212 protein-coding genes, 2 tRNA genes and 20 pseudogenes (1 of these 234 running past the window's edge) are annotated in these 230,686 nt (G+C 55.9%); 115 read left to right on the top strand and 119 right to left on the bottom strand.

The features are described 5' to 3' along the window. The first annotated feature begins 310 nt into the window (after nucleotides 1-310). Nucleotides 311-1,386 (top strand): annotated as a pseudogene (locus RBB80_RS27940) (rod shape-determining protein). Between the two features lie 118 nt (nucleotides 1,387-1,504). After that, the gene (locus RBB80_RS27935; RefSeq protein ID WP_433969926.1) at nucleotides 1,505-2,053 is read left to right on the top strand and encodes an undecaprenyl-diphosphate phosphatase; all 549 of its coding nucleotides are present in this window, start codon (nucleotides 1,505-1,507) and stop codon (nucleotides 2,051-2,053) included. A 1,265-nt stretch (nucleotides 2,054-3,318) separates the two neighbouring features. On the opposite strand, the gene RBB80_RS27930 is transcribed toward RBB80_RS27935, so the two are convergent. The 15 genes and pseudogenes from RBB80_RS27930 to RBB80_RS27860 all read right to left on the bottom strand — a co-directional run bounded on the left by RBB80_RS27930 (nucleotide 3,319) and on the right by RBB80_RS27860 (nucleotide 12,621). Beyond that, nucleotides 3,319-3,903, bottom strand: a complete 585-nt coding sequence (locus tag RBB80_RS27930; protein ID WP_433965468.1) for a rhodanese-like domain-containing protein — start codon at nucleotides 3,901-3,903, stop codon at nucleotides 3,319-3,321. A gap of 60 nt (nucleotides 3,904-3,963) precedes the next feature. Beyond that, nucleotides 3,964-4,512, bottom strand: a complete 549-nt coding sequence (sufT, locus tag RBB80_RS27925) for a putative Fe-S cluster assembly protein SufT (RefSeq protein WP_433965467.1) — start codon at nucleotides 4,510-4,512, stop codon at nucleotides 3,964-3,966. Continuing rightward, the gene (locus RBB80_RS27920; RefSeq protein ID WP_433965466.1) at nucleotides 4,512-4,892 is read right to left on the bottom strand and encodes a HesB/IscA family protein; all 381 of its coding nucleotides are present in this window, start codon (nucleotides 4,890-4,892) and stop codon (nucleotides 4,512-4,514) included. Before RBB80_RS27920 ends, sufT begins: the two co-directional genes overlap by 1 nt. 89 nt (nucleotides 4,893-4,981) lie before the next feature. Continuing rightward, nucleotides 4,982-5,389 (bottom strand): Fe-S cluster assembly sulfur transfer protein SufU, encoded by a 408-nt coding sequence (gene sufU / locus RBB80_RS27915; RefSeq protein ID WP_433965465.1) that lies wholly within the window; start codon nucleotides 5,387-5,389, stop codon nucleotides 4,982-4,984. Nucleotides 5,390-5,441: 52 nt separating this feature from the next. Beyond that, nucleotides 5,442-6,698 carry a SufS family cysteine desulfurase gene (locus tag RBB80_RS27910; protein WP_433965464.1) on the bottom strand — a complete coding sequence of 419 codons (1,257 nt, stop codon included), beginning with the start codon at nucleotides 6,696-6,698 and terminating at the stop codon, nucleotides 5,442-5,444. Beyond that, complete coding sequence (sufD, locus tag RBB80_RS27905) at nucleotides 6,695-7,561, bottom strand: Fe-S cluster assembly protein SufD (RefSeq protein ID WP_433969924.1); 867 nt, start codon at nucleotides 7,559-7,561, stop codon at nucleotides 6,695-6,697. The genes RBB80_RS27910 and sufD overlap by 4 nt, the downstream gene beginning before the upstream one ends. Continuing rightward, nucleotides 7,477-8,060 (bottom strand): annotated as a pseudogene (locus RBB80_RS27900) (hypothetical protein). Before RBB80_RS27900 ends, sufD begins: the two are co-directional and overlap by 85 nt. After that, nucleotides 8,060-8,827, bottom strand: a complete 768-nt coding sequence (gene sufC / locus RBB80_RS27895; protein WP_433969922.1) for a Fe-S cluster assembly ATPase SufC — start codon at nucleotides 8,825-8,827, stop codon at nucleotides 8,060-8,062. Before sufC ends, RBB80_RS27900 begins: the two are co-directional and overlap by 1 nt. A 9-nt stretch (nucleotides 8,828-8,836) precedes the next feature. Next, nucleotides 8,837-9,666 (bottom strand): annotated as a pseudogene (gene sufB / locus RBB80_RS27890) (Fe-S cluster assembly protein SufB). Next, a complete protein-coding gene (locus RBB80_RS27885) occupies nucleotides 9,666-10,298 on the bottom strand; it encodes a hypothetical protein (protein ID WP_433965463.1) in 633 nt (210 codons plus the stop codon). The pseudogene sufB and the gene RBB80_RS27885 overlap by 1 nt, the downstream one beginning before the upstream one ends. Before the next feature lie 134 nt (nucleotides 10,299-10,432). Beyond that, nucleotides 10,433-10,756 (bottom strand): RrF2 family transcriptional regulator, encoded by a 324-nt coding sequence (locus tag RBB80_RS27880; protein ID WP_433969920.1) that lies wholly within the window; start codon nucleotides 10,754-10,756, stop codon nucleotides 10,433-10,435. Continuing rightward, a pseudogene (locus tag RBB80_RS27875) lies at nucleotides 10,732-10,893 on the bottom strand (Rrf2 family transcriptional regulator); the annotation flags it as partial. The gene RBB80_RS27880 and the pseudogene RBB80_RS27875, both read right to left, overlap by 25 nt. Nucleotides 10,894-10,945: 52 nt before the next feature. After that, nucleotides 10,946-11,311: pseudogene (locus RBB80_RS27870) on the bottom strand (hypothetical protein); the annotation flags it as partial. Continuing rightward, entirely contained in the window at nucleotides 11,203-12,165 is a 963-nt protein-coding gene (locus tag RBB80_RS27865) for a GTP 3',8-cyclase MoaA (protein WP_433965462.1), read from the bottom strand. The gene RBB80_RS27865 and the pseudogene RBB80_RS27870, both read right to left, overlap by 109 nt. 315 nt (nucleotides 12,166-12,480) lie before the next feature. Next, complete coding sequence (locus RBB80_RS27860) at nucleotides 12,481-12,621, bottom strand: hypothetical protein (RefSeq protein WP_433965461.1); 141 nt, start codon at nucleotides 12,619-12,621, stop codon at nucleotides 12,481-12,483. A gap of 211 nt (nucleotides 12,622-12,832) precedes the next feature. On the opposite strand from RBB80_RS27860, the gene RBB80_RS27855 reads away from it, so the two are divergent. Both RBB80_RS27855 and RBB80_RS27850 read left to right on the top strand, forming a co-directional pair. Continuing rightward, nucleotides 12,833-13,747, top strand: coding sequence for a reverse transcriptase domain-containing protein (locus tag RBB80_RS27855; RefSeq protein WP_433965460.1), 915 nt, complete (start codon nucleotides 12,833-12,835; stop codon nucleotides 13,745-13,747). Between the two features lie 216 nt (nucleotides 13,748-13,963). Next, nucleotides 13,964-14,996, top strand: a pseudogene (locus tag RBB80_RS27850) (IS110 family transposase). 515 nt (nucleotides 14,997-15,511) lie between these two features. On the opposite strand, the gene RBB80_RS27845 reads toward RBB80_RS27850, so the two are convergent. The 4 genes from RBB80_RS27845 to RBB80_RS27830 form a co-directional block, all read right to left on the bottom strand. Next, nucleotides 15,512-17,950, bottom strand: a complete 2,439-nt coding sequence (locus RBB80_RS27845; protein ID WP_433965459.1) for a hypothetical protein — start codon at nucleotides 17,948-17,950, stop codon at nucleotides 15,512-15,514. 1 nt (nucleotide 17,951) lies between these two features. Further along, entirely contained in the window at nucleotides 17,952-20,675 is a 2,724-nt protein-coding gene (locus RBB80_RS27840; RefSeq protein ID WP_433965458.1) for a tetratricopeptide repeat protein, read from the bottom strand. Nucleotides 20,676-20,790: 115 nt separating this feature from the next. After that, nucleotides 20,791-21,873, bottom strand: a complete 1,083-nt coding sequence (locus RBB80_RS27835) for a DUF4331 domain-containing protein (RefSeq protein WP_433965457.1) — start codon at nucleotides 21,871-21,873, stop codon at nucleotides 20,791-20,793. A 100-nt stretch (nucleotides 21,874-21,973) separates the two neighbouring features. Beyond that, a complete protein-coding gene (locus RBB80_RS27830; protein ID WP_433965456.1) occupies nucleotides 21,974-22,414 on the bottom strand; it encodes a DUF4331 family protein in 441 nt (146 codons plus the stop codon). A gap of 394 nt (nucleotides 22,415-22,808) precedes the next feature. Here RBB80_RS27830 and RBB80_RS27825 point away from each other — a divergent pair, with 394 nt between their 5' ends. The 5 genes from RBB80_RS27825 (at nucleotide 22,809) to RBB80_RS27805 (ending at nucleotide 26,238) form a co-directional block, all read left to right on the top strand. Next, nucleotides 22,809-23,267: a carboxypeptidase-like regulatory domain-containing protein gene (locus tag RBB80_RS27825; RefSeq protein ID WP_433965455.1), complete on the top strand. Its 459-nt coding sequence runs from the start codon at nucleotides 22,809-22,811 to the stop codon at nucleotides 23,265-23,267. A gap of 96 nt (nucleotides 23,268-23,363) precedes the next feature. After that, complete coding sequence (locus tag RBB80_RS27820) at nucleotides 23,364-24,797, top strand: hypothetical protein (protein ID WP_433965454.1); 1,434 nt, start codon at nucleotides 23,364-23,366, stop codon at nucleotides 24,795-24,797. Beyond that, a complete protein-coding gene (locus RBB80_RS27815; protein ID WP_433965453.1) occupies nucleotides 24,727-24,897 on the top strand; it encodes an FtsX-like permease family protein in 171 nt (56 codons plus the stop codon). Before RBB80_RS27820 ends, RBB80_RS27815 begins: the two co-directional genes overlap by 71 nt. 172 nt (nucleotides 24,898-25,069) lie before the next feature. Next, the gene (locus RBB80_RS27810) at nucleotides 25,070-25,687 is read left to right on the top strand and encodes a permease prefix domain 1-containing protein (RefSeq protein WP_433965452.1); all 618 of its coding nucleotides are present in this window, start codon (nucleotides 25,070-25,072) and stop codon (nucleotides 25,685-25,687) included. Then, a complete protein-coding gene (locus RBB80_RS27805) occupies nucleotides 25,582-26,238 on the top strand; it encodes a TolC family protein (protein WP_433965451.1) in 657 nt (218 codons plus the stop codon). The genes RBB80_RS27810 and RBB80_RS27805 overlap by 106 nt, the downstream gene beginning before the upstream one ends. A 39-nt stretch (nucleotides 26,239-26,277) precedes the next feature. Here the strand turns inward: RBB80_RS27805 and RBB80_RS27800 are convergent, their stop codons facing one another. The 4 genes from RBB80_RS27800 to RBB80_RS27785 all read right to left on the bottom strand — a co-directional run bounded on the left by RBB80_RS27800 (nucleotide 26,278) and on the right by RBB80_RS27785 (nucleotide 29,777). Then, complete coding sequence (locus RBB80_RS27800) at nucleotides 26,278-26,448, bottom strand: hypothetical protein (protein WP_433965450.1); 171 nt, start codon at nucleotides 26,446-26,448, stop codon at nucleotides 26,278-26,280. 234 nt (nucleotides 26,449-26,682) lie between these two features. Further along, entirely contained in the window at nucleotides 26,683-27,609 is a 927-nt protein-coding gene (locus RBB80_RS27795; RefSeq protein WP_433965449.1) for a hypothetical protein, read from the bottom strand. 62 nt (nucleotides 27,610-27,671) lie between these two features. Continuing rightward, nucleotides 27,672-28,091 carry a hypothetical protein gene (locus RBB80_RS27790; RefSeq protein ID WP_433965448.1) on the bottom strand — a complete coding sequence of 140 codons (420 nt, stop codon included), beginning with the start codon at nucleotides 28,089-28,091 and terminating at the stop codon, nucleotides 27,672-27,674. 459 nt (nucleotides 28,092-28,550) lie between these two features. After that, a complete protein-coding gene (locus RBB80_RS27785; RefSeq protein WP_433965447.1) occupies nucleotides 28,551-29,777 on the bottom strand; it encodes a di-heme oxidoredictase family protein in 1,227 nt (408 codons plus the stop codon). 816 nt (nucleotides 29,778-30,593) lie between these two features. On the opposite strand from RBB80_RS27785, the gene RBB80_RS27780 reads away from it, so the two are divergent. Both RBB80_RS27780 and RBB80_RS27775 read left to right on the top strand, forming a co-directional pair. After that, entirely contained in the window at nucleotides 30,594-32,153 is a 1,560-nt protein-coding gene (locus RBB80_RS27780; protein ID WP_433965446.1) for a TIGR03118 family protein, read from the top strand. 934 nt (nucleotides 32,154-33,087) lie between these two features. Beyond that, entirely contained in the window at nucleotides 33,088-33,588 is a 501-nt protein-coding gene (locus tag RBB80_RS27775) for a histidine kinase dimerization/phospho-acceptor domain-containing protein (protein ID WP_433965445.1), read from the top strand. Nucleotides 33,589-34,145: 557 nt separating this feature from the next. Here the strand turns inward: RBB80_RS27775 and RBB80_RS27770 are convergent. Then, nucleotides 34,146-35,123: a hypothetical protein gene (locus tag RBB80_RS27770; protein WP_433965444.1), complete on the bottom strand. Its 978-nt coding sequence runs from the start codon at nucleotides 35,121-35,123 to the stop codon at nucleotides 34,146-34,148. Between the two features lie 531 nt (nucleotides 35,124-35,654). On the opposite strand from RBB80_RS27770, the gene RBB80_RS27765 reads away from it, so the two are divergent. Beyond that, the gene (locus RBB80_RS27765; RefSeq protein WP_433963888.1) at nucleotides 35,655-36,614 is read left to right on the top strand and encodes an IS5 family transposase; all 960 of its coding nucleotides are present in this window, start codon (nucleotides 35,655-35,657) and stop codon (nucleotides 36,612-36,614) included. A gap of 290 nt (nucleotides 36,615-36,904) precedes the next feature. On the opposite strand, the gene RBB80_RS27760 is transcribed toward RBB80_RS27765, so the two are convergent. Beyond that, a complete protein-coding gene (locus tag RBB80_RS27760; RefSeq protein WP_433965443.1) occupies nucleotides 36,905-37,138 on the bottom strand; it encodes a hypothetical protein in 234 nt (77 codons plus the stop codon). Nucleotides 37,139-37,253: 115 nt separating this feature from the next. On the opposite strand from RBB80_RS27760, the gene RBB80_RS27755 reads away from it, so the two are divergent. Then, nucleotides 37,254-37,706 (top strand): hypothetical protein, encoded by a 453-nt coding sequence (locus tag RBB80_RS27755; protein WP_433965442.1) that lies wholly within the window; start codon nucleotides 37,254-37,256, stop codon nucleotides 37,704-37,706. Between the two features lie 87 nt (nucleotides 37,707-37,793). Here RBB80_RS27755 and RBB80_RS27750 read toward each other — a convergent pair whose 3' ends face one another. The 3 genes from RBB80_RS27750 to RBB80_RS27740 form a co-directional block, all read right to left on the bottom strand. Then, nucleotides 37,794-38,996 (bottom strand): ferritin-like domain-containing protein, encoded by a 1,203-nt coding sequence (locus RBB80_RS27750; protein ID WP_433965441.1) that lies wholly within the window; start codon nucleotides 38,994-38,996, stop codon nucleotides 37,794-37,796. A 698-nt stretch (nucleotides 38,997-39,694) separates the two neighbouring features. Then, nucleotides 39,695-40,870 (bottom strand): IS91 family transposase, encoded by a 1,176-nt coding sequence (locus RBB80_RS27745; RefSeq protein WP_433965122.1) that lies wholly within the window; start codon nucleotides 40,868-40,870, stop codon nucleotides 39,695-39,697. After that, the gene (locus tag RBB80_RS27740) at nucleotides 40,867-41,724 is read right to left on the bottom strand and encodes a tyrosine-type recombinase/integrase (RefSeq protein WP_433965123.1); all 858 of its coding nucleotides are present in this window, start codon (nucleotides 41,722-41,724) and stop codon (nucleotides 40,867-40,869) included. Before RBB80_RS27740 ends, RBB80_RS27745 begins: the two co-directional genes overlap by 4 nt. A 1,052-nt stretch (nucleotides 41,725-42,776) precedes the next feature. Here RBB80_RS27740 and RBB80_RS27735 point away from each other — a divergent pair. From RBB80_RS27735 to RBB80_RS27685, 11 genes and pseudogenes are all read left to right on the top strand, one after another. Continuing rightward, nucleotides 42,777-42,932 carry a hypothetical protein gene (locus RBB80_RS27735; RefSeq protein WP_433965440.1) on the top strand — a complete coding sequence of 52 codons (156 nt, stop codon included), beginning with the start codon at nucleotides 42,777-42,779 and terminating at the stop codon, nucleotides 42,930-42,932. A 6-nt stretch (nucleotides 42,933-42,938) separates the two neighbouring features. Then, nucleotides 42,939-43,751: a transposase gene (locus tag RBB80_RS27730; protein WP_433969919.1), complete on the top strand. Its 813-nt coding sequence runs from the start codon at nucleotides 42,939-42,941 to the stop codon at nucleotides 43,749-43,751. Further along, nucleotides 43,730-44,290 carry a transposase gene (locus RBB80_RS27725; protein WP_433965439.1) on the top strand — a complete coding sequence of 187 codons (561 nt, stop codon included), beginning with the start codon at nucleotides 43,730-43,732 and terminating at the stop codon, nucleotides 44,288-44,290. Before RBB80_RS27730 ends, RBB80_RS27725 begins: the two co-directional genes overlap by 22 nt. A 160-nt stretch (nucleotides 44,291-44,450) precedes the next feature. Further along, nucleotides 44,451-44,783 (top strand): SOS response-associated peptidase family protein, encoded by a 333-nt coding sequence (locus tag RBB80_RS27720; protein ID WP_433969917.1) that lies wholly within the window; start codon nucleotides 44,451-44,453, stop codon nucleotides 44,781-44,783. Continuing rightward, nucleotides 44,761-45,105, top strand: a complete 345-nt coding sequence (locus tag RBB80_RS27715; RefSeq protein WP_433969916.1) for a hypothetical protein — start codon at nucleotides 44,761-44,763, stop codon at nucleotides 45,103-45,105. The genes RBB80_RS27720 and RBB80_RS27715 overlap by 23 nt, the downstream gene beginning before the upstream one ends. Further along, a complete protein-coding gene (locus RBB80_RS27710) occupies nucleotides 45,102-45,893 on the top strand; it encodes a hypothetical protein (protein WP_433965438.1) in 792 nt (263 codons plus the stop codon). Before RBB80_RS27715 ends, RBB80_RS27710 begins: the two co-directional genes overlap by 4 nt. A 1,287-nt stretch (nucleotides 45,894-47,180) precedes the next feature. Then, nucleotides 47,181-50,246 (top strand): AAA family ATPase, encoded by a 3,066-nt coding sequence (locus RBB80_RS27705; RefSeq protein WP_433965437.1) that lies wholly within the window; start codon nucleotides 47,181-47,183, stop codon nucleotides 50,244-50,246. Nucleotides 50,247-50,978: 732 nt separating this feature from the next. Then, nucleotides 50,979-52,261, top strand: a pseudogene (locus RBB80_RS27700) (sigma 54-interacting transcriptional regulator); the annotation flags it as partial. 138 nt (nucleotides 52,262-52,399) lie between these two features. Beyond that, on the top strand, nucleotides 52,400-52,753 hold the full coding sequence (locus RBB80_RS27695) for a helix-turn-helix domain-containing protein (RefSeq protein ID WP_433969914.1): 354 nt from the start codon (nucleotides 52,400-52,402) through the stop codon (nucleotides 52,751-52,753). A gap of 142 nt (nucleotides 52,754-52,895) precedes the next feature. Beyond that, nucleotides 52,896-53,204 carry a hypothetical protein gene (locus RBB80_RS27690; RefSeq protein WP_433965436.1) on the top strand — a complete coding sequence of 103 codons (309 nt, stop codon included), beginning with the start codon at nucleotides 52,896-52,898 and terminating at the stop codon, nucleotides 53,202-53,204. 224 nt (nucleotides 53,205-53,428) lie between these two features. Next, nucleotides 53,429-54,697 (top strand): NAD(P)/FAD-dependent oxidoreductase, encoded by a 1,269-nt coding sequence (locus tag RBB80_RS27685; protein WP_433965435.1) that lies wholly within the window; start codon nucleotides 53,429-53,431, stop codon nucleotides 54,695-54,697. A 1,060-nt stretch (nucleotides 54,698-55,757) separates the two neighbouring features. On the opposite strand, the gene RBB80_RS27680 is transcribed toward RBB80_RS27685, so the two are convergent. After that, nucleotides 55,758-55,988 carry a hypothetical protein gene (locus RBB80_RS27680; protein WP_433965434.1) on the bottom strand — a complete coding sequence of 77 codons (231 nt, stop codon included), beginning with the start codon at nucleotides 55,986-55,988 and terminating at the stop codon, nucleotides 55,758-55,760. Between the two features lie 76 nt (nucleotides 55,989-56,064). After that, on the bottom strand, nucleotides 56,065-56,391 hold the full coding sequence (locus RBB80_RS27675) for an enoyl-CoA hydratase-related protein (protein WP_433965433.1): 327 nt from the start codon (nucleotides 56,389-56,391) through the stop codon (nucleotides 56,065-56,067). A gap of 416 nt (nucleotides 56,392-56,807) precedes the next feature. Here RBB80_RS27675 and RBB80_RS27670 point away from each other — a divergent pair, with 416 nt between their 5' ends. The 11 genes from RBB80_RS27670 to RBB80_RS27620 all read left to right on the top strand — a co-directional run bounded on the left by RBB80_RS27670 (nucleotide 56,808) and on the right by RBB80_RS27620 (nucleotide 67,787). Further along, nucleotides 56,808-57,416: an RNA polymerase sigma factor gene (locus tag RBB80_RS27670; protein ID WP_433965432.1), complete on the top strand. Its 609-nt coding sequence runs from the start codon at nucleotides 56,808-56,810 to the stop codon at nucleotides 57,414-57,416. Between the two features lie 238 nt (nucleotides 57,417-57,654). Then, nucleotides 57,655-58,941: a hypothetical protein gene (locus RBB80_RS27665; protein WP_433965431.1), complete on the top strand. Its 1,287-nt coding sequence runs from the start codon at nucleotides 57,655-57,657 to the stop codon at nucleotides 58,939-58,941. 181 nt (nucleotides 58,942-59,122) lie between these two features. Next, nucleotides 59,123-59,587, top strand: a complete 465-nt coding sequence (locus tag RBB80_RS27660) for a tetratricopeptide repeat protein (protein ID WP_433965430.1) — start codon at nucleotides 59,123-59,125, stop codon at nucleotides 59,585-59,587. 644 nt (nucleotides 59,588-60,231) lie between these two features. Further along, nucleotides 60,232-61,152 (top strand): 3-hydroxyacyl-CoA dehydrogenase NAD-binding domain-containing protein, encoded by a 921-nt coding sequence (locus RBB80_RS27655; RefSeq protein WP_433965429.1) that lies wholly within the window; start codon nucleotides 60,232-60,234, stop codon nucleotides 61,150-61,152. A gap of 73 nt (nucleotides 61,153-61,225) precedes the next feature. After that, nucleotides 61,226-61,984: a hypothetical protein gene (locus tag RBB80_RS27650; RefSeq protein ID WP_433965428.1), complete on the top strand. Its 759-nt coding sequence runs from the start codon at nucleotides 61,226-61,228 to the stop codon at nucleotides 61,982-61,984. A 228-nt stretch (nucleotides 61,985-62,212) separates the two neighbouring features. Then, a complete protein-coding gene (locus tag RBB80_RS27645) occupies nucleotides 62,213-63,430 on the top strand; it encodes an acyl-CoA dehydrogenase family protein (RefSeq protein ID WP_433965427.1) in 1,218 nt (405 codons plus the stop codon). 37 nt (nucleotides 63,431-63,467) lie between these two features. Continuing rightward, nucleotides 63,468-64,739 carry a class I adenylate-forming enzyme family protein gene (locus RBB80_RS27640; RefSeq protein ID WP_433965426.1) on the top strand — a complete coding sequence of 424 codons (1,272 nt, stop codon included), beginning with the start codon at nucleotides 63,468-63,470 and terminating at the stop codon, nucleotides 64,737-64,739. Then, nucleotides 64,736-64,990, top strand: a complete 255-nt coding sequence (locus tag RBB80_RS27635) for an AMP-binding enzyme (protein ID WP_433965425.1) — start codon at nucleotides 64,736-64,738, stop codon at nucleotides 64,988-64,990. The genes RBB80_RS27640 and RBB80_RS27635 overlap by 4 nt, the downstream gene beginning before the upstream one ends. Nucleotides 64,991-65,096: 106 nt before the next feature. Further along, the gene (locus RBB80_RS27630) at nucleotides 65,097-66,350 is read left to right on the top strand and encodes a CaiB/BaiF CoA transferase family protein (RefSeq protein WP_433965424.1); all 1,254 of its coding nucleotides are present in this window, start codon (nucleotides 65,097-65,099) and stop codon (nucleotides 66,348-66,350) included. Nucleotides 66,351-66,367: 17 nt separating this feature from the next. Continuing rightward, nucleotides 66,368-67,270 carry an enoyl-CoA hydratase-related protein gene (locus tag RBB80_RS27625; RefSeq protein WP_433965423.1) on the top strand — a complete coding sequence of 301 codons (903 nt, stop codon included), beginning with the start codon at nucleotides 66,368-66,370 and terminating at the stop codon, nucleotides 67,268-67,270. Between the two features lies 1 nt (nucleotide 67,271). Further along, the gene (locus tag RBB80_RS27620) at nucleotides 67,272-67,787 is read left to right on the top strand and encodes an enoyl-CoA hydratase-related protein (RefSeq protein WP_433965422.1); all 516 of its coding nucleotides are present in this window, start codon (nucleotides 67,272-67,274) and stop codon (nucleotides 67,785-67,787) included. Nucleotides 67,788-67,895: 108 nt separating this feature from the next. Here RBB80_RS27620 and RBB80_RS27615 read toward each other — a convergent pair whose 3' ends face one another. The 5 genes and pseudogenes from RBB80_RS27615 to RBB80_RS27595 form a co-directional block, all read right to left on the bottom strand. Further along, nucleotides 67,896-68,093: a hypothetical protein gene (locus RBB80_RS27615; RefSeq protein ID WP_433965421.1), complete on the bottom strand. Its 198-nt coding sequence runs from the start codon at nucleotides 68,091-68,093 to the stop codon at nucleotides 67,896-67,898. Between the two features lie 428 nt (nucleotides 68,094-68,521). Next, on the bottom strand, nucleotides 68,522-69,193 hold the full coding sequence (locus tag RBB80_RS27610) for a hypothetical protein (RefSeq protein WP_433965420.1): 672 nt from the start codon (nucleotides 69,191-69,193) through the stop codon (nucleotides 68,522-68,524). 38 nt (nucleotides 69,194-69,231) lie between these two features. Continuing rightward, on the bottom strand, nucleotides 69,232-69,456 hold the full coding sequence (locus RBB80_RS27605) for a matrixin family metalloprotease (protein ID WP_433969913.1): 225 nt from the start codon (nucleotides 69,454-69,456) through the stop codon (nucleotides 69,232-69,234). 514 nt (nucleotides 69,457-69,970) lie between these two features. Further along, on the bottom strand, nucleotides 69,971-71,182 hold the full coding sequence (locus RBB80_RS27600) for an ankyrin repeat domain-containing protein (protein ID WP_433965419.1): 1,212 nt from the start codon (nucleotides 71,180-71,182) through the stop codon (nucleotides 69,971-69,973). Nucleotides 71,183-71,596: 414 nt separating this feature from the next. After that, a pseudogene (locus tag RBB80_RS27595) lies at nucleotides 71,597-71,749 on the bottom strand (helix-turn-helix domain-containing protein); the annotation flags it as partial. 1,053 nt (nucleotides 71,750-72,802) lie between these two features. Here RBB80_RS27595 and RBB80_RS27590 point away from each other — a divergent pair. Then, entirely contained in the window at nucleotides 72,803-73,003 is a 201-nt protein-coding gene (locus tag RBB80_RS27590) for a DCL family protein (protein ID WP_433969911.1), read from the top strand. Between the two features lie 134 nt (nucleotides 73,004-73,137). On the opposite strand, the gene RBB80_RS27585 is transcribed toward RBB80_RS27590, so the two are convergent. The 4 genes and pseudogenes from RBB80_RS27585 to RBB80_RS27570 form a co-directional block, all read right to left on the bottom strand. Further along, entirely contained in the window at nucleotides 73,138-73,695 is a 558-nt protein-coding gene (locus tag RBB80_RS27585; protein ID WP_433965418.1) for a hypothetical protein, read from the bottom strand. A gap of 851 nt (nucleotides 73,696-74,546) precedes the next feature. Then, complete coding sequence (locus RBB80_RS27580; RefSeq protein ID WP_433965417.1) at nucleotides 74,547-75,179, bottom strand: GGDEF domain-containing protein; 633 nt, start codon at nucleotides 75,177-75,179, stop codon at nucleotides 74,547-74,549. Between the two features lie 149 nt (nucleotides 75,180-75,328). After that, nucleotides 75,329-75,583 (bottom strand): annotated as a pseudogene (locus RBB80_RS27575) (triple tyrosine motif-containing protein); the annotation flags it as partial. A 179-nt stretch (nucleotides 75,584-75,762) separates the two neighbouring features. Continuing rightward, the gene (locus tag RBB80_RS27570) at nucleotides 75,763-77,502 is read right to left on the bottom strand and encodes a ligand-binding sensor domain-containing protein (RefSeq protein ID WP_433965416.1); all 1,740 of its coding nucleotides are present in this window, start codon (nucleotides 77,500-77,502) and stop codon (nucleotides 75,763-75,765) included. Nucleotides 77,503-78,181: 679 nt separating this feature from the next. On the opposite strand from RBB80_RS27570, the gene RBB80_RS27565 reads away from it, so the two are divergent. Further along, on the top strand, nucleotides 78,182-80,407 hold the full coding sequence (locus RBB80_RS27565; RefSeq protein WP_433965415.1) for a putative bifunctional diguanylate cyclase/phosphodiesterase: 2,226 nt from the start codon (nucleotides 78,182-78,184) through the stop codon (nucleotides 80,405-80,407). Between the two features lie 41 nt (nucleotides 80,408-80,448). On the opposite strand, the gene RBB80_RS27560 is transcribed toward RBB80_RS27565, so the two are convergent. Beyond that, nucleotides 80,449-80,715, bottom strand: a complete 267-nt coding sequence (locus RBB80_RS27560; RefSeq protein ID WP_433965414.1) for a secondary thiamine-phosphate synthase enzyme YjbQ — start codon at nucleotides 80,713-80,715, stop codon at nucleotides 80,449-80,451. Here RBB80_RS27560 and RBB80_RS27555 point away from each other — a divergent pair. After that, nucleotides 80,596-81,039, top strand: a pseudogene (locus RBB80_RS27555) (lectin-like domain-containing protein); the annotation flags it as partial. The gene RBB80_RS27560 and the pseudogene RBB80_RS27555 sit on opposite strands and share 120 nt — an antisense overlap. Here RBB80_RS27555 and RBB80_RS27550 read toward each other — a convergent pair. From RBB80_RS27550 to RBB80_RS27510, 9 genes are all read right to left on the bottom strand, one after another. Further along, nucleotides 80,950-81,645, bottom strand: a complete 696-nt coding sequence (locus tag RBB80_RS27550; protein ID WP_433965413.1) for an MgtC/SapB family protein — start codon at nucleotides 81,643-81,645, stop codon at nucleotides 80,950-80,952. The pseudogene RBB80_RS27555 and the gene RBB80_RS27550 sit on opposite strands and share 90 nt — an antisense overlap. Before the next feature lie 54 nt (nucleotides 81,646-81,699). Then, nucleotides 81,700-82,560 carry a hypothetical protein gene (locus RBB80_RS27545; RefSeq protein WP_433965412.1) on the bottom strand — a complete coding sequence of 287 codons (861 nt, stop codon included), beginning with the start codon at nucleotides 82,558-82,560 and terminating at the stop codon, nucleotides 81,700-81,702. Between the two features lie 146 nt (nucleotides 82,561-82,706). Then, the gene (locus tag RBB80_RS27540) at nucleotides 82,707-83,072 is read right to left on the bottom strand and encodes a cupin domain-containing protein (RefSeq protein ID WP_433969909.1); all 366 of its coding nucleotides are present in this window, start codon (nucleotides 83,070-83,072) and stop codon (nucleotides 82,707-82,709) included. Between the two features lie 14 nt (nucleotides 83,073-83,086). After that, nucleotides 83,087-83,566 (bottom strand): carboxymuconolactone decarboxylase family protein, encoded by a 480-nt coding sequence (locus RBB80_RS27535; protein WP_433965411.1) that lies wholly within the window; start codon nucleotides 83,564-83,566, stop codon nucleotides 83,087-83,089. Nucleotides 83,567-83,787: 221 nt separating this feature from the next. Continuing rightward, nucleotides 83,788-84,912: an NAD(P)-dependent alcohol dehydrogenase gene (locus RBB80_RS27530; protein WP_433965410.1), complete on the bottom strand. Its 1,125-nt coding sequence runs from the start codon at nucleotides 84,910-84,912 to the stop codon at nucleotides 83,788-83,790. Nucleotides 84,913-85,074: 162 nt separating this feature from the next. Beyond that, nucleotides 85,075-85,989 (bottom strand): alpha/beta fold hydrolase, encoded by a 915-nt coding sequence (locus tag RBB80_RS27525; RefSeq protein WP_433965409.1) that lies wholly within the window; start codon nucleotides 85,987-85,989, stop codon nucleotides 85,075-85,077. 160 nt (nucleotides 85,990-86,149) lie between these two features. Then, complete coding sequence (locus RBB80_RS27520; RefSeq protein ID WP_433965408.1) at nucleotides 86,150-87,604, bottom strand: NAD-dependent succinate-semialdehyde dehydrogenase; 1,455 nt, start codon at nucleotides 87,602-87,604, stop codon at nucleotides 86,150-86,152. A 30-nt stretch (nucleotides 87,605-87,634) separates the two neighbouring features. Beyond that, entirely contained in the window at nucleotides 87,635-87,787 is a 153-nt protein-coding gene (locus RBB80_RS27515) for a hypothetical protein (RefSeq protein ID WP_433965407.1), read from the bottom strand. After that, on the bottom strand, nucleotides 87,784-88,458 hold the full coding sequence (locus RBB80_RS27510) for an alpha/beta hydrolase family protein (RefSeq protein WP_433965406.1): 675 nt from the start codon (nucleotides 88,456-88,458) through the stop codon (nucleotides 87,784-87,786). Before RBB80_RS27510 ends, RBB80_RS27515 begins: the two co-directional genes overlap by 4 nt. 217 nt (nucleotides 88,459-88,675) lie before the next feature. On the opposite strand from RBB80_RS27510, the gene RBB80_RS27505 reads away from it, so the two are divergent. Continuing rightward, nucleotides 88,676-89,293, top strand: coding sequence for an AraC family transcriptional regulator (locus tag RBB80_RS27505; RefSeq protein ID WP_433965405.1), 618 nt, complete (start codon nucleotides 88,676-88,678; stop codon nucleotides 89,291-89,293). Further along, on the top strand, nucleotides 89,278-89,574 hold the full coding sequence (locus RBB80_RS27500; RefSeq protein WP_433969907.1) for a helix-turn-helix domain-containing protein: 297 nt from the start codon (nucleotides 89,278-89,280) through the stop codon (nucleotides 89,572-89,574). Before RBB80_RS27505 ends, RBB80_RS27500 begins: the two co-directional genes overlap by 16 nt. A gap of 730 nt (nucleotides 89,575-90,304) precedes the next feature. Here RBB80_RS27500 and RBB80_RS27495 read toward each other — a convergent pair. The 6 genes from RBB80_RS27495 to RBB80_RS27470 all read right to left on the bottom strand — a co-directional run bounded on the left by RBB80_RS27495 (nucleotide 90,305) and on the right by RBB80_RS27470 (nucleotide 94,838). Then, entirely contained in the window at nucleotides 90,305-91,525 is a 1,221-nt protein-coding gene (locus tag RBB80_RS27495) for a molybdopterin-dependent oxidoreductase (RefSeq protein WP_433965404.1), read from the bottom strand. Between the two features lie 40 nt (nucleotides 91,526-91,565). Next, the gene (locus RBB80_RS27490) at nucleotides 91,566-92,330 is read right to left on the bottom strand and encodes a cytochrome b/b6 domain-containing protein (protein WP_433965403.1); all 765 of its coding nucleotides are present in this window, start codon (nucleotides 92,328-92,330) and stop codon (nucleotides 91,566-91,568) included. A 96-nt stretch (nucleotides 92,331-92,426) separates the two neighbouring features. Next, the gene (locus RBB80_RS27485) at nucleotides 92,427-93,179 is read right to left on the bottom strand and encodes a hypothetical protein (RefSeq protein ID WP_433965402.1); all 753 of its coding nucleotides are present in this window, start codon (nucleotides 93,177-93,179) and stop codon (nucleotides 92,427-92,429) included. A 215-nt stretch (nucleotides 93,180-93,394) separates the two neighbouring features. Beyond that, nucleotides 93,395-93,691: an antibiotic biosynthesis monooxygenase gene (locus RBB80_RS27480; protein ID WP_433965401.1), complete on the bottom strand. Its 297-nt coding sequence runs from the start codon at nucleotides 93,689-93,691 to the stop codon at nucleotides 93,395-93,397. A 563-nt stretch (nucleotides 93,692-94,254) separates the two neighbouring features. Continuing rightward, nucleotides 94,255-94,491, bottom strand: coding sequence for a CGNR zinc finger domain-containing protein (locus RBB80_RS27475; RefSeq protein ID WP_433965400.1), 237 nt, complete (start codon nucleotides 94,489-94,491; stop codon nucleotides 94,255-94,257). Then, the gene (locus RBB80_RS27470; protein ID WP_433965399.1) at nucleotides 94,488-94,838 is read right to left on the bottom strand and encodes an ABATE domain-containing protein; all 351 of its coding nucleotides are present in this window, start codon (nucleotides 94,836-94,838) and stop codon (nucleotides 94,488-94,490) included. Before RBB80_RS27470 ends, RBB80_RS27475 begins: the two co-directional genes overlap by 4 nt. Before the next feature lie 283 nt (nucleotides 94,839-95,121). On the opposite strand from RBB80_RS27470, the gene RBB80_RS27465 reads away from it, so the two are divergent. From RBB80_RS27465 to RBB80_RS27435, 7 genes are all read left to right on the top strand, one after another. Then, on the top strand, nucleotides 95,122-95,850 hold the full coding sequence (locus RBB80_RS27465; protein ID WP_433965398.1) for an SDR family NAD(P)-dependent oxidoreductase: 729 nt from the start codon (nucleotides 95,122-95,124) through the stop codon (nucleotides 95,848-95,850). 38 nt (nucleotides 95,851-95,888) lie between these two features. After that, nucleotides 95,889-96,332, top strand: coding sequence for a RidA family protein (locus RBB80_RS27460; RefSeq protein ID WP_433969905.1), 444 nt, complete (start codon nucleotides 95,889-95,891; stop codon nucleotides 96,330-96,332). A gap of 92 nt (nucleotides 96,333-96,424) precedes the next feature. Further along, the gene (locus RBB80_RS27455; protein ID WP_433965397.1) at nucleotides 96,425-97,264 is read left to right on the top strand and encodes a helix-turn-helix domain-containing protein; all 840 of its coding nucleotides are present in this window, start codon (nucleotides 96,425-96,427) and stop codon (nucleotides 97,262-97,264) included. A 426-nt stretch (nucleotides 97,265-97,690) separates the two neighbouring features. Further along, nucleotides 97,691-97,966 carry an Ohr family peroxiredoxin gene (locus tag RBB80_RS27450; protein ID WP_433965396.1) on the top strand — a complete coding sequence of 92 codons (276 nt, stop codon included), beginning with the start codon at nucleotides 97,691-97,693 and terminating at the stop codon, nucleotides 97,964-97,966. Between the two features lie 115 nt (nucleotides 97,967-98,081). Beyond that, nucleotides 98,082-98,963 carry an alpha/beta fold hydrolase gene (locus RBB80_RS27445; RefSeq protein ID WP_433965395.1) on the top strand — a complete coding sequence of 294 codons (882 nt, stop codon included), beginning with the start codon at nucleotides 98,082-98,084 and terminating at the stop codon, nucleotides 98,961-98,963. A gap of 242 nt (nucleotides 98,964-99,205) precedes the next feature. Further along, entirely contained in the window at nucleotides 99,206-99,835 is a 630-nt protein-coding gene (locus RBB80_RS27440) for an alpha/beta hydrolase (protein WP_433965394.1), read from the top strand. A gap of 80 nt (nucleotides 99,836-99,915) precedes the next feature. Next, nucleotides 99,916-100,329 (top strand): hypothetical protein, encoded by a 414-nt coding sequence (locus RBB80_RS27435; RefSeq protein WP_433965393.1) that lies wholly within the window; start codon nucleotides 99,916-99,918, stop codon nucleotides 100,327-100,329. A gap of 585 nt (nucleotides 100,330-100,914) precedes the next feature. Here RBB80_RS27435 and RBB80_RS27430 read toward each other — a convergent pair. Then, nucleotides 100,915-101,421: a TetR/AcrR family transcriptional regulator gene (locus RBB80_RS27430; RefSeq protein ID WP_433965392.1), complete on the bottom strand. Its 507-nt coding sequence runs from the start codon at nucleotides 101,419-101,421 to the stop codon at nucleotides 100,915-100,917. A 212-nt stretch (nucleotides 101,422-101,633) separates the two neighbouring features. Between RBB80_RS27430 and RBB80_RS27425 the strand changes: the two genes are divergently transcribed. The 7 genes and pseudogenes from RBB80_RS27425 to RBB80_RS27395 all read left to right on the top strand — a co-directional run bounded on the left by RBB80_RS27425 (nucleotide 101,634) and on the right by RBB80_RS27395 (nucleotide 105,987). Further along, nucleotides 101,634-102,374: an SDR family NAD(P)-dependent oxidoreductase gene (locus RBB80_RS27425; protein ID WP_433965391.1), complete on the top strand. Its 741-nt coding sequence runs from the start codon at nucleotides 101,634-101,636 to the stop codon at nucleotides 102,372-102,374. Between the two features lie 147 nt (nucleotides 102,375-102,521). Beyond that, nucleotides 102,522-102,970 (top strand): annotated as a pseudogene (locus RBB80_RS27420) (SDR family NAD(P)-dependent oxidoreductase); the annotation flags it as partial. Beyond that, complete coding sequence (locus RBB80_RS27415) at nucleotides 102,962-103,378, top strand: DUF427 domain-containing protein (protein WP_433969903.1); 417 nt, start codon at nucleotides 102,962-102,964, stop codon at nucleotides 103,376-103,378. The pseudogene RBB80_RS27420 and the gene RBB80_RS27415, both read left to right, overlap by 9 nt. A gap of 49 nt (nucleotides 103,379-103,427) precedes the next feature. Beyond that, nucleotides 103,428-104,513, top strand: a complete 1,086-nt coding sequence (locus RBB80_RS27410; RefSeq protein WP_433965390.1) for an SDR family oxidoreductase — start codon at nucleotides 103,428-103,430, stop codon at nucleotides 104,511-104,513. Nucleotides 104,514-104,594: 81 nt separating this feature from the next. Beyond that, a pseudogene (locus RBB80_RS27405) lies at nucleotides 104,595-105,331 on the top strand (SDR family oxidoreductase). Nucleotides 105,332-105,387: 56 nt separating this feature from the next. Then, nucleotides 105,388-105,789 (top strand): nuclear transport factor 2 family protein, encoded by a 402-nt coding sequence (locus tag RBB80_RS27400; protein ID WP_433965389.1) that lies wholly within the window; start codon nucleotides 105,388-105,390, stop codon nucleotides 105,787-105,789. A 57-nt stretch (nucleotides 105,790-105,846) separates the two neighbouring features. Further along, on the top strand, nucleotides 105,847-105,987 hold the full coding sequence (locus tag RBB80_RS27395) for a hypothetical protein (RefSeq protein WP_433965388.1): 141 nt from the start codon (nucleotides 105,847-105,849) through the stop codon (nucleotides 105,985-105,987). Between the two features lie 120 nt (nucleotides 105,988-106,107). Here the strand turns inward: RBB80_RS27395 and RBB80_RS27390 are convergent, their stop codons facing one another. From RBB80_RS27390 to RBB80_RS27355, 8 genes are all read right to left on the bottom strand, one after another. Beyond that, nucleotides 106,108-106,293, bottom strand: coding sequence for a helix-turn-helix transcriptional regulator (locus RBB80_RS27390; protein WP_433965387.1), 186 nt, complete (start codon nucleotides 106,291-106,293; stop codon nucleotides 106,108-106,110). Beyond that, nucleotides 106,217-106,537 (bottom strand): AraC family transcriptional regulator, encoded by a 321-nt coding sequence (locus RBB80_RS27385; protein ID WP_433969901.1) that lies wholly within the window; start codon nucleotides 106,535-106,537, stop codon nucleotides 106,217-106,219. The genes RBB80_RS27390 and RBB80_RS27385 overlap by 77 nt, the downstream gene beginning before the upstream one ends. A gap of 383 nt (nucleotides 106,538-106,920) precedes the next feature. Further along, the gene (locus tag RBB80_RS27380; RefSeq protein WP_433965386.1) at nucleotides 106,921-108,489 is read right to left on the bottom strand and encodes a site-specific integrase; all 1,569 of its coding nucleotides are present in this window, start codon (nucleotides 108,487-108,489) and stop codon (nucleotides 106,921-106,923) included. Between the two features lie 23 nt (nucleotides 108,490-108,512). Continuing rightward, nucleotides 108,513-109,817 carry a hypothetical protein gene (locus RBB80_RS27375; protein ID WP_433965385.1) on the bottom strand — a complete coding sequence of 435 codons (1,305 nt, stop codon included), beginning with the start codon at nucleotides 109,815-109,817 and terminating at the stop codon, nucleotides 108,513-108,515. Nucleotides 109,818-109,999: 182 nt separating this feature from the next. After that, on the bottom strand, nucleotides 110,000-110,548 hold the full coding sequence (locus tag RBB80_RS27370) for a hypothetical protein (RefSeq protein WP_433965384.1): 549 nt from the start codon (nucleotides 110,546-110,548) through the stop codon (nucleotides 110,000-110,002). Between the two features lie 252 nt (nucleotides 110,549-110,800). Further along, on the bottom strand, nucleotides 110,801-112,510 hold the full coding sequence (locus RBB80_RS27365; protein WP_433965383.1) for a hypothetical protein: 1,710 nt from the start codon (nucleotides 112,508-112,510) through the stop codon (nucleotides 110,801-110,803). Between the two features lie 686 nt (nucleotides 112,511-113,196). Further along, nucleotides 113,197-113,409, bottom strand: coding sequence for an AlpA family phage regulatory protein (locus RBB80_RS27360; protein ID WP_433969899.1), 213 nt, complete (start codon nucleotides 113,407-113,409; stop codon nucleotides 113,197-113,199). A 757-nt stretch (nucleotides 113,410-114,166) separates the two neighbouring features. Continuing rightward, nucleotides 114,167-115,444, bottom strand: coding sequence for a tyrosine-type recombinase/integrase (locus RBB80_RS27355; RefSeq protein ID WP_433965382.1), 1,278 nt, complete (start codon nucleotides 115,442-115,444; stop codon nucleotides 114,167-114,169). A gap of 613 nt (nucleotides 115,445-116,057) precedes the next feature. Here RBB80_RS27355 and RBB80_RS27350 point away from each other — a divergent pair. Together RBB80_RS27350 and RBB80_RS27345 are read left to right on the top strand one after the other, a co-directional pair. After that, nucleotides 116,058-117,392 carry a glycosyltransferase gene (locus RBB80_RS27350; RefSeq protein ID WP_433965381.1) on the top strand — a complete coding sequence of 445 codons (1,335 nt, stop codon included), beginning with the start codon at nucleotides 116,058-116,060 and terminating at the stop codon, nucleotides 117,390-117,392. Nucleotides 117,393-117,811: 419 nt separating this feature from the next. Then, complete coding sequence (locus RBB80_RS27345) at nucleotides 117,812-120,055, top strand: GH92 family glycosyl hydrolase (RefSeq protein WP_433969898.1); 2,244 nt, start codon at nucleotides 117,812-117,814, stop codon at nucleotides 120,053-120,055. A 36-nt stretch (nucleotides 120,056-120,091) separates the two neighbouring features. On the opposite strand, the gene RBB80_RS27340 is transcribed toward RBB80_RS27345, so the two are convergent. Next, complete coding sequence (locus RBB80_RS27340) at nucleotides 120,092-120,967, bottom strand: inositol oxygenase family protein (RefSeq protein ID WP_433965380.1); 876 nt, start codon at nucleotides 120,965-120,967, stop codon at nucleotides 120,092-120,094. Between the two features lie 81 nt (nucleotides 120,968-121,048). Further along, nucleotides 121,049-122,077: a LacI family DNA-binding transcriptional regulator gene (locus RBB80_RS27335; protein WP_433965379.1), complete on the bottom strand. Its 1,029-nt coding sequence runs from the start codon at nucleotides 122,075-122,077 to the stop codon at nucleotides 121,049-121,051. A 227-nt stretch (nucleotides 122,078-122,304) separates the two neighbouring features. Here RBB80_RS27335 and RBB80_RS27330 point away from each other — a divergent pair, with 227 nt between their 5' ends. Next, complete coding sequence (locus RBB80_RS27330; protein ID WP_433965378.1) at nucleotides 122,305-123,675, top strand: DUF3863 domain-containing protein; 1,371 nt, start codon at nucleotides 122,305-122,307, stop codon at nucleotides 123,673-123,675. 147 nt (nucleotides 123,676-123,822) lie between these two features. Then, complete coding sequence (locus tag RBB80_RS27325; RefSeq protein ID WP_433965377.1) at nucleotides 123,823-124,890, top strand: IS110 family transposase; 1,068 nt, start codon at nucleotides 123,823-123,825, stop codon at nucleotides 124,888-124,890. A 1,056-nt stretch (nucleotides 124,891-125,946) separates the two neighbouring features. Here RBB80_RS27325 and RBB80_RS27320 read toward each other — a convergent pair. From RBB80_RS27320 to RBB80_RS27310, 3 genes are read right to left on the bottom strand one after another with little or no spacing between them, the layout of a single operon-like run. Further along, entirely contained in the window at nucleotides 125,947-126,510 is a 564-nt protein-coding gene (locus RBB80_RS27320; RefSeq protein WP_433965376.1) for a DinB family protein, read from the bottom strand. A gap of 44 nt (nucleotides 126,511-126,554) precedes the next feature. Continuing rightward, entirely contained in the window at nucleotides 126,555-126,740 is a 186-nt protein-coding gene (locus RBB80_RS27315; RefSeq protein ID WP_433965375.1) for an SRPBCC domain-containing protein, read from the bottom strand. Further along, on the bottom strand, nucleotides 126,715-126,879 hold the full coding sequence (locus tag RBB80_RS27310; protein WP_433965374.1) for an SRPBCC family protein: 165 nt from the start codon (nucleotides 126,877-126,879) through the stop codon (nucleotides 126,715-126,717). The genes RBB80_RS27315 and RBB80_RS27310 overlap by 26 nt, the downstream gene beginning before the upstream one ends. A 192-nt stretch (nucleotides 126,880-127,071) precedes the next feature. Here RBB80_RS27310 and RBB80_RS27305 point away from each other — a divergent pair, with 192 nt between their 5' ends. The 3 genes from RBB80_RS27305 to RBB80_RS27295 all read left to right on the top strand — a co-directional run bounded on the left by RBB80_RS27305 (nucleotide 127,072) and on the right by RBB80_RS27295 (nucleotide 131,251). Continuing rightward, nucleotides 127,072-128,199 (top strand): IS110 family transposase, encoded by a 1,128-nt coding sequence (locus RBB80_RS27305; RefSeq protein WP_433965373.1) that lies wholly within the window; start codon nucleotides 127,072-127,074, stop codon nucleotides 128,197-128,199. Between the two features lie 633 nt (nucleotides 128,200-128,832). Beyond that, nucleotides 128,833-130,743 (top strand): FAD-dependent oxidoreductase, encoded by a 1,911-nt coding sequence (locus RBB80_RS27300; RefSeq protein ID WP_433965372.1) that lies wholly within the window; start codon nucleotides 128,833-128,835, stop codon nucleotides 130,741-130,743. A 130-nt stretch (nucleotides 130,744-130,873) separates the two neighbouring features. Further along, complete coding sequence (locus RBB80_RS27295; RefSeq protein ID WP_433965371.1) at nucleotides 130,874-131,251, top strand: hypothetical protein; 378 nt, start codon at nucleotides 130,874-130,876, stop codon at nucleotides 131,249-131,251. Between the two features lie 542 nt (nucleotides 131,252-131,793). Here the strand turns inward: RBB80_RS27295 and RBB80_RS27290 are convergent. After that, entirely contained in the window at nucleotides 131,794-132,057 is a 264-nt protein-coding gene (locus tag RBB80_RS27290) for a hypothetical protein (protein WP_433965370.1), read from the bottom strand. A gap of 1,118 nt (nucleotides 132,058-133,175) precedes the next feature. After that, a complete protein-coding gene (locus tag RBB80_RS27285) occupies nucleotides 133,176-133,385 on the bottom strand; it encodes a hypothetical protein (RefSeq protein ID WP_433965369.1) in 210 nt (69 codons plus the stop codon). A gap of 18 nt (nucleotides 133,386-133,403) precedes the next feature. Here RBB80_RS27285 and RBB80_RS27280 point away from each other — a divergent pair, with 18 nt between their 5' ends. The 5 genes from RBB80_RS27280 (at nucleotide 133,404) to RBB80_RS27260 (ending at nucleotide 138,371) form a co-directional block, all read left to right on the top strand. Continuing rightward, nucleotides 133,404-134,504: a Fic family protein gene (locus RBB80_RS27280; protein WP_433965368.1), complete on the top strand. Its 1,101-nt coding sequence runs from the start codon at nucleotides 133,404-133,406 to the stop codon at nucleotides 134,502-134,504. A 79-nt stretch (nucleotides 134,505-134,583) separates the two neighbouring features. After that, complete coding sequence (locus RBB80_RS27275) at nucleotides 134,584-135,282, top strand: hypothetical protein (RefSeq protein WP_433965367.1); 699 nt, start codon at nucleotides 134,584-134,586, stop codon at nucleotides 135,280-135,282. A 9-nt stretch (nucleotides 135,283-135,291) separates the two neighbouring features. Continuing rightward, complete coding sequence (locus RBB80_RS27270; protein WP_433965366.1) at nucleotides 135,292-136,353, top strand: YncE family protein; 1,062 nt, start codon at nucleotides 135,292-135,294, stop codon at nucleotides 136,351-136,353. A gap of 844 nt (nucleotides 136,354-137,197) precedes the next feature. Beyond that, nucleotides 137,198-137,440: a hypothetical protein gene (locus RBB80_RS27265; RefSeq protein ID WP_433965365.1), complete on the top strand. Its 243-nt coding sequence runs from the start codon at nucleotides 137,198-137,200 to the stop codon at nucleotides 137,438-137,440. A gap of 616 nt (nucleotides 137,441-138,056) precedes the next feature. Continuing rightward, a complete protein-coding gene (locus RBB80_RS27260; protein ID WP_433965364.1) occupies nucleotides 138,057-138,371 on the top strand; it encodes a hypothetical protein in 315 nt (104 codons plus the stop codon). Between the two features lie 199 nt (nucleotides 138,372-138,570). Here RBB80_RS27260 and RBB80_RS27255 read toward each other — a convergent pair whose 3' ends face one another. From RBB80_RS27255 to RBB80_RS27230, 6 genes are all read right to left on the bottom strand, one after another. Beyond that, a complete protein-coding gene (locus RBB80_RS27255) occupies nucleotides 138,571-142,230 on the bottom strand; it encodes a chemotaxis protein CheB (protein ID WP_433965363.1) in 3,660 nt (1,219 codons plus the stop codon). Nucleotides 142,231-142,558: 328 nt separating this feature from the next. After that, nucleotides 142,559-143,209, bottom strand: coding sequence for an NAD(P)-dependent alcohol dehydrogenase (locus RBB80_RS27250; protein ID WP_433965362.1), 651 nt, complete (start codon nucleotides 143,207-143,209; stop codon nucleotides 142,559-142,561). 14 nt (nucleotides 143,210-143,223) lie between these two features. Continuing rightward, on the bottom strand, nucleotides 143,224-143,556 hold the full coding sequence (locus RBB80_RS27245) for an alcohol dehydrogenase catalytic domain-containing protein (protein ID WP_433965361.1): 333 nt from the start codon (nucleotides 143,554-143,556) through the stop codon (nucleotides 143,224-143,226). Beyond that, nucleotides 143,553-144,041 (bottom strand): DUF4386 family protein, encoded by a 489-nt coding sequence (locus tag RBB80_RS27240; protein WP_433965360.1) that lies wholly within the window; start codon nucleotides 144,039-144,041, stop codon nucleotides 143,553-143,555. The genes RBB80_RS27245 and RBB80_RS27240 overlap by 4 nt, the downstream gene beginning before the upstream one ends. A gap of 181 nt (nucleotides 144,042-144,222) precedes the next feature. Next, nucleotides 144,223-144,504, bottom strand: coding sequence for a DUF4386 family protein (locus RBB80_RS27235; protein WP_433969896.1), 282 nt, complete (start codon nucleotides 144,502-144,504; stop codon nucleotides 144,223-144,225). Then, on the bottom strand, nucleotides 144,494-144,904 hold the full coding sequence (locus RBB80_RS27230; protein WP_433965359.1) for a DUF4386 domain-containing protein: 411 nt from the start codon (nucleotides 144,902-144,904) through the stop codon (nucleotides 144,494-144,496). Before RBB80_RS27230 ends, RBB80_RS27235 begins: the two co-directional genes overlap by 11 nt. A 58-nt stretch (nucleotides 144,905-144,962) precedes the next feature. Between RBB80_RS27230 and RBB80_RS27225 the strand changes: the two genes are divergently transcribed. The 7 genes from RBB80_RS27225 (at nucleotide 144,963) to RBB80_RS27195 (ending at nucleotide 151,062) form a co-directional block, all read left to right on the top strand. Continuing rightward, complete coding sequence (locus RBB80_RS27225) at nucleotides 144,963-145,583, top strand: TetR/AcrR family transcriptional regulator (RefSeq protein WP_433965358.1); 621 nt, start codon at nucleotides 144,963-144,965, stop codon at nucleotides 145,581-145,583. 378 nt (nucleotides 145,584-145,961) lie between these two features. Then, a complete protein-coding gene (locus tag RBB80_RS27220) occupies nucleotides 145,962-146,699 on the top strand; it encodes a hypothetical protein (RefSeq protein WP_433965357.1) in 738 nt (245 codons plus the stop codon). Next, nucleotides 146,696-147,982, top strand: a complete 1,287-nt coding sequence (locus RBB80_RS27215; protein WP_433965356.1) for a glycosyl hydrolase family 28-related protein — start codon at nucleotides 146,696-146,698, stop codon at nucleotides 147,980-147,982. Before RBB80_RS27220 ends, RBB80_RS27215 begins: the two co-directional genes overlap by 4 nt. A 695-nt stretch (nucleotides 147,983-148,677) precedes the next feature. Then, nucleotides 148,678-149,208 (top strand): hypothetical protein, encoded by a 531-nt coding sequence (locus RBB80_RS27210; RefSeq protein ID WP_433965355.1) that lies wholly within the window; start codon nucleotides 148,678-148,680, stop codon nucleotides 149,206-149,208. Between the two features lie 322 nt (nucleotides 149,209-149,530). Next, nucleotides 149,531-149,734: a sigma factor gene (locus tag RBB80_RS27205; RefSeq protein WP_433965354.1), complete on the top strand. Its 204-nt coding sequence runs from the start codon at nucleotides 149,531-149,533 to the stop codon at nucleotides 149,732-149,734. Next, a complete protein-coding gene (locus RBB80_RS27200; protein WP_433965353.1) occupies nucleotides 149,670-150,218 on the top strand; it encodes a DinB family protein in 549 nt (182 codons plus the stop codon). Before RBB80_RS27205 ends, RBB80_RS27200 begins: the two co-directional genes overlap by 65 nt. Before the next feature lie 385 nt (nucleotides 150,219-150,603). After that, the gene (locus tag RBB80_RS27195) at nucleotides 150,604-151,062 is read left to right on the top strand and encodes a hypothetical protein (RefSeq protein WP_433965352.1); all 459 of its coding nucleotides are present in this window, start codon (nucleotides 150,604-150,606) and stop codon (nucleotides 151,060-151,062) included. A gap of 80 nt (nucleotides 151,063-151,142) precedes the next feature. On the opposite strand, the gene RBB80_RS27190 is transcribed toward RBB80_RS27195, so the two are convergent. Further along, a complete protein-coding gene (locus RBB80_RS27190; RefSeq protein ID WP_433965351.1) occupies nucleotides 151,143-151,490 on the bottom strand; it encodes an MTH938/NDUFAF3 family protein in 348 nt (115 codons plus the stop codon). Nucleotides 151,491-151,510: 20 nt separating this feature from the next. Then, entirely contained in the window at nucleotides 151,511-151,678 is a 168-nt protein-coding gene (locus RBB80_RS27185; RefSeq protein ID WP_433965350.1) for an FmdB family zinc ribbon protein, read from the bottom strand. Nucleotides 151,679-151,993: 315 nt separating this feature from the next. Between RBB80_RS27185 and RBB80_RS27180 the strand changes: the two genes are divergently transcribed. Further along, nucleotides 151,994-154,417, top strand: coding sequence for an ABC transporter permease (locus RBB80_RS27180; protein ID WP_433965349.1), 2,424 nt, complete (start codon nucleotides 151,994-151,996; stop codon nucleotides 154,415-154,417). A 118-nt stretch (nucleotides 154,418-154,535) separates the two neighbouring features. Further along, a complete protein-coding gene (locus RBB80_RS27175; RefSeq protein ID WP_433965348.1) occupies nucleotides 154,536-155,084 on the top strand; it encodes an AAA family ATPase in 549 nt (182 codons plus the stop codon). A 336-nt stretch (nucleotides 155,085-155,420) separates the two neighbouring features. Here RBB80_RS27175 and RBB80_RS27170 read toward each other — a convergent pair whose 3' ends face one another. From RBB80_RS27170 to RBB80_RS27150, 5 genes are all read right to left on the bottom strand, one after another. Continuing rightward, entirely contained in the window at nucleotides 155,421-156,596 is a 1,176-nt protein-coding gene (locus RBB80_RS27170; protein WP_433965122.1) for an IS91 family transposase, read from the bottom strand. Continuing rightward, nucleotides 156,593-157,450 carry a tyrosine-type recombinase/integrase gene (locus tag RBB80_RS27165; RefSeq protein ID WP_433965123.1) on the bottom strand — a complete coding sequence of 286 codons (858 nt, stop codon included), beginning with the start codon at nucleotides 157,448-157,450 and terminating at the stop codon, nucleotides 156,593-156,595. The genes RBB80_RS27170 and RBB80_RS27165 overlap by 4 nt, the downstream gene beginning before the upstream one ends. Before the next feature lie 237 nt (nucleotides 157,451-157,687). Beyond that, nucleotides 157,688-158,362, bottom strand: a complete 675-nt coding sequence (locus tag RBB80_RS27160) for a TolB family protein (RefSeq protein WP_433965347.1) — start codon at nucleotides 158,360-158,362, stop codon at nucleotides 157,688-157,690. 72 nt (nucleotides 158,363-158,434) lie between these two features. Continuing rightward, a complete protein-coding gene (locus tag RBB80_RS27155) occupies nucleotides 158,435-159,217 on the bottom strand; it encodes a TolB family protein (protein WP_433965346.1) in 783 nt (260 codons plus the stop codon). Further along, complete coding sequence (locus RBB80_RS27150; protein ID WP_433965345.1) at nucleotides 159,214-160,374, bottom strand: serine/threonine-protein kinase; 1,161 nt, start codon at nucleotides 160,372-160,374, stop codon at nucleotides 159,214-159,216. Before RBB80_RS27150 ends, RBB80_RS27155 begins: the two co-directional genes overlap by 4 nt. A gap of 685 nt (nucleotides 160,375-161,059) precedes the next feature. On the opposite strand from RBB80_RS27150, the gene parS reads away from it, so the two are divergent. Together parS and RBB80_RS27140 are read left to right on the top strand one after the other, a co-directional pair. After that, a complete protein-coding gene (gene parS / locus RBB80_RS27145) occupies nucleotides 161,060-161,530 on the top strand; it encodes a type II RES/Xre toxin-antitoxin system antitoxin (RefSeq protein WP_433965344.1) in 471 nt (156 codons plus the stop codon). 174 nt (nucleotides 161,531-161,704) lie between these two features. Next, entirely contained in the window at nucleotides 161,705-162,664 is a 960-nt protein-coding gene (locus RBB80_RS27140; protein ID WP_433964127.1) for an IS5 family transposase, read from the top strand. A 724-nt stretch (nucleotides 162,665-163,388) separates the two neighbouring features. Here RBB80_RS27140 and RBB80_RS27135 read toward each other — a convergent pair. Both RBB80_RS27135 and RBB80_RS27130 read right to left on the bottom strand, forming a co-directional pair. Beyond that, entirely contained in the window at nucleotides 163,389-164,414 is a 1,026-nt protein-coding gene (locus tag RBB80_RS27135; RefSeq protein WP_433969894.1) for a sensor histidine kinase, read from the bottom strand. 96 nt (nucleotides 164,415-164,510) lie between these two features. Then, nucleotides 164,511-164,660 (bottom strand): annotated as a pseudogene (locus RBB80_RS27130) (ATP-binding protein); the annotation flags it as partial. A 759-nt stretch (nucleotides 164,661-165,419) separates the two neighbouring features. On the opposite strand from RBB80_RS27130, the gene RBB80_RS27125 reads away from it, so the two are divergent. Next, nucleotides 165,420-166,241: a YqgE/AlgH family protein gene (locus RBB80_RS27125; RefSeq protein ID WP_433965343.1), complete on the top strand. Its 822-nt coding sequence runs from the start codon at nucleotides 165,420-165,422 to the stop codon at nucleotides 166,239-166,241. Between the two features lie 11 nt (nucleotides 166,242-166,252). Here RBB80_RS27125 and hflX read toward each other — a convergent pair. The 3 genes and pseudogenes from hflX to RBB80_RS27110 form a co-directional block, all read right to left on the bottom strand. Further along, nucleotides 166,253-167,818: pseudogene (hflX, locus tag RBB80_RS27120) on the bottom strand (GTPase HflX). Nucleotides 167,819-167,944: 126 nt separating this feature from the next. Further along, on the bottom strand, nucleotides 167,945-169,069 hold the full coding sequence (locus RBB80_RS27115; protein WP_433965342.1) for an aminotransferase class I/II-fold pyridoxal phosphate-dependent enzyme: 1,125 nt from the start codon (nucleotides 169,067-169,069) through the stop codon (nucleotides 167,945-167,947). Between the two features lie 341 nt (nucleotides 169,070-169,410). Further along, nucleotides 169,411-171,342 (bottom strand): VWA domain-containing protein, encoded by a 1,932-nt coding sequence (locus RBB80_RS27110; protein ID WP_433965341.1) that lies wholly within the window; start codon nucleotides 171,340-171,342, stop codon nucleotides 169,411-169,413. A gap of 368 nt (nucleotides 171,343-171,710) precedes the next feature. On the opposite strand from RBB80_RS27110, the gene RBB80_RS27105 reads away from it, so the two are divergent. The 3 genes and pseudogenes from RBB80_RS27105 (at nucleotide 171,711) to RBB80_RS27095 (ending at nucleotide 174,120) form a co-directional block, all read left to right on the top strand. Continuing rightward, nucleotides 171,711-172,313, top strand: a complete 603-nt coding sequence (locus RBB80_RS27105; RefSeq protein WP_433965340.1) for a hypothetical protein — start codon at nucleotides 171,711-171,713, stop codon at nucleotides 172,311-172,313. Then, nucleotides 172,310-172,762 carry a hypothetical protein gene (locus tag RBB80_RS27100; protein ID WP_433965339.1) on the top strand — a complete coding sequence of 151 codons (453 nt, stop codon included), beginning with the start codon at nucleotides 172,310-172,312 and terminating at the stop codon, nucleotides 172,760-172,762. Before RBB80_RS27105 ends, RBB80_RS27100 begins: the two co-directional genes overlap by 4 nt. A gap of 327 nt (nucleotides 172,763-173,089) precedes the next feature. Continuing rightward, nucleotides 173,090-174,120 (top strand): annotated as a pseudogene (locus RBB80_RS27095) (IS110 family transposase). Between the two features lie 634 nt (nucleotides 174,121-174,754). Here the strand turns inward: RBB80_RS27095 and RBB80_RS27090 are convergent. After that, nucleotides 174,755-175,714, bottom strand: coding sequence for an IS5 family transposase (locus RBB80_RS27090; protein ID WP_433965338.1), 960 nt, complete (start codon nucleotides 175,712-175,714; stop codon nucleotides 174,755-174,757). A gap of 329 nt (nucleotides 175,715-176,043) precedes the next feature. On the opposite strand from RBB80_RS27090, the gene RBB80_RS27085 reads away from it, so the two are divergent. Further along, on the top strand, nucleotides 176,044-177,027 hold the full coding sequence (locus RBB80_RS27085; protein WP_433964555.1) for a transposase: 984 nt from the start codon (nucleotides 176,044-176,046) through the stop codon (nucleotides 177,025-177,027). An 851-nt stretch (nucleotides 177,028-177,878) separates the two neighbouring features. Further along, a complete protein-coding gene (locus tag RBB80_RS27080; RefSeq protein WP_433965337.1) occupies nucleotides 177,879-178,283 on the top strand; it encodes a hypothetical protein in 405 nt (134 codons plus the stop codon). Between the two features lie 318 nt (nucleotides 178,284-178,601). Here RBB80_RS27080 and RBB80_RS27075 read toward each other — a convergent pair whose 3' ends face one another. Continuing rightward, complete coding sequence (locus tag RBB80_RS27075; protein WP_433965336.1) at nucleotides 178,602-178,826, bottom strand: hypothetical protein; 225 nt, start codon at nucleotides 178,824-178,826, stop codon at nucleotides 178,602-178,604. A 184-nt stretch (nucleotides 178,827-179,010) separates the two neighbouring features. Between RBB80_RS27075 and RBB80_RS27070 the strand changes: the two genes are divergently transcribed. The 4 genes and pseudogenes from RBB80_RS27070 (at nucleotide 179,011) to RBB80_RS27055 (ending at nucleotide 180,305) form a co-directional block, all read left to right on the top strand. Continuing rightward, on the top strand, nucleotides 179,011-179,154 hold the full coding sequence (locus tag RBB80_RS27070; protein WP_433965335.1) for a LysR family transcriptional regulator: 144 nt from the start codon (nucleotides 179,011-179,013) through the stop codon (nucleotides 179,152-179,154). After that, nucleotides 179,148-179,339, top strand: coding sequence for a hypothetical protein (locus RBB80_RS27065; protein ID WP_433965334.1), 192 nt, complete (start codon nucleotides 179,148-179,150; stop codon nucleotides 179,337-179,339). The genes RBB80_RS27070 and RBB80_RS27065 overlap by 7 nt, the downstream gene beginning before the upstream one ends. 10 nt (nucleotides 179,340-179,349) lie before the next feature. Beyond that, nucleotides 179,350-179,915, top strand: a pseudogene (locus RBB80_RS27060) (LysR family substrate-binding domain-containing protein). Nucleotides 179,916-180,119: 204 nt separating this feature from the next. Beyond that, the gene (locus RBB80_RS27055) at nucleotides 180,120-180,305 is read left to right on the top strand and encodes a hypothetical protein (protein ID WP_433965333.1); all 186 of its coding nucleotides are present in this window, start codon (nucleotides 180,120-180,122) and stop codon (nucleotides 180,303-180,305) included. A gap of 11 nt (nucleotides 180,306-180,316) precedes the next feature. Here RBB80_RS27055 and RBB80_RS27050 read toward each other — a convergent pair whose 3' ends face one another. Genes RBB80_RS27050 through RBB80_RS27040 form a run of 3 tightly spaced genes read right to left on the bottom strand, consistent with a single transcriptional unit; the run spans nucleotide 180,317 to nucleotide 182,265 of the window. Continuing rightward, complete coding sequence (locus RBB80_RS27050; protein WP_433965332.1) at nucleotides 180,317-181,162, bottom strand: sigma-54 interaction domain-containing protein; 846 nt, start codon at nucleotides 181,160-181,162, stop codon at nucleotides 180,317-180,319. 9 nt (nucleotides 181,163-181,171) lie between these two features. Further along, nucleotides 181,172-182,035, bottom strand: coding sequence for a PAS domain-containing protein (locus RBB80_RS27045; protein WP_433969893.1), 864 nt, complete (start codon nucleotides 182,033-182,035; stop codon nucleotides 181,172-181,174). Further along, nucleotides 182,032-182,265: a PAS domain S-box protein gene (locus RBB80_RS27040; protein WP_433965331.1), complete on the bottom strand. Its 234-nt coding sequence runs from the start codon at nucleotides 182,263-182,265 to the stop codon at nucleotides 182,032-182,034. Before RBB80_RS27040 ends, RBB80_RS27045 begins: the two co-directional genes overlap by 4 nt. On the opposite strand from RBB80_RS27040, the gene RBB80_RS27035 reads away from it, so the two are divergent. Beyond that, nucleotides 182,218-182,346, top strand: a complete 129-nt coding sequence (locus RBB80_RS27035; RefSeq protein WP_433970104.1) for a hypothetical protein — start codon at nucleotides 182,218-182,220, stop codon at nucleotides 182,344-182,346. The genes RBB80_RS27040 and RBB80_RS27035 overlap by 48 nt on opposite strands. On the opposite strand, the gene RBB80_RS27030 is transcribed toward RBB80_RS27035, so the two are convergent. The 3 genes from RBB80_RS27030 to RBB80_RS27020 all read right to left on the bottom strand — a co-directional run bounded on the left by RBB80_RS27030 (nucleotide 182,330) and on the right by RBB80_RS27020 (nucleotide 184,297). Beyond that, the gene (locus RBB80_RS27030) at nucleotides 182,330-182,584 is read right to left on the bottom strand and encodes a PAS domain S-box protein (protein ID WP_433965330.1); all 255 of its coding nucleotides are present in this window, start codon (nucleotides 182,582-182,584) and stop codon (nucleotides 182,330-182,332) included. The two genes, RBB80_RS27035 and RBB80_RS27030, sit on opposite strands and share 17 nt — an antisense overlap. A gap of 799 nt (nucleotides 182,585-183,383) precedes the next feature. Beyond that, complete coding sequence (locus tag RBB80_RS27025) at nucleotides 183,384-183,818, bottom strand: hypothetical protein (protein WP_433965329.1); 435 nt, start codon at nucleotides 183,816-183,818, stop codon at nucleotides 183,384-183,386. Then, complete coding sequence (locus RBB80_RS27020) at nucleotides 183,803-184,297, bottom strand: retropepsin-like aspartic protease (protein ID WP_433965328.1); 495 nt, start codon at nucleotides 184,295-184,297, stop codon at nucleotides 183,803-183,805. Before RBB80_RS27020 ends, RBB80_RS27025 begins: the two co-directional genes overlap by 16 nt. 82 nt (nucleotides 184,298-184,379) lie before the next feature. On the opposite strand from RBB80_RS27020, the gene RBB80_RS27015 reads away from it, so the two are divergent. After that, nucleotides 184,380-185,633: a winged helix-turn-helix domain-containing protein gene (locus RBB80_RS27015; RefSeq protein WP_433965327.1), complete on the top strand. Its 1,254-nt coding sequence runs from the start codon at nucleotides 184,380-184,382 to the stop codon at nucleotides 185,631-185,633. 567 nt (nucleotides 185,634-186,200) lie between these two features. Then, nucleotides 186,201-186,608, top strand: coding sequence for a hypothetical protein (locus RBB80_RS27010; protein WP_433965326.1), 408 nt, complete (start codon nucleotides 186,201-186,203; stop codon nucleotides 186,606-186,608). Between the two features lie 561 nt (nucleotides 186,609-187,169). Here RBB80_RS27010 and RBB80_RS27005 read toward each other — a convergent pair. Both RBB80_RS27005 and RBB80_RS27000 read right to left on the bottom strand, forming a co-directional pair. Next, entirely contained in the window at nucleotides 187,170-187,772 is a 603-nt protein-coding gene (locus tag RBB80_RS27005) for a hypothetical protein (RefSeq protein ID WP_433965325.1), read from the bottom strand. Nucleotides 187,773-187,821: 49 nt separating this feature from the next. Further along, a complete protein-coding gene (locus RBB80_RS27000; RefSeq protein WP_433965324.1) occupies nucleotides 187,822-188,469 on the bottom strand; it encodes a dihydrofolate reductase family protein in 648 nt (215 codons plus the stop codon). A 437-nt stretch (nucleotides 188,470-188,906) separates the two neighbouring features. Here RBB80_RS27000 and RBB80_RS26995 point away from each other — a divergent pair. The 8 genes and pseudogenes from RBB80_RS26995 (at nucleotide 188,907) to RBB80_RS26960 (ending at nucleotide 196,287) form a co-directional block, all read left to right on the top strand. After that, nucleotides 188,907-189,253, top strand: a pseudogene (locus RBB80_RS26995) (PadR family transcriptional regulator). Nucleotides 189,254-189,330: 77 nt separating this feature from the next. Further along, nucleotides 189,331-189,855 carry a permease prefix domain 1-containing protein gene (locus RBB80_RS26990; protein WP_433965323.1) on the top strand — a complete coding sequence of 175 codons (525 nt, stop codon included), beginning with the start codon at nucleotides 189,331-189,333 and terminating at the stop codon, nucleotides 189,853-189,855. Continuing rightward, nucleotides 189,843-191,962, top strand: a pseudogene (locus RBB80_RS26985) (ABC transporter permease). Before RBB80_RS26990 ends, RBB80_RS26985 begins: the two are co-directional and overlap by 13 nt. A 52-nt stretch (nucleotides 191,963-192,014) precedes the next feature. Further along, nucleotides 192,015-192,179 (top strand): FtsX-like permease family protein, encoded by a 165-nt coding sequence (locus tag RBB80_RS26980; RefSeq protein ID WP_433965322.1) that lies wholly within the window; start codon nucleotides 192,015-192,017, stop codon nucleotides 192,177-192,179. 496 nt (nucleotides 192,180-192,675) lie between these two features. Continuing rightward, a pseudogene (locus RBB80_RS26975) lies at nucleotides 192,676-193,745 on the top strand (glycoside hydrolase family 3 N-terminal domain-containing protein); the annotation flags it as partial. 18 nt (nucleotides 193,746-193,763) lie between these two features. After that, nucleotides 193,764-195,032, top strand: a complete 1,269-nt coding sequence (locus RBB80_RS26970; RefSeq protein ID WP_433969891.1) for a glycoside hydrolase family 3 C-terminal domain-containing protein — start codon at nucleotides 193,764-193,766, stop codon at nucleotides 195,030-195,032. Between the two features lie 308 nt (nucleotides 195,033-195,340). Further along, nucleotides 195,341-195,949, top strand: a complete 609-nt coding sequence (locus tag RBB80_RS26965) for a tyrosine-type recombinase/integrase (protein ID WP_433965321.1) — start codon at nucleotides 195,341-195,343, stop codon at nucleotides 195,947-195,949. Further along, on the top strand, nucleotides 195,946-196,287 hold the full coding sequence (locus tag RBB80_RS26960) for a tyrosine-type recombinase/integrase (protein ID WP_433965320.1): 342 nt from the start codon (nucleotides 195,946-195,948) through the stop codon (nucleotides 196,285-196,287). Before RBB80_RS26965 ends, RBB80_RS26960 begins: the two co-directional genes overlap by 4 nt. Nucleotides 196,288-196,419: 132 nt before the next feature. On the opposite strand, the gene RBB80_RS26955 is transcribed toward RBB80_RS26960, so the two are convergent. Together RBB80_RS26955 and RBB80_RS26950 are read right to left on the bottom strand one after the other, a co-directional pair. Beyond that, nucleotides 196,420-196,908, bottom strand: a complete 489-nt coding sequence (locus RBB80_RS26955; RefSeq protein WP_433965319.1) for a hypothetical protein — start codon at nucleotides 196,906-196,908, stop codon at nucleotides 196,420-196,422. Further along, nucleotides 196,884-197,840, bottom strand: coding sequence for a hypothetical protein (locus RBB80_RS26950; RefSeq protein ID WP_433965318.1), 957 nt, complete (start codon nucleotides 197,838-197,840; stop codon nucleotides 196,884-196,886). Before RBB80_RS26950 ends, RBB80_RS26955 begins: the two co-directional genes overlap by 25 nt. 318 nt (nucleotides 197,841-198,158) lie before the next feature. Between RBB80_RS26950 and RBB80_RS26945 the strand changes: the two genes are divergently transcribed. Further along, nucleotides 198,159-199,031 carry a helix-turn-helix domain-containing protein gene (locus RBB80_RS26945; protein ID WP_433965317.1) on the top strand — a complete coding sequence of 291 codons (873 nt, stop codon included), beginning with the start codon at nucleotides 198,159-198,161 and terminating at the stop codon, nucleotides 199,029-199,031. 360 nt (nucleotides 199,032-199,391) lie between these two features. Here the strand turns inward: RBB80_RS26945 and RBB80_RS26940 are convergent, their stop codons facing one another. The 3 genes from RBB80_RS26940 to RBB80_RS26930 form a co-directional block, all read right to left on the bottom strand. Continuing rightward, nucleotides 199,392-200,477 carry a PAS domain-containing protein gene (locus RBB80_RS26940; protein WP_433965316.1) on the bottom strand — a complete coding sequence of 362 codons (1,086 nt, stop codon included), beginning with the start codon at nucleotides 200,475-200,477 and terminating at the stop codon, nucleotides 199,392-199,394. Between the two features lie 82 nt (nucleotides 200,478-200,559). Beyond that, nucleotides 200,560-200,697 (bottom strand): hypothetical protein, encoded by a 138-nt coding sequence (locus RBB80_RS26935; RefSeq protein ID WP_433965315.1) that lies wholly within the window; start codon nucleotides 200,695-200,697, stop codon nucleotides 200,560-200,562. A gap of 481 nt (nucleotides 200,698-201,178) precedes the next feature. Beyond that, on the bottom strand, nucleotides 201,179-201,526 hold the full coding sequence (locus RBB80_RS26930; RefSeq protein ID WP_433965314.1) for a hypothetical protein: 348 nt from the start codon (nucleotides 201,524-201,526) through the stop codon (nucleotides 201,179-201,181). Nucleotides 201,527-201,768: 242 nt separating this feature from the next. Here RBB80_RS26930 and RBB80_RS26925 point away from each other — a divergent pair, with 242 nt between their 5' ends. The 12 genes and pseudogenes from RBB80_RS26925 to RBB80_RS26870 all read left to right on the top strand — a co-directional run bounded on the left by RBB80_RS26925 (nucleotide 201,769) and on the right by RBB80_RS26870 (nucleotide 211,241). Next, nucleotides 201,769-202,479 (top strand): cytochrome c3 family protein, encoded by a 711-nt coding sequence (locus tag RBB80_RS26925; RefSeq protein ID WP_433965313.1) that lies wholly within the window; start codon nucleotides 201,769-201,771, stop codon nucleotides 202,477-202,479. Then, nucleotides 202,397-202,699 (top strand): cytochrome c3 family protein, encoded by a 303-nt coding sequence (locus RBB80_RS26920; RefSeq protein ID WP_433965312.1) that lies wholly within the window; start codon nucleotides 202,397-202,399, stop codon nucleotides 202,697-202,699. The genes RBB80_RS26925 and RBB80_RS26920 overlap by 83 nt, the downstream gene beginning before the upstream one ends. 12 nt (nucleotides 202,700-202,711) lie before the next feature. Further along, the gene (locus RBB80_RS26915; protein WP_433965311.1) at nucleotides 202,712-204,925 is read left to right on the top strand and encodes an outer membrane protein; all 2,214 of its coding nucleotides are present in this window, start codon (nucleotides 202,712-202,714) and stop codon (nucleotides 204,923-204,925) included. A gap of 50 nt (nucleotides 204,926-204,975) precedes the next feature. Beyond that, a complete protein-coding gene (locus RBB80_RS26910) occupies nucleotides 204,976-205,296 on the top strand; it encodes a c-type cytochrome (protein WP_433965310.1) in 321 nt (106 codons plus the stop codon). Nucleotides 205,297-205,368: 72 nt separating this feature from the next. Then, nucleotides 205,369-205,917 (top strand): ubiquinol-cytochrome c reductase iron-sulfur subunit, encoded by a 549-nt coding sequence (locus RBB80_RS26905; RefSeq protein ID WP_433965309.1) that lies wholly within the window; start codon nucleotides 205,369-205,371, stop codon nucleotides 205,915-205,917. A 161-nt stretch (nucleotides 205,918-206,078) separates the two neighbouring features. Beyond that, a pseudogene (locus RBB80_RS26900) lies at nucleotides 206,079-206,735 on the top strand (cytochrome b); the annotation flags it as partial. 6 nt (nucleotides 206,736-206,741) lie between these two features. Beyond that, complete coding sequence (locus tag RBB80_RS26895; RefSeq protein ID WP_433969889.1) at nucleotides 206,742-207,329, top strand: c-type cytochrome; 588 nt, start codon at nucleotides 206,742-206,744, stop codon at nucleotides 207,327-207,329. 384 nt (nucleotides 207,330-207,713) lie between these two features. Then, on the top strand, nucleotides 207,714-207,968 hold the full coding sequence (locus tag RBB80_RS26890; protein ID WP_433965308.1) for a GatB/YqeY domain-containing protein: 255 nt from the start codon (nucleotides 207,714-207,716) through the stop codon (nucleotides 207,966-207,968). Continuing rightward, nucleotides 207,902-208,189 carry a GatB/YqeY domain-containing protein gene (locus RBB80_RS26885; protein ID WP_433965307.1) on the top strand — a complete coding sequence of 96 codons (288 nt, stop codon included), beginning with the start codon at nucleotides 207,902-207,904 and terminating at the stop codon, nucleotides 208,187-208,189. Before RBB80_RS26890 ends, RBB80_RS26885 begins: the two co-directional genes overlap by 67 nt. Before the next feature lie 31 nt (nucleotides 208,190-208,220). Then, complete coding sequence (locus RBB80_RS26880; protein ID WP_433965306.1) at nucleotides 208,221-209,816, top strand: oleate hydratase; 1,596 nt, start codon at nucleotides 208,221-208,223, stop codon at nucleotides 209,814-209,816. A gap of 609 nt (nucleotides 209,817-210,425) precedes the next feature. Beyond that, nucleotides 210,426-211,016 carry a universal stress protein gene (locus tag RBB80_RS26875; RefSeq protein ID WP_433965305.1) on the top strand — a complete coding sequence of 197 codons (591 nt, stop codon included), beginning with the start codon at nucleotides 210,426-210,428 and terminating at the stop codon, nucleotides 211,014-211,016. 69 nt (nucleotides 211,017-211,085) lie between these two features. Beyond that, nucleotides 211,086-211,241, top strand: a complete 156-nt coding sequence (locus RBB80_RS26870; RefSeq protein ID WP_433965304.1) for a hypothetical protein — start codon at nucleotides 211,086-211,088, stop codon at nucleotides 211,239-211,241. Nucleotides 211,242-211,353: 112 nt separating this feature from the next. On the opposite strand, the gene RBB80_RS26865 is transcribed toward RBB80_RS26870, so the two are convergent. The 3 genes from RBB80_RS26865 to RBB80_RS26855 form a co-directional block, all read right to left on the bottom strand. Continuing rightward, on the bottom strand, nucleotides 211,354-212,088 hold the full coding sequence (locus RBB80_RS26865; protein ID WP_433965303.1) for a universal stress protein: 735 nt from the start codon (nucleotides 212,086-212,088) through the stop codon (nucleotides 211,354-211,356). A gap of 750 nt (nucleotides 212,089-212,838) precedes the next feature. After that, on the bottom strand, nucleotides 212,839-213,120 hold the full coding sequence (locus RBB80_RS26860; RefSeq protein WP_433965302.1) for a hypothetical protein: 282 nt from the start codon (nucleotides 213,118-213,120) through the stop codon (nucleotides 212,839-212,841). Continuing rightward, the gene (locus RBB80_RS26855; RefSeq protein WP_433965301.1) at nucleotides 213,095-214,030 is read right to left on the bottom strand and encodes a universal stress protein; all 936 of its coding nucleotides are present in this window, start codon (nucleotides 214,028-214,030) and stop codon (nucleotides 213,095-213,097) included. Before RBB80_RS26855 ends, RBB80_RS26860 begins: the two co-directional genes overlap by 26 nt. A 144-nt stretch (nucleotides 214,031-214,174) precedes the next feature. On the opposite strand from RBB80_RS26855, the gene RBB80_RS26850 reads away from it, so the two are divergent. From RBB80_RS26850 to RBB80_RS26840, 3 genes are all read left to right on the top strand, one after another. Further along, nucleotides 214,175-214,381 carry a universal stress protein gene (locus RBB80_RS26850; RefSeq protein WP_433965300.1) on the top strand — a complete coding sequence of 69 codons (207 nt, stop codon included), beginning with the start codon at nucleotides 214,175-214,177 and terminating at the stop codon, nucleotides 214,379-214,381. A 17-nt stretch (nucleotides 214,382-214,398) separates the two neighbouring features. Then, nucleotides 214,399-214,821 carry a universal stress protein gene (locus tag RBB80_RS26845; RefSeq protein ID WP_433965299.1) on the top strand — a complete coding sequence of 141 codons (423 nt, stop codon included), beginning with the start codon at nucleotides 214,399-214,401 and terminating at the stop codon, nucleotides 214,819-214,821. A 74-nt stretch (nucleotides 214,822-214,895) separates the two neighbouring features. Then, the gene (locus RBB80_RS26840) at nucleotides 214,896-215,240 is read left to right on the top strand and encodes a hypothetical protein (RefSeq protein ID WP_433965298.1); all 345 of its coding nucleotides are present in this window, start codon (nucleotides 214,896-214,898) and stop codon (nucleotides 215,238-215,240) included. Between the two features lie 30 nt (nucleotides 215,241-215,270). On the opposite strand, the gene RBB80_RS26835 is transcribed toward RBB80_RS26840, so the two are convergent. The 6 genes from RBB80_RS26835 to RBB80_RS26810 form a co-directional block, all read right to left on the bottom strand. Continuing rightward, on the bottom strand, nucleotides 215,271-215,999 hold the full coding sequence (locus RBB80_RS26835; RefSeq protein WP_433969887.1) for an HAD-IC family P-type ATPase: 729 nt from the start codon (nucleotides 215,997-215,999) through the stop codon (nucleotides 215,271-215,273). Between the two features lie 100 nt (nucleotides 216,000-216,099). Further along, nucleotides 216,100-217,188, bottom strand: a complete 1,089-nt coding sequence (locus RBB80_RS26830) for an HAD-IC family P-type ATPase (RefSeq protein WP_433965297.1) — start codon at nucleotides 217,186-217,188, stop codon at nucleotides 216,100-216,102. 952 nt (nucleotides 217,189-218,140) lie between these two features. Then, nucleotides 218,141-219,061, bottom strand: a complete 921-nt coding sequence (locus RBB80_RS26825) for a transporter (RefSeq protein WP_433969885.1) — start codon at nucleotides 219,059-219,061, stop codon at nucleotides 218,141-218,143. A 145-nt stretch (nucleotides 219,062-219,206) separates the two neighbouring features. Continuing rightward, nucleotides 219,207-219,848: a DUF2490 domain-containing protein gene (locus RBB80_RS26820; RefSeq protein WP_433965296.1), complete on the bottom strand. Its 642-nt coding sequence runs from the start codon at nucleotides 219,846-219,848 to the stop codon at nucleotides 219,207-219,209. A gap of 707 nt (nucleotides 219,849-220,555) precedes the next feature. Beyond that, nucleotides 220,556-220,630 (bottom strand) — tRNA-Cys (locus RBB80_RS26815). A gap of 67 nt (nucleotides 220,631-220,697) precedes the next feature. Next, nucleotides 220,698-220,772, bottom strand: a tRNA-Gly gene (locus tag RBB80_RS26810). A gap of 159 nt (nucleotides 220,773-220,931) precedes the next feature. Between RBB80_RS26810 and RBB80_RS26805 the strand changes: the two genes are divergently transcribed. Then, the gene (locus RBB80_RS26805; RefSeq protein ID WP_433965295.1) at nucleotides 220,932-222,386 is read left to right on the top strand and encodes a PAS domain-containing sensor histidine kinase; all 1,455 of its coding nucleotides are present in this window, start codon (nucleotides 220,932-220,934) and stop codon (nucleotides 222,384-222,386) included. On the opposite strand, the gene RBB80_RS26800 is transcribed toward RBB80_RS26805, so the two are convergent. The 6 genes from RBB80_RS26800 to smc all read right to left on the bottom strand — a co-directional run. Then, nucleotides 222,361-224,274 (bottom strand): hypothetical protein, encoded by a 1,914-nt coding sequence (locus RBB80_RS26800; RefSeq protein ID WP_433965294.1) that lies wholly within the window; start codon nucleotides 224,272-224,274, stop codon nucleotides 222,361-222,363. The genes RBB80_RS26805 and RBB80_RS26800 overlap by 26 nt on opposite strands. A 27-nt stretch (nucleotides 224,275-224,301) precedes the next feature. Continuing rightward, entirely contained in the window at nucleotides 224,302-224,580 is a 279-nt protein-coding gene (locus RBB80_RS26795; protein ID WP_179582483.1) for a helix-turn-helix domain-containing protein, read from the bottom strand. Nucleotides 224,581-224,631: 51 nt separating this feature from the next. Continuing rightward, complete coding sequence (locus RBB80_RS26790; RefSeq protein ID WP_433965293.1) at nucleotides 224,632-225,168, bottom strand: CvpA family protein; 537 nt, start codon at nucleotides 225,166-225,168, stop codon at nucleotides 224,632-224,634. 4 nt (nucleotides 225,169-225,172) lie between these two features. Beyond that, nucleotides 225,173-226,084: a phosphoribosylaminoimidazolesuccinocarboxamide synthase gene (locus tag RBB80_RS26785; RefSeq protein WP_433965292.1), complete on the bottom strand. Its 912-nt coding sequence runs from the start codon at nucleotides 226,082-226,084 to the stop codon at nucleotides 225,173-225,175. A 201-nt stretch (nucleotides 226,085-226,285) separates the two neighbouring features. After that, nucleotides 226,286-226,723 carry a hypothetical protein gene (locus RBB80_RS26780; protein WP_433965291.1) on the bottom strand — a complete coding sequence of 146 codons (438 nt, stop codon included), beginning with the start codon at nucleotides 226,721-226,723 and terminating at the stop codon, nucleotides 226,286-226,288. A 212-nt stretch (nucleotides 226,724-226,935) separates the two neighbouring features. Continuing rightward, nucleotides 226,936-230,686: the 3' portion of a chromosome segregation protein SMC gene (gene smc / locus RBB80_RS26775; RefSeq protein ID WP_433969883.1), read on the bottom strand. The gene runs 161 nt beyond the window's last position; 3,751 of the gene's 3,912 nt are visible here — the last part of the coding sequence; its start codon lies off the right edge, out of view — the gene reads right to left on this strand; its stop codon occupies nucleotides 226,936-226,938.

Below are 230,686 nucleotides of genomic sequence, written 5' to 3'. Positions count from 1 at the left end.
CGGTGAGTTGGCGAGTGACCGGGGAAAAGCTAGTTTTCGACAAAACTCAGCCCGCAACGATTGACAGATACAATCGCAGTAAGCTGTTTTTGGCTTGGGATGGAGATCCATCGATTTTGCGATCCTTCCGTTTGCCCTGCTGTTTCGAACCCTATCCGCACGTGATCAACAGCAGCATGCAGGAACAAGAGACTTACCCCAACTGAAGGCCACTCTTAGGGTGGACTGGATTCGGCCGACGAGGACTGAGGCTGAGGAACTTCGGTGGATGATCCTGTTTTGAACAGGCAGCTTAGAAAGAAGCATCCGTATGTCACCTCGTGGTTTTTGTCCCGGGGCGTCGCGCGGGTGCAACCTAAGGCCGCTCTTTAGCCTTTCTCAAGCGACCTGGCCATCGATCTGGGAACCTCCAACACACTAGTTTGTGTTCGTGGCAAGGGCATCGTGGTGAACGAGCCGTCGATCGTAGCCATTAACCAGAACAGCGGTGAGGTGGAAGCGGTGGGAAGAGAGGCCAAGGAAATGCTGGGCCGTACACCGGGCCACATAGTTGCAATTCGGCCGTTGAAAGAGGGGGTCATTGCCGATTTCAAAGTGACCGAGACGATGTTGAATTACTTTATCCAGAAAGCGCACAATCGCAAAATGTTGGTGCATACACGCATTGTGATTGGTGTGCCCGCGGAGATCACGCAGGTGGAAAGACGCGCGGTCATGGACTCAGCTTACCGCGCGAAAGCCAGCGAGGTCTATCTGGTGGACCAGGCCATGGTGGCGGCGATTGGTGCCGGGCTGCCCACCAGTGAACCCACCGGAAGCATGATCATCGATATTGGGGGAGGTACCACGGATATTGCGGTGATCTCTCTGAGTGGCATCGTCTACGCCCGTTCTTTGCGAATGGCAGGAAACCAAATGGACGAAGCCATCATGACTTACGTGAAGCAAAAATATAACTTGCTGATTGGCGAACGCACCGCCGAGCGGATCAAGATTGAAATAGGGAGCGCGTTCCCGCTCGAGAAACCGCTGACGATGGAAATCAAGGGCCGCAACCTGATTGAAGGGGTACCCAAGACCATCATTCTGAATGACACTGAAGTCCGCGAGGCATTGAGTGAATGGGTGTCGACGCTCATGAACGCCATTCGTGTGGTGCTAGAGCGCATACCGCCCGAGCTCTCAGCTGACATCAGCGACCGCGGCATCGTGCTCACCGGCGGTGGCGCACTCTTGAAGGATTTGGATAGGCGCATCCGAGAAGAAACCGGACTTCCTGTCTCAATTGCCGATGACCCTCTATGCTGCGTTGTTCTGGGGACTGGCAAGATGCTTGACGATTTTAAGCTACTACGGAAGCTCTCCATTGAGTCCGTGTCGGCCTGAACGGAGTCGAGCACATGATTTGTGATGGGCCAGACTTGACCTTGCAGGCCGTGCTGGCGGGTCAGCTCAGGCGTATCAGACATGCTCGCATGTTCATAATTTCCGGGTTGCCCGTGAGATCGGCATAGGGGGCGGCGGTCACCCGCCGACCCTGCCACGCCACCGGGGAGGGGTCCGTTACACGGCGGTTGCAGGGATCATCATCCTCACAGCTGGAGTTCTGGAGCACCGTCCTATGATTCGTCGGCAAGCGTCAGAAGACAGAGAAGCGAGTCTAATGGGGGTCGTTCAAGGGTTGTCTTTGCCGTTTCGTGGGTTCTCTCGTTCGGGTTCAACGATTTCTGCTGGAATGCTCGCTGGTACAACCCGAGAACATGCCGAGACTTCAGCTTCGCATTGGCTGTTGTGCTTAACGCCAGCAGTTGTAGGCTATGAGGTCATGCGGCTGGTAAAGGCCACGCACGAGGCAGCGGCAACCGGCACGGCCCTGAATTTACAGGGAACGCTCGGGCTAAGTTTGCTGGGGATGGGAGTGGCGTTTGTGGCAGGCCTTATAGGCCTCAAGTGGCTGTCGAGCTGGCTAGAATCCGGGAAGTGGTATCTCTTCGGAATCTATTGTCTTGTGGCATCAGGAATGGTTTTCTATCTTCATGCTCGGGGCTTTTAGCGTGACGAAGATGCGTTCACGATCATATGAGTGTCATACTGTCACACTATGCTTCCAGTTTCGAAAGAACTCCGCATCTGCCTTCTCAGCTTCGATCGCTGCTTTGCATGTGTACGCGCCCCGGAGGTCATGTCGACCGCGATGCCCGGTCATCGTCGAGGCATTTCCTCGGGGTGATGAACGAACAGGCGACCAGTTTCTGGATGTCGTCCGAAAAGAAATGACACTCTGGTGTGACGATTCGGAGTGACTGTCAGAAGCACGGTGCGGACGCACAAACTCCCGCGTCGAAGTCATAAATAGCCGCATCCGCTGTCTGCAATTACGTAAACTCTGTGACCGACTGTGACATAGCGCACCAATGCCGCTACGGCTGGAGTTCCCTGAGCTGCAGCGTCAGGCTCGGTCTGCGTGCGCACCTTTCTGGAGTGGTCGAACTGAAAGCCGGTTAGTTCTCCCTTTAGACCAACATTTGTTGAAATCAATAGCGCAGCCTCATATAACCTCCCGGCAGCTTCCTCATATAGGCGTGCAAGACGCCTTCTCACGCGATCTGCGGAATACTCGCAGAGCGCCGATTCGCAGCGGAGTTGCTCATGACAGTTGGCCTCACCAAAGATCTGAGCATTCGGAAAGCGAGATTATCACAAATTAGAGGACTGGGCGCCCCGAGTCAGCGTCGCGATAGCTAATCATGATGAAGCGTTTGCAGGCTTCGTTGGAGGAGCACGATGCCGAATAAAAAAGATCGAGAGACTGAGGAAGAATTTGAAAAATTCGATAAGGCAAATGGATAAAAGCATGTCTGTATCCGAGGAAGAATTAGACAGAAGATTCAAAGAAGCGAAGGCCGCCAAGACTGGAAAGCGATACCGCAAGATAGCAGCAAACCAGAACGATAAGGAGCCCTCCGAAGAAGGGTGATCCTCTTTACTTATCTTTGACTGGCTCCAAAAATTGTTTAGCTTGCGTTAACGTTGCGTGTAGAAGAGACGCTGAGTAAATTGCGCACTTGCCATCGCTGAACGTGATGATTACGCCGCCACTCATTCTATCCGCCGAAAGTATGCGGGGAGCAAGATCGTTTGTCATGAGAATACTTTGCACTAGCTGGCTTTGGGGAGTCGGTCGCTCAGTAGACAGAACTTCTTAGAAAGGGACTTCTGTTTTGCCTGTCAGTTGCTTAACCCACGCATTCATTTTTTATGAGCTGATCGGTGTCAGAAAAGAATTTCGGATTCCTTTGAGATTCGCGGGTATCTCAATCACGTAAGAGTGGCGGTCAGGGGTGATTCAAGCCTGCCTGGCCAGTCCTGGATTCCACCGTCGAGGCTGCGAGCGTTCGTAAAACCGTAGGCCTGGAAGTAGGCTGCTTTGTCGAGGCTCCTCCGTCCCTCGTTGGAGTAGAAAACGATCGGGGTCTCCTTAGACCAGGAATCGAGCGCGTTGAAGGTCAATTCCACCGTGACCGGCCGCGCACCCACGAGGTGGCCTGCCTGCCATTCGCTGGTTGATCTCGTATCGAGAAGCCGCAGGCCCTCTCCCCGCTGGAGTGCGCTGGCAAGCTCTTGCTGCGAGATATGGATCTTCGCCTCCACGCTTGCGCTTTGCCGGATGACGGCGCGCAAGGCCTCGAAAGAATCCGCGATGCTGTAATTCTGGCAGACCTCCGCAAGCGTGTCAGTGAGCTGATAACTGCAACTGGTACATCCCCCGATGTGATACCGGATAAACAGCGCTATCTTGGCGGTTGGGTAGGCATGGAGAACATCAGCCATCGTGGCGTCCGGGCCGATGGCCGGCTGGGCCGCGGATCCTTCTTCGCGGGCTTTTGCTGGGGCCATTGGCATGTCGATTCCTTCCGTACTTTCGATTTCGGGTCGCATTGCTCTCCAATCCTCGCAGCAGGCTTACATCAGGCCAAGCTGCAGCTGTGCCGCCATCGACATCAAGCCCTGGTTCCAGGGCGGATCCAGAACAACCTCGATGCTGCATTGGGTTACGTCCGGAATACGGGCGACCTTGCCCTCGATGTCTCGCTTGAGCACGCCGCCCATGCCGCAACCCGGAGCAGTCAGCGTGAACCGTACGTCCACTCGATTGCCGCCTTCGGCCAGCGGCGTTACCCCGCAGTGATACACGAGGCCGAGGTCCACGATGTTGACTGGGATCTCAGGGTCGTAGCATGTTTTCAATTGCTCCCAGACCATCTTCTCCAGGGAGCCCTCAGCCGCGCCTTTTGTGCTGCCTGGTGGGGGTGTGACCTCTTTTCCGATAGCGTTAGCGTCGCGGTTATCGATGCGGACCATGTGACCTGTCCCTGTCATCACCGTGTAGGAGCCGCCCAACGCCTGCGTAATCCAGACCTGAGTGCCGGTAGCTAGGATCATTGTCTCCCCGCTGGGGATGATGCTCACCTTACAATCGCGGCTAAGAGAAACCATTTCGTTTACAGCCATTAGTTTGCCTCCACTTCCTTGACTTGTATGTCCGGCATAACTTCCGAGAAAGTGTTCCCGCAGCTGCAACTATGTTCCGCGTGAGGATTTAGAAACATGTATTCGTTTCCGTGGGGGCCTTGCTTGACTCCCAGCTTAACCCCGTCGAGATGGGCCAGACTCTGCTGATCGACCCGTATCGTGATTCCTTCGCTCTCGAAGAGGTGGTCGCCGGGACGAACCGCCTCCGAATCGAGTTCCAGCACGTAGCGGTATTGGGTGTTGCTATCCTTGCAGCCATCGTTGACGACCCCGAGCCGCAGCGCCGTGTCCACCGGTAACTTCTCCTTGCCGATATTGCCTCGCACAACCTCAGCCGCGTGTGCTGTCAGCGTAATCATTCAAGCGCTCCTTTCATTTGTACAGCCTGCTAAAACGCCAGTTCATTGCCAGCTTTGGCTGTGTCTCGCATTGCAACTCGATGGGGCGACTACTCGGTTGAAACCGTGTCGTTCTTCTGATCGAGGGCCGACATCATCGCGTGCCATGCCAAGATGGCGCACTTCACCCGCACGGGGAACTCACAGACGCCGGAAAAGACAACCAGCTTGCCGAGGTTTGCTTCTTCATCCGCCTCGCTCGTCTGGTTCGTAACCAGCCGTTGAAACTGCGCGAACAACTCCTGTGCCTGGCTCTTCGTCTTGCCCTTCAGGCTGGCGGTCATCATCGAGGCCGAGGACTTGGAGATGGCGCAGCCCGAACCCTCAAAGCTGATGTCCGTGACCGTATCGTTATCGAGCTGCAGGAACACTGTGAAGTGGTCGCCGCAGAGCGGGTTGAAGCCCTCCGCCTTCCGGTTTGCATCGGGCAGGGGTGAAAGTTTTCCGGCCTCTTCCAATGCTCGAGGATCATGTCCTGATAGAGATCCCGAACGTCCCGCGATTCTGGCATCATGCGAACATCTCCTGAACCTTTGTGATCCCACGCATCAAGGCATCGACCTCCGCTTCTGTGTTGTACAGCGCAAAGGAAGCGCGTGTGGTCGCCGGTATGCCAAAGAACTGCATCACCGGCTGGGCGCAGTGATGCCCGGTGCGAACAGCGATCCCCTCCTGATCGAGGATGGTGCCGATGTCGTGCGGGTGTATGCCGTCGAGGACGAAGGAAAGCACAGCGGCCTTTTTCTGCGCGGTGCCGATCACGCGAACCCCTGGCAACAGGGAGATCCGCTCCGTGGCATAGGCCAGCAGGTCGTGCTCGTGCGCCGCCACGTTGTCCAGCCCGATGCGCGTTAAATACTCGATGGCTGCGCCTAGGCCGATGACCCCGGAGATGTCCGGCGTACCCGCCTCGAACTTGTGGGGAAGGGAGTTGTAGGTCGTCTTCTCGAAGGTGACCGAGCTGATCATGTCGCCCCCGCCCTGATAAGGAGGCATGGCTTCGAGCAGCCGCTGCTTGCCGTACAGGATGCCAATTCCCGTCGGTCCGTACATCTTGTGCCCGGAGAAGGCGTAGAAATCGCAGTCCAAGTCCTGTACGTCCACCTGGAGGTGAGGAACAGCCTGAGCACCATCCACCAGCACGGGGATGCCGTGTTCATGCGCCATGCGAATGATCTGCCGCACCGGATTGATCGTGCCGAGGGCGTTAGACACATGCGCCACAGCCACCAGTTTTGTTTCAGGGGTCAGCAGCTTTTCATACTCCTCGAGCAAGAGCTCGCCGCGATCGTTCATCGGAATAACGTGCAGCTTCGCACCCTTCTCCTCGCACAGTATCTGCCAGGGCACAATGTTGGAGTGGTGCTCCATCGCCGAGATCAGGACTGCGTCGCCAGCCTGCACATGCATCCTGCCGTAGCTCTGCGCCACCAGGTTGATGGCTTCCGTGGCTCCGCGGACGAAGATCACCTCGGCGGGACTGGCTGCATGGATGAACTGCTGGACGGCGAGCCGTACCTCTTCATACGCCTCGGTCGCGCGCTCGGAGAGCAGATGCACGCCGCGGTGGATGTTCGAACAATCCTCTTCGTAAAAGCGCGTGATGGCGTCGATGACGGACCGCGGCTTCTGTGACGTCGCGGCGTTGTCCAGGTAGACGAGTGGCTTGCCGTGCACGAGTTGGTTCAGCGCGGGAAAGTCTTTACTTAGCCTGGCAGCATCGAAACCAGCGGCCACAGCGCTTACGCGGTTGGCAGTTATGCTCATAGCGCCGCCTCCGATTGCTTAGCCTGGGGCAACGCCCGCATGATGATCTTCGCCAGATGATTGCGAATCGAGCCCGGATTCATCCGTTCCAGGCACTCGCTGGCAAAGGCGAACAACAAGAGGCCTTCGGCCGCAGCTTCATCGAGACCGCGCGAGCGCAGGTAGAAGAGCGCTTCCTCGTCGATCTGGCCTATCGTCGCGCTGTGCGTACACTTCACGTCGTCGGCAAAGATTTCAAGCTGCGGCTTCGAGTCCATCTGCGCAGTGTCCGACAGGAGCAGGTTGCGGTTGGTTTGTTTCGAGTCGGTTTGCTGCGCGCCTTTGCACACCAGGATTCGGCCATGGAAGACGCCGCGCGACTCACCGTCCAGAATGCCGTTGTAGAACTGGTGGCTGGCGCAATGTGCGCTCCTGTGTTCCACCTTCATGTAATTGTCCAGATGTTGCCGGCCATTGCCGACGAACAGACCGTTGATCAGACAGTTGCCGCCTTCGCCGGCCAGCACCGGTTGTATGTTGTTGCGTACCAGCGCACCGCCGGTCAGCACCGAATGCGAATTGACTGTCGTGCTGCGTCCCTGCTGGATGCTGAGCGTGGAGACGTGAAACACTTCCGTACTCTCGCGTTCGATCCTGTAGTGGTGAAGCACCGCCTGCTCCCCCGCGACGACCTCGGTCACGACGTTGGTGAACGACACGCCGACACCCAGCGAGACATAGTCCTCGAGGATCGTGCCTTGGCTGTTCTCGCCGGCCATGATCAGGTTGCGCGGGTTCGCTATCCGTGGGGTTTCGCTGCCGGTATTGAGGTACAGAAGATAGATAGGCTTCTGAAGCGCAAGGCCCCGGGAATGAACACGAATGCTCCGTCCTCGAAGAACGCCGTGTTCAGTGCCGTAAAGGCTTCCTTGCTGGAATCGGTGTAGCGTGTGAGATGCGGTTCGATTTTTCCCGCTCCTTCAGCATCGCTTCGGCAAGGCTGGAAACCTGCAAGCCCTTGTGCCCCGCTGGCAGGCGCGAAAGTCTCGACACATAGCGTCCGTTCACAAACACGAGTTGCGCGGCCAGACTCTCCAGCCTGTACGGAGAGATGTCGTCCTCGGTGACTGTATCGGTTTCGTCTTTGGGAATCTCGGAGAGATGGAATGTAGTCTGGGCAATGGGCGCAACGCTGGTGAAGCGCCAGTCTTCGTCATGGACGGTAGGGAAGCCCAACTGGCAGAAACTGGTAAACGCGTCCTCGCGCACGCCTCGCAGCCAGGACTCCTGCCGATGGACTGGCGACTGCTTCTGCAACTGAAGGAACGTTTCCAGGTAGCTCGGGGGCTGTTGTATGGTCGTCGACACGTTCGTACCCTCCATCAAACCGCAACCGCAGTTGCACTGGCCTCTGTCTCGACCCCAACGTAACCCTGTTCTTCGAGCGTCAGCGCCAGTTCCTTGCCGCCCGACTTGACGATCCGCCCATCGACGAGCACATGCACGAAGTCCGGAACGATGTAGTCCAGCAGACGCTGGTAGTGGGTGATGACGATGATGGCCCGGTCGGGGCTGCGCATGGCGTTGACGCCGTTGGCCACAATGCGCATCGCATCGATATCGAGTCCGGAGTCGGTCTCGTCCAGAATAGCGAGCTTGGGCTCCAGCAACGCCATCTGCAGAATCTCGTTGCGCTTCTTCTCGCCGCCGGAGAAGCCTTCGTTCACGGAGCGGGTCATAAAACTCTCGTCCACCTCGAGCAGTTTCATCTTTTCCTTATAGAACGGCATGAAGTCCATGGCATCCATCTCTTTTTTGCCATGGTATTTCCGGACGGCATTCAGCGCTGCGCGCAGGAAGTAGGCGTTGCTGATTCCAGCGATCTCAATCGGGTATTGAAAGGCCATGAAAACGCCCTCGCAGGCTGCGTCTTCCGGCTTCATAGCCAGCAGGTCCTTGCCATCGAGCAGTATCTCGCCTTCGGTGACCACGTAGTTTTCGCGACGGGCCATCACCTGCGCGAGCGTGCTTTTCCCCGAGCCGTTCGGTCCCATGATCGAGTGGACCTCCCCGGCATTCACCGTCAGATTGAGACCTTTGAGTATCTCGCGGTTTTCGATTCTCGCGTGTAAATTTCTTATTTCCAACATAGACATAGGCTAGCCAACACTCCCTTCCAAACTCACGCTCAACAGCTTCTGCGCCTCGACGGCGAACTCCATCGGCAGCTTGCGGAAGACCTGTTTACAAAAGCCGTTGATGATCATCGAAAGCGCATCTTCCTTCGGCAGGCCGCGCTGCTGCAGGTAGAAGATCTGGTCGTCGCCGACCTTCGAGGTCGATGCTTCGTGCTCGATGCGCGCGGTGGAGTTCTTCGCCTCGATGTAGGGGAAGGTGTGCGCCCCGCACTTGTCGCCGATCAGCAGGGAATCGCACTGCGTGTAGTTGCGGGCCCCTACTGCGCCCTTAAGCACCTTGACTCCGCCGCGATAGGTGTTCTGCCCGTGTCCGGCGGAGATACCCTTGGCGATGATCGTGCTCCGCGTGTTCTTGCCGATGTGAATCATCTTGGTGCCGGTGTCAGCCTGCTGCCAGTGGTTCGAGAGCGCCACCGAGTAGAACTCGCCCACGGAGTTGTCGCCCTGGAGGATGACGCTCGGGTACTTCCAGGTGATGGCAGCGCCGGTCTCCACCTGCGTCCAGGAGATCTTCGAGTTCACCCTTCGCATTTGCCGCGCTTGGTGACGAAGTTATAGATCCCGCCCTTGCCCGTCACGGGATCTCCCGGATACCAGTTCTGCACGGTCGAGTACTTGATCTCGGCGTTGTCGTGCGCAACCAGCTCAACCACCGCGGCGTGCAACTGGTTCTTGTCGCGGGTCGGCGCCGTGCAGCCTTCGAGGTAGCTCACATAGGAACCCTCGTCGGCAATAATCAGCGTGCGTTCGAACTGGCCCGAATCCGCCGCGTTGATGCGGAAATAGGTCATCAGCTCCATCGGGCAGCGAACCCCTTGGGGACGTAGACGAACGAGCCATCGGTGAATACGGCCGCGTTCAGAGCGGCGAAGAAGTTGTCCGAGTAGGGCACCACCGAACCCAGATATTTCTTCACCAGTTCGGGGTGGCGCTGCACCGCCTCCGAGAACGGGCAGAAGATAATGCCGATCTCAGCGAGCTTGGCCTGAAATGTGGTAGCCACGGAGACGCTGTCGAACACCGCGTCCACCGCCACGCCGGCCAGCCGCTTCTGCTCATTCAGTGGGAGGCCAAGTTTTTCGTATGCGAGAAGTATCTCGGGATCCACTTCATCCAGACTCTTCGGCCCGGCCTTCTTGGGTTTAGGCGCGGAGTAGTAAATGATGTCCTGATAGTCGATGGCGTCGTATTTGATGTTGGCCCACTTCGGCTCAGCCTCTTGTTTCTCCAGCTTTAGCCAGTGACGGAACGCCTTCAAGCGCCACTCCAACATAAATTTCGGCTCGTTTTTCTTGGTCGAAATAAGGCGAATGGTGTCTTCGTTCAGACCCTTCGGGGCCGAGTCCGACTCAACTTCAGTGACAAAGCCCCACTTATATTCGCCCTCGACAAGAGAGTCTATGATCTTCGTGTCGGTACTCATGATGCCTCCTCCTGGAGTTCAACGCGTCCGATTCAACGCGTTTTGTGCAGTTGCAAAACTGAGGCCATCCTTAAAACTTAAACCTGACAAAAATTTCCTGTTTCACGTCAAAAAAATAATTCGCGAACCTGAACCTAGGCAGACATGCGAAATGTCTCCTCCAGCGACAATTGGACCAGCGCTTCCTTGCCCAGGAGTTGGGAAATTGGAATGCCGTCCATCACCCCCACAATGTATTGTTCGATGCCCTCCCAGACCGGCCGCAGAGCGCAGCCCCCATGATGAACGCATGTCCTGCGGTTGCCCGTATGGCGGCTGCAAATGTCCTTTGTCGCCCACAGGCTACCGAACGCCCGTTGCACATCGCCGAGACTGATTTCTTCAGGGGACCTCGACAATACGTAGCCCCCTTGACCCCTCGATGGCTCTTGGTGAGACCAGCCCTCTTCAGGGTCCAGAGCAGCTTTTCGACATAGGGACAGGAGAGACCTTCGCGCCGCGCAATCTCTCCGCCGGCAAGAGGCTCCCCGGCGGGCACAGAAGCCAGTTGCAGGATGCAGCGAAGACCGTATTCTTCTTGGGCTGTAATCTTCATCGGGCGGTTCCAACTACAGCCATGGTCCCAAAACCATACTTTTTGTCAAGTATTACGATGCACCACCGCCAGAGTAGGAACAGACCACCAGACAGGCATTGCAGTTTAATGTCGAAGAGGCAGGCTTTGTGAACCACCAAAGGTTGGAAATGCGGACCCGTTCACCCCCGATAAAACTCATCTCCACCTTCTGCTGCTTCGCTGTCTCCGCGGTGCGGATCTCGGAGTAGTTGTCGTCGCGGTGCAGCCAGATGGCGGCGATGGCGTTGTGAATCTCCCCATCGCTCTTTCCGGTGCGCATCATCGACTTCAGGTCAGAGCCCTTCCGAGCGAACAGGCAGGTGTAGATCGCGCCATCGGTGGAAAGCCGCACGCGGGTGCAGGCGCCGCAGAAGGCCTCCGTAACGCTGGAGATGACGCCGAACTCGCCCGCGCCATCCTGATAGCGCCAGCGCCTGGCAACTTCACCGGAATAGTTGGGGTCGACGGGTTCGCAGGAAACACCTCGTGGATGCGTTTGACCACCTCCGCACCGGGGATGACGTCATCCATCTTCCAGCCGTTGGTGGCGCCCACATCCATGAATTCGATGAAGCGCACAATGTTCCCGGAACCCTTGAAGTAGCGGGCCATGTCGACGACATGCCCGTCGTTGACACCGCGTTTGACCACCATGTTGATCTTGACTGGGCTGAACCCTTCGGCTGCAGCCATGTCGATAGCTTCGAGCACTTTGGCTACGGGGAAATCGGCGTCGTTCATGGCCTTGAAGGTGGCGTCGTCCATGGAATCGAGGCTCACGGTGACGCGCGTCAAGCCGGCTGCCTTGAGGGCCCTGGCCTTGGCTTTCAATGCCGATCCGTTTGTGGTGAGCGTGAGATCGACGCCTGGCAACGCTCTCGCCAGCATTTCGACCAGCCTCTCGATTCCATGGCGCAGCAGCGGCTCGCCCCCGGTAAGGCGAATCTTTTCCACGCCGTGGCCTCGGAAGATCTTCGCCAGACGGACGATCTCCTCGAAGGTCAGCACCTCGTCATGCGGCAGGAACTGATACTTGTCGTTGAACACATTCCTGGGCATGCAGTAGGTGCAGCGAAAGTTGCAGCGGTCGGTGACGGAGATGCGCAGGTCGCGCAGGCCGCGGTTGCGAGTGTCCACAAGCGGGCCTGCCGAATCGGAAAGCGAGCTTGCCGGACCGCACTCGAGCGGCGAAATGCGCAGGTTGCGTTCGCTTATGCGTTCATCAGCGCGCGGGGTGATCTTGAAGTCCATTCTGTACCGGGTCGCAAGTCAGAAACCCGCGCTTTCGCGGAGACGACCACAGGGCTAGTCTACCGAAACAAGGCGTGCAGTAATGGCTCCAGACATCCCCAAGATCGATCCCAATCAACGAGGGCAGACCGGACGCTACACGTCGTTTCCGAGATGGAAGATCGACTCGATCCGAAGGACCTGCTCTCCCTCGAAAATGCCCACCTATCCAGCCTGTGGTTGCAGCGTGACACTGACGCCGAGGCTCTCTAGCCTCTTCAACGCCTGTCGACTCCATAGCGACATGTCGAACGTCAAAGCTCCTGAGCCACTCAGCTAGCTCACGCAGGTCTCGCGTTGTGCAACCGAAGCGACGAAGATGCTCCTTGGCTTGTGCCCTCGCTCGAGCAGAATACACGCCGCAACCGACGACTTGTGAACGTCGATACCGCAACACCTCTCATAGAGCACTTCCATCCTTGCCTCCTCTGCCGTGCTCGCAAGGATGCAGAGTGCGAGAGTCTCCCTCGCGTGCTCTTCCGTGAGGAAGGCTACAGTCCGTTGTTCCTGAACGCATCCAGGGTCAAACTCATCAGCGGGTTCGAAACGCCAATGCAGGTCACGACCTCATGCGGGCACGACCACAACAGCCTAAACCCATTTTCATCCGTCGTTGTGACCGAAGGTCATGAACAACTCATCCCATTTTTCAGTAACTTGCCGGACGGTTGGCATCTCGGCCATCAACACTGGCCATAGGAGGATTGTAGATGCGGATCTCAGCAGCTACTTCGATAGCATTCCACATGCCGATCTTATGAGGTCGGTAGCTCGAAGGGTCGTCGACGGAGCGATGCTGCATCTAATCAAGATGTGGCTGGAAGCTCCGGTTGAAGAAACCGATGAGCGTGGAAACCAGCGTCGGAGCACGCGCAATCGGGACGAAGGTCGAGGTACTCCACAAGGAGCTCCGATCAGCCCCTTGCTCAGCAATCTGTATATGCGCCGGTTTGTGCTCGGGTGGAAGAAGCTCGGGTACGAGGCGCGTTGGGAAGCGTACATCGTGAACTACGCCGATGATCTTGTCATCTGCTGTCGGACTGGAGCGGATCAAGCTTTAGCCACGATGCAGAAGATGATGTTGAAGCTGAAGTTGACGGTGAACGACTCGAAGACGCGGGTCTGCTCTGTGCCGGAAGAGAAGTTTGACTTTCTTGGATACACGTTTGGTCAATGCTATAGCCCCAAAACTGGACGAGCCTATCTTGGCACCGTTCCAGCGCGAAAGCGGGTGCACCGCATCTGCGGGGAAATACGCGAAATGACCGGACGGAGTACAACCTCGTTGGCTCCAGCGACAATCGTGACGAAGCTCAACCGCACAATGTGTGGATGGGCGAACTACTTCTGTCTTGGACCGGTCAGTACAGCCTATCGTGCTGTAGATGGTTACGCGACGATGAGGCTGCGTCTGTGGTTGCGAACGAAACATAAGCTCTCAGGACGTGCGAACGGGATGTTCCCGGATACATATCTCTATGGAGCCTTAGGTCTTGTTCGTCTGGACCGACGGACACGCAATTTTCCGTGGGCGAAAGCGTGAGTCTTCTCCGAGAGCCGGATGCGGGAGATCCGCCTGTCCGGTTCGATGAGCGGGATGTGGAAACGGAGCAGGGTAAACCTAGTGAGGCACCGGCAGACGAAAGAGCCGGAAACAGATAGGGGGCACCTAAACCACCGCGCCACATCTCGACTCTACCGCTTGATCTCCACATTGAAGTGGGTGATCTTGTTGGCAGGTTCAAGGAGGATCATCGACATGCAGATTCGTTCGGTTGGTATCGATCTTGGCAAGACGACGTTTCACCTGGTAGCTCTCAGCGCAGCGGGCAAGGTGCTATTGCGGAAGAAGTTTACCCAGAAGCAGCTCATCATCTTCACCGCGAACATGCAGACCTGCCTGATCGGGATGGAGGCATGTTCGGGTGCTCACTTCCTCGGTCGTGCTCTGAGAGAACAAGGCCACGACGTGAAGCTGATCCCAGCTCAGTTCGTGAAGCCATTCGTGAAGTCGAACAAGAACGACTTCCTGGATGCGGAAGCGATCGCCGAAGCTGTCGATCGGCAGAACATGCGCTTCGTTCCGATCAAGACGGACGACCAGCTCGACCTTCAGGCGATGCATCGTGTGCGTGATCGCCTCGTCGCCCGTCGAACCTCCGTCATCAACCAACTACGGGCCTTCCTGCTCGAGCGTGGCATGGTGTTCGCAAAGACGCCCGCGAAGCTGAAGCTGGCGATGCCAGAGATCCTCGAGAACGCAGATGCGAACCTGACCCTACGCATGCGCAACCTCGTCAGCCTGCTCTGGAGCGAGTGGAAGGATCTGGAGCAGCAGATCGTTGCGATGAACGTGGAGGTTGAACAGATCGCCTCTTCCGATCCAGCCTGCCAGCGACTCAGACAGATCCCGGGTATTGGGCCTCTGGTTGCAACCGCGATCGTAGCGGCGATCGGCAACGGAGCGGCCTTTCCATAAGGGCCGGGAGTTCTCCTCCTGGCTGGGACTTGTGCCGCGACAGCACTCGACCGGCGGCAAGATCAGACTCTTCGGCATCAGCAAGCGCGGCAACAGCTATCTGAGGAAGCTGCTTGTGCATGGTGCCCGATCCGCCGTCCTCCGCGTCAAGCGAGAACGTTCGCCGTTCGGTCCCTGGCTCAACGCTCTTGAGCGCCGGTCCCCGGTCAAGGTAGTGATCACAGCCGCAGCCAACAAGCTCGCCCGTATCGCGTGGGCCGTTCTCTCGAGCGGACAGGACTATCGAGCGGTTCCGGACGCAATGACTGCCTAAGCAAGATTAGCCACCACCGGCATCAAGTTCTCCAACCAAGGTCTGCACTGGATAGCTAAGACGAACGAACAGTTCCCAACGGCGTGCTCGCAACCTGCTCCCGAAAATGGTCTTCCAGGACCGTCCCGTTTATCAGGAAGAGCACGCAGCGCAACTCATCTGAGGGATGAGAAAGTCTGCGTCAATGTATCCGTCAATAAGGGCGAAGATGTTGTCAAGGGCAAAGATATCCTTCCCGTTGCCTGGAGCAACGCTCGGAGTCGAAGCTTAGAGACCAGAGCCCGAGCGGATCCCTTTGTCGAATCATCTTGGGTGGAGCGTTCTCCACCAACCATCAATTCGGTCACAACTGCGACCATGATTCAATTCTTCCCTTGCAGTCAGACGGCGGACCATACATTGCACCAGAGCCGTCTGACGAAGGTACTGAAATCCCAACTGAGGGGATTCGATGTGAAAGGTGGAAGCGATGTCGCGGATTTTGCGAAGCTGAGCATTGTCTTTGGATCACACTACTATTGCGGGGTCCATTGGGGGTGACTTGTGAACAGTCCACCTACAAAACCCAGTTGATACACGAGAAATGATCCGAAACAAAGACTGACCATACCGGAAGCTACTCCGAGATAACGGCTGAGCACGGGAAAGTGATCTCCTGCATAGGCCAGGGGTAAAGCAATGGCTGCAGTCATGCACATCATCCCAATCATTGTTCCAGCGCCGAAGATGAGCAGATATACCGTTGCCCAGACCGGGTTGTGAATCGTAGACAAGACCAGTAGAGCCACGGCTGCGGATCCCGCGAGCCCATGCACCAAGCCGATTGCCAGCGGCCGGACGCATTGATACAAACCGAAACGGCCAATCGAGTTCTGATAGAGCCCTTCTGTCGCGGTCTTGACCCCCCTGCCCGCGACATTCTCTGCTAGCTTTGCACTCGCCATGCTGGCTGGGGTGAAGTAGGCAGTCACCTTCTGCATCACGCCGGTGAGGTTCAGGACGCCGAGCAGAATCAGCATGATGGCGACGCTGAATTCCATTGATAACCCAACACGAGGTGGAATCTCGACTCCGAAGAGAATGATCAGTGAGCCGACAATAGAGATCGTGATCGTGTGACCCATTCCCCAGACGAAACCAATGAATGCGGCATTGCGGATGCTCCGTTGCTTGCTGACGATGGTTGAAATGGCAACTACATGATCCGCGTCAGTAGAGTGCCGCATTCCGAGGATCAGGCCCAAGCCTGTGACGAACAAGATGGGTCCAAGTCTCTCTTTGGAAAACATGTGCACATCGCGGTGCACGGCTGAAAGGGCTTGTATTGTCAACAGAAGGCCGAGGACAGTGATAAATGCAGAGGACGCGACCGGAAGCCAACGCCTGGTGAGCGGACCATCGATTTGAAGGTGCGTCATGAAGCGACGCGCATAGACCATCAACATGCCAAACCCAATCAGTACGGCGGCAAGTCCGATGCTGAAGGCCACAATCAGGAAGAAACCCAATCCTATCCTATGCAGTGCAAATGCACTCAACAGAACGATCAGCGCAGCCGGGCATGGGATGATTCCCCCGGTGATGCCCAAGGCAAAAAGTTGGGTAAGACTTACAGACTTAGCCGAAGCATCTTCGATTCGGACCTGATTCTCCTCTGCACCTTCGTTCACCGTGCGTTTCGAGAAGAACCAGCGGCTGTGAGAGCCGCCCGCGGCGTGAGAATGATCCGTGGCCGTGCCTGTCAGGCGGCGCAAGAGCATATAGCACCCAAGTCCCGCAACCGTGATCCCAGAGAAAGCGCCCAGCCAGGGATAGAGTTGCTCGGGCACGATGTAGCGTGAAGCGTACAGCGTGATCGCTCCAAGCGCGAATACACCGACAGTATGCGATGCGGTAACGATCATGCCCAGCAGAACAGCGTGCCGCGCGGTTCCTTTGGAACCCACCAGATAGGCGGCGACGATGGTTTTACCGTGACCAGGTTCCAATGCGTGCAGTCCACCGAGACCGATGGCAATGATTGCAGCGGTAAACAGAAACCAGGCGCTCAGATGCTGGGCCGTGATTAGTTCGGTAAATCTGCTGCGTGGCGTCTGCTGTTGATTGGCCTGGAGATGCATGGTAATCGACGACGCCGATGCAGGTTGAGACGGTTCAAGTGACACTGCGACGGGTACAGCTGCGATCTGCTTGGGTGCGGGCACAGCCTTCACAGCCGTGTTGGAATGATTCTGCGGAAGCGTCGCGCTGGTTGCAGGAGCCTCCACACGCCGCGATAGCGGCTGGGAACTTAAATAAGACTGCGCATCAGCGACCTGAGTCGGTAATGGCGGCAACGTGGCTACGACTGAAGCTTCGAGGTCCTGAGGTGGGCTGGTCAGCAGATCGGTTGGATAGTTGCTCAGCTCGCCGCTGCGATCCGTTGCGGGAACCGAGCTGCCGAGCAAAGAGCCGACGGCAGCCAGTGCAACGACTTCCTTCCATCCGGAGTGTCCTGGGTAGTTGTTGTCCGCATAATGCAGGCTTACATGCTGTCGGTCCACGGTCGACGGGTAAGCCGCTTCGTAAACGAAGCCCATCTTCATCGTGGGCAGACCACCCGCGCCGGGAGGAAAGATGACTCCGCTCGAGACCAGGCGTAGTGGAATCTCTTTGCCATCCATGTCAACAATCAGACCGTGTCCCAGCTCTGCGCCGCGGGCAGCCACATAGCGGACAACCGCCGCGGAATTCGGATCCATGTGGGTGGCCGCAATATTCCCTTGCTGTAGTTCCTGATAGGTGGGAATCTCTGCCAAATCGATGGAGTACCGAACGATGATTCGGTCGCCTTGCACGTTAATTTTGGAGTAGTGATTTACGCTGAAATTGCCCATAGGGTGAGCCGAAGCCAATCGACAAAGACCAAACAACAAAAGCAGCGACACGAGCCTGCCAAATCTCTTAGCGAGCATGTTATTCAGAGCCTCCCTTTGATTTGGATTGCGTTTCCGAAGCGGTAAGTCTCTGTTGTGCCGCATTTGCATAGATCAGATGGAAGTGTGGGTTGATCTGGAGTGCTTCTTTTAGTTCATTGCGAGCCCGCTCTAGCTGTCCCAGTCGCTCGGCGATCATCCCGGCGTGAAAGAGAAGAAGCGAGTCCCGTGTTCCGAATTGCATCGCTTTCTCGCTTGCCTTTGCCGCCTCCGTCAGCTTGCCATTCTTGTAGAAGGCCCAAGCCAACGCGTCCCAGGTGTAAACGTCATGCCGGACTTCAAGCTCTTTCTGTGCGAGGTCCAGGGCCTCGGCGAGCTTCATATCATGATCGGCATAGAAGAGTGCCAGATCGCGATTGTGCAGCACTTGATTGATGTGCCCAAGCAGTCCAATGTACTCGACAAGCGCATACTGCTTTTGGGCCTCTGCCTGATTTCCAGACTTTGCATACAGGTCCCCCAGCTCCGCGACAAAGATAGGCATGGGGACGACGGCAATGGCCTTTTGGTAAAGCAGGATTGCTTCCGCATATCTACCGTTGTTCGCTCTGAGCTTACCCAGAGCGGCCAAAGCGCGATAGTCTCCAGGATGGATGGTGAGTGCGGCAAGATAGGCCGAGTCGGCGGAAGCGGAGTCACCCGCCTGCGCATCGTACTCTCCCAACTCGTAGTACAACCATGCAAGGTGTTCACTCGGAAGTTGAGCTTCGACTCCTTCCGTGACTGCTGTCTTCATCAGGTCGATCGCCCCGGCCGTGTCCCCGGCGATCACCATCAAATAGGAGATTCGGCTGTCTCGCGCATACGCGGCACGCGGCGAAAGCGTCATGTCGCGAGGCGTCAATCGACCATAGGCGACACCCGCCTTCTCGTACTCACCCATATCCGCGTAGGCATCCCCGACTATGGCGAAAGGCGAAATGTCGCCCGTTCCGAGTGACAGTGCATGCTGCGCGTAGGTGAGGGCGTCGGCAAAGCGATGTTCCCCCATGCAGACCTCAGCCATCGTTCCCAAGGCTTCATCTGCTGAAAAGTCCGCTGAAACAAGATCGATCGACTTGGTAAGAGATTGCTCAGCGAGCTGAAAGTCGCTTACGTCGCCGGTTTCTCTGGCGCGCTGGAAATATGCAGCGCCCAATCCCGCATATCCTGCGGCGCCACTCGGATTGCGAGCCACAGTAACCTGAGCGCTATGGATCATACGGCTGGTGCTCGTCGGTTGAGGCGTCAGCAGAGCCTCGGGTACGGGAGCAAAAACGAGAGCATCGGCCCTCATTCCAACGCCAACGGACGCTGCACTGTGATCCGATTGATCCGACGCGGTCAAAGTCCCACTCGGAAGAGCACCCTGTGGCACGGCGGACGCAGGCGTTTCTGGCGAAGCTTTCGGCCATTGATCACCCGTGACCGTCGCGAGACCGACAGACTTGCGAGCGTCCGAGGCATACTCAGACGAAGGATTGGATTGGATGGAGAGCTCGAAATACTTTGTGGCGTCCGCACTGTGATTGAGCTTCTGCGCAATGTGCCCGGCGTGATCGAAAATCTGAGGGCTTTGGATTCCAACCGCGATAGCCTTCTGTGCCGCGGCGTCCGCGTCCTGGTCTTTCGCATTGGCATAGAGCGCCCAGGCGTATGCATCTAGAGTCTTTACATCCTGCCGTGCCGCAATCTCGTGCTGCGCAAGTTTCAGCGCAATGGGCGCGGTGGCGGGACTTTTGGCATACATCATAATGAGGTCAAGTGTTGACGCGCCGCTTGATCTTTCGGGCTCGCTTGCCAGCTTCTCGAACTCCGCATACGTGGCGCGAGCTTGCTTTGCCTGCCCCGCAGCCTCCTGCGCTTTTGCCAGTTCATAGAGAACGTGAGGATCGTTGCCGATCGACGAGGCCTGCATCAAAAGCTGAACGGCATCGCTTGCTCGATTCTCGGCCATGCGGACGCGGGCCAAATTCTCCATAGTGTAGGGATAACGAGGGAAGACCTGCTCGGCCCCCTCCAGAGTCTGCGCTGCCGCGGCGCTCTGGCCCGATTCGATCTGAATCGATGCGATCTGGTTGGCAATCCACGCCAACTCCTCCACCTCAGCCGGGGACGTCTGCGAATATGCCCGATTTAGAAAATCGATCGCGCCATGCGCGTCACCGTACAACGCCCGCAGCGTGGCCCCGACCAGGAGTGCTGGAGTGTTGTAGGGCCGCATATTCATCATCCATTGCACGTTCGTCTCTGCCTCTGGATAATTGCCGAGCGCGATATCTGCCTCGGCGATATATCCATAGGTCATCACATCGTCGGGTGTGCGGTGATTGAGAACCGTCGCCCGATCCCTTGCCTGAGCGAACTCATGACGACTCAACAGGAGGGCGACCTGAGTTCTCTGCAACTGAAAGTCGGTCGAATCCAGTTTCAAGCCTTGAGCAAGCGCGGCGTCTGCATCCTTCAAGTACCTGGAATCGGCGGTCTCGCGAGTCCTCCGCAAAAAGGCGAGCGCCAGTTCGTTGTAGGCCTGCACCTTCTTCGGATCGGTCCTGATCTGCAGCTGTGCCCCTGCGATGCGCTGCTGTGCGGGAGTGTCTTGCTGAACGGCCGGCTGGCCCGACGGGTTACGCTGGTCCGCTGCAGGGAAGGCCGCTTGCTGGGCGAATCCCGGCCCGGAGGTTAAGACGCTGAGAAGGAACAGTGACGCGTACAGTGATTTCATAAGGAACCTATTCTCTAGAGCCTCAGAAAGTGGTTCTCTGCGCGGAAACAGATTCCGCGCAGAGAACGGGTTGTGTTCAGGCGACCCAACTAGCCTTACTGGGCGCGACTGAGTGTTAGTTGACGGGGCAGGGCTGAGGACCACCCTGGTTTGCCGGTGGGGCCGCCGAGTTCTGAGAACTGGAGGACGTTGGTTGGTCGCCGCAGCCAGTAGCATCGCCCGGACTGCTATGACGGCTGTCGCGTCCACTGTATGCAAAGTGAACATACGGGAACGTTTCCTGCGGGGGAACGTCTGGTGCGTTAACACCATCACCGAGCAAGATGTTCGGAGCGACATCGAACCGAGGGTTCAGAATCCCGCCAATGCCGACCCGCTCAACGATATCGACTACATCATCGGTGAGACGGCGGCCATTGGGGAACCCGGCAGCGTCACCAGCGATCAGGCCAAGACGCTTGCGCTGCGACTCCGGGGTAGGAGGTACACCAGTGTTGAGCCGCATAAGGTCGGCGATTGGCCCGGCTGCAGTGCCTTTCGGGGCGATCGGCGCCGCATACGTCACCAGCGGCAGCAGATCGGTTCGGGGTGGAGTAGGTATTTTGAACCCATATACGGCGTTGAATACTCTTGCAATGAGAGGATCAAGGTCGAACGCGGCAAACTGACTGTCGTTGACCGGCTCGGACATGCTCCAGAAGTCCTTGCTGCCTGTCCCGATGATCAGTTCGTTGATCAGCGGATTGCCAAAGCGCTGTATCTGGGCCAGGTTGCCAAAGTTTTGAGCGGGCTTCCTGGGTATGCGAATGGTGATCTCTGTCCTGGAGGTTGTCGCCCAGACGCCGATGGTTCCCTTCGGATCCGTGGCGGCGTGGATGACTCCATCGCTAGTAAGCATCGTAATCGGAACCTCAATCGCGATGGTGTTTACGTTGAATCCGGCGACCGAATTCGGAGCCGAATTGAGCTGATCGTTGGCATCCTGTGCAGGAGTAAGCGCTTCAACCCCTGTGCCGGCGCGGTAGTTGAGGCTATCGAAGGTCGCGCCCAGATCGATGAAGAAGGGATCTGCGGCCGTGCCGGCGAAGACCCGAACGTCGGAGGCGCCGTTGCCTTGCAGGCTATATATGCCCTGCCCGGCTAGAGCGTTGTAGTCCGGCATGGTTCGGGGGCCCACGTTGCTGGGAACCGCGATCAAAGGGCCACCGCTGGTATTCGTTAGGGGATGCTACGACCATCCTTGATCATGTTCACGGTGAACGTCTGCTGCAGACTCAGGCCTGCGGCCCCGGCACCAGTCAGAGAAGTGATCGCGGGGGCACGATCGGCGTACCAGGGGCGACGGGGCTCGGCGAGTTTGCCGGCGCGGCAACCCCGTTGCCCGCTCCTGCGTACCCAACAGGGAGCCCAGGATCAAGGATGTGGGTCTGAAAACGGAACTGGAACACGACGTGTGCCAGCGCATCGTGATTGTTGTCGATCTTGATCTGATACACGACCGACGGGTCAAACGGGAAGTAGTTCGGTCCATTGCTCGGCTGCAGGAACGGATCGACATTCATAATGAGAGTGACGCGGTCTGGATGATCGTAGCTGACAAATGCGTACACATCGGTAATGTCGGCGGTGTGATCCAGGGCGGTGATAGGTGCTTCCCGGTGGCTGGATGCAAACGCACCGGGCGGCACAGCGATGAGCAGACTCAATGCAAGTCCGCCTATAGACTTTAGCCTTAACATACGACCCTCCAATTTCACTTCACTGCGGTTGGGAGCGGGAGTTCCTGAACCAGACGGGAGCAGGAAATAAATTGATGGGGGCCCAGGGACTCAGGCTTCGTTTCTTTGCTTACGCTGCAACCTGGGCGGCTGGATTGCGCGTGCGGCGACTTATTGAAAATATTCGAGAGCTCCGCAATCCAGATGCCCGTTTGTCGCGTACCTATTGAAACGAAACCCGAACGCGCAAACGGTATCAAGGTCCCGCAAAACCTAATAATGTAGTTCTGCGGAAAATCCGAAGGAACCTGGCACCTCTCCTCGGAGAGGATCTCTACCGCACCAGGGCGGCCCGCTTTTCCAAACAGCATCACCCTCGCTCGCCTGGAAAGCTCTCCGGGCGACGAGCGATTGGATGGCACCCCCGATCTCCCCATTTACCGACATCAGAGCGCGCCTATCTATTTTGGCCATCGTCTTCCTTCTGATTGCCGCCCTGCCGTTGCGGGCAGCCACAGGAGGCAGCATCTCAGGGACACTTGCAGACTCCAGCGGAGCGGCGATCCCGGGAGCCATCCTTAGCTTGGTCAACATCTCCCAGCGGACGAGTTATCAAGCTGTTTCCGACAGGCGGGGTCTCTACTCCTTCCCAAACCTTCCTGTGGGTCACTACGAACTGACCATTTCGGCCAAGAGGTTCGCAACCCAACGAAAGACGAACCTGACAGTCGACACGGATTCGGCCCTGCGAGTGGACGCAAAACTTGCGATCGCAACGCAGTCAGAGGTTCTGACGGTCACCAGCAGTACGGTCGGCGTGCAGTTGAGACTGCTGCGACACATCTTGGCGAGGTCGTATCCGGCGCACAGATGACTGCGCTGCCGTTAAATGGAAGGAGCTACACCGACCTCTTGGCAACTCAACCGGGAGTGGCCCCTATTTCGACCTTGTCGCCCCAGCTCTGTCATCATGGCAGGCGTCACCGGAAGTCTCGACCCTTCCGGTGATCTGAATCCCGGCAACCTGTCCATCAATGGGCAACGCGAGTCGTCCAACGGCTTCCTGGTGAATGGAATCGACGTGCAGGAGCACATGAATGGTGGCACCTCCATCGTTCCGAACCTGGATTCGATCGAAGAATTCCGTGTGCTGACCAATAACTTCGATCCAGAGTACGGGAACTACGACGGAGGCATGGTCACCGTCGTCAGCAAGTCGGGAGGCACCACGTTTCACGGTGACGTCTTCGAGTTCTTCCGCAATACGGCGCTCGATGCAAGAGGATACTTCGATCCGACCCGCTCGGCGTTCAACCAGAACCAGCTTGGCGGAACGATCGGCGGCCCGGTTAGGCACGAAAAGGTCTTCTTCTTCGCCAACTATCAGGGAACTCGTACGAACCAGGGTGTTTCAACTGGCTATATCTCAGTGCCAACTGTCGCTCAGCGGAGTGGCGACTTCGGCGACCTAACCGGTTCAATCAGCGGCCCTTACCTCGCGTCGCTGCTTACGCAGAAGCTGGGTTACGCTGTCACTTCAGGAGAGGCCTACTCCAGCGTCTTCCCCCACGGAATCATTCCACAACGCGCGCGGTCGACGCCGGGCAAGAATCTGTTGCAGTACATTCCATCTCCCAACGTCAGCACGAGTCAGTACTCGACCTCGGCATTTGCGCAGACTGTTCGAGACGACAAGGGCTCGGTACGCATAGATGGGAACAGCCATCTGGGCCAGATCTCAGCCTATTACTTTGTCGATGACTATCGTCTCGACAATCCCTATCCGGGCTCCGTTGCGGGGGCCAGCATCCCGGGTTTCGATGCGCTGTTTTTCGGGCGAGCACAACTGCTGTCTGTGGGCGTCAACAAGCTCATCGGTTCGAACACCGTCAATGAGTTTCATGCCGGCTATTTACGCAATGCCAACATCATCGGGCAACCCAAGGGTGGGCTCGGCGTCAGTCTGGCGTCGCAGGGTTTCACTACCGGCGCAGGAACGGCGGGGATCTTTGTGCAGGCACCGCAGTTTGAAGGCGTGGAGAACATTACATTTCCCACGTTCGTCATGGGCGTTCCGATCACCAATGAGACGCAGGTCAACAACACGTACTATCTGAGCGACGGACTCTCGAAAGCCATCGGCGCGCACACCCTGAAGGTCGGTGGCCAGTTCCATATCGACCAGGTGAATGAGCTTGAACCGGAGCTGCCGGTATACAACGCGCTTACCATGGACCAGATCCTCAACAAGACCACGGCGAGCCAGGGTTTCGCCGCAAACCTGGTGCTGGCCTTCGCAGGGATCTCGCTGCTGCTGGCCGGTGTCGGGCTTTATGGAGTACCTGGTCACGCAACGCTCCGTCGAGATCGCCATCCGCATCGCACTGGGGGCGCAGCGGCCTGAGGTGCTTCGCGTAGTGCTCGTCGACGGACTGATGCCGGTCCTCTTTGGCGCCGCGGCTGGCCTGGCCGGAGCAGCTGTGGCCGGATCGCTGATTCGATAGATGCTTTACGGAGCGAGCCCTTACGATCCGCTGGTCGTCGCTGGAATGGTTGGTTGCCTGCTGTTCACGGCGGTTGTGGCATGCGTGGTTCCTGCATGGCGGGCCTCACGGGTGGACCCAATGCAGGCGCTGCGCTCGGAGTGATGAGGCTTGTTCTCGAAGGAGAAGACATATGGCGTGGATGCAGAGAATGAAGATGCGGGCGACGATGTTGTTGGATCGCGGTCGTGCTGGCGATCGGTCAACGGCGGAGCTTGATCATCACATCGAAGCACAGACGGCGGAAAACATCGCTGCCGGCATGAGCGTAGGCGAGGCCCGGGCGGCGGCGCTGCGCACCTTTGGCAATCGCGGGCTGGTGCGTGAGCAGGCGCGGGCGACGTGGAGCTGGAACTGGGTAGAACGGCTGGGGCGCGATATCCGGATCGGCATGCGAACACTGGCGCGTGCGCCTGGGTTCACCATGATTGCGGTGCTGGTGATGGCGCTGGGCATTGGCGAAAATGTGACGATCTTTGCGGTAGTGCGGGCGGTGCTGCTAAATCCGCTGCCGTTTCGCGACCCGGGCCAACTGGTAGCAGTGTATGAGCACAACAAGCCGAACACGACTTCTTATTTACCAGTCGCCGGGGCCAGTTTCTCGACTGGCAACGGGTGGCAAAGGGCGCGGCCGATCTGGCGCTGGTGGATGCCTGGGAGCAATACAACGTCTCGGCAGCGGGAGGGCAGCTGCCGGAAAAGATCAACGCGGGCTGGTGCTCGTGGAACTTCTTCTCGACGCTGGGAGTGACGCCGGCGCTGGGGCGCACGTTTGCCGAGAGCGATGATCGGCCTGAGGCTGAGGCGTCGGTGATGCTGACGAACTCATTCTGGAAGCGGCGCTTTGCGGGCGACGCCGCGATTGTTGGCCAGAAGATATTCCTGAACAATTCGTTCGGCCGCTATACGCTCGGTGCTAACGTAAGCATTCCGCTGCGCGTCTTCGATCGCAATCAAGGTGAAAAAGCCAGCCCCCTACTGGACATTGGCCGGAGCCAGAAAACCGCCGATGCGGCACAGGCGCAGGTTTTCAGTGACGTTGATTCCTCATACGAGCAGTTGCGCAGCAATATCGAATTGCTCAAGCCCTACAAGAAGGAATATTTAGATGAAGCCCTCTACGTCCGTGAGACCATCACTTTCTCCTACCAGCGGGGAGTGGCCTCACTGATGGATTTCCTGAATGCACAAAGCGACTATCGAGTCGTTCAGCTTGCCTACCTTCAACTGATAGGCTCCTATCTGATGGCCGCCGGCCAAATGAATCTTGCCGTCGGGCAGGAAGTGTTCAATGGCAATTGAGTCTTTTGGACAATCGATATTAGCCTTGCTGCCCGAGCATCAATGCCCTCCCCGGTGCCCCTTGCCCGCCTTTCCGTCCGTCGGCTTCGCCTCGGAAGCCGTAGCCGGGGCGGTCTGCTGCTGGATGGCATCCAGCCGATCGCTCATTCGATTCATGTCCTGGACGAAAAAGTAGTACCCGGTGGCTCCTCCCAGAGCGAACCCGAGCAACACAAGAACGGCAACCCAGGTCCAGCTATGGGCGCGGACCTCTTTGCCTACCCTTTGAGTTCTTGACGATAGAAAGAGAGCTCATCCCGTCCGATTGCAGCCTGCGATTCTGGCTTTTTATCGCTCCCGCTCGATGTTAACCACGAACGTCTTCACGAAGACTTGCAGAACGAGGCTTCGGCTGCGGTGATTAGAGAGTCAGTCGGCCCGTGCGAGCGCAGGTGCAGATGTATTTCAGTGGGGATCTCGGACTTGTCTACTTTTTAGGCGGGTGATGGATCGCCGGCCGCCGACCTTGATGCACTTGAAACCTGGTTCTGCCTTCCAGGCCGCGCCCTCCAAAATTTCCCAGGTCACGGTGAACCGACGCGAGTCATCGACATCATATTGAATGCGAAGCGGCAGACCCAATTGACCTTTGTCATTTGTCGATGTAAGCAGAAGCTTTTTCCCGTTCCAGCCCTCGGTAGAGTAGGCCACGGAAGCGGGATCATCCGCATCGATCATGAGGAACTGACTCTTATCCCGGTCGTATCCGACAAAATAGTTCCCTTTGAAGCCGTCTTGACTTTCATGAATCTCTGTCCAGGGTCCCGGTAAACGAAGTAACGCGCCTCCAGTGGAACGATTTCGATTTTCCACTTCCAGGTGTGCGGTCGAGGCGCCATCTCCGCAATTCCATTCACCGCTAAAGTCAAATCCCTGCGGAGGATGCAGTGTTCGATCCACAGGAACAATCATTTGAGCACTTGCTCTCGGGAATCCTGCCATCAAGCCAGCAAACCCCACAGCGATTGCAAATGCTGTGCGGATCTGCGCGGTTGTTCTCCTTTTCAGGTCATCTGCTTGCTGCGAGCTTCGCTTCGTGGCAGCCAGATTGCCAGCGTGCGCATGGCGTGCGGCAAGAGGTTCGGAAACAAATTGTGGATAGCTCTGCGTCATGTGCACTCTCACTTCTGTTTGATTCAGCATGTCTATAGGTGATTTCGCTTCTACAGCGCGCGTCAGAAAGGAGTGCCCGAGTTTGCGAAGGAGCCAGATCAGCATGCGCGTGATGCTGCTTAACTTAATAGCCGCTGCTGCGCCACCTGCCAGCATTCCGCTTTTCAAGAGAGAACGGCGGTTTACCGGACGCTTTATCACGCTTTCATATTTCCCCATGACTTTCCTCCACTACCCGAGGTAAACCGGAATTTCCATTTTTTATTCCCAACAACGGAGCTTTACGCACATCCAGGCGTCTGAATAAGCAATCTCTCGCTGATACCGGTCCGTCTTCCTATGCGGTGTACGGAAATTCGACTGAATTCATCGTGGGAAAATGCACGATCACATCGCTTGAAAGAAGGTCGATTCAACCGCACTTTACTTTTAAAGACCTGCATCAGGAGCTCTGACTGAACCTCATTCAACTGCTTTAGTGTCACTTCCAAAACCGGTCGGTCTTCATACGTAGCTACGCTGAGAATGCCTTTAAGGCGAAAAGAGGCGCGCCGCATGAGCAACTCGGCATCTCTTAGCTTTTTACTGTCATCGGTAACGCCCGCATGGATCTTCCCGGTATATCGCTGCACGAGCTGGAGGGTCTGCGAAGCCTGCTCGGAGTCGCCGGAGTTGAACTGCTTGCCGGCCAGATCCGTCATCTGGCTCACGAGCTCGGCATAGAGAAAGCATCTGTCTCTAGCCTGAGCTTGATCCGCTTTTACGTGAAGCGCGGCGAGAGCGGTTGTACTGTCACCCTGGCTTGAGACGTCCTGGCCTAAGCCGGAAGCGCAGGCACAGGTCAGCGAGCAGATGGATATAACTATGGCAGTGGACAAGAACCCCATCTCGCACCTCACGAACAGCCGATCTCAAAGGCGTACAGTTTTTTCCGAACCAACATGCGACGCACGCCTCGTCCGCTCCTTCCGGAATTGGGACGAAAGGGCTTCGTGCCATGTGAGATAGACAGGACAGCCGTCAGCCGTTGCCATTAGCCAACCGGAGCGGCGGGTTGGAGTCCCTCGGCGGTGACACTCGAGCCGCAGGCCACTACGGAGATCCGATGCGGACGCGAGTCCGCCTGTAGTCAACCCACTGTTGTGCTCAAGGCGCGACAGTCACAGCGTTTTCAGGAAGGTAATTAACGCCTCTCTCTCCTCGGGGCTCAATTCTCTAAAGTGTCTGGCGGGCTCGCGTGCTTCGTCATCATGACGCGAGATAGCATTTTCGAGAGATAACGATCTCAGGTCATGCATGAAGCGGGCCTTTTCGCGCAAGCCCCAAAGTGGCGCAGTCCTTAATTTGTTGGCCGTGTCTTGCGGACCGACCTGGACAATACCGTCTCCAGTTCCGATGTCATGCAACAAAAAGTCACTAAAAGGATGGATGATTTTATCTCCGAGAGCCTCTGGAACAGTAAACATGCCACCATCGATAACTGTCCCAGGAGGGGCCGTGGTGATGGATTGCACATGGCAGACACTGCAACCGAGCTGGGTGAAGAGAGCTCCGCCTTTCAAGGCTGCGGGGGTCGCGGCAAGCACCGTATCTCGAGGTGGAACCATAGTGCCGCGTATGAACTGAGCAAAGTGGTCGATGTCAGCCAAGCCAAGCTGATCTGGTTGATCTTCCACGCCCGTCGTAGTGTTGAGGACGGTGGTAACGTTCGTGGGGCGCAGCCGGTTCGTGATTCCCATCTCGTTGAGATAGGCATCCCCAATGAAGGAGAGCAAGCTACTGTGCTGGTCCTTCCAGCCGAAGCGTCCGACGCGAGTCTGTCCAGGGGCTTCGAAGATTGGAGCCTGCACCACTTCCCCATGAACTCTGCCTTCGCTCAGTGCGGGTTCTTCCTCTGCGATAGCGATCAGCGTCTTGTCGTCGATGGCTTCCACAAAGCCATCCCCCAGGGTGTTGAGGGCAGCCCTCAATGTGCGGATGTTTTCTGTTGCAGGTATGGTCTCCTGGGCTTCCGGACCGATAGCGCGATCGTTGACAATGGACCTGCCGGTAATCGTGTTTTTTCCGTCGTTGATGAAGATGGTCGGGTTGACGAAATTTCCATTTTCGTCGTTGTGCCCAACCCGGAGTTCCGTGATCTGGCTGGCTGCCCCACTATTCGGATTCTGATGGCAACTGACGCAGCTAGTTGCGTTGTACACAGGTCCAAGTCCATTCGCGACCGTCTCGTTTTGCTCATAGACCTGCTGATCCCGAGCAAACGTGTCTCCAGTTGGCTCGACGATTCCATTGCTGACACTTTGTGCACCGTTGAAGCTGGGAGTGTTGAACCCGGCCGGCGCTTCAGTTGCTGACTTCGCTGCGACTCTAACGAGTCCCGTACCCAACGCGATCAATATCGCGAAAAGGCAAGAACACAGGAGAACCTTTCTCCAATGGGGTATGAACATGAGCATTCCTCCAAAAGACACCAGTCGCCTACGCCAGTGCGGGACGTGAGCTGGCTGATCCGTTGACCTCAAATCCTCAAAGCCATAACAAAACGACCGGCAACTGGGCCCGAAGTCAGAAGTCCTTTACGTATCAAAACTGGGTTGCGCAAAGATTATTCCCATCGCGGAGCAGAAAATTTCCGAAGAGGAAGAAATAGAGCGGTTCTGACTGGACAGTCCTGGGTAATTGCTCAACGGGGAACGGGATGCGGCGAAGAGGCGTAGGAAGAGGCGGAGTTTGTTGGCATCATCATTTTTGCTGGTCGATCAAAAGAGTTTTCACACGATGACCAAAGCCTTGAGAAGCAGGGTCTCGCTCGAGCCCTGCTAAGCAAGGTGTAAACCGACGCCCACTATTTACAACCAGATGGTCGACTCTTCTCTAGACATACCGGTCTCTTCACGATAGAGCGATCCGTGGCCTTTGGGCATCGAGCATTCCTACCGTAAACCGAATTGCTCACAGCCTATTCCATAATTTGAGGGCGAATTGGGAATAACGGTGACCTTGCTCAGTTTTGTACTGCAGAGGAAATCACTATGTTGAACAGTAACTCTATGTCGTACTTCTCTGATATTTCCGCCTCGTTCGGGAGAGCTTTATCTTCCTTCGACCTCATAGCGAATAAGAACTGGTTCCGCCCTGTTGCGGTCCTTGCCCTGTCTGGCATTTTCTCGATCGGGGCCTTAGCGCAAACTAGCAGCACGTATGTGCAGACAAACATCATCTCGGACGGTGCGACGGTAAAAGCACTCGTTACCGATCCCACGCTGATCAATCCCTGGGGCGTTTCAGTCGGTCCGGCTATCTGGATCAATAAGGCCGGCAGCGGCTCGGTGGCGGTCGACACCGCCGCTGGCACCATTGCGGCACCGTCGCTGCCGTCGGTCACGATACCGGCAGCCGCTCCCGCGCCGGCGCAAGGCAGTCCGAGCGGCACGGTATACAACAGCAACAACGCTATCTTCGATATTCCGGGCAGCACATCGGCCTTGTTTCTCTTCGGCACCCTCGACGGCACGATCGCCGCCTGGAATGTGAGCAGCGGGACGCAAGCGGTGACGGTGGTCAATAACTCCGCCAAGGCCTCTTACACCGACATCGCGCTCGACACCAACGCAACTGGAACGTTCCTTCTTGCGGCTAACTTCAAGCAAGGCACCGTGGACGTCTTCGACAGCACCTTTGCTGCGCACGCTCTTACGGGTAGCTTCGCCGATCCGACATTGCCTGCGGGCTATTCGCCCTTTGGCATCCACAGCATTGGCGGAAACGTCTATGTGACCTATGCCCAGGTCAACGCAACCACAGGCGAGAGTGTGGGTGCAGGTCTCGGCTATGTCAATGAGTTCGACAACAATGGCACCTTTATCGCGCGAGTTGCCAGTCAGAGCGTGTTGAATGCACCGTGGGGGATGGCACTCGCTCCTGCGGGCTTTGGCAGTTTCGCTGGCGACCTTCTGATCGGCAACTTCGGAGACGGCGTGATCAACGCGTTTGACCCCAAGACGTTTGCGCTAATCGGATCGTTAAACACGGGAGCGGGCACGCCGATTGCGAACGTCGGCCTGTGGGAGATATTCTTCGGACAGAACAGCGGGCAGACCACTACGTTGGGCGATCCCAACACCCTGTACTTCGCCGCCGGTATCAACGGAGAGAAGGGCGGTCTCTTCGGCTCGATCGCGGTCGCTCCGCCTGCAACGGGAGCGGGTAACTTCACCTTCCAGGCGTCTGCCAACACGGTCAACGTGGCCGCAGGACAGTCGGCTGGGAGTGTGACTCTGTCACTCGCCGCCACGAACGGGTTCACAGGCCCTGTGACGTTTTCCTGCACGCCCACTTCGGTGACCTGTACCTTCAGTCAGCCGTCGGTGACGCTTTCGGGCTCTGGCACAACCTCGGTTACGGTAGCCATCGCTCCAGCAGCCACAGCGGCTCCACCAACGACTGGTGGGGGCTATAACAGGTCTTCCAATCATTCTGTCCATCTGTTCCAGTCACGGGCCGGCCTCACCCTGGCATTCATCGGCCCAGCCGGGTTACTTGCCTTCGTCGGTCTGAAGCGCAGATCGATCCTCGCAGGCGGATCGCTCTTTGCTCTTCTACTGGTGGTGACTACGGCAGCAATCACCGGTTGCTCTTCGTCCACATCTCCGCAGCAGGCATCTAGTACAACGCCCGCCGCACCCGCCACGATACAGGTTATGGTCAATGCAGTTTCAGGGTCGATTACGCAAAGCGTCATGGTCACCTTTACAGTGCAGTAGATGAGATCTCGCGCTAACGAAGGGCTGCCAAGAGGCAGCCCTTGCCTTTGCTGGAGAGGGAGTTTATAAACTTTTGCGCATAGCAATTCAGAGACAGGCGGCTAAGAAAAAGCTTAGTCGGTTGCGGGAGGTGTGCGCTGAGCTACTACTAGTTCAGGCGATACCGAATGGCGAGCATCTTTTCCGGCGTCGGACGAAGCCGCATTCCGTTCACGGTGGGTAGGGTAGCGCCGTCCGTGAGTGTTACTGATGATCCGGCAACTTAACTGTCATGGAAGTCTGAGTAATTGCCCAAAAAGAATTTCACGAATCGTGCTGCGAGCCTTCCAGAGCTCTCACTGTTTTGGTCAGGATCTGTTGTGGAGATAGATGACAACGTAACAGCATCTCGACTGCGAGCGCGAGGGTAGTTCGTTGCTCTCCGAAAAGCGCTCGCCACATATACTCCTGATTTGCCTGAAGATCTTCGTGTGTCATAAATGTGCCCTCCCTGCAAGGGGTAATCGAACCAGTTTGGCGACGATTAGTGTGAGTTCTCTTCGGTGATGCGTAATACAGAGGAATTGCAGACCATCTTCAGGTCTCTCGTTCACGTCGCACTTGGCGCATATCGGCCATCTATGAGGAGATCGCCGCTTTCCCTTCTCTTTAAAGGAAAACGAGCATGGAACGAATTTATTCCGTGCCGTGGGAATAAATTTTTCTCCCCGAAGTTTGCACACCAGGAGAATCTATTCATGAAAGCTAAGCATCAGTGGAACTCCGCCACCACAAGCTGCCTCTCTGAAAGGGCGATCCTTCGAGCCAGACTCAGGGAAGTCAATACTATGCGGTCAAAACCCCCATTCCGGGGCTGTTAGTCTCGGAAGCTCTATCTGAGGGTGCGATGAACCCGGCGCCTCAGATATTTAATGGCTGTAAAGAATCCAGGCCATTGGCGATCCCGGAGACAATGGCTCAATCCGTTTCACATGACCTCCGCAATCATTTGTCTGCTATTTATTCCAATGTCGAATTCATGAGCGAACCCAGGACGACTCAGTTGGAGCGCGAAAAACTTCTGCAGGACGTACACGCAGTGATCCAGGACATGACGGGTATGCTGGATTCTCTTCTACTGCTTGCGAAAACAGGCCAGACACTGCATCCCTGTTGGGCATCCCTGAACAAAATGGTTGAACATGCGGCTTGCATGGTCCGTGCCCACCCCGATGCACGAAATGTCGACCTTGTGATTCAAGATGGGGCGTCTGTCGCGGTCTGGATGGATTGCACAAAGCTGGTTGCGCTAAGGCAGGAAAAAGCAGCCACTGCAACGTTGATTTCTGTCCTGGCAGATACTAGCGGGGTGAAAGCCAAGCGAAGAATTCATATGGGCTCTCACATGTGGATTATCGAACCGCTCTGGAAACAAGCGATCCGTATCGAATTTTGATCGATGAGATTGTCTAGGTGCACAACGATGATATTCGTGAAATGGTGGCGAAGCATTCGAGGTATGCGCTCCGGGGTGTAGATCGAATCCCTGCGAGCATGCGTGGCGATTCCGGGCTCACCCAGGCGCTCATTTCACAGTGACACTCACCGCTGTCGTTGCCGTGATTGAACCGCTTGTGCCCGTTACCGCAACGATATAGTTCCCGGCGGTCGTACCTGAATTTGTTGTGCCGGAGCCGGTGGGTTCAATGACTGGATTGTCCATACTGCCACACCCGAAGGCAGATCCGGAAATGATAGCGAATACCAGCAGGGGAAGTAGTGTCTGCCATTTCCATCGGATACGCGTTCGAAAAGAGACTAGAAAAGCTACGGTGATGCTGCTGTAGAAGACAGAGAATTGCTTCAAGGGACTCCGAGACGTGGAAGCCGATGCGGCAGTGGTGTTGATAACGAGTGTTGCTGTCGCCGCCGTCCCCAACCATACGGTACTAGGTGCGACAATCTGGCAGGTAGGTTGGTAAGCTGATCCTCCCGGACTGATGACAGCACATGTCAATGCGACGCTTCCATTAAATTCTCCGTTTGAAGACAAGGTGATGGTCGAATTTGCAGATGCTCCAGCGCCGCAATGCTGACTGGCGTGCTGGTAAGCGTGAAGGCTTGAGAAGCGGCAAGGGGCGATGCGGTGACTGTGTAGGTCCCACGCGACAGATTGCTGAAGGTAGAGACGCCAATCTGGTCCACCCCTCCCAACGTAATTTCCTTCTTGCCAACAAATAGAGGGAAGAAGGAAACCCTGAAATACGCTATGACGTTGTTACCGAAAGTTGTCGCAAAAGTGCCTATACCAAACAACTTGCATTGACTGTTACTAAGGACGGCAGTTGATCCGGATGTTATTGGCGAGCCATAGTTGGTGCCAGCGTCGTTCACAAGATATATATCGTTCGAGCTGGAATCATAACGCAACTTACATGCGTTGGCTGCGAGGGTGTTATTTCCAGAGCTCTTCAAATTCAAGAAAACGGATTGAATTTGAGAGGTTACGTCTGAATATATCGCCGTAAATGTCTGCTCTGAGCCACTACCGGAGGAAGGCGAAACAAATACCGACGACACACTGGCGGTAACATTATAAGTTCCGACTTCTGTCGGTGGATCTGTGTCGTGTGTCCCTTCCTTACTGTCAGCAGACAAGTAGAGTTGCTTATCCCCGCTGAATTCAGCTGAGAATGCTACGAAAAGTCTAACCGTCACACTGTCGCCTGCGATAGTTGCGGAAGATAGACTAGCGAGCACCGAGCACTGAGAGTTGCTGACAGTTTGAGCAGTTTCAGCTGTGGCAGTGGTGGAGAGGAATTCACCTCCCGAGTCTTGGGTCAGTTGGATGACGCCTGAGCTAACCGTATAGGTCAGAATGCATTGATCTGCCGACCATCCGCTCCTACTTCCAGGAGCAATGCCGTTCATAATGAAAAGAGAAAGCGACTGCACCTCCGTTACGCCTCCGGGATCGGAGTATGTCGCCACAAATACCTGCTCTGAACCACTACCGGACGACGGGAAAAAGATACCGGATTAACGCTTTGGGCTTGCAGAGCAATGGTCGCACCTAATCCCGCAAATAGAAGCGCGATCATCTGACCTAGCTTCGACGCAGAGCGAAACGATGGGACGCCTACGAGAACATTGAAACTAACCATGTCTATCCTCCGAGATTCCACCATGAGCAAGAGAGAGTTTGCACGGCTGCGGTTACTTGTGGGATTCCCGAGGGAGGTACAGGAATTTTCTGCTTTACTCCCTAACCAGAATTTAGACCGATTATTCCGTGCTCCTTTGCGATTGATTGCTTTACTAATGCGCAGGAATAGAATGTGACGCGAACATCGACAGTTCGGGAGATAGTCTTGCGCTCAGAGGTTCAGTTGATATCAACGAATTCCAAACTCGATTCGAGGCTCATCATATGCATGAACACCGAAATTATCTAAGGAGAGTCTGCACAAGTTCTGCATCGCTTGCCTGATTGATTAATCTGATAGCTGCGAGGAGATTGCGATGAAGCAGCAGAGTCTGTCGAGTCAGGGTGTGTTTGAGAAGTACGGGCGGAAGAGTCGGCGGGAGTTGTTTCTGGACGAGATGGAGCAGGTGGTTCCATGGTCTGCGCTGGAAGCCCTGGTACGACCGCACTATGCGAAGGCGGGCAAGGGAGGGCAGCCGGTAGGGTTGGCGATCATGCTGCGGACTTACTTTGTGCAGCAGTGGTTCAATCTGTCGGACCCTGGGGTGGAAGAGGCGTTGTACGAGTCTGCGGCGCTGCGGCGGTTCGTTGGCGTGGACCTTGGGATTGCGCCTGCGCCGGATGAGACGACCATCCTGCGGTTCCGTCATCTGCTGGAGAGGCACGAGCTGGGCGGGTTGATGCTGGATGCGGTGAACGTGCATCTGGATGCCAGGGGCATCCGGATCGCGACGGGCACGATTGTCGATGCGACCATCCTGCATGCGCCTTCGTCGACCCAGAACGCGAGTGGCGAGCGCGACCCGGCGATGCACCAGACCAGGAAGGGCAACCAGTGGTACTTCGGCCTGAAGGCGCATATCGGCGTGGACGCGAGGGAGGGCATCGTCCACTCTGTGGCGACGAGCGCAGCCAGCGTGGCGGACTGCCACATGTTACCGGAACTGCTGCACGGCCAAGAGCGTAAGGTGTGGGGCGACGGCGGCTATCAGGGCCAGACCGACGCCATCCAAGAGGCCGCTCCGAAGGCACAGGACATGACCTGCAAGCGGACGAAGTTCAAAAACTATGTCGACGAGTTACAGAAAAAGAAGAACCGGAGTAAGTCGAGGGTGCGGGCCAAGGTAGAACATCCGTTCCGGATCCTGAAGCGCATCTTCGGCTTCGACAAAGTGAGATACAGAGGCATCGCGAAGAACCATCACCGCCTGTGCGCGAACTTCGCGCTGGTGAACCTGTACCTGCACCGCAAACGTCTGGCAGTCCTTGGGCAGTAGTGCGCCTGGAAGCCCCGGAAAACGGGCGGATGCGCGTTCCAATTAGCCCTCCAACAGCATCAAACCAACCAAAACCCGCGCATCTTCCATGCCCACTCCCTGACCCCAGAAAGTCAGACGCCTACGCAGAGGTTCCCTAGGGGTGCTCCTGCTACGGCCGAACGCCATCCCCTGGTCACAACCACGGCAAGCACCATTGTCAAAGCCTCTACGAATTCCACCAACGATGCTAAGACCGCTGATGCACTATGTCTCCATCCCATTCATATTCCTCAGTTTCATTTGTCACGCTAAGTAACAACGCGAGCGACAAACTCAAAGCCGTTGCTGATCACACCATTCTTGAATACGTCGCTGGCTTCATCTCGGTCCATTGAGGACGCAGCCAGCACGCCCAGAACCAGCGGAGCTGGATACTTGTTGTTGTCAGAGCCAGCTTTTGCACCACCCTCCGAGTCAACGGAAACGCTCTGTCCCGGAGCGGCCTCGGCGGCGGTCATTAGACCGTGTACGGTATGCTCCATTGCCTCTTGCTCTGACCCTGCTGGCAACTCGATGCTGCGAAAGGTGAAACGTAATTTGCCATTTCGGGCAAACCAGCGCCCAGGTTTTGCCTGAAGTATTGAGCCAGTCAGGTGCGTGCCTTTTGGCAGCATTGAAGGGCCTCCAGGCTTCCATGGCGACACGCATCGCACCGATGGCTACCATCGCCACCATCCGATGCGCCGCCCTACGCTTCGCCTGCGGCCGCAATTCACAAAGAGCATCGAATACGGATTGTTCCATCTCCACGAATATCGCCTGTTTTCGAGCACGCAGCGCCTCTGTCGATCTCAACAAGCCGTCCACTATGACCGACTCTTTTGTCTCATGGAGGGGCGTGAGTTGCAGAAGACAATTCCGTACGGCGTTGAGGGGTGCTTGATCTTTGGACTGTTTGAGGAGAGCAGGGTGAAGAGCCTCGACTCGCTCGGCGCAAGATTCCACTACTCGGACTCAGGTGCGGCAGTACCGCTGCAGATCCAGGGAAACCGTCTACTTGTCGAGGCTTCGATTGGCAAAGCGCTTCAGGACGTTTTCTCCTTGATATAAGGCAACGAGTTCGGATTCTCGGGATGACATCGTTTTGTAATAAGACCCTTCTCTCGCCCCCGGCCGGGGTGAGAGAAGGTAGTCCGCTTAGGATCGGCGCCGCGCTTCGTCCGCCTCCTCTGCCAGACGGAACATCACTCGCAGGAACTCTGGATTCTTCTGGCCGATGAACAGCCCGTCATCCACAAAGCTCTGGAGAGAGGCCACTGCTCCACCATTTTTGGTAGAGGTGGGACGAATGATCGCAACCGGCGGAAACTTCTTGTTGAGGAAGTGGGTTGGCTCGGGCATGATCAGGTTGGCCTGCAGGGTGTCGCCTTTCAGGGACTCCGGATTGGTCTCTCCCTGGGCGTTAGCAAGAGTTGTAAAGGTGACCGTTGCGCCCGTTCCACCGGGTCCATTGTCCACGTCGGTCAAAGGAAGCGCGTTGCCTGCCTTGTCCTGCCAGGTTTGAAAGTGCATGGTTTCGCTGGGGCCAATGCTGAGCAAGACCCGTAAGACTTCAAGATTCGTTACCTTTTGGGCCAGTGTTGGATAGAGGCTGGTACCGCCTTGCTCAATAAACGCGAAGTGGAACCCTGCCGTGAAGGCGATCGCCTGGAGGTGGTTGGTGATGCTTGCCGGGAGGTTGTCGCTAAAGGAACTGCCGGCAGTGTCGGCATCGGTTCTTGGGATAGCGGTATGTTGACCCACATTCAGACTGGGGACTGCTTGAGCGAACGGAGCACCTGGGTCGAAATCGGGGTTGGTAATGCTGCGGTAGACTGACCAGAAACTGGTGTCCACCGTCAGTTGCATGAGGTTTGTGAGCCGGTGTTTCCCGGTGGACCCTGTTGCCGTGCTGCCTGGGATCGTGGCAAAGGGGCTTAGGTCAACTGCCTCCGCGCCCTTCGATTCCAGGTAGGCTTTCAGGAAGGCGGCGTGACTGATTTCATCGTCGGTATTGTCGTGAATGTACTGGGCCATGTCGCCGTCGAGAATGGAGAGGGCGGCCGTGTAGAGCGGGTTTCCCCCATTGACCCCGGAGACTTCCTTGTCCTGGGTTCCTCCAAGTTCGGAGTATTGAATCCACAGATCGGCTTCGATCTGCTCAAGAGCATTCAGGAACCTGAGAATCGCGATGTCGCCTTGTGTGAGATCGCCGTCTCCCTCATGCTCTTGGCCAAAGGCGGATACTCCACCGCCCAACAAGCCTGTGCCTATAGTCGCTGCGCCTACCGCCGTGATTCCGGTCTTCAAGAAAGCGCGCCGATTCGCGGATTTCTTGATCTGAGTTTCAGATTGTGCCATTTCACTTCTCCTTTGGTCGAACTTTATTGAGCCCGCACCCTCAGACAGCTTTCGAAACTTGACGCTATCGGAAGGCTTCCGTCTGAATATGAAACTGAATTGAAGCGCGTTTATTCCATTCGCTTGGCGCCGAAGGCGCGGTCATCTGTCCGATCATCGTTGCCTCAAGTTTGTCTTGGGGCCTTTGACCTTATCGAAGGCATACTTCGTATCACATCCCGACTGCTTTCAGTAGTAGGAAGCTTCGGATCCTGGGATGTCCCGACCTAGGCATTCGGTCCAACTTTTGGGGCAAATGGAAGCCACGTTCTACCGTCGCCCGCGGAAATGACGATTCCCCCTATCCGTGCTATGAAGTTGGCTTATCGCAAGCGAGTCGCCTAAGTCCCGAATAACGGTAGGACTCTATCGGAACCACTCCACCTGCACATGATCCAAGGCGAGACGGCCTCTTCGGGGAGCGGTTCGGATAGAGCCGTGAGGAGGAAGCCGGTGGTGGGGTCGGGGCAGGATGTTTGGGGCTATGGGTTTTCAATCGCGCTGCTGATTGGAGTGGCTGATGAGAAGCGATGCAGATAGCGAGCCGGGGGCATGGAGAGTGGGCATCCGACCTGGCAAGACGGCCTTGTCCGAGGCGTGGAACACACGTCCAGGGAGCATCGCCAGAGGCAGGTGCAAGGGTCCGGTTAAACATGAGGTCAGGACGTGTCATAGGCACCTACAGGTCGAGTTTCGGCGAAGAAGATCTGAGCGGCAGTAAGTCGCTCGATAAGATACATGGGGCCTTGGCAGCGAGGGCACGGCCATGTGGCTGGCTGGGTGGAGGAGGGCGCATCTGTTGCCGGCGGCGGCTGGTGGAGCAGGTAGCGGCAGAGCGGAAGCAGACTTCCACGGGAGCGGTTGGTCAGCCAGCCGAAGTAGCGGATGCGGGGGAAGCCTCTGGGCAGCACATGCTGGAGGAAGCGGCGCAGGAACTCCTCCGGCGAGAGCGTCAAGGTGCGATGCTTGCTGCCATGCGCGTAGTCCTTCCAGCGGAAGCTGATCGCGGCATCTGAGACCGAGAGCAGGCGGTGGTTGGAGATGGCGACGCGGTGGGTATAGCGGGCCAGGTAGTGAAGGACGTGCTCCGGCCCGCCGAAGGGCGGCTTGGCATAGACGACCCAGTCCTGCTGGAACAGAGTACGCAGAAAAGCGGCGAAGTTCTTCTCTTCTGTCAGCGGCAAGCACTCGCCGTAGAATCGCAACTGATCGCGATGAAAAGCGCGTCGTAGTCCAGCAAGGAACTTGCCGCGGAAGACGTGGCTGAGGACCTTGACGGGCAGAAAGAAGTGAGGGCGCGAAGAGATCCAGTGGCTGTGATCCGGCGACAGACCGCCGCCGGGCACGACACAGTGGACATGCGGGTGAGGCTGCAGGGTCTGTCCCCAGGTATGCAGCACGGCGAGTAAACCGGCTTGAGCGCCGAGATGCTTCGGATCGGCTGCGACTTCGAGCAGCGTGGCTGCGCTGGCTTCGAACAGCAGAGCGAAGAGCCGCCGCTGGTTCTGCCACATCAGCGGCACGAGCGCGTGCGGCACACTGAAGACCAGGTGATAGTAGCCCACGGGCAGCAGCTCCTGCTGGCGCTTGGCGAGCCACTGTTCGCGAGCGTTGGTCTGGCACTTGGGGCAGTGCCGGTTGCGGCATGAGTTGTAAGAGATGGCCTGATGGCCGCAGTTGGAGCACTGATCGCGATGTCCCCCGAGCGCGGCCGTGCGGCAACGGGCGATGGCGTCGAGCACCTTCGCCTGCGGCCATGTCAACGACGCACGTTCTCGAAACCTGCTGCCTGCTGTACGGATCACATCGGCCACCTCGAAAGGTGGCCGCGTCATCCCAGTCGCTTCTCCTGCATGTTGCGGATCGTGAGTTGGTCAAGCGGGTTGATGGCGGCATGCAGATGCCGCTGGGACAGGTGCAGATAGATGGTCGTGTCTTCCAGTCGCTCATGCCCCATCAGCAACTGGATGGTACGCAGGTCGGCTCCGCCTTCCAGCAGATGCGTGGCGAAGCAATGCCGGAGCGTATGGGGGCCAAGCTTCTTCTGAATGCCCGCGCGGGTGGCCGCCGCCCGGCAGACGTTCCACACCGTCTTATCGGAGATAGGCTGATCGCTGCCGGCTGCGCTCCTCTTGCTGGGGAACAGATAGACGCGGGGCTTCTTCCAGCGCCAGTAGTCGCGCAGCGCTTCGAGCATCTTCGGCGTCAGCGGCACATCGCGGTCGCGCATGCCCTTGCCCCGGTGGATGTGGATGACCATGCGCTGGCTGTCGATGTCGCTCACCTTCAGCAGAGACGCTTCGGTGCGGCGCATGCCGGTGGCGTAGAGCAGCATCAGGAGCATGCGATGCATGCGGTTCGCCGCCGCCTCGATCAGTCGCGTCACCTCGTCCTGGCTGAGCACGGTTGGCAAGGTGCGCGGCTGCTTGGGAAAAGGCAGATCGTCGAAAGCCAAATCGCGCCGCTTCAGCGTCTTCTTGTAAAGAAACCGCAGAGCCGAGATGTTGTTCTCCACCGTGCCGAGCGCAAACTTCCTCTCGTGAAGCAGGTAAAGCTGATAGCGGCGCAGTTCTTCGCCACCCATCTGTTCGGGCGAACGGTGAAAGTACTCGGCAAACTGCTGCACAGCACGGATGTAGCCGCGGATCGTATCAGGGGAATAGTTGCGCCGCAGGAGATCGTCCAGCATGCGTCGACGGAGTGGGGTCATAGGATCCTCCTTCCTATAACCAACAACGCTAGCCCCGCCGTTCTCCTCTCGTCACACCACCACGATCCATCCGCCGCGCCAGCGGCTTAGTCCTAACGGGCCATGCGGAAGTAAACTGACGAGAAGCCACTAAGCGTGACCGAGGCCACTCCGTCTCAGTTCGGTGCCGGGCTGGCGATCTGCTTGCCGACCCCTACGTGAAGCGTTCGACTGAGTTGCACGACGGTTTTGGCAAGGGTTCCTGAGCAGACTGTGGCGGCGGGTCAGCGATGGCGATAAGGGCCGGGAACAAACTCTGAGGCTGCCTGGTCTGAGCCCGAAAGCCCAAATCCACCGACACATTCCGTGCCTGCACGGTCGAACTCGATCACCTGATTCCGCAATCCCAGTCCGGCGATCGAGGATTCGTCTGAACTTATGCGCGTTCTTCTCTGGTGTCTAAGGTGGTCAGTAATTTTTCTTCGACAATTTCGCTTTCTGAGTCCACAAATCGGATCGAGCACCTGAGGTTACCGGTATGAGGCCCTTGAGCCTCAATACTCGAAAGGATTGAAACCTATGCCTCAGGAAGAAGAAAGAAGAACACTTATCGCGAGATGGAAGCCAGAGCAGGACTGCAGCGTGGATCTTCCCCATAAGGTCTATTGGTCAGACGGCAGTCCGGCAACCATGGAGGATTATCTGACGCACCTGTTGGATAAGGGCTTCGTGTATCTGCGTGACGATGACTCTTCAAGTTTAGCCAGCGACCGCCTTCAGCGCAGCGCGGCGTTCATCATAAGGAAAATAGAGGCCAATGAGCACACTGAATCCGCTTCAGAAGATCGAACATGTCGCAGAAGTAGTAGGGAAGGAGTAAGCGTCTGGTCTTGGCCGTCCTTGTGAGGGGTGTCAGAGTTATGTATCCACATAGCGTGTAGCTGTTGAAAAACTCAGCACCTGTCCGAGCGCATTCTGCGTTTCTGACTTGAAGAACACGGCATTGCCAAGCATGATGGTTTTATCTCGGTTTAGTTCGGAGGCGTGCTCGCATGATGGGTCAGCAGTGCCGTTCTGAGTCCCTCTTCTACTACTTTCGAATCGAAGATCACGTGCCGGAGAATCATCTGCTGCGCGCCATCGATCGGTACGTCAACTTCGATTTCGTTCGACAGAGGCTGAAGACTTACTATAGCGAGACGGGGTGACCGTCGATTGACCCCGAGCGTCTGCTTCGAATCATGCTGATCGGCTATTTGTATGGTGTAACGAGTGAACGCAAGCTGATTGAAGAGCTTCGCATGCATCTTGCCTGGCGCTGGTTTACGGGGCTTACATTCGATCAGGAAGTGCCGCACCATTCTACTTTCTCTAAGAATCGTCACGGACGATTCCAGGAATCAAAGCTCTTCGAGCAGCTGTTCCAGGAGATCGTCGAACGATGCATCGTATGTGGTCTGGTCCAAGGAGAACACCTTTCCGTGGACGGAAGCTTTATCCAAGCCGACGCGAATAATTCCAGCCGGGTCCCTCGCGAGAAGCTCAGCGAAGTAGCGCATGTAAATCGAAACGTGCGGCAATACTTGGATGACTTGGAACGCGAGAATCAGCTTGAGGCGGAGCTGCCCCAGCAAGACAAAGTGTCAACTCCGGACCCCGACCACGCATACTTCAGCAAAGGTGACAGGGCTTCGAAGCTCGGCTATTTCGACAACTATCTTATGGATAACGCAAGTTGTGTAGTTGTCGGGGTTGAAGCGACAGTCGCAAGTTCAAGCCAGGAAGTCATCTCTGCCCGCAAGATGCTCGCTGATTGCGTAGAGAAATTTGGGCTCGCTCCAAAAACGTTAGCCGCTGATGCAGGTTACGGCAAAGCAGATTTTCTCAAGTGGCTTGAGAACAGAAGAATCACTCCCTATATCCCGCTCCGACTGCACTATCCATCGGGAAATAAACTCTACGGCCTGGATCACTTCACTTATCAGCCTGAAACCAACTCCTTCGAATGCCCCGAGGGAAGGAGTTGAAGTACCGTGGAATCAAACCGGCAGCGAACAGAAGCCATATATACAGATCAACTGAAGCACAGTGCCGTGGCTGCTCGAAAAAAGCAGAATGCACTTCCGGTCGATACAAACAACTCGTTATTCATGTGGACGAGGAAGTGCGGCAAAGAGCACGTTTGCGAAATCAAGAGCAAGATTTCTTTCGCCACCAACGCAGTAGGAAAAAGATCGAGGCGCTCTTTGGAGAACTGAAAAATCGTATCTGTCTGCGCCGTGTTCGACTACGGAGACTAAAGTACGTCCGCGAGCAGTTCCTTATGGCCGCTACCGCTCAGAACCTGAAGCGTCTGGTCCGATTTCTTGCATTGATGCCCCCGGACCAAGGGACCAAAAACCAACTCCGCATCAACTCCGCATTGAAATCTCACCGTTCGTTAGAACAGTGCAGGATCGGCACCGCGCTTCGCCTGCGGCGCCGAGTTTTTCAACAGCTACGCGTTATGTGGATACATAACTGGAAGAGTGGAGCGAGACTTTCCATGGCAGCTAGTTTGGGATGAACAGCCGCTGCGGAAACGCCGCGTTTCAGCCGCGATTGCCTGCGCTGCCCTATTGACCCCTGTTGCGATCATCGCGGCGTTGGCCTGGGTTGCCGTTCACTTCGTCATCAAGTTCTGGTGAGTTTCACTTAATAATTCGGGTCGAGCACCCTGCTTAGGTATCTACCTTCATGAAGTCAGATACCAGCAAGCGACCGGCCACCATCGTGCCTATCTCCGTCGCAGAAACCTTTCAACCTCTCTGGACCCCTGCCGAAGCCGCGAGCCTATGGCGTTTGCTGGCTTGTGGGAGAGGTGGAACGATCCGAGACAGTCTGTCCCGCTAGAGACTTTCTCGATCATCACCACAGACCCCAATGAACTCATGCAGTCAATCCACCCCCGTATGCCGGTCATCGTGCCCAAAGCCGATTGGAGTCGCTGGCTTGATCCCGTAGAGACCCTGCACAGCCACCTATTGATATCCTCAGATCGCACCCGGCAGAATCGCTGAAGGCTCCTGCGGCTACGTATACCGGTCAGCGCCGGCCGCACCCGAGCCGTTCTTCCGGTCATATAACCCTGCGACCGGTGGCTATTTGTATACGCTGAATGTCACCGAACATGACAACGCAACGACGGTTGACGGCTATCGGGCTGACGGAATCAGCGGTTATCTCTGGCCCACCGGCGCTCAGGCGGGGACGACCCAGCTCAATCGTTATTACAATGCCGGCGCCAACGACCATTTCTACACGACTGCCGCGGCGGCCCCGCGGGTTATAACGCGGAAGGGCCCGCGGGTTGGGTACCTTCTGCTGCGGTTGCGGGATTGACGACCCCCATGCACCGGCTGGTCGGCAATTTTGCCAACGACTTCCTGGTCCTGGCCCCTGCGCAAGGACTTACAGGAAATTCAAATTTTGTGATGACGAGCCAGTTGGCGGAGGGCCTCGCCCCTCCGATCCTTGGCATCGACGTGGAGTTGGATATCAGCACAGCCCTCACGGTAGGGAGCGTCGATTTCGGAGATCTTGGCTGCTCGTTGCAACTCAATGGCTATTCGCCGCAGGGATTCAATTCCGCATGGCAGCAATATTGTATTTACCTGGACAACAAAACCCTCAACTGGGAAATCCAGAACTGGATTGCCGGCACGGATGCCAATCCTTACTCCCCTAGCTTTGTTCGCGCTGGCGGAGGGCTCGCGGCCTTAACTGCGAACGCGCTGCCGGCAGGACTTCGCTTGCGCACCGTTCTGATCTATGACGCGTATGGCTTTGTGTTGGGAGCCAATTTCTTCGCTTACCAGGGCGCCACGACGATTGGGCAAGCGCAAATGCTGATCCAGAATATCAACGGGCCTGCTGTCTCCGGCATCGCGTTTGGGTCTGCGCCGATCCTCGCATTCCAATTGCTGCTGGTTGGGACAGGGGCGATTCCACAACAACCTTTCAAGCGGGAGGGAGCGGCACGCTTCGCTATACCGCGGCCAGCCCACTACAGGCAACGACGCAGTTGCCCCCGAATGTTGGCTTCCACGTTACCGGGACTGGGGAGAATTCAACCATCACCTATGGTCCGGTTGCAGCGTCCTTTAGCAAGACGCATACCCAGACGGTAAGCGTGTGACCGACAACTGAGATCAACCCTCTGCCTGACAGCTCAACGGAACTCGACGGCGCCCAGGAGCACTCTGTACTGAGAGATGTGGAACAAGATATGCGAAGTTAAAGGTCGACTAGTGTTTACCAATGCGATTGGAGCTACTCGTCTTCTCTCTTTAGAGGCTTTCCTGTGTTCGCCACTGAACCCCCGCGTGTATTTGATTATCCTCGCTCATACGAAACGAGCTGCTGCCGATCCATTATCTTACGATGGCGTCGTCGATCATCAAGCCAAAGCGCTGTTGGACGGGTCGACGCCGATCTGAAAAGCGGATTTGCCGTCGCTAAAGACTTTTGGGGTTACATAGGCACGGGGCGTTCGATATATGGCGAGCGCCCGATAGACCGCCTCGCTATTCTTCTTGCTTGACCGAATGAAAACGTCGAGGTCTTTCGTCGCGCGGGGCTCGGAGTGGAGGCCGACAGCATGGCCTTTTACAACGGATATTCAACGCTGTTAGCGTTGAATACGAGTAAAAGTTCTTTCAGCTCGACGGGTAGGGATCGAAACTCTTTCCTGCCATAGCGTAGGCGTCGGCAGTGGCCTGGACAATGGCGGCAAACCTCTCCGCGATTGACCGACTCTGCCAGTAGCGATACGTTTCGGCCCTTTGTGCTTTCGGCTCGGTTACTATGCGAAATGCCCTCGTAGTGCTCATATGCGAGACTCAAGGTAAGTATACCATTAATCAATAACTTAGCTTACTTTCGTCTTTTCTCTTTAGAAGAATTCCCGTGTTCGCCACTGAACCTACGAGTGTGTTCGATTGATGCTTTCCCTCAGCCTGGATGAGAAGGCAAGCGGCACGTCTATGTCTATTTCAAATTCATCCGGGGTGTTTGCGCAGCTACCGTTGAGCGCAAACCGATGTGTGGGAATCCAGACAACCAGGAACTGCTTCACTTCGACGGTGCCTGGCAGAGTGATCTTTCGATCGTCGATCATCGGCTGAACGCCAGTGCGAAGCGACGTTCAGCATTTGTGTTGAGTGATTTGCGCTGTTATTTCTTTGGAGTGCCTATTGCTCAGACCAGCAGAGCCGGAAGTCGTCGATACGGAATCCAATATGCAGGGGTCAGCACGAGACGTGACGGCGATGAAGCATCTTCGTAATGTGCGGTTCGTACGAGGAGTTCCTGGGCTACAAATGTTCGAATCCAGCCTGCTCAGATGAATACAGAGTTTTATCGAGCTAAGGTTGTAAAGTTCGAGGAGAACAAAAATCAGTGATGCAGGTTCCGACATGAAAGAGTTCCCACCGTTCCGGCTGGACGAAACGAACCAATGCCTTTGGCGTAGCGGAGAGGTTTCGGATGAACGGATTCTATTGCCGCCCAAGGCGTTCGCCGTTCTCGACTTCTTGATTGAACGGGCCGGTCGGCTAGTGACTCAGGATGAATTGCTCGAGAGACTATGGCCCGATATACACATTCAGCCGGAGGTCCTGAAAAGCCATATTGCGAAAATCAGAAGGGTCTTGGGAGACGACCCCAAACGTCCTCGTTTCATTGAGACGGCGCAGCGGCGAGGATATCGATTCATCGCTCCAATCAGCGAAGAACTAGTCGAGAGTCTCCGAACTGCAACCCGATCGAACAGCAAATTTGTGGGCAGGGAAGGTGTGCTCAATGAACTGAGCGAGGCCCTCCAACGGACGCTTTGGAATCAGCGGCAAATTGTTTTTGTCACAGGGGAGGCCGGTATTGGAAAAACTGCGCTTGTCAACTACTTCAAGGTACAAGCCGCGGCCTACGTGCCGGGCATCCAGATTGCTTTCGGGCAATGCATCGAAGGATACGGTGGCAAGGAGGCTTATTACCCCGTATTGGAGGCGCTGGGGGAGTTGTGCCGTTCTACTGGAGGGAACTCCATCGTTCAGTTACTGGCGGACCAGGCCCCCACATGGCTGGCACAACTCCCAACATTGACAGAGCGCCAACGTCGCGAAGTGCTGCGACGCCAACTCTTGGGCGCTACGCGTGAACGTATGTTGCGTGAGATCGGCGATGTTCTGGAAACGATCACTTCCAGAAGTCCATTGCTCCTCATTTTCGAAGATTTGCACTGGGTGGACAATTCCACGGTCGATCTGATCTCCGCGCTCGCACGTCGCCATGCTCCTGCGAGACTGATGCTGATCGGCACGTACCGTCCGGTTGACGTTGTTCTTTCGGGCCATCCCGTAAATGCGCTTAAGCAGGATCTGCTGGTTCATAAGTTGTGCGATGAAATTGCCCTAGAGCCGCTTGGCGAAAACCAAGTGGCCGCATATCTTGCAGCCGATTCCTCCGGAACAGATCTGCCCGACGGCCTGGCTGGTCTCGTTCACCGTCATTCTGAGGGCAATCCGTTGTTCATGGTGGCTGCACTCGACCATATGATCGAACGGGGCACTATTTCCCATGAGAATGGGAAGTGGAAACTCAAGGTCCCTCTGGAGGAAATCGAGCTTGATGTACCCGAAAATCTGCGACAAATGATCGAAGTGCAGGTGGAGCAGCTGACGGCCGAAGAACAACGGTGTCTGGAGGCAGCCAGCATCACTGTGACTGCATTCACTGCATCCGTCAATGCTCTGGCAGCTAATCTTGATCCGGAAAAATTTGAGGAGCTGTGCGAAGGGATCTCACGCCGCTATCGCATCGTACGTCCGCGGGGCACGCTGCAGTTTCCCGATGGAACTTTTGCGCACATGTACGAATTTGCGCATGCGCTCTACCACGAGGCTTTCTATCGCCGTCAGTCGCCGGGACGTAGAGCGAAGCTGCACCGATCTATCGGAGAGCGTCTGGAGGCACTGTTCGCAGATCGTCTCAGTGACATGGTCCCCAGACTTGCGCGTCACTTCGAAGAAGGCTGCGATTGGCGACGGGCAATCAAGTATTTGCGTCTGGTGGCCGAGACTGCCGGACAGCGCTACGCGCCTGAAGAGGCTACGAGAATCCTCCGCCATGCGTTCGATCTGTGCGAAAAGATGCCCGAGATCGAGCGTGCCGAAAACGAAACTGAGATTCTCGAGAAGCTCGCTGCGATTTATGTTGTGTCCTTTCATGACACGGGCGCGGTGGAAATCTACGAAGCGTTGCGCGGAAAGGCGGCTTACTACGGATTGCTGGATGTGGAAATACGCGCGCTGGTTGGCATGGCTTATCCTTTGTCGTGGTCCAATGCGCAGCGGTCTTTGGAGATGGTTGAGCGGGCGCTTCAATTGGGCACCAGACAGACGGATCCACTGACGCGAGCGCGGACGCGCGCGAGTTGTCTGGTACGACGGGTGTGGGTAGGCGGATGGAACGCCCAAGATGCGGAGGATTGCAAAAACGCCCTCGAGGAAATTCGTAGTGGCGGTGACGCCCTTTTGTCGGCGTGGCATACCCTCGACTGTAACTTCATGGATTGGTGCTCGTCTAAATACAGAGAGGCTCAGAAGAGCGCCGTCGAGAGTCTGTCGATTCTGCTGGGACAATCCGAAGACAATCCGTATCTGAGTTTCTCCTATTGGATAAGCCAGTTCGTTTTGCCATGGAGTCTGCTGTTTCTGGGCGAATGGGGCGAGGCACTCCGGACAACGAAATCCAGCATCGCGCTTGGCATCAAAAACGGGGACCATATCCGAGTGCAGACTTCGCGCCTTGATCAAGCATGGATACATCTTCAGGCGATGGATTCGAGTGGGGCCCTGACAATCTGCGAATCGGTTCTCCCCACACTCGGCGAACCCGCAACGCGACCCTGGAACAGATTTTGCCGGATTTTGGCCGCTTCTGCGGAATTAGCTATGGAGAACTACGACCGCGCGCTCGAGCACTTGTCAGCAGTGAGGAAAGATATGGACCTTCTGCCGGTTATCCATGACTGGTACTGGAAAATGTTGCTCGAATCAGGTTTCACAGAGGCATGGCTTGGCAAGGGAGATTTAGGGCAGGCGAGAGTAAGCGCAGAGCGGTTTCTTGAGGTCACACAGCAAACTTCGGAGCATACTTGGCAGGCGCTGGCATGGGACGCAATTGCCCGCGTCGCCATGGTAGAACTCGACGCGCAGCGTACGCAAAATTGCATTTCTAGAGCCTTATCAGCCATCGACGGTTTCGAGGTGCCGTTGGCTGCATGGCGAGTTCACGCAACTGCCGCTAAGGTTTTTGGAGCTACCGGTAATATAGCGTTGTCACGGCACCACCTTGAGCTGAGCCGCGCAACGCTTCTCAAACTCGCAGATTCCCTCGGCGAAGAAGAATCCTTACAAAGAACGTTCTTGGCCGCGCCAGAGGTCGATAGAGTCTTTGCGGCCGCTGCAGCAGTTGACGGTTGAGCACAGATTTATCGTCGCAAGAGTGAACCTGGGGCGGCCTAGTTAGCAAACCGGGGCACTGTCCTTAGTTCTCGTCAAGTGGCATAAGAAGAAACAACGCTGGCAGGTAAATGATCGAACGCAAGGTGCCCATCCCACGAACACCGACCGGGAACCAATTCTCCACCACAACAACACTTCGAGATCACGACTACATTCCAGCAATCGCTTAGGCTTTGGCTTGGATGTTTGAGTTTCCGTCTCCCTTGAGACGGGTTCTCCGACGGAGCTGCTCAACTGCGGAATTGACCGGTGCCGGTCCTGGGAGCACACGGATCGAGAATACGACCGATGATAGCCAGTACGCAGATGCTAATTGGCTGGCACTAAGGCTGCTTACACCAACGCCTCCGTGTGCTTGTCCGTCGCGCCGATCCACCGCTGAAGACGCGAACCGGGCATATGCCAATCGATAGGCAATTGATTACTGATCAGCGGGACGGTACTGACAAGTTTGACGTGAGAAGTAAGTCGCCCCCGCGCAACATCTTTCGGACTCAGTCACTTACATGACTTCCCGTGGCAAGGGGTATGGCCCTCACGATGCATAGTTGCAGAAGTAAATGTTGAGAATGTAAACGGACAGAAGATCCAAGGGCCCCGAGGGTCGTCGTCGCTGAGAATGATCGACGGAAAGAGGGATAGAGGAGGCGGCTATTGGGCACGACGGGCTATCAACGGATTCATTCATCCATGGAATCCCCCTGTCTTGCGGGTGAAGCCCCGCTGGGTCACGAAGGGGGTTCGCTTGCGTGGCTGCTCTGCAGCGAGCAGATATCCGAACAAACACTAAGATTGGCCGAAACTTTGAACCCCATTAGGAAAGACCACTCGGATCTGGTGAGCATGGAAGCAACTTCGCATCTCCCAATTCAAAAAGCAGAGCAGTCCGTGGAATCCCGATACGATGACGCGATCAACCTCGACGCATTCCGGCGGACGCAAGACGAATTGAGATCGGAGAGAGACCGACTGCAACTCCTACTTGAACTGACCAGCCAAATCGCGTCGAATCTGGAGTTGCGCGATCTCCTTCGCACGGTATCGGCGACGGTCCGCCGTCTAATGCGGTGCGACGCAGTCGCTATCCATTTGCCCGATGAAGAGCGCGGCTGTCTGCGGATCTTTGCGCTCGATTCCCAGGAACACAAGAGCGAATCTACAGACCATGATGGGCTGGAAGAGAGCAGTAGTGGCGAACACATTTCCGAGGTATTCCGAACTAGGCAACCGCTGGTGAATGCTCGGGATTTGCCGAAACTCCCTCGGAGAGTCCACGGGGATGCGCCACAATGCGGCTCTGCCGTGCCCCTCGTCAGCCGGGACCGAGTCCTGGGCATTTTGGAACTTTGGCGTCGCGAGGGTCATAGCTTCACGCCAGAAGATGTGGGCTTCTTGATGCAGGTAGCAAACCACGTGGCCATTGCAATTGAGAACGCACTTGCATTCGGTGAAATCAAGGGGCTTCAGAGCAAGCTTGCGAGAGAAAAACTATATCTCGAAGATGAGATTCGAAGTGAACAGGGGTTTGAAGGGATCATCGGTCGGAGCACAGCAATACGTTCAGTGTTGCGCAAGATCGAGACCGTTGCCCCGACCGACTCCACCGTATTGATCTGCGGCGAGACGGGTACCGGCAAAGAACTAATAGCACGTGCAATTCACGAACGAAGCCCTCGCCGTTCCAATGCGTTTGTTAAGCTGAACTGTGCTGCAATACCAACCGGACTTCTGGAGAGCGAACTTTTCGGTCACGAAAGGGGGCGTTCACCGGCGCGATTATGCAGCGACTTGGACGTTTCGAGCTGGCCGATCGAGGCACCGCATTTCTGGACGAGATCGGCGAAATTGCACTCGAACTTCAGCCCAAGTTGCTGCGCGTCTTGCAGGAAAGAGAATTCGAGCGCCTGGGGAGCACACGAACTCTGAAGACGGACGCCCGTCTTATCGCCGCCACGAATAGAGATCTTGCTGAGTGTGTCGACGAACAGAAGTTCCGCGCAGACCTCTTCTACCGACTAAACGTGTTTCCAATTTTTGTACCGCCGCTTCGCGATCGGCCGGAAGATATTCCGCTCCTGGTACGACATTTCGTGCAGTACTTTGCGCGGCGGATGAACAGGACAATTGACACAATCCCTTCCGAAACGATGGACGCGTTGGTCCGGCATTCGTGGCCCGGAAATATCCGCGAACTACAGAATTTGGTTGAGCGGTCGGTGATTTTGTCTCTAGGTCCAGTTCTGGAGGTTCCTCTTGCTGGTCTTCATTCCGGCAACGCGCCGAGTCCAGACGGTGCAAAGCGACGGACGCTGGAGGAAGCAGAGCGCGAGCACATCCTTGCGACCTTGAAGGAGACAAAATGGAGAGTGTCCGGAGCACGGGGGGCGGCAGAGCGTCTAGGAATAAACCGTTCTACGTTGCAGTTTCGTATGAAGAAGCTAGGGATTATGAGACCAGGATCCTGAGGGCAGGCGCCTATAGGTTGGTAAAGGGTATTCCGTTACTACTCTGGCTTTGGCAACAATGTACGGCCGTAGTCAACCGCCTCGCTGGACAACGATTCGGCCACGCAGTTTGGTGGTGCGATTGCACTGTAGGGAGCGATTCATGGATGGCGCAATGCTCAAAATTACCGTGCAGGACACTCCTAAACAGCTCACATTGAAACTCGAAGGCAGTCTGGTGGGCGCCTGGGTTTTGGAAGTGGAGTGCGCTTGGCGGTCCTCAAATGCGGAACTTGCCAACCGCCTGCTTTGTTTGGATTTGATTGAAGTGGACCAGATTGATGATGCAGGACGATATCTCCTAGTCCTCTTACACGAGCGCGGTGTACGACTGGTTGCCACAAGTCTCGTAATGACGGAGATTGTTGGGTCCATTACGCAAGATTGGCCGCTGAAGAAGAGGAGCCTTTGAATACGCGCCTCCCGTTCTTACAACATTGCCGTCAAGACGAGGTTTCTCGGGCAATCGTCAATATCCCGGCAACAAGCTCATTCAGCCAAGCGAGTGAACTGGAATGACATTGCTGCTTGCAGTGCGGGGCCTAAACACATCCGGATAAGCCATTGCATCGTCTCCTCGATGGGGGCAGCGGATGCTCAGTCCCATTGCCGTTGTTTGAAAGGTTGGTGAGAGTTATGTCGCAACACACGCCGGTTGTTGTTATCGTTGGTGGAGGCTTCGGAGGGCTATCGACTGCCCGCGCGCTAAAGAAAGCGCAGGTGAAAGTGATATTGATTGACCGTAACAATCATCACCTCTTTCAGCCTCTTCTCTACCAGGTAGCCACTTCGGTTTTGGCTCCCGGGCAAATTGGATCGCCCATCCGCGGCATTTTACGGAAAAGCGAAAACACGACGGTTATTCTCGGCGATGTCACGGGAATTGACACGGCTGCGCGCTGTGTCCTCGTCAACTCTGCAGACCGAATCGGGGTTAAAATCTCGTATGACTACCTTATTCTCGCTACAGGCGTGCAGCACAGCTATTTCGGACATGATGAGTTTGAAAAGTACGCTCCAGGCTTGAAGAGCTTGGCGGACGCGGTCGCCATTAGAAACAAGATACTGCGGGCGTTTGAACAGGCGGAAGCCGAAGAAGATCCAAGCCATCATAAGGAATTACTCACGTTTGTTTTGGTGGGAGCCGGCCCTACGGGTGTCGAGATGGCGAGCGCGATCGCCGTCATGGTGCGCAGTACGCTAAAGCACGAGTTCCGACGGATCGACCCAGCCTCAGCACGGATAGTTCTGGTGGACATGGCGACCAGGCCTCTCGGGACTTTCGCTCCTGAACTTTCGGACGCTGCTCAACGACGCCTGACAGAGTTAGGAATAGAGGTACGGTTGGGGCACGGCGTGGATTCGATCGACGACGAAGGAGTCGTAGTCGCCGGTGACCGGATTGTGAGCAAGACGGTCATCTGGACGGCGGGCGTTGCTCCTTCACCCGCAGGCAAGTGGCTTAATGCCGAGACCGACCGCGCCGGGCGTGTGCGAGTCAGAAGTGATCTTACTGTCCAGGATCATCCGGAGATTTTCGTAGTTGGCGATACGGCCTCGCTCGATCAGGACGGTAAGCCGTTGCCAGGGGTGGCGCAGGTAGCAATGCAACAAGGGCGCTACGCAAGCAGTCTCATCCGCTGCCGGCTCGAAGGCAAGCCATGTCCAAGTCCGTTTCGCTACTTCGACAAAGGAAACCTGGCGGTTGTAGGCAAAGGTTTCGCAATCCTGCAGAGTGGCAAAGTTCGTCTCAGCGGGTTGCTCGCGTGGCTTGTCTGGGCCGCGGTTCATCTACAGTTTCTGGCTCAATCGAGTCTCCGAGTGAGCGTATTTGTGCAGTGGGTGTGGACCTATGTGACGGGGCAAAGGGGCTCCCGCCTCATCGTGAAGCATCACTGCGACTGACATGTGCGATTGCGTACCTCGTGATTTCGTTAGAGATCCGTTCAGGATTGTTTTCTGCCGAAAGCCACATCGCAGTTCCTGGTTGATGTTATTGGCGGGTGCTAAAGAGCTATCTCTCGCCAGACGATTGGCACACTCGGAGAAGCACACCGAAGGGCCCATCCGGTGCAGTCGATGGGATAATCACCGCACTTGCACTGGCAAACTCCGGATTGCATTCACAACACGTTTTGGTCTTTGGTTTGCACTCGTCATGACAAGGAATCGTTGGCCCAGCGGACGGACCCCGGTGAAAGTGTTGGTCACTCGATGCTTCTCTTGGCTCGGTCCCAATGAGGAGTTGTAGGAGCGTTGACTCGAAGATAACCTCTGTCAGGTGCTCTTAACTTCGCAGATACGAGCTCTATGTAATTGGCGTACTTGCTTTCGCTGACTACTCTCACGAGAGGCCGAAGACGATGCGACGGGTTTCCATTTGACACCGTCAGCTATCTGAAAGCATGCAGTTCAAATGCTGCGAGTCCTCGTCGTCTCTAGTTTCAGTCAATTGCAGGTGGCCCTCGCGTTGCAATACGGAGTCGTGAGGTATCGAGAAGATGACACTGGACTGCCAATTCTCGATCGTCGCATTCGTAGCCATATCGCTGCAGCTCATGACATCGATCAACCTGATGTTCGGCAGATCTGTGGTTAAGAAGTGCGATATTTGGCGCGAGACGGACCATTCGCCCCGGTAGAGGTATTTCGGGCGCTCGACGCTTTTAGTGACGCCTCAATGATGAGGCGCAAACTGCGTTAAGTCGCAAAGGCGATGGCTTACGACCCGGTGGATACTGATAAACTCTCCCGCCACTACGCAACTTGCTTTTGGGGAGGCTTTCAGAAAAACGAAAAGACCAGGACCAGAGCGCCATAACCCGTTCTGCGCTTCTATAACTGAGTATCAAGCGTCGGCCCCGGCTTGTATGCCGAGGCCGGAAGGAAGGGGGCGATTGAGCGAACTTAAGCGGTTTCGCTGGAATTGAATGGGAATTACAGACTTGACTCCCTGCAAAGTTGCTTAGCCGCTGCGCTCTACAGTGATGGTTATCTCGTCGCCAAGAGCTGGAATAACAGGATGGCCTGGGTAGAGGGTCATTTTCAGAGATACAGGGTAATTCCGCTCCACTTCATCCCTCCAGGTTCCCGATGCTCTCAGCTCGACGGCTTCTCCCATAATGGTTGAAGGGACATACTCAAACGGTATGACCTTAAGATTCGTGACTTTCAGATTTGTTGTAACCTTTTCCATATTTTCTCCCTAGATTCCGGCCTCAGTCCGGATCTGGGTTACGGTCAAACTCAACAGGGAGTCAAGTATGTAGTTCCTAATTGAATCGAGGATGCCGCTTCTCGAAGAATGCGGTAAGCGCCTCTCGAGCGTCGGCCGAACGAACTCTTTCGCTAAACTCCACCAGTTCGTCCTGGACAGCCTGCGCGACACGGGGTCGTGTTTGACGGCGCAGAAGTTGTTTGGAAGCTTTGATTGCAGCCAGTGGCTTCTGTGCCAGCTCTTGAGCGATTTTTTCCGCCGAGCCAAGGACTTCAGCATCGGGGAGGACCTTGGTAACCAGTCTCAAATTCAGGGCAGTGGGTGCATCGAAAGGATGTCCGAGAAGAATGATCTCAGCCGCACGAAGGTAGCTGTCGTGCATCACGGCACCATCACCTGCGCAACTAAAGCAAACAGATCGGCATACTGCTGATCACAAAAAACAATCCGCCAAGAGGACGTTGCAGTGTCAGTAGGCGACCGACCGCACTAGAGATCCTTTCCGCCGGTCCCACCCATCCACTCGTCATCACAGTTATCTAACAGTTCCTAACGCTACACTCGTACCGAATCTCTGTCATTCTCGCTTGTACAGCGCGTGAGATCGGATGTGACAGAGAACTCTCGCGAGGTACGAGTCCTTGCATTGGTACCTATGCGTAAGCAAGGAGAGATCCGCCGTCAATTGAGGATTTAGCAACGGCATTCGGGTAGCCAAGGTATTCATTCTTCAAATGATCAATCTGTTTCTGTTGAAATCCTGTCTTCGAACCTAAAACCTCAATCGGGGCAACTCACATGAACTCACCTATCTATTCCGGCAGTGACGTATCTCTCGATCGCAGTTCGATGGCGATGAACGACGAGCTGTTGGTTTTGGCTGCAAAATCTGGAGATACCACCGCTTTCGTTGAACTCAGAAGACGACATGCCACAAAAGTCATGCGGACGATATACCGCGTCACCAGGAACTGGGAAGACGCAGAAGATGCTCTGCAGGATTCCTTTCTACTGGCTTATCTTCATCTGAATAAATTCGAGAACAGATCCACCTTTGCATCCTGGCTCACCAGAATCGCGGTCAATTCGGCTCTCATGATTTTGCGGAAGAAGCGTCCCCACGAAATCTCGATTGACGATACCCGCGCCGGCTTCGAAGCCGGTGACAAGTGGGAGCTGCGGGACCTTAGGGACGATCCTGAGGCCCGCTATGTTCAGATTGAGAGGAATGAGAAGCTCAGAAGCGCGATACTGCGGTTGCGGCCTAATCTTCGAGATGTGCTGGAGTTGCAGCAGACACAGGAATACAGCGTAAAGGAGCTGGCACAGGTTCTCGGTATTTCGTCAGCGGCCGCCAAATCGAGGGTGTTGCGCGCAAGGATGGCTTTGCGCGCATCTCTGCAATGATAAGTTTCGTAGCCTGACGCATGCGCGGAACGGTCGGGGCAAAGACGGGAACCGGACATATGCCAATCGATAGGCAACTGGTTACTGGTCAGCGGAACGGTACTGACAAGTTTGATGTGAGAAGTAAGTCGCTCCCGCGCAATATCTTTCGGGCTCAGCCACTTACATAACTTCCCTTGGTAGGAGCGGTATGGCCCTCACGGTGCATAGATGCAGAAGTAAATACAGGAGGCGGATTGTGCAGACAGTTATTACTCCACGCGTCTTCTCGCGGCTGACGCAGAGTCGGGACGCGGTGTTACGCCCGAAGATGAATAAAATACAAGATCGAGTTCGGGATTGCACCAAGGACGTGTCTTTGAGTGCCGGCGATGGGTTCGATGCGAAAGAGCCATCGGAATCTATGGTCCTCGAGCAGTTGGGCCGCATCTTGCAAAGTCCGATCTTCGTCCAATCGAACCGGCTTAGCCGCTTTCTTCGCTTCGTAGTTGAAGGCACCTTGAGTGGCGAGGGCAGCGTTCTTAAAGAGTATGTTATCGGCACCGATGTGTACGATCGGAAACCTCCCTATCACCCCAGCATAGATTCAATTGTCCGGACAGAGGCACGCCGGCTAAGACGCAAACTAAAGGAGTACTACGAGTCTGAAGCAAAAGCGGACTCAGTATTCATATATTTCCGGACAGGCAGCTACGTTCCCGTATTCCGAATGAGGGAGCAGCCCTCAACTGAGAGTCAGTTGGAAGTAAATATCGACGTTGAGTACCCTGGCGAGAATCGTGGCATTTCGATAGGGGTCATACCTTTTATCGATCTATCTGATCATCCGCTCGCGACGGATTGTGCGCGAGGCATAACTGAGGAATTGGGCTATGAATTGGCGCGGCTTGGCAGATGCCGAGTGATCGCCGCTAGTCTCGCCTCACAACTGACTGCTGAGATTTCGGACATCCCCTCCCTGGTTCGTAAGCTGGGTGTTCAACTCCTCTTTGAAGGTACCGTCAGGAAAGAGAATACCCAGTTACGCATTACTTCGCGAGTTGTCGATAGGGATGGATTTCAACTCTGGTCACAGCGGTTCGATACCGAAGCGGATCGGCACGCCCTTTTCGGTATTACGGAACAAATTGCGTCCGCGCTCATAAGCAGGACGCGTCCCAACGAAGCGCATATTCGGCGGCCACATAGCTTGCTGGGATCGATATGCCCCTCGGTTCTGAGCGCCGAAGCGATGATCGATGAAGGAGCTCCAACTGAGATATCGGCTGCGCTGTCGAAGTTCCAGGAGATAGTCGAGGCTATGCCCGGGAATGCACGAGCTCATTGTGGCATCGGACAGTGCCACTACGAGATCGCCCTTTCTGGCAATGCCGGTTCCGCCGATGCTGTTTTCCAAGCAAAGAGGGCCACCCTTCAGGCGCTCGCGCTCGACACACGGTTGGCAGCGGCTCATGCCTGTCTGGGCAGCATCCTCGCTTTGGAGTTCAACTGGGCCGCTGCAAAAAAAGTTTTGAGCATGCACTGAATCTCGAAACGGACCCGATGAGCTACAGACAATTTGCACTCTTTCTGACCGTTATGGGTCAATTCGACGAGGCTTGGCATTATCTTCGGAAGGCTCAGCGAATTGACCCGTTTTCACACAGACAGAAGCTCGCCTGCATGAAGTATCTATATTTCAGTCGCCGCTATGAGGAGGCGGTTGAGTGCTCCTCCGGGCCACTGGTCTATGGCACGATACCCTGGAAGCGCGACTCTATCTAGCTTTCGCGCAGTTGCAGCTCGGCCGGCGAGATGATGCCAGGCGGTTGGCAAACAGCATACTGCCCGACTCGGTTAGAATGCCTCGCCTGATGACCTATATCGCAGAGGTCTTGGCTCGTTGTGGGGATACCGTCCAGGCGAATCAAATCGCCGTGAACTATAAGCTGCGGTCTCAAGATTCACCTGTCAGTAAGTTCCGGCGGGCCTCGCTGGAGGTTGCATTGGGAGAACCGCAGAATGCCACTTTCCTTTTGACTGCAGCCCGTAAAGAGCACGAGCCCGAATTGCTTTGGCTGGCGGTCGACCCACGATTCGACCCTATTTGCGACATTAGGCAGTTCGAACGAATTAAGGAAAAGCACGAAATCAGACGCGAAAGGTCAGATCCTGAAATGGCCTTTCTGTAAGGTGCGCAGCGCAAATAGCGAATGCGTATCGAACTGACCTGTTTTATCAGTGAATCTATGACTCTCCTCAGCTGCGCCTTCTTGTATCGGGGAGTCTACTTCTTCGTAGATCAAACGCTGCCGCTCGTCAATTGCTGACAGCTTCGATTTTCTATCTGCCGGTGGTGTTCTTCTGATGCTTCTCGATAGGAAGTAGTCGGCCCTCTTCAGAGGTGTTATTGAACCACCTTTGACATCGTCCGTCGTCAGTTCCCACCAGTCATTCCAACTTCGCCTGTTACGGGCCAAACGTGGCTAATTCATCTCCGCGCGAAGGAACCGGTCTTATTCCAGGACGTGAGAGTTCAGGATTCTGCGGACGTCTATCTCTGGCTGAGGACGCCGACAACCAAGTTGCCAACCGGCTCGCAACAGATAACCCGTTAGCGCTGTCTCGTTCAAAGCGACGATTCGAATCCCGGTTTCCACTCTTGAAACTCCCCTTGACTCAACTGTTTGAGCAGATCGCGGAGTTTGGCCCACGGTGGCGCGAGCCGTGCAACGGAAGGGAGATGAATCCATGCGAAGGGAAGCCTAGCGCAGACGATCAACCGCCGCAAACTTTTGTCAACATCACTCGATTGGACAAAAAGGAGAAGTGAAACATGTCTTTTACTAAACCGGTAAACCGAATCGCGATTGTGGGTACGGGAGTAATTGGAGCGAGCTGGGCGGCACTTTACCTGGCACGTGGTCTCGATGTGGTTGCCACCGATCCAGCCCCTAACGCGGAAGAGAACCTGCGCGAATATGTCGATAGTGCGTGGCCTGCGCTTGAGCAGTTGGGGCTGTCTGCCGGGGCCACGAAGGAGCGACTCTCGTTCACCGCCAAGTTGAACGAAGCGCTGCAGGGCGTTGACCTGGTCCAGGAGAACGGCCCAGAAAAGCCGGACTTTAAGATCAAGTTGTTCTCCGACATGGACGCGCTCACACCGGCGACCACCATTCTTGCCTCCAGTTCTTCGGGCATCCCGATTGGTGTTAGCCAGTCGCAGTGCAAACATCCCGAGCGCTGCGTGATCGGACACCCCTTCAATCCTCCTCACCTCGTTCCCCTCGTTGAAATCGTCGGTGGCGAAAAGACATCGGCTGAGACGATCGAGCGTTCGATGGCGTTCTACGCTTCGATCGGAAAGCGACCGATTCACGTGAAGAAGGAAGTGGTCGGTCATGTCGCGAACCGTCTCCAGGCCGCTCTCTATCGCGAAGTTGTGTACTTGATCGACCAGGACGTACTTAGCGTCTCGGACGCGGATGCAGCGGTGAGTTGGGGACCGGGACTGCGTTGGGGCCTCATGGGACCAAACCTACTCTTCCATCTCGCCGGCGGCCGGGGCGGTATCCATCACTTCATGGAGCACCTCTCAGGTCCGATGAGCACATGGTGGAAGGACCTCGGCAATCCCGAGTTCACACCCGAACTAAAGAGAAGATCTCCCAGGGCGTTCTGGAGGAAGCCGGCAACCAGTCGATCAACGACCTCGCCGAAGAGCGCGACAGGCTCTTGCTCGGACTGCTCGCCCTGAGACGCACCGGGAAGTAGAGGAGTTCGAGAGTCACCCATACGCAATTGGATGAACGCAAACGGAGAGGAATCCTATGTCATCGACACCAAACGACACCAAGGCGATTGCGAACAAGAGCGGTCGCGTGTTCTTCATCGACGCAAGCGGTGGCCGTCTGCTCTCCGTCAACCCTGACGGAAGCGACGTCAAGGAACTTGTCACCGGTCGTCATCGCATCCCAGACGGGATCGTTGTGGATGTAGAGCACGGCCACATCTACTGGACGGAGATGGGTATTCCGAACAAGGAAGATGGCTCGATTGAGCGCGCCAACATCGACGGCAGCAATCGCGTCACCATCGTCCCGAACGGAAAGACCTTCACCCCAAAACAGTTGCAGCTCGACAAGCGTAACGGCAGGCTTTACTGGTGCGATCGCGAGGGAATGCGTGTTATGCGCTCGAACCTCGACGGCTCCCATCTTCAGACCCTGATTCAAAACGGCCTTGGTGAAGCAGACAGAGCCGACCTCACACGGTGGTGCGTTGGCATTGCGATCGATGTGCAGGACGGCAAGCTGTACTGGACTCAGAAAGGCATCGACAATGCCGGCGTCGGAAGAATCTTCCGAGCCGGGCTCGAGGTACCCAAGGGAGAGACTCCCACCTCACGTAGCGATATCGAAGTGTTGTTCGACCAGTTGCCGGAGCCCATCGATCTCGATCTTGATCTCGAAAACCGGTTCCTTTACTGGACCGATCGTGGCGATCCCCGCGCGGCAATACTGTCAGCCGGGCACCGATCGACGCTGCGCCTCACTCAGTTGAGCCCGAGATCGTCTTTACCCATTTGATGGAAGGCATTGGGCTCGCACTCGATGTTCCTGGCAATCGCATGTTCATGGCCGATCTCGGAGGCTCCTCTATAGCGCGAGTCTGGACGGCGCGACGCATAAGACGCTGCTCGCTGTTCAGGGAAACCTGACCGGCGTGGCGTACACGGACTGAACCCACTGGGGTCCCCGCGTTTCGCATAACAGTTCCGGTTGACACAACCAAAGAGAAAGGCACTGGAGGATCCGATGTCAGATACACAGACTCAAAAGGCGAAGAAGCCGATCGTAATACCGAAGCCGAACAGCGATTTCTACCAGACATTTCAGATGCTGTCTGAGACCGAGCAGGCGAAGGTCAACAAGGTCCGGGAGTTCATGAAGACCGCTGTCGCGCCGATCATTAACGATTTCTGGGCGAGGGATGAGTTCCCGTTCGACCTCGTCCCAGGTATCCGCGACCTTCAGATTGCAGGGCTTGGTTATGAGGGCTATGACTGCGCCGGCGGGAGCAACCTGTTGAGCTGCTACGTTGCGATGGAGATCGCGAAGGTCGATTGCTCGCTTGCCACGTTCTATGGCGTCCACAGCGGCCTCGCAATGGGATCCATCTACTTGTGCGGGTCGGAAGAGCAGAAGAAAAAGTGGTTGCCTCCGATGGCGCGCCTCGAAAAGATAGGCTCCTTCGGTCTCACGGAGCCTCTGGTGGGCTCTGGCTCCTCCCGTGGTCTCTTGACAACCGCACGGCGGGAGGGCGACACGTGGATTCTGAACGGCCAGAAGAAGTGGATCGGTAACTCGACGTGGGGTGACCTCACCATCATCTGGGCGCGCGACGAGGCTGATGGCCAGGTGAAGGGCTTCATTGTCGAAAACAAGACCACACCCGGCTTCAAGGTCGAGAAGATCCAGCACAAGATGGCGTTGCGGGTAGTCCAGAATGGACTGATCACACTCGAAAACTGCAGGGTGCCGGAAGAGAACCGCCTGCAGAACGACACTTCCTTTCGCGACACTGCCCGCGTACTCCGCATGACGCGCGGTTTCGTCGCATGGGAGGCTACCGGATGCCAGATGGGTGCGTACGAAAATGCGTTGCTCTACGCACAGACCCGCGAACAGTTTGGCAAGCCGATCGCTTCGTTCCAGCTCATCCAGGACCTGCTCGTCAAGATGATTGGCAACATTACTGCATGCCAGTGCATGGTCATGCGGCTTTCCAAGTTGCAGGACGAAGGCAAGCTCGCGGATGAACATGCTTCGCTCGCCAAGGCATTCACCACAGTCAAGATGCGCGAGACGGTTGGGTTTGCAAGAGAGCTTCTTGGAGCCAATGGAATCCTCCTTGACTACAACATCGGCCGTTTCTTTGCAGATTCCGAGGCGATCTACTCCTACGAGGGAACGCGTGAGATGAACACCCTCATCGTTGGTCGCGCCGTTTCGGGCTTCAGCGCATTCATCTAGTCAGACCGCGTCTGTTGTTACCGAATGAGAGGCTTCGATGATTTACACCCATTCCGTTGGTCGCGCCCTGCAGTACTTCCCGCAGCACACAGCTCTGTTGCGGGAGGGCAGGGCCGTGACCTTTCAGGAACTGGATACTCGAGTAAGAAAGATCGCCGCGGCGCTTCGGCGTCGCGGCTTTCTGAGTGGAGAGCGGTTAGCTTTGCTGATGCCGAATGGGCCGGAATACATAGAGCTGATCTATGCCTGCAGCCTGCTTGGCGTCGTTGCAGTTCCCATTAACACGCGCTATGCGAGCCCCGAGATCGACCGGCTCCTCGTGGATGCTCGCCCCCGTGGCCTGATCCGGCATTCGAAGTTCCCCGCACCTACCGTAAGGCTTGAGTTGGAACTCGTGATCGACGTCGATCCTCTTGATGAAGTCGAAGGAGAGCCCTACGCCGGAGAATTCTACGATCCGGACGCGATCCTCGTGCTTCTGTACACGAGCGGAACGACCGGAGCCTCCAAAGGGGCGGCCCTTACACACGCGAACATCTTCTCCAACATTCATGATTTGAATTACTGGCTGGCATATCGCGAGGAGGCCGTATTTCTCCATGCGTCACCGATGTTCCATATCGCCGATTTTCCGGCGATGTTCGCGGCCCCGGTCTTCGGCGCGGCGCAGATGACGCTGGAGCGCTTTGACTCACCATCGTTTTGCACCTCTGTTCAGGTGCACGGAGTGACACACACGGTACTCGTCCCGTCCATGATCAACACCCTATGCCAGTTTCAGGAGCTTGTTGCATTCAACCTGGATTCTCTGGATGTGCTGGCGTACGGGGGCTCGCCCATCGCTCCCGCGGTTGTACGGGAAGTACGCAGAGCTTTGCCGAAAGTGAAGTTGCTGCAGGTTTACGGTTTGAGCGAAGCCGGTTTCCTCACTGGTCTTACAGACGCCGAACACACCGAGAACAGACTTCAGTCTTGCGGCCGTCCATGCCCGGGTATCGATCTGCGAGTTGTCGATGCAGCCGGCAAACCTGTGGCTCCCGGCGAACTCGGAAACCTGGTAGCACGGGGGCCGGGCATCATGCTGGGTTACTGGCACGACATCGAAGAAGAACTGCCAGGGGATGAGTCTTCGGTGGACGAAACTACCGAAGCATTGCGTGGCGGGTTCTTTCACACCGGAGATATCGGGCGCCAGGACAAGGACGGCTTCTTCTACATCATCGATCGGGCCAAAGAGATGATCGTCAGCGGTGGAGAAAATGTCTACACCGGTGAAGTCGAGGCAGCTATTTATGAGATCCCCAAGTGAAGGAGGCCGCAGTATTCGGCATTCCGGATGAGAGATGGGGAGAGCTGGTGGCCGCAGCCATTGTTCTGCGCCCGGGAACCAATTTGTCTGCGGGAGAAGTCCAGCAGTACTGCAAGACCAGGATCGCCTCATACAAGCTCCCCCGCCACATCGAGTTCATGACAGAGGAACTCCCCAAGTCCGGGTCGGGCAAGATTCTGAAGCGAGTTCTACGGGAGAAGTACTGGGCCGGGCAATCCAGGCGTGTGTGATGCGCTGGCCGCCGCAAGAGGGTTTTTGAAGCGCGAAGCGGATCCGGAACATTGTGACGAGCTTCGCTCTTCAAGATGACGAACAAATAGAGATGTTGGAGATCCTATGAGCGAAAACAAAATCTTCTCAGGAATTAAGGTAGTAGACCTAGCGAGCTTCATCGCGGGTCCCGCAGCAGCGACAATCCTATCCGACTTCGGCGCGGATGTGATCAAAGTCGAGCCGCCCAGCGGAGAGCTGTGGAGAACCGGGCATAAGATCCCTCCGCAGCCGTATTCGGAAGAACCGTATCCCTTCGAATTGGCTAATCGAAACAAACGTGGCGTTGCACTCAATCTGAAAGCTGCGAGCGCGCAGCAGGTTCTCGAGCGGTTAGCCAAGTGGGCCGACGTGTTCATCGTCAACACACCGCATCTCGCGCGAAAGAAATTAAAGCTCGAATATGACGACGTCGCGCAGTGGAATCCGCGTCTGATCTATGCCGATCTCACCGGCTTCGGGGAGAAAGGACCGGACGCCGCTCTTCCGGGGTTCGATCTCACGGCCTTCTGGGCGCGAAGCGGTTTGTTATTTATGACGCGCGATGCTGGAGAGCCGCCGACATGGCCCGTGTCCGGTAGTGGCGATAATGCGACTGCGGTCGCCATTTATAGCGCAATCGTGACCGCTCTTTATCGTCGCGAGCGCACCGGCAAAGGATCCTACGTCACGACTTCGCTCCTCGCGGCAGGTGTCTGGTCGGCCAGCGTATTTATCCAGGCCGCCCTATGCGGTGCGAGTTTCTATGGGCTGCACGATCGAGCACATCCCGCAAATGCAGGTTTGAACACGTATCGTTCTTCCGATGGCACCTGGTTCGTTTTGGTAGTTACTCCGGACAAGGTACCCGCGGTTCTAAAAGCTCTAGGTCGTGAGGATATCCTTACGGATCCGCGATTCTCGGATCCCGCCAAGCTGGCGCTGAACCGGCCGCAACTGACGGCAATGCTCGATGAGATCTTTGGTTCGCAGCCAATGTCGCATTGGTATGAGGTCTTCAACGGCGTTCTGGTCCCCTTCGGCGCCGTGCGTGAGCCGCAGGAAGTCGTTAATGATCCGCAACTGCGAGCGAATGACATCGTCGTTCCGCTCGAAGGAGCCGGCGAGAAGCTGACCTCAACCATCAGCAGTCCCATTCAAGTGCACGGTGTTACTAAGGTGCCTGCCAGGCGCGCGCCGAGAATCGGCGAGCATAACGATGAAGTGCTGAAGGAACTTGGATTCACCAGTGACGAGATCGCAGGCCTGCGCGCCAGCGGAGCAGCACCACAGGCGGTGCATGCTGAGGTACCAACGCACGCTCCAGGGAAGCCCATTTAGAAGAGAGGAGAACTTTCATGAGCGCTAGAGAAGTATCCACTAGCTTCGAAAACATTACGTATGAGGTCAAGGGATCGATCGGTTACATCACCATGAATCGGCCAAAGGTGATGAACGCGCTGAACCGGAAGACCGTTGAAGAACTCAACACTGCGTTTCATGCGGCGAAGGAGGATGTCACAGTCAAAGGCATCATTCTGACCGGAGCTGGAGAGAAGGCGTTCATTGCTGGCGCCGATATCGCTGAGCTTTCGGCAATCGACGGTGAGAAGGCAGGTGAGTTCTCCGAAAAAGGCCAGGAGACGCTCTTGTTTCTTGAGACACTTGGCAAGCCTGTGATCGCAGCAGTGAATGGCTTCGCCCTTGGAGGCGGTTGTGAAACGGCGATGGCATGCACGATCCGTATCGCCGCGGAAAATGCCAAGTTCGGTCAGCCTGAAGTCAAGCTCGGGATCATTCCCGGCTATGGCGGAACGCAGAGGCTACCGCGTCTCGTGGGCAAAGGCCGCGCACTTCAACTGATCCTGACTGGAGATTTGATCGATGCCCACGAAGCCCATCGCATCGGGTTAGTGAATGAGGTTGTTCCTGCAGCGGACTTGATACCGCGCTGTGAGGCCATTCTGAAGCAGATCGACGCAAATGCGCCGATCGCGATAGGCTACGTTATCGACGCGGTGAACAAGGGCGTTGACACAGACCTCACTTTAGGTTTGAAGCTCGAGGCGAAGTACTTCGCACTTGCTGCCGGCACCGAGGACAAAAAGAAGGCACTTCTGCCTTTGTCCAGAAGCGCGCTCCGCAATTCCAGGGTAAGTGATTGCGATCCAGCATCGCTTCCGAACGAAGAAACAATAACCAAATCAACGCACGTTCGCGCACTCTCCTGCCGGACGTGTTGCGCAATTAGGAGGAGGTGATATGGAATACATTCTCAATAGTCTGGATGGGGGCATTCTCAAGATCGAGCTGAATCGTCCGCAAAAGCGGAATGCGCTTACGTTAGCCATGTATAAGGAGTTCGCTGAGCTGTTGAACACGGCTCAGACAAAGCCCGAGATTCGGGTAGTGCTGGTATTCGCGGCCGGGGACAACTATTCTGCGGGAAATGATCTTCAGGACTTTCTCGACCATCCTCCCGGCAGTGGCGATAGCCCGCAAAAGCAGCTGATCGATGCTCTTCGCGTGTTCGATAAGCCGCTCGTCGGTGCAGTTCGAGGCGCAGCGGTCGGCTCAGGAGCCACCATGCTCACCTACTTCGACTTCGTCGTCGCCGGTCAGAGTGCCAGGTTCCAGTATCCGTTCATCAATCTGGCTCTGGTGCCGGAGTTTGGAACCAGCTTCTCGTTGCCCGATCAGGTTGGCTACCCTTTGCACTGTCAGTTCGAAGCGGATACAAGTGATCCGCTTGCGATCTCCATCGTTCCCGGACGTTGAAGGTCGATACGTTCAGTTTCTATGACGATGGCGATGACTAGCGCACGTGACGGGCAATCCAGAAGTTGAGCCTCAGTTGGCATCGTACTTCGGGTTTGTTGACTCTCGTTAGAGTCGTGTCGAAAGATATCTCTGGCTCGAATGATAAGTTGCGCCATCGCACTCGATGGCGAGAACGAATCGCCCCGGTTGACTTGGATGGGAAGCGACGAGGTCGATGCGAAACTTGGAGCAACCTACTTGCGGCACTAGCTCTATACCTTGAGCACTGAGCGCGTCGAACACATCCGCCTCAAAGTCGTTCATTGGCTCGTTGGTTATTTCTCCGTGGGATAACAGCTTCCCGCCTAAACTGGCATATTGCAGGTAGTTCTTAAGGAACTCCAAGCCCGTACCTGGTTTTACCTGGGTACTATTGATATCGCTGTACACGAAGGATGAAACAACAGTGAGCGGGCACTCTCGTATGGCCTAATGGAAGTCATGTGAATGCAGATCGAGCGCACCATCCGAGAGAGCTTTCAGCTGCACTGCCTTGACGTGAATCACACCATCCTGATTTTTGTAGCTTCACTTCTACCAACAGAAATTTGCTTCGGGTAACAACAAGGCGATCCCGGTCGTAGAGGTCGCGTATGACAATGACATTGGCGATGCCGGTCTCATCCTCCATAGAGATAAAGATGAACCCTTTGGCCGTACCGGGGCGCTGCCGTGCGGCAGGAGTGGCTCTTTCATTCTGGGTTGCTGAAGGTTAGCGTGACAGTCTGAACATCATTCCGTTTGGAGTCGTAACTAGCTCCCAGGGTGACAAGCTGAATAGGTACATTGACGCCAATGTTGCCATCAAATTGGATTCCGTATTGGAGCGTCACTGTAAGCTTGCTGAAACTGAGCTTGTCGAGCTTCGCTCTCAGCTTGACTGCTGCTGCTGCGCTCTGGATGTCGGCAACAAGGGCATCAGCCAAGGGTTTTGGTGGTTTGGCAAGTCGGAGGGCTTGCCCACGCCCTTCGGGTTTCTTCTTAGGCAGAGCATAGGTAAAGCTGAGTTGGTTCGCCGTATCCTTCTCTTTTGATGCACCGAGCTTGAAAATGAAGAAACTCACAGTGATACCGCCAACCTTGCCCGTGGTGGTTTTGAAATCAAATTGAGCTTGTTGTAGCGGCGGAAGTGAATCGGGACCAGTCCCTCGATTGTCTTGATAGCATTTTAAGGCTGCGGAGACTGTGGTCAACACGGAATCGAGATCGGCAGTTCCCGGCGGGGCTCCGATGTCTTTAGTGGAATTGGGATTGACAGTTTCCGGCACAGGGCACTTTGTCGGCTCGTTGGAGGCGCTTTGTTGACCCTGTGCAGCGTATGTTATCGACAGGGCACAGAATAAAAGGATACCGATTCGTCTCATGTGACACTCCTTTTCTCCGCATCGGAGGAGTTGCGACTTTAGCGTGTTGCCGAACCCTTAGGAATGTTTCGCAAATACCTGAGGGCCATAGCCTTTCCCGGCATACCTACGTTTGTCGCCGATGCCAAACTATTGACATCGGCGTTGTCGATACATTGTGCGTAGTTGATGTACTCATACATGATGTTTTTCGGTGTTGTGGGATGGAAAGCGATACCTGCCCAATGGCCCAGTTCGTGGAGAAGAACTACTTGCAAATCGATATTGTCCGGACCACTTCCAAAGACGCGGTTGCTTTGACATGCGTAACGTAGGTGAAATTTTTGGCGTCCAACTCCACCGTCGACCCAGAGAATTCACAACCAACAACGTCCTGCAGTGAACTGCATTGTGCCGACGGTCCATTCATGATCCTCACTGTCAGAGGCAACGAAGCTGCGACTGGATCTCCCGAGCAATTCAACGCCCGTCTGAGTCCTAACAGTTCTTCAGGAACCTTCGTCTTATCTACAAGGCAAAGCCGTTTCGCGGCGGCGCTCGTCTTGTCGAATTCGGTGTATAAGGACAACGGGACACGATCATTCAAATGACTATTGATGTACGCGTCGGTAATCGTTAGATCCGTCCCTGTGTCGATATTCAAAGGGCCTGGAGGCCGGTTTCTTGACGGCAGTATCACTTCCGGCTGGGTGAATCGCGTTCTTATATGGTCGTAATTGATAGACTTTGCGAGTCCGACAATCGCATCGTCTGCGTAGATTTTGTCATTGAACAGTATCACCCCACCGCTCGCGATCGCACAGTTCGTGCACATTCGACGCCAGAGACGCAAAGAAAAGATCGTCTCCTTAAATATCTCGTCCATTGCTGACGGCGAAATTGCCTGCGTGACATCTTGAACGTGCATATCGAGGAGTCGATTTCCTCCGAAGGAGCTTGAGGAATTGAATACCATCCCGAGCCGAGAGTTCCCTTGGTAGCAGAGCAGATCGACATCGTGAGCATCGACAGGGCGAGGGGTGCCTCAGCGGGCGGTGGAGAGAGTGCGAATTTGATAGTTGGCGGCAATATCTTACATTCTTGGCTAGCTAAAGCCGGAGTCATTTTGTGTTCGGCTGCATAGGCCTTGATGAACTCTCGCGATCCTTCTGAACTCAGCGAATCAAGCGCCGAGCAGCCTTGATGGTCTCTGATCGACGGATCGGCTCCTGCTGCCAGCAGAGACTTAACCAAGGGCAAGCCGTCGTTCCCTCGAGCTGCATTCATCAGCGGCGTTACGCCATTGTCATAGTGATGAAGCCGCCCTGGTTCGCAGGGTGACATAGGTAGCCTGCAGGTTTCGTCGTCTGCATGATAATTCCAGCACATAGGGTGCCCGTTATCGTATGAAATAGGGCCACATTGCTTATCTTCTAAGTGATCTGTTGTTGCGTTGACATTGGCTCCCTTCCTGACAAGCAGGGACACGACTTCGTCAAATTGAGCTTGTGTAGGTTTCGCACCCGGCCTTCCAACGATCATCGTCGCGAAGATGAGGTTGTGAAGGGCGCTATTGCCATTCATGTCATGCACATTTGGGTTAGCACCGAAGTCGAGCAGGAGCCGGATTTCTTGAGTCCAGGACGCCGGATCGAGACTCCACAGCGAAATTGCGCTCAATAACGGACCGACCGAGGGGTCGCTGGAGGAATTTGGATCGGCCCCGTGGTTAAGTAAATATTCCAGAACCACGGGGTCGGAGATGTTTGTAAGCGAACCGCAGTGGCGAACATCTTGTCGGTGCTCCACAAAAATCCCAATAATCGCGAGCGTGCTGTCTTTAACTGGTTTGTGACCGCGCGCACTGTCAATGGAAAGGCACAAGGCACTCTCTTCTGAAAACGCCAGGCCTTTATTTACCGTTGCGCCGAAGTTGGCTCCTCCTGCAATCGCGGAACGGACTCCGGCTAAGTCACCGGTGTAGGCTGACTGCAACAGTTTTGTATTCACCTCATTGGAGCCTGAAAGAAATGGTTGGTTCCCAGCGCGACGTTGTCCGAGCAGGTCCTGATTGGACCAGATAGGTACTATCAGGACGATGGACACAAGAATAGGTGAAATTCGGAACACGATGGAGCCTCCGAAAATTCGTGGGACTCTGGGAAGCCAGATTCTGGTGACTTGAAAGCCCTAGATGCTGGAAAGACAGCGGTCCTGTCTTTGAGGAAATCGGGATAGAACGTAAACATACGCTCTTTTGCTGATTGTTTTCAATTGAAAATCGTGAACAATACCAAACCTTAACGTACGTTTGTTCAATTGGAGGAGATCTCCTTCCTGTCTACGGCCCGCGTGCGCGTCCTCCGCGACCCGTCCTAGCGGGGCCGTTCCTTCCCCGCAACACCCCTCCCTGAAAAGCAAGAGCTATCCACACGTGACTGCACGCGACATGGTGATGCCAAGCTTCTGCATCCGAAACTGCAGCGTCGACCTACTCATGCCCAGGAGAGCTGCGGCCCCGTTTGGGCCTGCAACTTTGCCGGTTGTTTTCTCGAGAGCGGCGACGATTTCTTGCCGCTCCGCGTCCTTGAAGTCGCCCGCAGATTGTCACCCATACAATGTGTCGATATATCAGGAGAGATCCACTCGCACTGCTTGTGGCAAGCCCAGTTATATTTTCGGCGTAGGGCTTTTTGAAATCCAACATGAAGTCGTAGTCGCTCGCAATCGTTGGAAAGTTGCTTCAGCACTCAGGAGGACAGTTATGAAACGTCAGCCAGTTCTGACGAAATCCAAAGTGGGACGCCGTGGCATGTTCGAATCACATGAGAGGCTGGCGCATAGGCTTGCTATTTATCTGCGGTCTGTGGGGGTGGAGCCGGTAGCACCTGCGGAGGCAACTCCGCGGCAAAGATTGACCGCTTACCATCAGCAATGGGAGGCTCTGCCAGTCCATGTGCGCTCGCGAGGAAGAAGAACTGGCCGTGCTCGGATGTCAATCTCCACTCTAACTGAATCGGTGCATACTGAGCGTTTGATCACAACCAAGAATCCATCTATTGAAGGAGAACGGGAAACTGTCGCAGTTGTTTGCCCCCACTGTCGCATGCGTGGCGGTTTCCCGAAACGGGCCTGGCTTTCCCGTCAACTCGCCGAGGATGCATTACTCCGCGCACTGGAGATTCCTAAGAACTTTGAAGGGCTTCGTATCTATAAATGTCCTTACAATCGCCGTTATTGGCACTTGGGGCATCTTAGAGAAGACGCCTCTATCAAGATGCTGGGGGCGTGCGCCGGTGAACACTCAAATTTCTCTATGTGGACGGTTCTTTGCGGTCTAGGTTTGATCGGCTTGTTTGGGTGTTCATATTTATGGAGAAGGCCCAAATAGAGAGAAACTACCTCATCCCTAAAGAGACTCTTGATCGTTGTCGGCGCGTCAATTCTTCACGAGATGATCAAGCTGCTGGGGGATCGACCGTCCCATCGGAATACGGAAAGTTAGGGAAGTGCAGATCATGCCAGGCAACATAATCTGCTTTGGAAACTCGGATGGGAAAAACCGAGAGTTACTACCACGATGAAAAACTTTGACCCTGCCGCTTAGCCAGTTTTCAACATCGCTACGATATCGGTGATAAGGTAAACGCCGCCGATGGGGAGGTGCTTCGCGCGGCGATTGCGCTGCATCCCAACTCGGAAGAGAAGATCGGCTGCGGTGTTACTCACTTCAGCGTCAGGAGCGCAGACTTCGGCTCGAAGTGCTTTTGGATTAATCGTCCAGACGGGACGACGGAGAAGTTCTCCTACGCGACGTGTATTCGCGGCTGAAGGTGGTCGATATCGCTTGTGACTGGAACACGCTCTGCCTGCCGCACCGTCCGATCAGAGCTACATGGCAGAGATCACTGCGGTTGCAAAGGCAGCATTCATCAGTCTTTCCTCAATCTTCAGTCTATGGAGCTTCAGCCTCGACGAGTCCTGGCGGTGCGAACCCATGCGCCCGCGTCGGGGTAATACCGAAAGTGAGGTCGGACTTCTGTCACTTCGGATACGCATGTTGTCCCGGAGAGGGACTGGTAAAGAAAGATAAGTCCAAACTTGCGTACCCGATCAGGATCAATCGTGAAGGGAAATGCCCCTCCTTTGACGATGGTACCTGGCACAACGAAGTGCTCTTCTATCTCTGGGTCACCGAAACGCGCATAGGCTGATGTAACCTCCATAGCCGGTCCGCTGCCAAGATTTTCAATATCTATTTGGGTTAGTTCGGGCAGAGACGCTGCTGCGGCAGGAATGAAGATCATGGGACGAACGCTCTCGTCGATCTGGCGTCTCGCAGCAGCTAGCTGCTGTTCCAGAATCGCCATCTGCTTCTCAGAGCTTTCAACCTGTTTCAACGCGGCTGCCGCCTGGGTCTTCGCCGCCTCTGTCTGGGCTCGCGCCGTACGGTACGCGATCACGAGCACAATCGTCGTAAGGATCGACAAAACCACCGAGATACACCCGGTGAGAGCCTGCACAGCGGCGGCATTCCTACATGACTCTACTGCGATGACAACACTCGCTTGGCAGGTCGTTGAAATTTAGATCTTCTGAGAAAGATCCTTGCAATAAGAGATCGGGCGGTTGGAGTAACGATTAAGCCAACGGAAACGTAGCCCGCACACAGAAAGCTAATCCAGGCGGGGTGGTGACTTGATCTAGAGATGCGGGACATCACGTAATCACAGGCTGTGAGCAGTCCTAAGAGATCGCAGACTGCCGATATTTGGAGGAAACGATCTTTCTCTATGAGAGCCGCGGCCAGATGTCTCCAGGGGAACGGATATCGTCTCGCGCAGACGATCGATACAAGAAAAACGTGCATACATCAAACAGTTTCATTTTTCTCCGATGCTGGCCTAACTCAACGTGTGCCAGCAGATACGAGCCCATTCTAGCTCGAAGCCAGGCTCGAACCAGATCGCGGTCGCATTAAATCCACACGCTGACCCAAAATGGAACCGCCTCGCGCTCCTATCCAGACACGGTTATGCTCGCGGAATCTTGGTCCAAGCAGAACACCGTATTCTCGGTTTCTGGAGCGCTAGGGCTCCGAGCTGCGCTCACTGGCTCAGTTTACTTTTCGATTTGCTGCCGGGAGATCAAGCTGCGAGGTACCAGAAGATCCAAAGGATCTTTTCTTCCCTACGTTCTTTCGCTTCGAGCACACGTGGGCATGAACCTGAAGAACATCACAGTATTGTCGGTAACGGGCCTGAACCGCTGGGGCGGACCATGCGCCCGTCCCGTTGTAGTCCCGAATGTCTCCCTTGGACCGGAGATGAGGAGAAGCGAGTCGTTTGGCCATAGCACCTCTCTCTAAGCAGGGTCAGGGTAACCGGTACGACAGATCGGGCAATCCGGGTGCATGGACGCGGTCTCGTCCAGTTCTTTTAGAGTAGTACAAAGCCTCATCCGCTTCGTTGATCAATTCCTCCACAGTGATGTGGGTTGAGTATTCGGCTACTCCGAAACTGCAAGTCACTCGAAGCGATTTATGTCCGAAGGATATTGGAACGTTTGCGATAGCGTAACGAAACTCCTCAGCCCGATTTAGCCCGTCTGCGAGCGAACATCCGGGTAGTACGATAAGAAACTCTTCGCCTCCATACCGCCCTGCGAAGTCATAGGTTCGTGTGAGCTTAGCGATCCTTCCCGCCACCTCCTGAAGCACACGGTCACCAGTCAGATGACCATAAGTGTCATTTACAAGTTTGAAATGATCTACATCAGCCATCAGAATGCAAATCGGTCGATCATCACGATGCGCACGTTCTGTCTCACTATTGAGCATATCGAAGACGGTTCTACGATTCCAGAGCGACGTGAGGGCATCCTTAGTTGCCTGTTCGCGTAGAGCGTGATGTGCCGCTTCTGTGACTTCGATGGCTTCCTGAAGCTCTGCTGTCCTTTGGGTAACCTTTTCCTCCAGTTGAAGGTTCCGCTCCACAAGGTAGCGCACGCGCATTCGATAAATTGCGACACAGACCAACAGAAGCGTAAGCACACAAAGAGCCGGAACCATCCTGTTTGCCAGAAATATGGCAACAGTGTGAGATCCAATTGCACGGCATCGGAGATCCAGCCGACGTTGCCATTCGCAGCCTCTACTTCAAAGAGATAGTGTCCGGGCGGAAGCTTCGTATAGTAGGCTTCACGCCGTTCGCCTACCTCCACCCAATCCGAATCAAAACCACGTAGACGGTATCTAAAGCGAAGACGCTCCGGATCGACAAAATTAGCTGCGGTGAATCGGATTTCAAGGTTTCCGCCGCCCGGCGGTGCTGTAATTCCGTGTTCGAATGCCGTTGGCTTTTGGCTCAAGAGAACGCGTTCAATCAAAATCGCGGATTTGCTGATTGCCATCTGACTGCGATTAGGGTCGATGGAGGCAATGCCGGCCGTGGTCGCAAACCAAAGATGACCGTCGCCGCCCTTCCAAACGGAAGGATTAGTGCCGAAGTTGCACTCAACACTGCGCAATCCATCCGCGAGACCATAGACTATGCTGTGAACAGTAGAGATTCGACCATCGGCATAGTCGTTCAACTCCTTTTGCTGATCTTGTAGATGCCCCTGTCGCACGTCATCCACAGGTACCCAAAATCATCCTCAACGATGGCACCCACTGTCAGATCGAACAATCCTTGATCTATCGAGTATGTTGTAACGTGACCGTTCTTTATTCGGTTCAATCCGCCCGGAGACGTGCCCACCCAGACAACTGCATCTTTGTCTATATATACGGCTTGCGCAAAGTTCGACAGCATACCATTCTGAGTGGTGTAGCTGGCTACCGAGCCGTTTTGAATATGGGCGGTTCCGCCATGGTCAGTTCCCACCCATATTGAACCGTCAGGGGCGAGGGCGGTCGTGTTGACAAGCCCAGACAATAAGGAATGTTGAAAATGCCCCCGTCGGAAGCGCACCAGGCCATTTGTTTCGTGAAAACCGAGCAACAAGGTGTCGTTTGATATCCGCAAAATGGATCTCAATTGCTGTCCTTTGCTTAGCGGATCGCGGAACACCGTGACACGACCACTTCTAAGGTGACAGAGCTCCCCATGTTCCATGCCGATCCAAATACTTCCGTCGTCGGCTTCCAATAACCCAAAGATCGATCCGGTCGGCAGTCCGTCATGAAGCGAATAAACGTGGACCACACCATTGTTACTGATATGATTCAGGCCTTTACTGTTTGTACCTACCCACACAGACCCGTCTCGGGCCTGAAGTACGCACCAGACCATATTCTCGGCGAGCCCTTCTCCCTCTCCGAAGCTGCTGAAGGATCCCTTTCGCAACTCGGCCACGCCGCCCCCCAGCATGGCAATCCACAAATGCTCCTCGTGATCCTCGAACACTTGGGTCACATCGTCTGAGGGAAGTCCTTCGTGAGTGGTATACCGGACGAGTTTTCCATCTTGGAAGGAAGCGATACCGCTGTGGTCGAAGGCAATCCAGAGAGTCTTGAGTCTGTTCTCAAGAAGATAAGTAATACGGGCATGCTGGGGCATGCTGGACTGCGCCACTCTTTCTAATGGTTTCTCCTTCCACCGCAAGAGCCCGCTTGCTGTCGCTATCCAAAGCGAATCGTCGTGGGACGCAGCAAGAGTGAAGATCGGATCCGTGGAAACACCTTCACGGGCGGTATATCCGCGAAATGAACTGTTCTTCCAGCTAGCCAGTCCTTTGCTTGTGCCGAACCATAGTGTTCCATCGGTGGTTTGCACAATAGAAGAAATGGAATTGTCAGGCAGGCCATCCTTCGTTGTGTAACTACGAACGGTTTCACCCTGGATCGCATAGAGCCCATCCAGACTGCCGACCCAAATCTGACCGTCTTTGGACTCATAGATTTTGCTGATGGGAGACTGAGCTGCAAGATAGGTGCGAAATGTCCCATTCTTATAACGAATAAGGCCGGTTCTGGTACCGACCCAAAGACTGCCGTCGCGACCCGAAGCTATCGTATTGATGAAGCTGTCTTTGAGTGCCTTGAATTTGAGGCTGTCAAAGACCGTGACATTGAGACCATCGTATCGTGCGAGTCCCTCCTGGGTCCCGAACCAGAGATAGCCATCGCTGGTCTGGGTTACCGAATTCACAGAGTTTTGAGGCAGACCGGTTCTATCGGTCAAGCTTGTCTGGACATACTGTGTCATATTCTTATGTGCGTCGAGCCCGGCGCAGGCAGGAGCCAGCAACCCCACCATCAGTAGGCGGAGGGTATTTCGTCTTGCATTGAAAACGAAGACATCTAGCAATGCCAATGCATTAGCCACTACAGTCCACCGTCTAAGAAGGGTCACACTCGCGGCCCGGTGATGAAGTCGCGAGCAGTCTCGTTAGATCTATCGGCAGATGGGCGTTCTTATGTTAACAAATATTAGAGGCGCTCTGAAGGGCATCACGCGAGAATGAATCCTGCCCCCGTAACGGGCTCAGATCACCATCCAGGATCCAATGGCGCGGCTCCAAATTGCTCGCCGTAATCATGCTCTGCAAGGCAGTTTGTTTTAAACACGTCGCTGGCCATCTGAGCTGCCAGCTGGGATTTTTTTATCCTTCAAAGCGACTTGTTTCGAAAGATAATTCCCCTTCGCCCCTGCTTATCTTATGGAATCCGCCGATAAGGTGTACTGCACTCATTCGAGAAACGGCGTCGTGCATGCAAGCAGTGATTGTCAACATCGTGATACTTGGCCTACTCGTCTTCGTGTTTGGAGTCGTGTCCCGAGCGCGGACCGATGCCCGAATCCACTGGTGGGTCGTGGCGTGGGTGTTTGTGTTGGCTCACTACGCCAGCAATTTGATAACCCCTCCAATCCGTTTGGCCAGGAGGTTCAAGCTTCCTTGAGCGTCAGTACACTGGCACTCGGAGCAATCTGTTTCGTCCTCTCTAACATGGTCGTCCGCGAAACCAGGAGAGTGACTCTCGGATTCGCCGTAGGGATGATGACTATGGCGATGGTGTGCTTGAACCTCGTAATATTTGGCCCTGCGCCTCTCTGGATTCTATACATCCCGTTCATCCTCCAGCATGTGGGGATCGCAGTTGTTTTACAAAAGAATCTTCGAAATCGCCCGCGGATCTTCTATGCACTCTCAACAACAAACGCGCTCGGCCTGCTTTGGATACTTGTCATCCTATGGATGGGGAAGCCGGAGATGCTCATCTCTGCGATCTTAACGGAGCTGTTTGCTTGGGCCGCCGTTGAATTTTGGTTTGATCGCGATCAGCACTATGGAATTGGGCTGATCACCACGGCCATTGGTCTGGTCACCTGGAGCATGGTCTTTCCTGGAGCGCTACTGACATACCATTTCTGGCCCGGCATGTCTGTCAATCCGGAATTCTGGAATATCCCTAAGTTCTGCACCGCTTTTGGCATGATTTTGATGGTGCTCGACGAAGACAAGCACGCGGCTCGTTCGTTTACCGAAGAGTATCGCCTGCTTTTCGAGACCAACCCGCATCCCCTCTGGATCTTTGACGTTCGCACCCTAGAGATTCTCAGCGTAAATCAAGCAGCACTCGACAAACATGGCTATGCCCGCGAGGAATTCCTTCAGCTCAGGCTTCCTGACCTTATCGATCCGTCCGTTGTCGCGGAGTACATTGGGGAAGTCGATATAGCTCATCCTAAATCCAATCATGCCTCGCGACATGTCTGCAAAGACGGCAGGATCCTTCCCATGGATATCACTGCTCACGACATTACCTTCAAAGGAAGGCCGTGCCGGTTCGTGCTTGCGATCGATGTGACGGAGCGAGAGGTGCTTCATCAGAAGCTCGTCCAACAGGAAAGACACGACGCGCTTACCGGTTTGCCCAACCGTCTGTTCTTCCAAGAGCGATTGGCCGAGTCCGTGGCCCATGCTGTCAAGGCCGAGGAAACGCTCGCAATTATTTGCCTGAAAATCGATCGTTTCAAACGTCTTAACAACACCTACGGTCCGAACATCGGAGACCGGTGCCTCAGGCAAATTGCAGGACTCCTCAGCTCAAGGTTGCGCTCGGACGATATCCTGGCCCGCACCAGCGGAAACGAATTCTCCATCGTTCTCTGCGGACTTCGGAACGCCGCTGCGACCAAGCGGGTGACCGACGACCTGATGACCCTGTTCTCTCAGGTTCTCGTAGTCGGTGGTCATAACCTTGAGATCTCCGCAAGTATTGGAATTGCCGTATGCCCGGATGACGGGACTGCTGCTGTGCCGTTATGGAGAGGTGCCGAAAGCGCACTGCGCCACGCTCAGGAGATGGGCGGCGGTCGAATTACCTGGCTCGGTCCCGAACTGAGTTCGGTTTCGGAGCAAGAGGTCGAGCTTGAGTCTTACATGCGCTCTCAGCTCAAAGACGGCGGATTTTACCTCGTCTATCAGCCACTCTACCGCCTGGACGGGGCAGTGCATAGTTGCGAAGCGCTGCTCAGATTGAACCATCCAAAATATGGCTCGATCAGCCCGGCCAGGTTCATCCCTCTTGCTGAGGAGAGTGGTTTAATTGTGCCTCTTGGCGATTGGGTCATCGAGGAGGTCTGTCGGCAACTGCGGGAGTGGACTGCGCGTGGTATGCGGCTGGTTCCCATAGCATTGAATGTCTCCAGTCTCCAACTTATTGGCGGGGGATTTGCCGATCATGTGATGCGGACACTGCGTCGCTTCGAAATCGATCCAATTTGGATCAGTTTGGAATTGACGGAATCAGCGGCGATGCTCGATCTGGAGGAGATTTCGAAACAAATAGAGTACCTTTCTGCACAAGGGATTCGCTTGTCCATAGACGACTTTGGTACAGGCTACTCTTCGCTGAGCCGCCTTTATCAATTGCCCTTCTCCATGCTTAAGGTAGATCGTTCATTTACGCAGCGGCTTTGTAACCAGGATGGGACCGACTCTATCGTCCGAGCCATCATTGCAATGGCCAAAACCTTTAATATGCAGGTCGTTGCGGAAGGCGTAGAGTTTGAAGAGCAGATCAGAAGCCTGAGAGAACTGAATTGCGACTATCTTCAGGGCTTTCTATTGTCACGTCCCGTCGAGCCAAAACTCATTCCATCATTGGTTGAGGGGATCCACCCTATCTTGTCGTTGGATGGCTCCTTGGGCAGCCGAATTCCCGCCGCAGGGTCCAATCAAGCTACGTGCGCTGTGTCCGACATAAGACACACAGTGACGCCTTAGTCGGAACTTGCGGTTCATCAACAGATTTGCGAGAGACGCGCCTATTCCCCGATCAGGTGCAGCGCGATCTCTCGTCTATGAGGGCGTACTCGGTGCTCAAAAAGGTAAATGCCTTGCCAAGTGCCCAATACGAGCCTGCCATCTATAACCGGTATCGATAGCTGCACCTGAGTCAGTGCTGTCTTCAGATGCGCGGGCATGTCGTCGGGCCCTTCGGAGTCGTGATTATACGGCCCATCTTTACCTTTCATCTGCTCGATCCTGAGGGAGATGGCTTTACCTTGACCTTCCAAAACACGGGTCAGCATGCGCTTGGGGCTGACGGCGCGGGGTTGGGATATGAGAGCATTCTGAAGAGCGTCGCTGTGAAGTTCGACCTTTACAGCGATGCGGGTGAGGGATCAAATTCGACAGGTATCTTTACCGGTGGTGCGGCGCCAACCCTACCGGCTCTCGACTTGACAGCCAGCGGGATTGACTTACACAGCGGCCACTTGATGCATGCCTGGGTCGAGTACGACGGCACCGTGCTGGCCCTTACGCTAATGGACACCGTCACCCGAACGACAGCGACCCAAACCTTCCCGGTGAATATCCCAGCGGCTGTGGGAGGAAGCGAAGCCTGGGTAGGGTTTACAGCCGGAACTGGGAGACTCTCCGAGGTGCAAAGCATCCTCAGCTGGAACTATGAGTACTACGTGTGGGATATTTGCTGGACCGATCGCAATGAAGACGCGAAGAAGCCCTTCGACGAGTATGCAGACCTTGCAGTCAAGCTTCAACTCATAGAGTGTTTCAGCAGGAACAGCTTCGGGGAGGACGGGGTGAAGGCGATAGGCCAGTGGCCGAAGGACCATGTTGGTGAAGAGAACCGCGAACGCAAGCACAAGCGCCAGATGGAAAGAACCGAGCGCAGAGAGTGCGCCGATAGCGGCGGAACACCAGATCGTGGCAGCCGTATTGAGTCCACGCACGCTTGCGCCATCCTTGAAGATGACCCCTGCCCCGAGAAAGCCTACGCCAGAGACGACATAGGAGACGATCCGTCCACGCGCGGAAGGATCATTGTCGAGCAGCAGACCGCACATGACGAAAGCCGCAGCCCCTGCGGCAACGAGCGCATTGGTACGTGTGCCAGCCATGCGCTGCCGCCATTGCCTTTCCAAACCAACTGCAGCGCCCATTGCAATTGCGAGCAACAAGCGAATGGCGAACTGAAGTGTACTGATTCCGATCATGTTCTTCTCCGTGTCATGAAAGACGAGGGAGGCCGTTTAGCCTCCCTCATCCCACTAAAACTGGAACTTTGCTGCGATCTGACCGATACGCGGATCGGCTGCTTTGGTGACGAAACCAAAGGTGCTTCCCTGGTTGCCGATGTTCCCGTCAACCGAGTTGCCGCCATCGAACTGTGCGTGGTTGAAGACATTGAACATCTCCAAACGAAGCTCCAACGAACGCCCCTCGGTGAGCTTCGTCACCTTGTGGAGAGCCATGTCGAAGTTGTCGATGCCGGGGCCGTAGAAGTCGCGGCGTTTGGAATTACCCTGCGTTCCGAGTGCATTTGGGGTGAAGGCCAGATTGTTGAAGAACGGCTTGCCGTTCCGTGGGTTGCGATTGATCTTGTAGCCGGTGCCGTCGTAGTTCGGCATGTCGATGCTGGTCGCATTGACGCCGTTATTCTGCACCTGTACCAGATAGTTGTCACCGAAGCTCGCAAACGTCACCGGCACACCGGTAGCGAAACGAGTAATGCCGGAGAGCGCCCATCCGCTGACGAGCCGGTTCGGACGCCACAGGCGAACGATAGGCAGGTCATAGTTGTAGCTGACGACGAAGTTATGCTTCAGATCGAAGGCGGATATTCCATCCAACCGGTGATAGTCATACGGATCGACCTGCTCCTGGATGCTTGAGGTCTGATCGTAGGACTTGGAGTAGGTGTAGCTGGCGAGCAAGGAGAATGGCCCAGCGGTCCGCTTGAGGGTCAGTTCAAGCCCGTTATAGTGCGAGTTGCCCATGTTCTGGTAGTACGCATCGGTGCCGATCTGATTGGGGAAGGGTCCGCGCGTTCCATTGACCACTGTGCCATCCGCTCGCGCCAGTCTTAGAGCAAGCGCACTCAGATCAAGGAGTTTCCAGTTTCTGTCCATTCCGAGCTCCACATCCATCAAGGAGAGGCGTCCTTTCAAGCAACACTTGCCTCTAAGTGCCGCTGGCAAGTAGTTCATCGCGTCTCAGGCCTGACGCCGCGATGAACATTGAGAAGTTGCTAGTATTCTCGTTGGGTTGCGGACGTCTATTTAGCGGGGATAAGAGACGGAGCGCCCATATCCTTCACAAAGAAAACAAGGAACTTCGCGGGTTTCGTCTTACTGGCGTTGCGACCCACAACGTGTACGTCCTGTGGGCCCTCGTAGAAGGTCTGGCCGGGGACAAGCGTTACTTCCTTGCTACCTCTGACTTGCATCACAACCGACCCTTCGAGAACGTAGACGAAGACATGGGCATTGTGACGGTGGATCGCGTCCGTAGCACCTGGTGCGTAGTCGACCGTGATCATCAGGCCTTCCTTGCCAGGAATTCCTGTCAGGTCCTTCGACAGAAGCTGTGTTACCTTTGCTTCCTGAGCCACAAGTGTTCCGGTCAGAAGAATTGAAAACATGAGTATGCGTTTGATCACTTTGAGGTCTCCGCATTATGCATTGCTGGTTGGTAGGCTCCTGGTACCGATCGAAATGAGATACCGAGACGGTTCCAACCGTTGATAGTAATGACAGCCAGTGTGAGATTCACGAGTTCCTCATCCGAGAAACTCTGCTTCGCTAACTCATATATGTCATCCGGCACATGGCCCTCCGCAATCAGGGTCAGAGACTCGGTCCATGCCAGAGCCGCGCGCTCTCGTGCGGTGAAGAATGGTGTCTCGCGCCATGAGGTAAGCGCGTACAGACGCTGTTCCGTCTCACCCTCGTTACGGGCATCTTTGGTGTGGATATCAATACAGTAGGCACATCCATTGATCTGTGATGCGCGCACCTTCACGAGTTCGACAAGCGATAGTTCGAGTTTGGATGCTTTTCGAACAAACATCTCCAAACCGATCATGGCCGCGTAAGCCGCTGGAGATGCTTGCTGAGCATTAAGGCGTGCTTCCATAGTGCGTTCCTTTCTTTTTGTGCTCCCCGCTGGGAGCGATCTGTTAGTCGAGACAATGCAATTGAGACTATCCCGTGTTTTTGAATCGACTCCATTTCGCCGATCAGCCCTAGCGACTACATCGCGAGAGTGCATATCCCTATTGGTATTTGCCGCTATCCACTTTGCGCGTTATTATGCAGCGCGATTTGTGACCTGTGGCAGGGAGTTTCCTTCCCCGCTCACGCCGCTGATAGGCGAATGATGGGTTTGATTGTGTCCCCTTTTTCACTGTCGTGCGCAGCTTGATTGATTTGATCGAGGCTGTAAAACTTCATCAGTTTCTCGAACGGGAAGCGCCCCTGCGCGTTGAGTTCGATGAGCTGCGGGATAAAGATGTCGGGAACGCTCTCACCCTCAAGAATGCCGCGTATCCCCTTGCCTTGTATCATCAGGGTGTTCACGTCAAAGCTCACTTCTGTGCCTAGTGGCTCTGCTCCGACGATGCCGCAGGTGCCGAGAGATCCGAGTGCTTCTATGGCCTGATGCAACGCTCTGGGGTCCCCGGAGGCCTCTAGCGAATAATCGACTCCGCCACCAGTAATATCCCGGATCGCCTCAACTGGATTTGTCTGTTTGCTGTTAATAGCATGCGTCGCGCCTAGCTCCTTTGCCATTTCCAGACGCGATGGCACGATGTCTATGGCGACGATGGTTGTTGCTCCAACGGCCCGTGCTGCCATGATCGCTGAGCATCCAACTGCGCCCGCGCCGAAGGAAGCGAAACTTGTACCCGGTCTCACATTCAGAGCATTGATCACGGCCCCGGCTCCGGTCTGAATACCGCAGCCGAGCGGACCGAGGCGTTCGAGCGGTAGGTCACGGCTGACCTTGACCACGTTGCGTTCATTGGCGAGTGCATATGTCGCAAACGACGATTGCCCGAAAAAGTGATCGTGAACCTTCTCGCCATGGGCGTCGAGTGTAGCAGTGCTGCCGTCCAACCGCGCTCCACCGAAGGAGAGCGGGAACGTCTTCTCGCAATGTGCCATTCTTCCCAAGCGACAAGGCTTACAACGTCCGCATGTCAAGAACGTGAGCACCACGGAATCGCCGGGCGCGACTTTGACAACATCCGCTCCTACGCTCTCAACGATTCCTGAGCCTTCGTGGCCGAGCACGATTGGATGCGGTACGGGGTAGCCCTTGTCACGTGCAACCATATCTGTATGGCACAAGCCGGTGGCCACGACCCTGACCAATACTTCGTCTCGGCGCGGAGCTTCCAAAGTTAGTGTTTCGATGTTAAAAGGCCCGCCTTTTTCGCGCACGACTGCGGCCTTAATCTGTGTTGTGTTCTTGATCATTGAACTCTCCTCCTCGGTTGAGACTCCGTAGTAACGACCTACGCTACTTTTCACGCGACCGAGCACAGCACGCTGCGGACGATCTCGTCGCGTTCATGAATGATTGGGAGAAGACCCCATCAGGCGGGGTCTTCTCACGTGATTGGCAGCTCACAGTAAGCCCTATGACTTAAAGAATCCGAGAAGCTCTCGCACAACGGCCTCGGGTTGGTCCTCGGGGACATAGTGGCTACTGGAGTTGACCTTTGCGACACGCACGTCTGAAGCCTGTGTCGGAAGAAGCTCGCGCAGATAAGGGTAATTACGTTCACCGGCCAAGGCTAGAACTGGCGTTGCTATCTGGCCGTAGTGTTTGGCGTCAATGATGTCCTGTCCAAACGTCTGATACCAGCCGTTTCCAGCGCGGATCGCATCCGGCTGCGAGTACGCGGCGGCGTAGATCGCACGATCACGCTCCGAGATCGCAGCCGGATCTCGCAGTTGAGAATCGAAGAGCCAGTCGATCAGTAACCTGGACTTCCCAGCTAGCAGTTGTTGCGGAAGATCCGGCAGTTGATTGAAAGCGAACCACCAGAGATAGACCGGATGGATTGATTCCCCGGTTCCGCGGACCGCATGCCCGGGTGGAGGGAGCAGCGACATTGTGTAGAGACTCTCTTCGGGGTGCGCAACGTCGATCAGGCAGATTTTGAGCGTCGCATCTGGATAGTTAGCAGCGAAGCTGTAGGCGACCATTGCTCCGATATCGTGTCCGGCGATGTTGACCTGCTTGTACCCGAGCGCTTGGGTCAGCTCGTGAATATCCTTGGCCATGTTCTTCTTGTCGTAGCCCAAGCCCGGTTTGGCAGAACCTCCCATCCCGCGAAGATCAACCGCGATCACGCGGTGGCGCTTCGCCAATTCCGGCATGATCTTATGGAACTGCCACCAAGTCTGGGGCCAGCCCGGCAGCAGGAGCACGGGCGTGCCTTTGCCACCCTCGACATAGTGGATGCGGGTGCCGTTCACTTCGGCATAGCCGTTCCTGAAATCACCGGAAAGTGAAGCGGCCAGTGCTGCATCCGAAGTATCTGCCATGTTCTGTGATCCGCGTTCTGTACGGACTTGGCTGCTCATTTGTTGTCTCTCCTATTTAGCTTCGGACTTTGCCGAAGAAATTGCTTCTCGGCGCGTGACGACGGATCATTCACCAGGTCAACGTCGAGTGTGTCGGTTGGTATTCGGCGCGTACTGTTGTTCAGGCAGCCTGCCAGATCACTTTTGGGTTGGTAAGTTCCCGTGCGCCGGGAGCGCCGAGTTCGCGTCCATACCCTGAAGCCTTGAAGCCTCCGAACGGTGCGCGGGGATCGGTGCGGGTGAAGTCATTGATAAATACCATTCCAGACTCGATCTCGCCGGCAACCCGACGGGCCGTGATGAGGTCGCGGCTCCAGACCGCAGCGCTGAGACCGAACTCGGTGATATTGGCGAGGCGAATCGCCTCGTCCTCGGTCTTGAAGGGGAAAATCATAGCCACGGGACCAAAGAATTCTTCCTTGGCTATCGCCGCCTCGGGCGGCAGCCCCACAAGTACAGTCGGCGGGTAGAAATTGCCGGGGCCGGCGGGGATCTCGCCACCAGTGAGAATGTGTGCTCCAGCCTTTACCGCGTCGAGCACCTGGCGATGGAGGTTCTTGCGTGCACCGGAGGAGGCCAGGGGCCCGAGCTTGATGCCTTCCTTCATCGGGTCGCCCATTGGAAGCGCTTTGGATTGTTCGACAAACGCCTTGGTGAAGTCGTCAAACAGGGACTCCGCCACCAGGAAGCGCTTGGCGCAAATGCAACCCTCACTGTTGTTGAAGTAGCGCGACGCCACGCCGTTCTGCACAGCCTTCGCAAGATCGGCGTCCTCCAGAACGATGAATGGATCGGAACCGCCGAGTTCCAGCACCACTCTCTTGCCGACTCGGGCCGCTTCCTCCGCAACGGCGCGGCCGGCGCGGACGCTGCCGGTGACGGTGGCGGCGCGCACCCGCGGATCGGCGATGACGGCCGCACACGCCTCAACCTGGATTGCGAGGTTTACATAAAGTCCTTCGGGGCCACCGGCATCGCGCACCAGGGTCTCCAGCGCTTCGGCGCATCCTTGCACTGTTTCGGCGTGCTTGATGATGGCGGTATTGCCGACAAGTGCTGTGGTGTTGAAGAAGCGCAGCACCTGCCAGAAGGGTACGTTCCACGGCTGAACGGAGAAGATCGGCCCTACCGATTCATAGACGATCTGTGCCGGTATGCCGGGGATGGGCTGTGGCTTGAGATAAGCCTCCCCTGTTTCGGCGAGGTGCCGGGCGTCCCACGCGCATTTCTTGATCTCGAAAATGGAGTCCGCCAGCGGCTTGCCCATCTCGGCGGTGATTAGGCGGCCATAGGTCTCGGCCCGCTCCTCCAGCAGCTCGGCGAGCCGAGTGAGGAAGGCGATTCGCTCCTGCAGTGGGGTGCGGGACCAATGCCGCCAGCCGTCCCAAGCGCGCTGCAAGCGTACCTCGATCTCTGCTTTGTTGTGCTCCGGATAAGTGCCAATCAGTTCACCCGTCGCCGGATTATGTGATTCGAAGTTCATTGAATCCTCCCTGCCACTTTCTGTGGCGTATTCAGTTTCGTTTGCATGTTTAGCAACAATTACGGCCCTTACTCTGCCGATGGAATCTTTCACCGGTCACCACCTTGCGCGAGATCAGATCGCTCATGGTTCCAGCGGTACTGAGTCCCAACTCTGAAATTTATGTGTCATGGCGTTTCCTTTGACTAGTTCGAGCACCGCCTCTTTGACCACCGGCCATGCGCTCGATCGCGGATCGATCAGCTCGAAGTGTCCTGCGCCCGCCACTTCGATCAATTTCGAATCGTCCCCGCTTTTTTCGCGGCGGCGACATACCGGCGGCTGATCTCCAACGGCACTGTGTCGTCGTTGGCGCCGTGCAGAACGCGTTGCGCGATACCCAGCGGCACCAGTTCTATCGGCGATGCGGACCGGTAGCGGTCCGGCAAATCCTGCGGGGACCCGCCCAACAAATCCGCCACCACCGTGTTGTTCAGCTTCAGCTCCCACGCACGGCGCAAATCCGCCACCGGAGCGAGCGCCACTATGCCCCTCAGCACAATCGCGTTCTGTTTCGCCAGCCAAAGCACCAGGTGTCCTCCCGCTGAATGCCCGATCGCCACCACGTATTTCAGATCGAGTGATCGCTCCGCCGCGATCTTTTCCAAATGCGCCGCGCCCATTCGCACATCATCGAGCGTCCCCGGCCATCCTCCATCTGGATTTCCAATGCGCCGGTATTCCAAGCTCCACGTCGCCAGTCCCAGCCGGGTTACCGCCTCGCACAGATGCCTGGTTTCCGTCAAGTCGTAACGCGCGCGCCAGAAGCCGCCATGGATCACGATGGCCACTGGATGCGGACCGCTCCCCGACGGCACGCGCAGCTCGCCGAACTGAAATTCGCCACGACTGTATGCGATTCGCGTGGCCGGCAGCGCAGGCGGCACATCCAGGATGCTAGTGAGCATGTGAGTCAACTCCTTTTGAGATCCGAGAGCATAATTGAGTCGTCGGTTTCGAGAAGGTACGTAACGTCTCTCTCAGCACCCGAATCGGTGTGTACGTTTATATTGATGTGTTAGAGCATTTGTCAGTGCTGACATATTTCCCTTAAAATCTGCCAATAACTTCCATGCGGGCATCAACCTCTCGTCGAATCGTTTTCACCGCCTACGACGGGTCTCGTTGCTGGATCTCTCTGGTCCGCTGGGAGCATTCCGCGTCGCGGCTGATTTCGCGCTTAAAGAACGGCGCACAACCTACGAATGCATCGTCGTGTCGGCACGTGGCGGGCGCGTCACGACTGCAGATGGCGTTGAACTGCATACAAAATCAGTGCGCAGCGTCTCCGGCCAGACCATCGATACGTTAGTTGTCCCTGGCGCATTTCTGGTGGAGGATGTCACTCGCGATCGCGCTCTTATTCAATGGCTCAGGAAAACTGCACCCGCCTCCAGGCGGATCTGCTCGGTCTGTGTGGGGAGTTTCTTGTTGGCTGCCGCAGGAATCCTCGATGGCCGCCGGGCGGCGACGCACTGGATGCATGCGCCACTGCTGGCCAGTCGTCACCCTAACGTGACCGTAGAGCCCGATGCCATCTACGTTCACGATCGCAAGGTGTGGAGTTCTGCGGGTGTTACTTCCGGCATTGATCTGGCGTTGGCTCTGATTGAGCAGGACGCGGGACGCGAGGTCGCGATCAAGGTGGCACGGATTCTTGTGGTTTATCTCAAGCGTGCGGGCGGCCAGTCTCTGACTCAGACCGGTTCAACGAGCTTGAACAATGGATCGCAGAACACCTGAGAAGCGATCTTCGCGTTGAGGCGCTGGCTGATCGCTTACACATGAGTCCGCGCCACTTCGCGCGAGTTTACGTGCAGACGCGTAGCCGAACGCCAGCGAAAGCCATAGAGGCAATTCGCTTGGATGCAGCACGTCGGCGGCTTGAGGAGACAACAGACCGTATCGAAACAATTGCCGAAGATTGCGGCTTCAGCGGCGAAGAGCAAATGCGCTTGGCTTTCGTTAGAAGCTTGGGCATTCCTCCGCGCGAGTACCGAAAGCGTTTCGCGTCGGCCTCCTGACAGGGGACGCATCGAGGATATTTACGATAAAGTCTGTATCGTCGGCTACGGGCCCGTGCCCGATTCATCATCTACCGAGGCAGAGATAAATTGTCGTGAAGGACGCTTAGATTGAGAAGGCAAAGGGAAATGGAGGGACTGGTGCTGGAGACTCATATTGCAAATTCGTATGTAACGACTGGAGAGGACGAGGAATATCGGGTACAGGTTCGGGTACAGACGTCAGTTCGCACTAATTTCGCCAAGTTACGCTAAATTACAGGTGGGAGTGGGTTTAGCTGGTTCGCTAATTACGCTCGATTACGCTTATTTATCATAGACTTACGGTATTCTCGGGAAACTCAAAATCCGTCGGAAGCAATTCCATGGGGGTTCGATTCCCCCTCCCGGCACCATCTAAAATATCCTCTATGTAATCAGAGTCTTGCCGCGTTCGTTAGCATGCTGTTTTTTGGGGTGTCTCGGACCGGCCCCGCACTAAGGTACGAGTTCAGGTACAGTGCGCATCCACTGTCGTTTCAATACCTTGTCTCCGCTTGGGGCGGACTTTATTCCTGCTGATTATCCTTATTTACGCTAGATTACGGAATGCGCAGCGGACTTGGTGACGCAAGGCAGTCTTAAGTCAAAGGGGTTCGTTTCTCTCGATTGGGATGGCACGCATCATTCACTCCTCAGAGTCTGGCACTCTCAAAGGGCGGCGATTCAAACTCCTTCAATTCAAACTCCTTCAAATTCCGTCGTAGGAGGAATATCCATATTGAGTCCAGTAATCTTTTGGCTCTTCGGCGGAATAGGTGATCCGCGTAATTGCCTTCACATTCTTCAAACCAAGTTTTACCGGCACCAAGAGACGGAGTGGGGCCCCATGTTCCACCATGAGGGGCTGCCCGTTGTGGTGTGTGACAAGCAGCGTCTGCGGATGGCGTGCCGTTGTCAAGTCAATCGAGACAAAGTAGGGGTCGAGATTTCCCGAGTTGTCGAGGTTGACCGACGACTCTACGCGAGCCCATTTCGCCTGCGATATCGGTGGGTAGGCATGAAGCAGATCATCAAACCTCAAACCAGCCCACCAGGCGACTGCACTCCAGCCTTCGACGCAAACAAACCGAGTAATTTGCTCATGGATCGGGAAGCGATTCATGAGCTTCCGAATATCGAGACGGACGCTCAAACCAGAATCGAGTCCCTCCAAAGTTACATTCCATCCCGATATATAACTAGGGTCGGGGGTGGCTCCGTTGTAGTTGTTCTTGATGGGAGTGATCTGAGATTTTGGGTAGGTGGGCACCGTACGATTCTGCGAGTAGAGTGCTTCAGCCACATCATCGTCGATACGCACTGCTTTGTTGAGTAGCCATTCCTTCCCGCGAGGATTGATCTTTCGTCGCACACCCAAACGGCCGAGCGTAGCTTGTGGGAGGAGAAGTCCAGCGCCTGCCACCGCTACTACCGCTCCTGCTCCAAATAACAGAAGGTCGCGACGGGTTCGATAGCGCAGAACCAAGGGAGCCGTTTCAACTATTGGGAGAGGCTGCTCTCCCAAAAAGCTTTGCGGCTTTTTCGGGGAGACAGACTTCACCGCAGCAGATGAAGCGGCTTCGTCCATTCGCCGCTCGTGATCCACCGATAACGAGGGCAATTCAACTGCATCGGCTGGTTGTTCTATCGTCTCAACGGCCTCAGGTTTCTGAATGGCCTCTGGAGCCGAAGGAGGCGTATTTTCAGGGCCGGACTCTGCCATCTCCTGTTTCGCTGGGACAGATGAAGCCGCTTCATCTGTTTGCAGTGTGTGCCCCACCCGTGACGAGAGCGACCCATCCGCTTTGGCGGGTTGTTCGATGGATTCCACAGCGTGGCGAGTTTCAGCGGCTTCTGGGTCGGTGGGATTTGAATCCTCAGAGCCAGCCGCCTGTAGCCTCGTTGCCTCATGGTTCCGTCCGGTATCCATCGAGGGAATATCTTCCGTGCTTCGTGTATGGCCTTCCTCTTCATTGATCACTTGCTCTGACCTCCGACCGGGCTACCTTGGTTGACCAACCTACGATCATGGCGCGAGGCGTATCCCACCCGTCGGCGAGAACCAGAATCACATGCGGCACAACAAAGAAAAGGAAGAGCCACATAAGCCAAAAATGCCAGACGCGCGCCACCTCAAAGCCTCCAAACAGCGCTGCCAGCCAATGGAGCTGCATCGGTTTATGGATCGCCCAGCCCGTGGCAACCGAAAGAAACCCGGCGACCGGAATAGAAAAATATGCTGCACGCTGGAGCGCGTTGTACTTTGTGCTGAATTCCGGATGTGGCCAAGCGCGGCGCGCCAGTCTTGCGAAGGGAACGCCGAGGTAGTATCGAAACATTTTGAGCGCCTCAAACAGGTCGGTCGTTCGAGGAAGCAGAGAGCGCCAACCCTTTCCCATGACTAACCCTGCAACGTAGACCATGCCATTCAACATGAATAGGTAAGCGCACAACCAATGAATCCGCAGGGCCGGCGCCAACATGCCCGGCCCTAGACTCACGTGGTTGTAAATCCAGTCGGGCGGACTGGCGTAATGGTGCAAACCGGGCACATGACCGCACATCCAGATTCCAATATCGGCGCCGACATCAAAATTTCCCGTAACCGGATCGGGCTTGTGTCGATAAATGGGCGAGGCCCAGTAAATTGAGATGCCGCTCAGAATAAGACCAAGAAGGAGCAGCACGTTCAACCAGTGACTACAGCGGACCAGGATATGGTGTCGTTTAACCACGAGCACGCCTGGCTGGACCAGTAACGTGCTCGTCGAGTTTGGTTCAAGATGAAGAGGTATTGATGGACTCACGGGCTGAGACCTCAACTGCGTGGTCTAGTGGGACGCCGCCGGAATGAAGATAAATATCTTATCCGTCACGAGTGATCCGTTCGGAAGTTTCTGAGTCGCCGCGTAGACGACATCGCCGTCTACCAAAGTGACTTTTTCAGGTACGACTTCTGTGACTGGGACATTAGGCGGCACGGAGATCGTCTGAGAGCCGTCCTGGTAGCGAACCACAAGCGTGGTGGCGCTGCCCGTCTGCACTGTTCCGTTCGTCATACGGGAGTGCGATGCGGAAGGGCTGGAGACGGAGCCGTTGGTCATTCTGCTATGAGTGGTTGCACCTGGGGGGTCTGTCAGAACACTACCTTCTGCAGCTCTACTCAGCTCCGCGGGAAATATGAGGATCTGCTTTGCCATTTGCTTTCCGTCCGTCTGCTCAGCCGACGCAACACCGACATAAGACGCGGGCGTGACATGACTCAAATCGGAAGGTATCTGCTTATAGGTTGTGAGGGGCTGCTTCACATCGATGTGGACCGCGCCTGAACTTGTCATAACATCGAGCGAGCTACCCGTAAATGACTGGAGCTTTCCTATCACACCGGAAATCGGAGGGGCGGCTTTCGCCTGAGCCCAGACTGTGTGTGGCGTTGCCAGCGCGGCCAGCAAAGCGACATAGACGAGATGCTGTAGCGGATGTTGATTCATGGTTTTGACACTCATTGACCCAGAGTATCCGTGTGCATTGGAGGGGAGCGTGACGCTGCCCGGCTTTTCATTGCCAACCGTGATGCATGACATTTCATATCTCCTTGTTGTTCCGGCAATGAAGCATCAGTTGATCCTGGCCGGTGGTTTGACGTCGTTGAGTCTCGCGGCATTCACCGCGCGAATTCGTGGGGGTTCTCAGCGAAATCACGCAGAGGCCAAGAACGATTCGTCCAGGTCTTTTACGTGGCAGGCATGAATACCGTAATCAAACGGACTTGCGCTTCGAATTGCTCCCACCTAGTTCTTCAAAGGTGTGCTTGTAAGGATCTCCACCTTTTCGACCTGCGGGGAGTCGCGAACAATTCGTTCGCGCGCGCTCCCAACGCCTTCGCAATCTCACCAGTCAGGTGGGCATTGCGGCCCGCTTCATTTGCAAAGGTGTCGAAGATGCCGAACTTTCCCGGCCCGATCTTGATCGCATACCATTTCAAGGTCGCTTTTTCATTCAGCGCGAGTGGCTGAGCTGACTTCAGAAATGCCTCGGCATCAGCCTCCTTGCCTGAGCGCGCTTCGAACGTGACTAACAATCCAATTGCTTCCATTGAGTTACCCTCCTGTGTTGAGTTATTCTCGACCGATTGGAATCGACCTCTGCTCACAACTGTGAGTAAACTGCACATCGCATACGGAGTTGTGCGGGTTTCTGCTCGGATGGTCGGAATCTTGCTACATTCATGTCCCCTGAGACAGAACCCCACCGACTTATAACTAGGTTCGGAGGCTTTGGTGCAGGAATTTTTATGTAGCTTTCGGGGAGGCGATCTCTCCGGTCCGTTGAATGCACTTACTGACGATGTGGCCTGGTATTCGGACGCGTGACCGTTCGCCTCAACAAGCGAGCACAGGCATTCAGGTGAACTGAGCCGCTAGATGGTTCCTGCATTAGTAAGCGGAAGTGCAGCTCCCCGTGCCACTCTTCCGAGTAAACCCGTCATTTGGGAGCAATTCGACGATGAGTCGAAGATCGATGAGTCGCTCACGGTACCGCACCCGACGGCTGTAGAAAGGGTCCAGTACGGTGAGTTGATTGTGCTCGATGCCAACGCAACTAGTATGTGCCCTGTGGGCGAATGCGTCCGGCATCTAACGGATCAATATGAAGTAATCAAATTTGGCTCGCTCTCGCTCGAAACGCGGCTACTTTGGCGCGATTTCCGCAACCTGTCGACGTGCACCATCTTCTGCGGTGGCCTTTCGTACGGTCATAGAACCACATGACACAATCGTGGCCTTCGCAATGTCGGACGAGATCGAAATCACCATCCGCAAGTAGGTCTGCGACTGCTTCCGCGACCGGAGCCAGGAATGCCTCAACCGTCTCTTTGCCGTAGACACGAGTCACACGAATGTTCCTCGCGTCGTATGTCGTAAGCGCTGCATGACTCGGAGCGTCCGCCAGGAATCTGTTGAGCGCGACCAGCGAAGGTTTTTCCCGGACTTTCGATCCTGAACGGCCGCGAGCGCAATCTCGCGAAGCTCTCTTGCCCCTTTTAGGAGTACGCCGTCGCCGAAAGGAAGTGACCCTTTCGCGACGGGGACTTCGAGCCTCCTGAGCCAGGTTTTCACGTCGCTGTCGCTCTGCAGTGTGTCTGTCAGTTGCCCCTCGACCATCCGACGAGTGTTGATGAAGTTGATCGCCAGATCGTCGCCCACAAAGTCGAGATGGTTCTCGTTCGTCGTGTCTTTCATGACCTCTCCGTAACCGCAGAACTCGCGTTTACACGTTACTTAGATTCTCTTGTATGTCCCCACGATTCAATCTGTCGCTTTGAGAAATGCCTGCGTTCCGCCTGGGAGAACTCTCAAGGGCGACGATGTCATTTGCAGATGTGCGTAACGTTTTATTAATCGTTTATCTAGTTACAAGAATCTACTTTGATGTAACGGAGACGAAGCAACGCGCGTTACGTGGCAAGACTCGCAGATCGGATTTGATGCGCAGTCATCCGAACAGAAACAAAAGGAGCGATATATGGCAAGCAATCAAAAGACGGTAATCGTGACGGGCGCCTCTCAAGGAATCGGCGCTGCAGTAGTCAGGGCATTCCTTGAACGTGGCTATAACGTAGTGGGCACCTCTCGCAGTGCGACAAAGTCGGCTGAGTTGAAGGCGTCCGACAAGCTTGTGTTGGTGGACGGAGACATCGGCCAGGCGGCTACTGCACAGAAAGTGGTCGATGCCGCTGTTCAGAAGTTTGGCTCGATTGATGTCGTTGTCAACAACGCCGGCATCTTCTCAGTGAAGCCCTTCACTGAGTACAGCGCTGATGATTTCCGTGCCCTCGTATCGACGAATCTCGAAGGCTATATCTACATCACCCAGCTTGCGGTCAAGCAGATGCTCGCTCAGAAGTCGGGCGGAAGCGTTGTGGGCATTACGTCATCGCTGGTTGAAAATCCCAACGGTGGCTTGCCGGTGTCCCTGCCGATGATTACGAAGGGCGGTCTCGAGGCCATCACACGTAGCCTGGCCTCTGAGTACGCAAAGGAGCACATCCGCTTCAATACGGTCGCGCCTGGCGTTGTTGACACTCCTCTTCACAAAGACAACCCAAAGGACTTCCTCAAGACCTTGTCGCCGATGGGCACGATCTCCACTTCGGAGGACATTGCAAGCGCGGTGGTCTATCTCACTGAATCGCGCCAGATCACTGGGGAGGTGCTGCACGTGGACGGCGGTCAGCACAACGGCAAATGGTAAGCCCGAGCAGTTAGCAGCATGCCGGCGCGGAGCGTCGGCTGCATGATCTCGGGATCGTGCTCCCCAACGCTCCCCGGCCCTTTGGCGCATACGTCGAGGCAGTGCAATCCGGCGGCCTGCTCTTCCTCAGTGGAATGTTGCCGATCAGGGATGGCAAGCCTCAATACGTCGGGCGTTTGGGTAAGGAACTTGATGCGGATGCTGGCCGTGATGCTCTGCGAACCGCGACCCTGAATGCTCTATCCGCTGCAAAGGAGCTCATCGGCTCTCTGGATCGCGTGAGTAAGGTCATCCGCGTTGGAGTCTATCTGGCTACGTCTGGCGACTTCTACAACCAGCCCATCGTCGCGGACGCAGCATCGGAACTTCTTCGCGATGTATTTGGAGAGGACAAGACATCCGTGCGGTCCGTCTTCGGAGTAGCCAGCTTGCCTCTGGGCCTACCGGTCATGCTAGAGGTGACGTTCGAAGTCAATAACTGAGAAGGAGGGAGCTGTGCTCCCCTTCTTGCAGAACACATGAGGCCTTTACCCTCGACGGAAGAGGCATTCCATCGAAGGCATGGAGCAAAATAATGAGAGTTGAACTCTTTCAACCCGAGTCTGACACAAAGCCCCGTCATTGGGTGCGGCATGATCAGGCTTTCGCAATGATGTTGGGGCCTGGCTCAATTCAATGGGGCTCAAAGCGTTCCGCGCTGGAAAAGTTTGACTACACGGCGGGCGACCTAGCACTGTGTCATCGTCATGAGGGAGAGTGGGTTGGACTCATGAACGTGCCGCATCTGCAGCTCGGTATTTCCGATGCGGCCCTGATGGCCAGCTCTGACGGAGCTTACGGCGAGGTAGAACTGCACCCTTCACGCAAGTTTGCTTGCTCACGCCTGAGTGCGCTGGTTGCGGCCGCTCGTGCGGAAATGGTTGCTGGCTTTCCGAGCGGTCGGCTGTTTCTGGATTCTGTGGAACAGGCGATGGCAGTAGTTCTGGTCGAGGGTTATGCAGTAAGGCACCGTCCTGTGCAGATATACCGAGGCGGACTAGGCTCAGCGCGCTTGCGAAGGATTAGAGAGTTAGTCCATGCCAAGTTGGGAGACGACTTGAGCCTTGATGAGATGGCGCAATCGGTGGGTTTGAGCACGGCTCATTTCGCCCGGATGTTTCGCAAGTCAACGGGCGAGACTCCGCACCAATTTGTTCTGCGCCAAAGGGTCGAGCGTGCTAGAGCGATGTTGCGTGCTCCGAGTGCGCGAGTATTGGCCGTGGCCGTAGCCTGTGGCTTCAGAACTCAGCAGCACTTTGCGCAAGTTTTTCGTGATGTCTGTGGAGTTATTCCAACTCAGTATCGCCAGGAATTTCTGGACTCCGAAGTGAGTTGCGTTTCGGAAACCCATTCCGAAGATACCCAACGGCTGTGATTAGTGGTCCGCAGCCATATTGGCTTTGTGTGCATCAATGTAGCAAGATCCCGACCATTGCCGCAGAAATCCGCACAACTCCTAGCGCGATGTGCAGTTTACTTAGAGTTGTCCGCAGCAACAGCGTCAACAAACCGGCTTGCTATGGTTGCTCTGCCAGCAGCTGTTCGCTAATCCTTCACGTATGAAACTTCATCCCTGCATGTTGCCGGTTTTGACCGGCGCACGGAGAAAAATAAAGATGAGCACTTATCAAGAAACCAACCCAATAGCTGGTTCAACCCAGGAAGCCATGAAAGTGCAGTACACCGCCAAGACCCATACTTCGGGCGGTCGACGCGGCGGCGTCTCCCACAGTGATGATGGCCGCTTAGATGTTAAGTTCACGTCTCCCATAGTCCCGGAACTGGTACCAATCCTGAACAGTTGTTTGCCGCTGGCTGGTCCGCCTGTTTCATTAGCGCGATGGGGCTTGTGGCCAACAGAATGAAAGTCAAACTTCCGGCTGAGGTAGCCGTCGATGCCGAAATAGATCTGTGCAATTCTGGCGACGTTTACTTCCTTCGAGCACGTCTTAACGTCAATCTGCCGGGCTTGGAACGCGAAGTCGCTCAAGCCATTGTGGACGCCACGCACCGCGAGACATGTGCATATTCCAACGCTACGCGCGGCAACATCGACGTTACGGTCAACGTGGTGTAGGCCGGACCTGGAGCAGACCGTTTTCAAGAACTGCGTCGCCTCTCGCGGGCTGTGATTGCGGGCAAGACTGTGACGAACTATGACTTTAATCTTGATGCAAACCCGGAGTATACAGATGAACAAGCATGCCCATGTAGATGGGGTTTATCCCTTCCCGGCTGTGATGCAGACGCGGACGATCGAAACCAACGGTACATCCATCCATGTGCGGGTCGGCGGTCAGGGCCCGGCAGTGGTCATGCTGCACGGCTTCGGCACAACGGGCGACATGTGGGGTCATCTGGCGAGCGCACTCATCGAAGACCACATGGTTGTCGCGCCCGACCTGCGTGGGTTGGGCCTCTCGTCGAAGCCTGATGGCGGCTACGACAAGAAGAATCAGGCGGCGGACGTGGTGGGAGTCCTAGACGCACTGGGTGTGCGTACGGCCGAATTGGTGACGCACGACATCGGCATCATGGTCGGCTTCGCAGTTGCCGCCACCCACCCCGAGCGCGTGAGCCGATGGGTGGCGATCGATGCGCCGCTGCCCGGCGTCGGACCCTGGGATCAGATCACACAGGATCCGGCCATGTGGCACTTTGGCTTCGGTGGTCAGGACATGGAGCGGCTGGTCGCCGGCCGCGAGCGCATCTATCTCGATCGCTTCTGGAACGAACTTTCCCGGGACCAGAAACGGTTTGATGAAGCGAAGCGCCAGCATTATGCGGCGCTCTATGCGCAACCCGGCGCAATGCGAGCGGGCTTTGCCCAGTTCCTGGCGTTCAGCCAGGATGCGGCCGACAACAGGACGTTCCTTGCGCAGGGCAAGCTTCAGATGCCGGTCTTGGCCTTCGGCGGCGAAGCTACATTCGGCCCTATGATCGGCGCGGTGATGCGGTGTGTCGCCGATAACGTCGAAGATGTGATCATCCCCGATTGCGGGCACTGGATCACGGAAGAGCAGCCGCAGGCAACGACAGACCTGGTCGTCGACTTCCTGCATCGCCGTTCGTGAATTAGCTAGCGTTACGTAGTGCGGCAAGAGCGTGATGAACCATGACTTCAACCGTGATGCAATAACAGGAGAAAAAATATGACCCTCTCGCAAACATACCGAACTGCATTAACTACAATTGCAGGACTCCTACTGACAGCGGCGATTCCGATGGGAGCGGTCGCTCAGGCGAACCCCCTCAGGGGGTTAGAAATATTGTCATTGTTCACGGTGCTTGGGCCGATGGATCGAGCTGGTCCAAAGTGATTCCACTGCTTCAGGCCAAAGGATTGCATGTGGTCGCGGTGCAGAACCCATTGACCTCGCTGGCTGATGACGTTGCCGCCACCAAGCGCGCCATCGCATTGCAGGATGGACCGGTACTGCTTGTGGGCCATTCGTATGGGGGAGTGGTTATCACCGAGGCCGGAAACGATCCAAAGGTGGTCGGGTTGGTTTATGTGGCTGCGCTCGCGCCGCCGGATGGTCAGTCCGTTGCTTCGATCTCCAAGCCGTATCCGCCGACTCCTCTAGGCGCCGAAATCCACGCCGATCCTGATGGCTTTTTGACTCTGACTCCAAAAGGAATTGCTGAGGACTTAGCCCAGGATCTGACAGAGAAAGAGAAGCAGCTGTTGACGGCGACACAGGGTCCCACCGCCGCAGCTGTTTTTGGGGCTACAATTACGACCGCCGCGTGGAAGAGCAAGCCAACTTGGTTCGTGATTGCCAGCAACGATCGCGCTGTATCTCCGGAGCTCGAGAAGGCCGAAGCGACGACGATGAAGGCCACCTCGATCACTGTTCCCTCCAGTCATGTTCCAATGCTTTCTCACCCGAAAGAAGTCGCAGATTTAATCGAGCAAGCTGCAGCAAAGGCCGGAAACCAATGATCCCGGTTCATGCAGACTCAGAAATGAACTGCCACTCGCGAAGCATTGGCCGGTTCGAGGTCGTCAAGGGGGCAAGTTGTATGGGTAAAAGACTCGCAATACTGGCAATTCGTCTGTTGGTGTCGGTGAACCTTCTTTATGCCGCCATCTTTCTCAAGTTTGCAGGGGTGCCCGGTGCGGTGGCCCTATTTACACTGATGTCGCAAACATTCCACGGGCTGGTGTCTCAGCCGGTATTCCGCCTAGGGTCAGGGGTGTTCGAGACGGTTGTGGCGGTTCTGCTCCTGATCCCGAAGACAGCCAGATTGGGAGCGGGATTGACTGTTGTGTGGATGACTGCTGTAGTTCTCAGTCACATTTTAGTGTTGGGATATGGCTGGTTCTTTGTCGATGCTCTCATGGTGATGGTCATGGCTGTCATTTATCTCTTGCTGACACGCAGGCATTCCCACTGGGGCGAACCCAAAAGTGCGGGCACGACGGCTGCCGGATAAGCGTAGTCGCGAGCGGAACAGCTCTGCGATTTCAGGTACAGGTTCGGGTACAGCCGTCAGTTTGGTCTAGTTTCGTCCGATTACGCTAAATTACGGAGGGGACATGGTTTAGGCCGTTCACTAATTACGCTCAATTACGCTTATTTATCATAGACATACGGTATTCTCGGGAAACTCAAAATCCGTCGGAAGCAATTCCATGGGGGTTCGATTCCCCTCCCGGCACCATCGAAAATACCAATATCTTCTGTTGAATCAGAGGCTTGCCGCGCTCGTTAGTGCGCTGGGCTTTGGGCATTTTCTGGGTTGACGCTGCTCTAAGGTACGAATTCAGGTACAGCGCGCATCCACTGTCGTTTCAATATCTTGGCCCCGCTTGCGGCGGACTTTATTTCTGCCGATTATACTTATTTACGCCAGATTACGGAATACGCAGCGGACTTGGTAATCGATCCGTCGCTTGAAAGACGCTTACTGCGACGATGAGCCACCGTTTGCATTCGACGTAGATCGCGATGTTCTGCGCGGCCTGATAAGGCCAGGAGAGGCTAGGAGCTGTCCGAAGCGCAGTAGAGGCGGCGCAGATTAGAGACTGCGAAGGGCTGTCATAAAGTTTTCGATCTTGCGAGTCGACGAGGCTTTACCAGATTTAAGGTTGCGCTCAATGCATAATCCGGAGAAGAAGGACAGCACCATCTCGGCAATTGCGGAAGGAGCCATCTTGGGTTCTTCCGCCTCGATGTTCATGGCGAGAAGGCGCTGCAATAGTGCCCGATTCTCCGTAATGACCCCGTAAGCCTCATCAGGAAGGATAGCGAACTCCCGCATAGAGTTGACGGAAAAGCAGCCCTGCTGTTCCCCTTCGTTGAGAGGACCATTCTTAAGAAACCTCTCGACGTTCTTCCAGCCAAGAGGCTCTCTGGTAAGAAATCCTCTCTTCTCCTGGCTCTCCAGGTAGTGCCGCAGGCACGCTACAAAGAGATCTTCCTTGTCTCGGAACTCGGTGTACAGCCCTGACTTGTTCACGCCTGTGGCTCGCTCCAGGTCCTGCAGACTCGTGTCCGAAAATCCATGCTTCCAGAAGACGGGCATCGCCTTCTCCAGCACTTGCTCTCGACTAAAGTTCTTCGGGCGCCCCATAGACGTATTATCCGATAAAGAACTAAATAGTTCAATATCTCTGCATCCTCGCCAAATCTTCATCATCGTATAGAACTGAATGGTTCAGAACCGTCCGACACGATCGGGCAAGATCGCTAGCGAATTGGCTTCGTGAATTGTTCCGAGAAATAAAAGGAGATTTTATGTCTAAGTTAGCGAAGAAGGTGGCACTCGTTACCGGCGGTTCCCGGGGTATCGGTGCAGCGATTGCGAAACGTCTGGCCGCCGATGGAGCAAGTGTAGCCATCACGTATGCAAAGGACGCAGGCGCAGCCTCGGCCGTAGTCAAAGCGATTGAACTCGGCGGCGGAAAAGCCATCGCGATCCAGGCAGACTCTGCCAACGTCGAAGCAGTCAAGGGTGCGGTCGAAAAGGCCGTCGCGACCTTCGGCCGACTGGATGTGCTGGTGAACAATGCCGGCACGGCGATTCCGAAACCGTTCGAGGAATCGACGCTGGAGGAGATGGATCGTGTGCTCGACATCAACGTCCGCGGTGTATTCGCCACGACACAGGCGGCGCTGAAGCACATGAAGGATGGTGGCCGCATCATTATGGTCGGTTCGGCGGTGGGCGAGCGTGCCGTTGCGCCAGGCCTGGTGCCCTACGCGGCCACGAAGGGAGCCGTCAAGATGTTTACTCAGGCACTTTCCAGAGAGGTTGGGAGCCGAGGCATCACGGTCAACAACGTACAGCCGGGTCCGATCGACACGGATTTGAATCCCGCATCGGGTGATTGGGCGGTACCACAGAAGGCGGCAACAGCGCTCGACCGCTACGGGCACGTAGATGAGATCGCCGCTATGGTAGCGTTTGTCGCCGGTCCGGAGTCCTCGTACATCACAGGGGCGAACCTTACTGTAGATGGCGGAATGAACGCTTGAATCAACGCGCACTCAGTCAATGGGCTCTACGACTGACGTATCCCGTACTGTTCTGGGTGAGAGTCGACGACCTAAAGGAGTCGGCTCTCCTTCGGCCCAGGTGCCGCACTCGTCTTGTCCGTTAGCTGATTGGCAAGAGAGAAGACAATGACTACACTCCAAAACAAAACTGCGCTTGTGACGGGTGCATCAAGAGGAATTGGCCGGGCGACCGCAGCGGCACTTGCTGGGGCTGGGGCGCACGTACTGGTTCACTATGGCCGCTCCGCGCAGGAAGCGGACTCTCTGGTCGCTGAGATCCAAACCGAAGGTGGACACGCCGATGCAATTTCGGCTGATCTACGAACCCCGGACGGCGCTTCATTGCTCGCAAAACAGGTGCGCTCCATCGTCGGCGATCGATTGGATGTGCTTGTACTCAACGCTGGAATCAGTAAGGCGGCACGCATCGCGGACCACACGGTCGAGGATTTGACAGCCTCTTTGCCACAAACGTCCGAGGTCCGTTCTTCCTGGTACAGCAACTGTTGCCGATTCTTGGTGAGGGCTCAAGCATTGTTGTCATCTCTTCTCTCGGAGCCCGTTCGGTGGTGGGCAAGCCAAGTTTGGATAACCCGTCGATTCTTGCTTACGCCTCTACCAAAGGAGCACTGGAGACTGATCATCCCATCACGATTTCACCAGCTAAGGGCAAGGTGCGTGTCGCGGTCGCTGGACGGACAGTGGCCGAATCGACGCGAGCGCTTCGACTGGAAGAGAAAGGATATCCGCCGGCTTACTACTTGCCGCGCAGCGATGCGGACATGTCATTGCTCGTTCGGACCACGCATTACACCTATTGTCCGTACAAAGGCGATTGCACCTACTACACCATTCCGATCGGCGGATCGAAATCGGAATATGCCGTTTGGACATACGAAAAGCCGTATGAAGCAATGGCAAACATTAAGGAGTACCTGGCGTTTTATCCGACACGAGTCGATGCAATCGAAGTGATTTCCTAAGCGCCACACTTTGCGGCAACGACTCAACACGACATGGAAGGAAACATCTATGACTGCGACATCTAAAACGTCTGCTTCGGACCGTGAGATTCTGCTGGTTGGTCCATATGGCGTACTTGGCACAGGAGTGATCGACGCTGTTGCCGCTAACCCGGCCTGGCGTATCACAACGGCAGCGCGACGACCCGCGCCGGCATATCGCACTCAAACTCCACCCCGCCATATTAGTGTCGACCTCATGGATCGTGAGGGCACGATCAAGGCTTTCTCGAATTTGGATACTGTGACCGACCTGGTTTATGCCGCCTACGTTGAGAAGCCGACTATGGCCGAAACCGTAGAACCCAATGCCAGGATGCTAACAAATACACTCGATGCTGTCGCCGCGCGCAAAGTCCCACTCCAGCGCATTGTGCTCGCAGGTGGCGCCAAATCCTATGGGTTCAGTCTCGGTGCCTTCAATGCCCCTGCAAAAGAGACCGACCCTCGTCTTATCTCGCCGATCCACTATCACCAGCAGGAATACATTACAGCTGCTTGGTCGGAAAAGAATGGAGCGAGTTGGACGGTCTTGCGTCCGCATCTCGTGATGGGGCCGAGCCTGAATTCGCCAATGAATCTTGTGACAAGCCTCGCTGCATACGCCACGATGAGCCGCGAACTCGGACTGCCGTTGCGGTTTCCAGGCCGCCGCGAAGGATGGAACACGCTTCAAGAAACCACCGACGCAGAGCTGTTTGGCCGCGCCACCCTGTGGGCGCTCGGCGAGGATAAGGCGCGCAACGAGATCTTCAATGTGTCGAATGGGGATGTCTATCGCTGGCGGCAACTCTGGAACGAATTGGCTGCTTTCTATGATCTTCCCGTCGCAGAACCCCTGGCAATGTCGACTGTTTCGGAGATGAGTGAGAAGGGCCCGCTGTGGGATTCGATAGTGGCTCGCTATGGGCTGCATGCAACACCATACGGACAGATTGCGAACTGGTCCTTTGTGGACTGGATGCTTAACTTCGGCGAAGAAACAATCCTAAGCACAATCAAGATCCGTCGGGCCGGCTTCGCAGACTGTATCGACACGCATGAGAGTTTCAGACGGCAACTCACGAAGCTTCGGGAACTTCGGATCATCCCGTAGGTGCACACTTCGCCGATTGCCTTTAGTCCATCTACCAAGCGAGCAACTAAAAGCGAGTGAGAGTGAGGAGAACTACATCCCATGTACGAAGGTAAAAAGCTTCAAGGAAAGGCAGCAGTCATTACCGGTGGTACGACCGGGATAGGGATGGCTACAGCAAAGCTATTCGTAAAAGAAGGCGCCTACGTCTTCATCACGGGTCGCCGTCAGAAAGAGCTCGAGGCGGCCGTAAAGGCGATCGGCAGCAACGTCACTGGCGTTCAGGGAGACATTGCGAAATTGGACGACCTCGATCGTCTTTATGAGGCTGTCAAAGCAAGGGGAAACTTGACATCGTTTTCGCCAATGCTGGCATTGCGGAATTTGCCCCTCTCGGCAAAATCACTGAGGAGCATTTCGACAAACTTTTCGACATCAACGTCAAGGGGACGCTGTTCACGGTACAGAAGGCCCTGCCTCTCATGAATGATGGTGGTTCTATCATTCTCAACGGCTCGGTCGCGAGCGTGAAAGGCACGCCAGCCTTCGGCGTCTACGGCGCGACGAAGGCTGCACTCCGCTCTTTCGTCCGGACCTGGACCTCGGATCTCAAGGACCGCCATATTCGCTCAAACGTTATTAGCCCGGGTCCGACCGATACGCCAGTTATAGACGGGCAACCTCCAGACGCCATCGCACGCATCGTTTCCAGCATCCCAATGGGACGCATGGGAGAACCCGATGAAATTGCCAAGGCTGCGCTGTTTCTAGCTTCGGTTGACTCCAGTTTCGTCACTGGTATCGAACTATTCGTCGATGGCGGCAGAGGGCAAGTCTGACCGAAGGCCGCTACGCATGACAACATCCAACAGCGATTTGCGAGAGATGGAAAACAATGAATGATTCAAATGCTCAAAAGAATAAGGCAGTCGTACTGGAAGCATTCGATGCGCTGTTCAATAAACGCGACTACGCAACGGCAGCGCGGTTCTGGTCGCCTAACTACATTCAACACAGCGCCCATATTGAGCCGGGGCGAGACGGACTCTTCAACCTCGTCAAGGCCGCTCCGCCCTCGCTTAAGTATGAGCCCGGAGTGATTCTTGCAGAAGACGACTACGTCATCGTTCATGGCCGGTTCTCCAACATCGGATTGCCGGTGAACTGGATCGCAGCGGACATCGTTCGCTTGAAGGACGGGATTCTCGTCGAACACTGGGATGTCATTCAGGACGAATCTACAAAGCAACAATCCAAGAGCGGGAATCCGATGTTCGGCGACTCATTCCCGAAGTAACTCACACTCTTCATCACGCGCGCAACGAGCCCTCAATCTCTTCAAAGGAAAACCGACATGACCAACTACAAGGAGGATGGGAAGATCGTCGAACATTGGGATAACCTGCAGGAAACCGCTACGGACCCAAGTCCAAGCGGGCACACGATGATCGATGGCCCAACGGCGGTGTCTGATCTCGACAAACATTGGGGATGAATAAATCTATAAGCGACAGCAATCGGGAGCAGCGAACACTACGATTAATCGCCAACTTGCAATATTGAATCGAATGAAACAGCCGGCGGCTCTCATGGCGGCCCCAACGCCTCCTTTCGATTAGCGACGAAAATTCCTGGGTGGCACGCTCAATACTCGCTTGAAAGCCTTGCTGAACGCAGCGTCGGAGTCGTATCCGACCGACCTCGCCACGTCGATCAACTTGCGGTCATCTTTCTGCAACAACGCAGCGGCCTTCTGCATTCTCCAACTTGTCAGGTACTCCAGTGGCGTCTCCCCAACCATTTCTTTTAAAACGTACTGCAAAAGCGGAACGAGACATTCCACAGGCCGCAGCTAAGGTTTCGACTGTCCAGGGAGCGTCGACCTTCTCGTGCATGGATTTGAGAGCCACACCAATTTGCGGATCGAAAATGGCTCGCAGCAAGCCATTGTTGCAGGCTTCCAATCGCGACGCGATGTGGGCACGGAGACACTGTATGAACAAGACATCTGCCAGCCGGTTGACAACCAGATCCGACCCGGGCATCGGCTCTGCCATCTCGGACGCAAGCATATTCACAGTCGTGCGCAGTGCCAAACACACATCGAGTTCCCATTACACGGGCGGACTGCCCAACCTCTATAATGGCCGGTGATTTCGTGACACTAGGTACCTTCTAATTCAATCTTCCCCCTGGAGGCGAAATGCATTCTATGACCAAAGAGCGGAGAGCCATCTTTTAAGTCGCTCCCTGGGTGCTACTTGAAAGATGCTTGACGGCCGCACCGGTTGGCCTGAAGCAGTACCTTTGATCTGCGCGATCGGGTAGTTGTAATAATCTCCGGACCGCTCCGGGACTTATAAGTGTCCATATCGCAGGAACCCCATGGTGAAGGCGAATCGGAATCCCACGTGCCCTGGGCCCAGGCTCAATATCTGGCTGTCAAATCGGAATTCCGGCCGGATTGCAAGCCAGCTTTTGGCGCTCCGCTACGGCCGTTCGGTGGACGCATTTTCTTGATCTTCCGGCTCGCGCTGATTTGAAGCACTACCCTCCACGCCGAGCGCTTCTTGGATCTCTCGCTGAGGTCGAAGGAGATCAGTTCCGCATTGGAACAAGGAATCGGCAGAGTATCGATGAACGCCATGAACTGACGCGCTTCGTCGCCATCCGATTCCGGATCATGAAACAGAACATACCCTTTGCTCGGCCAGACTCGATGCATGTACGTTGCCAAGGCCGTAACCAGCACATCCTTGCCCGAAGGATCAGAGTGCATCGACTGCATGAAGGGAGCCAATGCCGCCAGTACCTGCTGATCCGCTTCGTGACGAGGAAAATTCGGAATTCCCTTCGATGCCATCAGCGCGATCTCCAGATCACCGGCTGATAATGACCGCTCCCGTTCTGCTGCGCGGAGGCCTACTGAATTTTTCAATATCGCAACCTGTTCGAGAATCTTGCCGGCCAGATGGCTGTCGATGCCCCATGCCGCGGCTGCACTCTCCGTCATCGCTTCGGGCTTATGAACAGTCTTCAGGAAGTTCCAGGTCCGCTCCAACTCGTTGAGATTGAGTGCCGTCGGGTCTGCGCTTGCTGGACTTCTTTCCGTGATGAGATTCAGATTCGTGGCACAGGCCCTTTGCCGCCAGAAAGTCAGCGGAACCTCCCAATGATCGGAGCCCTGTATCCAGCGCCGATAGGTCTTTCTGGTCAGGCCACTCGCCATCTCGATCGTGGCCTTATCCGGCGACATTCGCTTAGATTGAGCAAGTGTCGATGCAAGGAGCCAATCAAGACAGTGGATGTAGGAGCCAAGAGTGGTGGCCGGGCTGCCATGACCCATGAATCGAGCAAGCAGATAAGCATGCTTTCGCGTCGGGAGGTTGTGTCGGTACAAACGTTCCGGGCGAAATGTCCAACCATCTTCCAGCCATGCTCTGGTCTCAGAAGGCGCAAACAGAAGCCCCGGAGGTGGCCGCACTACTGAGTACATTAAGCGCAGAAAGCCCCATGTGGCGAAACTATGGCGTAGATGATGGAACGTGATGTTTGGATCGCCGGTCACCCGGCGCATGATCTCGTTGATCGTATCGAAGATCGTGGCAGGCACCACCTTGAGGTCTTCCGTTTCACCTCCGAAGAGGAATTCCCCCTGCTGGCATTCGTTTCTGGTTCGGCTCTCCCACCACTGTTCGATAAGTTTGAGTTCTTCCGGCTCCACCAAGATGGCAAGAAGCGCTCTTCGCAGTGCATTATCGCTCTTCAGCCTCCTGTCTTCCGAGCATCGAATCAGCAACTCTGGGATTCCGCTCAGAAGCACGTCGTCGATCTTTATCTTTCGCGCTTCCTCTCGCCGGAGCCCGCAGCGGAATCCGAGGATCACAAGCACCAACGCAAGCTGCTGCCGTGATCCTGGCTGCGCGACCGGCCAGCGTATCCGGATCTCTTTCAGAATTGCCCGATACTCCTCAAATGAGACTAGATTTGGATCCACGCGTCCCTGTTGTCTCAGCGGAATTAAACAGATGAGCGGCCTTTATCCTCGATCCCGCGAGCAATCAGGAAGGTGTTGAAAACAATGAATGCCCGAATGGTATTCGCAAATACCGGCGAGCTCTGCCGTTTCTTCAAATTCTCGAGTGCCTCTTTGATGAGCGGGTCGAGTTTCTCCGCCCGCATGGTTAATGGGTCAGCCCCGCCAATCACGCCGTGCAACGTGTCCGCAACGGCGAGAACGGTCTCCCGCACTGCGGCCGGCTCCCGCCGTTCACCTTTTGTCGGCACGCAGAGAATGGACAGCGCAAAGTCCGCCATTGAACACTGGAGTGAACTCTGTGAACCGCCGCGCTTAAAACTTTGAAGCTTAATCCGGATCTCCTTTCGATCGTCCGGCGAGAGGGCATCGCGAAGTGGCGCCAACTCTCCACTCAAATCCGAGCTGCGCGACGGTTGTTCCGGCGCGACCACAGGAGAGGCGGGACTCTCAACTTCTTGCAGCGCTGGCTGACGAGACCCTGCCCACTCTCGCCTTGAGATTCGCCGGAGAACATTGAAGCCCAGCGACTGCGATCTGATAACCCCGCTCGCGTACGCCGCGACAATCACTGGCAATTCGATGTACGCGACCTTCTGCGCGACTCGCAGAAGGTTCTGGAGCCCACCCAGCGCATAGAGCTTCTTCTTATCCGTGCCGCATGCAGATTTGGTCCAGGCATTGAACTGCTTGTGCAATCGAGACATAAGGATACGATCAGTCACACCGCCGCCGTCGGAACCATTTTCGGGAACAAACAGATCATCTGCGGATTCTGGGCCGCAACGAAAGAGCAGCGTCGCCGTGAGCGGATCTGGGTGCCAAGCCCGGAATTGGCGGACACCCGCTTGATCAACCCACACTCCTACATGAATGCGGCGCTCGGATATCGCCGAAGAGGTCACCACTTTCGAAAAGCCGCGGACAATTCCAAGGAGGGTGCGCATGTCGTGAATCCCGCCGTAGAGGATTGCTGAGGCGATGACGATCTCCAGGGGAGGCGCAGCATGATCGTCTCGATCAGCGTTCCGCGTCAGACGAGACCGAAAGTGGGCCAGTTGCTGGGCAACAAGCTCCTTCCATGCATCGTAGGTCTCGAACACGCGCCTGAGATTTGCGGGCAAAGGATTCAGAGCATATTTCGGGAGGGTATACAGACGAGGAAACGGAATCTCCTGCGGGTTTCGTATAACCCATGCGGTCACCGCTTTGAAAAGCAGCTGCAGGCAATCGTACGCGAGCTTCGGACCTCCCGCGCCATCAATGATGCTGTTCTCCAACAATCGCATTTCCCCGCGACTCCAGAGATCGTTTGAACGCCCGAGCAACAGATCTGCCACCTTTGATTTCTGGTTTGCAAGCAAACCTCGCAATACGGGCAAGACTCGTTCCTCTTGATCCTTCGAAACACCGAGCAACTCCGGGTGATCGAGCACGCTCAGATCGGGTTCTGCTGTAATTCTTTTCCGCTTCACCGGGCCTCCAGAGCAAAGGGTCTAAAGCCGAACTGATCGAAGAGTCGCGACAACACGGAGTCGGAAGCCCGCAAACAGGCGATGTAGTCACTATAGGAAAAGGTGGAGTGCGCCCCGAAGGGCTCCTCTCCGCGAAACCAGTGTCCCATCCAGGCGTCCAGATACTCGGGCGCGATTCCGTGCTCGCTCAATTCGGTGCGGATCAGCCGTCGGCCGAAGTTTGGCGGAAACGGAAAAAATTCGTTGGATAGCAACTTGATCGTCGCAGGCCGGACAATGACCGAAACGAACTGCGTGCCACGCAGCTTGAGGAAATAGCAGGGCACCTTCGTGGTGCCCCGTGGCAGACCAAGGCATTCGAGGGATTCCAGATACCGGTCGTAAAACTGCATCTGGCGATACGCCGTCTCAAGCACAATAGACAACCGGCGTTTGTAATCTGTGCCGTTGTCCTTGTCGGCGATCGTTACTAGCCGTGTCTCAGGGTCGATACGGCGGGGATGGACGTAGGGAGTTCGAATTCCCTCATGCCAACCGACAGGCAAAACGCCCAAACGGTGTATAGAGTGTAGGCATTGTGCTTGATTGCGAACTCACGATTCACAGCGGCAGGATCCGACAGGGGCAACTGTCGCTCGATGGTGTTTCGTAGCCAGCTAAATGCGTCGCGCATCGCCGGAACCGTAGCACACAACCGACTGCCGACAGCTTCCTCGCTTTGAGAAAATTGAGGAGTGGGCAGCGAGGGAGCCGTCCATCCGCAAGTTGCCAGTTCCTCAAGGATGCACCTAAACGCATCAGAATGGAGACGGCGCAGATGCTTGATTGTGGGTGTAGCGTAAAACCGCCGAACCGAAACCAGATAGTGGTCGTTTCTGGTGGCAATGGCCGCAGATGCAACATCTCCACCGCTGGTCTCCACTATGCGCCGGAAAACGATTCTGCTCAGACGAATGGCGGTCAGGCGGCCGGACGAGTCGATTTTGCGCAGCTGATCGCGCAGCAACCTGCGATACTTCTTCGCGTTCTTGGGAAAAGACCGGTACAGTATCGCCTTTACTGAGGGCCACAAGAGCGGAGGGGAGGTTTGATGTAGAGGTTTGCGCCTCCAACTGCTTGATAAGAAATCTCGACGCACCTGTGAAATCCTCAAGTTCGAAGTGCGAGACCCTCGGTCTCACTTTGCCGGGAATCCGCGGTTGAGATGTGAGGTACTTCGGCTCGAGCGCTCGTATTCGCCAGACGCCCGGCAGACTCGGGCGCCCCTGTTCATCCAGACTGAACCGGACCGCAACATCGGCATCTGGCTCACCTCCGGGTTGACAGTACGCCACGAGCGATGCAGCTTCTGGGGGTGACGCGCCGGCCCAGAGGATCGTCGAGATCATCGCGGCAAAAAGCACGTCCTCACGCTTGGTTGGAGCTGCGATCATACGATCCAGATGCGCCAGAAACCGCGCCAGTTCGACGGCGGTCGGCTCATCGACGGAAAACGGCAGCAGTTGGTTGGCGGACTCAATGGAACCGCCACACGAGCGAGAAGCAACTGCCTCCGCTTCTGACTGGGTGGAACCGGTCGACAACAGATCCTCTTCAGGATCGTCGTCGAGATCGAGCAGCTTTTGCCGGCGGGATTTCCGCCAATGGGTTGGCAGGTGCTGCCGCTGTGCAGTTCCGCCTCCGTTGTAGTCCTCATACCCTTCATCATCCCCATCCACGCCACATGGCTTCCGCGGCGAGAGCTTGGGTGTGTGCGTCTCGGGACGTTGTCCCCACTGCACGAACCCATCGATACTGGCCAGCGCCGCTAACAGATCCGGTTTGATTGGAGAGAGATGCCTCGCCGTCTCACCTGCATCCTCTGGATTTCTTGCTTCCACGAGCAAACGCAGGTCCCTAAGGCCACGGATGTAGTCTGAGGGACAGACGAGGTCCGGCATCAGGCTCAGAGCCGCCAGCCACTCTGGTTCGGTTCTAAGAAAGCGGCGGGCAAATCGGCCGCACACATCGTAAAGTGATTGCCAGAATCCTTCCCGTGGTTCGTTGCCGATCAGCCAACTATCTGGAGTTGAGTCGTGCGCCATTATGCGCATATGCGCGTGAAGCAGATGTGCTTTGAGTGCAAGCCACTTTGCCTGCGTGGTCTCCCCAGAGCCTTCGGGAAGATCATCCCATAAAATGTAGTTGAGACCGTGCTCAGTCGCGCCGTAGCCGCGGAGCGGATTGGGGCCCTCCATCCTTAATACGCGTTCCACACCGCCTTCGTTGATTGCCAAGTCTCTTATGGTTGCTCCCAAGCTGCCAAGTACATCAGTGATCGACAGGGCCAGGGTTTCGTCCAAGTCCTTCGATCCGGTCAGGTTCCACTTCTGCGAACGCACGTCTCGAAGGATGCTCTGAATCACAGCCAGAGTCTTCGCATATCCATACAACTCCGGGTGCAAATGGGCCTTCCAGCCCATGTTGCGCAGGACTTCTACGCAATTACCTGGGAGATGTGTGTCCATGAGCAGCTTCGCTGCAGCGCAGAGGCGCGTAGGGGAAGTAGGGCCTCGTCTTTGCTGATCGTCTAACATAGAAATGCCTTTCCTTCTCTATGGCAAGAGAAGATATGCTCGCGCACGATTGAGTCATGATCCGTGTTAAAGCACCACACGCCCATACGCAGAGCAACACACTGTCTCAACGGCAGTCGTGATTCTTTGCGCGCCGCTGATGCGCTGTCTCCTTATGCGGACCACTGAAACACGCGGGACATGGACGCTGGAGTCAAGAGGTGCTGCAGTACCAGCATCATCCTGAACTGGCTTCGCGCTAGAGGGCGTTTCGTCCACGAAAAGACTCAGCGCGTCACTTGCATGCGCAGCCAACGCTTTCGGCCTCGCAATGACCTGCCGCTTTAAGAGCACATTCGCAGATTGCTCAGCGCTATGAGGGTCTTGCCAGGAATCAAGATCGAAGAGGCACTGCGAGGCGGATACGCCAGCATCTTTTCTGGTCGCTGTTGCCGAGTTTTCGCGCGATCTTGACATCTCGTTGTTGGTCTCACATGCAGAAAATGCACTGCATCCCTCGGTGAAAACTCGTTGAGGGGGCTAAAATCGCTGACTCTGACGACGGGCACACGCATCGCCGCTGGCGGTTTACCGATGTCAAGCCTCGTCTGACGTGTATGCCAAGGTTTGGGTGTGTGTCATACCTCAGAGGTGAGGTATTCCCCGCCGGCAAGTGTGATGCGGATGTATACCTGGATTTCTCGATGCGACCAGCCAACCGATCTTCCGCCGATACCGATTTTTCTCTGCAGCGGGAAGCGTCCCGCTCTCATCAGCAGATAAATGGCAGTGCGGCATTGGCCCGTCATACTGATCACCTCCGGCATTCGGACTATCCTGTCGTCGTACATAAACGTCATTTCCTCCTCACTGTGCTGACTGTATTTCGACCCGCGTCAGGCGCCAATACACACTAGCGAGGTATTTTTAGCTGAAAGAAATACTCCCACTCCAGCCACGAAGTCCCCGTTTGTGGCGTACATGAAAGACGCGAGCCACAATGTTGCTACGACTTCGCAGAACCGGGTCGCACGTGGGTCGAGCAATCGCAACTGCGATCCAAGCCGCACGAAAAGCAGCTCAAACGGCTGTTACAGCTTTCGCCTACATGCTGGTAATGGTTGATGCGGGCGGGGGCTATTCGGCCGTCGAAGCCTTGACAGCTTGCTCCTGCTTGCTTTGATTCGTGACCACGGACTCGCGTTCGGCAGGTAGGGTGTCAACGAGCGATTGCGATAAGCTCTGTCGAATGTGGCTCGGTTGTTCGTTTGGAAGAGGAATTGGCGTTGCTCACAATCTGCAACCTCAGCCGGTCCGCTTCGGTTAGCAGGCCGTTGAAGTTGTTCCCGGCAAGCTGTTTCTCTGTGCATGTTTTCTAAGGTTGAACTATCTGGGCTCTCAGATCGCCAACGAATGTGATCGTCGTGATCGACAGGCCATCTTGCTGGAGTGATTCGAAAGGTCAGCTTGGACAGGGCGCTTCAATGATTGTCCGGTTCTCTGTACGGGCCGTGAATTCCAAATACCTCGGGCACTTTACACTCAATGTGACGTATTGACCTTCACAAAACATTACCATCTGCAATGAATAGCCAGTCTTGGAACTTGTCACGCGGTTTTGCGAATGGCAATTAGCTTCGCCATCTCCTTGTTTAGTTCTGTGTCCAGGTAATCGGCCCACCATTGCATCAATGCTGCGCGCTGGGGCAGGTAAAGCGCGTGGTTATATGCAGCTTCGGTTTTGTTGTCATTCGCGTGTGCGAGCTGCAATTCTACGTGGGCTTTCTCAAAACCATTTTCGGCGAGAATTGTTCGAGCTAGGCCCCTGTAGCCGTGGCCTGTCATGGCGCCCTTATAGCCAAGGTCAGCAAGCGCACCCAATATGGAATTGAGGTTGATGGTTCCGTTAGCGGTTTGAGTGTTCAGGCCGGGAAAGACGAAAAGCTTTTCACCTGCCATATGTTTCAACTGCCGCAGGATAGTGATGGATTGGCGGGACAGTGGAACGATGTGCGGCCTGTCTTTCTTCATGCGCTCCGCGCCAATCTTCCAAACCGCGCTATCAAGGTCAAACTCTGACCATGGCGCGCGCAATAGTTCCTGAGTGCGAACGAAGGTTAGCGCCATGAGTTTTAGTGAGAGCTTAACAACGGTGTGCCCACTGTAATCATCCATCGCTGCTATCAGGGCGGGAAGCTGATGCGGTTCGATGTGTGCGCGATTCTGTGTCTTGCGCGGGCTAAGAACGTCGCTAGGTTTAAAGGCGGAAGCGGGATTGACATCGGCCAAGTCATGCACCACGGCATAGCGGAAGATCTGGCTAATTGTCCCATGCTGGCGCTGCGCAACATCACGCGCACCTTTGCCCTTCAAGCGCCGCCCATGCCCGTCGCCGCGTTCTATCGCCGTAATTAAGTTCCGAATCTCAGCCGGTTTGATCTCGGAAATCGGCTTGTGCCCAATGGCAGGGAATACGTCAGCTTCCAAGCGCCGGAGAATATATGCTGCTGTGTCGCTGTCTACGCCGGGTGCCCACCATTTATGCCACTGGAGAGCGATGGCCTTGAATGAATGCGCGTCACTGGTCCTTTCCGCTTCGGCCTTTGCTCTAACGGCGACCTTTTCGGCCTTGCGCTGTGCCATTGGGTCGTTGCCCTTGGCTAGCTCAATCCTTGCCGCCGCGTGACGTTCCCGCGCCATCGTTAGGGTTACTTCGGGGTATTTACCAAACGGCATGGTTTTCTGTTTTCGGTCATAGCGGTAATTCCAGCGCCATAACTTGCCGCCTGATGGTGAAATGAGCAAATACAAGCCGCCAGCATCGGCTAGTCTATAAGCTGCGGCCTTAGGCTTTGCGGTGCGGATTTTCACATCTGTGAGTGCCATTGCAGCTCCAAATAGCTGCAACAACCATAGCAGTCAGGCGTAAGAAATACCATCATAAATACCAGCAAATTGTCGCGGCTTCTCTTGGATCTTCACGCATCTCTGTGGACGAAATAGGAATCATTATTATTGAAAATAAACTATTTATAATGGATTTCTGTGGAAGTCTCTGAATCTCTCTAAACATAAATTCGGCTTTTACCTCAGGAGCCAAAGCAGCAATAGAATCAATGAAATGCAAGGCAGCCAAAACGGCTGCCTATTTTATTTTCGCTAGGTGGCTGTTTTGGTGGCTGTTCGGATTGCGGGTGCCAAGAAATATTTCTTGTGGTGTTGGCATCCGCGTACTTCTTAGAGTGGACTGCGGCGGTAATTGCCAAGAAGGTTTAGGGAATTGTTTCCCACAAGTCGACTTCTGAGACTAATCGCATCCTCGATGAGTGAGTTGGCGATTTAGCGCTCACCGACACCTGCTTGCGCGAGATCATGTCCTGTTTACCGACAAACCAGCGCAGTGACTGATCGGAAGGAATAAAAGACATATTGGCGGGTTCCTAATACAAGTGGGTGTTATGCGAGGTGGATGTTCACCTCCTTATGCCCATTGAGGAGAGTGAATGGCAAATATTCTTGTGGCTTCCACCCCGCTCCAGGTCACGTCAACCCCATGCTGTCCGTAGCCCGACATTTATCGTCGCTTGGGCATTCCATTATCTTTCTTTCAGGAAAGCTCTTCCACGATCAGGCTGTCACCCTGGGTTTTCGATTTGTTCCCTTCACGGGGAAGGCCGACTTCGACTACAGGCGTATGGATGAGGAGTTTCCGGAGGTAGCAGCCGCGACGCCAGGTCCCGACGCGATGAACGCGATATGTATCTATGCCGGCATCGATCCTGTTCCCGATCAAGATCGGGCCATACAGCAGATCCTCTCCGAAGGTCAGGTGGATCTCATCGTGACAGACGTTTATTTTTGGGGCATTTTTCCCTTGCTGCTGGGGCCAAGAGATGCCCGTCCTCCTGTCCTGACACTCGGAGTGTTGCCACTCCTCGTGAGCAGTCGCGACGTGGCCCCGTTTTCGGGCCCCGACACGAGTCCGGCGGGCCGGCTACGCAATCAGGAGGAGACACAACAGTTTTTCGCGATGATGCAGCCTGCCACAACACGCATCCATGAAGCACTGCATTCCTGCGGAGCACCGGAGCTTCCTGAATTTCTTTTCGACAGTGCGGCCCATCTTCCCGATCGTTTCCTGCAGCTGACGGCGGAAGCATTTGAATATCCACGAAGCGATCTGAAAGAGAGCGTCCAGTTCATTGGGAATCTCATGCCCAATGGGCATAGCAAATCGCCTCTGCCAGCGTGGTGGGATTCTCTGGATGCGTCAAAACCTGTGGTGCTTGTGACGCAGGGTACGATTGCCAACTGGGATTTGAGCCAGTTGATCGAACCAGCTATCGCTGCCCTGGCGGATGACCAGGTGACGGTGATTGTCGCCGCGGGACGTCCCGACCTCGAGGTAATCCAATTGCCTGGAGGCGTCAAGCCCCAGAACGTGAGGATCGAAAACTACATACCCTTCGAGCAGATCCTGCCCAAAGTGGATGTTTTCGTAACCAACGGCGGCTTTGAATCGGTCAATCTTTCCCTCAGCAAAGGAATACCGATGGTGGTAGCCGGCGACACCGAAGACAAGATCTTCACCGCAAGCCGCGTCGGCTGGTCTCAAGCTGGAGTCAATCTCGCAACCGGCCATCCAACCGTCGAACAGATTCGCACCGCCGTTCGTACCGTCCTTTCCGACAAGAAGTACAAGGAGAACGCTCTAAAACTGCAGATGGAATTCGCGCGATACAACGCGTTCGATCTGATGACAGAGACCGTCAACTCTATGCTCTCTTTAAAGAACTCTGACACTCTTCTTGCGACAGTCGGCGCTCGAGACTGAACCGTGAAAAGTAATTAAGTCTACGAAGCCCCGTCCGCTCTCTGTGGGTGGGACACTCGGGCCGCTTCGCGGCCCCGAGTGACGGGGCCAAACCGGAGCAATTCTCGACTGGTGGTAACAGGCCGAGTCACTCATTGAGGAGGGTCGAAAGTCAAATTGCGGGTTCGCAGATTGTCGACAACCCAGAAGTAATTCATTTGGTCGGGGAGTCGGCATCTCGGACAGGTGCCTGGCCTCGGAGACGCTCCGAGGCTCCAAGTGTCCGATAAGCTGTTTCTCGTCCATGTGACCAGACTGGCGACTTTTCGACACGAAGGTATTCTATTGGTTTCTCGTTTCCCCACCTCTCCCAATGCCTGCTTGTTGCACGGGAGTGGACGATTATGCCGAGGCTGGACGCATAATTGACTTTTATTGGTATGAATCTCCTACTCAAACTTTCGGCTTGTGGTTTCGTCATGGCTCAACTGAGCATCGGGTCACTTAACGCGCAACGGCCCCTGGATTACGTCGATCCGCTCATCGGCACACAGAAGAGCTCAATTGGATATGGTGGCACGATGCCCTTCGTGATGGCTCCGTTCGGTATGACGGACTGGACAGCGCAGACCCGGCAGAATCGAGTTAGTGTCACTTCATATAACTATGACGACCAGACCATATCGGGATTTATCGGGACCCACCAGCCCGCGATCTGGATGGGCGATTATGGATATGTCGTCGTCATGCCTCAGTCCGGTCCGCTGCATGTATCGCCAGATGATCGGAGGCTTCCCTACCGCCACAGCCACGAGAAGGCCCACCCCGATTATTACAGCGTCGTACTCGACGCAGGGTCTGGCCATTTGATTCGAGCTGAGATGACTGCGACCCCTCGCTGTGCTCTCTTCCGTTTTACTTTCCCCAGGTCAGGAACAGCACGAATTCTAGTGGAAGCTTCACGGCCCGGCATCTTTGGCCACGCCTCAGTGGATCAGGAGCATCATGAGATTACCGGGTACAATCCGCACCGGATGGACGATCGGCTTGGCCCATTGTTGCTGCCGAACTTCAAGGGCTACTTTGTAGTTCAGTTCGAGCACGATCCTGCCGTCGTGCGCACTTATGGAATGGATGATTCATCGGCTCGGTTAAGTCGTGGCGCATATGCGGAGTTTCACCCGGGCGAAACCGTCCTCATGCGCGTCGGAACATCCTTCCTCAGCGTTAAGCAGGCCAGAGAGAATCTCGCGCACGAACTGCCTGACTGGAAATTTTCCGCTGCCAGAGAGAGACTCCATGCTGAATGGAACGAAAAGCTCAGTCGGCTCCAGATTGATGGAGCAACAAGGCAAGATAAGGTGCGGCTCTATACCGCGCTCTATCACGCTCTGTTGTATCCTCGCTTGTTTTCAGAGTATGGCCATTATTACAGCGCCTTTGACGACAGCATCCACAGCGGCGAAAGCTATACCGCATTCTCCACTTGGGACACCTTTCGCGCGGAGAACAGTCTGCTCACCCTCCTGGCCCCGGAGCGCATCGACGGCATGGTCTCTGCTCTCCTACAGGATTACAAGGAGGGCGGATGGATGCCTAAGTGGCCGAATCCCAGTTATACAAACATTATGATCAGCACTCACGCCGACTCCCTTGTTGCAGAGGCGATGCGCAAGGGCTTTCACGGCTTCGATCGTGAGCTAGCCTGGCAAGCGGTCTACAAGGACGCGATGGTCCCTCCCGATCAGGACACTGGAAGGCGTTGGCTCGACCGGGAAGAACACACTCCCTACGAAGCCCGAGGCGGTCTGACTTACTACAAGCAACTCGGATACATCCCCACCGATAAGGCCGACGAAGCCGCATCGAGCACCCTCGAAGATAGCTACGATGATTGGTGTGTCGCTCAGGTCGCGAAGTTCCTCGGGCGTGATTTGGACTATCGATTCTTCATCAAACGCTCGCTCAATGATAGAAATCTCTTCAATCTCGAGCTCGGGCTTATGAATGGCAAACTCTTCGACGGCACCTGGGCTCCATTGGGCGGCAGGGATGACACAACAGCGAACCGTTCCATCTCCGGATGGACTGAAGGTAATGCATGGGTCTACACATGGTCACCGCTTCACGATCAACTTGGCCTGATTGAATTAATGGGTGGAGCCAAGGCTTATGACGAAAAGTTGGATCAATACTTCCGCGACGGCTACAACGTACACAGCAACGAGCCAAGCCATCACTTCGGATATCTCTATGACTTTGGCGGCGAACCGTGGAAGACGCAGGCAAAGGTTCGAGAGATCGCAGCAAAGGAGTACGGCTATGGCCCAGGTGGACTCGATGGAGATGATGATTGCGGGCAGATGTCTGCGTGGCTGATCTTCACTGCTTTGGGCTTTTATCCCGTGAATCCGGCCAGTGGCGATTATATGATTGGTAGTCCCTTGTACGGGCGCATGTCTCTTCAGCTGGCGAACGGCAAAGTCTTCCGCATCGAAGCAGTGAATAACAGTTCAACGAGCGTCTATATTCAATCGGCTTCCCTAGACGGCCATCCCCTCGATGCACCGATCATCACATGGGAGCAGATTCAATCAGGAGCCACGCTTCACCTGAGGATGGGACCCAAGCCCTCTCAGTGGGCAAGCAATTGGCGCCCGCCGCCGTTGCTGCCAACTAGCTAAGGCGTGTCTCGTGATCGATCTCTTTCTTAGCAGTGCTTACCAGGCGATCTTTGCAGGAAAGAACTCGGCAAACAATTCGTCATAGTAAGGCTTCAATTCCGCAAGGTTGGGCTTTGCGTGACCCTTCGAATATAAATCGTACTTATTGAACTCATTGACCCAACGGAACATATCCACGTCTTCCTCGTTCATCAGGTGCTGATAAGCGCCGTGTTTATGAGCCGGGTAAAACGAGTGGTAGCGCAGCATGTAAAGCGCCTCGATCGGCAGGTAGTTCTTCATCACCTCGTAGATATACCCATCATGTCCGAAGCTCATGTGTACTTTGTCTAAACCGCAGTGTGGCTCATAAATTCCATACTCGGTCGAATAAACTGGATGGTGCAGATCGGGATTCTTCGCAAAGCACTCTGGGAAGACAATATGCTCGGAGAAAGCACATCCGACCGGGAATGTGTCGCCGACGACGCCCCATTGCGGCTCTCCGTAAAGGCACAAAACCTTGCCGAGATCGTGAACAAAGCCGGTAAGTACAAACCAGCGTGGATGACCATCTGCGCGGATCGCTTCGCTAGTCTGCAGCAGGTGCTCCATCTGAGATAGGTCAGTATCGGGATCGCTATCGTCGACCAGCGTGTTCAGAAACTCCGCGGCCTCCCACAGCGATTTATCTCCCTTGTCCAGACCAAAATACGTTTTCTCCTTGCTCAACACATAGTCCATGCACTGGTTTTCATGATTCAAGCGATAGAACTCAGCCACGCCGGGATTCGCCTTTTTATCGTATTGGCGAAACTCTTCCTCGCTCTTGCCCTCCTGGTAGCGCCCCTTCAGAAACTCGTCCCACTCTTCCATGTCGGGCGCTAAAGGATTCTTCCGTGGACTGTTCTCTGTGAGCGTTGTGGTGGCCATATGATCTCCTCGGCAAGAGCTACGTTAGCGGTAACTATAAGCAATTTTGCACATGCCAGGCAAGCTGAATCTTTAGCAACTTCAGCGACTTATTTTGAGAGACGGAGGTGCGGACGATTGCCTTATCACGAGCCTTGGTTTCAACACGATGGACTGCACTCTAGCCTGAGGAGAATCGGCTATGCTTAGCGTAAGCCGGGCCGCTGCCCGGCCAAGTTCGGCAGTGTCTTGATCGATCGAACTGAGCGGTACCTGCAGATAGTCAGCATAACGAAAGTTGCCGCAGCCAATGATAGCCATTTCACGCGGAATCTTCAGTCCAGCCTGCAGTGTTGCCTGGATCGCTCCTATAGCGGTCATGTCGTTGTAGCAAAATACTGCGTCAGGCGGCCGCCGCAGCGCCAGCAGTCCCTGCATGCAGCTGAATCCTATGTCGTCCCCACGCTCTTCCAACCGCTTTCGCAATACAAGATATCGCTCGTCTATCTTTCTACCTGTCCGCTCCAGGGCGCGAAGATAGCCCGCGGCCCGATCACGCGCTGGGCTCGTCTGAAGGCCACCAATGTGGGCGATCCGCTTCCTGTTTAGTTCGATGAGATGTCTGGTTGCAAGCTCCCCTGCACCCACGTCATCGGATCCCACAAAGTTAGCTTTCATACGCTTGAACCTTCGGTCGAACAACACCAGGGGCACCGGCAACGCGCTAAGCTCTGGAACAGGGAGAAGCTCGTCGCGACACGAGGCGAGCACCAATACGTCCACTCCTCGTTGTATTAGTGCCAAAATCTCCTGCGCCTCGATTTTGGGATCTTCTTCTGAGGAAGCTAACAAAAGAGCGCGATCGTGTTGACGCAGAACGCCGCCCAACTCCTTGGCGAAGTGTGCGAAAAACGGCTGCAGCAGATCAGGAACGATCAGCCCAACAGTAAAGGTTTTGCCGGTCGCAAGACCGCGCGCAGCCATATTCGGCCGGTAGTTAAGAGCGTTCAGGCGTTCAAGGACGCGAGCGCGAGTCTTGGCTCCGATATCGGGGTTTCCCCGCAGCACCTTCGACACGGTAACGGTCGAGACGCCAAGTTCCTGCGCAATGTCTTTGAGACGTATGGGCACTCCGCCTCCTTGTCCGAATTCTACAGAGGCTCGTCAAACTAAAGCGCAGCGTCCGGAAGAGCGCCTACACCCCAAGGATGAGGCTAAAGAGCAAGATCAGACCAAGCGCCACGAGCCACGCAGGATGGTCGTCGCGACTCGAAGCGTAAGAGACCGATTCGTGTATGAACCCTGCCGGAGAAGAACTGCACGTAGGTGTCGGAATCAGACGAGAGCGGAGGAGACTCATGAGACGCGACTGGACAAGACGTGAGTTCCTTACCCGAGCGGCGGCCTCTGCGACGTCCCTCGCGTTTGCGGGCACTGCAGGAAGCGTCGATGCGCAGACAGGAAAGTCTTCAGCCATGCGCGGCCGATTTTTGACCTACGTTTCGGTTGTACGTGTGAATCAAATTGAGGTAACTCCCGATCGCTCGATTGGCGAAGACGAATCGAGCGACAATCGCCCTGATCGCATTCGCTCGCGTCGAGAGGCATTCGCCGCAGGCTGCCCCGATGGCAGGATGACCTGGGCTATCAGTTGGCTCGCGCTCAATGACGGCCGCAAGGAGTACCAGGAGGCTCGGCGGCTGCTTGCCTCGTACCACGACCGCTTTGGCGACGAGATCACCTTCATTCCTGGCGGCTATTTCGCACCGATGTACGACACGCGCGAGCACAACCGGCAGACGATACACAATGCGCTAAGCCAAATATCAGAAATGGTAGGGAGCGGTTACCGCCCCCAATGCCTTGTAGCGGGCTTCATGGACGCAGAGAATCAGCGACTCCTCGCCGCCGATGAGGGCATTCACGTGTGCCAGGGCCAGATCTGGAGCCAGCACGGCATCGATCACGGAGATGGAGACGGCGGCATCTGCTATCCCTACTACCCGAGTCGTGAGCATTACCTGAAACCGGCCCAGGGTCCGGAGGATTTTATTGACTGTGTTTGCCTGGACGGTTGGACCTGCGACTTTCTGACGGCGCGACGGGAGGGCTTTCAAGGTGGCTTCAATAGCAGGTTGGGCGTGGGACCGATCGAGACCGTGGGAAACCTCGGAACAGCCGCTGGTCGCAAGGAGATGCTCGAAACCACTGCGGTGCACTTTGACAGTGGCCATGCGATGAACAACTTCGGCTGGGTGACGGCAATCTGGGAGGTGTCGATTGGTCACGATGAGGATTTAACCTATTGGCTCGAGGCTGTGCGAGACAGGTGGCCCGACACCCGTGTGATCACTGAAGGGGACTTCGGCATGGAGTGGAGGAGACGCACTCCGAACAATGCGACGCTCAACTACCGTTTCGATGCTAAAGGGACCGGGGCACCAGGCTCGGAAAAGGAGCTGGAAATCCAGTGGTTCATGAACAGGGAGTTTCGACTAGCGCTGCTCCATGACTGGAAGACCAGTAGCCCGCCAATGGTGATCGACTTTACCCGCTATGACTTGAAGACGGAAGAACCTCACAACCTTCAGCGTGAGTGGAGCCTGATGAATGTGTTGAATCAGAAAGGCACTCGGCCTCAAGACAAACCAAGGCGGTTGCGAGAGTTCACTCCTGATGACCAGCGTCGCATCTATGCTCGATATCCCGAGCTCAAGAACTGGGCCTAACGGAAATCGTAGTAGATCGGCCTGGAACGACTTACGGGTATGCTGCCTCGGTGAGTGCATTGGCGATAATGCACGCAATATAAAAGGCGCCCACTTTGCTGTAGGTTGTGGTTATTCGTATCACCACCTACCGAAAGGAGCGGCGTTATGAGCCAAGAGAAATATATCGGCATGGACGTCCACCAAGCAACGATCTCGGCTGCAGTCACAGATTCCCGGGGGAAGTTGATCATGGAAAGTATTCTGGAGACGAAAGCGGCCACGATCCTTGAGTTCCTCCAAGGGCTACACGGAAGTTTATCGGTGACCTTCGAAGAAGGAGTCTCTGCGGCCTGGTTACATGACCTGCTGAAACCTCACGTCACCCATCTCGTGGTCTGCGATCCGCGCAAGAACGCCCTGTTGAAAGACGGCAGCAAGAGTGACCGAATCGATGCGCGAAAGCTGGCGGAGCTGCTGCGTGGCAACCAGCTCACGTCGGTTTACCATGGCGAGCACGGGATGCGCACCATAAAAGAATTAGGTCGCAGCTACCTAACCATTACGAAGGATCTCACACGAGTCATGAATCGGATCAAAGCCCTCTACCGAAGCTGGGCCATTCCCTGTAGCGGTACCAGCGTCTATGCACCGCGGCATCGCACAGAATGGTTAGACAAGATCCCGGAACCCGGAGTTCGTCTCCGGGCCGAACGGCTCTATCAGCAACTGGATCTGCTGCAACCAGTGCGTCAGCAAGCGCGACGCGACTTGCTGACCGAGAGCCGCAAGCATCATGCCGTGAAATTGCTTCGCCAGATTCCTTCGATCGGTCCGATTCGTGCAGCCTTGCTGGTTGCGCAGCTGCAGACGCCCCACCGTTTCCGTAGCAAGCGCCAGCTGTGGGCTTACAGTGGTTTCGCGCTGGAGACCCACGACAGCGGCGAGTATCGCTACGTCCGAGGGAAACTGCAACGAAACCGGGAGCGCATGACCGTGCGTGGCCTGAGTAACAACCATAATCCCGATGTGAAGAATCTCTTCAAAGGGGCTGCGATCTCCGCTAGCACTCACCCTGGCCCCCTGTACGATTTCTATGTTGCTCTTCTTGAAAAAGGAATGCGACCGACGATGGCGCGTCTCACCCTGGCACGCAAGATTGCCAGCATCACTCTAACGATTTGGAAGAAAGGAGTGGATTTCGACGCCACACAATTGCATCGGCAAGAAGCTTGAGCGTCTCTGATAAGGAGGCCTTTCCATCTCCGGCCATTCTCTTAGGTGGTGGTCGGTCGGGTTCTCGAGACGCTCGGTTCGAGGTGAGTATCAGTCAATGAGTTCGGCCTTGTGTGCTTCGGCACCGAGTCACTAATGCACGCTATGCCTCCTCGGATAACCAGAAATAGCGATAGGCCACGAGCCTCAAATAGAACCATGGTTGACATTCAAATACCAGGTCCGCTTGCCCAAGTCTAAGACTCGATTGGCGTCGTCACCACCGGAAGATGCAAGCCACGGAATGGCAAACAAGCCAAGACAAACCTCTCGAGCGAATCGAGGGGCACGTTCACAGGCAGTGGGCTGGATCTCGAGACAAAAATCTTCTCGGCGTCCGGTCGAGGGAGAAACTTTTTCTTGACATCCCTTTTTATAGAACTCATTGACACCCTGTGGAAGATCGAAGGATCGAACTGCGTCTATCGGTACTAATCCGCCCAACATGCTTCAAATAGCACTCGATGAGTACTGAGCCCTGAAGGCAACAGCCGAGCCAAGGTCGCTTGCCCGGAAAGGCGACCATCCGGCCAAGTGACGAGAAGCAGGTTTCAACTAAGCCTCCGCCGCCCTTAGCCGGGGTCTCCGAGATAGCCTGCCTTTGCTTTACGTTCAGTTGCTCGCGCATGATGATCACGTTGAGTGGGGAACATTTTGTTCGACAAAGTTCGCGAAGGAAAGCATGGCGTTCTCCGCGCGGAGGACCAAAATCTTCCCCCGAGGACACAGGGCTATAGAGGAATACATTAGAGGGATTTTCGTCGATCCTAGACACCGTTGGGGCGCTGGCGAATCAACGACAGAAACTCAGAGCGAGTTTCTTCCTCATTCTGGAATACGCACTGGACGGCAAGACGGACGGCGCGGCGACCGAACCTCAAATCTTGCAGCGGAACGAAAGCAGAGATATCCATATGCCGCGCGGCGCATTGAATACTAAAGGTCCCAAAAACCAAAATCCCCGCCCATTCGCGCAGACGGCGCGCGATAAGGACGGGGTACCTGGTCTCTTGAGCTTTACTTCTTGGGCCGCGACTCCGGCGGCACAAGGCCTGCGAGGCGGTAGTACACAACGAGCTGGCCGTAGTGTTCACCGCTATGCTCGATGAGGCCGTATGCAATGTCGATAACGCGCGCTTTCTGCTGAGCGGAATAAACAACCTCCGTCGTCAGGCCTTTTTCGCCTTTCGACTGGATGGCGGTTGCGCCATCGGCGAAGGATTTCTTGACGAACGCAACGATGTCGGCCTTTGACTTGTATTGGTCGCGCTTCGGATCTTCTCCCGCGGGAGGCTTCTGCCCCATCACAGGATTCGTGAAGTAGTAGCATGCACCCGCCGCGTGCAGCAACTGCTCGGCGAAGCTCCGCTGCGCGGGTGTCGGCTTGAAGTCGTATTTGTCCTCGGGAAAATCTTCGGCCATCGCCGTCAGCTTGCGGCCAATCTCATTCCAGGAATCGAGCACGACTTTCAATTCTGGATCTGCAAGTTTGACGGCTGCATCTTTCTTCATCGCGTCCTGGGCATGGGCGGGAAATGCGAATGCCAGCAGGGCGATAGCGAGAAACGGTGTTCTTTTCATTTCTTCCTCCACGATTGAGTTTCGCGAATCAAAGCTTCAGTTTCTTATTTCGCCTGCGCCAGGTCCGTAAGAGCTGCGGCAAGCTTATCGAGTACCTGGTTCCAGCCCTCCAGTTGACCACTCTCTTTCGCGTCCTCCATGGTCTGGTTTCCGACGAAGGTCAGTTTCGTCTGGCCGTTTCCAAGGTCCTGAAAAGTGACCACGTCATAGGCGCCATCGATGGGCCTCATGTTTTATTCCATAGTGCTCAGGTTCAACTTTGTTTCCCTTGGAGTCAGAGAAGTACATCGAGGAGACGATCTTCTCGTGCGGAACAATCTCGTGGTATTCGCCAGCATTCCAGAACTCCTGTCCATCCGGCGTTCTCATGCAGCCATTGCCCGGCGGGTTGGATCAGAGAAAGCCGCAAATGTTGTACCTATGGTAGTGGATTTCCCAGGCGTGATCCTCGGTTGACGCCAACAGTCAGTATGGAGTGACCGGCGCCGATGCGCTGACCGTGGGTTAGGCTGTGAGTTCAGAAGGGCACAGCTCAGAGCCACAAGCGGAAGGGAGCCGGTCATGAAGGAAAAACTACGATTTTTGGGTCTGGATGTCCATGCCGAAACGATTGCCGTGGCGATCGCCGAGCCAGATGGCGAGGTGCGAAGCCTGGAAACGATTCCGAACCGCGCCGAATCGGTACGCAAGCTGATCAGGAAGCTTGGCCCGGCAGAGAAGTTGCGAACCTGTTATGAGGCAGGACCGACCGGTTATGTCGTGTACTGGCAGCTGGCAGAACTGGGCGTCCAGTGCGAGGTTGTAGCGCCAACGCTGGTACCGGTTAAGGCGGGTGATCGAGTCAAGACGGATCGACGCGATGCTGAGAAGCTGGCACGTTGCTATCGGTCGGGAGATCTGACGGCGGTGTGGGTTCCGGATGAGGGTTCCGAGGCCTTGCGGGATCTGGTGCGCGCCCGCGAAGCAGCCAAGCAGGACCAGATGCGAGCGCGGCACCGCTTGAGCAAGTTTCTTCTTCGCTCAGGCCAGCGTCCACCGACCGGAGTTAGGTCGTGGACACTCCCCTATCTGATCTGGGTCGCGCAGCTACGTTTCACACAGATAGCTCAGGAGGCCACGCGCCAGGATTATCTGCACGAGGTCGAGCACATGCGGGAGCGGGTAGCGCGCCTGGAGCAAGCCATCACGGAAGCGGTCAAGCTGGCCTCGCCCGCGTTACAACAAGTTATTAACGATCTACAGGCACTGCGCGGTATCGCAGATATCTCGGCCGTGACCATTGCTGCCGAATTGGGCCAGGTATCCCGCTTCGGCAGTGCTCGGCAGCTGATGGGTTATTGTGGTGCTGTGCCCAGCGAAGACTCCAGCGGCAAACGAACCAGACGCGAAGGTAGCACTAAGACCGGCAACGCGCATTTGCGACGAATCGTTGTCGAAGCCGCATGGAGCTATCGTCGTCCTCCAGGTATCTGGTACGGACTGCGCAGACGACAGGAGAGCATCTCGGAAGAGGCGAAAGAGATTGCGTGGAAGGCGCAACACCGGCTGCATAAGCGGTATATGAAACTGGGCGCAGCCGGCAAGGACCAGAGGAAGATTGTCACAGCAGTAGCCCGAGAGCTGCTGGGTTTTATATGGGCTATCGGAACCAGAGCCGAGACTATTTCTAAGCAGCAAGCTGCAGCCTGACAACAACCAAGCAAAGGACAAAACTTCCAAGAAGGAAAAAGCTAAGACCACCGAATCGATGAACGCTGACATCCATCTCGAACACAGGGCCAGCAGCAGCCAGAGCAAGCACGAAGGAGAACCCTCGCTTGGCCTATGCGACAGGCTCGACCGGACTCGCGATAACAGTCAGAGGCAGCTCCCGACGGATCATGATTATGCGGTTCCGACCCGCGAATATCAGACTGATCAATCGTCGCTCAAAACTGCTCCGACTGCTGCTCGCTCTGTGTTCGGGAAAAGAAAACGCAAACCACCAAAACAAACCCATAGATATCGCCCAGTTGACACCGTCACTCCATATCAGGCCAAGTCACTCATTGAGGCGACAGCCACGCTCGATGAGTGACTCGGCGATAATGCATAAAACGAACCTTGAATCAGCCAGCTGGCAGGCGTCGTTTTCAAATCGTGAAGGCTAAGAGCTTTTCCTTCAAGCCGCATGCTAAACTCCCTGCGAGAGATGATACGGATAAGACCAGTCGGGACGTAGGCCAAGTCGGATTCTCGGAAGTGATCTGAGGCAGAGACGCCCCAGTTGACGCGCTATCGAATCGGTGGCAGGTCTCGAAAGTGCGTCAAGAGTGGAAAAGCATGATCAGCGGCAGCATTGATTACGGACAGTTTCTAAAGCGCTGGTTTGCTGTCGGCGATGAGTTGCCGGGCGTTTTTATCCTCGGTTGCTACGCCCGCTACGTCACCATCTACTCTCAACAGATGCGCGCGCTAAACCTGGTCGGAGCGCTCGTGCATGAGAAGAAATTGCAGGCTGGGACTAGAGTGGGTATCGTCGGCGGTGGCGTGGGCGGGCTCACCGCGGCGCTTGCGGCGCAGCGCTGTGGCGCAACGGTCACACTTATCGAGAAGAGCCAGGGTCTGGTGGGGTTTCAGAGTGTCTGCAAAGACCGCTGGGTACATCCGCATATCTATGATTGGCCCGAGCAGGGCTCCGAGGAACCTTCCGCTGGATTGCCCATCTTGAATTGGACAGCCGATTACGCGCACCGGGTAGTCAATGAACAGTTCCGGGCCTTCCGCGAGTCAGTTCGGGCAGAGGAGGAAAAGATTGCAAAGCACTGCAATATCGGGGACGTTGCCATTGAAAATGGTGCTCCCACCCTCACCTCGCAGCAAAATGGAGGATTTCGCAAACCGTTTGAGCTGGTCATCATCGCGGTTGGCTTCGGGCTGGAACCAAGGACCGAAAGCCGATGGAGCTACTGGCACGGCGATGAGCTCGATTTTCTGACGGCCCGTGACGACCGCTGGCTGATTGTTGGCTCAGGCGATAGCGCACTCACAGATTCCCTTCGTCTTTGTATCCATGATTTTCGCCATGCCCACCTGTTGGAGCTTCTGCCGAGCGGTGAGGAGATGGACAGCATCAAGCGGGATCTGTTGGAGATTGAGAGGCGGGGCCTCGACGGGAAGAGCCTCACCGCCGCCTATGAAAATCTCCAGGTGGCAGACCTCGCCTCCGCCCTCGAAGGCAAGTTACACGCGAGGGTAGGCAAAGAAGTTTGCATTACTACCAGTGACGAGAGCTCGCTGTTTAACCCGCCGGCGTCTGTACTCAATCGATTTCTGCTCCGACTCCTGCTCGAGAAGAAGTTGGTAACTCACATTGAGCACTATGAAAAGATGGAGTACCTACCCAACGAGTGGAGTGGTCGACGATTAGTCAAAAAGCAATCGTTCCTTGTAAAGTTTGGCGGCCAGGACCCACGCGTCTTCGACAGGGTTTTAGAGCGGTTCGGTCCAGACTCGGCCATCACCTCCTTTAAGGAGCTTTATGACAAGAGCGATTCGCTTCGCAAAAATTGGGTCGGACTTCGTTCCGAGTTGGATGAATCACGGCAAAGGCGTTGGCCCGTGGGCTTGTTTGGCGCGGAGACTGAAGTGTTGCCCAGGGAGCTTGGCCGGGATATTGGCATTCAAGCCAAGAGTTTCACTGTCACCCGCCAGGTGTTAAGCGATGGGCGTTCATATCTGACCCTCGCTTTGGATGGTCTCACCGTAGAAAAGGGACTCTTACGAGGCATCTGGATCCGCCTCAAGGCGCTTGCCGGTGAAGTGGGTGCACCCGAGCCCGATCAATGGGCGCAGCAGCTTGGGGCGCGCTGGGTTGCTGATGAGCAAGAGCCAATCCCAGAAGACGAAGACTTGCAACAACGGTTGGAAGTCGCGAAAGTAAGAGCCAGCGAAATCTCTGGCGTCTTGATGTTTAACTCTCCCGTGAACCGATTTTCAGGGCCCATTCGCGTTGGGGTCCGTGTTGCTATGCTTAACTCGGTTGCTCTGAGCAGTTGGCAATTCGATCAATTCTACCGCGAGGACGAACGCAAGCACCTCGATGGTTCGGAGTTAGAAAACACGGAGTATGTCGCCCGCTGCGTCTGGTTCCCGGTCGAGACGTTCAAATTGCAACTGGAGCTTCCGCCTAAGTTCACACAAGATCCCGAGGTCCAGGCGCTTCCGGTATGCCTCCAAGATCCGGCGCCCTGATGTTGTCACCCGCGGAGTACTCAATCTCGGCCCAGGGCGCTTTGCCAAGCCTTCGGCCTGGAAGGCAAACCGGGATGCTGCAGACAAACTGCAACTTAGAAAAATCGGCAAGCACACCTGGGAACTCGAGGTGACAGAGCCTGCGCTTGGGGAGTGCTTTTCGCTTGATTGGAAATTGCCAGTGATGGTTGCTGATGCGCGATCTGCTCAGATCGAAGTCAAAGCGCAGCAGTTGCGCAAATATCTTCTGACATACCGCGGACAACGACTGAAGGGTGAGACGTCGAGCCCCGTTTATTACGCCTTTGAGGAGCTTGTTACGAAGGTGCTGGCGTTGTGCGTAGAAGGGCGGGATGGAGAGCGCGTCGAAGTTTCATTCCTGACCTATAACCAGCGAAAACGCCGTCTTGAGGTGGTGGATGCGGCGCTGAATGGGGGCTCCCCGCCGCCAAATTCCTGGAACTTCTGGCTTTCCTTCGGGCTGGGCCTTGCGGGCGCGGCGTTTTAAAGATTCAGGGGCTTATCTGTTTGTTCCTGCACCCGAGTCATCCTCCACCGGGCTGGAATATTACGTGCCAGTTCCCGGATCGGAGATGCCGGGGGTTTTGCTGGCGATCTCGCTGGACCACCCGGATTTTGATGATTCCGTGAGTTGGAGCGCAGCCGACAGTGTATCGGCGTCATCGACATCAGTTCCAACCTCAACAATGCAAAGCTGTTAGACGTTGCGAAATCACATCAGCTCTGGGAGCTAGTGGCCATCTGTAACGAGTTCCGAGATCGTTTGGGCGCAGTTCTAGAGTACACTTAGATTATGCTAACTCCTAAAGATTGGCTGAGGCAGAGCGGTGGTACCTTCTCGCGGCAAATTCCTTCGAAGTCTGCTAATGCGGTGCGCGAGGAGCACGAGGAACCCGACGGGACCTTTTTACAGAGCGGAGAAGATACCCCTTGTGAGCCGAATGATGGATCGGCTTATTCGCAGGGATAAGCGAACCGTGAGTTCCCCGGCAACCTATCGTGCGTTCGTCGCTAGGCATATACGCTTGGCTAGATGGCCACCAGGGTAATATCATTCCTCGCTGGTATTCGCTGTGCAGACGACCTTCCGTCGGCGAGCGAAACAAAGTTATCAAGACGTGCGCGTGCGATCGTCTGACGAAACTTACCATGCTGTGCGGGGTTCCCGGCATCGCGCATCGTATTGGTCATCCAGACACTGAACTCCTGGTAGGTCCAGATGTTTCGGCGCGCAGCCAATACCTCTTTCATCAAGTCGGCCAGATCGATGTTTGGCTGATGCGCTATCGGCATAGTCGGCTCTGAGTATGCAATGCAGAATAGGAAATACGATCATATTATTGCGCATTGCGTGCAGATCGCTGGAGTATCGATCCAAAATCGCGAAGCGGGCGGGAGCCATTGAATCGGTACTCACAAGCGTGCAACTGGCCTTGGCCAGACAGGATGTGAAGGAACGGGAGTCGAGCGATGATGGTGTAGCCGGTTGGATGGCAGCTACAGCCCGCGCCGATATTGGTGCCCGGTTTGAAGCCCGATCGATAAGCGTGGGTCTGGGGTCGCGTACAGACGTGTGATGACGGCTGCCGGTTTCCGCTGTAGCAATCCACGTCACCTCGTTCCGCCGAATCGGGTCACGTAGGACAGAAAGACATCGGATTAAGGGATTTTGCTTTCATATCGAGTGGTTCTGGGGACGAGCTCCGGAGTGGAGTGATTTTGCTTGACGGGACTCTCATGCTGGTTTTGGACTCCATTGAGCAGGAAAATGGTACTCGGTTGTCGAAGTGTCCCAGATGGTCGGTGGTCAGAAGATGTGGTGAGGCGTTGGATCGAGCGCGGGTTCATCGAAGCTTTTGTGCAACCGGGAACGAGAAACCGCCGCAAACGTGTCTATCGATCCGTTCGTCCGATTTATGAAGGCACATCTGAGCCGGGTTGAGGAACGTGGCTCGCTCCATTGCCGTTTTCCTTCTCGGCCTTGGGGCCGCTAAACTCTAGTAAGAAAGCATTTATACCGGATACAGCTCATTCTGCAGACACTGTCTGAGAATTCCTCGTGCTCATTCGATGAGAAATATATACATAAATTGCTATATGATGACCAATTTTCATCTTCGATGAAGATTTCGTGGCCAATCCTGAGATAATCGCCTCGATGAAGTTTTTCTTAAGTCCTCGCGAAGAAATGAGGTTTTGCCATGCCCGATGACAATTCCACACGTCCCCTCCCCAAGACTGTCGGCCTGTATCGGCTGGCGGAGGACCTTCAGCTCCAAATTCCCTTACCTGCAACGCGATCCGAGATCGTAGCCGGAGCCAGGAAGACCACTGCCGCAGACGGTAAAGTGCTAGAACTGTACCCCAAGAATTACACGCCAAAGGGGTTGATCGGCAATCTCCGTTTTGCTTTACGCTATGAACCCATCGCCCTGGATGTGTATCTGCCTATCTTCCAGACTCTTGAGACTCGTCAACTGGAGGACTGGATTCGCTCCGAACCCACCAGCATCTTCGCGCGTCGCGCCTGGTATCTGTATGAACTTCTGATGGGACGGCAGCTTAACATTCCCGATGTAATCCCCTCCGGCTACATTGATCTCCTCGACCCCGAAATCCATCTCACAGGACCACGCCGATTGGTTCGCCGGCAGAGGATCAACGACAATCTCCTCGGCTCCGGTGCATACTCCCCGCTGGTGCGCAGGACAGATACCCTCAAAGCCTTTGTGGAAAAGGCGCTGGCCGAGGAGGCAAGCGCGATCGTCAAGAGTTGTGATCCCGCGATCCTTGCCCATGCTGTCCACTATCTGTTTACCCAGGAAACCAAGTCTTCATTTGCCATTGAAGGGGAAGCGCCGAGTAAGGACCGCACAGAGCGATTTGTCGCTGCACTCATGAAAGCCTCAGTCTTTGATGCGACGAACAAAGATGCTTTCGTTCAGCTACAAAATGCAATTGTCGATCCTCGATATGCGCAGAAGAACTGGCGAACAGTTCAGAACTTCGTATCGCAAACTCTTCCGGACTATAGCGAAGATGTGCATTTCGTCTGTCCCAAGCCGGGAGACGTGCCCGATTTGATGAACGCATGGATGGAGATGGTTCGCCGTCTCGAACTGAGGGAATGGATTGATCCGGTTGTGGCTGCCGCAGTCACCGCCTTCGGATTTGTCTTTATCCATCCTTTCGATGATGGCAATGGGCGCATTCATCGATTCCTTGTTCATCACATCCTGGCCAAGCTTGGATTTACGCCGCCTGGAATTCTGTTTCCCATCTCCGCAGCAATGCTGCGTGACCGGCGTGCCTACGATCAGGCGTTGGAACGCTTTTCAGATTCGATCCTGCCCTTCACTCGTTATGACCTTGACCTGGAAAAGGGAATGGTCGTTCATAATGACACCGCTCGTCTCTACCGCTACTTCGACGCTACGACCCAGGCCGAATATCTTTATCAGTGCATCGAGGAAACGATCCACCGCGATTTGCGAGACGAGATCGGATTCCTGGCGGTATTCGATGCTGCCCTTCGTGCGGTTCTCAATATCGTCGATATGCCGAATCGCCGGGCATCGCTGCTGCTAAGGTTCATCCTGCAAAACAAAGGCAGACTCTCCAAGGGCAAACGAACTAGCTTTTCGGAAATCTCTGACCAGGAGATTGATCGAATTGAAAAAGCGGTCTGGGGAGCGTGGCAAGATGCCCACCCTGCCCAGATTCCAGAGAACCGCTTATAAGCGCGATTCCCCGGCCCATTCCTTGGGGATGCGACGGGGATTTCGTCTATTCTAAACACGATTGGAAGGGCAACCATTCATGAACGATCTTCCAAAGGCTCATCCCGCCGGAGGTGTTGCAACTCAGAAGGGGATTAACTATCAGAACAGGGGTGCAGCCGCCTTAGCAGTGGCCTGTATTTCAGAGACTGCGCCCGGAATAGATTTGCCAACCCCTCCGATACGTGTCATTCGCTGCGAATCTGGAGAACCAGTCGGCGGCGACATTCTCTTAGAGTTGGCAGATGGAGCGCTGCTCTTAATTGAAGTCAAGCGGTCTATCCGCCTCTCTGATGGGAGATTCGCCGCGCTCGTCGAACAGCTCATCAAGCAGTTTATGGCATGCGAACAATCTCTCAGTAATGATTCCAAGCCATGGAGGCGCCCACTCCGCTCTGGGATCGACCGGCTTCAAGTTATTACTTCCTCCGAAAGTCCGGAGGCAGTGCGCAAGCACCTGGCGGCCTGTCTTGATCGTATCGGTCCTGGGGCTGAGCCTAGCGAGCTGCTAGGCGTAGCTAAGAACAATGCCGAGGACAATGCGTACACTCTCTTCAAATCGCTCGTCACGGCAGGCTGGAAGGATCTCCTTGGAGAACAACTGAGTGACAGTCAACTCATTCGGTTCGCGTCCGTAGTGGTGGGGGATAGCCCAACCCGAGGGGCTATACTTTCGCCTATTGTTAATTTTCCATTGCAGGATACTGATCTTAAGGTGGGCTTAAGGCAGAGTGTCTAGAGTAGCTAAATGCTAGACACCTGGAGCCATTCGAAAATGCGATTTGCAAAACATCTGGGAATAATGCCCGGAATCTTCATCTACGCCTCCATTGCACTCGTCTCCGCGCAAGCACAATCTGGATGGCATGTTGAAAAAGCCATTCAGGTCGGAGGAATTGGAGGTATGGACTATCTCACCGTGGATCCTGCGACACACCGCCTTTACGTTCCTCGCAGCACTCACACGCTAGTCATTGACGCGGTTTCAGGCAAGACCCTTGCCGATATTCCTGGTCAGAAAATCGCCCACGGAGTAGCTATTGTTCCAAATCTGAACCGTGGCTTCATCACCGACGGTGGAGGCAACGGGTCCGTTACTATCTTCGATCTTAAGACCAACGCAGTGCTCGGTGTGATCGCCGCGCAACCCGATGCTGATGGCATCATCTACGACCCGGGCTCGGATCGCATCTTGATCAGTGCTGGAGACAGCAATAACCTGATCACATTCAAGCCGAACATCGATCCGAAATCCGGCAAGATCGAAGCACCAATTATGTTAGGTGGCGCGCCCGAATTTCTAGCTGCGGACGGTATGGGCAAGGTTTATGTCAATCTTAAAGACAAGGACAATGTTGCAGTTGTCGATCTTAAGTCGAGGAAAGTGATCGCTCACTGGCCCGTGTCTCCCGGTGGCGCACCCGTGGGGCTGGCGATTGATACTCAGCATCACACCCTCATCATCGGTTGCCGCAAACCGCAAAGGATGATCGTGATGAGCACTGAGAACGGCAAAGTGCTGAACGATCTGCCGATCGGTGCGGGAGTGGACGCTACCAAGGTCGAAGGGGCAGAAGCTTTCGCCAGTTGCGGTGATGGAACACTCGCGGTCATCAGCAAATCGTCTGCCGGTAAGTACGAGGTGGCTCAGTCAGTGAAGACCGCTCGTGGAGCCAAGACCATGGGCATCGACACTACGACGCATAAAATCTACCTCCCCACTGCCGATTTCGAAGAACCAAAGCCCGACGCTTCTGGACGTCCCGCTCCAAAGCCAGGAACTTTCAAGATTCTCGTTGTTTCCCGTTAAGTACTGCGCAGCCGTGCTCGAGATTCAGGGGTGCATAGCTCCTGAATCTCGGTGCATAACTGTTCTTCGGGAGCCGAAATTTCTTACTGGTCAGCCCAATCCGTTTGAGAAAGATGTCCTTCCGTTACTGCGTAAACAGAACGGCTTTAAGGACGAAATTGCATTCTCCGGTCCCGGCGGAACAGATGTCACTGCAATCAGCCTGTCTACCCAGACGTAGTAAAGACCTTGGCAGGAGTAATGGATGGAACGCCCAAGGTGCAGAGCGGTGAAGTTGTCAATTCCACCATCCACCAAGCGACAGCGTAGCAATGGGGATGGCCCTGTTTGCACGAGAGGGCGGACTTAACTCCGCCCTCTGGGCCTTGTCCAGATCTCCGGATCCGAAAGTCATCGCTCAACCAACTCCGTCGAAGCCCATGCCTGCAGAACCATGCCAGAACTCGCAATCTGGCTTCGCGGTTACGAGCAGCGCTCGGGCGGTGTGCTCCGGTGCTTTTGGTGACTGAGAGTCGTAGTGCATGAAAAACGGGACTGAGATAAAGACGACTCCTACGGGACACCAGTCTTCTCGAAGTATCGACAGGCACCCAGTCCCTCTTCAACAAGCTCGATTTCTCATTGCTGTCGGTTCAAAGGCTCGACGCACCGGGACCTTCGGATGGTAGGGGCCCTCGTCGGCAGCTCCTTGATCAACATTCATTCTGACGGCGTCGACCATGAAGTGTTCCAAAGGATCCGTGCTCGCATCTCTGGTTCGATGTAAGGTATCGAACATACAGATCAATACCTAGACAGTTACCTTTTTCTCACCATTAGTCAGACACGACAGAAAGGGCCTTTCATGAACAAACCTCAGAATTACGAAGAAAACTGTGTGATTGTTCGAAACATTCCTTATCAGTTTGAAGATGAACTCTGCGAAGGAACGATGCCTGGAGGGGTTCTAGGCAAGGGGCGAGAAGTCTGGGTTCGAGATTTTACGGCCACGAGAAAGCGCCCCGTTTCCGTCAACTCTGTTTCCGCCTATGTGGAGGGCATCGGTATGGTGACAGTAGATCCCCGCTGTCTTGTTCGCACCGGCTAAACCCTCCATGTGCGCCTGAAATAAGAGAACGCAATCTAAATCTAAGAAAACAAATGATTGCTCAGAGGCATTTCCTCCCCGACCACAGTTCTCCGCCAATAGACTTCCCCTCCTGCAACTTCGGGGGCAAGGCGGGTCCGCCGCGCATCCTGTCGATCGGACGGGATGCCAGTAAGCTCGCGACGCGTGCCTGCAATCTCAGTAGTGAGACCGGGTGTTCCGTAAAGTCCGCGGCGCCGGGGGCGGTTTCAAATCTGGTGAGACCGGCAATGATTTCTTCCCTCTGCCGGGATCGGCTTTGGTGTCTGGCGCAAGAAAGTGGCAACGGCGACATAATCATCGTCCGCTATGCTGACGATCTTGTCGTTTGGCTTTCAGCACCGAACGGATGCCGAGCGTTTCCTGAAAGAGTTCCGGGAATGACTGGCGAAGTTCGGCTTGGAATTACATCCGGACAAAACACGTCTGATCGAGTTCGGGCGGTTCGCCGCTCGCAACCGGAAACAGCGCGGAGAGGGAAAGCCAGAGACCTTCACGTTCCTGGGTTTTACTCACTTCTGTGGGCAGCGCATCAGTGACGGAGCCTTCATCGTCTGGCGGATCACGGCGAAGAAGGATGGTTGCGAAGCTGAAAGCCATCAAGGCTGGGCTTCAACGCCGGAAGCACGATCGCACGGCCACGGTCGGTGCATGGCTTCGAACAGTTGTGCTGGGCTATTACCAATACCATGCTGTGCCCGGCAACACTACTCAGTTGCGCATCTTTCAACAACGTGTTAACTGGCTGCGGCGGAGTGTTCTCATCCGGCGTAGTCAGCGAGCACAGGTGCGGTGGGAGCGACTTGCCCCACTGTTGAACCGATGGGTTCCACAACCTCACGTCCTGCATCCCTATCCCGACGCACTCTTCTACGCCACTCATCCTTCGTAAGAGCCGTATGCGTAGACGCGCTCGTACGGATCTGTGCGGGGGGCGATCAGTGATGGTCGTCCCTACCGCGACAGTAATCCGTCCCTCGTGCTCAACTTCCGGTAGAGAGTCACTTGGGGGAATCGGGTGCGGTGATGGTTCGGAACCTATCTTTCTCCCTGGGCCTTCCGTTGCACCTGCTGCTCCGCTACGATTTTCTCTACTTCAATCGCTCAAAGGGTAAGAATAAGGAGAAGGCTGTACCACTCCTGCCGGGGTGCATCGTGCTTGACACTCGCAGATCGCCTTGCAGTCGTTCGACAAGTTGAGCACACACCCACATCCCGAGCCCGGTGCCTGTCTCGTTCTTGGTCGTGAAGAACGGCTCATAAATCTTGCGGAGCGTTCCAGAATCCATTCCTGTGCCGGAGTCGGCAATTGTAGTACGTATGCCGGCTCGTTCCTGATTACGCCAGTCGAACGATGCGCTTACCCGCATGGTGAGCGAGCCTCCCGACTTCATTGCGTCGACCGCGTTCGCGATGATGTTCGCAAAGATTTGACGAAGATCTCCCGCCAGGCACAGGATCGGCGGCCCTTCTCTATATTGGCGATGGACTGAGATGTTATTAGCCAGGAGCTTACCGTTGTAAAGCACCAGCAGAGAATCCAGTATCTCGGAGACCTGCACAGATGAGGGAGCTGTCGACTGCCGGTAGAACTTGAGTGTCTGCTGCGTGATGTGGGACACGCGGCCAACCTCTTCGAGCGCCTGGGCTGCGTATGATTTCGCGGCAGCTGCGTCATCTCCGTTCGAGGCGAGATAGAGAAGATTGGTGATCGCTTCTAACGGATTATTAATCTCATGAGCGATGGAAGCCGCGAGGCGGCTAGCAATAGCCAGCTTCTCCGCCTGGACGAGCGCAGCTTCGATCTTCTTGCGCTTGGTCATATCAGTGAGCGACAAGAGAATCAGGGGCGCCGCATCCGGCTCCTGCACCATGTAGCGCCCACTGAGCATGAAAGATTTCCAGCCGATGCCGGGGAAGTCGTATATGACTTCATGGTTCAAGAAGTCTCTGTCATGCGGCAGAACTTCCTCCAGCAGAACCCTCAAGTCAGGTTTATTCCATTGTCCGTCTCCCAGGTTATACACAAGTTGATTCAGAGTCGCTTCCGGCTCAACTTCAAAGGCCCGGTAGAACGCAAGATTTGCCATCAGGATACGCAAATCGGCACTTAGTACCAGCACAGGTTCCGGCATGGTGTCGATAATGGACTTGGTAAACTCTGCCGCAAGTACCAGTTCCTGATTGCGCTTCTTGATGACATCGATATCCATGAGGACCAGGACCGCGCCATCGATGCGGTTGTCGAGTGTCTTGTAGGGTCTTACCTGCAGCCGATACCAGTGGCCTTGCTGATCTTGTACCTCTCGTTCAAGATTCACGACATCCCGTAGAACGGTCGTCAGCAAAGGCTTCAAATCCACGTCGAGATCCGGCCTGATATCGGTAATGGGACGTCCGATATCGGATGGAAGAACCTTGAAGACAGTATCCGCTGTAGGGGTCATGCGGCGTATACACAGGCCACTATCTACCATCACAATAGGGATCACTGTGCTTTCGAGCAGGTTCTTCAGGTCATTCCCAAGCAGGTGCAAGGTTGAGTTGTTGCTATTCAACTCGTCGTTGACGGTGGTGAGTTCTTCATTGGTGGCTTGCAGCTCCTCTTTCGAGGTCTCCAGCTCTTCGTTGGTGCTTTGCAACTCCTCGTTTGCGGAGAGCATTTCTTCATTTGCAGACTGATAATCTTCACGGAGCGCTTCTTGTGCCCCCAGATGTTCCTTGAGCAGAGCGCGTGCGGCCTGCAATTCACGCTTCTGCTCAAGAAGCGTTCTTCGTGCAAGATCGCTTGCTTTAAAAGGCAGGCGCTGACTCGTTTTGTCATGTGTCTCGATCAGAAGTGTAGCGTCCTCGAAGAGGATGAGATAACACCGTCCCATTCCGGAAGCCGGTTCATTCATGGGAGTCACGGACAGATGCACTACACGCTTTTTGCCATTGTGTTCAAAGGCAACGTTCTTTTTCTTGATTGGAGCAGCCTTTTTCCTGGCTGAAGCAATGGCGGTGCGCAGGGCAATGGCCAACTCTTCACGGACCATATTCAGTATGTTGAGATTCGCACGCCCGGACGCAGGTTCCAGATAAGGACTGGTTCGCCCGCGAAACTGGAGGATTTCGAGGGTCTCGTTGACGATGACGCCTGGCGGAGCACACTCCCTGAGTACGATCCGGTCTGCAAGTTGCTGCAACTCCGCTTCACTCTGGCTGGCGCGGCTGATGGGCTGCGCTTTCGCTACGGGCGATGCAGTGGCCTGAATGGGAGTCCGGCTTGTCTTGAACATCCGCTGCTGACGGTGATTGCCAATCTTTTTGGAATAGATTTTGCTCTTCTTATTGAGTGGCATAAATATCTGCGGATAAGAGGCTGCGCTCTCAGCGTTTCCCAACAGCAGAAAGCCGGATGGATTCAAGGCGTAGTGCAAGGTCGAGATAATCTTTTCCTGCAACTCCGGTTGAACGTAGATCAGGAAATTCCGGCAGGAGATTAGATCGAGGTTTGAAAAAGGTGGGTCCTTGATGACATCCTGGCGTGCAAAGACACAGAGATCCCGGATCGCCTTGTTGACCCGGTATCCGCCTGCCACTTTCGTGAAGTACTTTGCGACCCGCCCAGCTGAGACATTCTTCATAGCGCTGTCGGAGTAGATGCCGGAGCGAGCTTTCGCAACTCCCTTCTCATTGAGGTCTGTCCCAAAGATCTGAATGCGGAGACTAGCGGCCCTGGCACCCAGAAACTCAAGCAAGGTAATCGCCAGCGAATACACCTCTTCTCCGCTGGAACAGGCGACTACCCATATACGAATCGTTCCCTTTGACGTGTCTCCAACAATCGTCGGGTAAACCGTATTTGCGAGATCCTCAAAGACCTGCGGATTGCGAAAAAACTCCGTTACGGGAATCAGAACATGATTGGAGAGCTTTGCCACTTCTTCTGAATGCTCTCCGAGATAAGTAAGATATGCAGCAAGGGACGCTATTCTGAGAGCGGCCATGCGCTGCTGCGTACGCCGATGAATCGTGTTGGGCTTGTATTTGGTAAAGTCAGCGCCTTGCGAAGTGCTCACCAGGTTCAAAATTGAATCGAAAACGCGGTCATTATCCTTTGGCTCTTCGAGGGAATCTGCCGACTTCCTCCGGAGGTTGGGATGAGTGCTCATCCAGGCCAGTTCCGCCGCGATCTTCTCTGGAGACATGACGAAATCGATGCAGCCGGACTCAATCGCGCTGCGGGGCATGCCGTCGAACTTCGCTGTGTTGGCGGCTTGGGCGAAGGTAACTCCACCTTGGGCCCGAATCGCCTCAACTCCTGCTGTGCCATCGGACGCCGTACCTGAGAGAATGACGCCGATAGCCTGGCTCTTGCGAACCTCCGCCAGAGAACGCATGAAGATATCGATGGGCAGGTGCTGCTTGTGGTCTATGACTCGCGGTGTCAGGCCAAAGTGGCCATCCGTGATGGAGATATCTACGTTGCTCGGCATCACATAGACACGATTCGACTCGATTTTCATCGCATCGATCGCTTCCAGCACAGGTATTTTGGTCGCCTTTGAGAGCAACTCGGGCAAAATGCTTCGGCGTTTAGGGTCGAGGTGCTGAATCAGCATGAATGCCATGGCGATATCGGTGGGAAGGGCACGCAGAATCGCCGTAAGAGCTTCCAGGCCGCCTGCCGACGCCCCGATCGCCACGACCGGAATCTCAGGTAAGGTGTTTTTAGGCGACGTTTTTTGTACCTGGGAAGAAGGCATTCGACACCGATCCCTCCGGGATCGTCGTGCGTCGGAACGGTTTGGCTTGATCTTGTGTTTCCGATCAGGAGCCATTCCAAGTGTACGCCCCCTGAATCCGAGCCCATGTCTCAGTAGCAAGCGCTTTGCAGGCGGACGTTCAGCTCCGTGGAAGCAACAATGGGATTTAGACCGAATGGTCGGCAACTCGTCTATAACCCGCCGGCTCCCCCTACCGACCGATTCGAATCGGAAGACGACCGGTAAGGTGCGGGTGGCCCGTCATCCTGGAGAAACTATGGTGGCATGGGCACGCCCGATGGCCAGTTAAGTTCTGCGCAATGCGTTGTTACGTTTCGTTGTTATGTTCCAAAGTTATTGCTACTTTTCCTCGAGCGTGTCCTTTCTCCAGATACTCGAGAGCTTCGGGGATTTCATTCAAGCTGTAGCGCCTGTCGATGACCGGTGTTACCTTTCCCGTTGCCATAAGCTCTCCCACGATGGTCAGATCCTCTTCATTCGATTTCGCAATGAAGGTAATCAGCTTCTGGCTCACGAACGGGGAGAGCATAAGAGCTCCGATCAAGCGGACCAGAAGATCGATCACTCGAACGTCGTGTGGTGCTCCGATCATGATTAATATCCCCTTGGGATTCAGCACGTGCCTGCATGCTGATAGCGAGTGATTGCCTACGTTGTCGAAAAGCAGGTCGTAACGTTGCTCGCCCTTGGTGAAATCCTCCTGTGTGTAGTCGATGACTCGATCTGCGCCGATGGACCGGACCATGTCCACATTCCTCGTACTGCATACGCCGGTGACATCTGTGCCGAACGACTTGGCGATCTGCACGGCGAACGTCCCCACGCCTCCCGCGGCGCCATTGATCAAGACCTTTTGTCCCGGTTTAATCCGCCCCTTGTCGCGAAGACCCTGCAACGCGGTGAGCGCCGCAACAGGTGCAGCAGCGGCTTGCTCAAACGTCACGTTATCTGGCTTCATGACCAATGCTGATTTCATGAGCTTCGCCGACTGGCAGGTACACGCATATTCGGCAAATGCTCCGCGGCATGTAACACCGCGTCGCCAGGTTTGAACTGGGTTACGTTCCTGCCAACCGCTTCAACCTGGCCGGCCACATCAACGCCGAGTTGTTTGATCTTCGATGTGAACAGCCCGAGCAGTAGACGAACGATGTACGGACCGCCTGTCATTGTCTTCCAGTCGAGTGGATTGACGGAGGCCGCGCGGACCTTTATCAAGACCTCATTGTCCCTGGGAACAGGCTTGTCGAGGTCGCTGATTTCGATAACGTCTGGCGGACCGTATCTGGTGTAGGCGGCTTTCATGCGCGGGCCTGCTCCTTCCATCGTTGAACGTTCACGCCCATCACGAGGAGCCACAGCATCACCAATCCTTCCACGAGGAGGACGGCGGCCAGGTTGTAGGGGGACAGATAGCTTGCGAGCCGCGGTGGCAGAAAGGTCAGCCAACACAGACCCGCGATCGCCGGCAGTGCGCCCAAAATTCGAGGTAGGAAGGTCGACCTGAAGATGAGGTAGCCGATCAGGATCCAATAGAATCCGTGAAATCCCAGGCCGATGTTCACGCCGTGAGGCAGAAATCGAAGAAGCTCAAGCGTGACTGCCACGAAGTTGAAGGCCGCTGCGAGCAAAGAGAGGCGCCTGTTCACCGGCTTAAAGATGTCATAGAAGAGCAGTGTCACAGCGATCATGCAGGAGACCTCGATGATGCCCGCAGCGAGGTCGGCTGCGAAACTCAGCCTGCCGCGAAAGAAGAACTCGGTGCATGCTGCCGTCAGCAACAGGAGCAAAAAAGGCCACCGGCCATTCTAGCCTTGAACCGCGGCGACGCTTCTGCAATCCGTTTCATCATTACTGCTGCGCTCATACTCTTTCCTCCTGATGCGAGCTACGGAATTAGGCGTTCATGCGAATCAGGTCCGGTTTCCCGACAGAGGCCCAGCCGTACCGCTGCGACGATAGACGGGGCTTTCATGCTGCGTTGGCCTGTTCCTTCCATCGTTGAACGTTCACGCCCATCACAAGCAGCCATAGCATCAGCGCTAGTTCCGCGATGACGCCGAGGAGGAGAATATAGGGGCGCAGATAGTTTGCGAGCGGCGGTGACAGAAAGGTCACCCAACCCAAACCGGCAAACGCCATCAACACACCCAGAATTCGAGGCAGGAAGGCGGACCTGAAGATAAGGTAGCCGATCACGAGGCAATAGACTCCGAAAAATACGAAGCAGATGTTGACGACCTCACCATACAATTCGAGAAACAGAGACGCGAGCGTCCGCAACTGTTCCGTTAAATACGCTCAAGTACTGACTGCCTCCCAAGACGACAAGCGGAGCGATGCGAAAGAGGCTAGCGAACGCCAGAATGGCGCATCCCACGAGGCTAAAGAACGCTGCAAGTAAAGAGAGGGTCCTGTTCACAGGTTTAAATAGGCCATAGAAGAGAGCCGTCACAGTGACATAGCACGCGGTCGCGATGAGGCCGGTTGCTAAACCCAACCGAAACAAACGCTGGTGCGCCAGGATGTTGTTCGCTGTAGCCGCGGCGTCGCCATGTACAACAAGCCCTTTAAGGAAGAACTCGCCGCATACCGCCGTCAGAAAGTAAAACAAATAAAAGACCCCGGTAATCCTGGCCCTGGGACGAAGCATTTGGAAAAGTTTCACCGTCCGCCAAGTGTTTATTCTAGCGGTGCTATAATTCCTATCAATGGCAACGACGCTGGCACCTAACCGAATTGCGGAACGAAAACTGCGTGACAGGCAGGCCCGCCGGGCACAGGTCATCAGTGCTGCACGACGAATCGCGGAGCTTGAAGGGTGGTCCAACGTAACGCTTCGGCGGCTATCCGACGAAATTTCATACAGCCAACCCGTTTTGTATGCTCATTTTGGAAGCCGCGAAGGGATTCTCGCCGCAGTTGCTATCGAGGGTTTCCAGGAGATGGGCCTGGCTTTGGAGAAGGCACGGAAACGGGTTAAGCGTGGAAATACGGTCGAATCGGTCGCGGCCGCATATCTGGAGTTCGCCGCGTCTTCACCCGCACTGTATGAAGCGATGTTTTCGCTCAGCCTGAACGTACCATTCGATGACGCGGCCACTCCTCCGGAGCTGCGTTTCGCGTTTTCCCAACTCCTAGAGTTGTTTCAGGGGCAGAGCTCGAAGCCAGAGGTTATATCGGAACTGTTTTGGGCGAGCCTCCATGGTGTCGCCGAGCTGACAAGAACCAAGCGCTTTCCGCGCAGCCGTCAGAAAGAGCGAGTGAGGGCGCTCGTCGAGCTCTTTACTTTGCCAGGAGATGAAACGGCACAGGTGGTGAAAGCGCGATGACTGTAATAGGCGCGCTCTCGTCTTTTCGTGAGCTAGGCGAGATGAGTCCTCACAAACGCGCTTCTCGCCACGTACGATTTTTGACGTTTGGTGTAGTGATCCCAAATAGCGTTCCTCCCATGTCGTTCCTTCATCCGTTATTGAGCCTGGCAGGTCACTCGGTGGCCCGCCATTTTTTGGCTCACATGCCTCCGTCCCAAAATGGGCGGTGACTTCATGCGGTAAAAGCAACATAGCCTTGCGTCTTACCCCGAAGTTGTATATAAAAGGTTCGCCGCGCTCGACCGGATATCTAAAGCGCGTGGCTCGAGGCAGCCTGCTCGGTGGGCCCAACCGTCCTCTTTGTGTGCCAAAAGAAAAAGCTAATCAGGAGGCATCATGAAATTTCAGGGATTCCTGAGTCGCACGTCTCGCTTTGTCGTGTGCCTGACCGCATCGTATGCTCTACCCCTCTACGCAGCTCCCCAAGCCCACACCGCTTCGGTAACCCGCGCGGCCCTCCACCCGTCGCTGGTCGATGACCGTGGGGCGAACGCTCACTTCGTTGAGCAGGAGGCTGAGAATGCCGTGACCAACGGCACGATCATTGGCCCCGCCCGGACCGCATACACGCTTCCCGCCGAAGCGTCGGGTCGCGCGGCGGTCAAGCTCCTCCCCGGACAATATGTCGAGTTCACCCTGCCCGAAGCGGCCAATGCCATTACGGTGCGTTACAGCATCCCGGATGCGCCAACCGGCGGAGGTATTACGGCACCGCTCGACGTCTCAGTTAACGGCCGTTCCCTTGTCACCATGACGCTCACCTCGCAGTACGCATGGCTCTATAACCAGTACCCGTTCTCCAATGATCCGAACGCCGGCCTGTTGTTTCCCGATCAATATATTACCGAGTGTGCCTGCGTACCGTCGGCCACGACCCCGCCGCCGATCATCACCAAACCGTTCCGACCGAACCACTTCTACGACGAACAGCGTTTGCTGCTCGGTCACAGATACCAACCGGGCGAGAAGATCCGTCTCACCGTTCCGGCCTCGAGCAATGCCGCCTGGACAGTAATTGACTTGCTTGACTCCGAGTTGGTTGGCCCCCGCAGCACCGCGACGAGCCTGCCGTGAACGTGCAGCGGTTCGGTGCCGATCCGACCGGGCAGAGCGATTCGGCGGACGCGTTTGACACAGCGATCGCATTCGCGAAGCAATGGCACCGCGAGGTCTACTTGCCGCCAGGCACCTATCAGGTGAACCGCCATATTCTCGTTGACAACGTCACGATCGAAGGTGCTGGTAACTGGTACACGATCGTCAAGGGACACCAGGTGACCCTGAGTACTCCTTTGCCCGATGGCTCGGTGCACACCGGCGTCGGTTTCTACGGCAAGTACGTTACCGACGGTGGCAGCTCGAATGTCCATCTCTCCGGCTTCGCCATCGAGGGTGATGTCCGGGAGCGCATTGATAGCGACCAAGTAAACGGCATCGGCGGCGCGTTGAGCAATTCGACGATCGAAGGGCTATACATCCATCACACCAAGGTGGGCATGTGGCTCGATGGCCCGATGTCGAACCTAAGAATCCGCAACAATATCATCGTGGACCAGATCGCCGATGGGATCAACTTCCATACCGGCGTCACCAACTCGGTCGTGGCGAATAACTTTGTTCGCAATACCGGGGACGACGCCCTAGCTATGTGGTCGGATAAGATTGAGGATGCCAACAACACCTTCGATCACAACACGGTGCAGACACCGGTGTTGGCCAACGGCATCGCCCTCTACGGTGGCACGGACAACACCATTTCGAACAACCTCGTTGCCGATCCGATCCGCGAAGGCAGCGGATTACAGGTTGGTTCCCGCTTTGGAGCCCAGCCGTTCACCGGGAGCTTATGGATCACGAACAACACTACGGTTCGGTCTGGCCCGTTTGAGCTGAACTGGAACATCGGCCTGGGCTCCATCTGGATTTACGCGTTAGAGGGAAGCATTAACGCGGACATTGAGGTGGTCGGCAACAGCTTTCTTGACAACACCTACAACGCGATCATGCTGGTCAGCGATTTCCCTGTAAAAGACCTGTACACGATCACGAACGTGCACTTCAAGGATGACCGGGTTGACGGCACGGGCACTTCAGTGGTGAGCGCACGGGTGGCCGGTTCGGCATCCTTCGAGAACGTGGAGGCCCGCAACGTAGGCGCCGTTGGCGTCAATAACTGCGGTTCGTTCCACTTTACTCCGGCCGGGTCGGAGTTCACGCTGATCGATCTCGGCGGCAACGTTGGCGGCGGCACTACCGGACCCTGGCTGGCCCCGTGGGAACTGCCCAATACTATTACTTGCGACGACCGTCCACCGGTCGTTCCACCGCCACCGCCTTCTCCCTGGGTTACGCCCTAGGACGCAGCGGAAAGATGTTCTGTTCAACCCCGATCCCCGCGTCTCTTACGAACTTTGAGACGTGGGGATCGGTGTTTCTCTGGCGATCGTTTCAGTATGAGTAGGCCGCGTCCGCCACAAGGAGCGTGTAATAGGCGGGGTCAGCCAAGCCCGCATCGCTGCTGGTAAAGGAGTCGACTCCTGGAGTTGGTGAGCCGCCATGGTATCGCCGAGCTAACAAGAACCAGCGATTTACGCGCAGCCGTCAGAAAGAGCGCGTGAGGGCGCTCGTCGAGCTCTTCACTTTCCCAAGATGAAACGGCACAAGTGTGAAGGCGCGATGACTGTAATAGGCGCGCTCTCGTCTTTTCGCGAACTAGGCGAGATGAGCCCTCACAAACGTGCTTCTCGTCACCTACCTTCAAGCAGTGGCAATCGGTTGGTCTTCTCGGTGAGTGATAAATCGCCAATGCAGTGCGCCGGGATAAACCGGCATGAAGCAGGGAATGAAAGAGTCCTATGAGAAAGGAATAGCGAACCGCTCGGCCCCGAGTTTTGCGTTGCACACCGCGAGGTGTTCGACGAAGCGTAAACAGGGGTACAGGTGGGCTGGGTATTGAGCTCCGAAAAGATGCAATCAGGACGCTGCCGCTATGTAGATGACATCGTCCTCGCCTTCCAGTGGGGTACGGACGCAGACCGTTTTCGCAAGAGTTTTGGAGAGCGGCTGGGGAAGTTCGGACTGGAACTGCGCCCGGGATAAGACGCGCCGGATCGAGTTCGGGCGGTATGCTGAACAGAACCGGAAACGAAGAGGGGAAGGCAAGCCGGAGACCTTCGACTTCCTTTGCTTCACGCATATCAGCGGGAAGAATGGGAACAGGTCTTATGCTGTGCGGCGTATGACGATCCGCAAGCGCATGCGAAAAAAGCTGCAGGAGATCAGCAGCAACTACGGATGCGCATGCATGATCCCGTGCCTCAGACAGGCGTGGCTGAGGTCAGTCGTACAAAGGTACTTCAACTACTATGCTGTGCCGGGAAACCTCGGCAGTATGGGGCTATTCCGGGAGCGCGTGCTTCGCTCCTGGGGACAAGCGCTCAAGCGACGTAGTCAAAGACGCCGGTACGCCTGGGTTCGTCGTCTCAAGCTGGCCGCACAATGGCTTCCTCAACCCATGTGCTCCATCCCTGGCCCCTTGACCGCTTCGCCGCCACTCATCCGAGATAAGAGCCGCATGCGCTAATGAGCGCTCGTGCGGACCTGTGCGGGGGCGATCAGCGATGATCGTCCCTACCGCGACCTCATCGAAAGTCCGGGGCGCGGAGAGGATTCTTTCGGGGTTCTGTCTGGTTGACGGGCAATCCGAACCTTACACTCCTTTGCCGACCCACATCATCCCGAGAGGGTCGAAGTCCGATCGTAGCTATTGTCGAGTAGCCGATTACCCACCCGGAAAACCAGTCCCAGGAAGCCCCGTTTTCCTCTCCTCGATCATCTCAAGGAGATGTGGTGGTCCACAAATTATGTCCGTATCCTTAAAGCGATTCGCTGCGTAAAAGATAGATATGGATAATCCACGCGACATGGGAGCGTTTGGCCCCTTTGAAGCACGGTGTCTGGCGTTCCTTGAAACAATCACTCAACTGCGCCCTCGCCTGCACCGTTACTGCTCGCGAATGACCGGATCGGTGATGGACGGCGAAGATGTTGTTCAAGATGCCTTATTCGAAGCTTATCGAGGCCGAAACAAATGCCATGAGCCTGGATAAATTTGCGCTGAGTATTTCGAACGGAGTGGTGCTCAGTGTAATCGACGAGATGAGCGACGCTGCAACGACGTTTCCGACGCCGAACGGCGGGTGCCACCCGCTCTGGGTCCTCGGGCATCTCACGCTGGTTGAGGGCATAATTCCAGCGGCACTCTTCGCAGAAAAACACCCCGCGGCAGAGTGGCAAGAGTACTTTGCCGAGAACTCGGAACCCGTCGCCGATGCCCGCGCTTATCCACCCTTCGCTGAGGTTCGAGAAAAGTATCTGCAACTGCGCGAACGGAACCTGAACATTCTGGAGTCGCTGACCGAGGCCGATCTCGACAAGCCGACCAAGGCGCCTCCCAAGGGACGGGAGCGAGAGTTCGCTACGTACGGGCAGAGCTTCCTTGTGCTAGCCCTGCACCAGGCGATGCATCGCGGCAACTTGACTGACGCCCGGCGTGCGGCCGGCCGTACAGCGCTGGCAGCACAGGTCTCCTGAAACTCGGATAGTCCGGAGTTGCTGACGAGCTTAGGCACAACCTCAGCTCGTCCTCTCCGAATGCTCCTCAACGGCGGCCTGAGTGCGTAGCTTCGCACCGTCTAGAGCCGCAATAGTGTGACGCGAAAGCAATTCGGTTCGGTAAGGAGACGATTGAAATGGAAAAAATTCTGGCAGGACTGGTGCTGCTCTTTGCAAGTATGCAAGCTGCCCAAGTGCATGGGCAGAGTTCAAACTACCCTCCGCTCAGCGAGTACATGATGACGCCCGAAGCCGAGGTGGCATTGGCGAGAAGTGCTGCGCCCGAAGACATCTCGGGTCATGCCACCGTCAAGATACTTACTCCCTCTGGATACAAGTCGCCACCCAGGGAGACAACGGTTTCGTGTGCCTGGTCATGCGGGGCTGGGCAGCCCCGACGTTTACTCCTGTTCAGCTCCGGGACCTCGTGTATTACGCAAAACTTCGCGCGCCCATCTGCTTCAATCCCGTCGCGAGCCGAACCGTTTTGCCGTTGCAGGAACTACGGGCCAGGCTCGGCATGGAAAGCAAGACGCCGGACCAGATCGCGGAAGCAGTTCAGGCGGCATACGCCAAAGGCGAGCTGCCAAAGATGGAGATGGTGGCGTTCGCGTACATGTTCTCTGCGGACCATGATCTCGGGCCTCAAGTTGGCCATTGGCTTCCTCACATGATGGTGTACACCCCGTATTACGAGAACTCGATGCTGGGCGGTAACCAACCGGGAGCGCTTCCCATTGTGGGGGACGACGCTGGAACCCCGTTCGCCGTCACGGTCATCCCCGTAGACCACAACCTCGCCGTCAAATCCCAGGGAAAATAGGGAACGCTAACCAACGGGCAAGCCGAAAGCAACGGCCTAACTCCTTGTTTGCCGATGCCCCAGGAGTTTTCGCACACTGGCTAACAGGTCACGTGCAAAATGGCATTTGCTGCGGACTCCTTTTCCATTAGCCGAATGGCCTCACTGGTCGGTAAGGTCACCAATTCGACGTGGCGCCGTTCCGCCTCCCGTTTCACCTCTTTCATCACCGGCAAACGGCCGTACGCGCCGGTTCCGATCACAAGCCGGCGGCATTTCCACGGTATCTTTTCTTCGATGGACAAGGGTGTATGTCCAAACTCGTCACGGAATCTCTTGGACGGTGCCTTCTTGCGTTTGCGAATCTCCCCGCAGTCGATCACCACATCCTCCTCATACGTGTTGCCGTCGATTCGGAGGACACCGAAGGAAAATTTATCGAAGTGCATACGCGCCTCCGTACCTTACCCTAGGCGCTCTTCTTCGAAGTAATCGCAGAGAAGGCGGACCAGCGTTGCTCAACCAGGTTACTGCCGCAGTGCGGGCACGCAGTCTTTTCCGCGTCATGTTCTGCGATGGTCAGAGTCTTCAGGAATGTTTTCTTGCAATCGTTGCAGACGAACTCATAATGGGGCATACAAACCTCCCCAGCCGCTGAATGGCTATGGCTGGATTTTAGACCCGTGGATGGAGCACGTTCAATCGTCTCCCGTTGTCATGAACGATGGTGCGGAGGTACATTGCCGACCCATCCAAACAAAGCGGGTCCCTCAGGGTCATATCAGCACGGCGGCTCGTGGCTTCATCCCCTCCATCGCCTGCGGTTCTCGATAAAGAGTCGTCGAAGGCCTGGATAAAGAATCACCCAGCAACCTCCGCGATCAAATATCCTGCTCACCATCAGTAAATTTCAAGGTCACTTTAACCTATGCTGGAACCGTGAGGTCGTTTGATGTCGAGTTTCCTCCGTAATCTCCGCTACTCCGCGCGTACGTTGTGGAAGAACCCCGGCCTCACCCTTACAGTTCTACTCACCCTGGCCCTCGGCATCGGCGCAAACACCGCCATCTTTACCGTGGACTACGCCACCCTGCTCGCCCCGATGCCTTACCCCGAGCCCGACCAGCTCGTTGTCGTTTGGTCGAAGATTCAGACCTTTCACAACGGCATCTCCGCCGGAGACTTCACCGATTGGAAGCGTGAAAACTCAAGCTTCCAGGACATCAACGCCTTCACCGGTGGCTCCTTCAACATCGCCAGCAAGGACCAACCCGAGAACATTGACGGCAGGCAGGTCACCGCCGGCTTCTACAAAATGTCTGGCCGCCCATTCTTCCTTGGCCGCGACTTCCTGCCCGAGGAGGGCGTCGAGGGAAGGGATCACGTCGTCATTCTCACCCACAAACTCTGGGCGCACCTCGGCTCCGATCCCAAACTCGTCGGCCAATCCATGCGCATCAACGGCGAGCCCTATACCGTGGTCGGCGTGCTATCCCCTGGTCTCGACGATCGTAGCGACGCTCAGCTCACCGTGCCACTCGTCTTTAAACCTGAGCAACTCAACCACGACTTTCATTGGCTCCTATCCATCGCTCGCCTCAAACCCGGCATCACCGTTCAGCAGGCTCAGGCCGATATGGATTCAGTCGCTGCCCACATTGCAGAGGCCAATCCCAAAAGTAACAAGGGCTGGGGCGTCTTCGTCGAGCCGCTCAAAAACGACTTCCTGCCCAGCGAACGCAAACAGACACTCTGGCTTCTCCTCGGCGCCGTAGCCTTCATCCTGCTCATCGCCTGCGTCAACGTCGCCAATCTTCTCCTCGCCCGCGGCCTGGCTCGGCAGAAAGAACTCGCCGTCCGCAACGCACTCGGAGCAAGTCGCAGAACCATCTTCGAACAACTCATCACCGAAAGCTTATTGCTCGCAATCGCCGGTGGCTTCCTCGGCATCGGCGTTGGCTACGCCATGCTTCAGGGACTAGTGGCCATCATGCCTCGCGGAACCCTGCCGGATGAGGCTGATCTTCACCTCAACGTTCCGATCCTGCTCTTCACACTTGCAGCCACCACTCTCGCTGGCCTTCTCTTCGGCAGCGCGCCCGCGTGGTACGCCTCCCGCGTCGATCCCGGCGAAGCGCTCAAGGAAGGCAATCGCACCGGTGTCGGAACAGGCCGCCATCGCTTGCGGCAGACCCTTGTCATCGGCGAGATCGCCCTCGCACTCGCACTGCTGTCCGGCGCAGGCCTCGCAATACACAGCTTCCTCAATCTCCTCCGTGTCGATCTCGGCGTCCGCACCGACCATGTCCTAACCTTCTACCTTTCCGTCCCGGACTCACGCCCAAAAGACCCCGAGAAAATCACCGCCTATTACAAGCAAATTCTCTCCAGCGTTAACGCCGTCCCGGGCGTGACCTCAGCCTCGGCGATGACCGGCCTTCCTCTCTTCGGCGCCGGCTTTGGCATGCCGTTCACCATCGTCGGAAAACCTGCTTTCAACGATCCCTCCATGCGCCCTAACACCGGCTTCGGCATGGTTACGCCCGAGTTCCTCAAAACCTTCGGCGTTCGCATGGTCAGTGGCCGCTTCTTCACCGATCAGGACACTGCGTCGAGCGTCAAAGTAGCCGCCGTCAACGAAGACTTCGTGAAGAAGTACCTCAAAGACGGCGACCCGCTCCAGCAGCGCGTCTCGGTCGAGCAACTCATCCCCGGCGTCGCCAAGCTCGGTCCACCCCTCGAGTGGCAGATCGTCGGCGTCTACCACAACGTCCACAGCCGCGGCTTCAGCGACCCGCGCCCCGAGATGGAGATTCCTTTCTGGCAGATCCCGTGGTCCGCCGCAGGCATTGGAGTCCGAACCGTCAACGACCCCGCCGCCATGGTCAAAAGCATCGCAGCAGCCGTCCACACCGTAGACCCCGAGATAGCCCTCGCCCAACCCCGCTCCATGGAGGAGGTCCGCGAACTGGTGCTCTCCAACGACCGCTTCACCCTCGTCCTATTCGTCAGCTTCGCCGCCGTCGCGCTTCTTCTTGCCGCACTCGGTGTCTATGGCGTCATGTCCTTCTCGGTAGCGCAGCGCTCGCACGAGATCGCCCTTCGCATGGCGCTTGGCGCAAACCGCAGCCGTGTCATCGCCCTCGTCGTCGGAGAAGGCTTGGTTCTCGCCGGCATCGGCCTCACCGTCGGCCTCATCGGAGCTTACTTCGTCGGCCGCGGCATGCAGAGCACCCTCTATGGAATCGGAAAGCTCGACCTCTCCGTCTTTGCTTCCGTCGCGCTCCTGCTACTCTGCGCCGCCGTCATCGCCTGCCTCATCCCCGGCCGCCGCGCCGCCTCGGTCGAACCGATGCAAACCCTCAGGGCGGAGTAAATAGGCCGCGTTTTCTGCAACCTTTGACGCGGCGAATGCCAACCCCACATCGGAATCGAACCAAATCCCTGAGTCGCCGGGGTTCTGGAAGAGCTGCCGACGACTCGGGACTCGTTGAATGTTCACCAAGGCGTCGTTGAATTGCGGGAGGATTATTCTGCCTAGGGGGATCGAAGATGAGCGAGCGCGAGGCAACCTACACTTCATTTCAGGCCGGCTGGCGTCTGGCAAAACGACGTTAACACGCAGGATCGCAGATCAGGAAGGTGTCGTATTTATTTGCGAAGATATCCGGCTCGCAAAGCTAAGTGATGGAATCTCCAGCTTTGAAGACTATCTTAAGTGGTCGCGTCGGTGCCGTTCTGTGATCGGGCCACTCGTGGTTCAAATACTGAGAGCCGGAACTTCCGTGGTTCTCGACTTCGCTGGAAATACCCAAGCGGAACGGAAGTGGGTCCTCTCTCTCTTTGAAGAGGCGGAAGTGAAACATGTATTGCACTACTTGGACGTTCCTGAAGATGAGTGTTTGGCACGGCTAAAAAACCGGAATGAAACAAAGCCAGAAGGACTCTACTTTGCTACCACATCAGAAGAAGAGTTCTTAGCCGTACCTCGCTGGTTCCAGCCGCCGGTGGCGGAGGAGGGCTCCCACGTTTCTCCCGAATAACGGTAGGACTCTATCGGAACCACTCCACCTGCACATGATCCAAGGCGAGACGGCCTCTTCGGGGAGCGGTTCGGATAGAGCCGTGAGGAGGAAGCCGGTGGTGGGGTCGGGGCAGGATGTTTGGGGCTATGGGTTTTCAATCGCGCTGCTGATTGGAGTGGCTGATGAGAAGCGATGCAGATAGCGAGCCGGGGGCATGGAGAGTGGGCATCCGATAGGCATGCAGGCGACAGAGTACGGTTGGTCGCCCTGGCAAGACGGCCTTGTCCGAGGCGTGGAACACACGTCCAGGGAGCATCGCCAGAGGCAGGTGCAAGGGTCCGGTTAAACATGAGGTCAGGACGTGTCATAGGCACCTACAGGTCGAGTTTCGGCGAAGAAGATCTGAGCGGCAGTAAGTCGCTCGATAAGATACATGGGGCCTTGGCAGCGAGGGCACGGCCATGTGGCTGGCTGGGTGGAGGAGGGCGCATCTGTTGCCGGCGGCGGCTGGTGGAGCAGGTAGCGGCAGAGCGGAAGCAGACTTCCACGGGAGCGGTTGGTCAGCCAGCCGAAGTAGCGGATGCGGGGGAAGCCTCTGGGCAGCACATGCTGGAGGAAGCGGCGCAGGAACTCCTCCGGCGAGAGCGTCAAGGTGCGATGCTTGCTGCCATGCGCGTAGTCCTTCCAGCGGAAGCTGATCGCGGCATCTGAGACCGAGAGCAGGCGGTGGTTGGAGATGGCGACGCGGTGGGTATAGCGGGCCAGGTAGTGAAGGACGTGCTCCGGCCCGCCGAAGGGCGGCTTGGCATAGACGACCCAGTCCTGCTGGAACAGAGTACGCAGAAAAGCGGCGAAGTTCTTCTCTTCTGTCAGCGGCAAGCACTCGCCGTAGAATCGCAACTGATCGCGATGAAAAGCGCGTCGTAGTCCAGCAAGGAACTTGCCGCGGAAGACGTGGCTGAGGACCTTGACGGGCAGAAAGAAGTGAGGGCGCGAAGAGATCCAGTGGCTGTGATCCGGCGACAGACCGCCGCCGGGCACGACACAGTGGACATGCGGGTGAGGCTGCAGGGTCTGTCCCCAGGTATGCAGCACGGCGAGTAAACCGGCTTGAGCGCCGAGATGCTTCGGATCGGCTGCGACTTCGAGCAGCGTGGCTGCGCTGGCTTCGAACAGCAGAGCGAAGAGCCGCCGCTGGTTCTGCCACATCAGCGGCACGAGCGCGTGCGGCACACTGAAGACCAGGTGATAGTAGCCCACGGGCAGCAGCTCCTGCTGGCGCTTGGCGAGCCACTGTTCGCGAGCGTTGGTCTGGCACTTGGGGCAGTGCCGGTTGCGGCATGAGTTGTAAGAGATGGCCTGATGGCCGCAGTTGGAGCACTGATCGCGATGTCCCCCGAGCGCGGCCGTGCGGCAACGGGCGATGGCGTCGAGCACCTTCGCCTGCGGCCATGTCAACGACGCACGTTCTCGAAACCTGCTGCCTGCTGTACGGATCACATCGGCCACCTCGAAAGGTGGCCGCGTCATCCCAGTCGCTTCTCCTGCATGTTGCGGATCGTGAGTTGGTCAAGCGGGTTGATGGCGGCATGCAGATGCCGCTGGGACAGGTGCAGATAGATGGTCGTGTCTTCCAGTCGCTCATGCCCCATCAGCAACTGGATGGTACGCAGGTCGGCTCCGCCTTCCAGCAGATGCGTGGCGAAGCAATGCCGGAGCGTATGGGGGCCAAGCTTCTTCTGAATGCCCGCGCGGGTGGCCGCCGCCCGGCAGACGTTCCACACCGTCTTATCGGAGATAGGCTGATCGCTGCCGGCTGCGCTCCTCTTGCTGGGGAACAGATAGACGCGGGGCTTCTTCCAGCGCCAGTAGTCGCGCAGCGCTTCGAGCATCTTCGGCGTCAGCGGCACATCGCGGTCGCGCATGCCCTTGCCCCGGTGGATGTGGATGACCATGCGCTGGCTGTCGATGTCGCTCACCTTCAGCAGAGACGCTTCGGTGCGGCGCATGCCGGTGGCGTAGAGCAGCATCAGGAGCATGCGATGCATGCGGTTCGCCGCCGCCTCGATCAGTCGCGTCACCTCGTCCTGGCTGAGCACGGTTGGCAAGGTGCGCGGCTGCTTGGGAAAAGGCAGATCGTCGAAAGCCAAATCGCGCCGCTTCAGCGTCTTCTTGTAAAGAAACCGCAGAGCCGAGATGTTGTTCTCCACCGTGCCGAGCGCAAACTTCCTCTCGTGAAGCAGGTAAAGCTGATAGCGGCGCAGTTCTTCGCCACCCATCTGTTCGGGCGAACGGTGAAAGTACTCGGCAAACTGCTGCACAGCACGGATGTAGCCGCGGATCGTATCAGGGGAATAGTTGCGCCGCAGGAGATCGTCCAGCATGCGTCGACGGAGTGGGGTCATAGGATCCTCCTTCCTATAACCAACAACGCTAGCCCCGCCGTTCTCCTCTCGTCACACCACCACGATCCATCCGCCGCGCCAGCGGCTTAGTCCTCACGGGCAACTCGGAAGTTACCCTCGTCCCGGCATAACTTCCTGTTTGCCGACCATCCACCCATAGCTGAAGAGAAGCGCGGTTGTAGGACTAATCTCACTCCCGCAACTTCATGCAAGCCTCTAACGCGTTTCCTTACCCGTCTGGTCGATGATTAGCACCACATCGGAGCTGGACTTCAAACGTGCCACCGCCAGCTGCTTGCGGGAGGGAGACCAGTCAAAGTCGTTGATGGTCTCAGGCGTCGGGTTGAAGAGCACATAGGGAGTAGAGCCATCCAAGGGTTGATACAGCAGAGTAATCCCGCCACTCCGGATGGCGTCGCTTACGATGGCCCGGCCGTCTGGCGAAAACCTGGAAAGGTTCGCCAGGCTCTGATCGATGAAGAAGGGTGCTTGCATTCGCCCGGAGCCCAGGTCAGTGATAATGACGCAAAGTTTTTGTTGCCGAAGCGCGAAAAGAGCTGCCTGTTTTCCATCGTGCGATACCGACGCTTCGACGTAATTTACCGCTGGAATCAGCTGCTTCGGCGTCCCTCCGGAGACAGGGATGCTCCACAAGGCAACGTTGACGTTGCTTCCAATACTGTAATACGCCTTCTGGCTGTCGGTGGAACAACTGGGAGATTGCGCGAATCCACTGCTCGTGAGTTGAGCGATCTCTCCTCCGTCAGCTTTCATGCGGAAGAGACGCGGCTCGCTACCGCCATTCGGGAATCCGGTGAACAAAATGTGGCCGTCGGTGCAGGAGGCGATGAAGTCTCCGGGGGTGATCTCGCCAGTATCGAAGCTCTGCACGCTCCCCGTCGCTCGATCGATGGTCCCGATACTCGAACCTCGAACTATATAGAGCAGACGGTCATCCGTGGCCTATGCAATGGCGTTCGGCGTAATCCTCAACGGCAACGTCGAGATCGGTTCACCGCGATCGGGTCCATACAGAGCGATGTTCGAATCGACATTGGTCAGCACCGTGGCGAGGGTGCGTCCGTTGCCGGAGAGCGCCAACTCGCTGTACGAATTTACATCGTTGGTCACCGAATGGAATTCCCTGGATGGCGCCGTGATGACGCCAATCTGCGCGCGGTCGCTGTGCCGCTTGTAATAAAGCGTCAGCAGATGAAGGCTGTCGGGCATCCAGGCAAGCGTTGTGTAGGCGAGACCGGGGTCCACCCAGGAGATCCCCGCCGGCGGCGCCACTGTCGTAAGTCTCTTGGAAGATATCTCTATCACTTTCAGTCCCACCCTCGTCGTCCCTGCTTCCGCCTGTAGCCATGCGATCCTCCTTCCATCCGGAGACCACACCGGCGCCAGCGCTTTCTCCGCAGTCGAATAAAGCACTTGATCGTTGCCGCCATCTTTATCGGCGATATGGATCTCCGCGAATTCGTCCTTCCTCTCGGGCCACCATCTGAGGTAAGTAACCCTGTTGCCATTGGGCTCAAAGCTTACCGGGCTGTCGACGTTGAAGATCAGCTGCCTCGGCGTCCCGCCAAAGGCGGGCATCACGTAAAGATCATTCGCCATTTCGCTCTCCGGACTTAAACGGGTGAAGTAGAGATGATTGCCATCCGGCGAGAAGGTGAGTCCAAGGTAGCCATGTCCGGATGCGCCCAGTACCTGAGTCTCAGTGTTGGTCGCTGTATTTCTCACCCACACTGTGCGCGCCCTTTGTCGTTTTTCACTTCGGCCAGGAAGCGTGCGTCGGCTGAGAGAGCGATTTTTTCGATGCTCCCGATATTGGTGATCTGTTCAACGGAAACTGCAGCGAAGGGCCGGGGACGCGGCCAGAAGCGCCACCCCACAAATCCGGCAATCCCGAGAACGACCAACACCGCCAACGCGACGGCGGGTCTTCGCCTCTGGCCCGCGGCAGGCGCGGCGATGTTGCTTACGTTTGACTCTTGCGGGTTCTGCGAAGTTTGGATCTGTGGAGGGGAAGCCGCGGGTGGCGAAGTCGCGGGAACAGAGGTTGTCGCTACACTGCCTGAGCTGCTGTTGCGTTGCAGGCGCTTCAGGTCGGCGCGAAGTTCGGCGGCCGACTGGCAGCGAAGCTCCCGGTCTTTCTCCAGCGTTTTGTTCAAGATGTTTTCAAACTCTGCGGGGAGTTCCGCATTGAGCGAAATTGGTGGCGGCGGAGGGTGGTTCAGAATGCAATCGAAGACCACAGCCGTCGTGGACCCGCTGAATGGGCGCTGTCCGGTCGCCATTTCGTAGAGAACAACTCCGAGCGAAAAGAGGTCGCTGCGCAGGTCCAGCGGATCGCCGCGCGCCTGTTCCGGGGACATGTAGGCAATGGTGCCGACTGTCGAACCGGAATCAGTGAGCGGGGTTGCCGCGGTCAAACCGTCGGAGCCAACGATGGCCTCGTCGAGTTTCGCCAAGCCGAAATCAAGGAGTTTGGCCTGGCCCGAGCTGGTGATGAAGATGTTGGCCGGCTTAATGTCGCGGTGCAAAATTCCCTTATGATGAGCGGCGTCCAGCGCATCGGCCAACTGGATGCCCATCGCGACCAGCTTCGGGTACGGCATGGCGTGACCGTGATAGAGCTTTTCCAGGCTGCTGCCTTCAAGCAGCTCCAGGACCAGGAACGGCGGCGCCGCGGTCTCATCGAGTTCATGGATGATGCAGATACTGGGATGATTCAGCGAAGAAGCAGCGCGGGCCTCGCGCCAGAAACGCTCCCGCGCAGGATCGCTGTCGCGTGTGGTGGGTGCGTCAGCAGCATTTGCGAGGACCTTGACGGCGACATGGCGGCCAAGCTTCTGGTCAACCGCCTCGTAGACCACGCCCATGCCGCCCTGGCCCAACTTGGGACGATCTTGTAGTGCCCGAGCAACGTGCCAGGAGCCAGTTCCTTCACCCCAACATCTTGCCTGTAACCGCAGGATGCGGCAAGTATTCGTTTTAGCGCACGACAGCCTACCCAGGCGCGAAAGCACTTCGAGTTAGCTAAGCGACCGATTTAAGCTTCGCGATAGTTGGGATCTTAGTAATTCCGGCGCACTTTCGTCATTTGGCGCAAAATTGCCGAAGCACTCACCGAGCAAGCCAGAGTTCCCAAGAGGTCCAATTTTGCGTTCCGGGCGAATCACGGGCAAACCGCACCTTACCGCCTGTTGCTCCGACCGGAGTCGCCATGCCGCCGCGGACCGCCGGATTTGGCAATCGAGACCGCTTCGAATTAAATGGCAGGATTGGATTGCACGCGGCGGCAGCATAATGTTCCGTTGCACTCAGTGGCAGCATTCCATTGCAGCCAGCACGAACATCTGGCCCTCCTCAATGAGATGTGCACGGACGATAAGGTTTCATCCTCAGATGACGCTAAGTGACGTAGCAGTTGTCGGGCCTTCCGATCGAACAGCTTTCTCCAGACACTTCCGGACGAGACTCTATTGTTCCGGGATGAAACTCTATTGTCTCTCGCCAACCACCCCCATTTTGGCAATAGCATTCCGCCATTTTGTCAGCTTCCGGGGGTACGCTATGTGCATGGCAGTTCCTAATATCAAATCCATCGCCACATTCGTCCCGTCAGCGACCCGCATGCCTGGAACACGCATCGGCAAAGCGCTCGGCTTGAAAAGCATGGAGACTGCATCGCTCATGCGGGCTGTCCAATTCGGCCTGAGTTGGAACGCCGTACGCAAGTTCCTCAATATCACCGGGCTCTCTCAGCAGGACCTCGCCAAGTATCTCACCATCCCCGAGCGAACCTTCGCCCGCCGCCGAGAGGTCGGGACCTTCGACCGCAGAGAGTCCGAACAAGTGCTGCGCCTCGCCGAAATTTCTCAGGCCGTCCTCGAACTGTTCGACGGCGATACCGACGCGGCCCGAACTTGGCTCGCCTCTCCGGTCCGCGGCCTCGGCAACGCACGCCCTATTGACTTCGCCCAAAGCGAGTTCGGTGCTCGCGAAGTCCGCGACCTGATCGGACGGCTCGCCGATGGAACCTATTCTTGATACAACCTAGCCTTTATCAATCACCACCTTACAGCGGGAATAACGGTAGGGTGCTGGCGTACGCATATCTGTGGTCTTAGTTATTCGCCAGGCTTGATACTGGCTAGGGAGAGTCTGCACAAGTTCTGCATCGCTTGCCTGATTGATTAATCTGATAGCTGCGAGGAGATTGCGATGAAGCAGCAGAGTCTGTCGAGTCAGGGTGTGTTTGAGAAGTACGGGCGGAAGAGTCGGCGGGAGTTGTTTCTGGACGAGATGGAGCAGGTGGTTCCATGGTCTGCGCTGGAAGCCCTGGTACGACCGCACTATGCGAAGGCGGGCAAGGGACGGCAGCCGGTAGGGTTGGCGATCATGCTGCGGACTTACTTTGTGCAGCAGTGGTTCAATCTGTCGGACCCTGGGGTGGAAGAGGCGTTGTACGAGTCTGCGGCGCTGCGGCGGTTCGTTGGCGTGGACCTTGGGATTGCGCCTGCGCCGGATGAGACGACCATCCTGCGGTTCCGTCATCTGCTGGAGAGGCACGAGCTGGGCGGGTTGATGCTGGATGCGGTGAACGTGCATCTGGATGCCAGGGGCATCCGGATCGCGACGGGCACGATTGTCGATGCGACCATCCTGCATGCGCCTTCGTCGACCCAGAACGCGAGTGGCGAGCGCGACCCGGCGATGCACCAGACCAGGAAGGGCAACCAGTGGTACTTCGGCCTGAAGGCGCATATCGGCGTGGACGCGAGGGAGGGCATCGTCCACTCTGTGGCGACGAGCGCAGCCAGCGTGGCGGACTGCCACATGTTACCGGAACTGCTGCACGGCCAAGAGCGTAAGGTGTGGGGCGACGGCGGCTATCAGGGCCAGACCGACGCCATCCAAGAGGCCGCTCCGAAGGCACAGGACATGACCTGCAAGCGGACGAAGTTCAAAAACTATGTCGACGAGTTACAGAAAAAGAAGAACCGGAGTAAGTCGAGGGTGCGGGCCAAGGTAGAACATCCGTTCCGGATCCTGAAGCGCATCTTCGGCTTCGACAAAGTGAGATACAGAGGCATCGCGAAGAACCATCACCGCCTGTGCGCGAACTTCGCGCTGGTGAACCTGTACCTGCACCGCAAACGTCTGGCAGTCCTTGGGCAGTAGTGCGCCTGGAAGCCCCGGAAAACGGGCGGATGCGCGTTCCAATTAGCCCTCCAACAGCATCAAACCAACCAAAACCCGCGCATCTTCCATGCCCACTCCCTGACCCCAGAAAGTCAGACGCCTACGCAGAGGTTCCCTAGCGTCACCCGGCATTTGAATTGTGACGCACAACGCCCCAAAAGCTCCCGTCAATGCGGATCGCGCATTGACGGGAGGTCGGAAGTTCTGAAGCACCTGAATGTCGTCGAAAGATTCGTAATAATCCTAGTCTAAACAGACAGCCTTTCGATATTGCTAAACCCAGCACTTATATCAAATTATTTCTGACTTGCAGGGAAATAAGAAGGGAGGCAGCTTTTCCGCAAACCTACAGATATGTTGTTGTAGGTTGACCCGATTCCAGTCCCGCCAGGGGATTGGAATCGATTTGTAATGCTGTTCTAATCCTGGGGGACTCCCGACGCTCTATCTAGAACGATCACTGCATGGCTGAGCCGCGTGTAGGGCGGTCTAAGGGATTAGACCTCTTATTGCAGCGGGAATTGACTCGGATAACAGAACACAACCATGCAGCAATTTCAACTGTGTGCAACGCTTATCTCGAAAGTCACGCTTAAGCAACGAGTAGCTATACGTCTTAGTGCAAGTCGGCCGTTGTACGCAAGCTCGTACTTTCCGGATAGCCGACCATCCGTTCGTCATCCACAAAGAGTGAAAGGTCCAGTCATCGCACAACTCCGGACGGGGCAATCTCCGCGACCGGCAGCGTGACTCGAAACTCTGTCCGGCCGGGTTGCGATTCGAAAGTGATCGCGCCGTCGTTGTGGCGTACGAGACGCCGGGCGATGTCGAGCCCGAGACCGGTCCCTTGTCCCATTGGTTTGGTGGTGAAGAATGGATCGAAGATTCGGTCGCGAATCTCGGCCGGAACGCCGGCGCCGTCATCGAGGATTCGCACGACAACACTTTGTTTCTCTCGATTCGCAAGCACTTGCACGTGGCCTCCATTGACCGCGGCGTCCAATGCGTTGTCGATCAAATTTCCCCATACCTGATTCAATTCGGCAGCGAAGCCACGGACCTTTGGTAGTTCGGCCTCCAACTCCAGCGTTACATCCACCGACTTCTCATGCGCCTTCGACTGAAGTACCGCCACTGTGTTCGCCAGGCATGACCCCAGGTCCACCGGCTCCGCCACGTTCGCCTGGTCCATGTGGGTAAATCCCTTCACCGCATTCACCAGGCTAGAGATGCGTATCGCCGAATCCTGAATCTTCGAAGTCAGATTTCGCACCGCACAGTCGGCACCTGCCCACCGCAACACCGCGTTCAATGCTGGTCGCTCCACCCCAGCCGCCAGCAACTCCAACGCCTCAAATGTCACCTCGGTATCGGCGAGCATCTGTGCGTTCGCCGTGTCCAGTCCGTGCCCGGCAAGCCACGCTTCAATCGCCTCTTCGTGATCAGACTGTTCCAGCGGAGAGCGCACCTCACGGCCCTGTTTCGCGACGCAGGACCTGCGAACCGCCTCCACGGCGGCAATCTGCTCATCGTTCAGCGTCTCTGCAGCCAGATCGCGCGTAGCCTCTCCGGAGTCTTTCAGACGATCCTCAAGCATCGCCGCGCAACGCTCGATTGCCGAGGCAGGATTATTGAGTTCGTGCGCCAAACCCGCCGACAGTTTGCCCAGCGAGATCATCTTTTCATTTTGCAGCTCACTTGAGGTAAAAAGCCGGGCGCGATCCAGCATCCTATGCACCAAAATCGCAGTGATTTCGTAGCATTCTCGCGTTATCGACCTGAGATGCTCGCGGGGTATCGCGAAAACCTCCACCGGTTCCAGGGCACGCACATCGCCGGGCGGAGTCACCATCCGTGAATACGGCAACAAACCCGTGACATCTCCTTCACGCCACTCAACAAATTTGCTCGGCCCGTCGCCACGATCGACAAACACAACCAGTCGTCCGGAAAGAATGATGTAAAGGCCCTCCACCGGGTGGCCCTTCCTACTTAGTGCGTCTCCAGTATTCAGATTTCGAATGGACCCGTGCGCTGCCAGCCACTCCAGCTCAGTCCGGGACGCTGCGCTCAGAGTTCTATGCTCCGCCAGCCGATCGATAAGATCACGTGCTATCACAGGCGTGCAATCTCCCTATCAAACGCAAAACTGTTGCCTAACAACATATCAGAGAGAAACCTTTGTTTTCGTGAGCGGTTCATCCAGTCTCAGGAAAACCTTACGATCGGATTGGAGAGAATCGAAAGTCAAAACGATCGAGGTTGCCGAGTGGAAAAAACTTCCTACACCGCAGGATGACCGGGTTCGATCCATTGATGTTCGCTACTAATTGCTTGCTCACAGCTCGGTGTTATGTCTTGTTGTGAGAAGTGATTGGCCGCAACTCCCGTATTACGGGCTATCCGGACATTACCCGCCAAGGAGGAGATAATGTCCGAGTGGCTGACAACACTCCCGCGATCCAGGTTTTATCCTCAATCGGTGAGGTGTGCGGCCCATGCGCCATAATCCTGGGCAGCTTGCGGTTCGGTACTATTATGAGGATCTACAGTATTGAAAGCTTCCGCGAATTGCTGTCGACGCGCTCGAAGAGGGCTATGACGGCCCTGCGTTGAGGTCCTGACGTGCCAGGAGGTTCGAGGTCCGGAGTGATCGGAAAGCGGGAGAGAACAGAAATCTCGGGTCGGACCTCTAGAAAAAATCGGATAATCTCCTCTGGGAAGGATACCGATCATGTCGTTGCGCAAAGGGTTGCTGTTCGCAATGCTGTTCGCGATCGTTGCCTTGGCGGAGCCCGAAAGGGTCAACGTTTACAAGGCGGAATTTGATGTGCCGAAGCCGAATACGTTGTTGCGCGCTCCTGCGCCTGACACTCCGGCATTGCCTCGGTACCTCAGCTGGCCGGCAAACGAGCCAAGTCGATGGCTCAAGGCATTCCGCAGGAAAGGCGAATTGCTGCCGGCGTCATTTCTTCCGATTCAATTCAAGAACCCCAAAGATTTAGGTATTGGAAAGTTGCTCGTCGCGAGCCGCGGCATCGGCGACCCGCATTTCGCTGGAACAGTAATCCTGCTAGTTCACTACGATGAAAATGGCGTAGTCGGACTATTTCTCAACCGGCGCACAGATGTGCCGCTTTCTCAAGTTCTTGATCTCAAAGCCGCGAAAGACCGCTCCGACCCCGTCTATATCGGGGGTCCAATGGAACCTTCAGCTGCATTTGCACTTTTTCAGTCCTCGGCCAAGATTGAAAAAGCTGAGAACATCTTCGGTGGTGTCTATTTGATCTCCGACAAAGGCCTCTTTGAAAAAACAATTTCGGCGCGGCCTGACCCTAACGTTTTTCACGTTTACCTGGGATATGCCGGATGGACGCAAGCTCAATTGCGGACCGAGGTGCAATTGGGCGCGTGGTTCGTTTTTCCGGCAGACACCGCCACAATATTCAATTCAGATCCGGATTCTTTGTGGTTGCAGATGATTCAGAAGACAGAGTTGCGATTGGCGAAGACTGAGCCCTTCGTAGAAATCTCCCAGCCAGTAGAATTGTTTTGATAAATCCCGAGTCATTCACCAAGCCGATATTTCGCACAATACCCCGAAGTAGTTTGATCATCGTGCAAGAGGGGCTTGGAACGATCATGTCTATCACGGAAACGGCGGTACCGGTCAAGAAGGGAATGCTGGTCCGCGGGCTCGGAGAAAGACGAGGTTTCCTTCGAAGCGTTTCTCGTCGATGATAGCTCCGCCTTCGAGCGAGGCGAGGATGGAGCCTTCGGATTGCGGGAGCCGAAAACTGGATTCGACGAGCGGGTCGACCACGAGCGCGGCATCGATGGCAGTCAGGAGTTGTTCAAGGCCGGTGTGCTGAAGCGAGGAGACGGGAATCGCTTCGCGATCGCTGGAGAGGTGGGCGAGTTCCTGGGGCGGGACGAGATCGACCTTGTTCAAGACCTGGATGACAGGCTTGGTCGAGACTGCAAGCTCGGCTAAGACTCTTTCAACCTGAGTTTTCTGCTATTCGCGGACAGGGCTGGCGGCGTCCTGGACGTGGAGAAGAATTTCGGCTCTCTCGACCTCTTCGAGGGTAGCGCGGAAGCTCGTAACGAGTGTGTGAGGAAGGTTGCGGATGAAGCCGACGGTATCGGAGAGCAGGATCTTGCGGCGGGAAGGAAGCTGCAGCTGCCGTAGCTTCGGATCGAGGGTAGCGAACATGCGGGCCGATTCGAGCACGCCGGCCTCGGTGAGGGCATTGAAGAGGGTGCTTTTGCCGGCGTTGGTATAGCCGACGAGGGCGACAACGGGGACCGGGACTGCCTCGCGGCGCTGCCGCTGCTGATGGCGGATGCGGCGGACGTCGTCGAGCTGGGCCTTGATGTGGTCGATCCGAAGGTTGATCTTGCGGCGATCGGTCTCGAGCTGGGTTTCTCCCGGGCCCCGGGTTCCGATGCCGCCGCCAAGCTGCGACATGGCGCGACCGCGTCCGGACAGACGGGGCAGTTGGTATTCGAGCTGCGCGAGTTCTACCTGCAGCTGGCCTTCGCGGGTCTTGGCATGGCGGGCGAAGATGTCGAGGATGAGCTGCGAACGGTCGATGACGTGGCAGGGTAGCCGGGATTCGATGTTGCGGAGTTGTGAGGGGTGAGGTCGTGGTCGAAGAGGACAAGCGAGGCGTTGGTGGAGGCGACGACCTCAACAATTTCGTCGAGTTTGCCTTGGCCGACGAGACTGGAAGGATCGGGCCTCTGGCGGCGTTGGACGAGGGTGGCGGCAATGGTTGCACCGGCTGATCGGGCGAGTTCCTCGAACTCTGCACGGCTGGCCTCGAAGTCGAGGGTGGAGGGTGCGTGGCCCGGAAGGTCTTCTTTTCCAGCCATGACGGCGGCCGCGGTGCGGGCAAGGCGAGCGGCTGCGGTGAGTTGCTTGCGCTTGCGAAGTTCGCCGGTAAACTCGACCACGACAATCACGGCAAGTTCCTGCTGAGTTTGCGAGGTACGGAGTTCGCGGGCGAGGAGTGCCGCGTCTTGGGCCTCACTTGCTTCGACAAGACTACGACGGACGGTCTTTCCGCGATTCCGGCGTGATTGCGCTTGATCCGGGGTGCCGTCAAGCGAAGCCTTCTTGCTGGTCAAAGTTGTCTCAATTCAGGGCCGGGTTTCCGACCGACTCTCATAATGATACTGGTGGGAGATCACTTCTTCTCGCTTAAGCATCGCTAAGGTGCCGCACCGATGGCAATCGTTCATTCGCGAACACCATCACGCTGTCACCATCTTCGCCGACCAGCTCTTCACGAACGCTCCGAAACGGTCGAGCGCCTTGGAGAAATTGTCTCCGGCGGCGGCGAAGCCCAGGCGGAAATGCGAGGGCACATCGAAGCAATCGCCGGGGGCTAGCAGGATCCCATGCTTGGTGGCGGCCTGGCAGAACCGGCGGTCGCTCTCTCCGCTCACCAGCCAGGGGAACGCGGTCATGCCGCCTTCCGGCGGAATCCAGCCGAGTACGTCGCGATGGTCGGCCATGAAGCGCTCGAGGAGCTTGAGATTGCGGGTGGCTGCTTCTTGCGTCTTCCCGAGCACGACGTCACGTTTGCGGATTGCGATCTCCGAGAGAATTTCTCCCGTGGTGGTGTTGCAGATGGAGAAGTAGGCGCGCGCGGTCCAGTATTGCTGGAGGCGCTTGGCATCGTGTTCGATCATCCATCCCGTGCGCACTCCGGCAATAGAAAATGCCTTTGACAGGTCGGCGATCACGGTGGCGTGCTGCAGGCGCGCCGCCGATTTCGTTTGCCTTCCATGGTAGATGGGATGGTAGACCTCGTCACTGATGAGCTGGATTCCGCGCTTGGCGGTGAAGTCGTGCAAGGCTTCCATTTCGGCGTCGCCGATGGTCGCGCCCGTCGGGTTGTGCGGGCTGTTGACCAGAATAAGCTTGGTCTTCGAGTCGACGAGCCGCTTGATCTCGTCGGGGTCGATGCGGAAGCCATTCTCGCGGCGCACGCGATAAAAGCGGGTTTCCAAGCCAAGAGATTCCGGTAGCGCCGAGAAAGTCGTGAATCCAGGCAGCGGGATGATTACGTTCGCGCCGGGCTCGGCGGCCAGCCACATCAGGGCCACGAGCGCCTCGGAGGCGCCTGTGACGATTTGCACCGACTCTACCGGGACACTCTGCATTTCAGCGATCGCCTCACGCAGACTGTCGGCGCCGGCGGGGCGGCTGTAAACCAGGTGGTGGTTGAGGAAGCGGTGACGCGTTTCGTCGTCGGCGAGGGCGAGGATGTCGTTTATGGTCCAGGTCGGCCCGGTGCTCGCAGCGAGATTGAATTCTATGTCGTGTTCGAACTGGTTGAGCCAGGCGTCGAGCAAGAAGGGTTTGAGTTGCATGCAGGCACCTCAGAAGAGAAGTTGGCTCCTGGTATAGATTCCGCAAGCCAAGGGGCGGATGATTTTTTAGTTTACGAGCGATGAGAATCCAGCGTTTAAACAGTTTTGCTGCACACCCGCGTTGGGCGGCCTCGGTCCCTAAGCGGGCAGTAAATGCGGACCTGTTACGACGCCGCTAAAGTGGTGCCATCATACAAACCATGCCTTTTCAGCAAACTACTTGGGAGCCGTGGATTCCTTCCCCAGCGTAAGGTGCGGTTTGCCGACAACTTTGAAGCTACTTCGGTAGGCTCTGCGAGGTCAGTCGAACCAAGTCATAATGTACGCATGCCAACTTCGGGTTATAAATAGACATAAGCTGGGAGCCTTGGAAGTGACTGCGAAACGCCCAAGTGTATGTGGGTTGACTTACCAGGCTCGGTATCGCCGCTGCCACGAATCGCATCGGCTGACAGTTCGAAGGTCCCGATGTGATCGGTCACCGCATCATGCACTCCAAAGCGAAGTATCTCGTCCCCTTGGGAGGGAAGAACGAGATTGAAGCGAAAGCGCATGCCATCGGACAAGAGTTTTTTGTAGCGAGCAGGCTCAAGATCAAGGACTGCCCGGTCGAGCTTCGAGTCGATCTGTCTCCCCTTGGCGTCGTAGATAATTAAGATAAAATCGAGCACTCCATGGACCTTGCCGTCTGGAGATTCTGTGAAAGATACCGTCTTTGGATCGAAGTTCAAAGTGACGGTGTATTGCACATGTGGACCATCCTCAAAGGCAGTCTCACCTACCCACTTCGTAGCCGGTGCGCCACTTGCGGCAGCGGGCGCCGCTGAACTCTCCACCCGTCGCGGAGAGACCTCAAACAGCACCTCGGTGGCATCGGCCGTGTAGGGAGCCATCGATGCCCTGACTGCCGCGGAGCTGCCGCCCGGAGGTGGCATCGCGCCAGCGGTCCCCGACTGGGAGAATGTGAGATCAGAAGAATATTCGTGACGGTACGCCAGATGCATCCCACTCTGCTTCAGCTTAACCGTAATCTCACGGAGCGCACCCGCACGTTTCCCGCCCGGTGGCGTATAGGAGAGCGTGTAGTAGCTATGTGCCGCAGCGATCACTTTGTCGATTGCATTCGACAGGCCATTAGTGTTGTACAGAGCCATTCCGCCAGTCGCCTCCGCCATCTCCTGCATAGTGATATGCTCGCTGGCCACATCGTGGTAGAGCTGATTGTCCCGTGGCATCAACGACGTTGTCCCATAGGTTAGCTGTTGGGTATCGGGGGACTCCCCACGCTCGCTCGAGGACGCGGAAGGTGGCGGCTCCAGACCTCGCGCATCGACGGGCGACACAGCTACGCGGCTGCGGGCCAGCAGCCCCAAAGTCTTGTTGACCTCGTCCTGCATATCGGCATTGCCAGCGAACTCATTTCCTGTCGTTTGCGCATCCCGAAGGATCGTCGTGGGAAATGCGCCAGAAAACCAGATAAGGTTCTTGCGGCCCGGGATACCCGCCAGATAGCGTGACAACTCATCCAATGCCGAAAGCGACAGCTGCACGCGCATCTGGATCTTCTCCGATGTCATGCGAGCGTCCGTGTTGAGCATCATGCTCTGGACTTGTGCGACAAGGGCGTTTCCTCCCGGGGTGGAGGTGATGATATCGGTAAGCGTCCTTGAAATCTCATGGACTGGGCTGTCGTTCAGATCGCGCTGGAGCAGAGGCGAGAACTTTACGCCCTGCTGCATCAACGCGATCTTCAGCAAGGCAGGATCACTGGTGAGACCCTGCAGCATGCGCAGACGCGTGTTCAGGACAAAGATCGCCGGACGAGTTCCGGGCTTTGCGTGGTCGACAACATAGCTTACAAGCTGATCGCGGAGGTAAGGCTGACTCTCCGAGGGCGTATTGAGCGAATCGAGAAGTAAGACATCGACAGGCGACTTCTCAGGCAAAACCTGTGCGTTCGAAAAAACGCCTGCAGGAAGAGAAGAAGCAGGAGATGGACTACCGCTGGTTTCATGCTCATCGAAACTCTTGACCGTCTGTTGTGCTTTATCCTCAAAGACGCTGAAGTCCGACTCCTGCAGATGATGTACAGGGTTTCCCTGACGGTCTGTCACCATTACATCCACTTCGACCAGTTGCGCTTTCGCATGCAGTGTCGCATCGCTCTTATCGATTTGGTCACTCGACGTGGCCGCTGTTTGCGCCTCGGCGAAGCAGCCCAGGAACGCGGAGCTCCCCAGGCAAAGGACAAACGCAAGAGTTGTACCGCTCATCGAGTGCTCCTCGTATGTCCTAACCTCGGACGGCTCAAGGCTACCATCTTTGCAGAAGCGGACGTATCTCTGCAGTTCGGAGATTGACGATCAGCACTCGGTCACTGTTCCAGTCCTGCTGCGCTGCCGGGCTTCGGCATAAGAAAGAGCGGGCTTGTTCGACCCTTACATTTTCGCGGGCTTCCGATTCAGATTGGCGTCATTTCTGCCGCTTTTGACATAATGCCAGCATGAGACCGACAAGGTTTATGGTGATAGGCCGCCGAGAGTCACAAAGCGTAGCTCTCGTGTCGATCTGCGTCGGCTTGTCATTTGCTCATTGTTGCAGGCGAGCGCAGGCTCAAGCGCCCGCCGAAGCCAGGCCCGACATGGTTCCATCCGCTCAATCCGCGCCATCGCCCGCGGTCCAGCCCCCGCCTCCCACCCTCCATGTCTATACCAATCTCGAGCAGATTCCTGTACTCGTACTGACTTCGGATCATCAACGGATGAAGCCGGTCGATACGTCGAAGTTTCGAGTCAGACTGGACTCCGGACCTGCGTTCGCTCCCAAATATGTGCGGCAAGAGGGTGACGACCCCATCTCCCTGGCGGTCCTTATTGATACATCCAAGCCAAAGAACGAACTCCTCCCGCAACTTGCCCAGGCGATTGGTGATCTGGCGCCGGACTACCTCCACCCGCAGGACCTCGTCGCGGTCTACCGATTCGATTGCAACCTGATTCGCACGGTGTACTTCAAACCTGCAAATTCGGCTGGACTCAAGGACGCAGTCGACAAGGCGTTGGGGGCATGGCGGTCAGGTGGAGAAAAGCAGAGTTCCGGAGCGGCGTGCAAGCCTACCATGCCACTATGGGATTCCATGGCAAAGGCGCTTGCTGATCTTGAGCAGCAACCTGGAAGACGGTCCTTCTGGTTGTATCGGACGGCCAGGATGAGGGGAGCAAGACTGCCTGGACGCAGGTTATGAACCGGGCACAGATCGAGTCAGCGGCAGTCTTTGCCCTGACTAACACTTCGCAGATGCAGGTCAAGAGTGCAGCTTTGATCAATCAGCAGATCATTCGGCACTCGCCTCTGCTGCAATCGCCGGAAGATAAGCTCGACCAGATCTGTGAACTGAGCGGCGGGGTCGAAATGCAGACGGAGCGAAAGGTCGAGTCCTGGAGGCTCAAGGAATTCACGCAGATGGTGCGGGAGCGCTACATTTTAGAGTACCCGCGAGGGAAAGATAGGAAAGCCGGAGTTCACAGTCTGGAGGTCTCATTGGAGAGAGATGACCTTTTCATTCGGCCTTCAGGGACTACAGCTGCGGTTGCGAGCCAGGATGAGATCAAGGGGTTGAACACCATTCCTACCGATCCGTCGTTGAAGCCGGCCGAGGGAAAACGCACGGTACTGTTGCCGCCTTCACAGTAGGCCTATTAGCGTGAGTCACATGCTGAATGGGCCGAACATTGGCGTGGCGCACACGAAGACAACATCTGAGTTGATACGGAACATTGAGCCGTATTGATGCCCATTGTGAGTCGCTCGCGAGAAGTAACGCATAGTTGTCCTGCTCCGTTGTCGAAGAATCGCCATCTCCTAAGGAACTATGCGCGGACGTGGCAGATGCTAAGCAGCGCGTTCGCTTTGACTCGTTGTGCCCGAGTTTCCCATAACCCTGTTAATGAGATGGTCCGCCGCTTGATCTCCACATTGAATTGGGTGATCTTGTTGGCAGGTTCAAGGAGGATCATCGACATGGAGATTCGTTCGGTTGGCATTGATCTCGGCAAGACGACCTTTCACCTCGTAGCCCTCAACGCAGCTGGCAAGGTGCTGTTGAGGAGGAAGTTCACCCAGAAGCAGCTCATTGTATTTACCGCCAACCTGCAGACCTGCCTGATCGGTATGGAGGCTTGTTCGGGTGCTCACTTCCTCGGTCGTGCTCTGAGAGAACAAGGTCACGACGTGAAGCTGATCCCGGCTCAGTTCGTGAAGCCATTCGTGAAGTCGAACAAGAACGACTTTCTGGATGCGGAAGCCATCGCCGAAGTAGTGGACCGACAGAACATGCGCTTGGTTCCGATCAAGACAGACGACCAGCTTGACCTTCAGGCGATGCATCGTGTGCGTGATCGCCTCGTCGCCCGTCGAACCTCCGTCATCAACCAACTACGGGCCTTCCTGCTCGAGCGTGGCATGGTGTTCGCAAAGACGCCCGCGAAGCTGAAGCTGGCGATGCCAGAGATCCTCGAGAACGCAGATGCGAACCTGACGCTACGCATGCGCAACCTCGTCAGCCTGCTCTGGAGCGAGTGGAAGGATCTGGAGCAGCAGATCGTTGCGATGAACGTGGAGGTTGAACAGATCGCCTCTTCCGATCCAGCCTGCCAGCGACTCAGACAGATCCCGGGTATTGGGCCTCTGGTTGCAACCGCGATCGTAGCGGCGATCGGCAACGGAGCGGCCTTTCATAAGGGCCGGGAGTTCTCCTCCTGGCTGGGACTTGTGCCGCGACAGCACTCGACCGGCGGCAAGATCAGACTCTTCGGCATCAGCAAGCGCGGCAACAGCTATCTGAGGAAGCTGCTTGTGCATGGTGCCCGATCCGCCGTCCTCCGCGTCAAGCGAGAACGATCGCCGTTCAGTCCCTGGCTTAACGCTCTTGAGCGCCGGTCCCCGGTCAAGGTAGTGATCACAGCCGCAGCTAACAAGCTCGCCGTATCGCGTGGGCCGTTCTCTCGAGCGGACAGGACTATCGAGCGGTTCCGGACGCAATGACTGCCTAAGCAAGATTAGCCACCACCGGCATCAAGTTCTCCAACCAAGGTCTGCACTGGATAGCTAAGACGAACGAACAGTTCCCAACGGCGTGCTCGCAACCTGCTCCCGAAAATGGTCTTCCAGGACCGTCCCGTTTATCAGGAAGAGCACGCAGCGTAACTCATCATGCCAGGAGACTCCACTCTCTAACCAAAGGCTGATTAGATAAGGGCGAAGGCTCAAGTGAAGCCCGTAGACTATGTCTGGTTTAGAGACCAGGGTCAGCGGGAGGAGGAGGTCCGATGATCATAGTAGGTTGTGATTTTCATCCTAGCTTTCAACAAATCGCCATGCTCGATACCGAGACTGGAGCAACCGAAGAACACAAGCTGATGCACACGAGCGGAGAAGCGAGCAGGGCATCTACGATCTTTCCCAGGAGTACGTCTCTGCGTTCTGGCATTTCTTTTATGTAACAGACGTCACATGAAACAGTTGTTACATGCAAGTGGCAAGGACTTTAGGGAACCTCTGCGTAGGCGTCTGACTTTCTGGGGTCAGGGAGTGGGCATGGAAGATGCGCGGGTTTTGGTTGGTTTGATGCTGTTGGAGGGCTAATTGGAACGCGCATCCGCCCGTTTTCCGGGGCTTCCAGGCGCACTACTGCCCAAGGACTGCCAGACGTTTGCGGTGCAGGTACAGGTTCACCAGCGCGAAGTTCGCGCACAGGCGGTGATGGTTCTTCGCGATGCCTCTGTATCTCACTTTGTCGAAGCCGAAGATGCGCTTCAGGATCCGGAACGGATGTTCTACCTTGGCCCGCACCCTCGACTTACTCCGGTTCTTCTTTTTCTGTAACTCGTCGACATAGTTTTTGAACTTCGTCCGCTTGCAGGTCATGTCCTGTGCCTTCGGAGCGGCCTCTTGGATGGCGTCGGTCTGGCCCTGATAGCCGCCGTCGCCCCACACCTTACGCTCTTGGCCGTGCAGCAGTTCCGGTAACATGTGGCAGTCCGCCACGCTGGCTGCGCTCGTCGCCACAGAGTGGACGATGCCCTCCCTCGCGTCCACGCCGATATGCGCCTTCAGGCCGAAGTACCACTGGTTGCCCTTCCTGGTCTGGTGCATCGCCGGGTCGCGCTCGCCACTCGCGTTCTGGGTCGACGAAGGCGCATGCAGGATGGTCGCATCGACAATCGTGCCCGTCGCGATCCGGATGCCCCTGGCATCCAGATGCACGTTCACCGCATCCAGCATCAACCCGCCCAGCTCGTGCCTCTCCAGCAGATGACGGAACCGCAGGATGGTCGTCTCATCCGGCGCAGGCGCAATCCCAAGGTCCAGGCCAACGAACCGCCGCAGCGCCGCAGACTCGTACAACGCCTCTTCCACCCCAGGGTCCGACAGATTGAACCACTGCTGCACAAAGTAAGTCCGCAGCATGATCGCCAACCCTACCGGCTGCCGTCCCTTGCCCGCCTTCGCATAGTGCGGTCGTACCAGGGCTTCCAGCGCAGACCATGGAATCACCTGCTCCATCTCGTCCAGAAACAACTCCCGCCGACTCTTCCGCCCGTACTTCTCAAACACACCCTGACTCGACAGACTCTGCTGCTTCATCGCAATCTCCTCGCAGCTATCAGATTAATCAATCAGGCAAGCGATGCAGAACTTGTGCAGACTCTCCTTAGAGCGAACCCATCCGTAATGGGGTTGATAACCCAAGAGGTGAACCGTCGGCCATTCGTACGGGAGGCAGAGTCATCTCGATTAGTGCGAAATCACCAATTCACGCAATATAAAAGGCGCCCACTTTGCTGTAGGTTGTGGTTATTCGTATCACCACCTACCGAAAGGAGCGGCGTTATGAGCCAAGAGAAATATATCGGCATGGACGTCCACCAAGCAACGATCTCGGCTGCAGTCACAGATTCCCGGGGAAGTTGATCATGGAAAGTATTCTGGAGACGAAAGCGGCCACGATCCTTGAGTTCCTCCAAGGGCTACACGGAAGTTTATCGGTGACCTTCGAAGAAGGAGTCTCTGCGGCCTGGTTACATGACCTGCTGAAACCTCACGTCACCCATCTCGTGGTCTGCGATCCGCGCAAGAACGCCCTGTTGAAAGACGGCAGCAAGAGTGACCGAATCGATGCGCGAAAGCTGGCGGAGCTGCTGCGTGGCAACCAGCTCACGTCGGTTTACCATGGCGAGCACGGGATGCGCACCATAAAAGAATTAGGTCGCAGCTACCTAACCATTACGAAGGATCTCACACGAGTCATGAATCGGATCAAAGCCCTCTACCGAAGCTGGGCCATTCCCTGTAGCGGTACCAGCGTCTATGCACCGCGGCATCGCACAGAATGGTTAGACAAGATCCCGGAACCCGGAGTTCGTCTCCGGGCCGAACGGCTCTATCAGCAACTGGATCTGCTGCAACCAGTGCGTCAGCAAGCGCGACGCGACTTGCTGACCGAGAGCCGCAAGCATCATGCCGTGAAATTGCTTCGCCAGATTCCTTCGATCGGTCCGATTCGTGCAGCCTTGCTGGTTGCGCAGCTGCAGACGCCCCACCGTTTCCGTAGCAAGCGCCAGCTGTGGGCTTACAGTGGTTTCGCGCTGGAGACCCACGACAGCGGCGAGTATCGCTACGTCCGAGGGAAACTGCAACGAAACCGGGAGCGCATGACCGTGCGTGGCCTGAGTAACAACCATAATCCCGATGTGAAGAATCTCTTCAAAGGGGCTGCGATCTCCGCTAGCACTCACCCTGGCCCCCTGTACGATTTCTATGTTGCTCTTCTTGAAAAAGGAATGCGACCGACGATGGCGCGTCTCACCCTGGCACGCAAGATTGCCAGCATCACTCTAACGATTTGGAAGAAAGGAGTGGATTTCGACGCCACACAATTGCATCGGCAAGAAGCTTGAGCGTCTCTGATAAGGAGGCCTTTCCATCTCCGGCCATTCTCTTAGGTGGTGGTCGGTCGGGTTCTCGAGACGCTCGGTTCGAGGTGAGTATCAGTCAATGAGTTCGGCCTTGTGTGCTTCGGCACCGAGTCACTAATGCACGCTATGCCTCCTCGGATAACCAGAAATAGCGATAGGCCACGAGCCTCAAATAGAACCATGGTTGACATTCAAATACCAGGTCCGCTTGCCCAAGTCTAAGACTCGATTGGCGTCGTCACCACCGGAAGATGCAAGCCACGGAATGGCAAACAAGCCAAGACAAACCTCTCGAGCGAATCGAGGGGCACGTTCACAGGCAGTGGGCTGGATCTCGAGACAAAAATCTTCTCGGCGTCCGGTCGAGGGAGAAACTTTTTCTTGACATCCCTTTTTATAGAACTCATTGAGCAGCGCGGGCCGAGAAATCCCACGGTTGCGAGTTCGGGGCGATGACCGGCTATCCGGAAGTGAACCACTACATCTGGATTACTTCCTGTTTGCCGACAATCCGCTCAGAACCCGTTAATGAGCTGCTTTGACCTGTTGGCTGAGGAAACAGGGCCCACATCTCATCCGAGACGTGGGCCGCACGGTCCGTACCCACACCACCTACAACTTGTGCAGCGATCCGAATCGAAGCCTTGAGCCTGCTGCCGCGAATCCCGAACCTCCGCCTCTTCATAAGTCCACGACCTGGTAATTCGCACACTAACCCTCCTCGAAGAATCGGGATAGACTTGAAGCCCTAGACGGAGGGTGCAACCTATCTGGTAAGCGGCTCTGTTCAATAAGCTCTACAGGGTCTATTTCGCAAGCGACGGAGGACCTAAATGAGTAATCGCATAAGTGTTTTATCGCGTCGACTTGGGCGCTTCGCGGGCGGCTTCTCATTCGCAACCGTCGCCTTCTTCTCAATCGGGTTGTATGCCGCCGCCAACACGAAAGGCCAGATAGTGTTCCTCTTCGCTGGCCTTGTTTTGGTGTGCCTCTTCGCCAGCTTCTTTTTGTGGCTGGCGCACGGCTTCGCGTGGGCGATGATCCCAGAGAAGCCTGCAGAGGCGATGAAACCTGCAGAGGCGATGAGACCAGCAGAGGCGAAGAGACCAGCAGAGGCGAAGAGGCCTGCGGAGGCGATGAAAGCTGCGGAGGCAATGAAACCTGCGGAGGAGAAGGTGATCGTCTCAGAGGATCCTCCCGACGCGAAATACACCATCACCGGAAGGCGCGTCTACTGACCCTAGAGAGCTTGTCAAACTGCCCTGCAATCGCGGAGGCTCTGCACGAACGAGAGTGAGACGATGCCGCACGCCCTGCGATTGTTCTCCGTCAAAGATGAAAATTGCGACGAGAAATCGCGAACTCTGTAGCGAGCAACAACCGGCATCCGAAAGTAACCCCGAAATGTCCGTATTGCCGACCAACCGCCCGGAACGCAAAAGGCTCTCCTGTTCAGGGCTCGATGAGTAACTTGGCCTTTAGCATTTCGGAAGTTCAATCGCCGGTCGTCTTTATCAAAGGACGATGAGGTCCTGCGCAAAAACGCACCCTGTGTATCACGAATGCTCTCCTTCTTCTCTGAAGCAGGCTGCGCCATCGGAATGGCTCAGTGGCTGGAGGGCGCCCCCTGGAGCAATCGTTAATTGGACCTGACCTGGCTCGTAGGCGGACTGAAGGTTGCGAACGAGTTGCTGGACCATACGCACAATCGCCGCATTCACCGCACCGGGATTGGCTACCTGGATGGCATTGAACTCCGCCGTGCCGACTCCAATCGCCATTCGGCGGTACCCGCAGATGCAGGCTCCACTGTCGAAGTACCGAGGACTTTTCTTGTGGAACGGTAGTCGCTGAAAATAGCGCGGTCGTCTCGCGGGTCTGCAAACAATCAGAGCCAGACTGGCATGTGGGTTCATAGCTCTCTTAAAGCTTGATCATCTCAAAAACAGATATTATTGATAGGCCATGGAATTGCGGCACTTACGCTACTTTGCTGCGGTCGCGGACTCGGGTGGAATATCCCGAGCCGCCGCTAAGTTGCACGTTGCTCAGTCCGCCATCAGTCGACAGATACAGGACTTGGAAAACGAGATCGTGTTGGGTTGCTGAGTCGCGACTGCCGCAAGGTGGGGCTGACGAACGCGGGTAAGGATTTTCTAGTGGAAGCCAGGAAAGTCCTCGCAGCGGCGGAGAATGCCGTAGAGACGGCGCGACGCTCGGCACGCGGGGAGACCGGAACGCTGCGCATCGGTTCCTTCGTGAATGGAGTAGGAGCCTTTTCCCCCTCTTGTTAGAGCCTTCCGAATACGGAATCCGGGCGCGAAGTTATCGCTCTTTGAACTGTTGACACGGGAACAGATCGAAGCCCTTGCCACCAATGTCATCGACGTCGCATTCACCCGACAACCGCAAGGCGAGCATGTCAGGCTGCTGAATACGGAGTTGCTATTTCGTGAACCGATTCGTGTCGTGCTTCTCAGGAAGCATCCCTGGCGAGACCTTGCGTTAACTTGAGCGACTTGGCGGAAGAATCCTTTGTTCTGATGGAGCGCGAAGCAGCGCCGCGGTTCTTCGATTCGATTATTGCCTTGTGTTCCCAAGCTGGTTTCTTTCCACGGATCGCAACTTTATCAAGCAACTGGTCTGGGCTCCTTACCCATGTGGAGTCCGGAGAAGGAATTGGGCTGGTGTCGGCTGGTGTTCGTCGCTTCAAAACTGACGATCTTGCTTTCTGCGACCTCAAGCCAACTACCTCCGTTGAGTTGGTAGTGGCGTGGAGGAAAGCTGATGATTCACCCATCCTCCGCTCATTTCTCGAACTGATACGGGAACGAAAAGAGGGCATTCGGAGACAGGCTAGCAGCGGCTAGGTTGCAACCGAGAAACAGCTCGTGCCTCTCGGCGCTTAGGTTCGTGGCAGAGGCCAACTTCTTCAAGCGCAACTTTCTATCTCTTTTTGAGATGGAGAAGCTCTCGTTAAAGCGGCGTCCTTGTCTATCCCGCGCGATCCAATCCTATATAAACGGCTGCAGTTTATTGCAGACCATCCGCTCTTCGCAGAAGGAAGGATAAAGATGAGTTCAACCAAAAATCTCTTCAATATGCCAAAGGTCAATGGCATCCAGCCGTATCCCGAACAGCCCTACTACTCCAAAAATCGAGAGTATTTTTTGATCGAATATGAGACCGACGTCAACCTTCTTCGACAGTCTCAACGCTCAATTCGACTTTCGACACCATCGTTCTCAATCTCGCGCTGAAATCCAACGAGTCACTGCCTTCTCGGGTTTGGCATGCACCTTGCCTTGATTACACACGTAAAGGAGTAGGCAGCGTGTTGAGGATATCCGTCACCAAGGGGCGCCTCAAGCGACTTGCCGCGCGTCAGGATCACGCTGCGTTCGATGAAGTTTTCTAATTCGCGAATATGCCCCGGCCAATCCCACGCCGTTAGGCTTTTCATAACAGCAGTAGGAACAGCTTCGATCTTTTTCTGCATTTGATTGGCGAACTTCTGGACGAAATACCTGACCAGCAGTGGAATGTCCTCTTTGCGATGCCTTAGAGGCGGAATCCGGATAGGAAACACATTGAGCCGATAAAACAGATCGCTGCGAAACTCGCGCTCAGCAGTCATCTTTTCGAGATCCCGATTGGTCGCCGCCACCAGGCGCACATTCACCTTTCGAGTATGAGTGCTGCCTAGCCGTTCAAATTCACGCTCCTGCAGGACACGCAGCAGTTTCGGCTGAGTCTCAATCGGAATGTCGCCTACCTCATCCAGAAACAGAGTGCCTTGGTCCGCGAGTTCCAGCCGTCCAGCCTTTTGACTGATAGCTCCAGTAAAGGCACCCTTTTCATGGCCAAATAATTCGCTTTCGAGCAGGCCGGTTGGAATTGCTGCGCAGTTAAGCTTCACAAACGTGCGCTCTTTGCGACGGCTGCGGTCATGAATTGAGCGAGCGATTAGTTCCTTTCCGGTTCCGGTTTCGCCAAGCAGCAGAACAGTAGAATCGCTTTGGGCAACCGTTTCGACCATTTGCAAAACGTGCTTCAGCGTTGCGCTGCTTCCGATGATCTGCTCGAAACCCATCTCGCTGCGAATTTCTTCTTCCAAGTAGAGCTTCTACCGGGCAAGCTTGTCCTTGAGTTCGGAAATTTCACGGTATGCCAAAGCGTTCTCAACTGCGATTGCGATCTGGCCTGAAACTTGTGCAAGAAACTCTAAGTCGTCTGGCGAGAAAGAGACATCCGTCATTCTTGCAATCACCAGTGCCCCCAACGCTCGACCCCGGTTCGCGAGTGGTATCACACAGTGTTGCTGCAAGCCCTCAGCAATCGCCAACTCTCGTACCTCCGGGGCGAATGCGTCGGGATCGTGCGTGCTCACGAGCGTAGGCTTCAAGCTTTCAAGAGGTCTCCTACCGGGGCCGACGGGTGTCAGAAGCAATCCTTCTCTAATGAGTCCTTTGCCATTTGGGAAGTCCAGCGCCAGAAGCCTTTGGCCTTCGGACGGGCCGTCGGGCAGGGTGATGGCCACCATGTCGCACCGCATAACCCCACAGATGTAAGAGATAGCGCGCAGCAAGTCTCGAAGTTCTAGGTTCGAGGTGATTTGGTTAGTTACGTTCAGGAGCAACTTCAGCCGGTCATTTTTCGTGCGAAGGTCCGCCTCACTTTGCCGTAGCTCCTGCTCTGCACGGTTATGCTCCGTTTCATCGATCACAGTACCCAAAAACTCACAGAGATTGCCGGCTTCATCGAGGACCGCATGACCGACGGCGTGAATGTCTCTGATCGCTCTTTCCGGATGAACGATCCGATAGTCCAGTTCGAAATCCGCCTTGTCGCGGATGGCTTGCTCGAACCGTTCCATACTGGCCACTTGATCTTCCGGGTGAATTCGATGAAGGAATTCTTCGAATCGCGGCAGCGGGCCGGCGGGATCGAACCCCAGCACGCGGTAGCATGTCTCCGACCAGTACCTTATATCACCGGTCTCGGGGTTCCGTGCCCAACTGCCAGTTTGGCTGGTCTCTGCGCTGCCGCCAGATATACTTCGCTTTCGCGTAGCCTCCGTTCCGCGCGTTTGCGCTCAGTGATGTCACGATATATTACGTAATCACAAATCTGACTTCCCGCAATCGACACAGGCGCGCTGAGTATCGAGACATGAACGCGAGTGCCATCCTTGTGCTGCCGAACGCCTTCGACGTTCAAGCTCTCTCCGCGAAGACGACGACGGGTGAATTCCCCGCCTCAGCCAAAGATTCTTCGGGAACGATTAGCTCGTTAAGTTAATCAGACGCCCACACGCTTCCTCCTGGGCATGACCGAAAACCTTGGTGAATTCCGGATTGACCTGCAAAATGCGATCATCTGTGTCAGGCAAAACGATGGCTTCTGGCACTCTTGCAAACAGCCCGTCGAGGAGGGCCGTTTGTCGATTGAGCATGTCCAGAGAAATGGCCGCGCTATTACGAGCCTCTCCCACGACGGAAATTGTAGCGCTATCTGTGAAGAAAAGAATAGCTTTCAAAATTTCAGCACACAACTTCGACTATGCCGAATGCCCGTGAAAAGAAATGTCCTAGCTCTCAAAATGAGGTGCTTTTTTGCCTGGCAAAGCATGGAAAACTGCTTTTGTCTAACAGACGGAGGCGGATGAGCAATGCACCAGGGAAGCGTTCTTCAGTCGAGTCGAAAAGTAGGTCCGGATGTATGGTTATTTCGCTGGTCAGAAAGGACCACAATCGTCGACGCATTTATCGTAAGAGGTTATCCGAGGAACGGTTAGTACCGACATGTCGGCCAGTGTTTACAAATCCAGTCCACTTGGCCGTATCACCGGCTATCGTCCGAGATGCCGACTTTTCGTCCAAGTGGAAATCAGTAAACACTAGAGCGTTTTGAACGAGGCCGCGGGCGCGGCGGACGCTGCGCGTGCGATACTCCGGACATCATGGGCTGCCAAAGCGTCCTGAATCGACTTTCGCCTATTTTGCTAACTTGACGTTCTTCAGCATGTTGCAGGCGAAAGTCCATTCAATTCCCACAGGCTGACCGCATCCCCTGCAAACGCCAGTGGCTCCCTTCAAACGGCTCTATTACTAACTGCCCAACCGGCGATCCCGGCGACAGCAGCTCTGCGTGCTGGGCAGTCAAGATAGAGTCCTAACGTTTTCTCGGTACCGATCTTTGCAAGAAACTGCAATAAAGCCTCATCCTTGCCGCTTTGCAGAGAACGTCATGGTTATAATCACACCCCTCCCGCGACTCCTCCCCGACTAAGTACGACTAATTCCGGCTGCTTGCTAGACGATGTCGGTCCAACGTGTCTACCAAGGCTCAAGAACGGCAAAATGATCTTCGGAGCTTATGAAGACTCGCTGAAACAGCACAGTCGGCAACACCCCGTCGATCTCGCTGCTCGGAATGTCTTTGCCTGCCGCTGTCGGCGCCACGAAGGAAATCTGATGTAAGAAGTGCGGTCCCACTTGTATGTCCTGCGGCTTCAGGACAGCATAAGCGTGGACGGCTCCATCCGTGCCCTTGCTGCGCAGGAGCGCGCTTGCCAGCGGCGCTGGGTGCAGTCTCTTCGCATCGAATAACAGCGGGGCATTGATACCCGAATCCAATTGCAGACGCAGCGAGCCCCCGCCAATGCCATCGACACGCACCGAAATAATCAGAGGCTGGGTAAACGGTAGATTCTGTTCCGGATGCGGTGGCGATGCCAGTGCGATGCGCTCGCCCTTCACCTTTGCCTGCAACTGTTTCGTATCATCCAGGCAAACAATGCCATGCGCATAGTCGATGAGCAGATCGAAACGTCCCAGGAAATCCTCGCCAAGAATCCCCCGGACGCGGGGTCGGAGACCTGGATCTGGCCCAGCGGATGGACTAAAAGAAGCGGGTTCTTCAGAACATGATCGCCCGCCTGCAACGATTCCGGAAGAGCGAACGAAGCGCGAGTGAAGAAGCCAGCGCCGGTCACTCTAGCAGAGCCTTGCAACCCCAGCCCCAACTCTGAGGCCAGCCTCGGATCGATGGTGGTCATCTGTTCCCCTGTGTCCAGGACAAAGTCATAGGGACCGGAACCGTTCAGTATGACCGGCACAATAACGATAGAACGCTCAACAAAACGCGGGCGTATACTGGCGACGTTTCCCGGGCAGCGCGCTTCGGCATAAAGCGAGGGAAGCACGGTCGCTGCAAGACTCGCGGTTGCGACCCACATTAAAGTTGTCATCGGAGATCACCTCAGCTTGGTTGGCTGGGTGAACTCTCCCCTCACGGGTAGGCATGGTCATGATGGGAGTGATGATGTTTTTATGACGCGTCGCAAGTGCCTTATTTTCAGTTTTGCGGACATCGAGGTCCGAGAAAGAGAACTGAGCATAGTAAGGAACGGCGAGTCGTTCGCCGTGGAGCCGAAGGCATTTCGTGTCCTGGTGGTTCTGTTAACCAATCCGCACACAGCCATTACGAAGGACGAGTTGCTCGACGCAGTCTGGAATGAAACTTCCGTATCCGAGAACTCGCTGACGCGCAGCATCGCCCTGTTGCGCCGCCTCCTCGGAGACGACCCCTTCGATCCGCGCTATATCGCCACAATCCCCACAGTCGGCTACCGATTCCTATGCGATGTGAGAGTCGTGGAAGACGGCTTCATTGGGAAGGTGGACGAGCAGCAGTGTCGGCCCTCCGTCGAAGCCAATATCCCATCGAAATCCGAAGAGAAGCAGCCCAGCCACCGCCGCTGGCGACTATCCCCATTCCTTGTCGTCGGGCTCTGCGTGCTGGCGGTCGGTATCCTCGCTACATTATCTCTGGTAGACCCTGCGGCGGGCAGACGCGAGGTGCCACAACCTCGAGTCACCGAACAGCGAATCACCTCCAACTCTCCCGAGGCTCCGGTCGAGCATGCGGTCGTGTCTCCAGACGGCAAATATCTGGCCTATTCCGACCCCACCGGACTCTATCTGCGTGTGATCGCCTCCGGTGAAACACGCCGCTGGGACGTGCCGAAGGATTTCATCGGCCTCCCCGCCAGCTGGTTCCCGGACGGCACTCATCTACTGGTGGCACGATCGGACGGGCCGACACTCAGCCTCTGGAAGCTGTCACTGTTCGGTGCCACTCCGCGAAAGCTCATCGACAACGCTGGCCCGGCTTCGGTGTCTCCCGACGGGACCCGGATAGCCTTCACGACGACCCCGCTTAACTCGGGAAACGAGCTCTGGGTCATGGGTGCGGATGGATCCAACCCCCGCAAGATAGCCGAGGCCAGCCCACCCGAAGGGCCGACCCACTCAGGTAGTACGATAGCTTCCCCCGCCTGGTCGCCGAATAGTCGGCGGATCGCCTGCATCGAGCATCATTGGTTTGTTGCACTCGCTCCCCTCACGGATATTTCCTCCGTATGGACGCGTGACGCGGACGGCGGCGATCTTCGGGTGATCCTTCGAGATGCCTCGCTTGGGTGGGCACTCTCTCCTGGGCGCCAGACGGGCGCATTCTCTTTGTCTCTCGTGCAAACACCGCCGCTGAGCGCGCCGATGAGGAAGTGCGTTCCATTCCCGTGAACGAACTAACCGGAAAAGCAATCGGGCAGCCACAACTCATCACCAGTGGTGTGGGGAGCATCGGGGGATAACCGTCACCTCAGATGGGAAGCGGCTGGTTCTATGGAGACAAAACACCCAGGAGCAGGCTTTCATCTCCGAATTTGATGCCGGTGCGCGAAAGTGGAAAACGCCCCGGCGTCTGACACTCGATGCGAACGGGAATATGGCCACAGCCTGGCTGTCTGACAGCAGGACGGTCTTGTTCGCTTCCAATCGGAATGGAACTTGGACACTCTTTAAACAGGCGATCGATGAAACGACGGCGGATGTCCTGGTCGAGGGACACAGCATATACCTTCCCCGGCTGAGCGCGGACGGTTCCCAAGTGCTTTACCTCTCGCAACCTGATCCGGACGATCCGTCGGTTCCCAAATCCCTGATGCGACTGCGGATCACTGGCGGGCCGCCCCAGTTAGTCCTCCGGGATATCGCTCTGGGCAATTACCAGTGCGCGCGTCTGCCTTCAACCTTGTGTATCGCTAGCAAATTCGAAAAAGACGGCCTCATCCTTTTTCCTTCGACCCCGTGCGCGGAATTGGCCGCGAACTCTGGAAACTCAGCGGCCTGGTTCACGACTGGAGTCTTTCTCCCGATGGCAGAACGCTCGCCGATTTTCCTCATGGTCACAGCATCCACTTTCTTTCCGTTAAGAACGAAGTCGTCAAAGAAGAGAGGACGGTCACACTGGATGAATGGCCGGTTATTAACGGCGACTGGAATGCGGATGGCAGTGGCCTTCTGATCCCGAGCTCTACTCCGGCAGGAACGCCTGTCATTCTGGAGGTCAACAAAGCCGGGAAAGGGTCTGTGGTCCTCGAGGGCGCAGCGCACACACCGATCGAGTTTATGATTCAGGCCCCGGACGGTCGTCACGGGATTCTTGGAGCGATTGTGCATGGCGACAACAATGCCTGGATGGTCGATAACTTTTAAACCGGTCGCAGCAGTTTGCGTACCGATTTGTAATTCTGGATCGGGCTATTATGCTTGTGCACCGCACCCGCTCGCAGGACTTGTATAGATAACTATCAAATCGCCGAATCACTTATCAAAGCGGATCCGTCCTGAGAAGTCGGCCAGTGTTTACAAATCCAGTCCACTTGGCCGAATAACCGGCTATCCGGAAAAGTGAAACCGAACCCGCCTGAAAGTCACGTTTGCGGCAAGTTCAAGGTCGATGTTTCTCATAACTCCGTTTTGCAGCAGTTCAGTTGCGAAGTCGCCGCCGGGCTAGGCCCGTCCGCCGGAATTGAGTGGGAAAAGGTTGGATTTGGCGGCTTGCGCGCGTCATTCCATGACCTCTATTCCGCGCGATTAAGTGAACCATCGTAGTGGATTATGACGGAGAGTGTAGGCAGGACGGTCTTGGCTTCTTCGGGGGTGATCAGGCCTCTGATTTGGAAGTCCTGTACGGAGTTAAGCAGAATTGCCTGTTCTGCCTGTTCTGCCTGGATCGTGGATCCGATGTCTCGCTGGACTTGTTCGTCGCTCTCTTTAGCGATGTTTACAACCTTCTGCGTCGGTCACGACATGGCCTCGTCGCGCTGTTTCAGCATTTCGGCGAGAACGTGGTGGCGGGTCTCTGGCGTGAGGCCTCTTACGCCTCCACATGACCGAAAGCCGTGACCAGGGGGTTGATCGCTGCCAGGAAATTCGGTCGCCGCCGGATTCGACGAGCACAGGATCGATGCCGGCGTTGTCATTCTCCGTGAGATGGTACGAAGGTATATCTGGCCAGCCGCCGGATGGACGCGAAATGGCGTAGCTGCCGGAGATGCCGCCACTGGTACTACCTAAGCCAACTCCGATGTCTTTTGTGCGGACGATGTAGACAATGAGCCTCTCCTCCGAACTCGCCAGGCTGTTGGCGGCAAAGCCGGGAGGCGGAGATTTGGAAAGGAGCATGGCGGAGACACGATGGAGGTGGTTGGAGCCGTCATCCGGGCGCGGCCCGTAGTACCACTGCATGAGGTTTCCAGTCTGCTCGGCGGAAGGCAACATGGAGAGGAGGATGATGGTCTGGACCGGATGAGAACGGGATACATACCCGAGGATATCGGCGGACAGCAGCACTCGCCTTTGAATCAGCGCGTCCAATACTTCTCATAGCGCGTCGTACTGGGGGCGACCCGGCAACTTGGCCTCTCTAAACCTTTTCCAGAGTGAGATGAGTCGCATATTCCGAAGCTTTGCGATTGGTTACGGAAAAGCCAAGCGCACGTAGATCCAGCCCCTTAAACAACGATTCCCCTTGACCGAGCAAAACAGGCACCCACGCGAGATGCAGGGAGTCGATGAGTCCGGCCTTGAGATACTGCCGCACCGTCGAGACGCCTCCTCCAATCTTGACGTCTTTATGGCCTGCAGCTTGCTTCGCGCGCTCGAGCGCTTCGCCGATTCCGCCGGTCACAAAGTAGAAAGTTGTCCCGCCTTCCATGACCAGAGGCTCACGCTCGTGATGTGTCAGAACGAAAGTTGGCGCATGATAAGGCGGGTTGTCGCCCCACCAGCCCTTCCATGAGTCATCCAGCCACGGGCCACGCACGGGACTGAACATATTCCGGCCCAGGATGAAGGCGCCGAAGTTGTCCATCGCCCGATGGGCAAATTCATCGTCGATGTCGCCGGCGGATCCGCCCTCTTGCCCGTGCATTGAGCAGAAGGTCCGCGTATGAAAGAACCACTGAAAGATCTCGGTTCCACGCTTACCAAGCGGATCGCTCAGGCTCTGCTCAACCCCAGCGCTGAAACCGTCGAGCGAAACGGCAAATCCCGCGACACGAATTTGTGACATCTGTGCTCTTTTCTCCTTGCTTCTTGTATGACTTTCTTAACTATGAACGAAGGTGCATCTATCTTGAGGTCTGCTTTCTCCGCTGCTGCTCGCCAAGCTAGCAGACGGACCGCCTCCAGACAAGCACACTGGATTTTCCAAGACGGGCAATATGGCTGAAGCGCTCATCGACCGCAGGTAGGGAACGAAAAGTCGGCACCTCGGAAGTAATCTGGGGTTCGATGAGCGCATTGGCGATTTATCGCGAACTGAGCTGGAGTGGCAGGTTCTGATCCCCGGATTCCCGGCTATCGCACACGACGCTGTTCTTCGTTCGCGGAAGCAAATCGTCCGAAAACCATGGATGTTGCGAACATTCCGGGTTTTTCGGATCATTACCTGTTGCTTTCCCAAAGGAAGTGTGGCATAGTCCTGTTGTAAAGCCAAAGGAAGGTTTTATGGGCGAAAAGCCCGATGTTCTGCAGGGCACGCTGGCGCTGATGGTATTGAAGACGCTCGATGTCCTTGGTCCGCTGCATGGCTACGGCATCGCGCGGCGAATCGAGGAGATTAGCGGAGACCTGCTCGCGGTAAATCAGGGGACGCTGTATCCCCTTTTGCTTCGGCTGGAGCAGGAAAGCGCGATCGCGTCGGAGTGGGGGCTTCGGAAAACAATCGCCGGGCGCGCTTCTATCGCCTTACCCGGGCCGGCCATAAGCTGCTGGAGTCCGAGACCCGGGACTGGGAGCAGACAGCGGCGATCATTGCGCGATTCTTCGAGGTGAAGGCGGAGGATTTGTCATGAGATTCCTGAGGCGGTTTCTGGCGCGGTTTGCAAACTTCGCGATAAGGCGGAAAACCGATCAACGGCTGCGGGAGGAGATGGAGGACCATCTCGCGCTGCAGACGGCGGAGAATCTGCGCGCCGGGATGACGCCGGCGGAGGCGCGCCGCCAGGCGGTGCTGAAGTTTGGCGCGGTCGAGGCGATACGTGAGGATTACCACTCCGAGCAGGGTCTGCCGTTCATTGAAAACCTGCTGCAGGATGTGCGCTTCGCGCTGCGCATGTTTGCCAAGTCGCCGGGCTTCTCGGCCATTGCGATTCTGACGATGGCGCTGGGGATCGGAGCGACGACGGCGATTTTCAGCCTGGTCGACGCCACGTTGCTGCATCCGCTGCCCTACCCGCACCCGGAAGAGCTGGTGCGGATCGAAGACGATCTGCCCGGCGCGGGCGCTACGGACGCGGGCATCTCGATTCCGGAGTTTAAAGATCTGCAGCGTTCGGGAATTTTTCAGTATGTTGTGCTGCAGATTTTCGGGTCGGCGAACCTGACTGGTGCATCGCAGCCATCGCGGATGCAGTATGAGGGGTGTCGCCGGGGTATTTTGCGATGCTGGGGGTGAAACCGGAGCTGGGGCACACGTTCGATCCTCAGGATCAAACGCCGGGGTTCACGCTGGATGTGGTGATCACCGATGGGTTGTGGAAGCGGGCTTTCGGGAGCGATCCGCACATTGTGGGAAGAAGCTTGCGGGGGGACAACGATTTGTATCGCGTGATCGGGGTGATGCCGCCGGGTTTTCGCGACCCGGGGCGAACCGTGGGCGAGAGGAATACGGAACAGTGGGCGGCGTTGGGTTTTGAGGAGGATCCCGCTCGGCGCCCGAACCGCAGTTTGCGGTTGCCCCTGGAAACGGTCGGGCGCCTGAAGCCGGGGCTGACGGTTGCAGCGGCGCAGAGCCAGATGGACGCGTTGGTTGCTTCGTTGCGGAAGCAATTTCCGGACGATTATCCGGCCGACGTCAAGTGGACGGTGCGGTTGGTGCCTCTGAAGGAAAACGTGGTGGGCAACGTTCGGCAGTCGCTGATCCTGCTGTTGGGCGCAGTGGCGCTGGTGCTACTGATCGGCTGCGTGAATATAGCGAATCTGCTGCTGGCGCGGGCCAGCGCGCGATCACGGGAGATGGCGGTGCGCCAGGCGCTGGGAGCGGCACGCAAGCGGCTGGTGCGGCAATTGCTGACGGAGAGCTTGCTGCTTTCGCTCCTGGGCGGAGTGGCGGGGTTGGTGATTCTGTTCTGCATGAAGGGATTCTTGCTGCGGCTGATTCCGGAGAGCCTGCCTCGGCTGAACGACCTGTCGATCAACTGGACGGTGATGCTGTTCGCGCTGGCGGCTTCTATCGCAGCCGGGGTAATTTTCGGGCTGGCGCCCGCGAGGCAGGCAGGGCGGTTGAATCTGGCAAGTACGCTGAGGGTGGAAGGGCGTGGGTCGAAGGGTTCCACGGAGCAGACGCGCACGCGGCGCGTGCTGGTGGTGACGGAGTTTGCGCTGTCGCTGGTGCTGATGGTGGCCGCGGGCCTGCTGCTGCACAGTTTTTGGGATTTGTACAAGGCGCCGCTGGGATTCAATCCGCAGCATGTGATGTCGGTTCAGTTGTGGCTGCCGAGCCCCAACGATCCGAAGACGGACATTTATGGAACGGCTGCTCAGGAGGCAGTGTTTGCGCGCGAATTGCTGCGGCGCAGCCGGTTGCTGCCGGGAGTGCAGGAGGCGGCGCTGGGAGCGGAGCCGTCGATTCCGCTGCACCACGACGGCAACCGGAGCGCGCTGATCGTGGAAGGACGCCAGACACAGAGCAAGCAGCCGCCTTTGGTGGAGCGGTCGCAAGTTACGCCGGAATATTTTCATTTGCTGGAGATTCCGGTGCTGCGGGGCCGTCTGTTCAACGACGGCGACGACGAGAATGCGCCGCTGGTCGCCGTGATCAACCAGGCGATGGCGGAGACTTACTGGCGGGGCGAGGATCCGCTTGGGAAGCGGCTGAGGCTTGGCCGTGGGAGGGCTGGGGTTGGCCAACCTGCGAGCAAGACCTGGATCACGATCGTGGGGGTGATCGCGGATGCTCGAACCGAGTCGCTGGCGAACGCGAGCGTTCCGCAAATCTATCTGAGCCTGTACCAGGAGACGCCCAAGGAACTGGCCATCTTTCTGCGTGGGGGCCTGAATGCGAGCGCGATCCCGGAAGAGGTGCGGGCGATGGTGCAGTCGGTGGACCCGGAATTGCCTGTTTACGGTGCGCAGACGCTCGATGACGCAGTGTCTACATCTTTAGCAGAGCGGCGATTCTCGATGGAGATGGTGGCTTGCTTTGCGGCGACGGCGTTGCTGCTGGCGGCGCTGGGAATTTATGGGGTGATTTCCTATATCGTGAGCGAGCGCACGCGAGACATCGGCATCCGGCTCGCGCTGGGCGCGCAGAGGGGAAGATTCTGGCGATGGTTCTGCGTCAGGGGCTGGGACTGGCGATGGCGGGCGCCGCGCTGGGACTGGTGGGATCGGTGATCGTGTCGCACCTGATGGCAGGGCTGCTCTATGGCGTAATGCCTACAGATCCTCTTACATTTGTTGGCGTCACCCTGGTGCTCACAGGTGTGGCGCTTACGGCCTGTTATATCCCCGCGCGGCGGGCAATGCGTGTCGACCCGATGATCGCACTGAGATACGAGTAGTTTTTGAAGTCCTCGATGTGGCTCGGATTGAAGTGAAAGCATAGGATTTTGCATGAGAATCCTGAGACGGTTTCTGGCGCGTGTGAAGAACTTCGCAATGGGGCAGCGAAGCCGCGAATTCGGCATCCGCATCGCGGTGGGAGCGACACGTGGCAACGTTATGGCCGTTGTGTTCCATCAGGGTCTGGTCCTGACACTCATCGCCACCTCTGTGTAGGTGCAGCGCTGCCGGCGGCTAGAGCACTCACGCAACTGCTCTTCGGCATCAGCCCGCTCGACGCGACAAGCTTTTGCTCGTCTGTCGTTTTGCTGGGATTGATGTCAGTCGCCGCATGTGTCATCCCGGCACTGCGGTCCGTGCGCCTTGACCCTGTTCGTGCGCTGAGGAGCGAATGAGGCAGCCAGTACTTCTGTTTATTCTCAAGGGCGAAATGTACTGCACAGAAACAGCAGACAGGCGCCTTGGAAACTCAGTTCAACTGACGCTAACAGCCCAATGCGCTCATCGAACTATTCAGATCGGTCTATGTCTTCGCCAAGTGGCCGTGTAACCGGCTTCTCGGAAAAGCTGCTCCGTCCGCCCCATATGTCAGACATGCCGACTAATCAGCCAAGTGGAATCGATGGACAACGTACGATTGCCAAGGAGGCGACTATGCAGCAACCTGGCTCCGTTGTCCGGACGGCAGTAAAGTAGCCTTTGAGGATTCCGAATGACTTACTGTCGATCCACTTTGCTCGTTGGTCTCTCTCTCGGCTTTGCATTCTCCTTGGCTCTCGCGCAGGCATCACACGACGCACCGTCCAACGCGCAGCTCTCCAGCCCGGAAATTGAGCGGAAGGTCGATGCGCTGCGCAAGCAAATGACACTCGACGAGAAGATAGGCCAGTTGGTGCAGTACAGCGCCACTGAAGCGCACCCCGAAAAACCTGCCGGCGGCTCAACCGCCGCGCTCAATGTCAACCCTCCCGGCCCTGGAGGGATCGACAGCTACGCCCTCGCGCAAAAAGGTGAGCTCGGCTCCATGCTCAACACGGTCGGGCAGAGTCTTACCAATCACTTCCAGCATGCCGCTGTTGACAACACGCGACTGCATATTCCACTGCTTTTCGGCGCCGACGTCATCCACGGCTTCCGCACCATCTTTCCGGTGCCACTCGCCACCGCATCCAGCTGGGACCCCGCTCTCGTCACCGAGCTCGCGCACATGGCCGCCATTGAGGCCCGCACCGCTGGCGTTAATTGGTTCTACTCGCCTATGGTCGATATCGCGCGTGACGCTCGATGGGGTCGCTGCACCGAGGAGCAGGTGAGGATCCCTTCCTGGGCTCCGCCATCGCTCGTGCCTATATTCGTGGCTACCAAGGCGACAGCCTGTCCGCGCCTGGAGCCGTCGCCGCCTCCGTCAAACACTTCGCCGCCTACGGTGCAGCCGAGGCCGGCCGTGAATATAACACCACCGACATGAGCGAGCTGCAGTTGCGTCAGGTCTACCTGCCGCCCTACCACGCGGCTGTTGAGGCCGGCGCGGCCACTGTCATGTCCGCCTTCAACTCGCTCAACGGCGTGCCCGCGAGCGCTAACCCATTCCTGCTGCAAACAGTCCTGCGCAACGAGTGGGGCTTCGACGGTCTCGTCGTCTCCGACTACACATCCGTCATGGAGCTCAATCATCACGGCATTGCGCTCGATGCTGCCGCGGCCAGCGAGAAAGCTCTTATCGCCGGTGTAGACATCGACATGATGTCGCACTACTACGACGCGGAGCTCCCGGCGCTGGTCAAGTCCGGTCGAGTATCCATGTCTGTCGTTGACGAAGCTGTGCGCCGGGTCCTGCGGGTCAAGTTCGCTCTTGGCCTCTTCGATCACCCCTTCACCGAAGGACAGGAAGTAACCGGAGCCGTCGCCGAGCACCGTCCGCTCGCCCGCCAGGCCGCGGAGGAGTCCTTCGTCCTGCTGCAGAACAATCCCGCTCCCGAAGTTGCCCTCCTGCCCCTCGCGAAGACCACGAAGAAGATCGCCCTTATTGGCCCGCTTGCCGACGATGCCAACGACATGGTCGGTGCCTGGTCCGGTGCCAACAACTTCGGCGATGTGCGTACCTTGCGCGCGACTATGGCGGAACGAGCCCAGCAAAGCGGCGCGACATTCACGTACGCAAAGGGAACCGAGATCCCCGGCACTTCGGACTCCGGGTTCGCCGCGGCTGTTGCCGCCGCACAGAGCTCCGACGTCGCCATTCTCGCTCTCGGCGAGTCGAGCGACATGAGCGGCGAAGCCGCGTCACGTGCTTTCCTGGGCCTGCCCGGGAACCAGCAGCAATTACTTGAGGCCGTCGTCTCAACAGGCAAGCCTGTCGTTCTGCTGATCTTCTCCGGCCGCCCGCTCGTGCTCGATTGGGCCGCTCAGCATGTCTCCGCCATTATGGAAGTCTGGTTCGCTGGCGTCGAAGCCGGCCCCGCAATTGCCGACACTCTATTCGGCGATGTCGTTCCTAGCGGTAAGCTCACCATGAGTTTCCCCCGCGCTGTAGGGCAGGAGCCGCTCTACTACAATCAGCTTCCCACTGGCCGCCCAATCCAGCATGCCGATCCGGCTCACCCCGGCTACATTGAACAAAAGTTCGTCTCTCGTTATCTCGACGTGCCTAACGACGCGCTCTTCCCCTTCGGACATGGTCTTTCATATTCGACGTTTGGCTATTCGAGCGTTTCGCTTTCGACGCAATCCATAAGCTCGGCCTCGCTCATGCACGATCAGAAGAGCCAGCCCATTGTCGCAACCGTGACGGTCACGAATACAGGCAAGCGCCGTGCCACGGAAATCGTCCAGTGCTATGTCAATATCCGAGGCGCCAGCACCGAGCAGCCAGTACGCAATCTCAAGGGCTTTGCTCGCATTACTCTTGATCCAGGCCAGGCTCAGACTGTGAAGTTTCCACTCGGCTTCAACGAGTTGTCCTTCTACAACGCCAAGGCTCAGCAGGTCCTCGAACCAGCCGATTATGCGGTTTACATAGGCGGCAGTTCCACCGCCACCAATGCTGCCCACTTCACTACTACGCCGTAGCTTCAGGCCCGTCTTCTCCAAACGGAGAATGATGCGGCCGGACACACATGTTGGATGATTCGCCTAGCCCCCGGTTCTCATAGATCACTGAATTGGTTCTGACAAGTCGGCGCCGTGGTCAGCTTGGCTCTCAGCTGTTGACTTCTGGGCAATACACACATCGAGCTATTCATATCGATCTATGGCTGGCAACTGGCCTAAAACCGGCTAAGCATCACCAGATTGCCGGCAGCATAGCGTAGACATAGCACGCAGTGACTCTCTTAACCTCATGATCCACCGCATTGAGGGCGGCAATCATGAGGAAGATGTCTACGAGTGGAAGCAAACGCAAGAAGAACCGACCTAAGACCAAACTCGGCATACCTGATCTGGAGTATTCGAAAGCCGCAGTCCTGCGAAGTCTCGCTTCACCTGATTCGCGGCGTGGCTACCAGCACGCAATTGATGAGTTTGTTGCTTGGTACTGCTCTGAACCACGACTGGCATTCAACAAAACAGTGGTTTTGCGCTATCGGTTTTACTTGGAAGAACGCGGTCTTGCGCCTGGGACGATCAACGTGCGCATGGCCGCTGTGCGTCGGCTTGCTTATGAGGCAGCAGATTCGGGTCTGTTGAGTCCCGAACTCGCCGCCGGCATCCATCGAGTCAAAGGCATTCGTAAGCTCGGCTCTCGTTTGGGTAACTGGCTAACGGCGAATGAAGCATTAGCCTTCTGGCAGTCGCCCGATGGCCGGACTCTCACGGGAAAGCGTAATCGAGCGATGTTGGCTATCTTGCTTGGTTGCGGACTGCGCCGCCGCGAACTCTCAGAGCTGACGTTCGATAGTTTGCAGCGCCGTGAAGAACGTTGGGCCATCGTGGATCTCGTTGGCAAGGGAAGACACATACGAACCGTTCCCGTACCGAATGGGTGAAAGAAACTCTCGATGCATGGTTAGAGGCAGCTGGCATCAGTAATGGTCCGTTATTTCGATGTGTCTGTCGAGCAGGTAAGCTCTGGGGCCACGGCATTTCAGAAAAGACGGTGTGGCACGTCGTCAAGAAGGCTGCCATGAGCCTGGACATTCCACGGTTGGCGCCACATGATCTTCGCCGCTCGTGCGCACGACTCTGCCATGATGCTGGCGGCGAACTGGAGCAAATCCAGTTCCTTCTTGGGCATGTCTCAGTGCAAACAACCGAACGCTACATTGGCTGCAAGCAACATTTGAGAATCGCTGTAAACGACCGCCTTGGCATCGAACCCGGCTGAGTTTCACAACTTGACGAGAAGCCGACTATTGGTCCAAGTGGATTAAGCTCCCGTTGGCCGATGATTAGGGAGCTAAGTCACGCGAAGGACGCCCCTTATTCCCAATCCGTATTCTAGGGGGATAAAGTTGCGCTACAGAGTTTTGAGGAATGCAATCAAGTCTTTCTTCTCCTGTGCAGAGAGTGTGAGCCCGAAGGGATGCCCTGTGACGGCGTAGGTCTTTTTGCCATACGGCTTGAAGCCAGTAGGTATGTAATCTTCGTTCAGACGATTGGGGTCGAGCCAGTCCTCGAGCGTTGCGCACCATCCGCTGTGGCCGAACATACTCCGGTACCAGACGCCTTTGAGCGAAGGGACTTTGTAGTACCCAGTGCCGCGTCTGGTCTTGAGGGTGAGACCGGGATCCGTGCCTACGGAGATCGGAAGGATCTCGTACTTCGCCCGATGATCGGCGGGAACGGCGAATCCCTCTGCGGGCGTCAGCTTGTTGTTGGAATATAGAGGCGCGGTGTGGCAGAAAGAGCAGCCTTCGCGTTTGAACAGCTTTTCACCGCGCGCGGCTGCAGCGTCGAACTTGTTCGGGTTCGGCGGCGGCTTTAGCGAATAAACATAGAGCGCCATGGCGTAAAGCTGTTCGTCGCTGTAGCGGCCGTTGGCAGCCATCGCCGGGCCGGTGGGATTAGGCAGTTTTTTGAAGTCGGGAACATCGGCGGGAATGAAGCCGTCAAAGCTGGCGATGAAATCACCCCCTGGTTGAGCGCTGCATATCGCATGAGATCGACGATGGAGCGCTGTTGCTGAAGCCCTGTGCGATCGAGGTAGTGCCGGTCTTTGACGCCAATGAGGTCTGGAACCTGTACCGGAGTGAACTGGCTGGCGCGGTGCCGGGAGATGACTCCTGGCGGAATCGTTTGAAGGATCTCGATCATTTCATCGGCAGTCATGTCTTTTTCGACGTCCAGAGGATCGGGATGAAGCCATGACACCGCGTATAGCTGCCGGTTGAGAGCAAACAGGAGGGGTGCGGGCGTGTGTGAGAGGGAAGAGTATTTTGCCGCGCGCTCAAAGGGAAAGTTGCCCTGTGCGCCTTTAAGAGTCGCTCCGTCCGGCATCACGCGGGTGTGGCACATCGCGCAGGCGAATAAGCCTAGTTCGACCTTTCCTTTTTCGCGAATGATGTAGTTCACGAATGGTAGTACTCCATTTTTGGTGATTGGCATGCCGCTGCGTTCATACCAGGCCGCATTGCTGACATCAGCCAGCGCGATAAACCCTTGGTCGACGGAAGTTCCTTGCGGCGCTGAAAAGACGATCTCGCCCGCTTTGATCCAGTCGGCCTCGGTCTCGAGCTTTGGCTTATGAGAGGCGTCGTCCCAGACGATTAAGGGGTCCTGCTTTTTGAGCCACTCCATGTATCCGGCGGGTTCGCGGCCGGGTGCGTAGACGGGATACTGCTTGTAAATCGGTCGCACTGGGATTCGGTAGTAGTAGTCAGCCTGGGCATGTTTTGGGGAGCCTATGGGGTTGGCCAGCGGGACTTCAAGCGTGGACATCGCTGCGTCGTCCCACATCTTTGGGACGGTCGTTACCTTTACGTGAGGAGATTGGCAGAACGATCCAACGCGAGGCAGAAGCGCTAGCCCGATGAGTGTTATTCTCGCGACTTGGCGCATGGTGTGAAGAGTCATGGCAGTTCCTGTCTCTCGCCCAACGATAAGCATTCCGTGAGTTCACTATCGGCCCTACTGCCGATGGCGGCCTAGTATAAATGCGACATTTTCGCGCACTTTCCACCAGGAAGGCCTTAGAATACGGTTGCTGGTCAGAATGTTAGTCGTCGTTTGCGGGCTCGTAGAGATGGAGGGCACATCGTGCGCACGATTCAGAGGGCGATGCCGCGGGCCGAACTCAAGGATTTTGTGAGGGTCTTTGCACTCCGCGACATGACACGCACTGATGGCGAATATACGCAACCCAATATGGCGTCACTCGAACACATCATGGCGTTCGAGTTCGGTGATTCGATAACGATAGAGTACGGTCCGGGCAAAAGCATGCTCGCTCCGAAGATTCACGTTCGCGGGTCGCAGACCTCTCCGTACGGGCGCGCTTACTTCACCGGCCGGCATTTTGCATTCGGAATATTTCTCAGACCCCTTGCCTCATGGCAGCTCTTTCGAATCCCCCTTGCGACACTCGCAGACGAAAACTTTGACGGCAGGGATCTGCTTGGAAACGGCATTCATACCTTATGGCTGAGATTGGCAGAGAGCAAAACCTTTGAACAGCGGATTGGGGTGGCCGAGGATTACCTACTTCCTTTTGCAAGGAATGCGCGTGCTCAAACTTCCATCATGAGCAGTGCGCGGCATACCTGTCGCGTTAAGGGAGCAGTTCGCGTTGAGGAGTTGGCGCATAACAGCGGATTGAGTCTTCGACAGTATCAACGCCGGTTTGAAATGGAGATGGGGTTCACGCCCAAGCTCTTTGCGCGGATCACCCGCTTTCAAAGTGCCCTTGATACAAAACGCCTGTCGCCGCGCCGTTCATGGCTAAGCGTCGCTCAGGAACTTGGCTACTTCGATCAGATGCACATGATCCGGGATTTCCAGAGCCTCGGCGGCAACGTTCCCAGCCAGGTAATTCAGCAGAGCGGAGATCTGCAGCCATGGTCCGTGGCTCCGGAGAACCTATACGATTTTCCCGAGCCACGATCTGCACCTTCAGATCAATTTAGCCACTAAGGCAGAGTGGAAGTTACTATCACCCCGAGTGTACTGGATATACGGAAGCAATCCATGTGGACGAATAACCGGCTTCTCGGAAAGGTGAAACCGAACTGCCTAAAAAGCCGGGTTTCTATGAGCAGGTCATTTACGTCAAGGTTTTTTTGTTTTTTTCTTCATAGCGTTATTGTCTCTTTGTCTTTGCTGCTGTTGGTTATGGTTGTTCCGCGTTGTTGTTCTCCGCCGTGTTTCTATTCGCACTTTGAGTGAGCCGTTTGGCTCTGTGTCGGTTGGAGTCAGTCGGAGAAGTCGATGCTGCCAGTTTTCGGACGGCCTTACGAAGGCCCACGCCGACACGCAGTCACCGCGATGCGGGGTTCAGCAACATTCTGCCTCTCGCGCTTGAAGAGCGCTTTCACTCTGCTTCAATGCATTGATGTTCGTAAGAGTCGCATACCACTTAACAACCTTTCCTCCATCATCACGGAGAGGAAAATCGCGATTCAAGAACCACAGATAGGTTCCATCTGCGCGGCGGCAGCGCAACTCCTGCTCAACGGGTTGCCCTGCGGCCAATCCCGCCCGCCAATTGGCCACCACTCTGTCAATATCTTCGGGGTGTATCGAACCTGCCCAGCCCCAGCCAAGCCCCTGTTCCATGGTAAAACCGAGGTAATTCAGCCAACTCTCGCTGAGAAAATCACACGATCCGTCGGGCAAAGCGGTCCCCACAAAGGCGGGCATTACATCAATGAGGGTCCGAAGCTCTCTCTCGCTTTTCCGAAGTGTTTCCTCTGCTCGTTTTTGCTCATCGATGTCAATCAAGATCCCATACCACTGAATGATCTTCCCGTCGGAATCACGTAAAGGTTCGGCTCCTGCTTGATGCCATCGATACTCCCCATCCGCACGCCTTGTGCGGTGTATCACCCCGTATGACTCTCCGCTTTCGATTGCCTGGAGAAATGCCCTCGCGGTCTTTTCTCGATCATCAGGGTGAATGAAGCTCAACCACCCGACCTTTGCGCGTTCTTCTGAGGAAGCCCCGCAGTATTCAAAGCATCTTGGAGATTGATGAGTGATTTCTACGGTTGGCGACATTGACCATGCCATTGCGGGCATCGTTTCGATGATGCCAAGGAGTTCACGCTCTCGCGCATGAAGCGCACGTTCAGTCTCTTTCAATGCATCGATATTCGTAAGAGTCCCGTACCACTTAAGCACGTTCCCTCCGCTATCACGAAGAGGGAAACTGCGAAACAGAAACCAGTGATAGGATCCATCCGCGCGCCGGCAGCGAAGTTCATGCTCGGCGGGAACACCCGCGGCAACTGCGGGCCGCCAATTGCCCAGCACCCGGTCAATGTCCTCGGGATGTATTGCACTCGCCCACCCCCAGCCCATCCCCTGTTCTCTGGAGAACCCCGCATAGTCCAACCAACTTTCGCTTATGAATCGCCTCATAAGAGTCCGAAACTCCCTCTCGTTGCCGGACCATCTCCTCGGCTCGCTTCGGTTCGTCTATGTCAAAATTCACCCCGATCAGTCAACTGATCCGTCCGGCAGAATAGAGAAGGGTTCCGTCGCTTGCCTGGAGTGGTTCGGCCCGAGTTAGAAACCAGCGGTAATCTCCTTCCGCGTTCCGGACTCGAAAATTGTTTTCGCTGACGGAGCCCGCGCGCACACAGGCTGTTCGATCTCACCATATCCAGAAATCGCGCCTTATCCTCCTGAGTCGAGAATGAGAACAAGATCTCATATGCTTCTGCGGAGGGATCACCCAAGAGCGCAAGGGACCGAGTATTCGTCAGCCGTGCGTAACCTAACAGATAACCGATTGTATCTGTGGCTAAGTCTCGACCTTCTGTGTCTTCGTCGTTTAGGAATTCTACCGCGCAAAGCCAGTCAGGTTCGTTGATCCAGAAGGGTTCAGACTGTGTTTGTTAGTCATTGGATTCATCGGGGTGGCCAACCAAGACTGCCAAGGTGCCGCAGGCGGGAACGCCGGGAACGGCTTCCACTCGATGTCTTCGGACAGGATTGCTCGGAACGCCGCTTGGCCGGGCTGATGAGGACGCACTGGTTCTTTCAGGGCTTCTCGTTTGCGCGCTGCTTGTTCGGACATAGGCACCTCTCTTCTGGGTCCGGCCTTCCTGCCTGATTCACTAAATTCCGGCACGAGTTCTCGGATACACCGCGGCCGGTCGAGCCTGCGCGAGCAAGTCCATCAACGCCGAAATCGGTTGGGCGTCTAGCTGCTGTACGGTACCGATTAGTTTGCTCCGGAGATTCTCATCCGCAAACCGTTCGCTTAACCAGTGGAACTTCTCTACAACTCGATCCCACGACATGGGTTGGTCGTACCCGATGTGTTCTTTGACGAGAGTCCGCCCGTCCTTGGTCCGAACCGTGATGCGGGCGCAAAGCTCAATGGCACGGTGTACAATTGCCGGATTGATCATGGGGAGGCTGGCGCTCGCTGTTGCCTCGCCGCACCAATCTGCGCGACTCACTCCAGATGGTTTGCACTGCTTCGTGTCTCACATTCTCAAACATCGTATTGTGTCCATGGCAGTCAGTATGGATGAGGGCTGTGCAAGCATGAGGATCGGCTGCAGCGTTGTGACGTGCGTCACCGTTGATTTGCATCATCCTGGGGTATTTTCACTGCGTGGTGTGTTCCAAAAGGGACCAGCGGGTCCAGGGTTACCAGCAGCAAAGTGGGTACGATCACGAAAGTTTGAGGTGACGGGGCATGCGGCGTTCGCTCTATTGGGTAGCGATTCTTGCTCTGCTTAGCTGGTTTGGTGGAACCAGATTAACCTGCGTCGACGCCGCTGCCCGCCAGCGAGCCGCAGCGTCGCCCCAAAAGACGACGTTGAATTCAGCGGACTATGTTGGAGCAGAGGCCTGTGCCTTGTGCCATAAGGACGAGGTGAAGGGCTTCGATAATAGTAATCCGCATGCCAAGCTGGCCCTCGAACATGGCGGCAAGGGGGTAACGTGCGAAAGTTGCCACGGACCCGGAAAGACCCATGTCGAGAGCGGCGGGGACGCGAGCAAGATCTTTCAATTTTCCAAGGCAACGCCAAGACAGGTGGACGAGAAATGCCTGTCCTGCCACGTTGCCGTGCACCCCAACTTCCAGCGGACCGCCCATGGCCAGGCCCTGATCAGTTGCACGAACTGCCACAGCTCCCACAAGTTTGAACCTGAAACGAAGATGCTTAAGGCCAAGGAGCCAACACTCTGCTATCAGTGCCATACGGACGCCAAGGCCGCCTTTGCGCAGCCGTTCCACCACAAGGTGAACGAAGGGCTATTGAAGTGCAGCGATTGTCACAACCCGCACGGCACCTTCCAGCCGGACCTCGTTCGGGTCAGTGCTACCCAGGACGCCATTTGCACCAAGTGCCACGTCGACACCCTCGGGCCGTTCGTTTACCAGCACCCCCATCCAGACTGAGGGCTGCACGTCGTGCCATTTCCCGCACGGATCGTCGAATCCTCGCCTGCTCATTCGGAACAACGTGAACAGCCTCTGCCTGCAGTGCCACTCGCCTTCGATGAATTTCACGGCGCCAGGCACGCCGTCGTTTCATAACCAGGCGAACCAGTACCAGGCCTGCACTGTATGCCATGTGCAGATCCATGGCTCAAACGTCAACGCATTCTTCTTTAAGTAAGGAATGGCACGCATGAAGAGCGTTATTATTTCGAGTTCGCTCCTGCTGAGTGTCCGGGGCACAGCTCTGGCGATTTCAGTCATCGTGTTTACTGTGGGCACTATCGCCTGTCCGCCTGTCTTAGCGCAGGACACTACGCCACCGCCTTCACCCGGGGACAACGTTCGATTCGGATACGATATCCACCAGTCAGTCGATTTCGGCGGTCACATCGTAAATCAGTCCGGTAGTGGCGCAATGTACGACACGCTGGTCAACATTCAATCTGGTCCGCGGCTTCTCGATAGTTCCTTTCAGATGACGGCCGTGAATCCTGCACATGCTCTGTTGTTCGATCGCCTCTCGTCGCACAGCTTCGGCTACGGCGGAGACCCCATCGACGGCACCTTCATGAATGTGTCCAAGGGCCGAATTTATAACTTTCAGGGAAGCTTCCGTCGAGATCGTCAGTACTTTGACTACAACCTGCTGGCGAATCCGCTGATTCCGCCAAACTCAGTACCCTTCGTTCCCGTCCTCGACTCGCCGCACCTCTATAACACCGTGCGTCGCATGACAGACGTAGACGTTACGGTAGCGCCGCTCTCGCGCGTCAGCGGGCGCTTTGGCTACTTCCAAAACATCAACCAGGGCCCGTCCGGCAGTTCGATCCATGTCGGTGCCGATGCCCTGCTTCTCCAAAATTGGCGTGTTTCCACCGAGGTGTGGAACGTGGGTGCAGACTGGAAACCGCTGGCCCACACTAGCCTCAGCTTCGACGAGTTCATCACGCGTTACAAGGGCAACACCAGTTGGCAGCTTGCTGGGCTCAACTACAAGCTTTCCAACGGCACACCTGTCAGCCTCGGAATCAACCTTTCGTCGGTGTGGGCCGCACCGTGCGCCGCGCCCTTCAATCCGAATGGAAGTGTCAACCCAACCTGCAGTGGTTACCTCTCTTACACCCGCTCCGCGCCGACGCGCACGCTGCTCCCCAGCGAACAGTTTCGCTTTCAGAGTACATCCATCCCCCACGTCGCCATGAACGGACGCTTTATGTACATGGGCACAACGAGCCATCTCAATAACTACTACGAGAACTTCAATGGCCTGGACTCGCGCGCCAGAAACCGTGTTGAATTGGTCACCGGCTCCGCCAGCGCACGCCGTATCAACGTCAATGCCGACTATGCGATCACCTGGCAGATCACTCCGACCATCGGGGTCTCTGACACCTTTAACTTCTGGTATTTCCGTCAACCCGCGTCCCTCAACTTGACCGAGACCGACTACGCCGGGACTTCAATGCTTAACCCGCCGGGGGCAGCGACCACGACCACGACAACTTCACCGCCATTCACGGGCTTTGGCTTCACAGAGGTTAACCAGAAGACAAAGGTAAACACTTTTATTGCCATATGGGACCTCGCCCCGAGTGCACGACTCTCGGCGGGCTACCGCTATAGCAGCCGCATTATCACCGATGTCGGCGGCGACTTTATCCCGATCCATGCAGACACAGCGCTCGTCGGTCTCGTCCTCAGGCCCACGACCCTTTGGCGCCTCAATTTCAATGCCGAACTCATGTCTGCCGACAATGCGTTTACTCGTATCAGTCCGCGGAAGCTGCAGCACTACCGGGTGCGGAGCTCTTACAAACCTTATCCTTGGCTTAGCTTCGCCGGGACCATCAACATTCTTACGAGCAGCGACAATGTCCAGACCGTCAACCACTTTGCACACAACCAGGACTTTTCCTTTGCGACGGTCATCAGTCCTAGCGAAAAATGGGGCATCGACCTGAACTATGCTTACGACAACGTTTATTCGCGCACGGACGAGTGTTACACCTCTTCGGCGCCCACCGCAAACGCCCAAACGAGTCCCCCTGTGTGCCAGGACGCGGGCCTGCCGCTACAAAGCAACGGTTTATATAACCAACCGACGCAGTATGGATCCATCGGGTTTCTGTTGAATCCCGTGAAGAAATTGCATGCAGCTGCCGGTTATCGCATGTCCTCCGTCAGCGGCACTGCTCCACCCATCAATGTTCGCCAGGTGCCGGGTTCGCTACAGTCGCAATATCAAACCCCCTACGGCCGATTCGCCTACGATTTCACTCCCAATTGGACGTGGAAGGGCGAGTATAACTACTACGGCTACGGCGAAGGGTCGCCGGTTGGTCCTACGCTTCCTCGCAGCTTCCACGGGAACGTCGTTACCCTCGCAATCCGTTATGCTTTCTAACCCTCATCTACGAGAAGTTGCCGCGCCAAACCACTAAGGGAGTTGTGTCCATGCAAAAGCGTCTTGCCTATTTAGGAATTGCCAGCCTGTTCTTACTCGCAGCGAACGCGTCCTGCCTCGCACAGAGCGGGGCCGATCTCTACCAATCAAAGTGCCAGATGTGCCATGCCCCCGATGGAAGTGGCAACACACCTGCCGGTAAGGCCATGAAGGCACGTCCATTCAATTCGCCCGATGTGATGAAGCAATCGGACGCCGACCTGACCGCCGTCATCAAGAAGGGCAAGAACAAGATGCCTGCGTTTGAGGGTAAGCTCACGGACGCGCAGATCGCATCTCTCATAGAGCATATCCACACTTTGCAGAAGTAGCAGCGACCCACTGCCGACGGCCCAACTTCACCGTATAACTTCCACGAAAGACACAGACCCAGGAGTGGATTGATGGAACTCACATCCGAAAAGAGCAACGAACCTAAAGCGGAGTCCCCAGCACGGCGGTCATTCTTACTGGCCCTATTTGGAGTAAGCGGCGCGACCGTAGGTGTTTTGCTGGCTGTCCCCATCATCCGCTTCGTGACCTATCCGCTGCGCAAGAACGCTGCGGACGCTGGTTGGTCAGACCTGGGGCCAGTGGGAGATTTTGCCTCTATCACCGCGCCGACAGCGAAGACGATTACGCTGGAACGCCGCGATGCGTGGCAGAGCACAACGTCCCAGACGGCCGTCTACGTGCTGCCGCCTGTGAGCGGACAATTCCGGATACTGTCGCCCACCTGCCCGCACCTGGGCTGTTCTGTCCGATGGGTGGATTCTGAGAACAAGTTTATTTGCCCGTGCCACTCAGGGTCGTTTACGGCAAGCGGCGAGCGCATTGCAGGGCCGCCACCTCGTTCGATGGATTCACTCGAATCCAAAGTAGAGGACGGAGTGCTGAAGGTACGTTACCAATATTTCCGCCAGCTCATTCCGAACAAAGAAGTGATGGCCTGAGGTCTGATGACGATGACAAATCAACCCGCACCGCAACCGAACGACGATAGCAGTCGTGTGACGCGGCTGGACAACTGGCTTGATAAGCGAACCGGCATAGACTCAATTCTCCACGAGACGCTCGACGAGCCGATCCACGGGGGGCCAGATGGGCCTATGTCTTCGGCTCAGGTCTGCTCTTTCTCTTTGTGTCTCAAGTGATCACCGGAATTTGCCTGGCCCTGTATTACGTACCATCAGCAGACCACGCTCACACAATCGTCTCGTACATCATAAAAGAGGTCACCGCCGGATCGTTCATCCGAAGCATTCATGCGTATGGATCGAGCGGCATCATCATATTGCTGGCCATGCACATCGGACAGACCATTCTCTATGGTTCCTATAAGGGCCGCCGGGAGCTTCTGTGGCTCTCCGGCTGCATTCTCCTGGCGCTGATGCTTGGCATGGCGTTTACCGGATATCTATTGCCCTGGGACGAGAAGGCATATTTCGCCAGTGCGGTAGGGACGAATCTCATTGCAGAGGTCCCATACATCGGGCCGGTGTTGCAAAAGCTGGTGCGGGGCGGCGATCAGATGGGGACACTGACGATCTCGCGTTTTTATGTGCTCCACGTCTTCGTACTGCCCGGCTGCCTGATCGCCTTCATTGCATCGCATGTCTTCTTCTTTCGCAAAGCCGGCGCTGCGGGTCCCATTGAAGAGGACCCGATCAATCCCAAGCTGCCGTCCGTCCCGTTCTATCCTCGGCAGGTCGTCATCGATGCGATCTTCGCCATCATTCTGATCGGTATTCTGGCCATCATCGCGGTCACAATTCCAATGGATCTAGGGCCACGGGCCAACCCAGCGGACACGGCGTTTTTGCCACGGCCCGAGTGGTATTACCGGCCGGCGTTTCAGTGGCTCAAATACCTCAGCGGCAGCTGGTCTTTCATTGGCGGAATCGCTCTGCCTGCTGTCCTCGCTGTGATATTTGCCGCACTGCCATTTGTGGATCGACGGCTCGAGCGCAGGCCGTGGCGAAGGCCAATGGTAGTAGGAGCATTCCTTCTATTCCTGATTGCCTACACGTCTCTTGGTGTAGCGAGTTATCGGGACGACCACAGAGATCCGGGAGTCGCTGCACAAATGCGGAAGCAGGATGAGGATACGAAGAGCTTTATGGAGAAACCATTTGTCCCGGAAGCTGCGGCGGGAAGTGCATCGGCAGCGCTGGTTGCAGCCGACCCAAAGGTGCTGAAGGGCCTTGCTATTTACCAGGCCAATTCCTGCAACTCGTGCCACGGAGATGGCGGCGTTGGCACGGCAGCTGCTGGACCGTTGACCGGAGCTGGTCAGAAATATACCGACGCGGAACTAATTGCGCTTTTTCATTCGCCAAACACCAAAATGACCGCCGGGGGATGACACCTTTGGATTTAAAGCAGGATGAGATGGAGGAATTGTCGGCCTACCTTCGCCAACTGCATTGATCGAGATGGGATCAGGAGGTTCTTGCCATCTGCTTTCTTCCGCTATCCATACAGATCGGTCCGCCCTTCCACCTAATGAATACGTGGTTGGAGTTATTTGAGTATCTCTGTCGTGGGCTGTTGGATCGACTAGACGGCGTCAAAAAACACGCTTCAATACTTTCCGTGCTCGAACCGGGATCTACGTCTGGCTTTGCTCCCCGTTGAAGGAGATGAAGTCCCTCCACACCACCTGTGACGACCGTCACAGCTTTAAGAGAGACGGCTGAACCAACATGATAGGCGACCAGTTGAACTCGACGGGTTGCGAAGGGAAGCTATGAAGATTGATGAAAAGATTCAGGCGGATATTGCGGTCGCGATGAAGGATCGCGATGAGCATAGGTTGACGACACTGCAGATGATGAAGTGGGCATTGAAGAACAAGGTGATCGAGAAGCGCGAGGAGTTGACGGATGCGGAAGAGACGCAGCTTCTGACGACGCTGATCAAGCACAGGGGGAGTTGGTGGATGCGTTTACGAAGGACGGCAGACCGGAGCTGGCGGAGAAGGAGCGGCTGGAGATCGAAATAATTGAAGCTTATCTTCCGCAGGCTTCGGGTGAGGAGGATATCCGGAAGTTGGTGCATGGGGCGATTGCGCATCTGCAGAAGGATGCTGGTGGGGTGAGGCCGGGGCCGAGGGATTTGGGGACCGCGATGCAGGTGGCTCAACAGTGGATTCGGGCTGCTGGCTTACGGGCCGATCGGAAGCTGGTGAGTGAGATTGTGAAGGCGGAACTGTCGAAAGAGTAACGGGCAGTAAGCAGAAAGGAGGGTAGACTTCATGTCTGCAAGGCGGTCTGATAGTAACGCAAAGGTCTACTTGGTTGGAGGTGGAATCGCCTCGCTCGCGGCGGCGACCTTTCTTATTCGGGACGGAAACATCCCCGGCCACAACATCACGATCCTCGAGGAATCACGAAAGATCGGTGGCAGCCTTGATGCAGCCGGAAATCCTGCAAATGGCTACATCATGCGTGGCGGTCGAATGCTTGAGAGCAAATATCTCTGCACCTATGACCTTTTCTCTTCGATTCCCACCCTCGATCAGAGCAAGACAGTCACCCAGGAAATCTTCGAGTTGAATAAGTTGCTGAAAACCTCATCCAAATCCCGTCTAGTTCGGGGTGGACAAAGGATCAACGCTCCCAGATTTGGCCTTAGCGAAAAGCACATCCTGACCATCGAACGTCTGGGACTTCAGCCTGAGGCGATACTCGGGCGAAGCAACATTTCAGACCAGTTTGAACCGTCGTTCTTTAAGACGGACTTCTGGTCTATGTGGTGCACGACGTTCGCTTTCCAACCTTGGCACAGTGCGGTTGAGTTCAAGCGTTATCTGATGCGCTTCGTTCACATGGTTTCAGGCTTCAACACGCTCAACGGAATCATGCGGACCGTCTACAATCAGTACGACTCGATGATACGACCGTTGCAGAAATGGCTGGAAGAGCACGGTGTGCGGTCTGAGTTTAATACCAGCATCACCAATCTCGGCTTCTGCCATGACGCTGAGGGCTTTACTGTGGACCGCATTCTTTGTGAACGCGACGGACGTAGAGACGAGATAAGGGTGAGGAGCGAGGATTATGTAATCGTCACCCTGGGATCTATGACCGAGGCTTCCAGTTTGGGATCGATGGACTCCGCCCCAATCCTGAAGGGCAAATGCGACGGCGGTTCGTGGGCTCTTTGGGAGAAGATCGCCAATGGTCATCCTCAGTTTGGCCATCCAGGCAACTTCAGCGATCACATCGATGAATCGAAGTGGGTCTCCTTCACCACGACCCTCCACGACCCGACCTTCTTCAGCCTTATCCGAGACTTCACGGGCAATATCCCAGGCGAGGGCGGTCTTATCACCTTCGCGGAAAGTAACTGGTTGGTGTCGATCGTATTACCTCATCAACCCCATTTCATCGGGCAGCCCTCGGACGTCAATGTCTTCTGGGGGTACGGACTCTTCGTCGATAAACCGGGCAACTTCGTGAAGAAGCCAATGTCGGCTTGCACCGGCCGGGAGATTATGACGGAGATAATGGGTCACTTACAGATCGAGGTCGATGCGCATCCAATATTGAAAAGCTGTATATGCATCCCTTGCATGATGCCTTTCATCACTAGCCAATTCCTGCGTCGCGCCAAAGGCGATCGCCCCCGTGTGGTACCTGAGCGCTCGAAGAACCTCGCCTTCATCGGGCAATTCTGCGAACTTCCTGATGACGTGGTATTCACGGTGGAATACTCTGTCCGTTCCGCACAAACCGCAGTATGCTCGTTGCTTGGACTGAGCCGTACACCACCGCCCGTATACAAAGGACACTACGATCCTCGTGTTTTACTAAAGGCCTTTCTGGCGTTACACGACAAAAACAGCTAAGGGACTTGTTCTGCCGTCTCAAGCAGACGCTTGATTCTCCCTTGCTCAATGCTGAATGCCTTGCTAGGCATCAACGGTTCGCTCTCATTGGTAAACTTCCGGCTCTTCCTCGAACGATGGTCTTGAAGCCAGGCGATGGGGTTGATCTTGCGCCGGGAGAACACGCTGGGAGGGCGCGAAACAGGGTTTGTTATTCTGCAACTCCCGCCGGGAGAGGAACGGTCTTCTGCGTGGCGGCAACAGCCAGAACAATCAGCGGAGGGCAGTTGCTTCTCGTACCGTATCCGCTGCACGGACCTGCGCAGGGCTTAAGGGTGGGGCAGTTCATACTCTGATCAAGTTCGATTGGCCTGGGAGAACCTCCAGCGAAGATTTTGAGCTTTTTGTTACGCGCGTCTGTGATGACTGTCACTTCGTGTAAATCGGAGGCAAACCGCTGGTGGTTGGCTTTGGAACAGATAAGGATCATGTTTCTACTCTGTCACTGAGCTTCTAATCTTTATAAGAAAGGCACTTGATAGTCAGAACCAAGTGCAATCTAACAGAGGTTGAAGGGCAGTATGGCACTCCTCGAAGATTGCGTTTGCATTGCAGTCGAGAAGATTCTGCTTGCAACCGATTTTTCTCTATCGTCAGAAAGGGCTGCTGCCTCTGCGAAAGGGATGGCCCAACGTTTCGTCTACAGTTGAAATCGCACATGTTTTCCACCCATCTGTTGTTCCTTCATACCAAGAAGCAGCTAGGGGAGAGCCGCTGACCGGCAGGCGCCGGGCAACTGTCGACAGACTAGAAGAAATAAAGAGCGAATTTCATGATTCCGGAATCCGGGCTGAAACGGCCCTCCCTGAAGGGCATCGCCCCTTCGCGGCTCTTTTGAAGATTGCAAAGGAACATCGAGCGGACCTGGTTGTCGCAGGAACGGAGTCAAAGCTCGGCGTTGAAAGGCAGATCCTCGGTTCGACGGCAGAAGAACTGATTCGGAATGCACAAGTGCCTGTGTTGACAGTGGGCCCCAATGCTAGGCTTCCAAAAGAAGGTCCGCTGGCTTTCAAGAGCATTATCTACGCTACAGATTTTTCGAAGGAATCTGCACGAGCGGCGGTTTACGCCCCTCCTTCGCCCAGGACAGTGGTGCACATCTTTACTTCTGTTACGTACTCAGCTTTCAGCCAAGGAAGTCTGCGAAGACAGACTATCTAGATAAGGCGTTCCAGTCCGCTCTCAATAATTCCCCAGTCTTCGTACGACTGGTGCAACCCGACCCGTGTAGTGCAACACGGTGATGCTGCCAGGGCCATCTTGGAATTAGCCAAAAGAGTTGAGGCAAACCTTATCGTGTTGGGCGCACGACAGGCATCGTTCTGGCTTACTCAGATCGCCAATGGGTTGACCCTGATTTGCTTGCACAGGCTACTTGTCCAGTGATGACAGTGTGTTGAATTCTCTTTGCCGGTTATTCATATGCGGACTGTGATCGCGAAACCGCATCTATCTCCCGAATCGAGAGGAAAGTATCTAAGCTTCTGCCCGGAAACGCTCACAAACACGCAGCCGCAAGGGTTGCATGTGCTTGAGATGTGAAGGCCACCGTCAGGACGGGACAGAGTGCCTCAGTGATAATGCGGTACGCGATATGGCCAGGAACGTGCGACGCCGCCATCGAAGCTTGACGGACGCCCAGGACGATGAGCTTCGCTTTCTGCTGTTTGGCATACTTAACGACCGCGTTCGAGATCTCGCTACTGTATGTGATTGCGCAGAGTGGCGGATCGATGATTGTGCCACTCTCGATGGCGACATGTCGCAAAGCCTCGGTCATAATCTGAGGAATGATGTGACTCCTGACACCGCCTTCGAGCGTCCGCGGAAGCACATGCAGGCAGTGTAGGGGCGATCCGGTCGCTTTGCAGAAAAACGCCGCATCACGAATGGCATCCTTCGTTGTGAGGTGGAAGTCCGTCGCAAAGACAACCGGCCCGTCAAGTTGGCCCGTCTTGGCAGCGTCAGATGCCTGAGGCCCGACGGTCAACACCGGGCAAAGCGCTTTGCGCAGCACAGCCTCAGCAGTTGATCCGAAGACGAGGCGCTCAAAGCCATGAAGAGCATTTGTACCAAGGATGACAAGATCGATCGCTTTTGAGGTAATCGTCTCCCTGATCGTCACAGAAGGAATGCCGCTGCCCATGGTGGCCTCGCAGGGCACACCTGACCGCCGGGCCTCTTCGACAAGGCGATCAAGCGAGCTCCTAGCGCTTTCATAGAAGCTGTCCAATTCAAGCAGCTGCCCCCTGTTTCTGGAGGGAAAGAGTTGGCGTACTCAAAGACATGCAGGATATCGTCACATCTCTAGACAGACAGCCGAGCGAACATGTTAGGGCGATCAGATTCGGCTGAGAGTTCATAAGTTCGGCGAACGCAGGAGGGCAAATAGATGAAGGCCTATTCAGAGTACTGGGCAGCCACAATGATCCGCGGTCTTCTTGCGGTAGTTGCCGGAACCGGGGTTTGTTCATCCCGGAGATAGCGTCGACGATTCTCCCGCGTCCTTTTGCGGTCGTGATCTCGATTCTTGCCTGGCGGCGTACGGGACAATCGATAGCGCGATCATCCTTACAAGCAGCTTCATGATCCCAACCCAGCAGCCTGGCCGACTTGCTCTGAGGATGCAGGGGATCTGCGGAGCCGTGATCGGAATCCTTCTGTTCGCACTGGTGTCTGACAGGTCTAACTCCACTGGTACCTCTATCTCGCGGCGATTCAGGCGGCCACGGCAGCGATCGCGTAGTTCATCGTCGCAAAAGGAACGTCGGCACACCCGGTGCGAAGTGGTGTTACGCCCAGCCGGTGTTGCCGCGATCTCTTCGATCGCTCTCCTGTTTGGCAAAAACTTGAGCCCGAGTGAACTTGCGTGGTTGCTCTATGGCTATCTTGGAGTATTTAAATTCAATCTATTCGCTCTGTCCGCACGGATGCTCTTTTGAGGAACGAGAATTCCTAAATACGGGTCATATCCGAACTAAAGTCACAGCGGGGGCGGAAAAATGAGGACACAAGCCAATTCGCTTCCTTCCATGATCGGCTCATTCGCTCCAAACGCTACTACGATAATCTCACCATCGGCACGAACCGCCAGCATGAAGTAGCTCTTCAGCAGGGCTTCCTCGGTGTTGCGGACGTCGCGGGCATTGTTGGCTTCGGTTGCACAGGTTTGCCTACGGGTCTTCGTGTTCGCAGCGATCGTATTGTCGCCATGGGAGTCCGTGTGGTGAGGATGAAGTTCAGAGCAAATGAGCGCGAACCCCAAGCACGCCGCACTTCGCCTCCCGGATGACGTGAGACAGGGCTGACCAGGGTGAGTGTTCGGCCAAGGATGATTGATTTCGTAACCCAACTACAATTAGGCTCGCAGCTTCCGACCCAGCGACGACCGGGATTAGTTCAGCCGGCGAGCCATACTCAAGACGGACTTTCGGCTCGCAGAAGAGTCCCACATCAGCGGGAAGAAGGCTCCGAAGCTCCTGCTTGAGGCGATTCTCGGTGAGCCCAGACTCTGCGCTCGGGACATCTTTCTGATTTTCAACCACGTGCAGCAGCGTGAGACGGCCGTGGACGTGTTCCGAGAGAGCTGAAGCGTACAGCGCCGCACGCAGTCCTGTGGTTTCGAGGTCGGTGGCGAACAGGATCGACTGGAATGGATGTTGCTCGGCGGGACAGTTCGGGCCTACAACAAGAACAGGGCACGCGGCCTTGCGCAACACCGCCTCCGCTACGGATCCCAGCGCCAGCCGCTCGAGACCGCTCGAACCATGCGAACCTAAGACGATCAGGTCGACCTTCTCCTCGCTGGCAATATATTCGATGAGATCGACTGCACCGGCGTAGGCGACAGTCGTCTTCAATCGAAGCCCATGTAGTCGCGGCTCGCTAGCGACAATCTGCTTCATCTCCTCCTTCGCACTATCAATCTCGGCGCTAATCGTCTCCGGTAGTATCGGCCGCTGCCCCTTTTCATACACAAAAGATGGCACAGCAGTGACGAGGAAGATCTCCGAGCCGAAGATCTCGCCGATCGCGATGGCCGTCTTCAATGCCAGGGCGGCTTGCTTAGAGTAGTCAATTCCAACCAGGATTCGCTTGAAGTGAATGTCGGTCGTGGCAAGATGTACACCTTCGTCGTGGATTGAGCCGTCGATCGTTCCAGATACAGGAATCATAAGTGCACCTCGTACGCGGACAATCTCCGCATTGCTGTCACGTATATCCTCTCTCGCAGGACATTTCGAAGGCTGTGACCTCCGTCACATACAACGACACAGGGATGACAGCCTCACTTAGACCTCTACTTCCAGGAGTGAATTGTGCCGACTCTCCCCGCAACGAGGCCGATAGTCCCAATAGAAGGTTCGGCGGCCCTCAAGAAACTCGTAGTTGCATACGATTTCTCTCCGTATGCTGGCACCGCTCTCGACTACGCTCTGGATCTTGCGACGAGGCAGAATTCGGAAGTCACCCTTGTTCACGTGCAGAGCCCGGCCAAGCACGTAGTGGCTGGTGACAGGACCTGAGTGAACGCCTTGAGCAGATGGCAGACCGCTCCCGCGGGCGTGGGGTCGACACGCGGTTGCTGCTGAGAGCCGGGTCGCCCGCTGATGTTCTTACTCAGACTGTGGCCGATCTAAAGCCGGACATTCTTTTTCTCGGCGCCTATGGGGTGCTCGGCTCAACGGCAGAATACCTTCTTCGGACGCTCCCGTGCCCAGTTGTCATCATAGATCCAAAGGTGGTCAAAGAGAATTCACATCCAAACCGGGTGGAAAGGGTGATTTGCCCAATCGACTTCCCGGAAGACGTTGATGATCGGCTCAGGATCATCGCTTGTCTCGTAAAGGCGCTACGCGCGGATGTGGAACTCGTCCACGCAGTGAATGTTGTCGCGAGTACTCACGCCCGCACAGCGCAGCCCACACTCAATTTGAGTTCGATCTACTGGTTGGCCGACTGCTGAGGAAAGGGGTCGCCGCTAAATCAGCTCTTCTCTATGGTGCCGCCGAACGCGTTATATCGGAGCGCGCGCATGCCGTGAATGCGAATTACATCATGTTTGGCCTTCACAAGAACGGGAACGTTTCGTCTTACTTCCGCAAAAATCTGGTTGCCGGTGTCATCAAGAACGCTCCTTGCGCGATCTTCACCTTCGCCCAACCGGTTGAAGCTGACTTGCAGGAAGTCGGGCCGTACTCTACTGGCGAGGAGTTCGAGTTGACAGCACGAAACAGAAAAATGTCTGAACTACCAGCGACCTTACTGAAGTTAGATCGGCATAGCGACGGCGGTCACCCACCGACCCTATGCCGCTCAAGCCGTATATCGTTACCTATTAGCGATGATGCGACCCGGCGCAACCGGTTTGTCGGCACACTTTGAGGCTCGCCGATCTCACGGCTTGTTCTCGGCTCATGGTGCGGCAACCGCTCGGTCATTCGGGATTGGTCGTTTTCCCATCACCGCAGGCCCTTCAAAGTCGCTCAGCGAACCCGTCGGCAGAATCATCCGTAATGAATTGAGAATAGAGAGGAGGTCGATAACCTCCTGCGCGATCGCCCCCTCGATCGGACTGATCAGCCCCAACGACGCAGCCCCCATCCCAATCAGGCTCAGCCCCATGCCACCTATCGCGCTAGTGAGCGCAATGCCTCGCATCCTTCTTCCTATGTGCATCAGTTCATCCACGCTCACTAGTGAAGATTGCAGAACAACCGCGCCCGCAGCCTCCGAGGTAATGTCGCTGTTTACTCCCAGCGCAATCCCCGCTGTTGCAGTCATCATTGCCGGAGCATCGTTGATCCCGTCGCCCAGATACAACGTGCACGATCTGGCCGTCAACTCCCGCACTAGCTCCACCTTCTCCTCAGGACTCTTGCCCCCATATGCCTTCGTAATTCCCATCCCGGCAGCAAACAGCGCCACCTCGGCAGGCCGGTCTCCGGAGAGCAGAATCACCTCCTTGATCGAGTGCTTCGTCCCTAGATGCTTCAGAAACGACTTGCTCTCGCGCCGCGGCTCGTCTTGAAAGTGAAAGACTCCCGCCAGTCCGCCGTCCAGCAGCATCACACACTCCAGTCCCGAAGCAACCGGCGGCATCGCCTCGGCCAGTTCCCTCGTTAGCTTCCCCCGCCCCGTCACTGCAACCAACTGCCCCCCAAATGCCCCGTCAGGCCCGCACCCGGAGCCTCCGAAACGTCCTCTACCTCTAGGAACGGCAGTCCCTGCGCCTTAGCCGCGGTCAACACCGCATTTGCCAACGGATGCTTCGAGTACCGCTCCAGGCTGGCAACATACTGGAGCGCTGTCTCTCGCTTGATCCCCCAAAACATTGAACCTCCGTCAGACTCGGCTTTCCGTATGTCAGCGTCCCTGTCTTGTCCACAATGAGCACATGGCAGGTTTCCATTTTTTCAAGAATTGATGGGTCTTTGATGATGATCCCAAATCGCGCCCCTACCGAAATCGCCCCGATGATGGCGACCGGAATAGAAATCAACAGGGGACAGGGCGTCGCAATCACCAGGACCGCCAGAAAACGCTCCGGATGCCCGCTCAAGAACCAGCTGGCCAGTGCAATGACAATAGCGATCGGCGTATACCACGACCCCAGACGGTCGCCCAGCCGTTGCATCCGCGGCCGGTTCTCCTCCGACGCATGCAACACTTCGACAATCTTTGCATAGCGCGAATCAGTTGCCGCCTTCGTCGCCCGTATCGTCAGTGCGGCGTCACCGTTGATCGATCCCGACAGGACGCTCGCCCCCGGTGCCTTCGCGATCAGAAACGGCTCCCCGGTCAGGTACGACTCATCTATCCTCCCCCGCCCGCTCACCACCACCCCATCCACCGGGCATATCTCATGCGGATAGATGACCAGCTCGTCGTCCACGACGATTAAATCGATGGACACATCGGATACGACTTCACCCGCCCGATGCGCCGTCTGTGGCATCCGCTTGGCCAACGCGCTTAGCACCGAGGAGGCCCGCCTCGTCGCATAGCTCTCCAGTGCCTGCCCGCCTGACAGCATCAGCACGACAATCGCGGCCACCCAGTACTGCCCGAGAATCAACGACGTCACAATCGAGAGCAACGCCAGAATATCGACGCTGAAATTTCCCTTGCTCAGTTGCTGCACCAGGGAGATCAGCAGTGGCATGCTCGCCCCCGCGATTGCCACCCACAACACAACATTGACCGTGTGCTTGTCCTGCACCACCAGTCTCACACCCAACGCCGCCAGCATCCCCGTTCCAATAAAGATTGCAGTAGCGATGTGCGCTACTGGACTACCAAGCCACTTCGTAAGTGAGCCGGCTTGTTTCACAAAGAACGCCCTCGCCTGAAGCCTACAGGCGTTTTCGCCTCCCTGAATGTGACCACAGTCACGATCAAACCCTGCCAACGGGCAAATATTCGGATCGCATGGACGAACCCAGAACACCTCCGTCTGGCGGCGGCAAGTCCGGCAACTCTGCGGTTACTTACAAGAAACTTACGTCGGGAAATCTCCGCTAAGCCGATTTTTCCCCCGTCGCTTATCGCGGCTAAATTTAGCTATCTGAGAGGCGTTCCTTCCTGATCTCGTCAGAAGCCCGCTTGACTATCTCCTGGCCGACAGCAATTTGGCCTCGGACGGAAACGTTCTCACCAGCAGCCGGACCCTTCCGCACATCAATCAAGTGCGCTCGGCCATTGACTGACGCAATCACGAAAGTTCTTTCAGTTGTCGTAACGACGCTTGTGGCAGGAACAAACAGAAGACTCTCTCTCCATCGCCGACGGGCCAATCAACGGTTGGAGTTTGAACATGGGGGTGTGTCCACCGTCGATCAGCATACCCGGATTAACAAATCTGTCGGTCGCGAACCCAATTCTTCTCGTCAGCTCCGCGGAACAGGCAAGACCCCAGAATCAGGACGTCGAGACCGCGACCCGGACTGGGGCCACAAGCCGTGCCATCGTCGCCGTCGCCCGCAAGTTGGCAGTACTGCTTCATCGCGCAGGCGCCCGAATGTGCGCCTCTTCGCCATCTGATTGAGGTCGCCGCTATACCTCCCAAAGCCGGTCGGCAACGGGACCTCCTTTGACGGTGCCGGTGGCTCGTCCTGCGATGAGGGATGGGTTTCCGATTTCGTGGCCTTTTCGGCTAAACCGGGGAGCGGGTGCTTTGCAGCAAGAGACAGCAACAGGAATCAAAAACGTGGCGAACAGGCAGAGGCAAAGCTTGCCGGCGGAAGTCAGTCCATATAATCTCCTCTCGAAATGAGCTCAGCGAGTCATCTAGATTTGCCGATCCAGGAATACTGCCATGCTGCCGAAACGTTCTGATAATTACCGCCAAATCGGATATAGGTGCCGTTGCTGTAGCTAACCTTTATTGATTGATGCTTGGTGATGGGCATCGAAAATGTCCCCCCAAGCCGCGAGTTGCTCTCTTTACTCAGAGAATTTTTTACTCCGCCAATGCTGGTCTCGCCACCAAACCAGTAGTTCCCATCGAGAGATACCCAAAGTCGAGGCTTGATGTCGTAACTCAAATGTCCTTCAAATGCGCCGATCGGATTCTGCGACTGAGCTCTTGTGCCCGAATAATAAACGTTGCGCGACCAGAAGTCGGGGTTGCTGGTGAAGAACCAGACTCCCGCATATGAATCCAGGACGAGCGTCCGAAATCGCCGCGAATAGCCGAGCTCCGGCTTGAACGACCATCGGTTCGTACCCCAATTGATGAGCCTGGTCGGATCGTATTGGCCGGTGGGCGGGACCACTTTGACACTAATACCCAGAAGGGTCTTCTGCTTCCATCGAGAAAATTCCTGAATCGACATCGCCCGACCACCCATAAGATTCACCGAAAGGCGATAAACCGAATCCAGCAGGCCCGAACGATAGACCCGTAGTCCGGCTCCTGTAACGGTTCCCTCGAAGGTTCCTCGTCCGTAAGGCAACGACGCGATCCCGTTTGCCGAGCGGCCAAACATACTGAACGAACGATAATAGGTGAGGCTCGGAACCTGATATGTTCCCACAGCGCCACTTACCGGCAGCGACCCGTTATAGTTGATACTTCCGTCATAGAAAGACCAGGTCACGGTAACTGCATTCAATTGCGGCGGAGTAATGACATAGGCCCGTGGCGCAAGCTCTTGAGCGCTCACCATGCAGACCAGCAGGGTCTGCGCCGCGGCAAGAAACACGACTCTCAAGAATACCCCTTCTATTTTCACTTTGCTCCCGGTCCCATGGCGGGCGCGGTTTTTTGGCACTTCGGCGGACCATGATAACTCTCATGGGTCCTGGCAGGGAACCCATTGAGTCATTGCGAGTTATTCACGATTTTGTTCACCTCTTCGTGGCAGTGAAATAGAAGTTCGCAATCAATCCCAGCTGATTTAACCGCTGATTCGGCTTCTTGCCGGTATTGTTCTGATGATCGTAGTAGGGGCTAAGTTCGAGACGGCTTTGGATAGGGAAGGTAGCGCCTATGTATAACGCTGTGGTGCTCCATTTCTGATATTTGCTCTCGTAGAACTCCTCGGCGCGGAGATAGACTTTTGGGTGATAGGTGTGAACGGCAATCGACTTCTGCAGCGAAACCCGATTTCGATAGCGCCAATCGTATTCTCCGTTGGTCCAATCATTGTCAGCGCGGCTTCGATCAGAAAGCAACAGACCCCACTGGAGGGGAAAATTGGCCGTGGCGACCAGTTGCAGTCGCTGTACGGTACTAGCGTCTGGCGAGGGAAGAATGCGGTAGCCGGCCGAGAAGATCAGAGCGCGCTTCTCGGCTTCGTCTAGATCGAACGCGGTTACGCTCTTAAGCCTAATCCACGGTTTGAGGTAGAAGTCCACGCTGGGCCCTACTTCGGCCTGGGTTGGGTCGCCGCCCTCACGCGTTTGTTTTGCTTGAAATCTCAGGCGCACCAGCGGGTTGATCGAGAGAGAGGAATCGATCTCAGGCAGGAACTGGGGGGACTGCGCCATCGCAAACGAAACCATTGTAATCAAGACGAAAAGGCCAACGCACGAAAACGAAGGCCATGGGCGCTCTCGATAGTCTCTGCTGTCAGCTAATACGGATAACATTTGATGTTCCGACAATCGATAACATAAGAGAGTATGCACCCTATCATCGACAGCGATAAGCTAATTTTCCGAATGTACAACTATTGAATTCTTCATGATTAGAGTTGATTCTCAGAATCCACCCATCCGGAACATGGCGGTGACCGGCTGCGCGGGCCGGCACGGTTCGTTACACACAGTTGGCAAGGCGGGAAGAGCGAGTTACACCATTCTTATATCGCCAGAGCAGAAATCCCGAAGCCCGAGCGTCAATCGCGGGTGCACTTGGTCACGTGCGGTCTGGGCAGTTGGACCGAGCAAAGCGCCACGACGACCGGCTGCCCTATGACTAAGGCAGTGTGCAGAGGCAGCGTTTTGCGACCCAATCACATGCCGCTTCAGGCCATCATTGAGCCGTTGTTGGCCGTTGCGTCGAAGGCTAATTTAGTTGAGTTGAGATTGCCGATATTGCCCGGCAAAAGGTAATGTGACTGACCTTGAATGAGGATCCATTTGGCGATCTCGAGGCAGCCGACTAGTGTGGGTTTACAAGTCGATGGGCAGCCTTATAGTCGGCTTAGGCCAACAACCGTTTCGTCAAGTCGTCTAAGTTGTTGAGAAGATTATGGAGGCGCGGGTCGGGATCGAACCGACGCATAAAGGTTTTGCAGACCTCTCCCTTACCACTTGGGTACCGCGCCTCGGGTGGGCTATGTAATTCTGCCCTGCTGGATTGTAGGAGAAGTGTACCGCAGGCAGGATGTTATTTGGAGCGGGAGACCGGGGTCGAACCGGCGACATCTTCCTTGGCAAGGAAGCACTCTACCACTGAGCTACTCCCGCTCTACTGGTTCAAGTATAGCGGCCATGTTCGGTACGGTCAACGACGTGTCACGTGCAGTCGCAAATGCGATTCTTTTCTGAGTGTCATACCAGGCATAAAACTGCATCTCAATTGTTGATTGGCTCGGAGTTAGGAAGTGCCGTATAGGAATGAGGTCGATGACGCAGCCATTACCACAAGACGTAGGGCAGATGCAGCATTGGCAGGCCCTGCTCGATTCAGCCGGAGAGGGAATATGGGGGCTAGATCTTGAAGGGAATTGTACGTTCGTTAATCGTATGGCAGTGAGTTGCTTTGGCTTTGCTAGCGAAGAGATGCTCGGCAACAATATGCACAAACTTGTGCATCACCACTATCCGGATGGGCGTCATTTTCCTGGTGCCGAGTGCCCGATCTACGACGTGGTGCGGAAGAGTAAGGCTTTGAGGCGGCTGACGGACACAATGTTTCGAAAAGATGGAAGCAGCTTTGTCGCAGAAATTTCCGCGCAACCGGTGGTGATAGAGGGATGCGTTGCAGGTGTAGTCGTAACGTTTCGAGAGGTAACCGAACTGCGTCAACAACAGGAAAATCTTCGTAGGGCATATGAACTGGCAGAACAGAAGACGGCCGAGTTGGATGCGGTGATCGAAAGCATGCCGCATGGGGTTTATATTGCGACTTCCGATGCGAAAGTCCGTTCCAACCATGTTGCCAATATGATGAGTGGCGGCACGTTTCCGGCGGAGTTGAAAACGCTGGAGACGGCGCTAGCTGGGCGGTGGTCCACAGAGACAGTAAAAACGTCGGATCGCTGGATTCGAAGCGTGGCAGCGCCCATTTTTCTAAATGGAAAGATACTTGGCGGCGTAGCCGTGAATACTGATGTCACGCAGGCGCGACTGCAAGACGAGGCGCTTAGGAAATCAGAAAAGCTGGCAGCGGTGGGGCAACTGGCTTCGTCCATTGCCCACGAAATTAATAATCCACTCGAGTCGATTACAAACCTGCTGTATCTGATTCGACAATCGGAGTCGATGGAAGATACGCAACACTTTGCAGCATTGGCTCAAGGTGAACTGGCTCGGGTCACTGAGATCACTTTGCAGACATTGAGGTTCAACCGACAGCATAGCAAGCCGACCGATGTGGATATGGCGGAGCTATTGCGCACGGTCATGGCTCTGTATACGGGACGGACCCTCGTTCGGAACATCGAGATCGATTGGAAGTTAGTGGCGACGCCAAAGGTGAGAGTACTCGAAGGAGAGATTCGCCAAGTGATTAATAATCTGGTCAGGAACGCGCTCGACGCGATGAGTAAAGGAGGGCGGTTAACGATAAGGTTGCAGCCGCAGCTGGATGGTCTCAGCGGAACTCCAGGGGTGCGTCTGACGGTCGCGGATATAGGTGAGGGGATTAAGCCGGAGATGCAGGAGCATCTTTTTGAAGCATTCCAGACGACGAAGGAACTTACAGGAACGGGACTTGGGCTCTGGGTGAGCAAGGGGATTGTTGAGAAGCACGGCGGCCGAATCAGGGCAAGGACACGGCGTGGTGAGAGACATGGCACTGTGTTCTCGGTTTGGTTGCCGGTGGAGGGAAGTCCTAACCTGGTGGCTCAGGTAAATTGATTGCGATTCTAGGACCGACAGTTAGATTGGATCGGCGACGGGTGATGTGAGGCGTGAGGAGAAGCAGGAGGTCGCTGGAACTGGTGTCAGTCAGACGCTCTGCTGTAGCGGTCTGAAAACCGGGTAGCTCGCTCAATACAGGATAACCGTTGATACTGGCCGCTTCGCTTTTAGTGAGGCTGCTGACCATCAGCGCAGTATCGCCGTCGTCGAGTGTTACATCCGAGGCGAACTGCTGACTGTTGAGGATTGGGATGTTGTCCACCGTACCGCCGCTCAGTGCTTCGATCTTAAGATCGATGTGCATTTTAATTGCGCCTGACTTTTGAACAGTTGGAGTTGCTTTCAGCGTGAGACCGAGGTCTTCATACTGAATCTGAGGAATTGTGGCGGAAGTACCGGCTGCGGAGTTGAGCAGGCTCGAGACGGAAACACCATTGATCGTAGCGTTGGATGGCACGGATGAGTTGCTGATTCCAGAGGAATAGGTTGCGGTGGTAATGGGGTAGCGTTCGCCGACCCGGAAGGTCGCAGATTGACGGTCGCCGACTCGGATCTGGATATCGTTGAGAGCCCGAGTGTCGCTGGCAGTAAGCGAGAGATTGAAAGCCGCAAACTGATTCGTAGTAACCCCAGTTTGGGTGAGTCCGCCGCCGAAAAAGCCAACCGTATTGGAAAGTAAAGTGCTCTGGACGAGGCCTGAGGCGATGAGCGCAAGAGCGATAACGATATTGCTTGACCCGGCCGGGACCAGACCCTGCGCAATGGCTTGGTTTACGAGGCTTTGATTGGAGCTGACGATACTTTGCGCTGCTGACGCTACGTTGTAGATACCAACCTGCTGGGGAAGCTGCGCGCCGATGTTTCGTTGATCGGTCTTGTTGACGGAGAAAAGTTGAAGGTCGATCATGACCTCGCTGCCGCCGTCGATAAGATCAGCGAGGGTGAGGTTGATATAGGTCAGGGTCTCCTGGGGGGCGCGGAGGACAAGGGTGCCTGAGGCCTTCCCAACAGTAACTTCCTTGACGTCGAAGATATTCTTCACAAGAGTGCCGAAGTTGTCCATCTCTTCGTTGGTCATGCCGGGGATGTAGATCGTCTCCTGCAACTGACGCTCGAGACGCTGGCGGTTCTCCTGTGTGTCTTTGGCTATAAAGACACTTTTGGCGTCCAGAGGTACAGCGAATAGATGGGTGATGTTTAGGAGAACAGGAACCGCCTGTTGGTAAGACGAGTCGTCGAGATCGAAGCGCAGATTGTCTCTCTGGACCGATTCATCGAATACTGCACGGATCCCGTAGCCTGACAGAACCTGTCGGATAATGTCTTGCTCGTCGGAGTGAAGGTGGAAGCTCTTCTGACCGGAATTGGGCTCGAGGGTGACGGGGCCAGCGATCGCAGGGCCTTCGCGAATCCAAGGTTCTATCTGCGAGTGGAAGGCCTTTGGGAGTGCCCCGTTGTCGACTTGGGAGCCCACTGTCCTATTCTCAGGATCTAGAAGGCGGGCTTCGGCCAGGAGCGTTTCGGCCTTTTCGTGCTGCCCTAGGAGACGCGCTTTACCAGCCTGTTGTATCAGCTCGGTGACGTGGCGTTGGTGGGTGACGCTCAGCGCCAGGGCGTAGTCATGATTGGAGGAGTCGAGGGTTAACGCTTTACGGAACTTCAGCTCGGCTCCCGTGAGATCGTTGTGATCCAGCAGGCGTGCACCGGAAAGGTAGGCGTCGTCGGCGGCCCGAACGTTTTGTCTGGAGACGGCTTCAGAGGAGACGCTGGCGTTAGGGCCCGGATTGGACTGAGCCAGGGTGGTAAAAGAGACTGTACCGATGATGGCGAACGCGGCGGTGTATTTTGCAACTGCGGACGCACGGGTTTGGCAGGTGGGTCTCATCGACTGCTGATTAGACGGCGGCGGAAGTTAACGGGCGCTTGCAATATTCTGAATGTGTGGGCGCTCGCTTCTTGGGGGGCGACGCATACCGTTGCGAATCTGGGCGGTGTCCATGTCGAGTTCAGCGAGGGTACGGCTAAGGGTGTTGCGATGCATCCCGAGCTCGTCGGCGGCCTTGCACTGGTTCCCTTTGTGATGCGCCAGCACTTCAAGGATGTAGCGCTTCTTGAACTGACGTACGGCCTCCGAGTAGGGGATGCCGGCGCTGTGCATCTGTGTGATCAAGCCGTCCATTTCGCGCTTCAAGGTTATTCCTCGCTGGCGGCCCCTTTGTGGAACCACACTCTCATTGTGCCTCTACCGTAGCGGTTTGATCCAATTGGGCGCGTTGTGCTTGAGTTGAGCGGCGCCATCCAGAATCCGTTGCTGAAGGTCGTAAGGTACAACGAAGGATACCGCATGCGCACCCTCAAGGAAATAGGAAGATAGCTGCGAATTTTTAATCCAGCTGGGATGAGGGAGGAAGGCGGTGACAACCATCAGGATGGCTACCCCTAAGAGGCAACCGCGGACAAAACCGAAGACGGCGCCGAGCATCCGGTCAAATAAGCCGAGTCCGATGGCATGAGCGGTGCTATTGAAAGATTTGCCAAGCAACGCGCTTAGCACCATGACTCCTGTGATGAGAAGGAGAAAGGAGACGATGTCTGCGATTGATCGTGTGACGACCAGGCGGTCAAGATACACAGCCAGACGGCTGTAATTCCAGCTGGCGATCAGGATTCCCGCGATCAGGCCGCCAAGAGAGAAGAGCTCCAAGATAATGCCCCGCACGAAGGCTAAGATCGTGGAGTACGCCAGAACCGCGATCAAGAACCAGTCGAAGAGGTTCATGCGCCTAAAGGTTTGTACGGCCAGTGAGCAAGCGATAGGCCTCGAGATATTTTTCGCTGGTACGGACGACCACCTCACGCGGTAAAGCGGGCGCGGGAGCTTGCTTGTTCCAGCGAATCGATTCGAGATAGTCGCGGACGTATTGTTTGTCGAAAGAAGGTTGCGGACCACCGGGGCTGTAGGAATCTGCTGGCCAATAGCGTGAGGAGTCAGGCGTTAGTACCTCGTCGGCAAGAACGATTTGCTCATTTCCCGATTCGTCGGTGATGAGACCGAATTCAAACTTGGTGTCGGCTAGGATGAGCCCTTTGCTGGCTGCATGTTCGGTTGCTTTTTCATAGATTTTGAGCGTGAGTGTGCGCAGTGCATTGGCATGAGTGCCGCCGATAGTCTTCGCGGCCATTTTGTAGGAGATGTTTTCGTCGTGGCCGCCGGAGTGAATCTTTGCGGCCGGGGTAAAGATTGGCTCAGGCAGGCGATCCGACTCTCGAAGACCGGCAGGTAATTTGATGCCGCAGATCGAACCGGTTTGCTGATAGTCCTTCCAGCCGGATCCGGAAAGATAGCCACGGACGACACACTCGACGGGAAACATCTTTGCTCGCTTGACGAGCATGCTGCGGCCTTCCAATTGGTCGAAAAATGGCTCGAGTTGTGCGGGGAACTGTTTGGCGTCGGCGGTGATCAGGTGATTCGGGACGATCGGCCTGAGCAGATCAAACCAAAAGAGGGACAGCCGGTTCAGGATTCTTCCCTTGAACGGAATGCCGCTGCCCAAAACATGATCGAACGCGGATATCCGGTCACTGGCAACGAACAGGAGTTCGTCGGGAGAAAGGGCGTAGATGTCGCGGACCTTGCCGCGTGCGGTGAGGGGAAGTGACCCAAGATGTGTCTCTAAAAGAACTGCTGGCATTGGTTCGACATTACCACCTTTTGGTTGGAATCAGACTGGAATGGCCACTAACAGCCTAGGACAGTGGGAAAATCTTGTCGACAGTTCCTGCGGATTCAGATGGCCAGCGCGGGCAGCGGCCAAGGACAGTTTTGGTGGCAGGAGATGGGATGGCAATGGCAGCGCTTGAGTTGCACTCGCGATCATTGAAAGAAATAGTCCTTACTTTGTGACGGAAAAATGGTGCGATGGGAGGGTGATAAGAGACGATAAGGTCTGCTCCTTCGTGCCGTTGCCCGCATTGGCCCAAGGTTTGACTTCGTAGAAAAAATCGTCGCCGATTGGTACCTTCGCATAGGAAGAAGGGTCGAAGATTTCGGTGAGCGGGAGCATAACGCTCGCTCCGAAGACGGGGACTACAAGAATTGCGGCGCTGAGGTAGGTCAGCCATTTTGGAGACAGTCGCGTGAACAGGAGTACTAGGAGTTCGTATGCCGCAACAGCCAACCAGTTAATGAAGACATTCAACCTGTCGGAAGTCATACCCCATTTTGAAGCAACGAAGAACATCTGAATCAGGACCAGGGCTATGGATGCTGTGATGAGGCCGAGCTTGAGACGAGAGTGAATACGGTCCCAAAAGATCCGTACAAGAAGCATCGCTCCTGACAACAAGATAAGAACGGCAGTTGTGAGCGGAATGTTCATGCCGTTTTTAGATTAGCTGCTTTCTCGGATGAGTGTAGAAGGTTATGGATTTCTGTTTTTTGTCAGTGACAATCTACTGGGGACGACAAGACAGAGAATTCAACGATAGTGAAAAAAGCTGGAGCGAGTGGTGAATCGCTCCAGCTGCGCAAAGGCTAGGGTTATCACGCCACGGCGCGACGATTGTCGGCGGAGTCGCGGCGATTGAGGTTGACGCTGACGATCTTCGAGACGCCCGGCTCCTGCATGGTAACGCCGTAGATGACATCAGCTTGGGACATAGTGCGTTTGCTGTGGGTGATGACGACGAATTGTGTGGTCGCGCTCATGTCGTGAATGAGCTTTGCGAAACGGCCTACATTGGTTTCGTCGAGCGGAGCATCGACTTCGTCGAGGATGCAGAAAGGAGCGGGTTGGAATTGGAAGATTCCTACAAGGAGGGAAAGGGCGGTAAGGGCTTTTTCTCCTCCCGAGAGCAGAAGGATGTTCTGCAGCTTTTTGCCCGGGGGCGAAGCGACAATGTCGATGCCGCTTTCGTTGGAGTTCTCGGCATCGGTGAGCTTCATGAACGCCTGGCCGCCACCGAAGAGCTTTGTGAAGGTGACGGAGAAGTTGTCGTTGATCACCTTGAAGGCCTCGTCGAATTTGAGACGGGAGACGTCGTCGATCTCTTTGATCGAGGCCTGAGTATTTTCGATGGAGTCGAGCAGGTCTTTGCGTTGGGTCTCCAGGAAGCTATGCCGTGTGACAGTTTCGTTGTACTCGTCGAGAGCCATCATGTTGACCGGACCCATGGCTTCGAGCTTTTGCTTGAGGGTGCGCGACTCTTCTTCCTGAACGTGGAGGTCGTCGCCCTCAATACGGGCTATGGTGTGGTCTTCGCGGAGGGTGATGGCTTCAGCGCCGAGGTCGTTGAGGCAGGTAGCGTCGATATGCTCGATGTCGGAGGCGAGCTTTGCGGCACGGGCGGTAAGAGCAGCGCGCTGTTCGCGGAGAGCCTCGGTTTCATGACGGAGTGTGCGGAGACGAGCATCGAGTTCGGTCATCGAAGCACGGAGAGCGTGGGCCTCTTCGGTGAGGCGTGCGCTCTGAGCTACGGCGTTGGCGCGTACCTCTGAGAGCTCGGCTTGCTGGACGGCGAGGGCGGCTGTCTCTTCTTCGCGGCGGAGTTTTTCTGCTCCAGCTGAGGCGAGCTGTTGATCGAGCTGTTGGATTCGCTGGTTCTGACCGTTATGGAGGCGGGCAGTCTGCTCGAAGTTTGCGGCGGCGTTGCGGCGGCGTTCTTCCAGGCCGGCCAGTGCGGCGGAGGCTGCTGCGGCGCCCTGTTGAAGCTCTTCGCGGCGGCTGCGCAGTTCTTCGAGTTGTTCCTGAAGAGCGGTGAGGCTGGCCTCAAGCGTGCTGCGTTCATTCTCGAAGGCGGTTGCCTCCTGCTGGCGGCGCGAGATCAAATCTGCTTTCTGGTTGCGGGCCTCGCGATTGCGTTCGTTGGTCAGAGCCCAGTCCTGCAGGCGGCGCTCGATGCGGGCGACCTCCGACTCCATCTGGCGCAGGGCCGCTCCGGAGTTGGCTGATTCACGCTCGGCGTCACGACGCTCGTGGGTCTTGCCTTCGATGGCGGACTGGAGGGCGGCGATCTGATGCTGCAGCTCGACGGTATTGCGATCGGTCTGAATTAGCTCCTGTTCTGTCTTTTCGAGCTTTTGCTGCACTTCGGCTAGTTCGCGTTTGAGGGCCAGCGGACCCTGGGTGCGGGGCCGCCCACCTGTAACGGTGACGTTATGGAAGGTCTCACCGGAGGGAGAGAGGAAGAATGCCTGCGGATTCGAAAGCGCGAGCGAGCGAGCGGTGTAGGAGTCCGGAGCTACGAAGCCCTCGCGGAGCTTTGGCAGGATGACCTCGAGGGATTTGCCGAAACCATCGAGAACGCGGATGCACTCTTTCAAAGGAACGACGCCCTCGATACCGTCGATATTGGTCTGCGCGATGCTCGGCATGCCCTCGGCAAATGCGAAGTTGGCTTGGGAGTCGTTCGGATGTACGAGGAAGGTGGCGCGTCCGGTGACGTCGGTCTGGAGAAGATGCATGCCTGCAGTGGCAGCGTCCCAGGATTTGACGACGACATAATTGAGCTCGTCGCGGAGGAATTCATCCACGACATTTTCATACTTGCCGTCAACTTCGAGGAAGTCGGCGAGAGTGCCCACAGCAGCCATGCCGTCGACATTCTGCTTATAGGCGTCAGTCTTGAAAAGATTTCGAACGGTATCGGTGGAGTAGCTGTGCTCGCGGATAAGTGCTTCAAGGGACGCGCGGCGGCCGTCAAGGGTTGCTACTTCACCTCGCAGCTGGTCGCCGCGACGCTTGGATTCAGACTCCTCCTTGCGATTGGCTCCTACCTGAAGGCGAAGTTCGGCGATCTCGGCTTCGAGACGCTTGAGGCGTTCGGTGACTGACTCGAAGGACATCTTGACCTGACCACGCTGCAGGCCCAGAGTTTCGAGTTCCTGTTTGGCTATATCGGACTCGGAGAGGAGGCGTTCCGCTTCGCGGTCCAGACCAGCGAGAGCTGCGGCCGCCTGAGCCTCTTCGTTACGAGTCTGGGCGATACGCTGAACCAGCTGCATGGTGGAGCGGCGGTTTTGTTCGGCCTGCTGCTCTGCTGATGCGACCGCACGGGCAGCTTCCTGCGCCTGCGCTTGATGGCTTTGTGCCGCCTCGCGCGAACTGGTCGACTCGGCTGTGGCGTTGTTGAGGAAACTCCGATGTTCTTCAAGCTCGGCGGCAAGGCTTGCAAGTTGTTCGCGGGCTTGCGCGAGATCGTCGGAACCTGTTGCGAGCCGGTTGGTAAGTTCCGTGATGCGGTCGGCGTTAGAGGCGGAGCGGGCAGAGATGCGCTCGAGTTCGACGGCAGACTGGTTTGCCTGAGATCCGGCTTCGCGGATCTGCTGATCCAGACTATAGCCCGAGTTGACCCCTTCGGTGTGCTCGGCGTCCATCGCCTCGACGGTGGCGGACTGAGCGTCGATATGAGTTCCCAGGGTGCTGATTTTTTCGGTTGTGGCAGCCTGCTCGGTATCGAGCTGCGACATGCGGCTAGCGAGAACGATGCGGAGGCGAGTGCGGAGTTCATCGCGGAGCGCGCCATAGCGTTCAGCCTTGGCGGCCTGGCGCTTCAGCGTGGTCATCTGACGAGTGACTTCGTCGAAGATGTCGTTGACACGGGCAAGGTTCTGGCGAGCCGATTCGAGGCGTAGTTCGGCGAGGCGCTTTTTGGTCTTGAAACGGGTGATGCCTGCCGCTTCTTCGATGATGGAGCGACGGTCGTGCGGCTTGGCGGAGAGTAGTTGGCCGATGCGCTCCTGGCCGATGATGGCGTAAGATTCACCCCCAAGACCTGTCCCCATAAAAATGTCCTGAATGTCTCTTAGGCGGCAGATCTTACCGTTAAGTAGATATTCGCTGTCGCCCGAGCGGAAGAGGCGGCGAGTGATCGTGAGTTCACCGGCGCGGATAGGGGCACGGCCGAACTTTCGGCGACGAATCTTCAGGACGACGTTGTTCGAATTTGCGAGTTCTGAGCCAGCGTCCGCCTCGGCAGGAACGGGAAGCATGTGCGGAACTTTGGCCTCTCCTTCGATCACGGTCCCGGGCTGGGCTTCGGCGACGGCTTCTTCCGTATCTTCTGCGCGCTGCCGGCGAAGGGTTGCCTCGTCCCAGTCGGTAGGGAGGCTCTCGTCGATCACGATCTCGGGGGCGTCCTCGAGGCTGGCTCCGTCGTAGACCTCGGGGTCGACGAGGGTGAGTGAGACCTCGGCCATTCCAGTAGGCTTTCGGTCACGAGTACCAGCGAAGATGACATCCTCCATCTTGATGCCGCGAAGGCTCTTGGCAGACTGTTCACCCAGAACCCAGGTA

The organism is Tunturiibacter gelidiferens, from assembly GCF_051013345.1.
In the GTDB taxonomy this organism is placed as follows: domain Bacteria; phylum Acidobacteriota; class Terriglobia; order Terriglobales; family Acidobacteriaceae; genus Edaphobacter; species Edaphobacter gelidiferens_A.
This window is presented reverse-complemented; position numbering and strand designations above follow the sequence as displayed.

Coding starts and splice junctions, on each gene's coding strand:
- RBB80_RS27425 (WP_433965391.1), top strand. CDS start 101,634: ATGTCTAAGTTAGCGAAGAAGGTGGCACTCGTTACCGGCGGTTCCCGG.
- RBB80_RS27845 (WP_433965459.1), bottom strand. CDS start 17,950: ATGCTCGCTAAGAGATTTGGCAGGCTCGTGTCGCTGCTTTTGTTGTTT.
- RBB80_RS27265 (WP_433965365.1), top strand. CDS start 137,198: ATGAACAAACCTCAGAATTACGAAGAAAACTGTGTGATTGTTCGAAAC.
- RBB80_RS27525 (WP_433965409.1), bottom strand. CDS start 85,989: ATGGCAGATACTTCGGATGCAGCACTGGCCGCTTCACTTTCCGGTGAT.
- RBB80_RS27390 (WP_433965387.1), bottom strand. CDS start 106,293: ATGGTTGGGGAGACGCCACTGGAGTACCTGACAAGTTGGAGAATGCAG.
- RBB80_RS27320 (WP_433965376.1), bottom strand. CDS start 126,510: ATGAAAAGAACACCGTTTCTCGCTATCGCCCTGCTGGCATTCGCATTT.
- RBB80_RS27790 (WP_433965448.1), bottom strand. CDS start 28,091: ATGACGGATCTGGCCGGCAAGCAGTTCAACTCCGGCGACTCCGAGCAG.
- RBB80_RS27110 (WP_433965341.1), bottom strand. CDS start 171,342: ATGAGCGGTACAACTCTTGCGTTTGTCCTTTGCCTGGGGAGCTCCGCG.
- RBB80_RS26820 (WP_433965296.1), bottom strand. CDS start 219,848: ATGGCGCAGTCCCCCCAGTTCCTGCCTGAGATCGATTCCTCTCTCTCG.
- RBB80_RS27435 (WP_433965393.1), top strand. CDS start 99,916: ATGGGTAAAAGACTCGCAATACTGGCAATTCGTCTGTTGGTGTCGGTG.
- RBB80_RS27225 (WP_433965358.1), top strand. CDS start 144,963: ATGGCAACGACGCTGGCACCTAACCGAATTGCGGAACGAAAACTGCGT.
- RBB80_RS27695 (WP_433969914.1), top strand. CDS start 52,400: ATGAACAGGACAATTGACACAATCCCTTCCGAAACGATGGACGCGTTG.
- RBB80_RS27445 (WP_433965395.1), top strand. CDS start 98,082: ATGAACAAGCATGCCCATGTAGATGGGGTTTATCCCTTCCCGGCTGTG.
- RBB80_RS26805 (WP_433965295.1), top strand. CDS start 220,932: ATGACGCAGCCATTACCACAAGACGTAGGGCAGATGCAGCATTGGCAG.
- RBB80_RS27205 (WP_433965354.1), top strand. CDS start 149,531: ATGGATAATCCACGCGACATGGGAGCGTTTGGCCCCTTTGAAGCACGG.
- RBB80_RS27615 (WP_433965421.1), bottom strand. CDS start 68,093: ATGAACGACTTTGAGGCGGATGTGTTCGACGCGCTCAGTGCTCAAGGT.
- RBB80_RS27055 (WP_433965333.1), top strand. CDS start 180,120: ATGAGTTCAACCAAAAATCTCTTCAATATGCCAAAGGTCAATGGCATC.
- RBB80_RS27375 (WP_433965385.1), bottom strand. CDS start 109,817: ATGCGATTGTTGGAGAACAGCATCATTGATGGCGCGGGAGGTCCGAAG.
- RBB80_RS27465 (WP_433965398.1), top strand. CDS start 95,122: ATGGCAAGCAATCAAAAGACGGTAATCGTGACGGGCGCCTCTCAAGGA.
- RBB80_RS27815 (WP_433965453.1), top strand. CDS start 24,727: ATGGAGTACCTGGTCACGCAACGCTCCGTCGAGATCGCCATCCGCATC.
- RBB80_RS27455 (WP_433965397.1), top strand. CDS start 96,425: ATGAGAGTTGAACTCTTTCAACCCGAGTCTGACACAAAGCCCCGTCAT.
- RBB80_RS27365 (WP_433965383.1), bottom strand. CDS start 112,510: ATGGACACACATCTCCCAGGTAATTGCGTAGAAGTCCTGCGCAACATG.
- RBB80_RS27080 (WP_433965337.1), top strand. CDS start 177,879: ATGAGTAATCGCATAAGTGTTTTATCGCGTCGACTTGGGCGCTTCGCG.
- RBB80_RS27740 (WP_433965123.1), bottom strand. CDS start 41,724: ATGCTGGACGATCTCCTGCGGCGCAACTATTCCCCTGATACGATCCGC.
- RBB80_RS26790 (WP_433965293.1), bottom strand. CDS start 225,168: ATGAACCTCTTCGACTGGTTCTTGATCGCGGTTCTGGCGTACTCCACG.
- RBB80_RS26785 (WP_433965292.1), bottom strand. CDS start 226,084: ATGCCAGCAGTTCTTTTAGAGACACATCTTGGGTCACTTCCCCTCACC.
- RBB80_RS27745 (WP_433965122.1), bottom strand. CDS start 40,870: ATGACGCGGCCACCTTTCGAGGTGGCCGATGTGATCCGTACAGCAGGC.
- RBB80_RS27410 (WP_433965390.1), top strand. CDS start 103,428: ATGACTGCGACATCTAAAACGTCTGCTTCGGACCGTGAGATTCTGCTG.
- RBB80_RS27300 (WP_433965372.1), top strand. CDS start 128,833: ATGATCAGCGGCAGCATTGATTACGGACAGTTTCTAAAGCGCTGGTTT.
- RBB80_RS27560 (WP_433965414.1), bottom strand. CDS start 80,715: ATGCTGACCCGTGTTTTGGAAGGTCAAGGTAAAGCCATCTCCCTCAGG.
- RBB80_RS27675 (WP_433965433.1), bottom strand. CDS start 56,391: ATGCACGACAGCTACCTTCGTGCGGCTGAGATCATTCTTCTCGGACAT.
- RBB80_RS26890 (WP_433965308.1), top strand. CDS start 207,714: ATGAAGATTGATGAAAAGATTCAGGCGGATATTGCGGTCGCGATGAAG.
- RBB80_RS27810 (WP_433965452.1), top strand. CDS start 25,070: ATGGCGTGGATGCAGAGAATGAAGATGCGGGCGACGATGTTGTTGGAT.
- RBB80_RS27470 (WP_433965399.1), bottom strand. CDS start 94,838: ATGAAAGACACGACGAACGAGAACCATCTCGACTTTGTGGGCGACGAT.
- RBB80_RS27185 (WP_433965350.1), bottom strand. CDS start 151,678: ATGCCCCATTATGAGTTCGTCTGCAACGATTGCAAGAAAACATTCCTG.
- parS (WP_433965344.1), top strand. CDS start 161,060: ATGGCAGTTCCTAATATCAAATCCATCGCCACATTCGTCCCGTCAGCG.
- RBB80_RS27170 (WP_433965122.1), bottom strand. CDS start 156,596: ATGACGCGGCCACCTTTCGAGGTGGCCGATGTGATCCGTACAGCAGGC.
- RBB80_RS27260 (WP_433965364.1), top strand. CDS start 138,057: ATGGTTGCGAAGCTGAAAGCCATCAAGGCTGGGCTTCAACGCCGGAAG.
- RBB80_RS27885 (WP_433965463.1), bottom strand. CDS start 10,298: ATGAGTACCGACACGAAGATCATAGACTCTCTTGTCGAGGGCGAATAT.
- RBB80_RS26980 (WP_433965322.1), top strand. CDS start 192,015: ATGAGAATCCTGAGACGGTTTCTGGCGCGTGTGAAGAACTTCGCAATG.
- RBB80_RS26950 (WP_433965318.1), bottom strand. CDS start 197,840: ATGTCCACGCTTGAAGTCCCGCTGGCCAACCCCATAGGCTCCCCAAAA.
- RBB80_RS27920 (WP_433965466.1), bottom strand. CDS start 4,892: ATGATTACGCTGACAGCACACGCGGCTGAGGTTGTGCGAGGCAATATC.
- RBB80_RS27035 (WP_433970104.1), top strand. CDS start 182,218: ATGAACGCGAGTGCCATCCTTGTGCTGCCGAACGCCTTCGACGTTCAA.
- RBB80_RS27860 (WP_433965461.1), bottom strand. CDS start 12,621: ATGGAAGTGCTCTATGAGAGGTGTTGCGGTATCGACGTTCACAAGTCG.
- RBB80_RS27400 (WP_433965389.1), top strand. CDS start 105,388: ATGAATGATTCAAATGCTCAAAAGAATAAGGCAGTCGTACTGGAAGCA.
- RBB80_RS27545 (WP_433965412.1), bottom strand. CDS start 82,560: ATGGACAGAAACTGGAAACTCCTTGATCTGAGTGCGCTTGCTCTAAGA.
- RBB80_RS27765 (WP_433963888.1), top strand. CDS start 35,655: ATGAAGCAGCAGAGTCTGTCGAGTCAGGGTGTGTTTGAGAAGTACGGG.
- RBB80_RS27565 (WP_433965415.1), top strand. CDS start 78,182: ATGGCGATGGTGTGCTTGAACCTCGTAATATTTGGCCCTGCGCCTCTC.
- RBB80_RS27550 (WP_433965413.1), bottom strand. CDS start 81,645: ATGATCGGAATCAGTACACTTCAGTTCGCCATTCGCTTGTTGCTCGCA.
- RBB80_RS27735 (WP_433965440.1), top strand. CDS start 42,777: ATGATGGGTCAGCAGTGCCGTTCTGAGTCCCTCTTCTACTACTTTCGA.
- RBB80_RS27285 (WP_433965369.1), bottom strand. CDS start 133,385: ATGGATTTCGGGGTCGAGGAGATCAATGTAGCCGGAGGGGATTACATC.
- RBB80_RS27090 (WP_433965338.1), bottom strand. CDS start 175,714: ATGAAGCAGCAGAGTCTGTCGAGTCAGGGTGTGTTTGAGAAGTACGGG.
- RBB80_RS27015 (WP_433965327.1), top strand. CDS start 184,380: ATGACGCGTCGCAAGTGCCTTATTTTCAGTTTTGCGGACATCGAGGTC.
- RBB80_RS27485 (WP_433965402.1), bottom strand. CDS start 93,179: ATGTCATGCATCACGGTTGGCAATGAAAAGCCGGGCAGCGTCACGCTC.
- RBB80_RS27325 (WP_433965377.1), top strand. CDS start 123,823: ATGAGCCAAGAGAAATATATCGGCATGGACGTCCACCAAGCAACGATC.
- RBB80_RS27270 (WP_433965366.1), top strand. CDS start 135,292: ATGCTAGACACCTGGAGCCATTCGAAAATGCGATTTGCAAAACATCTG.
- RBB80_RS26925 (WP_433965313.1), top strand. CDS start 201,769: ATGCGGCGTTCGCTCTATTGGGTAGCGATTCTTGCTCTGCTTAGCTGG.
- RBB80_RS26955 (WP_433965319.1), bottom strand. CDS start 196,908: ATGGCGCTCTATGTTTATTCGCTAAAGCCGCCGCCGAACCCGAACAAG.
- RBB80_RS27540 (WP_433969909.1), bottom strand. CDS start 83,072: ATGTTTTCAATTCTTCTGACCGGAACACTTGTGGCTCAGGAAGCAAAG.
- RBB80_RS27620 (WP_433965422.1), top strand. CDS start 67,272: ATGGAATACATTCTCAATAGTCTGGATGGGGGCATTCTCAAGATCGAG.
- RBB80_RS27310 (WP_433965374.1), bottom strand. CDS start 126,879: ATGAGAACGCCGGATGGACAGGAGTTCTGGAATGCTGGCGAATACCAC.
- RBB80_RS27190 (WP_433965351.1), bottom strand. CDS start 151,490: ATGCACTTCGATAAATTTTCCTTCGGTGTCCTCCGAATCGACGGCAAC.
- RBB80_RS26915 (WP_433965311.1), top strand. CDS start 202,712: ATGAAGAGCGTTATTATTTCGAGTTCGCTCCTGCTGAGTGTCCGGGGC.
- RBB80_RS27230 (WP_433965359.1), bottom strand. CDS start 144,904: ATGCTTCGTCCCAGGGCCAGGATTACCGGGGTCTTTTATTTGTTTTAC.
- RBB80_RS26880 (WP_433965306.1), top strand. CDS start 208,221: ATGTCTGCAAGGCGGTCTGATAGTAACGCAAAGGTCTACTTGGTTGGA.
- RBB80_RS26965 (WP_433965321.1), top strand. CDS start 195,341: ATGTCTACGAGTGGAAGCAAACGCAAGAAGAACCGACCTAAGACCAAA.
- RBB80_RS27690 (WP_433965436.1), top strand. CDS start 52,896: ATGGATGGCGCAATGCTCAAAATTACCGTGCAGGACACTCCTAAACAG.
- RBB80_RS27355 (WP_433965382.1), bottom strand. CDS start 115,444: ATGGCACTCACAGATGTGAAAATCCGCACCGCAAAGCCTAAGGCCGCA.
- sufT (WP_433965467.1), bottom strand. CDS start 4,512: ATGGCTGTAAACGAAATGGTTTCTCTTAGCCGCGATTGTAAGGTGAGC.
- RBB80_RS27220 (WP_433965357.1), top strand. CDS start 145,962: ATGAAATTTCAGGGATTCCTGAGTCGCACGTCTCGCTTTGTCGTGTGC.
- RBB80_RS26905 (WP_433965309.1), top strand. CDS start 205,369: ATGGAACTCACATCCGAAAAGAGCAACGAACCTAAAGCGGAGTCCCCA.
- RBB80_RS27480 (WP_433965401.1), bottom strand. CDS start 93,691: ATGGAAGCAATTGGATTGTTAGTCACGTTCGAAGCGCGCTCAGGCAAG.
- RBB80_RS26800 (WP_433965294.1), bottom strand. CDS start 224,274: ATGAGACCCACCTGCCAAACCCGTGCGTCCGCAGTTGCAAAATACACC.
- RBB80_RS26895 (WP_433969889.1), top strand. CDS start 206,742: ATGGATCTAGGGCCACGGGCCAACCCAGCGGACACGGCGTTTTTGCCA.
- RBB80_RS27255 (WP_433965363.1), bottom strand. CDS start 142,230: ATGCCTTCTTCCCAGGTACAAAAAACGTCGCCTAAAAACACCTTACCT.
- RBB80_RS27530 (WP_433965410.1), bottom strand. CDS start 84,912: ATGATCAAGAACACAACACAGATTAAGGCCGCAGTCGTGCGCGAAAAA.
- RBB80_RS27510 (WP_433965406.1), bottom strand. CDS start 88,458: ATGCTCACTAGCATCCTGGATGTGCCGCCTGCGCTGCCGGCCACGCGA.
- RBB80_RS27825 (WP_433965455.1), top strand. CDS start 22,809: ATGGCACCCCCGATCTCCCCATTTACCGACATCAGAGCGCGCCTATCT.
- RBB80_RS27760 (WP_433965443.1), bottom strand. CDS start 37,138: ATGGAGCATACCGTACACGGTCTAATGACCGCCGCCGAGGCCGCTCCG.
- RBB80_RS27140 (WP_433964127.1), top strand. CDS start 161,705: ATGAAGCAGCAGAGTCTGTCGAGTCAGGGTGTGTTTGAGAAGTACGGG.
- RBB80_RS27275 (WP_433965367.1), top strand. CDS start 134,584: ATGAACGATCTTCCAAAGGCTCATCCCGCCGGAGGTGTTGCAACTCAG.
- RBB80_RS27430 (WP_433965392.1), bottom strand. CDS start 101,421: ATGCCCGTCTTCTGGAAGCATGGATTTTCGGACACGAGTCTGCAGGAC.
- RBB80_RS27795 (WP_433965449.1), bottom strand. CDS start 27,609: ATGGGGAAATATGAAAGCGTGATAAAGCGTCCGGTAAACCGCCGTTCT.
- RBB80_RS27245 (WP_433965361.1), bottom strand. CDS start 143,556: ATGAAAGCCGCCTACACCAGATACGGTCCGCCAGACGTTATCGAAATC.
- RBB80_RS27650 (WP_433965428.1), top strand. CDS start 61,226: ATGTCATCGACACCAAACGACACCAAGGCGATTGCGAACAAGAGCGGT.
- RBB80_RS26990 (WP_433965323.1), top strand. CDS start 189,331: ATGGAGGACCATCTCGCGCTGCAGACGGCGGAGAATCTGCGCGCCGGG.
- RBB80_RS27535 (WP_433965411.1), bottom strand. CDS start 83,566: ATGGAAGCACGCCTTAATGCTCAGCAAGCATCTCCAGCGGCTTACGCG.
- RBB80_RS27135 (WP_433969894.1), bottom strand. CDS start 164,414: ATGCTGGATCGCGCCCGGCTTTTTACCTCAAGTGAGCTGCAAAATGAA.
- RBB80_RS27000 (WP_433965324.1), bottom strand. CDS start 188,469: ATGTCACAAATTCGTGTCGCGGGATTTGCCGTTTCGCTCGACGGTTTC.
- RBB80_RS27395 (WP_433965388.1), top strand. CDS start 105,847: ATGACCAACTACAAGGAGGATGGGAAGATCGTCGAACATTGGGATAAC.
- RBB80_RS27670 (WP_433965432.1), top strand. CDS start 56,808: ATGAACTCACCTATCTATTCCGGCAGTGACGTATCTCTCGATCGCAGT.
- RBB80_RS27705 (WP_433965437.1), top strand. CDS start 47,181: ATGAAAGAGTTCCCACCGTTCCGGCTGGACGAAACGAACCAATGCCTT.
- RBB80_RS27630 (WP_433965424.1), top strand. CDS start 65,097: ATGAGCGAAAACAAAATCTTCTCAGGAATTAAGGTAGTAGACCTAGCG.
- RBB80_RS27930 (WP_433965468.1), bottom strand. CDS start 3,903: ATGCCAATGGCCCCAGCAAAAGCCCGCGAAGAAGGATCCGCGGCCCAG.
- RBB80_RS27180 (WP_433965349.1), top strand. CDS start 151,994: ATGTCGAGTTTCCTCCGTAATCTCCGCTACTCCGCGCGTACGTTGTGG.
- RBB80_RS26855 (WP_433965301.1), bottom strand. CDS start 214,030: ATGATTCCTGTATCTGGAACGATCGACGGCTCAATCCACGACGAAGGT.
- RBB80_RS27640 (WP_433965426.1), top strand. CDS start 63,468: ATGATTTACACCCATTCCGTTGGTCGCGCCCTGCAGTACTTCCCGCAG.
- RBB80_RS27020 (WP_433965328.1), bottom strand. CDS start 184,297: ATGACAACTTTAATGTGGGTCGCAACCGCGAGTCTTGCAGCGACCGTG.
- RBB80_RS27200 (WP_433965353.1), top strand. CDS start 149,670: ATGTTGTTCAAGATGCCTTATTCGAAGCTTATCGAGGCCGAAACAAAT.
- RBB80_RS27820 (WP_433965454.1), top strand. CDS start 23,364: ATGGCAGGCGTCACCGGAAGTCTCGACCCTTCCGGTGATCTGAATCCC.
- RBB80_RS27685 (WP_433965435.1), top strand. CDS start 53,429: ATGTCGCAACACACGCCGGTTGTTGTTATCGTTGGTGGAGGCTTCGGA.
- RBB80_RS27680 (WP_433965434.1), bottom strand. CDS start 55,988: ATGGAAAAGGTTACAACAAATCTGAAAGTCACGAATCTTAAGGTCATA.
- RBB80_RS26970 (WP_433969891.1), top strand. CDS start 193,764: ATGTCTGTCGTTGACGAAGCTGTGCGCCGGGTCCTGCGGGTCAAGTTC.
- RBB80_RS27165 (WP_433965123.1), bottom strand. CDS start 157,450: ATGCTGGACGATCTCCTGCGGCGCAACTATTCCCCTGATACGATCCGC.
- RBB80_RS27610 (WP_433965420.1), bottom strand. CDS start 69,193: ATGAGACGAATCGGTATCCTTTTATTCTGTGCCCTGTCGATAACATAC.
- RBB80_RS27085 (WP_433964555.1), top strand. CDS start 176,044: ATGGAAAGTATTCTGGAGACGAAAGCGGCCACGATCCTTGAGTTCCTC.
- RBB80_RS27105 (WP_433965340.1), top strand. CDS start 171,711: ATGGTTCCATCCGCTCAATCCGCGCCATCGCCCGCGGTCCAGCCCCCG.
- RBB80_RS27340 (WP_433965380.1), bottom strand. CDS start 120,967: ATGGCCACCACAACGCTCACAGAGAACAGTCCACGGAAGAATCCTTTA.
- RBB80_RS27175 (WP_433965348.1), top strand. CDS start 154,536: ATGTTCACCAAGGCGTCGTTGAATTGCGGGAGGATTATTCTGCCTAGG.
- RBB80_RS27910 (WP_433965464.1), bottom strand. CDS start 6,698: ATGAGCATAACTGCCAACCGCGTAAGCGCTGTGGCCGCTGGTTTCGAT.
- RBB80_RS27840 (WP_433965458.1), bottom strand. CDS start 20,675: ATGAAATCACTGTACGCGTCACTGTTCCTTCTCAGCGTCTTAACCTCC.
- RBB80_RS26780 (WP_433965291.1), bottom strand. CDS start 226,723: ATGCTTCTTGTACGGATCTTTTGGGACCGTATTCACTCTCGTCTCAAG.
- RBB80_RS27725 (WP_433965439.1), top strand. CDS start 43,730: ATGCCCCGAGGGAAGGAGTTGAAGTACCGTGGAATCAAACCGGCAGCG.
- RBB80_RS27855 (WP_433965460.1), top strand. CDS start 12,833: ATGAACAACTCATCCCATTTTTCAGTAACTTGCCGGACGGTTGGCATC.
- RBB80_RS27125 (WP_433965343.1), top strand. CDS start 165,420: ATGTCGTTGCGCAAAGGGTTGCTGTTCGCAATGCTGTTCGCGATCGTT.
- RBB80_RS27075 (WP_433965336.1), bottom strand. CDS start 178,826: ATGGCGATTGGAGTCGGCACGGCGGAGTTCAATGCCATCCAGGTAGCC.
- RBB80_RS26940 (WP_433965316.1), bottom strand. CDS start 200,477: ATGAGGCGATTCATAAGCGAAAGTTGGTTGGACTATGCGGGGTTCTCC.
- RBB80_RS26845 (WP_433965299.1), top strand. CDS start 214,399: ATGGCAGACCGCTCCCGCGGGCGTGGGGTCGACACGCGGTTGCTGCTG.
- RBB80_RS27070 (WP_433965335.1), top strand. CDS start 179,011: ATGGAATTGCGGCACTTACGCTACTTTGCTGCGGTCGCGGACTCGGGT.
- RBB80_RS27290 (WP_433965370.1), bottom strand. CDS start 132,057: ATGCCGATAGCGCATCAGCCAAACATCGATCTGGCCGACTTGATGAAA.
- RBB80_RS27495 (WP_433965404.1), bottom strand. CDS start 91,525: ATGGATACCGGACGGAACCATGAGGCAACGAGGCTACAGGCGGCTGGC.
- RBB80_RS27330 (WP_433965378.1), top strand. CDS start 122,305: ATGAGACGCGACTGGACAAGACGTGAGTTCCTTACCCGAGCGGCGGCC.
- RBB80_RS27865 (WP_433965462.1), bottom strand. CDS start 12,165: ATGGACTTCAAGATCACCCCGCGCGCTGATGAACGCATAAGCGAACGC.
- RBB80_RS27830 (WP_433965456.1), bottom strand. CDS start 22,414: ATGTTAAGGCTAAAGTCTATAGGCGGACTTGCATTGAGTCTGCTCATC.
- RBB80_RS27305 (WP_433965373.1), top strand. CDS start 127,072: ATGAAGGAAAAACTACGATTTTTGGGTCTGGATGTCCATGCCGAAACG.
- RBB80_RS27100 (WP_433965339.1), top strand. CDS start 172,310: ATGAACCGGGCACAGATCGAGTCAGCGGCAGTCTTTGCCCTGACTAAC.
- RBB80_RS27625 (WP_433965423.1), top strand. CDS start 66,368: ATGAGCGCTAGAGAAGTATCCACTAGCTTCGAAAACATTACGTATGAG.
- RBB80_RS27345 (WP_433969898.1), top strand. CDS start 117,812: ATGAATCTCCTACTCAAACTTTCGGCTTGTGGTTTCGTCATGGCTCAA.
- RBB80_RS27385 (WP_433969901.1), bottom strand. CDS start 106,537: ATGCCCGGGTCGGATCTGGTTGTCAACCGGCTGGCAGATGTCTTGTTC.
- RBB80_RS27655 (WP_433965429.1), top strand. CDS start 60,232: ATGTCTTTTACTAAACCGGTAAACCGAATCGCGATTGTGGGTACGGGA.
- sufC (WP_433969922.1), bottom strand. CDS start 8,827: ATGTTGGAAATAAGAAATTTACACGCGAGAATCGAAAACCGCGAGATA.
- RBB80_RS27250 (WP_433965362.1), bottom strand. CDS start 143,209: ATGAAGCCAGATAACGTGACGTTTGAGCAAGCCGCTGCTGCACCTGTT.
- RBB80_RS27750 (WP_433965441.1), bottom strand. CDS start 38,996: ATGGCACAATCTGAAACTCAGATCAAGAAATCCGCGAATCGGCGCGCT.
- RBB80_RS27360 (WP_433969899.1), bottom strand. CDS start 113,409: ATGTACGACGACAGGATAGTCCGAATGCCGGAGGTGATCAGTATGACG.
- RBB80_RS26910 (WP_433965310.1), top strand. CDS start 204,976: ATGCAAAAGCGTCTTGCCTATTTAGGAATTGCCAGCCTGTTCTTACTC.
- RBB80_RS27645 (WP_433965427.1), top strand. CDS start 62,213: ATGTCAGATACACAGACTCAAAAGGCGAAGAAGCCGATCGTAATACCG.
- RBB80_RS27315 (WP_433965375.1), bottom strand. CDS start 126,740: ATGAGGCCCATCGATGGCGCCTATGACGTGGTCACTTTTCAGGACCTT.
- RBB80_RS27115 (WP_433965342.1), bottom strand. CDS start 169,069: ATGCAACTCAAACCCTTCTTGCTCGACGCCTGGCTCAACCAGTTCGAA.